General features: G+C 67.2%; 202 protein-coding genes, 7 tRNA genes, 2 pseudogenes and 1 riboswitch (1 of these 212 running past the window's edge). Of the genes and pseudogenes, 78 read left to right on the forward strand and 133 right to left on the reverse strand.

Annotated features, from left to right (window positions below):
* Both ABIC66_RS20650 and ABIC66_RS20655 read right to left on the reverse strand, forming a co-directional pair.
* On the reverse strand, positions 1-125 hold a 125-nt coding region (locus ABIC66_RS20650), incomplete at its 3' end, for a hypothetical protein (protein WP_354073266.1).
* Between the two features lie 222 nt (positions 126-347).
* Positions 348-1,106, reverse strand: a complete 759-nt coding sequence (locus tag ABIC66_RS20655) for a FadR/GntR family transcriptional regulator (protein WP_354072707.1) — start codon at positions 1,104-1,106, stop codon at positions 348-350.
* A 293-nt stretch (positions 1,107-1,399) separates the two neighbouring features.
* Between ABIC66_RS20655 and araD1 the strand changes: the two genes are divergently transcribed.
* From araD1 to ABIC66_RS20675, 4 genes are all read left to right on the forward strand, one after another.
* Complete coding sequence (araD1, locus tag ABIC66_RS20660) at positions 1,400-2,395, forward strand: AraD1 family protein (protein ID WP_354072709.1); 996 nt, start codon at positions 1,400-1,402, stop codon at positions 2,393-2,395.
* On the forward strand, positions 2,392-3,324 hold the full coding sequence (locus tag ABIC66_RS20665; protein WP_354072710.1) for a Gfo/Idh/MocA family protein: 933 nt from the start codon (positions 2,392-2,394) through the stop codon (positions 3,322-3,324). The genes araD1 and ABIC66_RS20665 overlap by 4 nt, the downstream gene beginning before the upstream one ends.
* A 38-nt stretch (positions 3,325-3,362) precedes the next feature.
* On the forward strand, positions 3,363-4,514 hold the full coding sequence (locus tag ABIC66_RS20670) for an aldose epimerase family protein (RefSeq protein ID WP_354072712.1): 1,152 nt from the start codon (positions 3,363-3,365) through the stop codon (positions 4,512-4,514).
* A 260-nt stretch (positions 4,515-4,774) separates the two neighbouring features.
* Positions 4,775-4,863: riboswitch (glycine riboswitch) on the forward strand.
* Between the two features lie 378 nt (positions 4,864-5,241).
* Positions 5,242-7,641 carry a TonB-dependent receptor gene (locus ABIC66_RS20675; RefSeq protein WP_502910383.1) on the forward strand — a complete coding sequence of 800 codons (2,400 nt, stop codon included), beginning with the start codon at positions 5,242-5,244 and terminating at the stop codon, positions 7,639-7,641.
* A gap of 45 nt (positions 7,642-7,686) precedes the next feature.
* Here ABIC66_RS20675 and ABIC66_RS20680 read toward each other — a convergent pair whose 3' ends face one another.
* From ABIC66_RS20680 to ABIC66_RS20690, 3 genes are all read right to left on the reverse strand, one after another.
* Complete coding sequence (locus tag ABIC66_RS20680; protein ID WP_354072716.1) at positions 7,687-8,925, reverse strand: MFS transporter; 1,239 nt, start codon at positions 8,923-8,925, stop codon at positions 7,687-7,689.
* Positions 8,926-9,086: 161 nt separating this feature from the next.
* Positions 9,087-9,725: a Vgb family protein gene (locus ABIC66_RS20685; RefSeq protein ID WP_354072717.1), complete on the reverse strand. Its 639-nt coding sequence runs from the start codon at positions 9,723-9,725 to the stop codon at positions 9,087-9,089.
* Positions 9,726-9,734: 9 nt separating this feature from the next.
* A complete protein-coding gene (locus ABIC66_RS20690) occupies positions 9,735-11,015 on the reverse strand; it encodes a helix-turn-helix domain-containing protein (protein WP_354072719.1) in 1,281 nt (426 codons plus the stop codon).
* A 71-nt stretch (positions 11,016-11,086) separates the two neighbouring features.
* On the opposite strand from ABIC66_RS20690, the gene ABIC66_RS20695 reads away from it, so the two are divergent.
* Positions 11,087-11,860 (forward strand): DUF899 domain-containing protein, encoded by a 774-nt coding sequence (locus ABIC66_RS20695; RefSeq protein ID WP_354072721.1) that lies wholly within the window; start codon positions 11,087-11,089, stop codon positions 11,858-11,860.
* Between the two features lie 56 nt (positions 11,861-11,916).
* The gene (locus ABIC66_RS20700; protein ID WP_354072723.1) at positions 11,917-12,183 is read left to right on the forward strand and encodes a hypothetical protein; all 267 of its coding nucleotides are present in this window, start codon (positions 11,917-11,919) and stop codon (positions 12,181-12,183) included.
* Here ABIC66_RS20700 and ABIC66_RS20705 read toward each other — a convergent pair.
* Together ABIC66_RS20705 and ABIC66_RS20710 are read right to left on the reverse strand one after the other, a co-directional pair.
* Positions 12,140-12,730, reverse strand: a complete 591-nt coding sequence (locus ABIC66_RS20705; RefSeq protein ID WP_354072725.1) for a dihydrofolate reductase family protein — start codon at positions 12,728-12,730, stop codon at positions 12,140-12,142. The genes ABIC66_RS20700 and ABIC66_RS20705 overlap by 44 nt on opposite strands.
* 25 nt (positions 12,731-12,755) lie before the next feature.
* Positions 12,756-13,751 (reverse strand): hypothetical protein, encoded by a 996-nt coding sequence (locus ABIC66_RS20710; RefSeq protein ID WP_354072727.1) that lies wholly within the window; start codon positions 13,749-13,751, stop codon positions 12,756-12,758.
* 98 nt (positions 13,752-13,849) lie between these two features.
* Between ABIC66_RS20710 and pdxR the strand changes: the two genes are divergently transcribed.
* Positions 13,850-15,247, forward strand: a complete 1,398-nt coding sequence (gene pdxR, locus ABIC66_RS20715; RefSeq protein WP_354072729.1) for a MocR-like pyridoxine biosynthesis transcription factor PdxR — start codon at positions 13,850-13,852, stop codon at positions 15,245-15,247.
* Positions 15,248-15,253: 6 nt separating this feature from the next.
* On the opposite strand, the gene ABIC66_RS20720 is transcribed toward pdxR, so the two are convergent.
* The 3 genes from ABIC66_RS20720 to ABIC66_RS20730 all read right to left on the reverse strand — a co-directional run bounded on the left by ABIC66_RS20720 (position 15,254) and on the right by ABIC66_RS20730 (position 19,351).
* Positions 15,254-16,945, reverse strand: coding sequence for a GH39 family glycosyl hydrolase (locus ABIC66_RS20720; RefSeq protein WP_354072731.1), 1,692 nt, complete (start codon positions 16,943-16,945; stop codon positions 15,254-15,256).
* Positions 16,946-17,027: 82 nt separating this feature from the next.
* On the reverse strand, positions 17,028-17,603 hold the full coding sequence (locus tag ABIC66_RS20725; protein ID WP_354072733.1) for a gluconate 2-dehydrogenase subunit 3 family protein: 576 nt from the start codon (positions 17,601-17,603) through the stop codon (positions 17,028-17,030).
* A complete protein-coding gene (locus ABIC66_RS20730; protein WP_354072735.1) occupies positions 17,603-19,351 on the reverse strand; it encodes a GMC oxidoreductase in 1,749 nt (582 codons plus the stop codon). The genes ABIC66_RS20725 and ABIC66_RS20730 overlap by 1 nt, the downstream gene beginning before the upstream one ends.
* A gap of 175 nt (positions 19,352-19,526) precedes the next feature.
* Between ABIC66_RS20730 and ABIC66_RS20735 the strand changes: the two genes are divergently transcribed.
* Positions 19,527-20,363, forward strand: coding sequence for a 3-keto-disaccharide hydrolase (locus ABIC66_RS20735; RefSeq protein ID WP_502910384.1), 837 nt, complete (start codon positions 19,527-19,529; stop codon positions 20,361-20,363).
* A 24-nt stretch (positions 20,364-20,387) separates the two neighbouring features.
* On the opposite strand, the gene ABIC66_RS20740 is transcribed toward ABIC66_RS20735, so the two are convergent.
* The 5 genes from ABIC66_RS20740 to ABIC66_RS20760 are packed head-to-tail and all read right to left on the reverse strand — an operon-like array spanning position 20,388 to position 25,208.
* On the reverse strand, positions 20,388-20,750 hold the full coding sequence (locus ABIC66_RS20740) for a c-type cytochrome (protein WP_354072736.1): 363 nt from the start codon (positions 20,748-20,750) through the stop codon (positions 20,388-20,390).
* A gap of 20 nt (positions 20,751-20,770) precedes the next feature.
* The gene (locus ABIC66_RS20745; RefSeq protein WP_354072737.1) at positions 20,771-21,826 is read right to left on the reverse strand and encodes a sugar phosphate isomerase/epimerase family protein; all 1,056 of its coding nucleotides are present in this window, start codon (positions 21,824-21,826) and stop codon (positions 20,771-20,773) included.
* On the reverse strand, positions 21,823-22,965 hold the full coding sequence (locus ABIC66_RS20750) for a Gfo/Idh/MocA family protein (protein ID WP_354072739.1): 1,143 nt from the start codon (positions 22,963-22,965) through the stop codon (positions 21,823-21,825). Before ABIC66_RS20750 ends, ABIC66_RS20745 begins: the two co-directional genes overlap by 4 nt.
* The gene (locus ABIC66_RS20755) at positions 22,965-23,945 is read right to left on the reverse strand and encodes a sugar phosphate isomerase/epimerase family protein (protein ID WP_354072741.1); all 981 of its coding nucleotides are present in this window, start codon (positions 23,943-23,945) and stop codon (positions 22,965-22,967) included. The genes ABIC66_RS20750 and ABIC66_RS20755 overlap by 1 nt, the downstream gene beginning before the upstream one ends.
* A 3-nt stretch (positions 23,946-23,948) precedes the next feature.
* Entirely contained in the window at positions 23,949-25,208 is a 1,260-nt protein-coding gene (locus ABIC66_RS20760; protein WP_354072743.1) for an MFS transporter, read from the reverse strand.
* 178 nt (positions 25,209-25,386) lie between these two features.
* Here ABIC66_RS20760 and ABIC66_RS20765 point away from each other — a divergent pair, with 178 nt between their 5' ends.
* Positions 25,387-26,394: a LacI family DNA-binding transcriptional regulator gene (locus ABIC66_RS20765; protein ID WP_354072745.1), complete on the forward strand. Its 1,008-nt coding sequence runs from the start codon at positions 25,387-25,389 to the stop codon at positions 26,392-26,394.
* On the opposite strand, the gene ABIC66_RS20770 is transcribed toward ABIC66_RS20765, so the two are convergent.
* From ABIC66_RS20770 to ABIC66_RS20780, 3 genes are all read right to left on the reverse strand, one after another.
* Positions 26,391-27,173 (reverse strand): 3-keto-disaccharide hydrolase, encoded by a 783-nt coding sequence (locus tag ABIC66_RS20770; protein WP_354072746.1) that lies wholly within the window; start codon positions 27,171-27,173, stop codon positions 26,391-26,393. The two genes, ABIC66_RS20765 and ABIC66_RS20770, sit on opposite strands and share 4 nt — an antisense overlap.
* A 99-nt stretch (positions 27,174-27,272) precedes the next feature.
* Positions 27,273-28,175 carry an alpha/beta fold hydrolase gene (locus ABIC66_RS20775; RefSeq protein ID WP_354072748.1) on the reverse strand — a complete coding sequence of 301 codons (903 nt, stop codon included), beginning with the start codon at positions 28,173-28,175 and terminating at the stop codon, positions 27,273-27,275.
* 202 nt (positions 28,176-28,377) lie between these two features.
* Positions 28,378-28,659, reverse strand: coding sequence for a hypothetical protein (locus tag ABIC66_RS20780; RefSeq protein WP_354072749.1), 282 nt, complete (start codon positions 28,657-28,659; stop codon positions 28,378-28,380).
* 187 nt (positions 28,660-28,846) lie between these two features.
* Between ABIC66_RS20780 and ABIC66_RS20785 the strand changes: the two genes are divergently transcribed.
* The 3 genes from ABIC66_RS20785 to copD all read left to right on the forward strand — a co-directional run bounded on the left by ABIC66_RS20785 (position 28,847) and on the right by copD (position 32,439).
* Entirely contained in the window at positions 28,847-31,063 is a 2,217-nt protein-coding gene (locus ABIC66_RS20785) for a copper-transporting P-type ATPase (protein ID WP_354072751.1), read from the forward strand.
* Positions 31,064-31,144: 81 nt separating this feature from the next.
* Complete coding sequence (gene copC, locus ABIC66_RS20790; RefSeq protein ID WP_354072753.1) at positions 31,145-31,510, forward strand: copper homeostasis periplasmic binding protein CopC; 366 nt, start codon at positions 31,145-31,147, stop codon at positions 31,508-31,510.
* 2 nt (positions 31,511-31,512) lie between these two features.
* Positions 31,513-32,439 (forward strand): copper homeostasis membrane protein CopD, encoded by a 927-nt coding sequence (copD, locus tag ABIC66_RS20795; RefSeq protein WP_354072755.1) that lies wholly within the window; start codon positions 31,513-31,515, stop codon positions 32,437-32,439.
* Between the two features lie 35 nt (positions 32,440-32,474).
* Here the strand turns inward: copD and ABIC66_RS20800 are convergent, their stop codons facing one another.
* The 6 genes from ABIC66_RS20800 to ABIC66_RS20825 form a co-directional block, all read right to left on the reverse strand.
* Positions 32,475-33,410 carry a copper resistance protein B gene (locus ABIC66_RS20800; RefSeq protein WP_354072757.1) on the reverse strand — a complete coding sequence of 312 codons (936 nt, stop codon included), beginning with the start codon at positions 33,408-33,410 and terminating at the stop codon, positions 32,475-32,477.
* Positions 33,407-35,227: a copper resistance system multicopper oxidase gene (locus tag ABIC66_RS20805; RefSeq protein ID WP_502910385.1), complete on the reverse strand. Its 1,821-nt coding sequence runs from the start codon at positions 35,225-35,227 to the stop codon at positions 33,407-33,409. Before ABIC66_RS20805 ends, ABIC66_RS20800 begins: the two co-directional genes overlap by 4 nt.
* Positions 35,228-35,333: 106 nt before the next feature.
* On the reverse strand, positions 35,334-35,906 hold the full coding sequence (locus ABIC66_RS20810) for an RNA polymerase sigma factor (protein WP_354072760.1): 573 nt from the start codon (positions 35,904-35,906) through the stop codon (positions 35,334-35,336).
* Positions 35,903-36,343, reverse strand: a complete 441-nt coding sequence (locus ABIC66_RS20815; RefSeq protein WP_354072761.1) for a Spy/CpxP family protein refolding chaperone — start codon at positions 36,341-36,343, stop codon at positions 35,903-35,905. The genes ABIC66_RS20810 and ABIC66_RS20815 overlap by 4 nt, the downstream gene beginning before the upstream one ends.
* Before the next feature lies 1 nt (position 36,344).
* Positions 36,345-36,629: a hypothetical protein gene (locus tag ABIC66_RS20820; protein WP_354072763.1), complete on the reverse strand. Its 285-nt coding sequence runs from the start codon at positions 36,627-36,629 to the stop codon at positions 36,345-36,347.
* A gap of 196 nt (positions 36,630-36,825) precedes the next feature.
* Positions 36,826-39,630 carry a TonB-dependent receptor plug domain-containing protein gene (locus tag ABIC66_RS20825; RefSeq protein WP_354072765.1) on the reverse strand — a complete coding sequence of 935 codons (2,805 nt, stop codon included), beginning with the start codon at positions 39,628-39,630 and terminating at the stop codon, positions 36,826-36,828.
* A gap of 466 nt (positions 39,631-40,096) precedes the next feature.
* On the opposite strand from ABIC66_RS20825, the gene ABIC66_RS20830 reads away from it, so the two are divergent.
* Entirely contained in the window at positions 40,097-40,651 is a 555-nt protein-coding gene (locus tag ABIC66_RS20830) for an Lrp/AsnC family transcriptional regulator (protein ID WP_354072767.1), read from the forward strand.
* 41 nt (positions 40,652-40,692) lie between these two features.
* On the opposite strand, the gene ABIC66_RS20835 is transcribed toward ABIC66_RS20830, so the two are convergent.
* On the reverse strand, positions 40,693-42,288 hold the full coding sequence (locus tag ABIC66_RS20835) for an amidohydrolase (RefSeq protein WP_354072769.1): 1,596 nt from the start codon (positions 42,286-42,288) through the stop codon (positions 40,693-40,695).
* A 461-nt stretch (positions 42,289-42,749) separates the two neighbouring features.
* On the opposite strand from ABIC66_RS20835, the gene ABIC66_RS20840 reads away from it, so the two are divergent.
* The gene (locus tag ABIC66_RS20840) at positions 42,750-43,112 is read left to right on the forward strand and encodes a CZB domain-containing protein (RefSeq protein WP_354072771.1); all 363 of its coding nucleotides are present in this window, start codon (positions 42,750-42,752) and stop codon (positions 43,110-43,112) included.
* 21 nt (positions 43,113-43,133) lie between these two features.
* Here ABIC66_RS20840 and ABIC66_RS20845 read toward each other — a convergent pair whose 3' ends face one another.
* The 5 genes from ABIC66_RS20845 to ABIC66_RS20865 all read right to left on the reverse strand — a co-directional run bounded on the left by ABIC66_RS20845 (position 43,134) and on the right by ABIC66_RS20865 (position 51,083).
* Entirely contained in the window at positions 43,134-44,501 is a 1,368-nt protein-coding gene (locus tag ABIC66_RS20845) for an MmgE/PrpD family protein (protein ID WP_354072772.1), read from the reverse strand.
* The gene (add, locus tag ABIC66_RS20850) at positions 44,498-45,628 is read right to left on the reverse strand and encodes an adenosine deaminase (protein ID WP_354072774.1); all 1,131 of its coding nucleotides are present in this window, start codon (positions 45,626-45,628) and stop codon (positions 44,498-44,500) included. The genes ABIC66_RS20845 and add overlap by 4 nt, the downstream gene beginning before the upstream one ends.
* A complete protein-coding gene (locus tag ABIC66_RS20855) occupies positions 45,628-46,950 on the reverse strand; it encodes an NCS2 family permease (RefSeq protein WP_354072775.1) in 1,323 nt (440 codons plus the stop codon). The genes add and ABIC66_RS20855 overlap by 1 nt, the downstream gene beginning before the upstream one ends.
* Positions 46,947-48,038: a nucleoside hydrolase gene (locus tag ABIC66_RS20860; protein WP_354072777.1), complete on the reverse strand. Its 1,092-nt coding sequence runs from the start codon at positions 48,036-48,038 to the stop codon at positions 46,947-46,949. Before ABIC66_RS20860 ends, ABIC66_RS20855 begins: the two co-directional genes overlap by 4 nt.
* A gap of 78 nt (positions 48,039-48,116) precedes the next feature.
* On the reverse strand, positions 48,117-51,083 hold the full coding sequence (locus ABIC66_RS20865; RefSeq protein WP_354072779.1) for a TonB-dependent receptor: 2,967 nt from the start codon (positions 51,081-51,083) through the stop codon (positions 48,117-48,119).
* A 277-nt stretch (positions 51,084-51,360) separates the two neighbouring features.
* Here ABIC66_RS20865 and ABIC66_RS20870 point away from each other — a divergent pair, with 277 nt between their 5' ends.
* From ABIC66_RS20870 to ABIC66_RS20895, 6 genes are all read left to right on the forward strand, one after another.
* Positions 51,361-52,314, forward strand: coding sequence for a LysR family transcriptional regulator (locus ABIC66_RS20870; protein WP_354072781.1), 954 nt, complete (start codon positions 51,361-51,363; stop codon positions 52,312-52,314).
* Between the two features lie 126 nt (positions 52,315-52,440).
* Positions 52,441-52,788 (forward strand): gamma-glutamylcyclotransferase family protein, encoded by a 348-nt coding sequence (locus ABIC66_RS20875; RefSeq protein WP_354072783.1) that lies wholly within the window; start codon positions 52,441-52,443, stop codon positions 52,786-52,788.
* 342 nt (positions 52,789-53,130) lie between these two features.
* Complete coding sequence (locus ABIC66_RS20880; protein ID WP_354072785.1) at positions 53,131-53,598, forward strand: ferritin family protein; 468 nt, start codon at positions 53,131-53,133, stop codon at positions 53,596-53,598.
* Between the two features lie 284 nt (positions 53,599-53,882).
* Positions 53,883-54,440, forward strand: a complete 558-nt coding sequence (locus tag ABIC66_RS20885; protein WP_354072787.1) for a cytochrome b/b6 domain-containing protein — start codon at positions 53,883-53,885, stop codon at positions 54,438-54,440.
* Between the two features lie 382 nt (positions 54,441-54,822).
* On the forward strand, positions 54,823-55,278 hold the full coding sequence (locus ABIC66_RS20890; protein WP_354072789.1) for a MarR family winged helix-turn-helix transcriptional regulator: 456 nt from the start codon (positions 54,823-54,825) through the stop codon (positions 55,276-55,278).
* 2 nt (positions 55,279-55,280) lie between these two features.
* A complete protein-coding gene (locus tag ABIC66_RS20895; protein WP_354072791.1) occupies positions 55,281-56,018 on the forward strand; it encodes an NADPH-dependent F420 reductase in 738 nt (245 codons plus the stop codon).
* A 193-nt stretch (positions 56,019-56,211) separates the two neighbouring features.
* Here ABIC66_RS20895 and ABIC66_RS20900 read toward each other — a convergent pair whose 3' ends face one another.
* The 18 genes and pseudogenes from ABIC66_RS20900 to ABIC66_RS20985 all read right to left on the reverse strand — a co-directional run bounded on the left by ABIC66_RS20900 (position 56,212) and on the right by ABIC66_RS20985 (position 73,955).
* Complete coding sequence (locus ABIC66_RS20900; protein ID WP_354072793.1) at positions 56,212-57,711, reverse strand: tryptophan halogenase family protein; 1,500 nt, start codon at positions 57,709-57,711, stop codon at positions 56,212-56,214.
* 56 nt (positions 57,712-57,767) lie between these two features.
* Entirely contained in the window at positions 57,768-59,837 is a 2,070-nt protein-coding gene (locus ABIC66_RS20905) for a hypothetical protein (RefSeq protein ID WP_354072795.1), read from the reverse strand.
* Positions 59,838-59,912: 75 nt separating this feature from the next.
* Positions 59,913-62,681, reverse strand: a complete 2,769-nt coding sequence (locus ABIC66_RS20910; RefSeq protein ID WP_354072796.1) for a TonB-dependent receptor domain-containing protein — start codon at positions 62,679-62,681, stop codon at positions 59,913-59,915.
* 112 nt (positions 62,682-62,793) lie between these two features.
* On the reverse strand, positions 62,794-63,744 hold the full coding sequence (locus tag ABIC66_RS20915) for a FecR family protein (RefSeq protein ID WP_354072797.1): 951 nt from the start codon (positions 63,742-63,744) through the stop codon (positions 62,794-62,796).
* On the reverse strand, positions 63,719-64,300 hold the full coding sequence (locus ABIC66_RS20920; protein WP_354072799.1) for an RNA polymerase sigma factor: 582 nt from the start codon (positions 64,298-64,300) through the stop codon (positions 63,719-63,721). Before ABIC66_RS20920 ends, ABIC66_RS20915 begins: the two co-directional genes overlap by 26 nt.
* A 148-nt stretch (positions 64,301-64,448) precedes the next feature.
* Positions 64,449-64,525, reverse strand: a tRNA-Arg gene (locus ABIC66_RS20925).
* Between the two features lie 23 nt (positions 64,526-64,548).
* Positions 64,549-64,854, reverse strand: a complete 306-nt coding sequence (locus ABIC66_RS20930) for an ETC complex I subunit (RefSeq protein WP_354072800.1) — start codon at positions 64,852-64,854, stop codon at positions 64,549-64,551.
* A gap of 25 nt (positions 64,855-64,879) precedes the next feature.
* Positions 64,880-64,956, reverse strand: a tRNA-Pro gene (locus tag ABIC66_RS20935).
* A gap of 77 nt (positions 64,957-65,033) precedes the next feature.
* A pseudogene (locus tag ABIC66_RS20940) lies at positions 65,034-65,635 on the reverse strand (DUF192 domain-containing protein).
* Positions 65,562-66,152 (reverse strand): stationary phase survival cold shock domain protein CspD, encoded by a 591-nt coding sequence (gene cspD / locus ABIC66_RS20945; RefSeq protein WP_354072802.1) that lies wholly within the window; start codon positions 66,150-66,152, stop codon positions 65,562-65,564. The pseudogene ABIC66_RS20940 and the gene cspD overlap by 74 nt, the downstream one beginning before the upstream one ends.
* A 171-nt stretch (positions 66,153-66,323) precedes the next feature.
* A tRNA-Glu gene (locus ABIC66_RS20950) sits at positions 66,324-66,398 on the reverse strand.
* A gap of 45 nt (positions 66,399-66,443) precedes the next feature.
* A tRNA-Glu gene (locus tag ABIC66_RS20955) sits at positions 66,444-66,518 on the reverse strand.
* A gap of 170 nt (positions 66,519-66,688) precedes the next feature.
* Positions 66,689-68,506, reverse strand: coding sequence for a single-stranded-DNA-specific exonuclease RecJ (gene recJ / locus ABIC66_RS20960; protein ID WP_354072804.1), 1,818 nt, complete (start codon positions 68,504-68,506; stop codon positions 66,689-66,691).
* Positions 68,507-68,580: 74 nt separating this feature from the next.
* Positions 68,581-69,555, reverse strand: a complete 975-nt coding sequence (locus ABIC66_RS20965) for a class 1 fructose-bisphosphatase (RefSeq protein WP_354072806.1) — start codon at positions 69,553-69,555, stop codon at positions 68,581-68,583.
* Between the two features lie 164 nt (positions 69,556-69,719).
* Positions 69,720-70,673, reverse strand: a complete 954-nt coding sequence (gene glpX / locus ABIC66_RS20970; protein WP_354072808.1) for a class II fructose-bisphosphatase — start codon at positions 70,671-70,673, stop codon at positions 69,720-69,722.
* A 181-nt stretch (positions 70,674-70,854) separates the two neighbouring features.
* On the reverse strand, positions 70,855-72,144 hold the full coding sequence (locus ABIC66_RS20975) for a homoserine dehydrogenase (protein ID WP_354072810.1): 1,290 nt from the start codon (positions 72,142-72,144) through the stop codon (positions 70,855-70,857).
* Positions 72,145-72,181: 37 nt separating this feature from the next.
* The gene (locus tag ABIC66_RS20980; protein WP_354072812.1) at positions 72,182-73,402 is read right to left on the reverse strand and encodes an LL-diaminopimelate aminotransferase; all 1,221 of its coding nucleotides are present in this window, start codon (positions 73,400-73,402) and stop codon (positions 72,182-72,184) included.
* 109 nt (positions 73,403-73,511) lie between these two features.
* Positions 73,512-73,955: a hypothetical protein gene (locus tag ABIC66_RS20985; protein ID WP_354072814.1), complete on the reverse strand. Its 444-nt coding sequence runs from the start codon at positions 73,953-73,955 to the stop codon at positions 73,512-73,514.
* 90 nt (positions 73,956-74,045) lie between these two features.
* Here ABIC66_RS20985 and ABIC66_RS20990 point away from each other — a divergent pair, with 90 nt between their 5' ends.
* On the forward strand, positions 74,046-76,040 hold the full coding sequence (locus ABIC66_RS20990) for a class I poly(R)-hydroxyalkanoic acid synthase (protein WP_354072816.1): 1,995 nt from the start codon (positions 74,046-74,048) through the stop codon (positions 76,038-76,040).
* A gap of 21 nt (positions 76,041-76,061) precedes the next feature.
* Here ABIC66_RS20990 and ABIC66_RS20995 read toward each other — a convergent pair whose 3' ends face one another.
* The gene (locus tag ABIC66_RS20995; RefSeq protein ID WP_354072818.1) at positions 76,062-76,430 is read right to left on the reverse strand and encodes a putative quinol monooxygenase; all 369 of its coding nucleotides are present in this window, start codon (positions 76,428-76,430) and stop codon (positions 76,062-76,064) included.
* Positions 76,431-76,504: 74 nt separating this feature from the next.
* Between ABIC66_RS20995 and soxR the strand changes: the two genes are divergently transcribed.
* Together soxR and ABIC66_RS21005 are read left to right on the forward strand one after the other, a co-directional pair.
* Positions 76,505-76,963, forward strand: a complete 459-nt coding sequence (soxR, locus tag ABIC66_RS21000) for a redox-sensitive transcriptional activator SoxR (RefSeq protein WP_354072820.1) — start codon at positions 76,505-76,507, stop codon at positions 76,961-76,963.
* A gap of 61 nt (positions 76,964-77,024) precedes the next feature.
* A complete protein-coding gene (locus ABIC66_RS21005) occupies positions 77,025-77,660 on the forward strand; it encodes a DUF1287 domain-containing protein (RefSeq protein WP_354072822.1) in 636 nt (211 codons plus the stop codon).
* A 9-nt stretch (positions 77,661-77,669) separates the two neighbouring features.
* On the opposite strand, the gene argC is transcribed toward ABIC66_RS21005, so the two are convergent.
* The 3 genes from argC to rplM form a co-directional block, all read right to left on the reverse strand.
* Positions 77,670-78,623, reverse strand: coding sequence for an N-acetyl-gamma-glutamyl-phosphate reductase (gene argC, locus ABIC66_RS21010; RefSeq protein WP_354072824.1), 954 nt, complete (start codon positions 78,621-78,623; stop codon positions 77,670-77,672).
* A 94-nt stretch (positions 78,624-78,717) separates the two neighbouring features.
* Positions 78,718-79,191 carry a 30S ribosomal protein S9 gene (gene rpsI, locus ABIC66_RS21015; RefSeq protein WP_354072826.1) on the reverse strand — a complete coding sequence of 158 codons (474 nt, stop codon included), beginning with the start codon at positions 79,189-79,191 and terminating at the stop codon, positions 78,718-78,720.
* A gap of 3 nt (positions 79,192-79,194) precedes the next feature.
* On the reverse strand, positions 79,195-79,668 hold the full coding sequence (gene rplM / locus ABIC66_RS21020) for a 50S ribosomal protein L13 (protein WP_354072828.1): 474 nt from the start codon (positions 79,666-79,668) through the stop codon (positions 79,195-79,197).
* 237 nt (positions 79,669-79,905) lie between these two features.
* On the opposite strand from rplM, the gene ABIC66_RS21025 reads away from it, so the two are divergent.
* Positions 79,906-81,306 (forward strand): alkaline phosphatase PhoX, encoded by a 1,401-nt coding sequence (locus tag ABIC66_RS21025; RefSeq protein WP_354072830.1) that lies wholly within the window; start codon positions 79,906-79,908, stop codon positions 81,304-81,306.
* Positions 81,307-82,217: 911 nt separating this feature from the next.
* Here ABIC66_RS21025 and ABIC66_RS21030 read toward each other — a convergent pair.
* Both ABIC66_RS21030 and ABIC66_RS21035 read right to left on the reverse strand, forming a co-directional pair.
* Complete coding sequence (locus ABIC66_RS21030) at positions 82,218-83,783, reverse strand: alkaline phosphatase family protein (RefSeq protein ID WP_354072832.1); 1,566 nt, start codon at positions 83,781-83,783, stop codon at positions 82,218-82,220.
* Positions 83,784-83,863: 80 nt separating this feature from the next.
* A complete protein-coding gene (locus ABIC66_RS21035) occupies positions 83,864-84,895 on the reverse strand; it encodes a COX15/CtaA family protein (RefSeq protein ID WP_354072834.1) in 1,032 nt (343 codons plus the stop codon).
* A gap of 144 nt (positions 84,896-85,039) precedes the next feature.
* Here ABIC66_RS21035 and ABIC66_RS21040 point away from each other — a divergent pair, with 144 nt between their 5' ends.
* Positions 85,040-85,291: a GlsB/YeaQ/YmgE family stress response membrane protein gene (locus ABIC66_RS21040; RefSeq protein WP_354072836.1), complete on the forward strand. Its 252-nt coding sequence runs from the start codon at positions 85,040-85,042 to the stop codon at positions 85,289-85,291.
* Positions 85,288-85,524: a DUF2842 domain-containing protein gene (locus ABIC66_RS21045; protein ID WP_354072838.1), complete on the forward strand. Its 237-nt coding sequence runs from the start codon at positions 85,288-85,290 to the stop codon at positions 85,522-85,524. Before ABIC66_RS21040 ends, ABIC66_RS21045 begins: the two co-directional genes overlap by 4 nt.
* A gap of 4 nt (positions 85,525-85,528) precedes the next feature.
* Here the strand turns inward: ABIC66_RS21045 and ABIC66_RS21050 are convergent, their stop codons facing one another.
* The 8 genes from ABIC66_RS21050 to ABIC66_RS21085 form a co-directional block, all read right to left on the reverse strand.
* Positions 85,529-86,377: a hypothetical protein gene (locus ABIC66_RS21050; RefSeq protein ID WP_354072840.1), complete on the reverse strand. Its 849-nt coding sequence runs from the start codon at positions 86,375-86,377 to the stop codon at positions 85,529-85,531.
* A gap of 132 nt (positions 86,378-86,509) precedes the next feature.
* Positions 86,510-86,586, reverse strand: a tRNA-Pro gene (locus ABIC66_RS21055).
* 77 nt (positions 86,587-86,663) lie between these two features.
* Entirely contained in the window at positions 86,664-87,089 is a 426-nt protein-coding gene (locus ABIC66_RS21060) for a MerR family transcriptional regulator (protein ID WP_354072842.1), read from the reverse strand.
* A gap of 12 nt (positions 87,090-87,101) precedes the next feature.
* The gene (locus ABIC66_RS21065; protein WP_099578878.1) at positions 87,102-87,404 is read right to left on the reverse strand and encodes an integration host factor subunit alpha; all 303 of its coding nucleotides are present in this window, start codon (positions 87,402-87,404) and stop codon (positions 87,102-87,104) included.
* A 200-nt stretch (positions 87,405-87,604) separates the two neighbouring features.
* Complete coding sequence (locus ABIC66_RS21070; protein ID WP_354072844.1) at positions 87,605-88,582, reverse strand: beta-ketoacyl-ACP synthase III; 978 nt, start codon at positions 88,580-88,582, stop codon at positions 87,605-87,607.
* Entirely contained in the window at positions 88,579-89,649 is a 1,071-nt protein-coding gene (plsX, locus tag ABIC66_RS21075) for a phosphate acyltransferase PlsX (RefSeq protein WP_354072846.1), read from the reverse strand. The genes ABIC66_RS21070 and plsX overlap by 4 nt, the downstream gene beginning before the upstream one ends.
* A gap of 174 nt (positions 89,650-89,823) precedes the next feature.
* A complete protein-coding gene (locus ABIC66_RS21080) occupies positions 89,824-90,366 on the reverse strand; it encodes a YceD family protein (protein ID WP_354072848.1) in 543 nt (180 codons plus the stop codon).
* On the reverse strand, positions 90,351-90,881 hold the full coding sequence (locus tag ABIC66_RS21085; RefSeq protein WP_354072850.1) for a ubiquinol-cytochrome C chaperone family protein: 531 nt from the start codon (positions 90,879-90,881) through the stop codon (positions 90,351-90,353). The genes ABIC66_RS21080 and ABIC66_RS21085 overlap by 16 nt, the downstream gene beginning before the upstream one ends.
* 121 nt (positions 90,882-91,002) lie before the next feature.
* On the opposite strand from ABIC66_RS21085, the gene ABIC66_RS21090 reads away from it, so the two are divergent.
* Positions 91,003-91,488 (forward strand): outer membrane protein assembly factor BamE, encoded by a 486-nt coding sequence (locus ABIC66_RS21090; RefSeq protein ID WP_354072852.1) that lies wholly within the window; start codon positions 91,003-91,005, stop codon positions 91,486-91,488.
* A 266-nt stretch (positions 91,489-91,754) separates the two neighbouring features.
* Positions 91,755-92,297, forward strand: coding sequence for a response regulator (locus ABIC66_RS21095; RefSeq protein ID WP_354072854.1), 543 nt, complete (start codon positions 91,755-91,757; stop codon positions 92,295-92,297).
* An 84-nt stretch (positions 92,298-92,381) separates the two neighbouring features.
* Here ABIC66_RS21095 and ABIC66_RS21100 read toward each other — a convergent pair whose 3' ends face one another.
* From ABIC66_RS21100 to glyA, 7 genes are all read right to left on the reverse strand, one after another.
* A complete protein-coding gene (locus ABIC66_RS21100; protein ID WP_354072856.1) occupies positions 92,382-94,520 on the reverse strand; it encodes a sodium-translocating pyrophosphatase in 2,139 nt (712 codons plus the stop codon).
* Positions 94,521-94,765: 245 nt separating this feature from the next.
* Positions 94,766-95,257: a hypothetical protein gene (locus ABIC66_RS21105; RefSeq protein WP_354072858.1), complete on the reverse strand. Its 492-nt coding sequence runs from the start codon at positions 95,255-95,257 to the stop codon at positions 94,766-94,768.
* 71 nt (positions 95,258-95,328) lie between these two features.
* On the reverse strand, positions 95,329-96,393 hold the full coding sequence (gene thiL / locus ABIC66_RS21110; RefSeq protein ID WP_354072860.1) for a thiamine-phosphate kinase: 1,065 nt from the start codon (positions 96,391-96,393) through the stop codon (positions 95,329-95,331).
* Positions 96,353-96,802 (reverse strand): transcription antitermination factor NusB, encoded by a 450-nt coding sequence (gene nusB / locus ABIC66_RS21115; protein WP_354072862.1) that lies wholly within the window; start codon positions 96,800-96,802, stop codon positions 96,353-96,355. Before nusB ends, thiL begins: the two co-directional genes overlap by 41 nt.
* The gene (gene ribH / locus ABIC66_RS21120; protein ID WP_354072864.1) at positions 96,799-97,263 is read right to left on the reverse strand and encodes a 6,7-dimethyl-8-ribityllumazine synthase; all 465 of its coding nucleotides are present in this window, start codon (positions 97,261-97,263) and stop codon (positions 96,799-96,801) included. Before ribH ends, nusB begins: the two co-directional genes overlap by 4 nt.
* Before the next feature lie 64 nt (positions 97,264-97,327).
* A complete protein-coding gene (gene nrdR / locus ABIC66_RS21125) occupies positions 97,328-97,801 on the reverse strand; it encodes a transcriptional regulator NrdR (protein WP_056050709.1) in 474 nt (157 codons plus the stop codon).
* A gap of 31 nt (positions 97,802-97,832) precedes the next feature.
* On the reverse strand, positions 97,833-99,119 hold the full coding sequence (gene glyA / locus ABIC66_RS21130) for a serine hydroxymethyltransferase (protein ID WP_354072866.1): 1,287 nt from the start codon (positions 99,117-99,119) through the stop codon (positions 97,833-97,835).
* Positions 99,120-99,283: 164 nt separating this feature from the next.
* On the opposite strand from glyA, the gene ABIC66_RS21135 reads away from it, so the two are divergent.
* Complete coding sequence (locus ABIC66_RS21135; protein WP_354072867.1) at positions 99,284-99,727, forward strand: Ros/MucR family transcriptional regulator; 444 nt, start codon at positions 99,284-99,286, stop codon at positions 99,725-99,727.
* Positions 99,728-99,907: 180 nt separating this feature from the next.
* Here ABIC66_RS21135 and hemA read toward each other — a convergent pair whose 3' ends face one another.
* The 7 genes and pseudogenes from hemA to ABIC66_RS21170 all read right to left on the reverse strand — a co-directional run.
* The gene (hemA, locus tag ABIC66_RS21140) at positions 99,908-101,134 is read right to left on the reverse strand and encodes a 5-aminolevulinate synthase (protein WP_354072869.1); all 1,227 of its coding nucleotides are present in this window, start codon (positions 101,132-101,134) and stop codon (positions 99,908-99,910) included.
* A 178-nt stretch (positions 101,135-101,312) separates the two neighbouring features.
* Positions 101,313-102,227, reverse strand: coding sequence for a 3-hydroxyisobutyrate dehydrogenase (gene mmsB / locus ABIC66_RS21145; protein ID WP_354073270.1), 915 nt, complete (start codon positions 102,225-102,227; stop codon positions 101,313-101,315).
* 158 nt (positions 102,228-102,385) lie between these two features.
* Positions 102,386-103,186, reverse strand: coding sequence for a class I SAM-dependent methyltransferase (locus tag ABIC66_RS21150; protein ID WP_354072871.1), 801 nt, complete (start codon positions 103,184-103,186; stop codon positions 102,386-102,388).
* 58 nt (positions 103,187-103,244) lie between these two features.
* The gene (locus tag ABIC66_RS21155; RefSeq protein WP_354072872.1) at positions 103,245-104,297 is read right to left on the reverse strand and encodes an enoyl-CoA hydratase/isomerase family protein; all 1,053 of its coding nucleotides are present in this window, start codon (positions 104,295-104,297) and stop codon (positions 103,245-103,247) included.
* 13 nt (positions 104,298-104,310) lie between these two features.
* Positions 104,311-104,922 carry a histidine phosphatase family protein gene (locus ABIC66_RS21160; RefSeq protein ID WP_354072874.1) on the reverse strand — a complete coding sequence of 204 codons (612 nt, stop codon included), beginning with the start codon at positions 104,920-104,922 and terminating at the stop codon, positions 104,311-104,313.
* Positions 104,919-106,067 (reverse strand): isobutyryl-CoA dehydrogenase, encoded by a 1,149-nt coding sequence (locus ABIC66_RS21165; RefSeq protein WP_354072876.1) that lies wholly within the window; start codon positions 106,065-106,067, stop codon positions 104,919-104,921. The genes ABIC66_RS21160 and ABIC66_RS21165 overlap by 4 nt, the downstream gene beginning before the upstream one ends.
* Positions 106,068-106,182: 115 nt before the next feature.
* Positions 106,183-106,251, reverse strand: a pseudogene (locus tag ABIC66_RS21170) (hypothetical protein); the annotation flags it as partial.
* Between the two features lie 68 nt (positions 106,252-106,319).
* Here ABIC66_RS21170 and ABIC66_RS21175 point away from each other — a divergent pair.
* From ABIC66_RS21175 to ABIC66_RS21195, 5 genes are all read left to right on the forward strand, one after another.
* A complete protein-coding gene (locus ABIC66_RS21175; RefSeq protein ID WP_354072878.1) occupies positions 106,320-106,781 on the forward strand; it encodes a DUF2147 domain-containing protein in 462 nt (153 codons plus the stop codon).
* Positions 106,782-106,842: 61 nt separating this feature from the next.
* Complete coding sequence (gene hemB / locus ABIC66_RS21180) at positions 106,843-107,844, forward strand: porphobilinogen synthase (RefSeq protein WP_354072880.1); 1,002 nt, start codon at positions 106,843-106,845, stop codon at positions 107,842-107,844.
* A gap of 1 nt (position 107,845) precedes the next feature.
* Positions 107,846-108,709 carry a helix-turn-helix transcriptional regulator gene (locus ABIC66_RS21185; RefSeq protein WP_354072882.1) on the forward strand — a complete coding sequence of 288 codons (864 nt, stop codon included), beginning with the start codon at positions 107,846-107,848 and terminating at the stop codon, positions 108,707-108,709.
* A gap of 30 nt (positions 108,710-108,739) precedes the next feature.
* The gene (locus tag ABIC66_RS21190; protein WP_354072884.1) at positions 108,740-109,846 is read left to right on the forward strand and encodes a serine hydrolase domain-containing protein; all 1,107 of its coding nucleotides are present in this window, start codon (positions 108,740-108,742) and stop codon (positions 109,844-109,846) included.
* A 35-nt stretch (positions 109,847-109,881) separates the two neighbouring features.
* Positions 109,882-110,277, forward strand: coding sequence for an NUDIX hydrolase (locus tag ABIC66_RS21195; protein ID WP_354072885.1), 396 nt, complete (start codon positions 109,882-109,884; stop codon positions 110,275-110,277).
* 200 nt (positions 110,278-110,477) lie between these two features.
* Here the strand turns inward: ABIC66_RS21195 and ABIC66_RS21200 are convergent, their stop codons facing one another.
* Positions 110,478-111,095, reverse strand: a complete 618-nt coding sequence (locus ABIC66_RS21200; RefSeq protein ID WP_354072887.1) for a TetR/AcrR family transcriptional regulator — start codon at positions 111,093-111,095, stop codon at positions 110,478-110,480.
* 72 nt (positions 111,096-111,167) lie between these two features.
* On the opposite strand from ABIC66_RS21200, the gene ABIC66_RS21205 reads away from it, so the two are divergent.
* A complete protein-coding gene (locus ABIC66_RS21205; RefSeq protein WP_354072888.1) occupies positions 111,168-112,010 on the forward strand; it encodes a metal-dependent hydrolase in 843 nt (280 codons plus the stop codon).
* A gap of 148 nt (positions 112,011-112,158) precedes the next feature.
* Here the strand turns inward: ABIC66_RS21205 and glyS are convergent, their stop codons facing one another.
* The 4 genes from glyS to ABIC66_RS21225 form a co-directional block, all read right to left on the reverse strand.
* Positions 112,159-114,333, reverse strand: a complete 2,175-nt coding sequence (gene glyS / locus ABIC66_RS21210; protein WP_354072890.1) for a glycine--tRNA ligase subunit beta — start codon at positions 114,331-114,333, stop codon at positions 112,159-112,161.
* 5 nt (positions 114,334-114,338) lie between these two features.
* A complete protein-coding gene (locus tag ABIC66_RS21215) occupies positions 114,339-115,238 on the reverse strand; it encodes a glycine--tRNA ligase subunit alpha (RefSeq protein WP_354072892.1) in 900 nt (299 codons plus the stop codon).
* A gap of 151 nt (positions 115,239-115,389) precedes the next feature.
* Positions 115,390-116,319, reverse strand: coding sequence for a fasciclin domain-containing protein (locus tag ABIC66_RS21220; RefSeq protein ID WP_354072894.1), 930 nt, complete (start codon positions 116,317-116,319; stop codon positions 115,390-115,392).
* An 85-nt stretch (positions 116,320-116,404) separates the two neighbouring features.
* Positions 116,405-116,755: a DMT family protein gene (locus ABIC66_RS21225; RefSeq protein WP_354072896.1), complete on the reverse strand. Its 351-nt coding sequence runs from the start codon at positions 116,753-116,755 to the stop codon at positions 116,405-116,407.
* A 328-nt stretch (positions 116,756-117,083) separates the two neighbouring features.
* Between ABIC66_RS21225 and ABIC66_RS21230 the strand changes: the two genes are divergently transcribed.
* Positions 117,084-117,422, forward strand: a complete 339-nt coding sequence (locus tag ABIC66_RS21230) for a P-II family nitrogen regulator (protein WP_004623580.1) — start codon at positions 117,084-117,086, stop codon at positions 117,420-117,422.
* Between the two features lie 26 nt (positions 117,423-117,448).
* Positions 117,449-118,981 carry an ammonium transporter gene (locus ABIC66_RS21235; RefSeq protein ID WP_354072898.1) on the forward strand — a complete coding sequence of 511 codons (1,533 nt, stop codon included), beginning with the start codon at positions 117,449-117,451 and terminating at the stop codon, positions 118,979-118,981.
* A gap of 178 nt (positions 118,982-119,159) precedes the next feature.
* On the opposite strand, the gene ABIC66_RS21240 is transcribed toward ABIC66_RS21235, so the two are convergent.
* From ABIC66_RS21240 to ABIC66_RS21255, 4 genes are all read right to left on the reverse strand, one after another.
* Complete coding sequence (locus ABIC66_RS21240) at positions 119,160-119,795, reverse strand: peptidylprolyl isomerase (RefSeq protein ID WP_354072900.1); 636 nt, start codon at positions 119,793-119,795, stop codon at positions 119,160-119,162.
* Positions 119,796-119,804: 9 nt separating this feature from the next.
* A complete protein-coding gene (locus ABIC66_RS21245) occupies positions 119,805-120,677 on the reverse strand; it encodes a 4-(cytidine 5'-diphospho)-2-C-methyl-D-erythritol kinase (protein WP_354072902.1) in 873 nt (290 codons plus the stop codon).
* 154 nt (positions 120,678-120,831) lie between these two features.
* Positions 120,832-122,565: a tetratricopeptide repeat protein gene (locus ABIC66_RS21250; protein WP_354072904.1), complete on the reverse strand. Its 1,734-nt coding sequence runs from the start codon at positions 122,563-122,565 to the stop codon at positions 120,832-120,834.
* Positions 122,566-122,638: 73 nt separating this feature from the next.
* A complete protein-coding gene (locus ABIC66_RS21255) occupies positions 122,639-124,312 on the reverse strand; it encodes an electron transfer flavoprotein-ubiquinone oxidoreductase (protein WP_354072906.1) in 1,674 nt (557 codons plus the stop codon).
* A gap of 237 nt (positions 124,313-124,549) precedes the next feature.
* On the opposite strand from ABIC66_RS21255, the gene ABIC66_RS21260 reads away from it, so the two are divergent.
* Both ABIC66_RS21260 and ABIC66_RS21265 read left to right on the forward strand, forming a co-directional pair.
* Positions 124,550-125,371 carry a uracil-DNA glycosylase gene (locus ABIC66_RS21260; protein WP_354072908.1) on the forward strand — a complete coding sequence of 274 codons (822 nt, stop codon included), beginning with the start codon at positions 124,550-124,552 and terminating at the stop codon, positions 125,369-125,371.
* Positions 125,372-125,430: 59 nt separating this feature from the next.
* Positions 125,431-127,047 (forward strand): lytic transglycosylase domain-containing protein, encoded by a 1,617-nt coding sequence (locus ABIC66_RS21265; protein ID WP_354072910.1) that lies wholly within the window; start codon positions 125,431-125,433, stop codon positions 127,045-127,047.
* 43 nt (positions 127,048-127,090) lie between these two features.
* Here the strand turns inward: ABIC66_RS21265 and ABIC66_RS21270 are convergent, their stop codons facing one another.
* The 9 genes from ABIC66_RS21270 to ABIC66_RS21310 all read right to left on the reverse strand — a co-directional run bounded on the left by ABIC66_RS21270 (position 127,091) and on the right by ABIC66_RS21310 (position 134,942).
* On the reverse strand, positions 127,091-127,555 hold the full coding sequence (locus tag ABIC66_RS21270) for a glycosyltransferase family protein (RefSeq protein WP_354072912.1): 465 nt from the start codon (positions 127,553-127,555) through the stop codon (positions 127,091-127,093).
* A 55-nt stretch (positions 127,556-127,610) separates the two neighbouring features.
* Positions 127,611-128,693, reverse strand: coding sequence for a PA0069 family radical SAM protein (locus ABIC66_RS21275; protein ID WP_354073271.1), 1,083 nt, complete (start codon positions 128,691-128,693; stop codon positions 127,611-127,613).
* A gap of 139 nt (positions 128,694-128,832) precedes the next feature.
* Positions 128,833-129,366 carry an SRPBCC family protein gene (locus ABIC66_RS21280; RefSeq protein WP_354072914.1) on the reverse strand — a complete coding sequence of 178 codons (534 nt, stop codon included), beginning with the start codon at positions 129,364-129,366 and terminating at the stop codon, positions 128,833-128,835.
* Between the two features lie 22 nt (positions 129,367-129,388).
* Entirely contained in the window at positions 129,389-129,793 is a 405-nt protein-coding gene (locus ABIC66_RS21285) for a VOC family protein (RefSeq protein ID WP_354072915.1), read from the reverse strand.
* Positions 129,794-129,872: 79 nt separating this feature from the next.
* Entirely contained in the window at positions 129,873-131,132 is a 1,260-nt protein-coding gene (locus ABIC66_RS21290; protein ID WP_354072917.1) for an RNA polymerase sigma factor, read from the reverse strand.
* Entirely contained in the window at positions 131,129-131,509 is a 381-nt protein-coding gene (locus tag ABIC66_RS21295) for a YciI family protein (RefSeq protein ID WP_354072918.1), read from the reverse strand. The genes ABIC66_RS21290 and ABIC66_RS21295 overlap by 4 nt, the downstream gene beginning before the upstream one ends.
* A 68-nt stretch (positions 131,510-131,577) precedes the next feature.
* Positions 131,578-132,579, reverse strand: a complete 1,002-nt coding sequence (locus tag ABIC66_RS21300) for an acyltransferase family protein (protein ID WP_354072920.1) — start codon at positions 132,577-132,579, stop codon at positions 131,578-131,580.
* Between the two features lie 55 nt (positions 132,580-132,634).
* Entirely contained in the window at positions 132,635-133,693 is a 1,059-nt protein-coding gene (locus ABIC66_RS21305) for a class I SAM-dependent methyltransferase (RefSeq protein WP_354072921.1), read from the reverse strand.
* Between the two features lie 7 nt (positions 133,694-133,700).
* Positions 133,701-134,942, reverse strand: a complete 1,242-nt coding sequence (locus tag ABIC66_RS21310) for a class I SAM-dependent RNA methyltransferase (protein ID WP_354072923.1) — start codon at positions 134,940-134,942, stop codon at positions 133,701-133,703.
* A gap of 220 nt (positions 134,943-135,162) precedes the next feature.
* Between ABIC66_RS21310 and ABIC66_RS21315 the strand changes: the two genes are divergently transcribed.
* Positions 135,163-135,819, forward strand: a complete 657-nt coding sequence (locus ABIC66_RS21315; RefSeq protein ID WP_354072925.1) for a hypothetical protein — start codon at positions 135,163-135,165, stop codon at positions 135,817-135,819.
* 65 nt (positions 135,820-135,884) lie between these two features.
* Here the strand turns inward: ABIC66_RS21315 and ABIC66_RS21320 are convergent, their stop codons facing one another.
* Entirely contained in the window at positions 135,885-136,616 is a 732-nt protein-coding gene (locus tag ABIC66_RS21320) for a TlyA family RNA methyltransferase (RefSeq protein WP_354072926.1), read from the reverse strand.
* 99 nt (positions 136,617-136,715) lie between these two features.
* Between ABIC66_RS21320 and ABIC66_RS21325 the strand changes: the two genes are divergently transcribed.
* The gene (locus ABIC66_RS21325) at positions 136,716-138,203 is read left to right on the forward strand and encodes an amidase (protein ID WP_354072927.1); all 1,488 of its coding nucleotides are present in this window, start codon (positions 136,716-136,718) and stop codon (positions 138,201-138,203) included.
* A gap of 103 nt (positions 138,204-138,306) precedes the next feature.
* Here ABIC66_RS21325 and ABIC66_RS21330 read toward each other — a convergent pair whose 3' ends face one another.
* Positions 138,307-140,070 carry a class I adenylate-forming enzyme family protein gene (locus ABIC66_RS21330; protein ID WP_354072929.1) on the reverse strand — a complete coding sequence of 588 codons (1,764 nt, stop codon included), beginning with the start codon at positions 140,068-140,070 and terminating at the stop codon, positions 138,307-138,309.
* 232 nt (positions 140,071-140,302) lie between these two features.
* Between ABIC66_RS21330 and ABIC66_RS21335 the strand changes: the two genes are divergently transcribed.
* Positions 140,303-141,538, forward strand: coding sequence for a serine hydrolase domain-containing protein (locus tag ABIC66_RS21335; protein WP_354072931.1), 1,236 nt, complete (start codon positions 140,303-140,305; stop codon positions 141,536-141,538).
* A gap of 58 nt (positions 141,539-141,596) precedes the next feature.
* On the opposite strand, the gene ABIC66_RS21340 is transcribed toward ABIC66_RS21335, so the two are convergent.
* From ABIC66_RS21340 to ABIC66_RS21355, 4 genes are all read right to left on the reverse strand, one after another.
* A complete protein-coding gene (locus ABIC66_RS21340; RefSeq protein WP_354072933.1) occupies positions 141,597-144,317 on the reverse strand; it encodes a valine--tRNA ligase in 2,721 nt (906 codons plus the stop codon).
* Positions 144,318-144,444: 127 nt separating this feature from the next.
* Complete coding sequence (popZ, locus tag ABIC66_RS21345) at positions 144,445-144,984, reverse strand: pole-organizing protein PopZ (RefSeq protein WP_354072935.1); 540 nt, start codon at positions 144,982-144,984, stop codon at positions 144,445-144,447.
* Between the two features lie 129 nt (positions 144,985-145,113).
* Complete coding sequence (locus ABIC66_RS21350) at positions 145,114-146,562, reverse strand: TolC family outer membrane protein (RefSeq protein ID WP_354073272.1); 1,449 nt, start codon at positions 146,560-146,562, stop codon at positions 145,114-145,116.
* 123 nt (positions 146,563-146,685) lie between these two features.
* Entirely contained in the window at positions 146,686-147,258 is a 573-nt protein-coding gene (locus ABIC66_RS21355; RefSeq protein WP_354072936.1) for a protein-L-isoaspartate O-methyltransferase family protein, read from the reverse strand.
* Between the two features lie 571 nt (positions 147,259-147,829).
* Here ABIC66_RS21355 and ABIC66_RS21360 point away from each other — a divergent pair.
* A complete protein-coding gene (locus ABIC66_RS21360; protein ID WP_354072938.1) occupies positions 147,830-148,903 on the forward strand; it encodes a glycosyltransferase family 4 protein in 1,074 nt (357 codons plus the stop codon).
* A gap of 15 nt (positions 148,904-148,918) precedes the next feature.
* Complete coding sequence (locus tag ABIC66_RS21365) at positions 148,919-151,081, forward strand: amylo-alpha-1,6-glucosidase (protein WP_354072940.1); 2,163 nt, start codon at positions 148,919-148,921, stop codon at positions 151,079-151,081.
* 115 nt (positions 151,082-151,196) lie between these two features.
* Here the strand turns inward: ABIC66_RS21365 and ABIC66_RS21370 are convergent.
* The 3 genes from ABIC66_RS21370 to ABIC66_RS21380 form a co-directional block, all read right to left on the reverse strand.
* Positions 151,197-151,271 (reverse strand) — tRNA-Asn (locus ABIC66_RS21370).
* A gap of 212 nt (positions 151,272-151,483) precedes the next feature.
* Positions 151,484-151,558, reverse strand: a tRNA-Asn gene (locus ABIC66_RS21375).
* A 218-nt stretch (positions 151,559-151,776) separates the two neighbouring features.
* On the reverse strand, positions 151,777-152,481 hold the full coding sequence (locus tag ABIC66_RS21380) for a glutathione S-transferase N-terminal domain-containing protein (protein ID WP_354072941.1): 705 nt from the start codon (positions 152,479-152,481) through the stop codon (positions 151,777-151,779).
* A 180-nt stretch (positions 152,482-152,661) separates the two neighbouring features.
* Between ABIC66_RS21380 and ABIC66_RS21385 the strand changes: the two genes are divergently transcribed.
* Positions 152,662-153,081: a hypothetical protein gene (locus ABIC66_RS21385; RefSeq protein ID WP_354072943.1), complete on the forward strand. Its 420-nt coding sequence runs from the start codon at positions 152,662-152,664 to the stop codon at positions 153,079-153,081.
* A gap of 6 nt (positions 153,082-153,087) precedes the next feature.
* Here ABIC66_RS21385 and ABIC66_RS21390 read toward each other — a convergent pair whose 3' ends face one another.
* From ABIC66_RS21390 to ABIC66_RS21400, 3 genes are read right to left on the reverse strand one after another with little or no spacing between them, the layout of a single operon-like run.
* Positions 153,088-153,525: a VOC family protein gene (locus tag ABIC66_RS21390; protein WP_354072945.1), complete on the reverse strand. Its 438-nt coding sequence runs from the start codon at positions 153,523-153,525 to the stop codon at positions 153,088-153,090.
* A 60-nt stretch (positions 153,526-153,585) separates the two neighbouring features.
* The gene (locus ABIC66_RS21395) at positions 153,586-155,529 is read right to left on the reverse strand and encodes an ABCB family ABC transporter ATP-binding protein/permease (protein ID WP_354073274.1); all 1,944 of its coding nucleotides are present in this window, start codon (positions 155,527-155,529) and stop codon (positions 153,586-153,588) included.
* A complete protein-coding gene (locus tag ABIC66_RS21400) occupies positions 155,445-156,266 on the reverse strand; it encodes a hypothetical protein (RefSeq protein ID WP_354072946.1) in 822 nt (273 codons plus the stop codon). The genes ABIC66_RS21395 and ABIC66_RS21400 overlap by 85 nt, the downstream gene beginning before the upstream one ends.
* A 72-nt stretch (positions 156,267-156,338) precedes the next feature.
* On the opposite strand from ABIC66_RS21400, the gene ABIC66_RS21405 reads away from it, so the two are divergent.
* Both ABIC66_RS21405 and ABIC66_RS21410 read left to right on the forward strand, forming a co-directional pair.
* A complete protein-coding gene (locus ABIC66_RS21405) occupies positions 156,339-156,947 on the forward strand; it encodes an LOG family protein (protein WP_354072948.1) in 609 nt (202 codons plus the stop codon).
* 102 nt (positions 156,948-157,049) lie between these two features.
* A complete protein-coding gene (locus tag ABIC66_RS21410) occupies positions 157,050-157,376 on the forward strand; it encodes a DUF8200 family protein (RefSeq protein ID WP_354072950.1) in 327 nt (108 codons plus the stop codon).
* Between the two features lie 83 nt (positions 157,377-157,459).
* Here the strand turns inward: ABIC66_RS21410 and ABIC66_RS21415 are convergent, their stop codons facing one another.
* The 5 genes from ABIC66_RS21415 to ABIC66_RS21440 form a co-directional block, all read right to left on the reverse strand.
* A complete protein-coding gene (locus ABIC66_RS21415) occupies positions 157,460-157,597 on the reverse strand; it encodes a hypothetical protein (RefSeq protein WP_354073276.1) in 138 nt (45 codons plus the stop codon).
* A 480-nt stretch (positions 157,598-158,077) separates the two neighbouring features.
* Positions 158,078-159,217: an acyl-CoA dehydrogenase family protein gene (locus ABIC66_RS21425; RefSeq protein WP_354072952.1), complete on the reverse strand. Its 1,140-nt coding sequence runs from the start codon at positions 159,215-159,217 to the stop codon at positions 158,078-158,080.
* Positions 159,218-159,346: 129 nt separating this feature from the next.
* A complete protein-coding gene (locus ABIC66_RS21430) occupies positions 159,347-160,561 on the reverse strand; it encodes an acyl-CoA dehydrogenase family protein (RefSeq protein WP_354072953.1) in 1,215 nt (404 codons plus the stop codon).
* A 151-nt stretch (positions 160,562-160,712) separates the two neighbouring features.
* Positions 160,713-161,603, reverse strand: coding sequence for a nicotinate-nucleotide--dimethylbenzimidazole phosphoribosyltransferase (locus ABIC66_RS21435; RefSeq protein ID WP_354072954.1), 891 nt, complete (start codon positions 161,601-161,603; stop codon positions 160,713-160,715).
* A 61-nt stretch (positions 161,604-161,664) separates the two neighbouring features.
* A complete protein-coding gene (locus ABIC66_RS21440) occupies positions 161,665-162,015 on the reverse strand; it encodes a hypothetical protein (protein ID WP_354072955.1) in 351 nt (116 codons plus the stop codon).
* An 81-nt stretch (positions 162,016-162,096) separates the two neighbouring features.
* On the opposite strand from ABIC66_RS21440, the gene ABIC66_RS21445 reads away from it, so the two are divergent.
* Complete coding sequence (locus ABIC66_RS21445; protein WP_354072956.1) at positions 162,097-162,333, forward strand: DUF1289 domain-containing protein; 237 nt, start codon at positions 162,097-162,099, stop codon at positions 162,331-162,333.
* Positions 162,334-162,339: 6 nt separating this feature from the next.
* Here the strand turns inward: ABIC66_RS21445 and ABIC66_RS21450 are convergent, their stop codons facing one another.
* A complete protein-coding gene (locus tag ABIC66_RS21450) occupies positions 162,340-162,663 on the reverse strand; it encodes a hypothetical protein (protein WP_354072957.1) in 324 nt (107 codons plus the stop codon).
* A gap of 280 nt (positions 162,664-162,943) precedes the next feature.
* Between ABIC66_RS21450 and ABIC66_RS21455 the strand changes: the two genes are divergently transcribed.
* Positions 162,944-163,459, forward strand: coding sequence for a TIGR02281 family clan AA aspartic protease (locus tag ABIC66_RS21455; protein ID WP_354072958.1), 516 nt, complete (start codon positions 162,944-162,946; stop codon positions 163,457-163,459).
* Position 163,460: 1 nt separating this feature from the next.
* On the opposite strand, the gene dusA is transcribed toward ABIC66_RS21455, so the two are convergent.
* Positions 163,461-164,477: a tRNA dihydrouridine(20/20a) synthase DusA gene (gene dusA / locus ABIC66_RS21460; protein WP_354072959.1), complete on the reverse strand. Its 1,017-nt coding sequence runs from the start codon at positions 164,475-164,477 to the stop codon at positions 163,461-163,463.
* A 267-nt stretch (positions 164,478-164,744) separates the two neighbouring features.
* Between dusA and ABIC66_RS21465 the strand changes: the two genes are divergently transcribed.
* Positions 164,745-165,167: a c-type cytochrome gene (locus tag ABIC66_RS21465; RefSeq protein ID WP_354072960.1), complete on the forward strand. Its 423-nt coding sequence runs from the start codon at positions 164,745-164,747 to the stop codon at positions 165,165-165,167.
* 7 nt (positions 165,168-165,174) lie between these two features.
* Here ABIC66_RS21465 and ABIC66_RS21470 read toward each other — a convergent pair whose 3' ends face one another.
* Together ABIC66_RS21470 and adhP are read right to left on the reverse strand one after the other, a co-directional pair.
* Positions 165,175-165,585: a c-type cytochrome gene (locus ABIC66_RS21470; protein WP_354072961.1), complete on the reverse strand. Its 411-nt coding sequence runs from the start codon at positions 165,583-165,585 to the stop codon at positions 165,175-165,177.
* Positions 165,582-166,619, reverse strand: a complete 1,038-nt coding sequence (gene adhP, locus ABIC66_RS21475; protein WP_354072962.1) for an alcohol dehydrogenase AdhP — start codon at positions 166,617-166,619, stop codon at positions 165,582-165,584. Before adhP ends, ABIC66_RS21470 begins: the two co-directional genes overlap by 4 nt.
* A gap of 248 nt (positions 166,620-166,867) precedes the next feature.
* On the opposite strand from adhP, the gene ABIC66_RS21480 reads away from it, so the two are divergent.
* Complete coding sequence (locus ABIC66_RS21480) at positions 166,868-167,407, forward strand: pyridoxamine 5'-phosphate oxidase family protein (RefSeq protein ID WP_354072963.1); 540 nt, start codon at positions 166,868-166,870, stop codon at positions 167,405-167,407.
* On the forward strand, positions 167,404-168,003 hold the full coding sequence (locus ABIC66_RS21485) for an NAD(P)H-dependent oxidoreductase (protein ID WP_354072964.1): 600 nt from the start codon (positions 167,404-167,406) through the stop codon (positions 168,001-168,003). Before ABIC66_RS21480 ends, ABIC66_RS21485 begins: the two co-directional genes overlap by 4 nt.
* Before the next feature lie 26 nt (positions 168,004-168,029).
* On the opposite strand, the gene nhaA is transcribed toward ABIC66_RS21485, so the two are convergent.
* Positions 168,030-169,259, reverse strand: coding sequence for a Na+/H+ antiporter NhaA (gene nhaA, locus ABIC66_RS21490; protein ID WP_354073278.1), 1,230 nt, complete (start codon positions 169,257-169,259; stop codon positions 168,030-168,032).
* Between the two features lie 319 nt (positions 169,260-169,578).
* Here nhaA and bufA2 point away from each other — a divergent pair, with 319 nt between their 5' ends.
* The 4 genes from bufA2 (at position 169,579) to ABIC66_RS21510 (ending at position 172,203) form a co-directional block, all read left to right on the forward strand.
* Positions 169,579-169,848, forward strand: coding sequence for a BufA2 family periplasmic bufferin-type metallophore (gene bufA2, locus ABIC66_RS21495; protein WP_354072965.1), 270 nt, complete (start codon positions 169,579-169,581; stop codon positions 169,846-169,848).
* Between the two features lie 75 nt (positions 169,849-169,923).
* The gene (gene bufB, locus ABIC66_RS21500) at positions 169,924-170,763 is read left to right on the forward strand and encodes an MNIO family bufferin maturase (RefSeq protein ID WP_354072966.1); all 840 of its coding nucleotides are present in this window, start codon (positions 169,924-169,926) and stop codon (positions 170,761-170,763) included.
* Complete coding sequence (locus tag ABIC66_RS21505) at positions 170,760-171,500, forward strand: HvfC/BufC family peptide modification chaperone (protein ID WP_354072967.1); 741 nt, start codon at positions 170,760-170,762, stop codon at positions 171,498-171,500. The genes bufB and ABIC66_RS21505 overlap by 4 nt, the downstream gene beginning before the upstream one ends.
* Before the next feature lie 202 nt (positions 171,501-171,702).
* Positions 171,703-172,203: a DUF421 domain-containing protein gene (locus tag ABIC66_RS21510; RefSeq protein WP_354072968.1), complete on the forward strand. Its 501-nt coding sequence runs from the start codon at positions 171,703-171,705 to the stop codon at positions 172,201-172,203.
* An 81-nt stretch (positions 172,204-172,284) separates the two neighbouring features.
* Here ABIC66_RS21510 and ABIC66_RS21515 read toward each other — a convergent pair whose 3' ends face one another.
* From ABIC66_RS21515 to ABIC66_RS21535, 5 genes are all read right to left on the reverse strand, one after another.
* Positions 172,285-172,650: a hypothetical protein gene (locus ABIC66_RS21515; RefSeq protein ID WP_354072970.1), complete on the reverse strand. Its 366-nt coding sequence runs from the start codon at positions 172,648-172,650 to the stop codon at positions 172,285-172,287.
* Positions 172,651-172,827: 177 nt separating this feature from the next.
* Positions 172,828-174,456 (reverse strand): ABC-F family ATP-binding cassette domain-containing protein, encoded by a 1,629-nt coding sequence (locus ABIC66_RS21520; RefSeq protein ID WP_354072972.1) that lies wholly within the window; start codon positions 174,454-174,456, stop codon positions 172,828-172,830.
* Between the two features lie 128 nt (positions 174,457-174,584).
* On the reverse strand, positions 174,585-175,103 hold the full coding sequence (locus ABIC66_RS21525) for a hypothetical protein (RefSeq protein WP_354072974.1): 519 nt from the start codon (positions 175,101-175,103) through the stop codon (positions 174,585-174,587).
* Positions 175,104-175,134: 31 nt separating this feature from the next.
* Complete coding sequence (locus tag ABIC66_RS21530) at positions 175,135-175,755, reverse strand: thioesterase domain-containing protein (protein ID WP_354072976.1); 621 nt, start codon at positions 175,753-175,755, stop codon at positions 175,135-175,137.
* A gap of 183 nt (positions 175,756-175,938) precedes the next feature.
* Positions 175,939-177,297 carry a peptidoglycan DD-metalloendopeptidase family protein gene (locus tag ABIC66_RS21535; RefSeq protein WP_354072978.1) on the reverse strand — a complete coding sequence of 453 codons (1,359 nt, stop codon included), beginning with the start codon at positions 177,295-177,297 and terminating at the stop codon, positions 175,939-175,941.
* A gap of 138 nt (positions 177,298-177,435) precedes the next feature.
* Here ABIC66_RS21535 and tssK point away from each other — a divergent pair, with 138 nt between their 5' ends.
* From tssK to ABIC66_RS21560, 5 genes are read left to right on the forward strand one after another with little or no spacing between them, the layout of a single operon-like run.
* Complete coding sequence (gene tssK, locus ABIC66_RS21540; protein WP_354072979.1) at positions 177,436-178,779, forward strand: type VI secretion system baseplate subunit TssK; 1,344 nt, start codon at positions 177,436-177,438, stop codon at positions 178,777-178,779.
* Positions 178,776-180,158: a type IVB secretion system protein IcmH/DotU gene (gene icmH / locus ABIC66_RS21545; protein WP_354072981.1), complete on the forward strand. Its 1,383-nt coding sequence runs from the start codon at positions 178,776-178,778 to the stop codon at positions 180,156-180,158. The genes tssK and icmH overlap by 4 nt, the downstream gene beginning before the upstream one ends.
* Positions 180,155-183,592, forward strand: coding sequence for a type VI secretion system membrane subunit TssM (gene tssM, locus ABIC66_RS21550; RefSeq protein WP_354072983.1), 3,438 nt, complete (start codon positions 180,155-180,157; stop codon positions 183,590-183,592). Before icmH ends, tssM begins: the two co-directional genes overlap by 4 nt.
* A complete protein-coding gene (tagF, locus tag ABIC66_RS21555; RefSeq protein ID WP_354072985.1) occupies positions 183,589-184,119 on the forward strand; it encodes a type VI secretion system-associated protein TagF in 531 nt (176 codons plus the stop codon). The genes tssM and tagF overlap by 4 nt, the downstream gene beginning before the upstream one ends.
* Before the next feature lie 9 nt (positions 184,120-184,128).
* On the forward strand, positions 184,129-184,869 hold the full coding sequence (locus ABIC66_RS21560; protein ID WP_354072987.1) for a PP2C family protein-serine/threonine phosphatase: 741 nt from the start codon (positions 184,129-184,131) through the stop codon (positions 184,867-184,869).
* Here ABIC66_RS21560 and tagH read toward each other — a convergent pair.
* The 3 genes from tagH to ABIC66_RS21575 are packed head-to-tail and all read right to left on the reverse strand — an operon-like array spanning position 184,866 to position 188,795.
* On the reverse strand, positions 184,866-186,269 hold the full coding sequence (gene tagH / locus ABIC66_RS21565) for a type VI secretion system-associated FHA domain protein TagH (RefSeq protein WP_354072989.1): 1,404 nt from the start codon (positions 186,267-186,269) through the stop codon (positions 184,866-184,868). The genes ABIC66_RS21560 and tagH overlap by 4 nt on opposite strands.
* A complete protein-coding gene (locus ABIC66_RS21570; RefSeq protein WP_354072991.1) occupies positions 186,266-186,781 on the reverse strand; it encodes a DUF6931 family protein in 516 nt (171 codons plus the stop codon). The genes tagH and ABIC66_RS21570 overlap by 4 nt, the downstream gene beginning before the upstream one ends.
* Positions 186,782-186,830: 49 nt before the next feature.
* Complete coding sequence (locus ABIC66_RS21575; protein WP_354072993.1) at positions 186,831-188,795, reverse strand: type VI secretion system Vgr family protein; 1,965 nt, start codon at positions 188,793-188,795, stop codon at positions 186,831-186,833.
* A 197-nt stretch (positions 188,796-188,992) separates the two neighbouring features.
* On the opposite strand from ABIC66_RS21575, the gene ABIC66_RS21580 reads away from it, so the two are divergent.
* The 14 genes from ABIC66_RS21580 (at position 188,993) to ABIC66_RS21645 (ending at position 207,736) form a co-directional block, all read left to right on the forward strand.
* Entirely contained in the window at positions 188,993-190,006 is a 1,014-nt protein-coding gene (locus tag ABIC66_RS21580) for a type VI secretion system protein TssA (RefSeq protein WP_354072995.1), read from the forward strand.
* Positions 190,007-190,093: 87 nt separating this feature from the next.
* Positions 190,094-190,621 (forward strand): type VI secretion system contractile sheath small subunit, encoded by a 528-nt coding sequence (gene tssB / locus ABIC66_RS21585; RefSeq protein ID WP_354072997.1) that lies wholly within the window; start codon positions 190,094-190,096, stop codon positions 190,619-190,621.
* 15 nt (positions 190,622-190,636) lie between these two features.
* Entirely contained in the window at positions 190,637-192,130 is a 1,494-nt protein-coding gene (tssC, locus tag ABIC66_RS21590; RefSeq protein ID WP_354072999.1) for a type VI secretion system contractile sheath large subunit, read from the forward strand.
* 35 nt (positions 192,131-192,165) lie between these two features.
* Complete coding sequence (locus ABIC66_RS21595; protein WP_354073001.1) at positions 192,166-192,648, forward strand: Hcp family type VI secretion system effector; 483 nt, start codon at positions 192,166-192,168, stop codon at positions 192,646-192,648.
* Between the two features lie 42 nt (positions 192,649-192,690).
* On the forward strand, positions 192,691-193,476 hold the full coding sequence (locus tag ABIC66_RS21600) for a type VI secretion system accessory protein TagJ (RefSeq protein WP_354073002.1): 786 nt from the start codon (positions 192,691-192,693) through the stop codon (positions 193,474-193,476).
* Positions 193,476-194,009 (forward strand): type VI secretion system baseplate subunit TssE, encoded by a 534-nt coding sequence (tssE, locus tag ABIC66_RS21605; protein WP_354073004.1) that lies wholly within the window; start codon positions 193,476-193,478, stop codon positions 194,007-194,009. Before ABIC66_RS21600 ends, tssE begins: the two co-directional genes overlap by 1 nt.
* Before the next feature lie 3 nt (positions 194,010-194,012).
* On the forward strand, positions 194,013-195,878 hold the full coding sequence (gene tssF / locus ABIC66_RS21610) for a type VI secretion system baseplate subunit TssF (RefSeq protein ID WP_354073006.1): 1,866 nt from the start codon (positions 194,013-194,015) through the stop codon (positions 195,876-195,878).
* The gene (gene tssG / locus ABIC66_RS21615; RefSeq protein ID WP_354073008.1) at positions 195,842-196,900 is read left to right on the forward strand and encodes a type VI secretion system baseplate subunit TssG; all 1,059 of its coding nucleotides are present in this window, start codon (positions 195,842-195,844) and stop codon (positions 196,898-196,900) included. The genes tssF and tssG overlap by 37 nt, the downstream gene beginning before the upstream one ends.
* Positions 196,897-199,590, forward strand: coding sequence for a type VI secretion system ATPase TssH (gene tssH / locus ABIC66_RS21620; protein WP_354073010.1), 2,694 nt, complete (start codon positions 196,897-196,899; stop codon positions 199,588-199,590). The genes tssG and tssH overlap by 4 nt, the downstream gene beginning before the upstream one ends.
* Positions 199,591-199,592: 2 nt before the next feature.
* Positions 199,593-202,334, forward strand: a complete 2,742-nt coding sequence (locus tag ABIC66_RS21625; protein ID WP_354073012.1) for a serine/threonine-protein kinase — start codon at positions 199,593-199,595, stop codon at positions 202,332-202,334.
* A 148-nt stretch (positions 202,335-202,482) separates the two neighbouring features.
* A complete protein-coding gene (locus ABIC66_RS21630) occupies positions 202,483-203,088 on the forward strand; it encodes an RNA polymerase sigma factor (protein WP_354073014.1) in 606 nt (201 codons plus the stop codon).
* Positions 203,054-204,031, forward strand: a complete 978-nt coding sequence (locus ABIC66_RS21635) for a FecR family protein (protein WP_354073016.1) — start codon at positions 203,054-203,056, stop codon at positions 204,029-204,031. Before ABIC66_RS21630 ends, ABIC66_RS21635 begins: the two co-directional genes overlap by 35 nt.
* A 92-nt stretch (positions 204,032-204,123) precedes the next feature.
* Positions 204,124-206,502, forward strand: a complete 2,379-nt coding sequence (locus tag ABIC66_RS21640) for a TonB-dependent receptor (RefSeq protein ID WP_354073018.1) — start codon at positions 204,124-204,126, stop codon at positions 206,500-206,502.
* A gap of 4 nt (positions 206,503-206,506) precedes the next feature.
* A complete protein-coding gene (locus ABIC66_RS21645; protein WP_354073019.1) occupies positions 206,507-207,736 on the forward strand; it encodes a ComEC/Rec2 family competence protein in 1,230 nt (409 codons plus the stop codon).
* 108 nt (positions 207,737-207,844) lie between these two features.
* Here ABIC66_RS21645 and ABIC66_RS21650 read toward each other — a convergent pair whose 3' ends face one another.
* From ABIC66_RS21650 to ABIC66_RS21660, 3 genes are all read right to left on the reverse strand, one after another.
* On the reverse strand, positions 207,845-210,829 hold the full coding sequence (locus ABIC66_RS21650) for a TonB-dependent receptor plug domain-containing protein (protein WP_354073020.1): 2,985 nt from the start codon (positions 210,827-210,829) through the stop codon (positions 207,845-207,847).
* Between the two features lie 125 nt (positions 210,830-210,954).
* Positions 210,955-213,993, reverse strand: coding sequence for a glycosyl hydrolase family 28-related protein (locus tag ABIC66_RS21655; RefSeq protein ID WP_354073022.1), 3,039 nt, complete (start codon positions 213,991-213,993; stop codon positions 210,955-210,957).
* Between the two features lie 53 nt (positions 213,994-214,046).
* Entirely contained in the window at positions 214,047-217,058 is a 3,012-nt protein-coding gene (locus tag ABIC66_RS21660; RefSeq protein WP_354073023.1) for a glycosyl hydrolase family 28-related protein, read from the reverse strand.
* A 162-nt stretch (positions 217,059-217,220) separates the two neighbouring features.
* Between ABIC66_RS21660 and ABIC66_RS21665 the strand changes: the two genes are divergently transcribed.
* On the forward strand, positions 217,221-217,796 hold the full coding sequence (locus ABIC66_RS21665) for a gluconokinase (RefSeq protein WP_354073025.1): 576 nt from the start codon (positions 217,221-217,223) through the stop codon (positions 217,794-217,796).
* Here ABIC66_RS21665 and ABIC66_RS21670 read toward each other — a convergent pair.
* Positions 217,785-218,462 (reverse strand): FadR/GntR family transcriptional regulator, encoded by a 678-nt coding sequence (locus ABIC66_RS21670; RefSeq protein ID WP_354073027.1) that lies wholly within the window; start codon positions 218,460-218,462, stop codon positions 217,785-217,787. The genes ABIC66_RS21665 and ABIC66_RS21670 overlap by 12 nt on opposite strands.
* A gap of 298 nt (positions 218,463-218,760) precedes the next feature.
* On the opposite strand from ABIC66_RS21670, the gene ABIC66_RS21675 reads away from it, so the two are divergent.
* Both ABIC66_RS21675 and ABIC66_RS21680 read left to right on the forward strand, forming a co-directional pair.
* Positions 218,761-219,021 (forward strand): helix-turn-helix domain-containing protein, encoded by a 261-nt coding sequence (locus tag ABIC66_RS21675; RefSeq protein WP_502910388.1) that lies wholly within the window; start codon positions 218,761-218,763, stop codon positions 219,019-219,021.
* A 143-nt stretch (positions 219,022-219,164) separates the two neighbouring features.
* A complete protein-coding gene (locus ABIC66_RS21680; protein WP_354073029.1) occupies positions 219,165-220,523 on the forward strand; it encodes an FAD/NAD(P)-binding protein in 1,359 nt (452 codons plus the stop codon).
* A 37-nt stretch (positions 220,524-220,560) separates the two neighbouring features.
* On the opposite strand, the gene ABIC66_RS21685 is transcribed toward ABIC66_RS21680, so the two are convergent.
* The 5 genes in view from ABIC66_RS21685 to ABIC66_RS21705 are tightly spaced (at most 34 nt apart) and all read right to left on the reverse strand, a layout consistent with a single transcriptional unit that may run on beyond the window.
* Positions 220,561-222,060, reverse strand: a complete 1,500-nt coding sequence (locus ABIC66_RS21685) for a CoA-acylating methylmalonate-semialdehyde dehydrogenase (RefSeq protein ID WP_354073031.1) — start codon at positions 222,058-222,060, stop codon at positions 220,561-220,563.
* Between the two features lie 34 nt (positions 222,061-222,094).
* The gene (gene iolB / locus ABIC66_RS21690; protein ID WP_354073033.1) at positions 222,095-222,904 is read right to left on the reverse strand and encodes a 5-deoxy-glucuronate isomerase; all 810 of its coding nucleotides are present in this window, start codon (positions 222,902-222,904) and stop codon (positions 222,095-222,097) included.
* A complete protein-coding gene (iolE, locus tag ABIC66_RS21695) occupies positions 222,901-223,800 on the reverse strand; it encodes a myo-inosose-2 dehydratase (protein ID WP_354073035.1) in 900 nt (299 codons plus the stop codon). Before iolE ends, iolB begins: the two co-directional genes overlap by 4 nt.
* Positions 223,801-223,803: 3 nt before the next feature.
* A complete protein-coding gene (gene iolD, locus ABIC66_RS21700) occupies positions 223,804-225,648 on the reverse strand; it encodes a 3D-(3,5/4)-trihydroxycyclohexane-1,2-dione acylhydrolase (decyclizing) (protein ID WP_354073037.1) in 1,845 nt (614 codons plus the stop codon).
* Between the two features lies 1 nt (position 225,649).
* A protein-coding gene (locus ABIC66_RS21705) for a bifunctional 5-dehydro-2-deoxygluconokinase/5-dehydro-2-deoxyphosphogluconate aldolase (RefSeq protein ID WP_354073039.1) crosses the window boundary here: on the reverse strand, positions 225,650-227,417 show its 3' portion. It continues 164 nt past the right edge of the window; 1,768 of the gene's 1,932 nt are visible here — the last part of the coding sequence; the start codon falls outside the window, past its right edge; it ends in the stop codon at positions 225,650-225,652.

The following is a 227,417-nucleotide window of genomic DNA, read 5'->3' on the forward strand; positions in this document are numbered from 1 at the left end:
TCCTCCAGCGACAGCCCGAAGTTCAGATAGCGCTCCAGATAAAGCGCCGTCATGTCGATGTTGTCCGGATTGTCGAACCAGGCGCGCGAACGAAGGGCGCGGGGTGAAACGGAAGGAACGCTCATGACAATCCTTGAAGGCGACGGGGCCTTGGCGACGGCGGGAGGCGCGGCGACCGACGAACATCTAGGCAGGCGCGAAATTACGCGCCTGCCTGCTCGCGGCATCGCTTTATCGTATTTGTCTGACTATACCGCACCGCACGGAGCGTCAATCAGGCCGGGCGCGTCGCGAGCACGGGCTAGCCGCGACCAGGATGCCGATACACTGCTTTCCGAGGATCGCGCCTAGCGGTCGGGACGTCGTTCGATCGCCGCGCGGGTGTCGTCCAGCGCTAGATTGACCAGCCGCTCCATGGCCTGTCGCGCCTGGTCAGCGCGACCGGCGGCGATGGCGTCGAACACCTTCCAATGCTCGGGCATCGGATCGCGCGCCAGTTCGCGTTCACGCTGTTTGAAGATCGTGGTCCAGCGCACGGCCGCGCCGATGCTGCTGCTCAGCGTGAACAGCGGTGCGTTGCGGGTCGCCTCCAGCACGGTGTCGTGGAAGTCACGGTCGGCGGCGCGCCCGGCCTCCGTCGCGAGGGTTTCGTGCTGCATGGCCACCAGGGCCGCGCGCATGCGCTCCAGCTGAGCGTCGTCGCGGCGCTCGGCGGCCAGGGCGGCGGCGGCCGGCTCGACGATCATGCGCAGTTCGTAGAGTTCCCGCAGGAACGCCTCGCTGGGTTCCGATTCGAAGAACCAGGCCAGGACTTCCGGATCCAGCAGGCTCCAGCGGGCGCGCGGACTGACCCGCGTCCCGGTCTTGGGCCGACTCTCGACCAGACCCTTGGCGGCCAGGATGCGGATCGCCTCACGATAGGCGCTGCGCGAGACGTGCAGCTGTTCGCTGGCGTCGATCTCGTTGTTCAGCACGTCGCCGGGCTGATGCTTGCCGGAAACGATCGCGATACCCAGGGCTCGCGCGATCGACCCATGGATGCGGCCGGAGAAGCCATCCTCACGCTCGCCGTCGGCGCCAGCGCCCGCTTCCTTGGCCTTCGACACGCGCGCTTCGCTCCCGTTGCGACATCAACCGGCGCCCGTCGCGCGCCCTCGACAGGACTCTAGCGAGACCAATTGTCCGAGAACAAGCGAATTCGCCGCCGTGTCGAAGCGCGCCCCTCGGCGTCCTGAACGGTTCAAATGTACGATGAATCACACGTCCAAACGGGTCATGACCTTGGATAAGGGCCTTCAATGGCGAACGCCGCGCCATCTTCAATACGAAACGTGGTTTGACAGACCGGCGGGCCGCGTTATTTGTCAGACTATTATATAGCCTCAGAGGGTCGTTCGCCGTGGTGTTCCGGTTCGTGCAATTGAAGACCTCGAGCGGCGCTCGGCAACTCGCGGCGGTGGACGACTCGGGGCGGGCGCGCAAGGTCGAGGTCGCTGACACCCTCTATGATCTGGCCCAGATGGCGCTGCGCGTGGACGCCACCCTGGCCGAAGCGGCTCAAGCCAGCGCGCTGGGTGAAGACATCGACATCGTCGCGGCCCTGGCCGAAGGCCGCGTCCTGGCCCCGATCGACCATCCTGATCCCGCCCACCTGCAGATGACCGGTACGGGCCTGACCCACCTCGGCTCGGCCGAGGGGCGCGACAAGATGCACAAGGCCGCCCAGGCCGGTGAACAACTCACCGATTCCATGCGGATGTTCCTGATGGGCGTCGAGGGCGGCAAGCCCGCGCCGGGCCAGGAAGGCGTGCAGCCCGAATGGTTCTACAAGGGCGACGGCGGCCAGTTGGCCGGCCCCGGCCAGCCCCTCACCTCGCCCGCCTTCGCCAAGGACGGCGGCGAGGAACCCGAAATCGCCGGTGTCTATCTTATTGGGCCCGACGGGACGCCGCACCGCCTGGGCTTCTGTCTGGCCAACGAATTCTCGGACCACGTCATCGAGCGCGGCAATTACCTGTGGCTGGCCCACTCCAAGCTGCGCCAGGCGGCGCTCGGTCCTGAACTATTGACCGGCGAGTTGCCGGCCGACGTGCGCGGCGCCAGCCGGATCGTCCGCGACGGCGCGACCGTCTGGGAAAAGCCTTTCCTGTCCGGCGAGGCGAACATGTCCCACACGATCGCCAATCTCGAGCACCATCATTTCAAGTATGAGATCTTCCGCCGTCCGGGCGACGTGCACGTCCATTTCTTCGGCACCGCCACCCTGTCGTTCTCGGAGGGCTTTCAGACCCAGATCGGCGATATCTTCGAGATCGAGGCCGCGCCGTTCCGGTATCCGGTCCGCAACCCGCTGGCCCAAGCGGACGCCCAGCCGGTCGCGGTGAAGTCGCTGTGACGGTGACGCCGATCCGTCTGGCCCTGGTCGGCCTGGGTAAGATCGCCCGCGACCAGCACCTGCCGTCCATCGCCGCCGATCCGCGTTTCGAGCTGGTCGCCGTGGTCAGCCGCAATGCGGAACTGGATAAGGTCGCCCACTTCACCGCCCTCGCCGACCTCCTGGCCAGCGACGTGGCGGTCGACGCGATCGCGCTATGCACCCCGCCTCAGCCGCGCCATGCGCTGGCTCATCTGGCCCTAGCGGCCGGCAAGCACGTGATGCTGGAAAAGCCCCCAGGCGCGACGCTGAGCGAAGTCGAGGACCTGCGCCTGGCCGCCACCGCGCGAGGCCTGACCCTGCAGACCACCTGGCACTCGCGTTACGCGGTCGGCGTCGAGCCCGCGCGTGAATGGCTGACCGAGCGCGCGATCAAGGCCGTGCGGATCAACTGGAAAGAGGACGTGCGCGTCTGGCATCCCGGCCAGGATTGGATCTGGGAAGCCGGCGGCCTGGGCGTCTTCGACCCGGCCATCAACGCCCTGTCGATCGTCACCCGCATCCTGCCGCGCCCATTCTTCCTGTCGCGCGGCGTGCTGCACGTGCCGGAGAACAAGCAGTCGCCGATCCAGGCCGAGCTGGACTTCCGCGACGCGGCCGGCGCGCCAATCCGCGCCGAACTGGACTTCCTGCAGACTGGCCCGCAAAGCTGGGACATCGAGGTCGACACCGACGACGGCGCGCTGAAACTGACCAACGGCGGGGCCAAGCTGTGGATCGACGGCCAGTTGATCCAAGAAGGTCCCGACCGTGAATATCCGGGGCTCTACGACGCCTTCGCCAAATTGATCGCCGACGGCGCAAGCGACGTCGACGTCAGTCCGCTGCGCCATGTCGCTGACGCCTTCTTGCTCAGCGAGCGGGTCGCCGCGCCGGCCTTCGTCGAATAACGCGGGCCGAACAAAGAAACGACAAAGGGAGAGACACCATGAAGCTGAAGACCATCGCCCCCTACACGCTTGTGATGGGCAGCGCGCTCGCCCTTGTCGCCACCACGGCGAGCGCCGCCGAGCTGTCGCGCAAGCCGTTCGGCGCCATCTCGTCGGGGGAGGCCGTCGAGGCCATCACCCTGACCAACGCCAAGGGCGTCAGCGCCACGATCATCACCTACGGCGCGACCTTGCAATCGCTGATCGGTCCCGACCGCACCGGCAAGAAGGCCGACATCGCCCTCGGCTTCGCCGACGCGGCGACCTACGAAAAGAACGCCAGCTATTTCGGCGCCTCGGTCGGACGCTTCGCCAACCGCATCGGCAAGGGTCGCTTCAGCCTAGACGGCAAAACCTACCAACTGGCCCTGAACAACAACAAGGTCGCCGCCTTGCACGGCGGCGTGAAGGGTTTCGACAAGGTCGTCTGGAAGGTGCTGTCAGCTAAGTCCGGCCCGACCGCCTCGGTGACTTTCGGCTATGTCAGCCCGGACGGTGAGGAAGGCTATCCCGGAACCTTGACCGCCACGGCGACCTACGCCCTGGACGAGCAGAACAACCTGACGATCAGCTACGGCGCCACGACCGACAAGCCGACCATCGTCAACATGACCAACCACGCCCTATTCAACGTGGCCGGCGAGGGTGTCGCCGAGGGGGCCATGGGCAATGTCCTGACCATCCCGGCCGACGGCTACACGCCGGTCGACAGCGAGCTGATTCCGACCGGAACGATCACGCCGGTGGCCGGCACGCCCTTCGACTTCCGCAGGCCGACGGCGGTCGCGGCTCGGGTCCGGGACGCGCGCGATCCGCAGATGGTGATCGGCCGTGGCTACGACCACAACTATGTCCTCAATGGCAAGGCCGGCGGCGCGCCGCGCTTGGCCGCCCGCCTGACCGATCCGAAGAGCGGCCGCGTCCTGGAGATCCTCAGCGACCAGCCGGGCATCCAGTTTTACTCTGGCAACTTCATCGATGGGACCATGGTCGGCAAGAGCGGCAAGATCTATCGCCAGGGCGACGGGATCGCGCTGGAGCCGCAGCACTTCCCCGACGCGCCAAACAAGCCGCAGTTCGCGCCGGTCCGGCTGAACCCCGGCCAGAAGTACAGCAACACCATGGTCTTCAGGCTGACCGTCGCGAAGTAGCGACGCTTGGAGTTTGGTCAGATCGAGGGGCGCCCGGGCGAAAGCCTTGGCGTCCCTTGAGGCTGTGACCGACGCCCGAACAATTTCCAGACGGCCCAAAAGATAGCGGCCTGGTCGCATGACAACCTGATCGAGCATGCCAAGCACGCCAGCGGCGCCTGATTGGGCGCCCGGCGCCGCGATCGTTCGCACCCCGCCGAGAATATGATGCCTCCGGATCAATCCGCTTGATCCCCGATCCACGCGACCGCCTGCTGGTCCTTGCTCTCGCGGGAGAGATCGGGCCCAGCCCGGCGCTGAAGGCGAAACCACCCCGGAAACGCTCAAGCAAAAGGACCGCGAGAAGCTTCTGAACGCTGGAAAGCAGGGCGCTCGCGCCCTCGCCGAAGGAGCAAGGCGCCGCATCGAACGCGGTCGCTGAATCTCTCAGGCGCCAAGGACAGCGGGGGTGTGAAGGCGAGCCATCCTGGCGCGCCCTACCCCAGTGTGCGCCATGCAAAGCTGACCTGCCCCTCGCCTCCGAACAGACCTACATTTCGCACGCGATCGTCGGCACGACTTTCGCGAAATATACGTTGCCAATATCGATGGGTATGTTGCCAGTGTTCACAAATTGACCACGTATGCGCGCTGAGTTGACTTTGAAATTATATTGACACCCGTCCGACAAATTCTGAATTTACCTGTCATCGCATCATGGCGACGCTAACCCCAGTCAAGAAAAATCTTGGGGATAGCCATGACCTTCCGTACGCACCCGCGCGCCTCGCACCACTTGCGAGCGCTGCTTCTCACCGCATCGATTTTGGGCGGCGCGACCCCTGTCCTGGCCCAGGAGGCCGACAAGGCCGAGGTCGAGACCCTGGTCGTGACCGGCAAGCGCCTATCGGAGGCCAGCGTGGCGATCGGCACCGATCACGCCACCGCCACCGTGTCGATCACCCGCGAAGCCTTGCTGTCGGCGCCGGCGGGCATCACCGGCCTCAAGATGCTGGAGTCCCTCCCCGGCTTCAACGTTCAGGCCAACGACGCCCTGGGCATGTACGAGTTCGGCAACTCCGTGTCAGTGCGCGCCTTCAACTTCCAGCAGATCGGCTTCCTGCTCGACAACATCCCGATGGGCCGCAGCGACCAGTTCGGCGGCAGCCCGATCTATCGCTATGTCGACAACGAGAACCTGCTGCGCGTGACCGCCTCGGCCGGGGCCGGCGACGTCGCCCTGCCCAGCTACGCCTCGCTGGGCCCGATCGTCGACTATTTCACTCAGGCGCCGGCCAAGGACGCCGGCGGCGCGATCAGCCAGACCTTTGGCAGCGACGATCTGCGCCGCACCTTTCTGCGCCTGGAACTGGGCGAGCATGGCCCGCTTTCGGGCTATGTCAGCGGCTCGTGGATCAAGGGCGACCTGTGGCGCGGCCCGGGCGACATCGACCGCAAACACTACGAGGGCAAGCTGCGATACGCCCTGCCCAACGGCGGCGACATCAGCTTCCAGACCGTCCACAACGACTATTTCGACTATGACAGCCCGTCGATCACCCTGGCCCAGTACAATGGCGCCGCCGGAGACGTGTTCGGGCGCAAGGGCCGCTCCTTCGCCTATCTTGGCGCGGTTCCCTTGTCGGTCCCGTTCGGTACGGCGCTGAACATCCCGACCGCCAGCCTACCCGAAACGACGGCGGGGGTCCCCTACTCCAATTCGAACTACGCCCAGTACTACAAGTTCGCGGTCAACAGCCGGCAGGATCACCTCTACGGCCTGACCCTGAACACGCCGATCACCGACAGCTTCGACCTGACGACGACAGCCTACTACGAAGACAAGGGCGGCTATGGCGTCTCGCCCGAGGCCTATGCGACCTCGCTGGCCAGCTACAACGCCGAGCGCCTGATCGTGCCGGGCCTGACCGCGCCCAAGGGCATCCAATATGGCCTATCGGGCGTCGACGGCATCCGCCAGGGCGTCACGGCCAAGGTCGCGTGGCATCTGGGCTTCAACAAGATCGAGGCCGGCCTCTGGCTGGAGAACGACGACTATCATCGTACGCAGAACCGCTACAACGTGCAGAACGGCAATCCCGATGGCGCGCCATTGTTCAACGAGCGGGTCCACGCCCAGCGGGACTACAAGTCGCTGCGCGAAACCCAGCAGTTCTTCGTCAAGGACACCCTGACCCTGCTCGAGGCCAAGCTGAAGGTCGAGCTGGGCTTCAAGTCCACCGATATCGACTACAAGATCGCCGGTTATCGCAATCCGAACGACTATATCAACAGCCGCCACCCCATCTTGAAGGCCAACTGGAAGGATAGCTTCCTGCCCCAGGTCGGCGCGGTCTACAGCCTGACCGGCCGCGACCAGGTGTTCGCTTCCTACTCGGAGAACATGGCCCTGCCCCGCGGCGCCGATGACATCTTCTCGGCCGCCAGCCCGACGGTCACCGCGCCGGCGCCCGAGACCTCGACCAACTGGGAGTTGGGCTATCGCGCCAACCACCCCACGTTCAACGCCTCGATCGTGGCCTATCAAACCGAGTTCAAGAACCGGCTGCAGGCCTTCGCGGCCCTGGTGCCCGGCGGCGGCGGCATCACCGAGAGCTTCTACCAGAACGTCGGGGCGGTGAAAGCCAAGGGCGTCGAGTTCAGTGGCCAGTGGAAGCCGGAGCTGCTGGCCGGCAAAGCCTACTTCAACGCCAACGTCTCGTACAACAGCGCCAAGTTCCAGGATGACGTGCTGAACTACCGCGCCAGCACCACGGCCGCGGCGACCACCCTGGCGATCGCCGGCAAGAAGGTGCCCGACTTCCCGGCCTGGGTGGTTCAGGGCGGCGTCACGATCGAGCCGTTCGACGGCTTGCTGATGAACGTCTCGGCCCGCCATCTGGACGGCCGCTTCACCAACTTCATCAACAGCGAAAAGGTCGGCGGCTACACGATCGTCAACGCCTATGTCGATATCGGCGACGGCTTCTCGGCCGGGCCATTCAGCCAGGTCAAGGCGCGGGTCAACGTCGATAACCTGTTCGACAAGGACTATCTCGGCACGATCAGCACGACGGTGAACACCGCGGCCAGCTTCCGTCCGGCCCCGCCACGGACCGTTCAGGTCACGATCTCGGCCGACTTCTAGCCGAGACCATCCGGTCGGCTCGCGAGGGCCGACTGGATCCAGTTCTCACGGGCAAGCTTCACAGGCGACGGCCGGCGCGGGCGCGCGGGCCGCTCGTCGCCGCAGCGTCAGCACCAGGCCGACGGCGGCCAGGGCCGAGACCGCCGCGTAGGCCGGCGCGCTCAGCGGACCGAATTGGTCGACCAACAGGCCGCCGAACACCGCGCCCGCCGCGATCGCCACCTGGAAGGTCGAGGTCAGGAGCCCGCCGGCCAGCTCGGCCTGGTCAGGCGCGGCCGAGGTCGCCCATGACTGGAAGCCGACCGGCAGCATGGCGAAGGCGAAGCCCCACAGCGCCAAGGCGGCGGCGGTGACCAGACCGACCTGGCCCAGCACCACGATCGCCAGCGCGGCCGCCGCGACCAAAGCCGAACCGGCCAGCACCGACAGGCGCGGGTCCCGCCCGACCAGGGCCGCGCCGGCGATGTTGCCGAAGAAACCGGTGACGCCGAAAGCCAGCAGGCTCAACGAGACGGCGCGTACGTCCAGATGCGCCACCTGCTCCAGCACCGGCCGCACATAGGTGAAGCCGGCGAAGTGGCCCGAGATCACCAGCAGCACGCCCAGCAAGGCGGTGGCCACCGCCGGGCGTCGCCCGACCTCGATCAGGCCGGCCAGACGCGGCGTCGAGGTAGGGGCGAGCCGCGGCAGGGTCGCCAGCTGCGCCAGCAGGGCCACGGCGCCGACCGCTCCCGCGATGATGAACGCCGCGCGCCAGCCCAGGGTGTCGCTGACATAGGCGCCGATCGGCGCGGCCGAGACGGTGGCTACCGAGACGCCGGTAAAGATCAGCGACATCGCCCGCGGCATCTCGGCCGGCGGCGCCAAGCGCATGGCCAGGGCCGCGGCCATCGACCAGAATCCGCCCAGGCTCGCGCCGAGCAGGATACGCGCTGCCAGCAGCATCGGCAGGTTGGCCGCGAAGACGGTCAGCAGGTTCGAGACGCACAGCAGCGCCATCAGAGCCCACATCACGACGCGGCGGTCGAAGCGTCCGGTCAGCACGGGCGTCAGCGGCGCGGCGAACGCGCCGACCACGGCGGTGGCGGTCACGGCCTGGCCGGCGGCGCCGACGCTGACGCCTAGGTCCCGCGCCAAGGGCGTCAGCACGCTGGCGGGCAAGAACTCAGAGGTGACGAGCGCGAACACGCCCAAGGTCAGGGCGCCGACCGCGGCCCAAGCGGCGGGCCGTTCGACATCACCTGATGCCTTGCCCTCGACGCGTTCGGCAGGAAGAGAAGACATGAAAACCCTCCGGACACTGGAACTGGGAAACCGAGGACCAGCCCAGTCCCTCGGTCTTCCGCCCATTACCTAGGGTCAAGGGGCACGTCCCGCCCGGTCATCGCCGCGCAGATTTTCGGGTTGTTCGTTCAGAACTTTTCGATGAGCGTCGAACTATGAGGTTAGGCGCCCTGCACGCGACGGACGACTCGGACCTTGCCGCTAGATCCGCCGCCGCAGAAAAAGCGGCCGTCATTGCTCGCCTCCATCCCCGAGACAAAGACCCCGGACGGCAGCTCGAGCCGTTCTAGTACGCCGCCGGTCTCGGGATCCACGCGTCTCAGCGCGCAATCCTCACCGTCATGCGCGCCGTGCCACAGCTGCCCTTCGGTCCAGGTGACGCCGGTCACGAACCGGTTGGACTGAATGGTCCGGAGAACGGCGCCCGTTTCCGGGTCGATCTGGAAAATCTTCTGGTCGCGATACTGGCCAACCCACAACGAACCCTCGGCCCAGGCCAGCCCGGAGTCCCCGCCGCCACCCGGCGCGGGAATCGTGGCGAGCACCTCGCCCGTGGCGGGATCGATCTTCACGATGCGGTCCTCGGTCAGCTGGAACAGGTGCCGACCGTCGAACGCCGAGCCCGCGTGGCCGGCGATCTCGATCGAGCGTGCGATGGCGCCGGTCTCGGGATCCAGGGCGTTCAGCGCTCCGCCCGACGCGAACCAGACGTGTCGGCCGTCGAAGGTGACGCCATGGATCGTGTCGAGACCTGGAAAGGGCCCGTATTCGTGAACGATTTCGGCCGAGGACTTTTGCATGGCCGCACCCTAGGGCCGCGTCAGGGCGGTGGGGAGTAACAAGGTCGTCGTGTTTCCGACCAGCGCCGGGATCATCCAGCGCCGGGCCCGCCCCTCGCCGACCGCCTGCGCCTTGCCGGCCGCCGCCAGGGCGTCGAGCGCACGCTGGACCGTCCGCTGGCTAGCGTCGAGCGCGATCGCCAGGGCCGAGCTGGACCAGGCTTCGCCGTCCGACAGGAAGGCCAGCACAGCCGCGTGTCGCTCGTCGACGGGTCGCGCCAGGACGACGACCTCGGCGGCGCGCTCCGGCGTCAGGGCGAACCCCCGTTGAGTCGCGGGCACCTGGGCCAGTCCGCGGAGCATCGCCCGCAACCGGCCGATCTCGACCCGCAGCCGCGCGCGGTGGCTTTCGTCGATCTGCCGCGCGCCGAACGCCTTCGCCGCCAATACCTCTCGGGAGACGTCTCCAGGCCAAGCCTCGCCCAGGGCGCGCGCGAGCGCGAACAGCACCGGCCGGCGCGCCAGGGATACCACCTTCTCCCCGACGCGGACGCCGTGCCGACAGGCGTCCACGATCAAGGCGTTGGACGCCAGCAGCGCCTCGACCTCGACCAGACGCAACGCGCGGTCCGCGCCGACGCCGACCCGCCGCGCCGCCGGCGCGTCCAGCACCTTTCGGGCGGTCTCGACCTCGGCGGTCAGGGCCGGAATACCCGCTTCGCGCGCGCTGCGTTCGGCCTGATCCAGCGCTGCTCCCGCCGCGCCGGCCCGAAGACGCCGCATCGCGACGCCCGCCACGACCAAGGCATGGGCTGTTCGCAAGGCAGGCGGAAGCGAGGTCGGATCCAGGGCGGCCATCCGCTGCTCGGCCTCGTCGAACCGCCCGATCAGCACAAGCCTCCGGATCTCAAGATAGCGCGCATGCGCCGCATTGGTCTGATCGCCGTGCGCCTCAAGGACGGACCTCGCCGCGTCGAGCGTCTTCACGGGCCAGTTGAGATCGCGCGAGGCCAGCGCGATCTCGGCCTCCGCCACCACACACCGCGCACGCGCCACCGCTTCACGGGGACCGAAGGCGCGCGCGCCGGCGCGCAGAAGCGCCTTGGCGCGAGCGAAGTCGCCCAGTTGCGCCATGGCGACGCCGCGCAACGCCAGCGCGGGCGCGTCGTCGCGAAGGGCGATCCGCTTCAGGGCGCCGAGAGGATCGCCGGCCGCCAGGGCCCACGCCGCGGCGGTAATCAGCGAGTCCATCGAAATCCCGTCACACTTGTCACTCCCACCGCTCCGACCTCCGGCGCCAACCTTGCCCATCGACGACGGCCGGCGGTCCCAGCCCGTTCCGCCAATCCGCGTCGGCGTGAAACCGAAGGATCGCACAAGTCATGACGAAATCGTCCGCAGACGACCACAAGAACGGGGCCGCGCCGATACATAGGCCGCCCGTCGTCTCGCCCAAGGATTGGCAGGCCGCGTGGGAGGAGATGCTGGTCAAGGAAAAGGCCCTGACACGCGCCCGTGACACCCTCGCCGCCGAACGCCGACGGATGCCGTGGATGGCGGTCGAAAAGACCTACGTTTTCGACGGACCGGCCGGCAAGGTCAGCTTGCTTGATCTGTTCGAAGGCCGCCGCCAGTTGATCGTCTATCGCGCCTTCTTCGAGCCGGGCGTCCACGGTTGGCCAGACCATGCCTGTCCGGGCTGCTCGCTGGGGGCTGATCAAGTCGCGCATCTGGCGCACCTGAACGCTCGCGACACCACCCTGGCCTACATCTCACGCGCGCCTCAGCCCGACATCGCCCGCCTGAAGGCGCGGATGGACTGGGATATGCCCTGGTACACGATCACCGACAGCTTCGACGCCGACTTCGGGGTCGACGAATGGCACGGCCACAACGTGTTCATCCGCGACGGCGATCGCGTGTTCCGCACCTATTTCATCAATGTCCGTGGCGACGAGGCCATGGGTACGACCTGGAGCTATCTGGACGCCACACCGCTCGGTCGCCAAGAGGTCTGGGAGGTGTCGCCCGAGGGCTACCCACAGACGCCGCCTTACCAGTGGTGGAACTGGCACGACGCCTATGTCGAGGGCGCCGCGCCCGACCAGCGATGGGTCGAGATCTCGGACGCCGGCCAGCAGGCCTGGAAGGACTGACACCACGATCAAGGCGCGGATGGTCCGCCGTCCGCGCCGCTTTCAGGACGATGCGCATGAGCAAGAACTCGGATCGCGCGGACGGCGCGCTCGACCTCTCCGGTTGGCTGGGCCTGGCGGCCTCACCGACCTTCGCGACCATGGCGCTCTGGAGCATGGCGTTCGGTGACGGCCAGAGCGCGATGATCTGCACGGCGGGCCGCAATGGGCCGATCGGCGGCATGACCCTGATGTATCTCCTGATGGCCGCCTTCCACCTGCCGAGCTGGCTGCGACTGGTCACGCGGCGACGGCTTGCTCGTCCCGCGGGCGGCGGTATGTGAGCCGCACGGCGCCGGTGTCCATGCGGTGGACATCCTCCAAACTCAGGGCGATCGGCGCATGGCGCGCCTTGAAGACCGAATGACCGGCGCCAAAGAGGTGCGGCATCAGCAGCAGTCGATATTCGTCGACCAGATCCCCGGCCAGTAACGTCGCGGCCAGGGTTACGCCGCCGACCGCGTTGATCTCGCCCGCGAAGCTCTGCTTCAATCGCCGGACCGTGTCCCCCAGGGAGTCCTTGGAAACGGTCGCGTTCCAGCCGGGAGCCGTCAGCGTTCGGGACACCACCACCTTCGGCAGTTCATTCATCGTCCTGGCCAGGGCTCGGAAGGCGACGGAATTGTTCTCGTCCCGCTCCATCGCCGGCCAGAGCGGAGCGTTCTGCTCGAAGGCGCGACGGCCGTAGAGCAGCAGGCTGTCCGGCGCGACGTTCGGAGTGGACCAGTTCCGCTCCATATCTTCCGACCAGTCGGGCCGGATCAGCCCGCCGCCCGGTGCTTCGACAAAGCCGTCGAGGGTCATGAACATGCTGAGAATCAGTTTCGACATGAGCTCTCCTTGAAGATGAAAGGCTTCAGATCCGTACGCCGCAGAGCCCGGCCGTGATCGCCGCCGACAACGCGGCGGCGCCGGCTAGACCCGCGCCCCAGGCGCGGTCGGCGAGTTCGCGCCGGACGCCGTGGGCCAACAGCACCTGGCGCAAGCCACAGACCAGGTGGACGACGACGAAAAAGGCGCCGAGGGCGTAGTGCGGCACGAGTCGGATGTTCCAGGCGCTCGCCAGTAGCCCCTCTGGCGCGCCGGTGGCCCAAGCCCAGTCGGTCTGGATTTTGTGGACGGCGCGCGCCGAGACGAATGCCGAGTTCATGTGGGTCAGGATAAAGGCGGCCAGATAGGCGCCCGAGCCGACCTGGATCGCCTTGGCCAGGTCCAGCGGGCGGGCGCTCCACCGCCAGGCTAGCTGCACACCGCCGCTCACCTGAAACAGCAATAGGATCACCAGCACTGGCTCTATGACTCGCGAGCGATAGACCACCCGGCCAAACTTCATCACCCGGGCGTGCACGTCGGGACCGATCAGGCCGGTCAGATGGTTGAAGAGATGGAACGCCACGAACAGCAGGATCAGCACCGCCGACACGCCGTGCGCGATCCGCAGGCGCGTCATCGGCTGGGTCTCCGGCGCCGGCTCGCTGGCCTTGCCGAAGCTCGCCGCCGTCCCGAGCGCGATCCACAACATCGGCCAGATCCAGATGTCCTCGACCGGCGAATGGAGCAGGCCCGCCAATACCCCGACCAGGACGAACAAGGGTGGCGCGGTCAGGCCGGCGAAGGCGAGCCGGCGCGCCGGCGCTTCGCTGCTGGCGCCGCCGGGCAGCGCCAAGGCCAGGCACGACAGCGGCAAGGCGAAGGCGACGGCCAACCAGACCACCGCGACGACCGTCCCGCCGCCGCCCGGCGCGACCGCGGCGTGGAACGCCCGCAGCCCCCAGGGATAGAGGATCGCCGCGACGACCGGGCTCCAGAGCGCCAGGCTAGGCGGCAAGATCCGATCTCTTTCCGTGGTCACGCCCGTCCCTCCATCGGCCGCCCGCCTCGGCGACCACCTGACTAGAGGTTGCGGATGGCCCATTGCCTAGGGCCGCTTTTGATGAAAATGACTGGACCATGGATCAGGCGTCCTATCTCGACGCGCTCGCGATCGATCGCGGCTCGGAGCAGTCGCTGCACGGGCAGCTCTATGACCGGATCCACGTCGCGATCCGCGAGGGTCGTCTGCCGCCGGGGGCGCGGCTGCCATCGACCCGCAGCCTCTCCATTCAGCTGGGCGTCGCACGCGGTACGATCGACGCGGTCTATGCGCGCCTTGCCGGCGAAGGCTGCCTGATCGCACAGCGACACAGCGGCACGATCGTCGCGCCCGGCTTCCGCGCCGCGGCTGATACGAGCGTGGCGCCGCCCCGCGCCAACGCCGCCGAGCCCTGGTTGCCGCTGCAACTGGGCCTGCCAGCGCTGGATCTCTTCCCCCGCAAGCCCTGGACCCGGATTCTCGCGCGGCAGGCCCGCCAGTTGCCGATCGACGAGATGATCGCGCCCGCCGCTATGGGCTTGCCAGCCTTGCGCGAGGCTATCGCCGCCTATCTGGCGGTGTCGCGCGGCGTCACCTGCGGCGTCGACCAGATCGTCGTGACCCATGGCTTTCAGGACGCCCTCAACCTGACCGTCGACCTGGTGCTGGCCATGGGCGACACGGTCTGGATCGAGGATCCGGGCTACGGTTTCGTCCAGCAAACGTTGTCCGCCCGGGGCATGGCGATCGCCCCCGTTCCTGTGGACGAGGAAGGGCTGTGCGTCGATCAGGGACGCGCGGAGGCCCCTGCCGCCAAACTGGCGATCGTCACGCCCGCGCACCAATTCCCCCTGGGGATCACTTTGTCGCCCGCCCGGCGTCACGCGCTTCTGACCTGGGCGGCTGAGGCCGGGGGCTGGATCCTGGAAGACGACTACGACTGCGAGTTCCACTATAGCGGCCACAAGCCGGCAGCCCTGAAGGCCATGGACGTCGACCGGCGTGTCTTCTACGCGGGCAGTTTCAGCAAGTCGCTGCTGCCGTCGCTGCGCCTCGGCTATCTCGTCGTGCCGCCGCAGCTGGCCGAGGCCGCCCGGACGGCCCAGCAGCTCCGCCATCGCGGCGTCGCGATGTTCGAACAGTTGGCCGTGGCGGAGTTCATGCGCCAGGGCCACTTCGCCCGCCACCTGCGCCGGATGATGGTGCGCTACAAGGCGCGCCGGAACGCGCTGGTCGCCGCGCTCGAGCGCCAATTCGGCGATCGGATCGTCCTGACCCATCGCGCCGGCGGCCTGCACGTCTTGGGACGTTTTCCCGGCCTGGGTGACGACGCCGACTTGGCGCGGCGAGCGTTGAAGCACGGCCTGAAGCCGTCGCCGCTGTCGGGTCAATATCTCAAGCCCGGACCGGACCAAGGCCTGTTGATGAGCTTCACGAACGTTCCAGAGGAAAAGGCCGACGAAGTGGCGGCGACCTTGTCGCGGGCGATCGGCTGAACGGCGCTAGGGACGCGAACTCGGCGTCTCCAGCACCAACAGCGACACGCCCTGGCGCGGCAGCTGGAAGGTCAAGGTCAAGCCGTCCTTGCCGCGCGACGGCGGCGCGGTGTCGATCGCCGCCAGACCGCTGGCCTGCTCCAGCGAGTCGTACTGCGCCTTGGTCGGCGCCATCGGCGAGCCCATCCGCCGCCAGGCGCCGTAGACATTGCCGTGGTCCTCGTCGACCCGATACTGGACCAGCTTGGCGCCGGCGAAGGCGCGCGGCAGATTCTTGAGGACCATCGTCACGTCGGCCGCGGGTCCTGGCACGTCGTCATCGTGATAGTTCCAGACCATGATCGCTACCCGGTCCGCGCCCAGGCTAGCCAGCGCCCCGATGTCGGGACGGTCGCGCACACCCTTGGCGATGATCTCGTCCAGCGGGATCTGGCCCGAGCTGACCGCCTCGATCCGTTCGGGCCCCATCTGACTGAACATCCGGAACACATTGACCACCGCCAGATCCAGACCGTTGCTGGACAGTTGCCGGAAACCCGCGAAATAGGGCTGGTCCTCGAACTCGAAGGCCCACGTCAGGGCGCCATCGAGCGTGACGCCGCGTCGGGTCGCCAGGTCATGCTTGCGGGCGAAGACGGCGGCGGTATAGCTGGAATAGACCGTGCCGTTGCGGTAGCCGAAGCTAGGTCCCTGACAGGCGGCGCACCCTTCCGGGTCTGACTCGCCGATGACGATCGGTTTGGCCTTGAGCGCCGGCCGCGCCGCGATCATGCTGAAACCCTTGTCGATCCCGGCCAGCTGCGTGGCGATCCCCATCTGCACGTGCCCATCGACAAACCGCGGCGCGCCCTTGGCGTGGAAGGCCAGGAAGTCGGTCGGCGTGCCCTTCTGCCCCGTCGCGTAGTTGGTTCCGTCCGTGATGTGGGTGAGGAAGTCCTCCATGAACTGGCCGCCGCTGCCAGCCACGTCCGGACCGCCGACCTTCGCGGTCGGCAAGGCGCGGCGGACCCCGGCGACGGCGTAGTCGTGCAGCTTGTGGAACTCCTCCGGCGTGCCCTTCCAATAGGCGGGGCCGTTGGGCTCGTTCCAGACCTCGAAGTACCAGGTCTCGACCTCGGCCCGGCCGTATCGGTCGACGCAGTGGCGGACCCACTGATAGGCCAGCTCCGACCACTTGTCGTAGTCCTTGGGCGGATAACCCCAGCCGCCGCTGATCAGGTTGTAGTCGAAGCCCGGCCGCCAGGCGTGCTGATAGGGTTCCGGATGGGTCGATAGCGCCTGGGGCATGAAGCCGATCTGGACATAGGGCCGGACCCCGTTGGCCAAATAGGTGTCGAACAGTCGATCGAGGATCGTCCAGTCGTAGATCGGACGGCCGTCGGCGTCCTCGGTATAGACGTTGGTGCTGCCCCACTTCAGCGCCGGCGCGCCATCGCCGGTATTCAGCAGGTTATGAGTGCGGAAATAGACGGACTTGGGCTTCAGCGCGCCCAGGTGGCCGAGCAGCTTGCGGCCGTCCTTCATGGTCGCGTAGTTGGGCTCGTCGGCGCCGAAGAACCGCCAGATCGGTCGCAGTTCTCCGATCGGCTTGGCGGCGTCGACGGTGATGGCGACAGGGATCGCGGCGGGCGCCTGAGCGAAGGCCGGCGATCCCAGGAGAACAAGGGCGGCTAGTCCGACGCCGATACCTTCGCGCATGTCCCGTCCCGCTTCGACTTATTAGTCAGACAAATAGCAGGCAGGGCGGCAAACTCAATCGCGATCGGTGGCGGCCGTCGCCCTAACGCATCGCCCAGGCGCGGCCGATCTCCGCCAGAGGAACGCAACCGTGATAGGCCCCGGGCACGGGTTCATATATCAGCGCCTTCGTTGCCCCGAGCTCGGACGTGAAGTAACCCACCGTCACCAGATCCTCGATGACCGGGAAGAAGTGGGCTTGATCCGGCGTCTGGTTCCGGGCGGCCTCGGCCTCTTGGTCGTAGCGGGTCAGGAGCTCAACCTGCTGTTGCGGCGTCAGCGAAACGAAGATGTCGCCGTACGCCCCGCGGGCGTCGACGTCCATGCGCGCGAGCCCGGCCAGGAAACGTTCCGCCTGGCCCTTGTCGTAATAGGTGGCGACGGTGCGATCGACGAATTGTGGAACGCCGGCGTCCCGCGCGCCGGGGGTGTCGGTGGCCGGAATGATCAGCTCGGCGACGACGTCGACCAGGCGCGCCTGGTCCGCGGTCAGGGCCGTGGGCGTCCAGCTCAAGGTCGCGGGCGCGGGCGCGGCCGCCATGGCCCGCTCGGCCCAACCGCTGGCCGCGAGCCCGACCGTCAGGGTCAGGCCGCGGATCGCGTCGCGTCGGCTCAGCATCACAGCTCTCCCCTCTTGCGCGCCTGAACGGCATGGTCGGCCGCCCGCGCGGTCAGCGCCATATAGGTCAGCGACGGGTTCACGCAGGACGCCGAGGTCATCGCCGCGCCGTCGGTGACATAGACGTTCTTGCACTCGTGGACCTGGTTATGCGCGTTCAGCACCGAGGTCTTCGGATCGCGTCCCATGCGAGCGGTGCCCATTTCGTGAATGCCCAGGCCTGGCGCATAGCCGCCATCGCGACCCTGCACATTCTTGAAGCCCGCCGCCTCCAGCATCTCGGCCGCCGCGGTCTGCATGTCGCGGCGCATGGCCAGCTCGTTCTCGCGGATCGTTACATTCATCGACAAGGTCGGCAGGCCGAACTCGTCCTTGACGTCGCGGTTCAGGGTGATGCGGTTGTCGGCATACGGCAGGATTTCGCCAAATCCGCCCAGCCCCATGGTCCACGGACCAGGCTGGCTGAGCGCGGCCTTGCGCGCCGCGCCAAAGCCCCTGCCGCTGGACCCGTGGCTCGAGAGATCGCGGTCCCAGCCCGAACGGGAGGCGCCGCCCTGGTAGCCAAAGCCGCGCAGATAGTCGGATCGCTTGGTGGCCGCATCGCCCAGGTTGCGGAAGCGCGGCACATAGATGCCGTTGGGCCGGCGGCCCGAGTAGTACATGTCGGCGAACTCAGGCGCCTCGCCGACCGCGCCGACGCCGAGATGGTGATCCATGACGTTACGGCCCAGTTGGTCGCTGCCGTTGCCGAACCCGTTGGGGAACCGCGAACTGGTCGAGTTCATCATGATCCAGGCAGAGTTGAAGGCTGAGGCGCACAGGAACACGACGTCGGCGTAAAACTCTTCCTCCTGGCGGGTCGTGGCGTCGAGGATGCGCACGCCGGTCGCCTTGCCCGCCTTCTCGTCATAGATCAGCGAGGTGACGATCGAGCTAGGCCGGATCACCATATTGCCGGTGCGCTCGGCCGCGATCAGCCCGCCCGAATTGGAGCTGTAGTAGCCGCCGAACGGACAGCCACGGATGCACATGTTGCGATACTGGCACTTGGTGCGACCCAGGCTGAGCTGCTCCTCGGTCGGCTCCGTCAGGTGCGCGGCCCGACCGATCGTGACCCGGCGTTCGGGGAAGCGCGCCTCGGACTTGGCCTTGAAGGCTTTCTCGACGCAATTCATCTCCATCGGCGGCTGATAATGACCGTCGGGGAAATGAGCCAGGCCCTCAGGCTGGCCAGAAACGCCGATGAAGCGCTCGACATGCTCGTACCAGGGCGCGAGCTCCTCATAGCGGATCGGCCAGTCGACACCGATGCCCTCGCGGGCGTTGGCCTCGAAGTCGATGGGGCTGTGGCGATAGCTCTGCCGCCCCCAGGTCAGCGATCGCCCGCCAACGTGATAACCGCGAATCCAGTCGTAGCGGCTTTCCTCGACATAGGGGTTCTGGTCGTCGCGGACGAAGAAATGCTTGGTGTATTCGGTCAGCGTATAGCCGGTGCGCTTCTGGACCGGATAGTGAGCGTTGAGCTCGTCCTTCGGCAGCTGGCCTTGGGGATATTTCGCCTGCCAAGGATCGAGGGTGGCGGTGGGATAGTCCTCGAGATGGCGAACCATCGGACCGCGCTCGAGCACCAGGGTCTTGAGGCCCTTCTGGGTCAGCTCCTTGGCCGCCCAGCCGCCGGTAATTCCGCTGCCCACCACAATCGCGTCATACGTATTCTTTCGGCGCGCGCGACCGTTGAGATTGGCCATGACTACTCCCTAATCGCACGCTCACTGGGGCACGCCGGCCGATTTCCAGCTCGGCGCGCCGACCTCGGCGAACCCTTCGTTGTTGGCTGGAAGCTTCCATGAAATGGGTTACATTGCAAGAAAGCTCGGCATTTCACCGGAAAAACACTGAGCGCCTGGGACGGAGACGAAGAGCATGATCAAACCGAACGTGACCGTTCGCGCGCGCCGCGCCGCCTTGGCCGCCTTGATGGGCTGCCTGGCGCTGGGGAGCGCGACCCAGGTCAGCGCCGAGGACGTCAAGGCCGGGCCCTGGCGCCCGCTGTTCGACGGCAAGACGTTGGACGGCTGGACGCCGAAGGTCGCCAAACATCCGGTCGGCGAAAACTACGCCAAGACCTTCGTGGTCGACCACGGCGTGATCCGCGTCTCCTATGCCGGCTACGACAAGCTGGACGGCCAGTTCGGCCATCTGTTCTACAAGACGCCCTTCAAGGCCTACCGGCTGCGCCTGACCTATCGCTTCCTGACCGAGGGGGGCCTGGCCGACACTCCCGCCTGGGCGCGCAGCAACAGCGGGATCATGTTCCACAGCCAAAGCCCCGAGAGCATGACGGTCGATCAGCTCTTCCCGGTATCGGTCGAGTTTCAGCTGCTGGGCAAGGACGGTGACGCGCCCCGCCCCACCGGCGCGGTCTGCACGCCCGGAATCACCATCACCATGGATGGCGCTAAGGTCAAAGAGCACTGCACCCCGCCGGCCAACGCCCCGACCGTTCCGAACGGAACATGGGTCAAGGCCGAACTGGAGGTCCTGCCCAATGGCGAGGTGACCCAGAAGATCAACGGTGTCGCCGTCCATCACTATGCGGGCATGACCCTCGATCCCGACGACACGGTCGCCGGCGGCGCCAAGCCCTACATCCTCGCGCACGGCGCCCAGCCCGTCACGGAGGGCTATATCGCCTTACAGAGCGAAGGCCACCCGATCGAGTTCAAGGATGTCGAGATCCAGGAGTTGACGGCGCGCTGAGCCGGAGCGGGCTCGCTTGGGAAGCTACTTCTTGAGCGAGCCCAGATACTGGATCACCGCGGCGCGTTGTTCGGCGTCCGGCGCGCCAAGTAACATCTTGGTGCCGGGGACCGTCTTCCCGGGAGCCTTGACGAAGGCGTCAAGCGCCTCAGGCGTCCAGGTGACACCATAGGCCTTCATCGCGCTGCTGTAGGCGTAGCCGCTGGCCGTCCCCGCCTTGCGACCGACGACGCCGGCCAGGGGCGGCCCCATCTTTCCCGGTGCGGGTTGCAGCGAATGGCAGATCGAGCAGCGCTGCTCGAACACGGCTTGTCCCGAAGGCGGCGCGGCGGCGGCGCTGGTCGCCGCCCCGATCAGAGCGGCGGCAAGCATAAGCGATTGCTTCATTGGAGCATTTCCCTCGAAGGTTAGAGGCCCAGGAGCCGTCGGTTGCGCCCCGCGTCAGGCGCGCTGCCGGCGAAATCGTCGAACGCGCGGTCCGTCACCTGGATGATGTGGTCGCGAATAAACGGCGCGCCTTCGCGGGCGCCCTGTTCGGGATGCTTCAGCGCGCACTCCCATTCCAGCACCGCCCAGCCCGCGTAGTCGTACTGGGCCAGCTTCGAGAAGATCGCCTTGAAGTCAACCTGGCCGTCGCCCAGCGATCGGAAGCGGCCCGGCCGGTCGACCCAGCCCTGATAGCCGCCATACACGCCGGAGCGAGCCGACGGGCGGAACTCGGCGTCCTTGACGTGAAAGGCTTTGATCCGCTGGTGGTACCGGTCGATGTAACCGAGATAGTCCAGCTGCTGCAGCACGAAGTGGCTGGGATCGTAGAGGATGTTGGCGCGCGCATGGCCGCCAACCTCGTCCAGGAACCGCTCGAACGTGGCCCCGTCGTGCAGATCCTCGCCCGGATGGATCTCGTAGCAGACGTCGACGCCCTCGGTCTCGAAGGCGTCGAGGATCGGCTTCCAGCGGCGGCCGAGCTCGGCGAAAGCCTCTTCAACCAGACCCGCCGGCCGTTGCGGCCAGGGATAGAAGTACGGCCAGGCCAGCGCGCCGGAGAAGGTGGCGTGAGCGTTCAGGCCCAGACGGCGGCTGGCGATGGCGGCGGCCTTCAGCTGTCCAACCGCCCAGGCCTGGCGCTCCTGGGGCTTGCCGCGCAGCTCTGGCGGCGCGAAGCCGTCGAACAATTCGTCATAGGCCGGATGCACGGCCACTAGCTGCCCCTGCAGGTGGGTCGACAGCTCGGTGATCTCCAGACCGTACTCGGCCAGCAGCCCGGCGATGTCGTCGCAATAGGTCTGGCTTTCGGCGGCCAGGGCCAGGTCGAAGAACGAGTCCGCGCCGCCGGTGGGCATCTGCACGCCGACATAGCCGAGGTCGGCGACCCAGGCGGCCATGGTCTCCAGCTTGTCGAACGGCGGCTTGTCGCCGATGAACTGGGCCAGGAAGATGGCCGGGCCCTTGAGCGTCTTCATCGCCCCTCTCCTTCCAGCGTGACCCAGCCGGAATCGGCCCGGCTGGCGGCCACGGCGCGCTCGACGAAGGCCATCCCGCGCACGCCCTCGGCGATGTCGGGCACCAGCCCACCATCACGGCCTTCGATCGCATCGGCGAAGTCGCGATAGATGTTGGCGAAGGCCTCGATGAAACCCTCGGGATGCCCCGTCGGCAGCCGCGTAACCGCGCGGGCGGCCGCGCCCAGATAGCCGGATCCGGCGTGTAGCACGTGGCTCGGACCGTCCAGCCAATCCAGGATCAGTTCGTTGGGGCGTTCGTGCCCCCAGGTCAGGCCGCCCTTCTCGCCATAGACGCTGATCTTCAGGCCGTTGCGCGCGCCCGCGGAGATCTGCGAGGCGATCAGGACGCCCCGTGCGCCGCCGTCGAAACGCAGCAGCACGTTGCAGTCATCGTCTAGGCTGCGTCCGGGAACCACGGTGGCGACGTCGGCGCACAGGCGCCCGACACGGTCGCCGGTGATGAACTCGGCGATGTTGAACGCGTGGACGCCGATGTCGCCGATGCAACCGCCGACGCCCGACTGGGCCGGGTCCGAGCGCCAGTCCGCCTGCTTGTTGCCTTCCCGCTCGAGCGGTCGCGAAAGCCAGCCTTGCGAGTACTCGACGACGACCTTGCGAACCCGCCCCAAGTCGCCCCGCGTCACGATCTCACGCGCCTCGCGGACCATCGGATAGCCCGTATAGGTATAGGTGAGACCATAGCGCTTACCGGACGCGGCGACGATATTGGCCAGGTCCCGAGCTTGGGCGAGGTTCAGCGTCGCGGGCTTGTCGCTGATCACGTGCAGCCCGCCCCTCAGGGCGGCCGCAGCGACATCGAAGTGCAGGTGGTTCGGTGTCACCACTGAGACCAGGTCGACACCGTCGTCCCGCGCCCGCTCGGCCGCGAACATCGCGTGATGGTCCGGATAGACCCGGTCGCGCGCCACGCCCCAGCTGTCGGCGGCGATCGCGTTCTTGCCGGGATCGCGGCTGAACACGCCGGCGACCAGCCGGATACGGTCGTCCAGCTCGGCGGCCATCCGATGGACCGGCCCGATGAACGAGCCGGGACCGCCGCCGACCATGGCCAGCCGCAGGGGCGCGGAATCGCTCATCAGCCTTTCACGCCCGCCAGATAGTCGAAGCTGATCTTGGCCGACTCCAGCCGGGCGTGGGCGAACGGCGCCTCCTGCTCATAGTAAAACCCTCGGACCCCGGCGTCATAGGCCGCGCCCAACAGCCTCGGCCAGGCGATCATGCCGCCGCCGACCTCGGTCGGATCCTGCCGCAGCTCGAAATTGGCCTTGGTCGTGGCCTTGATGTCCTTGACGTGCATCTGAGTGAACCGGCCCGGGTGCTTCTTGAGCAACGCGAACGGATCCTGCCCCGCCGCCGTGACCCAGCCGGCGTCCATCTCGAAGGCGACGAGGCTCGGATCCGTGCCCTTCAGCAGGATCTCCATGCCATTGGTGTCGCCGAGCGGCGCGAACTCGAAATTGTGGTTGTGATAGCCGGTCGCGATGCCGGCCTTCTTCAGAACGGCGGCCTTCTCGTTGAGGAAGTCGGCGTTCCACTTCCAGTCGTCGGCCGTCATCTGCGGGCCGGCCGCGCGCAGGTCGGCGCTCCCCAGGCGATCGGGAATGTAGAGGATCGGCATGATCGCCGACTTCACGCCGATCACGTGCAACTCGTCGGCCAGCTTGGCGAGGTCACCGCTGAAGCTGGGGCCATTGGCGCCCTTGGGTGAGATGTGGGCGCTGGGGCAGATCAGACCAACCCGGTCGAAGGCGGCGCGCAGCTCGGTTGGGGTGCGCCCCAGATAGCCAGCCAACTCCACCGACTTGAAGCCGATCTTGGCGACCGTGGCGAGCTGGACGTCCAGCTCCTTCGCGAGATCCGGGCCCAGGGTGTAGAGCTGGATGCCGAGCGGCAGCTTGTGGCGCTGGAAGAACGGTTGCTCCGCAGCGCTCGCGCCACCGGCGAAGGCCATGCCAAGGCCCGCGGCCAGGAGTCCGCGTCGGGAAAGATCGGCGTCGACCGACGGATTGCCGAAAGCTGTGAAGCGCACGGGGCTTTCCTTGTATTGGATGGACATGGGTCAGACCTGCGCCGGGCTGGCGGCGGCGGGCGCGACGGCGTCGCCCTCGTCGACCGGTCCGCGCGTCGGGGGTTTGAAGAAGAGGGCCAGCAGGCAGACGGCCGCCAGGGCCAGACCGGTCGGAACCAGGAACAGCGTCGTATAGTCGACCACCGCCGCGCCATCGGCGCCGGTGTGGCTCAACTTGCCGATCAGGGTGGGGAACAGGAAGCTGGCGACCACATTGCCGACGCCCAGGATCAGCAGGTTGAACAGGCCCTGAGCACTGGAGCGGACGTCCTTGGGGAACACCGCGTCCACGAAAATGTAGACCGTGGCGAAGAAGAACGCGTAGCAGATCCCGTGCAGCAGCTGCACGGCCACGATCACCGGGATGCTATCGGCGAAGAAGGCGAACACCGCGAAGCGCGCGGCGTGGCCCAGCACACCGACGATCATCGTGACCTTCCAGCCCAGCTTCGCCAGCACCCGTCCCAGGAAGAACATCGTCAGGATCTCGGCCACCTGGCCCAGGCTCAGCACCACCATGCTGAGATTGCCCGCGATCCCGACCCGGTTGGTCAGGAAGGCGTCGGCCATTACGAAGTAGCCGTTGTGGATCACGGAATCGATGAAGGTGACCAGGAACAGCACCAACACGAACGGCGCGGCCAGCAGCTTGAGCGCGCGTCGCCAGGCCAGCTTGTCGACGCCCGCGGCGTCCTTGCGCGCCGGCGTGTGCGGCAGGGTCAGGGCGTAGGCGGCGAAGGCGAATGAGATGATCGCCGCGACCAGGAAGATCCATCGCACCTGCTCGGCCGTGGCGTGCGCGCCCAGCAGGAAGATGAAGGGCCAGCTGACGAGCACCCAGCCCACCGTGCCGCCCATCCGAACCGCGCCGAAGTCCGCCGCCGGGTCGCGCAGATTGGCGAAGGCGATCGAGTTGGTCACCGACAAGGTCGGCACATAGACCAGGCTGAAGATGAGATAGCAGGCGAAAAACGGCCAGAAGCTGGTCGAAAGCGCCGTTCCGACCAGGGCCAGGCCGCCGATCAGGTGGCTGACCGCTAGGAACCGCTCGGCCGAGAAATTGCGATCGGCGAACTGGTTGGAAAAGAAGATGCCGACCAGGGCGGCCACGCCCCAGGCGCTGCCGACCAGCGATTGCTGCCACGGCGCGAAGCCCAGCATGCCCATATAGGGGAAGATCTTCGGCGCCCAGGCGCCCCAGATCGCCAGCTGAAGCACCATCATCAGGAAGAGCCGGAAGCTCGTCTTCATGGTTCTGGCCCTCCCCGACCAGCTTGGGCGGCGTTTCGGCCCTTTTGGGCCGCATCCGCTCCGATGTAATCGAAATCATCGATAACAGGGGTCCGCTAAACCGGCAACCCGGCTAACGTCATCGGTCGCCGCGAGCTGCGCCTTGCAAAGCGGGCGGCTTGTCGCCAGTGTCCCGCCAATGGCCACTATTCAAGATGTCGCGCGCGATGCAGGCGTCTCCACGGCGACGGTTTCACGCGTGTTCAGCGCGCCCGAACTCGTCCTGGAGCCGACCCGGCTAAAGGTGATGGAGGCGGTCAACCGCCTCGGCTACGAGCCGAACTTCGCCGCCAAGAGCCTGCGCACCTTGCGGACCGAAAAGATCCTGGTCACCGTGCCGGACATCTCCAATCCGTTCTTCTCCCAGGTCATCCGGGGTGTCGAGGAAGCCGCCCTGGCGGCCGGCTATTCCGTGCTGCTGGGCGACACCCGCCACGAAGAGGCGCGCGAGGAGCAATACGCGGCGATGTTCCGCCGCAAGGAGGCCGACGGCCTGATCTTCCTGGGCCACCGCCTGCCCGATGTCCTGGCCGACATGGTCGCGGCCAAGGGCGCGCGCACGCCGATCGTCAACGGCTGCGAGTTCCGGCCCGGCCTGGCGGTGTCCAGCGCCCACATCGACAACGAACGCGCCGCCGCCGAGGTCATGGAGCATCTCTATGACCTCGGCCACACCCGGGTGGGCGTCGTGACCGGTCCGCTGGCCAGCCCGATCAGCAGCGACCGCCTGGCCGGCGTGCTCGCGGCCGCCCAACGGCGCGGTCGCGCCAGCGCGCTGCGCATGGCCATCGGCGACTTTTCCATCGAGTCCGGCGTGCGTCAGACCGGCGAACTGCTGGACGAGCCCGGTCGCCCAACCGCCGTCTTCTGCTTCAGCGACGAGATGGCCATGGGCGCGCTCGAGGCGATCCGCCAGCGCGGCCTGCGATGTCCGCAAGACGTCTCACTGGTCGGCTTCGACGACATCCGCTTCGCCCAGTACTTGCATCCGCAACTGACCACGGTCAGCCAGCCCACGGAGCAGATCGGCCACGAGGTCGTGCGGCTGTTGCTGGACATCCTGGCGGACCGCGCCAGCGCCCTGCAAAACGTCACCCTGCCCCACCGCCTGGTCGTGCGGGCGAGCACGGCGCCGCCGCCGGCCTAGGACCGCGGGGCCAGCTCACGCACCCAGATGTTGCGGAAGCTGATCGGCGCGCTGGGATCGCCGTGGGCCTGCAGCTTGATCGGCGCTGGACCGTGCGCCTTGTAGGCCGGCTTGCCGATATAGACGGTCTCGCCGGACAGGGTCGCGTTGTCCTGCACCAGGACGCCGTTGTGAAGCGCGGTGACCGTCGCCGGCGAAACCAACGCGCCGTCCGCGCCGAACACCGGCGCCCGCCAGATCACGTCGTAGATCTGCCACTCGCCCGGCTTGCGGCTAGCGTTCGCCAATGGAGGATGCTGCTTGTAGAGGCTGGCGGCCTGACCGTTCACGTAGGTCGCATTGTCGTGGGAATCGACGATCTGCAGCTCGTAGCCGTGATCGCCGGGACCGGTGGAGGCCAGAAACACCCCGCTATTGCCTCGCGCCTGGCCCGTCCCCGTGATGTCGGCCGGGATCCGCCATTCCAGATGAAGCTGATAGTCGCGAAAGCTGCGCTTGGTCTCGATGTTGCCGCGCGTCTTGTCGACGGTCAGCACCCCGTCCTCGACGCGCCAGGCGGCCGGCGACTTGTCCTGGGTGGAGACCCACTGCGCGAGATCCCGGCCATCGAACAGCACGATGGCGTCGGACGGCGCGCCGCCGATCTCGCGCGCCGGCGCGACCACTGGCGGAACCGGCTTCCAGACCTCGGTTTCTTCGGGCTTGGTCTGGGCCAAGGCCAGGGAACCGATCAGCAGTCCGCCCAAGGCGAGCGCCAGCGTGAGTTTCTTCGGCTTCATGTCGGTCGTCGCTCCGTGGTGAAGGCGTCGGCACCATAGACGCACCGCCGCACCCCGCTAGAGCCGAAAAACAGCGCCGTCATCGATACGCATAGGGTCTCAGGCGGTCCCCCAGCTGTGGACCTTCAGCACCGCGTCGGCGAAGGCGCCAGGGGCCTCTTGCGGAACGTTGTGGCCGACGGTCAGCGTCCGATGCTCGTGAGGGCCGCTGAAAAGTCGGGCGTGATCGGCCGTTCCTCCTGGCTTTAGGGGGTCTTCCGTTCCGTCGATTGTCACCGTCGGAACGGCGATTGGCGGTCGCCGCGCGAGTCTGTCTTCCAGCGGCCGCAACTCAGGATCGCCAGCGTCGCGCCCGTGCATGAACCGGTAGGCATGGATGACGACGTCGACGAAATCCGGGTTGGAGAAGGCCTCGGCGGTCCGCGCGTAGGTCGCTTCGTCGAACGCCCAACCCGGGGACCATTCGCGCCACAGCATGCGACCGATCTCGACACGATTGTCTCGCAGGCAGGCGCGACCGCGTTCCGACTGGAATAGATGCTGATACCAACACACCCGTTCGAGCGACGGGGCGCTGGCCGAACGCTGCGCGTCGACATCGATGATGTCATAGCCGGCGTAGGACACCAGTCCGCCGACCTGCTCGGGCCAAAGCGCGGCGGCGACGCAACTGGCGTTCCCACCCCAATCGAACCCGGCCAGAATCGGCCGGTTCAGCCGAAGGACCTCGGCAAGCTGGATCAGGTCCCGGCCTCGAGCGGCCTGCTGACCGTTGCGCATCGCCTCGTCCGACAAGAACCGCGTCTGACCGTAACCGCGGACATAGGGCCGGATCACCCTTGCCCCTGCCGCCGCCAGGAGCCGCGCATCGACCTCGAAGGCATGAACATCGTAGGGATAGCCATGCACCAGTATAACGGGCCAACCGCTTCGCGGCCCATCCTCCAGGAAGGCGACGCGGAGAAGTGGCGTATCGACGAAATTTATCGGCTGCTGCGGCATGATCCTGTCCGGGTTCCCGTTGGGCAGTCTCGGGAACGCGCGCAGCGCCGTGGCGGCTCAATCCATCGATAGAATTTGCCTGGTGTTATGACGCTGCGTTTCAGACATGGCGTCCGCCACGCAGCACGCGCATGAGTCTGGTCGGCGAACAGGTTCAGCCCAAACGCTGAACCTCCGTCCGAGTGTGTGAGCCAAAGGCCAGTTACTTTTTAGAAGCCATTTTCTCGGCGCAGGCCTTGTGCATCTGCTCCATCTCGGCCGCCGTGAGAGCCTTGCCGTTCGGCCAGGTCGGCGCGCCCGTCTTGTCGCGGCCGTGGTCGTGCGGGGACTTCGGGTTCATGGCCTTTCCCATCACCGCCTTGCACATTTCGTGCGTCGGCGGCGGCGCCGCGGTGTCCTGGTGAGGGGCGGCCTGGCCTTCCTGGGCCACGGCGGCGCCCGATACAGTCATGGCGAAGATCGAGGCGATAGCGAGCACGCGCATAGGCGTTCCTCCGTTTCTGGATACCTCGAATGACGCGCTCGGTCTCGCTCGCCGCCTTGACCCAGGTCAATGCCGAGCGTGGTTTTACGTCCGACGGTTCCCGCAGGTCGGCCCACGCGCCTGACGGTCAAGGGACGATCGCCGACGCCGCGTATTGTTCCAGATGACCGAGCGGCCGGAGCGTCAGATGTCCCCATCGTCCGAACATCCTCACCACAATGGTCATGCCCAAAGCTCGGGTTTGGGCGATCGCCATTCGACCAAGGCGATCACCGCCGCGCCGCCAGCGCAAGAGGGCGTGGTCTATACCTGTCCGATGCATCCGCAGATCCGCCGCCCTGGGCCAGGCGCCTGCCCGATCTGCGGCATGGCGCTCGAACCACTGAAGGCGACCGCCGACACCGGGCCCAATCCTGAACTGCGGAGCATGACGCTACGCTTCTGGATCGGCCTCGCGTTGGCGGCGCCGGTATTCGTCCTCGAGATGGGCGGGCACATGGGGTTGATGCGGCTGCACCTGTCGCCGCACATCTCGAACTGGATTCAATTCGCACTCGCCACACCCGTGGTGCTGGGTTGCGGCTGGCCGTTCTTCGAGCGTGGCGCGCGCTCGCTGGTCACGCGGCGGCTCAACATGTTCACCCTGATCGCCATGGGCGTCGGCGTGGCGTGGGCCTATAGCGTGGTCGCGACCCTGGCGCCGGGCCTGTTCCCGCCGGCTTTCCGTCGCCCAGACGGCTCGACGCCGATCTATTTCGAGGCCGCCGCGGTCATCACGGTGCTTGTCCTACTTGGCCAGGTGCTGGAGTTGAGGGCGCGCGAGAACACCTCGGGCGCCATCAAGGCTCTGCTGGACCTGGCGCCGAAGACCGCTCGCCGCGTGGTCGACGAGGGCGATGTCGAAATCGCGGTCGAGGCGATCGAGGTCGGCTTCGAGTTGCGCGTGCGTCCGGGCGAGAAGATCCCCGTCGATGGCCAGGTAGTTTCCGGCGAGGCCTCGGTGGACGAAGCGCTGGTCACGGGCGAATCCATGCCGGTCCACAAGGCCCCCGGCGACAAGGTGATCGGCGGCGCGCTCAACAAGACCGGATCGTTCGTGATGCGAGCCGACAAGGTCGGCGCAGACACTCTACTCGCCCAAATCGTGGCCATGGTCGCCGAGGCTCAGCGCAGCCGCGCGCCGATCCAGCGGATGGCCGACCAGGTTTCGGGCTGGTTCGTCCCGGCGGTGATACTCGCCGCCCTTGCCGCATTCGCGGCATGGGCGGCGTTCGGCCCGCCCCCGAGCATGGCCTTCGCCCTGGTGACGGCGGTCTCGGTGCTGATCATCGCCTGTCCCTGCGCCCTGGGCTTGGCCACGCCGCTCTCGATCATGGTGGGGGTCGGTCGAGGCGCCAGCGCCGGGGTGCTCATCAAGAACGCCGAGGCCCTGGAGCGTTTCGAGAAGATCGACACCTTGATCGTCGACAAGACTGGAACCCTGACCGAGGGCCGCCCCGCGGTCACCGCCATCAAGCCCCAGTCCGGCTACACCGAGGACGAAGTGCTGCAGTTGGCCGCGAGCCTAGAACGCGCCAGTGAACACCCCTTGGCCGAAGCGATCGTACGCGCCGCCGCGAACCGGCACCTGCCGCTGCTCGCCGCCGAGGATTTCGATTCCCCGCTCGGTAAGGGCGTGGTGGGCAAGGTCGCGGGCCGCACCCTCGCCATCGGCTCGGCCCGGTTTCTCGATGAGCTGGGCGTATCGACCGATGTCCTGGCCGGCGAGGCCGACGCATTGCGGCGCGAGGGCGCGACGGCGATCTTCGTAGCCGTGGACCAGGCCGTGGCCGCCGTCCTGGCGATCGCCGATCCAATCAAGCCGACCACCAGGAACGCTGTCGCCGCTCTCAGGGACCAGGGCGTTCGCATCGTGATGCTCACCGGCGACAACCGCACGACCGCCCAAGCCGTGGCGCGCGGCCTTGGCATCGACGAGGTCGAGGCCGATGTCCTGCCAGAGGAAAAGGCGGCCGTGGTCAAGAAGCTGCGCGCCGAGGGCCGCCGGGTGGCCATGGCCGGCGACGGGGTGAACGACGCGCCCGCCTTGGCCGCCGCGGAGGTTGGCATTGCGATGGGGGCCGGATCCGACGTCGCCATCGAGAGCGCTGGCGTCACCCTGCTGCATGGCGATCTGGAGGGTCTGGTCAAGGCCCGACGGCTCTCTCGGGCCGTCATGGGCAATATCCGCCAGAACCTGTTCTTCGCCTTCGCCTACAACGTCGCGGGCGTGCCCCTCGCCGCGGGGGTCCTCTACCCGGTGTTCGGTTGGCTGTTGTCGCCAGCGATCGCCGCCGGCGCCATGGCGCTGTCTTCGGTCAGCGTGGTAGCCAACGCCCTGCGCCTGCGGGCGATCAAGCTTTGAACGGTCCGCCGCGGGCATGGCGAGGGGCATCGAGGCGGGCCGCGTAAGGATCTAGGCAAACCTTCCACGAGAGCCACGCCCATGTCCCTACGCTCTGATATCTTGATCGCCGCCACTATGGCGGCCCTGGCGCTTTCGGCTGGCCAGGCCAGCGCCCACGCCAAGCTGGTCTCGTCCGATCCGGCGGCAAACGCCACGGTCGCGCCTCCCAAGGCGATCCACCTGACGTTCAACGAAAAACTGGCTCCGACCTTCTCCAGCTTCGAACTCGCGATGGCCGACGGTCTGAAATCGCCTGTGAAAACCTCGCTGTCCGCCGACCGCAAGACCATCAACGGCAGGCCCAAGGCCCCTCTTGGGGCGGGCGTCTATAAGCTCACCTGGCACGCGGCCGCCGCCGACGACGGCCACCGCATGGACGGCGCGATCACCTTCACGGTGAAGTAGCCATGGAGACCGCGGTCGTCCTGCTGCGTTGGGCGCAATATGCGACCAGCTTCGTCCTCGCGGGCGGCGCCCTGTTCACGCTCTACGCCTTGCCGGCCGCGGGCGCCTTCAGCGCCGCGGGCCTTGGCTGGCCTCGGCGACTGCTCGCCGGCGCGGCGGCCGCATTGGCCCTCGCCACGCTGGCCGGCTTCCTGCTGCAGACAGCCGTGCTCGCCGGCTCGCTCCCCGCGGCCCTGGATCCAGCCACTTTGGTCTCGGCGCTGACCGAGATGGACATGGGCGCGGCCTCGGTGGCGCGCGCCGCGGCCGCGACGCTCGCGCTCCTGGTCCTCCTGCCTTCGCCGCCACGCCGCGTGACCTTCCTGATCACCGCCCTGCTCGGCGGCGTGGCGGTCGGAAGCATGGCCTGGATGGGCCACGGCGCGGCCACGGAAGGCCTCGCTGGCGCGTTGCATCTTGGCGCGGATATCGCCCATCTGATCGCCGCCGCCGTTTGGATCGGCGCCCTGGCGTTCTTTCTGGCCTTGGCCGGCGACGGCTGGCGCGGTGGCGCGGCCGCTCCAGTCCTTTACTCGGCCTTGACGGGCTTTTCCGGTGTTGGCACGGGGGCCGTGGCCGCGCTGGCGGCGACCGGCCTCATCAACAGCTGGTTTCTCATCGGCCTGGCTGGCGCGCCGGCCCTGGGCAGCACCCTCTATGGCGAACTCCTGCTCCTGAAACTCGCCCTGTTCGGAGCCATGATCCTGCTGGCCGCCGCCAACCGGTTTCGCCTGACGCCCGCCCTCCGCCAGGCCCTGAGGGATCCGGCCGACCACAGCCCCGAGGTCGGGGCCCTGCGCCGCAGCCTCGCGCTGGAGCTGGGCGCGGCGCTCGCGCTCCTCGCCGCCGTAGCCTGGCTGGGCCGGCTCTCCCCTATCGTCGCACAGTAGGCGACCAACGACTTTGGGGTCGCTTGGATCGAAGGTTAGAACCAGGCCCGCAAACCGAGGACGAAGCTGGTCTCGGAGACGTCGTCGCCACGAAGGCGGGCGAAGTCCGCGGTGCGTCCGAAGCGTCTCGACCAACTGACGCCGACATAGGGCGCGAACGTCCGGCGGATCTCGTAACGCAGCCGAAGGCCCAGTTCTCCATTCGACAGCCCTGAACCGGTCGCCGTGGCGGGAACCTCCTGGGCGGCGAAGTTGAGCTCGGTGCGGGGCTGCAGGATCAGGCGCTGGGTGAGGCGCCAGTCGATCGCCCCTTCGGCGCGCGCCAGGACGTCGCCCTTGTTGGAGACGAACACCGCGCCGCTCGCCTCGATCCAATAGGGCAAGAGGGTCTCGAACCCGACCGTAGCGTAGGTTCGCGACTTGGGCTCGACATCCTGCCGCAGGCCGACTTGGAGGTCGGTATAGACGCCCACGGGTCGCGAATAGAGCGCCTGGATCTCGCCCGTCTCGACGCCGTGGCGGTCGCCCTCGCCCTCGGACTTGATCACCAGGCGATTGAAATCGCCGCCGAACCAAGCCTCGCCGTCCCAGTGATAACCGTCGCCGCCCGACTGGGCTCGATATTCGAGGAGATTGGCCATGACCTGCGAGGCTCGGGCGCCGCCGTGCTCGCGGCGCAGCTGCGCGCGAGCACGCTCCATCTCGGCCGGAGAAAACACCTTGTCGGCCAGATAATCGGTCGGCGTCGTCGGCGGAGCGGTCTGGTGATCGGGCAGCGGTGGCGGTCCCATGGCTTCAGCGCCCATGCCTATGTCGTGACCGGCGTGCGGGTCGGCGGCGGAGGGCGGCTTCGCCGTTGGCGCGGACATGCCCGGCATGGCGCTCATGTCGTGGTCAGGATGACCAGCATGCTGGGCCAAGGCGGGCGCGGCCCATAGCGCCGGCAGGAGGGCGAGCAGCGAGGCCTTCATCGCGCACCCTCCCCTTGGGCGTCACGCACGCTGAAGACCTGAAACATCCCCGCGTGCATGTGGTAGAGCATGTGACAATGAAAGGGCCAATCGCCGACCTCGGCGGTGAAGTCCACGCTCACCCGTCCGCCGGGCAGGACGATCACGGTGTGCTTGCGCGGCATCTGGCCAGACGGGCCGAACGCCAACTCGAAGAAGTGTCCGTGCAAATGGATGGGGTGGGCCATCATGGTGTCATTGACCAGGACGAGACGGACGCGCTCGCCCGTTCGGAAGGCGTACGGCGCGGGTCGCTCGTCGAACTTGCGTCCGTCGAACCCCCAGATAAATCGCTCCATGTTGCCGGTGAGATGGATCTCCAGCGAACGCTCGGGCGGGCGCGTATCCGGATTGGGGGTTAGGGCCACGAGGTCGCGATAGACCAGCACCCGGTGGCCCACGCCACCCAGGCCCTGGCCAGGTTCGCCGGTCCGATCCATCGGCATCGGCGCGATCGACTGGACGCCCGGGCCAAGCTTGACCTGGGGTGCGTTGTCGGGGTTGCGCATGGACATGTCCATGCCCCCCATATCCATCTTGCCCATCACGTCGCCGCCGCGCTGGCGCGGCGGGCCCATGCCCGGCGCGGGAGGGGCGGCCATCGCGCCGCTCCCCGCGGCCGTGTGGTCCATGCCCTCCGTTTTCATGCCTCCCATGTCCATGCCCATGTCGCGCATAGTGGACAGCGGCCGTTCACGGACGGGCGGGACGTCGGCGCCCATCCCCGGACGCGGCGCCAGGGTCGCGCGGCCCAGGCCCGAGCGGTCGACCGACTCCGAGACGATGGTGAAGGCCCGGTCCCCGGTGGGCTGGACGATGACGTCGTAGGTCTCGGCGTTGCCGATCTGGAACTCGTCGACCTCGACGGGGCGCACCAGTTGGCCATCGGCGGCCACCACGGTCATACGCAGGCCGGGAATGCGGACGTTGAACATCGATTGGGCCGCGGCGTTGATGAACCGCAGACGCACGCGCTCGCCCGGCGTGAAAAGACCCGTCCAGTTGTCCTCGGGCCCATGGCCGTTGATCAGGAAAGCGTAGGCCGCGGCGGTCACGTCCGAGATGTCCGTCGGGTCCATCAGCATTTTCGCCCAGTCCAGGCGCTCGGCCAGGGTTTGGTCCTTGCCGGCAAGCAATCCGCTCACGGTCTGGCGCTGATAGTTGAAGGCGCCGCTCTGCTGCTTCAGCCTCTTGAAGATCTGGTGCGGATGCAGATGGCTGAAGTCCGAAAGCACCACCACATGCTCGCGATCGAAGGCGACCGGATCCTCGCCGGCCGGGTCGATGATGATGGGGCCATAGTGGCCCATCTGCTCCTGCAGGCCCGAGTGACTGTGATACCAGTACGTGCCCGACTGGCGGACCTGGAACTGGTAGGTGAAGGTCTCGCCTGGCTTGATGCCCGGGAAGCTGACGCCGGGCACGCCGTCCATTTGGAAGGGCACGAGAAGACCATGCCAGTGGATCGAGGTGTCCTCGTCCAGCGTGTTGGTCACCGATAGGCGGACGTGCTGTCCCTCCTTCAGGCGGATCAGCGGACCGGGCACGGCGCCGTTGACGGTCACCGCGTGGGCGCTCCGGCCGTCGACGCTGACCAGCGTGTGGCCGACCGTCAGCTTGATCTCGGATCCCGAAACTCCCTCGGGCCGCGGGGCGCCCTCGCCCGCCGCTCGCGCCCAACTGGGCAGGAGGCCGGCCAAGGTCACGCCCCCGCCGACGACAGCGAGGGATTGCAGGAAGCGACGGCGCTCGAAAGCCTCATCGGATAGACGCATCATAGTCCTTTGCCGATCGCGCGGCGACGGCGCGTCCGACAGGACGCAGCGCGATCTCGAGGGATGCTACGCGACCCGCGTTCGCTCCCCTCGTGCTTCCGCGAAAAAATCAGACGTCGGCGAGCCAGTCGGCTAAACGTTTGCGGGCGCGATAGGCGCGGGTCTCGATGGCCTTGACACTGACCCCAAGCGCAGCGGCGGCGTCCTGCTGGCTATAGCCTTCGAGATAGGTGAGGATCAGCGGCTCCTTGAGCTGGTCGGGCAGTCGGGCGATCGCCATTTCCAGTCGCGCCAACTGCTCGCCGCGGAGGCTCGCCGCTTCCGGCCCCGGCGCGGGATCAGCGTAGTCCGGCGCGCCGGGCGCATCGATCGAGCGGTCGCCGAGAACCAGGCGGCGCACCCGAAGGCGCCGCCCCCGATCACGGCACTTGTTGAGGACGATCGTCCGCATCCAGGTTCCGAACGGCCGCGCCGTGTCGTATCGACCGAGCGCCTTCCAGGCGGCGACGAAGCCCTCCTGAACCACCTCCAGCGCCGCTTCGCGATCGCCGAGGTGGCGACGCGCCAAGGCGTGCAGCGGCCCTTTGTAACGGCGCATGAGCTGGCCGAAGGCGCGTTCGTCGCCCCGCGCGGCGCGGCGGGCCAGCGCGCTGTCCTCCTCGTCGTCGGAGTCGGCGGTCACGGCTGCTCGCTTGTGAGGGCCTCATTCACGCGTCGATCAAACTTGGCCGCCTGCTCGGAGGTCAGCACCTTGCGCATCGCCAGGACATGCTGAACCGTCTCCAACTGCAGCGCGCCCATGGCGGTATGGAAGCGCTCGACGGCGGCCTCGACCTGCGGATCATATGCGTGGTGGGCCTGGATCGCCGCCGCCAACTCGGCGTTGGCGGCCCGAAGCTCGGCCTCGCGCGCCTGACGGCGGACCGCGAAGTCCTGCTCCAGCGCCTCGATCTGGCGGGCCTGGGCCGGGCTCAGCTCCAGCTCATGATGCACCATCTCGTGCAGTGGCCGATTCCGGTGCTGAAGCCATGGGCGCTCGGAACCGAGCCATCCGCCAGCGACGCCCGCCAGCAGAGCCAGCACCACGGTCAGGATCGCGCCGCGCGAGATTCGGCGCATCTCAGCGGCCCATCAGAAGAGTTGACGGCGCCAAGTGCGCGTCAATCGCAAAGGCCGAGACTTCTAGAGGCTTGCGGGCCGCGTGGTCGGCGAAGCTGCCGCCAGCCACGCCCAGGCCCAGCGCCGCCACAATCGAAGCGGCGCGAAGGGGCGCCAGCGCGTGTGACGCGCTGCGGCGGCTGCGCCAGACGTCGATGCTGGCCCAGGCGCGCGCTTCCAGGCCGGGCAGCGCTTCCCGCGGCTGGTCGCGCAGCACCGCCAAAAGGTGATCGAGCTTGTCGCTCATCGCTGGTTCCCCTCACTCCATGCGCCCACATACGCGGTTCGCGGCCCGAACCCTCGCGAAGCATGACTCTGCTCCGCGACCAAGGACGGGAAGCGGCATGTTGAGGTCGGCCTGGCCGGTCCGCAAGCCGGAGAACCATGTGGTTCGAACGCGGTCGATCCGCCCCGCCCATCGGCGAAGCGGATCGATTGTCGCCCTAGAAGTCGAGCCGCAAGCCGACGCGGAATGTACGGCCGTTGGTGTCGTAGAGGCTGCGGTTAGTCTGCGGATAGCCCACCGTGTTCTCCGCCCCCAGGTTGCTGGGATTGCCGACCAGCACCGGGTCCTTGTTGAACAGGTTCTTGATCGAGATGAAGGCCTCGCCCGACTTGGAGGCCACCTCGAACTTGTAGGTCGTCGACAGGTCGAGATAGAGCGCGCCCTTAACGCTGTTGTCGTTGATCGTGTAGTACGGGGCGACGCTGGCCGGGCAAGCGCTCTGGCACTCGGTATAGGCATTGCTGACCACGCCGTCACTGACGCCGCGGGCCGTCAGGTTGAAAGCCCAGTGGTCGAGATTGTAGTTGGCCGTCAGGCGATAGACCCAGTCTGGCGTGCTGCCGGTGTTGGCGCCGGCCAGGTCGATGTGGGTGACCCCGTCGTCGGTGACGTTCTCGATATAGTGGGTGAACATCCCGCGCAGGGCGAGCTGGCCGGCGCCCCACGAGACCAGGTCGCTCAGGTCGGTCCGGTACGAAACTTCGACGTCCAACCCCTTGGCGGTCATTTTATTGAGGTTGGCGTAATAGAGGTCGATCGTGTTCAGCACCCCGCCGACGAACTTCAGGTTGCTGCAGTACGAGGTGACTTTCTGGATGTAACAGTAGTCAGTCACCTGCTGGGCGGTGACAAAACTGATCACCCCTTTGACCTGGATGTCGTAGTAGTCGATCGAGGCCTGTACGCCGGGCAGGAAGCGCGGCGACACGACCATGCCGACGCCGTAACCGTCGGCGACCTCGGGTTTGGCGTCGGGATTGCCCTGTAGGTTCTGGACGAAGGGGGTCGAGACGCCGTTGATATTGACCGAGTTGCTGCGCGCCGTGCCCGCGTCATAGAGCTCGCTCATGTTGGCCGCGCGGATGTCGCGCGAGGCCGAACCTCGGAACTTGATGTCTGGGATCGGCGCGTAGGTGACGCCGGCCTTCCAGGTCTTGACCGTACCGGAGGTGCTGTAGTCGGTAATGCGGAAGGCGCCGTTGAAGTCCGCGCCCTTGAACAGCGGCACCACGGCCTCGGCATAGGCTTCGGCGACGTCGTACTTGCCGCTGGTGGCGCGGAAGTTGCCGTACTTCCAGCCGCTGCTCTGATATTGCGCCTCGACGAAGCCGCCCATCTCCTCCTTGCGGTACTCCGCGCCGGTCGCCAGCGAGATCGGGCCCGCCCAGCCCTGGATGTCGTTGGTGCGGAGGTTGAAGGCCGCGACGTCCTGCGTGAAGTGCTGGTCGCGATAAGGCGCGCCCAGCACGTAGGCCAGGGCCGCCTTGCTGGCCACGCCCTGGCCGAAGCGGTTCAGCGGCACGCAGCCGTTGGTCGGATCGGCGATCGTCGAGCGGCAAACGATCTGGCCGTTGCTGACCACGGCGTCGGTGGCCAAGGCCAGGCGCGCGTTGTTCCAAGTGGGTGTCAGCTGTTCGTGAGTCTTGGTCTTGCCGTGCTGGTAATAGCCGTCCCAGTCGATCCCCAGGCCGAAGACCGAGAAGTCGCCCTTCCCGCCGACGACATAGCGCTCGGTCTCGCGCTCCATGGCGCTGCCCGAGGCCGGCATGTCGATATTGCTGGTGCCCATCGTGAAGGAACTCAGGCCCAAGGTCGTCATCTGGGCCTTCACCGACGCCGGCAGGAAGGCGTTGTCCGAGCGGATGACGATGCCGGTCTGGGTAGGCGAGATGTAGTAGCTGAGCCCCTCGTACTTGGCGTAGGACGCTTGACCGAAGACCTCGATATTGGGCGTCAGCTCATAACTGACGCGACCGAAATAGCTGCTGCGGTCCTCGTCCGGGATCAGGGTGTTGGTGCCGTTTATGCCGGAAGAGGAATAGTCCCAGTCGCCGCCAACCATCCATTGGCCCGACACCGCGCCATAGGCCAGCTGATTGACCGCGCCGTTGACGCCGAAATACGTGCCCTTCAAGGGACCGGCGGTGATCAGGCCACCCGGCGTATAGGTCGAGATGCCGATATGGTTGGCGACAATATAGTAGGGCGCGCTCGCCGAGGTGTCCGGATTGCGGATCGCGAAATAGCCGGTCCGGTTCCAGTCGCGGTCGATCGTGTGCACGCCTTCCTGGTGAAACCACTCGGCGCTGGCCAGCACGTGGCCCTTGCCTCCGGCGAAGCCGCCACCGGCGGTCAGGTTGTACTTCCAGTTCTCGCCATCGCCGTAGGTCGTCTCGCCGTACTCCACGGACGACTTGATGCCGGTGTAGTTCTTGTCGAGGATGAAGTTGACCACCCCGCCGATGGCGTCCGAGCCGTAGGCCGAGGAGGCGCCGCCCGTCACGACCTCGACACGCGAAATCAGCGACTGCGGGAAAGTGTTGGTGTCGACTTGGCCGGTGGACGCCGAGACCACCGAGCGCTGGCCATCGAACAGCACCAGCGTGCGGCCCGTGCCCAGCGAGCGCAGGTTCAGCGCGCTGATGCCGGCCGCGCCGTTGCTGAGCGCGCCGGATGAGTTGGCGGCCGTCGAGCTGCCGGCCACGGATGGCAGGGTGTTGACGAAATCGGCGATGTTGGCCGGAGCCGACGCCTTGATCTCCTCCAGGCCCAGGACATTGACGGGCGTAGGCGCATCGAAGCCGTCGCGCGCCACGCGCGAGCCAGTGACAATGACGGCTTCGACGATCTCCGCGGCCGGCGCGGCCGTCTCGGCGGAGGCCGCTTGAGCGAAAGCTGCGTGCCCCGACGCCAGGAGCGCTGCGGCGCTGGCCGTCGCCAAAGCATATCGGCGCGCGCCCATCAATGGTGAGCCAATGTTCCCGATCTTCATCCCATCCCCCGTCAAATTGATAAACTATCGCCGCGATCGTCATCGAGAATAAACTGATGATTTCGGGCGCGATAAAGCACGACTACGCGAAGCTCGCCAAAGTACTGGCAAGACAAATCTACATCAGGCTCTCAAATCATCTCGACGGGTGTTAGTTGAAACGTATCAACTAGCCCGTCGCTTAGGCATTACACCCAACACGCCTCGATGCGATCTTGCCGCCGCGGCGATCTCTGCTTGTTTCCACCCCATGGACCACCCCTTAAGAGTGGTGTAGAAGAATTTCACGCCCAGCGTGTCCGCTGCTGAAGCCGCATCGCCTGCAGATCGCGATGAACATAAATTACCAATTTATTCTTGGATTACTTTATAAAATTGGCTTTCCAGCGCTGAACTGTATTTTTGCTACTGATTTATGCACGGAGTTGCGAACTCGATGTCGAAATCCGAACACATCGACCTTGATAGCGTCGATTATCAGATCCTGAAGGAGCTTTCCGTAGACGGACGAGCTTCGGACGTCTGGCTGGGCGAGCAGATCAACCTCTCGAGCACCGCCGTGGCGCGTCGCCGCAAAAGCCTGGAAGAGCGCCAAGCGGTGCTGAGCTATTCCGCGAACCTGAACTTGCCGATGCTTGGCTATAGCGTGGTGGTGTTCGTCGCGATCGAGTTGAGCTCTCAGGCCGAGCGAGCGCTAAACGAATTCGAGCGCGAAGTCGTAAAATGCCCATCCGTTTCCTACTGCGGCTTCGTTTCCGGAGACACGGACTTCCTGATCATGCTCAACGTCGAGTCTTTCGAGGACTATGACCGCGTCTATCGTCGCGAGCTGTCGACCTTGCCGCACGTGGCCAAGATCCGCAGCAGCTTCGTGATGCGCGAGGTCGCTCGACGCGGCACGCCACCGATCGTCTTCCAGGAAAAGGCCATGGCGCGCGGCAACGAGCCACCCTCCCCGCTCCCTCCCGGAGGCAGCTCGGGGAGGCGCTAGGCCTCCCCACCAAAGGTCTCCGGGCGCCACCGGCCCAGTCTCTATTTCGCAAGTCCGTTCGGGTATTTGACGCCCAGCTGCTCCAGGTAGGAGCCGTACTTGCTGGAGTCGTAGTAGAATGGCTCCATCTTCGGGCGCATCTTGGACATGATGTCCTCGTTCAGCCAGATCGCCGGCTTGTCGTCCTTGGTCAGCACCGGATCATACTTCGTGTCCTTCAGCTGGACGTTCTGGAAGTAGGCCTTTGCGTCGGCGACCAGTTTCGGCGTCGTCATCAAATCCAGCACGGTCAGGGCCACGGCCTTGGCGCCGACCTCGGTCCCCTTGTGTGCGATCGGCGTCGCCATCGCCATGGCCGAGGTCACGTTGTGGCCGATCGCGCCGGGGATGTTCGAAGGATAGCGAATGGTGATCGTCGGCACTGTCCACATCACATCGCCGATGTCGTCCGAACCACCGCCCATCGATACGCCGCGGCTGTCTGGCGTCGAAAGCGGCGCGACCTCGGTGGCCAGCGGCTGCAGCTTGAACTTCTGCGCGACCTGCACCGACTTGGCGAATGCCTGGTCGTCGGCGGTCCACTTCGGCATGCCGACGGCCTTGATGTTAGCGTAGGCGGCCTCGGCCAGCGGCTTGTTGCTATAGTTGGGCGCGGCATAGCCCAGCACGCGATGCTCGACAGTGGTGCCCGTGGCCATGGCGGCCGCCTGCGAGATGGTGTTGCCCAGCTCGTAGAGCTCGCGGATCGAGTCGAAGGTGTTCTCGCGGAAATAGTACCAGACTGTGGCGACGCCCGGGACGATGTTGGGCTGACCACCGCCGTTGGTGATCACATAGTGCGAACGTTGGGTCAGCGGCAGGTGTTCACGGCGCATGTTCCAGGCCATGTCCATCACCTCGACGCCGTCGAGGGCCGAACGACCGTCCCAAGGCTGACCGGCCGCGTGAGCGGTCTTTCCGTGGAAGGTGTATTCCACCGAGACCATGCCGTTATTGCCGCCCGGGCCCCAGCCGGTGCTGAAATCCTTGCTGACGTGAGCGAAGATCGAGGCGTCGACGCCGCTGAACATGCCGGCGCGCACATAGTAGGCCTTGGTGGCGAGCAGCTCCTCGGCGACGCCCGGCCACAGCATCAGACGGCCCGGGATATGGTTCTTCTCCATGACGTCCTTGGCCGCGAGGGCCGCGACGATCATCATGGGCATGCCCGAATTGTGGCCCTCGCCGTGACCGGGCGCGCCCTCGACCATCGGCTTGATCTCGGCGACGCCGGGGTATTGGGACAGTCCCAGCAGGTCGTCGATGTCGCTGCCCAGCGCCACCAGCGGGCCGCCCGTCCCCCAGGTCGCCGTCCAGGCGGTGGGAATGCCCGCGACGCCGCGCGTGATCTTGAAGCCGTTCTTCTCGAGGATGCCGGTCAGGTATTCAGAGGTGCGGAACTCCTGAAAGCCGGGCTCGGCATAGCTGAACACCTGGTCGATCATCTGCTGATTCAGCTTGGTTCGCGCATCGACGCCCGCGATCGCCGCCGCCTTCATGGCAGGCGTGGTCTCGGCGTGCGCCATGGCCGCCGGCGCCGTCATAGCGCTCGCCAGCAGCAGGGCGGCCAGTGTCTTGGTCTTCGCGATCTTCATCATTCCAGTCCCCACTATGTGACACTTGAAGGCTTTGCAGCGCGACGGCGACCGTGCGCCGCCTCGGACGGCCCCGCCTTCCCAAACCGCCCCCCGAACCCGGCGACAAAAAGATTTTTCGTCACTTTCCGGCTCGAAATTGAAATATCACGACGAAATCGTGCGCCGTTAGATATAACCCTCACGATATTCATCGATCTTAAAGAAAATTGCGCCAGAAACCTCCGGCCACCTCGCAAGTGAGCGATCTCGAAGCGATTTCTTGAAGTCGCGGCGCCTGACTGCTGCTTTGATGATCTGAGCCGCTTGCCCCATCCGCGGAGGCCCGCCGTCCGCAAGCGATTTGGAGCCTGGATCCGTGGGAATTCAGCGCGATCCTGTGGACAACCCGATCGATCAAAACCTGCCGGAAACCAAACCGCGATACGTAGCCAGCCTATCGGATTGAGCCGAGAGGTTTGGTCATGGACTTTCAGGAACAAGCACACCAACACACCCAAATCCGCGAAGCGCTCGTCGCGGCCATTATCGAGCGCCAGCCGATCGACCCGGACGCCTTGCGATCGGATCGACAATGCCCCACGGGCTGCTGGTTGCACGGCGACGGCGCCAGACGCTGGGCTGGCAATCATGCCTTCCTAGGCTTGCTCGAGACCCACCGCGCCTTCCATCAGCAGGCCGCCGCCATCGCCGATCAGATCGGCCGTGGTCATTTCGCCGAGGCCCAACGGGCGCTGCGCCATGGAACGCCCTTTGCTCAAGCCTTGGCGGATCTGACCGCATCCCTGCGCCGGATGAGGGCGGCGGCCTCTTCGCTGGCCGCTTGAAGCTGGCGGGCTCCCTTGGAATTAAACTTCTGACCAGGAACCGCCCGAGGAGAACGAGACCTGCGCGCTCCCCAAAAGCGCGCTAAGCTCTTCCCGCTTGGCGAACCCCTCAAGATCCGCCACGAGGTCGCCCGCTCGTTCTTCACCGATGACGGGCTTCATCAGGTTCAGACACTTGGCTCGCAACCGGACCTTCCGCCCCCCCAGATCGCCGCACGGTCTAGATACGTCGTGCCGTTGGACCAGCACGCGGCCGTCGGTCGTCTCGATCCTCACCTCGGTCACGTCTTCAGGCCATCCCGCCGGCGCGAGTTCGACCGTGGTCCGTCGCCGTATCGCTTCCAGGTCTGGGCGGCGCACCACGGAGTCATCGTAGGTGGCCACGTCGGCGGTATCGACGCCTTGCAGCGCCAGGGCGGCGTTGAACCGAAGGCTAAACTTGGCTTCGAGCCCCGTGCGCGGCGCGGCGATGTTGCACATGGCGTCGGCGCCGGCGTCGACCTTTAGGCGGATCGCCCGCGCCGCCTCCGGAGCCAGACCCTGACGGCGCAAGGCGCCAATGGCCTCGAGGGCGCCGTGCGTACCGAAACAGGCCGCGTGATACTTGAACAGGTTTCGATCAAGCGCGTAGCTGCCCCAGGGCATGATCCCGCCCGGCAGGCCGTCGCTCTGGGTGGCGGCGAATCCGCGGGGGTGCTCGAGAATGTCGGTGCGGGCGCTGACGCCGGCTTGAGCCCACAGCGCCGACATTACCCCCGCCTCGGCCGCGCGGCCCGCGTGCAACGCCTTGGCCATCGTGCCGAACTGCGCCTTGAGGCCCGACGCTTGCGACCCGGCCAAGCCGTAGGCGCGCGCCGTAGCCTCCTCGTCCAGCCCTAGAAGATGGGCGCTAGCCGCCGTCGCGCCAAAGGCGCCGATCGTTCCGGTCGCGTGGAAGCCGCGCGCATAATGGCTGGCGCTGATCAGCGAGCCGATCATGCCCGCCGCCTCGTAGCCTACGACGAAGGCGTCGATCACCGAGCGTCCCGACAAGCCCCGAGCCTCCGCCAGGGCCAGCAGACCCGGCAGGATGGCGGCCGTAGGATGCACATGCATGGCCAGGTTGACGTCGTCGTAGTCCAGCGCGTGACCCGCCACGCCGTTGATCAGCGCCGCCTGCCGGACACTGAAACCTCCGCCCGCTCCGACCACGGACGCCGCCGACGCCGCGCCTTCCGCCATTGCGACGTCACGAACCCATTGAGTCACCGGTTCCTGCGCTCCGCGGATCGCCAACCCGAACCAGTCCAGGACGCAAAGCCCGGCCATCTCCAGTGTCGCGGGTGGAATATTGGCCGCCGCCGCGCGACTCTGGCGAATGATCGTCGCGGTGAGACCCGTCGCGCTCATCGAGGGAAGACGGCCGGCTCGGGCCAGGCGGTCGTCGCGACCAGGGCGTCGAACGCCGCGGGCCATTCCGCGCGCCACCTGGCCTTCTGATCGTCATCGACCCACGCCCCGTCCACCCCGTTCAGCATCATTTCGCGGAGATCGGCCATGTCGTAGCCGAGATGGCTGTGCATCAGCTCCCACGCGCCGCCCGGCGTGACATTGTGCAGGGTCGGGTCGTCGGTGTTGGGATGCAGCTTCAGGCCCAGCGCCGACATGGCGCGGATGGGATGGTCGAGCGCCCAGCGCTCGGGTTCCAGTGTGCGCAAGTAGTACGAATTGGTCGGCACGATGGTGAACACCAGGCCCCGCTCGGCGTAGCGCCGGGCCAGATCGGGGTTGTCGACGATGGTGTAGCCGTGGTCGATGCGATCGACCTTCAGCAGATCGACGGCGGTCTGGACGTTGGTCCAGGGCATGCCGAACTCGCCCGCATGGGCGGTCGCCTTCAGGCCGTGGCGACGCGCCAGGGCGTAGGCTTCGTGGAAGAGCTCGGGCGGGCGGTCGTTCTCGCGATAGTCAATGCCGATCCCGGGAACAGCCGGATCGCGGCAGTCCAGTATCAGCTCGACCATCTCTAGCGCGCAGGCGGCCTCGGCCTCGCGATCGATACTGGGAATCAGCAGCGCGCTGACCCCGAGGTCGTCGCGCGCCTCGCGGATTCCCATCAGAATCCCCGCCTGCGCCTCCCGATAGGCTAGGCCCGTATCACGGACGGTGGCGGTCGGGTTCCAGAAGAACTCGGCGTGACGAACGTTTTCGGCCGCCGCGTCCTGCAAATACTCGTAGGCGATCCGGCGGAAGTCGTCGGGCTCCAGCAGCAGATGACGCTCCAGCGCCCGCAACACGCGCAGCACGCCGACCGGCTTCGAGCCCCGTTCGTAGAACGCGGCGATCTCGGCTTCGGTGATCGGCGCGCCGCGCCGGCGGACCAGGTCCGTGAAGGTCTCGCGGCGGACCGCGCCCAGCAGGTGGCAGTGCAGCTCGACTTTCGGGATGGCGCGAAACACCGCGCGCTGTGCGTCGGTCGTCTGGCGTCCCAGCGTGGTCGCGGGGACGGCTCCGATGGATTGGACAATGTCGGTCATCAGTGGGTGGCGGCCGTGTAGAAGTAATAGCCAAGCGGGATGGCCAGGATGAACAGGCCGACTGGGATCTCCCGCGCCTTGCCAGCCAGGACCTGGACGATCACGTGAACCAGCAGGCCGCCGGCGATGCCCGTGCCGAAGCTGTTGGAGATCAGGGTCAGCAGAACCATGGCCATGGCCGGAAACAGATCGGTCACCGCCTCGCTGCGCAGGTGGCGAATGGTGCCCAGCATCGAGACGCCGATCAGGATCAAGGCGGGCGCGGTGGCCTGTTTCGGGATGGCCATGGCCAGGGGAAGCAGACACAGCGCGCCCAGGAACAGCATGGCGGCGGCGACAGGCGTCAGGCCGGTGCGGCCGCCGGCCTCGACCCCGGCGGCGGATTCGACGAGGGCCGTGCCGGCGGGGATCCCGATCAGCGGCCCGAGCGCGGCGGCGACGGAGTCGACCAGGAACGGCCGTTCGATGCCGGGCAAGTTGCCCTCCGCGTCGGTCAGCCCCGCCTTGGCGCCGATCGCCAAGGTGGTGCCCAGGGTCGAGAAGAATTCGCCGGCGAAGAAGGCGAAGACATAGGGCAGCGACGCCAGGGTGAAGGCGCCCACGAAGTCGACGTGCAAGGCGATGGGCGTCAGAGCGTGGGGCGCCGACACCACGCTGGGCGGAAGCTTGGTCAAGCCCAGCGGAACGCCCGCAACGGCGGCGGCGGCGATGCCGGCCAGCACCGCGCCGGGGATCCTGCGGGCCTGCAGGGCCAGTGCGACGGCCAGGCCGATCAGAGCCACCACGGGTCCGGGCTGGGAGAAGTCGCCCAGCTTCAGGGCCATGGTCTTGGCGTTGACGGCGACCATGCCGGCGTCGCGGCAGCCCAACATGGCGATGAACAGGCCGATCGACGCGCCCAGACCCAGCTTGATCTGCGGCGGGATCATCTTGACGACCAGCTCCCGCGCGCCGGTCAGGGTCAGGACCAGGAACAGCAGGCCGGACGTCATGGCGATGGCCAGGCCGGTGGCCAGGGGCACATGCTCGGCGTGGGCCAGCGTGACGCCCAGGATCACCGACCCGCCGATGCCGGGCCCGACGATGAACGGCAGGTTGGCGTAGACCCCCATGGCGATGCTGCCGATCGCCATGACTAGGATCGCCGCCGTGGTCGCCGCGCCGCGATCCATGCCGCCGGTCGAGAGTAGCGAGGGGATAACAACGATCAGATAGGCGGCCGCCAGGAAGCTGGTCAGGCCCGCCATCAACTCGCGGCCGACCGTCGTCTCGCGCGCCTCCAGGGCGAAGCGGCGGTCGAGGAAGGTCTGCAGACGGCTCATTTGGAAGCCTGCGCCACGAAGGTTTCGACGAAGCGGGGCACGTCGATCGCCCGTACGATATGGACCTCGCGCTCGCCGCTGTTGGGCGCCATGTCGCTCTTCCAGACGACCGGCTGGCCGTAGGACGGGCCGGCGAAGGTGTCGACGTCCATGCGCGCCACCAGTTCCTCGGTGACCAACGAGCGGTCTATGGCCACGGCCACGGTGATCTCGTCCCACAGGGGCTGACCGATGCGAGCATAGGTCTTGACGTAGGTCGCCACCGGCGTGCCGGCGGCGCCGATGCGATCGACCACCTGTTGCGTCGCCTTGGCCGCGGCGGTGACGTTGCCCATGACCGTGATCTTCTTCCAGGGCGCGGTCAGCACGATGTGGGCTGCCTCAGGGTCGAAGATGAAGTTGAAGTCGGTGGCGTAGTCGGTGTTGCCGGTCACCCGCGCCACGGCGGTGTCCAGCTTGCCCGGCTCGATGACGATCTCCTTGGCCAGGGGCGCGATGTCGGGCGCGATGCGGAGGGCCAGGGCGATGTTGGTCAGAGGACCGGCGCTGACGATCGTCACCTCGCCCGGATGGGCGCGGACGTTGCGGATCAGCGCGTGGACCGCGTCTTCGTCCGACGCCTTGATCGAGGGCTCGCCCTCCGGCATCGGCGGGATCAGGTCGGGATCTTCGGGATGGTAGGTGCGGCCCGGCCGCGGGGTGCTCCAGGCGCCCTTGAACGGCACCTTGCCATAGCGCGCCTCCCAGTTGGCCATTTCGGCCTGGGTGCGGATCAGTGGCGTCTGAGCGCCCAGGTGGACGGGCGCTTCGGGGCGCTTGGCGATCTCGAGGAAGCGCAGCGCGTGGGCGGCCTCTTCCTTCAGCCACGCGTCGCCGGTGACGACGCCGATCCCCAGCAATTTGACCCGGTCGTCGCGCAGCAGCGGGATCAGCGACTGGATGTTGCTCTGGCCAGGGCCCAGGAAGTCGTTGTCGAAGAAGATCGTGACCTTCTCCGTCGAAGGCGACGAAGTCGTCTGGGCGGTCGCGCCGCCCGCGAGCGACAGGCTCGCGAGCAGCGCCGCCAGACCAAGGGCTGCTGGGCGCAAACAAGGGGGAAAGCGACAGGGCAGCATGGGAGATCCTTGGCCTGGACGCGGGAGGAAGTACGCCCCTCCCCCGTTCGGTTAGAAGCGGGCGGTCGCGCCGACGAACATGTAGCGGCCCAGCGAGTCGTACATCCCCGCGAAGAAGGCGCCGTTCGAGGTCTGACCGCCCGTGCTGGCGGTCAGCGGCGGGTCCTTGTCGAAGGCATTGTTGACCCCGACCCGCACGGTGACCTTCTCGGTCACGTTCGCCGAGGCCGCGAAGTCGACATAGCTGATACTCGGCATCTTCAGGTCGTACGGCTGGTAGGTTCCGGCCAGATAGATCGACGTGCTGGACTTGTCGTTCGTCGCACCGCCGATGTAGCGCCAAGTGGTCGACAGGTTCACGCCGCCCCGCGAGGTCCAGTCGGCGACCAGGCGGTGACGCCATTCGGGGATCGGCTGACCGCAGGTGACGCCGAAATGGCCGTCGCAACGATACGGGGCCAGTCCAGGCAGGATCTGGACCTCGTACCGATTGGTCTTGGTTCCGGCGAAGCTCAAGCCGAGACGACCCATGTCCTTGCCGAACAACTCGGGCAGCGCATGCGAATAGCTGGCCGCGAAATCCAAGCCCTTGGTCTTCAGATAGCCGGCATTGACGCTGGTGGTGATGACGTAGCCGCTGGTGACCAGCGAGCCGGTCGCCGCGTTACGCTTAATTAGGTCGCAGGCGATGCCGGCGTTGATGCACTGGTTCAGCTCGATGCTGGCCGGCACCGTGGTGATCAGCTTCTTCACGTCGATGTCAAAATAGTCGATCGACACGCTCAGGCCCTGCAGGAAGCGCGGCAGCAGCTGGACGCCGAACGACTTGGTGTTCGAGGTTTCGGGATCCAGGTTGGGATTGCCGCCGACCATGGCGCCGGATTGCTGGCCCGCCGCCGGGGCGATCGCGCCGTACTGCGTCGCCGTCACGCCCGACAGCGCGCACTGGGCGGCGGTCGCCTTCGGCGCCGCGCCTTCGCACGGGTCGGTGATCGCCGCGGTGACGACCCGTTGCGGGCCGAACAGTTCCACCAGATTGGGGGCGCGCACCGCGCGCTGATAGCTGCCGCGCAGGCGGATGTCGCTGATCGGGGTCCACTCGCCGCCGGCCTTATAGGCCCAGGTGTCGCCGGCTGTGCTGTAGTCGGAGTAGCGCAAGCCGCCCTCGACCGACAGGCTCTTGAAGAAGGGCTTGCCTTCCACCAGTGGAACCCGAATTTCGCCGTAGGCTTCCTTGACGTCGAACGACCCGGCGATCGGGAACTCGCCGCCCGAATTCCCCGCGACGTCGCGGGAGCTGTAGAAGGTGTCGGGCCGGAAGCTGATCTTCTCCTTGCGGTATTCGGCGCCGATGGCCACGCCGATCGCATGGCCGGCCAGCGGGCTGGTCAGCCCCAGGTCGCCGGTCACGGCGCCGCTGAGGATGCTCTCCTCGGTGTAGCCCTTCCGGCGGACGACGTTCTGCACGTAGTTCAGCGCCGCTGGGGTAATGCCGCCGACCTGGAACAAATTGATCGGCGCGCAGGACGGATCGGTCCCGTTGACCACGGACTCGCAAACGATCTGACCGCTGCTGTTGGTCACCGCCCGCAGAGCCTTGGCGAACTTGGCCAGCGAGTAGTCGCCGGTCAGGCGCGAGCTGTAGTCGGTGCGGCCGTATTGGGCATAGACGTCGTATCGCCAGCGGGACGTCAGGTCTCCGCGCAGGCCCGCTACGCCGCGATACGAGGTGTGGCCGGTGTAGTCGTGGCGCGAACCGCCCAGAGCGTTGCGCTGCGAGACGATGACGTTGGCGCTCTGCGCATCGGTCAGTCCGACCGAGGTGCAGATCAGGGTCTTTTCCTGAGCCGACATCAGCGGGTTATCGCAGTTGATCTTCTCGGAGACCGTGAACACGGCGGTCGGCGACAGTTTGATGTCGGCCTCGTCGTGCATGTACATCAGCTCGCCATAGACATCGGCCTTGTCCGAGATCTGGTAGTGACCGAACAGGTCGGCGTTGTAGCGCTTGTCCGGCGACTGGAGATCGTAGGTATTGCCGTTGTTGAAGCCGTCCGAGGTGCGATAGGTCCGCAGCGTATTGCCCTCGAGGGCGTAGCTGCCGCGGGTCGCGCCGGTGGTCGGATTGGTTAGCTGGAACTGCACCGGATAGGTGGCGCTGGACAGCGAGCACGCGTAGCCGGCCGCCGTGGCCGACAGGTTGCAGGTCGAGAAATCCCGATCCTTGGTGCCGACGCCGTCGATCTCCTTGTAGCTGAAGAAGCCCGTGATGTTGCCGCGGCCCTCCGCGAAGTTCTTGCCGGCGGCGATCGAGTAGCTCTGCTGCTCGCCGTCGAGTTCGCGACCAAAGGCCGGCGTCTGGCCCGCCGCCTTCGCCACAGAGGCGATGGCGTTGCGGTTCTCGTGCATGTACAGGCCGCCCTGCACGTCCAGCTGCACGCCCTCGAAGTCGCGCTTGAGCATGAAGTTGACGACGCCGGCCAGTGCGTCGGAGCCGTAGACCGCCGAAGCCCCGCCCGTCACCACATCGATGCGCTGGATCAGGGCGGCGGGGATATTGTTGATATCGGCCGCCTGGGCCGCCGAGCGGGCCGGATCGCCTTGCATCAGGCGGCGCCCATCGATCAGCACCAGGGTGCGCTGGTTGCCGAGGTTGCGCAGGTTGATCGTCGCCGTGCCGCTGGCGCCGACGGTGCCGCCGCGGTTGCCGCTGCCCTGGTCGGCGAAGGCCTGCGGCAGGGTGTTGATCAGGTCCTCGACTCGGACAACGCCGCGCTGGGCGATTTCCTTGCCGCCGACCGTGCTGACCGGGCTGACGCTGGTCGCGTCGGGGCTTTTGATGCGCGAGCCGGTCACGACGATCGCCTCGACCTGGTCGCTCGGAGCGTCTTGGGCGGCGGCGCCGCCGCCGCAGGCCAGGGCCGCCAGCACGGCGGTGGAGGCGATGCCCAGCCAGGACGCCTTGGAGTGACGGCGGACGAAAACACGATCAGGCGCGAAACCGGCGAAGGACGACATCGAAGAACCCCCTTGGTTGTTGGCGCGCTTCGCCGACAGCCCTCCCGGCCTTTTCTCTTTATCGTTGTTCACCCCGATAAGTAGAGATGATCAAAATTCGCACTCCTTTGAGCACGACTTCGATCTTCCCTGCCCTTTATTTATACTGCTGGGTGGAAGCGCGATGAAGCCACGCTAGCGAGCCCTCTTAGAAAGGGAAATTCTTTGTAATTATCTCGCTATAGATTGCGCTTATAGCCATTCGAGCGGCGCGATCCAGCCCTTCTGGAAGCCCGCCGTGCAGCCCCTTTCGAACGCCACGCTCCCCCGCCCCTCGGCCCGCATCCAGGCCATTTCCCTCCGCCAACTGAGGTTCTTCACCGCCTTGGCGGAGTCGGCCAACTTCAGCCGCGCCGCCGAGCGGATGACGGTGTCGCAGCCTGCGCTCAGCGCGGCGATCCGACAGATCGAGGAGCATATGGGCCTGCGCCTGTTCGACCGCAGCACCCACCACGTCGCCCTGACCGAGGCCGGCGCGGCCTTCCTGCCGCACGCACGTCGACTTCTGACCACGGCCGACAACGCCTTTGTCGACATGAGCGACGCCGCCACACGTGGCAAGGCGGTGGTGCGGATCGGGGCGATCCCCTCGGCGATCCCCGCGGCCGCCGACGCGGTGGCGAAGCTGGGGTTGGAGCGCGCCGACCTCTGCCTGCATCTCTGCGACGGCAAGAACGACGCGCTGATGGCGGATCTGCGCTCGGGCGCGCTCGACCTCGTCATCGGCGTGCTCGGACGCGCCGAGGACGATCTCGAGGCCACCCTGGTCATGGAAGACGAGATGATGCTGGTCGCGCCGGCCGATCACCCCTTGGCCGACATGACCACCCTGCCTTGGAGCGCCTTGGAGGGCGGCGAAATCGTTCACTTCACGGGCGGCAGCATCGGCGAGCTGAGCTCGGCGGCCATGCGCCAGAACAACCTCTCGCCGTCGCAACGCTTTCGGGTCGACCAGGTCGGCTCGCTTTTCGGTCTTGTCGGCGCAGGCCTAGCCCTGGGCGTGATCCCGCGGCTTTACGCCCGGGGCTACGAGACCGACAGGATCAAGCTTATCCCACTGATTGCCCCCTCGATCCGCCGCAAGCTGATGCTGTTCCAGCGCGTCAAACTGCGTCAGGAACATCCCGCCGCGTGGGAGCTCGGCTCGGTCCTGGGGCTGGCTTTGAGCGGGATCCTGAGCCCGAAACCCTAGACAAAGGATTGTCGTCGGCGAGCAGACGGACGCTGTGTAGATCGCGACGAAACCGGCACCTCGACCGCTCTACATGAGCTCGGATATAACGCCACGGCCGGCCATTCGACGTCAGGAAACCCGCACGTGACCGACGCAAGCCCAATCTATCTCTTCTCGTATGGCACCCTGCAACTTCGCAGCGTCCAGATCGAGACCTTCGGGCGAATGTTGGAAGGCGGTCCCGACGTCCTACCCGGCTATCGCCGCGAGATGGTCAGGATCACTGATCCGCAGGTCATCGCCGCGAGCGGCGTCGATCACCATCCCATCGTCTTGCCTAGCGACGATCCGACAGACGCTATTGACGGCGCGGTTTTTGAAATCACCGCCGCTGAACTGGCGGCGGCCGACCAATACGAGGTCTCGGACTATAAGCGCGTGGCCGTGCGGCTAAAGTCGGGCAAGAACGCTTTCGTCTACGTTCAGGCTTAGACAGCTTCACAGAAGCAGATTTTTTGTAGACCCAGAACGGTCTAGTCGAATGACCGCCATGCCCGAACTTCACGTCATTTCGGTTTCCAGACGCTCATCCGGGCAGGTGTAATGGATTCGTTGGCGCGCGCAGATGAATAAAACAGAGCCGAGATCAACAATTTGCGCATGGACTTTCTCCGTTGAAATCCGGAGCGGGCGCTCCTTAATCGCCAGGCTGACTGCGGCGGCTGACGAAAACCTGACGGACGCCAATTTTACGATCGCCTGGCCTGTCAGGTTTTCGTCAGGCCGCGGGCGGAGGTTGGCGGAGCGCGAACTGCGCGCCCTCGGAGACTTTCCATGACCCTGACCAAGCTTCTGGCCGCCGTTGCGCTGGCCGCCATCGTCTCGACCGGTCCAGCCTTCGCCGCCGACACTCTGTCGCCCCAGACCCGCGAGAACCTGCAGGCCGCCATGCACGGCGAGGCCTTCGCCAACCTCAAGTACCGTCGCTACGCCGAGGTCGCCCGCGAAGGCGGCAATGAAACCCTGGCCAAGCTGTTCGAGGACTCGGCCAATGTCGAAGCCAACGAGCATTTCGCGCGCGAGGCCGACGCCCTGAAGCTTGACGGCACCAACGCCGCCAACCTGCTCGACGCCATGGCTGGCGAAAAGTACGAGAACAAGACCATGTATATCGGCTTCGCCGATCAGGCGCAGAAGGCCGGCGACCTGAAGACCGCCGCCCTCTTTCGTCAGATCGCCGCCGACGAGGGCGACCACTATGCCCGCTACAAGGCCGCTCACGACCAGCTGGCCGGCAGGTAACGCCAAGCGCCTCGGGCAGATTGTGGCCGAGGCGGCCGCTGGCGCGGAACGTCCCACGCCCCGGCGAATTGACGTTATCTAGGCGGCCATTCCAGACGGCGATCTTATGCGAGACGCCAGGCGGTCGGACCCGAAAGGGGTCTGATCACTGGCAGGCCGTTGGCGGCGCTCGGACAGTATCCGGCCGCCGACGCATCGCCTTCCCGACAGTCTCAAGGATCGCGCGCCGCTTGCGGCTCTTGGCGCGACCGTATCGCTTCTCAAACGCTTAGAAAGGGCTGGCCATGCCGGTCATGACGCGCCTTCGGGCCTACCACGCCGTGCTCGCCGTCTTGGTGCTAGCGGCCTATTTCAGCACCGAATGGGGCGCTGTTCATGCCTGGCTGGGCTATGGCGTCGCGGTTGTGATCCTGGTGCGGGTCGTCATGGCCCTGACGGGGGCGCCGCAACTGGGGCTCATGCGGTTCTATCCGCAGATTCATGGCCTCAAGCTCGACAACGCCTTCACCCATCCGGCCATCAGTCGGGTCCTGCTGCTTGGCATCGCAGCCTGCCTGATCGGGGTAACCGCGACAGGCATTGCGATGGATCGGGGACGAGCCCTCAAGCCAGCCTCGATCGACACAACCGCCCCTGCCGTGGCGCAAGGGGACAGGCGCGGAGAGCGCGAAGGTGGTGAAGAGGATGAGGACGGCGAGGAAAGTCCTTTCGGCGAAATCCACGAACTGTTCGGCAACGGCCTGATGCTTCTGGTTGCCGGTCACGTCACCTATTTGCTGCTCTTCAAGCGTCCCCTGGCCCGCTTCATGATCCTGGGCGCGCCCAAGTCACCGCCGAAATGAATCTAGAGGCGCGGCAGATCGCTAGCTGCGCCCCAGGTCGTAAAAGCGTTACTCCAAGCGGAGAAGTGTGGATGCACTTTTCCGTTCACGACCTGGAGGCGGCTGGCACCAGGAGCGGACGTCGGTGCACCTCCAGCTAGGCGACATTCAAGGCGCGAACCGGCGACAGCTTTCGCCCCTTCCGAGACCTCAGATGCGCGAGCTTTGCGGCGGGCGCGAGCGGCGGCTGGACGACAACGATCGCTTCTGCCTTGCCCGTAGCCGCACCGTTCAGGAACTGGCGGAAGGGGCTGTCCGCGGTTGGTTCGGACAGGAACAGCCTTGTATCAGCTCGCGCCAATATTATCTAGCGCACTAGATAATATTGGCTTTGGAGTTGGCCGTGAGCCGGAGCGTCGGACAGCAGCTATCGTTCGCGCTCTACAGCGCGGCGAATCGCATGGCGCGCCTGCACAAGCCGGTCCTGGAGCCTCTGGGCCTGACCTTCCCACAGTACCTGGCCATACTTGAGCTGCTCGACGCCGCTCCGCTCAGCGTCGGAGCGCTCGGCGCGCGCCTGGACATGGACACCGGTACCATCACCCCCCTGGTCAAGCGGCTCGAGGGCGAAGGCCTGGTGAGGCGTCGGCGCGACCCTACCGACGAGCGACGCGTCCTGGTCGACCTGACGCCGCGCGCCCGGGCCATGGATAACGACGTGCGCGCCGTCACGGGCCAGATCCAGACGGCTTGCCGCCTCACTGACGAGGACCAGGAGGCGCTGCGGGCCACGCTTGATGATCTGGCTCACCCGGCGCCGGCGTCGGCGCCGAACAACCAAGATCACGAGGAACATTAGGCATGAAGATCGCCATCATTGGCTTTGGCCAAATCGGCAAGACCCTCGCGGGAAAGCTCAGCGCGGCGGGTCACGAGATCAGGGTCGCCGCGTCCCGTGACCCCGGGACAATCGCCGCGGAGGCCGTTCAACTGGGCGCCCAGGCTTTCACGGCCACGCGGGTGGTCGAAGGCGTCGACGTGCTGATCCTTTCGACGCCCCTGACGGCCGTCACCAGCTTGGCGGCGACCGTCGCGAGCCTTCCGGTTTCGACGGTCGTCATCGACACGTCCAACTACTATCCCTTCCGGGACGGCGCGATCGCCGCTCTCGATGGTGGGGTCCCAGAAAGCGTCTGGGTCAGCGAGCAGCTCGGCCGCCCTGTGATCAAGGCCTGGAACGCCGTGCTCAGCTACACGCTCGCCCACCACGGTAAGCCCGAAGGCGCCGATGATCGCCTCGCTGTGCCCGTCGCTGGCAATGCCCCCGCGGGCAAGGACCTTGTCAGCCAGCTGGTCAACGCCACTGGCTTCGACCCGGTCGACGCTGGCCAGCTGTCGCAGTCTTGGCGCCAGCAGCCTGGCAATCCGGCCTACTGCACCGAGCTTTCCGCCCCAGTTCTGCGTGCGGCGCTCGCCGCCGCAGACGCCGCGCAGGCCGGCAGCCGCCGCGATGCGATCTTGGCGAACCTGATATCCCGCCGCCCCCCTCCCACGCATGCCGAGATCGTTGCGACGAACCGGTCGATGTCGGCCGCTTAATCCGCCGTCTCGGGCGGCGGCGACCAGGCCTCTTCAAGTCCGGTCGCCGCCCGCCTCGGCAGTGAGCGGCGTCAGCTTCAGCGGCGGCCGAGCGCCAATTCCAGACCTTGGCCTACGGTCAGGCAGCGGACATTCAGACGCTGTTGCTTGACGCAAGTTGGCGCTGGTCCCGCGCCGCTGCTAGCAACCTGACTTACCTCGCCGATCGGATCAGTTCGCCAATCGCGGCGTCATGGCGAGAAAGCATCGGCGCCGCGCGGGCGATGATCGACGCGATATCGTTCAGTTGCCGCAGGTTTTGCGCGGGATCGAGCGTGTCGGCCAACGGCGCGTACCCTTGGGCGGAAACGCCCTGGCCTTCCAGCACAGCCAGCCAGCTGGCTTCGCGGAAGAGCTCGTCGGGCGTCAGCATCAGGCGGCCTGAGCGGCGATAATGCGCCAGTTTGTCGATCAAGGTGTCAGGCAGCGCCATGGCGCGAGCCTGCCGCCATAGAGGCGCGTCGTGCCCTTCGGTCGCGTGATAGTGCAGGATCAGAAAGTCGCGAATTCCATCCATGTCGCGGGCAAACAAGGTGTTGAACTGGCGAGCCAGGCGGGGGTCGCAATCGCGGTCGGGAAAAAGCGTGATCAGTTTTGCGATGCCGCTCTGGATCAGATGGATGCTGGTCGACTCGAGCGGCTCCAGGAAGCCCGACGACAGACCGATCGCGACGACATTGCCCCGCCAGCTTTCACGCCGAAACCCGGCCTTGAAGCGCAGGAAGCGCGGATCGGCGAGCGGATCGCCGTCCAGGCTTCGCAACAGCGTCGCGGCCGCCTCGTCGTCGGACACCAAGGCGCTGGCGTAGACATAGCCGTTGCCGGTGCGATGCTGCAGGGGAATGCGCCATTGCCAGCCCGCCGGGCGTAGGGTCGACCGGGTGTACGGCGTGGTCTCGGCGACGCGGGCGCAGGGCGCGGCCACGGCGCGGTCGCAGGGCAGCCAGTGCGACCAGTCCTGGAACGCGGCGTCCATCGTCTCGCCGATCAGCATCGCCTTGAAGCCCGAGCAGTCGATGAACAGCTCACCCTCGATCCGCGCGCCCTCTTCCGTCGCCAACGCGGTGACAAAGCCGCTTTCCGGATCACGCTCCACCGTCGCGACCTTGCCCTCGTGACGGATCACGCCGGCGGCCTCGGCCAGGCGGCGCAGATGCCCGGCATAGAGCGTCGCGTCGAAGTGATAGGCGTATCCCAGGGTCGAGAGGATCGAACGGGGATCGGCGACGGGCTTGGCGAAGCGGTTGGCCTCGGCCAGCGCCGTGGCCAGCGAGAACGCCGCCAGGGGGTGTTGGCCGCCGTCCGCACGGCCCTTCAGCCAATGCTGATGAAAAGGAACCTGGTCCAGCTCGACGCCGTAACGGCCGAACGGGTGGAAGTAGCGATGTCCAGGACGCCGCCAATCGACGAACTCGATGCCGAGCTTGAAGCTGGCCTGGGTCGCGCGCACGAACGCCGCCTCGTCGAGGCCGACCAATTCGTTGAACCAGTGGATCGTCGGTATGGTCGCTTCGCCGACGCCCACCGTGCTGATCGCATCCGACTCCACCAGGTCGATGCGCAGCGACCGACCAAAGCAGCGCGAGAGCGCCGCCGCGGTCATCCATCCGGCGGTTCCGCCGCCCAGGATCACGACCCTTGCGATGCGGTTCATGCGACCTCTCTTCCCGATGGAGGCTGGATGGAATTCGCCGGCCCGCCGCCTCGCCTCTACCTCACGCCCGCGGCCTTGCCCGCCGGGGTCGGCTCGTACCGAGGGCGAACCCGCGCCGCCGGCGGCCGCACCGCCAGATAGACCGTGCTCCACAGCTGCGCGGCGTTTGATTCATCGGCGTCGGCCTTTCCGGCGCCGAAGGGGGCCACGATGTAGCGCCCCTCGCGGAACGTCCAGGACCAGAGTTCGGAACTTTGCACGTCGCGGGTGGCGATGATCGCGCGCCAAAGCGCGCCTTGGGCGGCCGTCAGGCGACCGCGCGTGGCCGCGGGAAGGTCGCGGCGGGCCAGTTGTCGTTCGATCCCCGCCGCCAGCAGCGCCTGCTGCCAGGACCAGACCACCGCGCCGTGATAGGCGGCCGGGGTGAAACGCGGCCGGACCTCGGGGCCGGCGAACGCGGCGTTGGCCACCACCAGGCCGACGTCGGTCATCAGGCCGGCCGGGAAGGGGCGCATGATCGCGGTGACGTAGGTGTCGAGATCCGCCGCCGACGGATGGCCGAACAGCAGCGCGAAGCCCTCGTCGGAGTTCATGATCGGCACGGGCTTGCCCGTGGCTTCCAGTGACAGGGCGTGGAACACGAGCGGTTTCTGATCCAGGGCCCGCAGGGCCGGGCCCGCGGGAAGGCCCAGGCTGTCGGCGTAGGACCGGATCGACGCCGCCGCCTCGGCGGCTGGCAGTTCGAGCCGGAACAGGGGCGGCGCCTTGGCGCGCCAGACCCCGGCCATACGGCCGGCGTCGCCGAACAACACGCGATCCTCGACCGAGAGATAGGAATCCAGCAGGCCGGCGCGGAAGAGGCGGTCGGCCGCCTCGAGCGCCGCCGGGACCAGGACGGCGTTGACGTCATAGGGGTAGACGCCGCCGCCCAGCCCCTCGTTGCTGTCCCGCCATTCTCCGGTCGTCCGACCCGGCTTGATCGCGATCAACGTGCTGGCGGCGGGGGCGTCGGCGAAGCCACGGCTCTGGTGCAGCACGAAACGCAGGTTGCTCACCAGCATGGCGCCGGTCGCCGCGCGGACCCCGGGCTGGCTCTCGCTCGCCAGGGGCTGGGCCAGCCAGGTCCGCGCCCGTGCTTGCCCCGGCCCCCGCAGGTAGTCCGCCACGACCGCGCCGAGCATGTAGTCGTCGTCGACCATGCCGTAGTCGAGCTCGGCCGCGTCGCCGTCGCGCCCGGCCTTGCGGTTCTGGATGACGGCGAACTCGCCGATTCCTTCCTCGTGCGCCACCTCGCCGCCGGGCGACAGGCGGGCCAGCACGGCGTTGAGGCCCGCCTCGACCGCCGCCGGCCGCAGGGCGGGCGCCAGCAGCCGCACCGACATCAGGGTGTCGCGGCCGAAATAGGTGTTGAAGCGCCAGGAGCCGGCGAGGAACTTCTCGCGATAGCTCAAGAAGGCCAGGGCGCTGCGCGCCGCCGGGTCCGCCGCCGCCTCGGCGTTCAGCAGTTGGGCGATCGGCAGCGGCGTCAGCGGGGTGTCGCCGGTCAGCGCCGTGATCTCCAGCGCGATCCGCCCGTCCGGCCCGGCGACGATGGCGCCCTGGTCGACGCGGCCGCCGATGACCCGGACGACCAGCTCATAGCCGGGCCCGCCATCCAGGCGTGGACGCCGCCAGGTGAGGGTGTCGCCGTCGATCTTGGGCTTGACCGCGACCTCGGCCGGAAAGTCGCCGACCGCCTGGTAGTCCCGCAGATAGCGCACATTCGACAGAACCGCCTGCTTGGCGACCAGCCGTGGCGCGTCGAGGCTGGCGCGGACGACCACGCCGTTGAGCCCGCCGCGACGGACGGGCCGGGGCGGCTGGTCCAGTCGCCAGGTGGCGGGATGGGCCGTGCGCTCGAACCACAGGCCTGCGCCGCTGTTGCCGGCCGGGAAGGCGACGAGGATGCGGGGGTCCTCGCCGTTGCGCAGCAGCAGGTGGGCGGCGACGGTGTCTTCCCGGACAAAGGCGTTGAGGTTCTGGCCCTCGGTCAACTGGTAGGCCAGGTCGGGCGTCGCCAAGGCCTGGCCCGAGGCCGTCAGCGAGAGCACGGCGCCGACGACGGCCCATCGAAAATCTCTGAACATGCAGCCTCTCCAACCGCCCAAAAGGGGGCGGCGGAACGCTTTGCGCGTCCGCCGCCTTGCTCCTAGTCCCGCGCTCTAGAAGCGGAGTGTGAGCGAGCCGCCATAGGTCCTGCCCACGATGCCGCGGGCGTAGAAATAACCCGAGGAGGCGTTCTGGGTCTGGCCCTGACGGGGATTGCCCTCGGTCAGGCCGATGACGTCGAAGATGTTGTCGACGTTGAGATTGACCTGCAGATTGTCCTTCAGGTTCAGGGTGACGCCCGCGCTAGTGACGCCGTAGGACGGTAGCGCCACCCCATTGCCGGCGTCCGCGTAGATCTTGCCGACGTACTTGTACCGCGCATAGATCTCGCCTCGGTCGTTGGGCAGCTTGATGGCCGGGGTGATCGTGAACAGCCGGGCCGGCGTCCGCTCGGGGCGATTGCCGTCATAGGTCGGCTGGGCCACGCCGTTCAGGCTCAGATTGTTGAGCGTCGGGTCCTGCAGCACGCCCGTGACGTTGACCGAAAGCCAGTCGACGGGCCGGACGAGGGCGTCGATTTCCACCCCCTTGGTCCGGAGGTCGGCCAGATAGCTGGTCTGCTTGGTGGGGTCGGACGGGTCGATGAAGTTGTAGAACTGGTTGTCGAAATTGGTCCGGAACACCGTCGCCGACGCGCTGAGGACGCGGCCGTATTCGAAGCGCACGCCCGCCTCGTAGAGTTCGATCTTGGTGATCGGATCGGTGTTGTTGGTCTGGAAGCCGTTGGCGTAGCGGCCATAGACCGAGAAGTGCGGCGTGAGCAGATAGCTGGCGCCGACGGTCCAGGCGACCTTGTCCTGCGTCTTGCGCTTCTCGGTATACCTGCCGTCGAAGGTCGAGCCCACGGTTCGCACCACGCCGATCACCCCGGGCTGCACCGGCTGGTTGACGGCCGCGGCGTTGCCCTCGAGGTATCGGGCCTTGTCGCTCTCCCAGCGCACGCCGCCGTCGATGTGGATCTTGTCGCCGATCGCCAGTTCGTCGTTGGCGTAGAGCGACACCGACTTGTCGGTGCGTCGCCGCATGCCCGCGCCCCAGTCCCCGTACGACACCAGTCCGTTGTCGCTCAGCACCCCGATGACCTGGTTGTTCGCGTCGAGCGAGACGATGTCGTAGATGTCGCTGTTGGTGCGGACGTCATTGACCACGGTCGCCACCGCCGACTGGTTCTGGCTGCGGCTGACGTCATAATATTGGACGCCTCCGGTCAGGGAGTTCTTGAATCCGTCGCCCTGATATTCCCAGCGCGCTCCGATGTTGGAGCCGAAATCGTGACCTGACTGATAGTCGTGGTTGAGCGTCGTCTCCTGCAGGAAGCCATTGCCGTTCAGGGCGTTCAGGGTCGCGACGTCGCTCGACGGGATGACCACGCCGGTGCGCAGGTTCTTGGCGCCGAAGCGCACCGTGGCGGGGTAGGCGGCCAGGCCCGCGGTGAGCAGGTTGTTGATCGGCGAGGTCGCGCCGGGGATCAGGTAGTTCATCGCGCTCGTCAGGCCCGCATTGCCCGTGCCCGAGCCCGGAAAGAGGCCGTTGAAGTCGTCCTTCAGGTCCAGGTAGCGGGCGCGGGCGAAGATCTCGACGCTGTCGCTGAGCGGCCTTTCGAAGTCGACGCGCAACTGCTTGGTCTTGACCCGCACGCCCTCGCTGAGCCGGAAATCGCGGAAGCCGTCGTTCTCGACGAAGGTCGACACCGGCACGGAGATACGGTTGAACGCGTCGCCGCCGATATTGCCGAACTGTGTGTCCAGGCCGGGAACGCCGCGCGGCTTGCCGTTGCTGTAGGCGTAGGGTTGGTCGGCATAGTAGGCCGCCTTCATGTCGCCGATCTTGCCAGTCACCCGCAGGTATCCGCCCCCATCGAAGCGGTATTCCAGCATCGCCTTCAGGCGGTAGCCGTCATAGTCGAAGGTGTTGTCGCGCACGCCGGGGCTGCTCTGGACATAGCCGCCGACATTGAACGCCAGGTTCTGGGCGATGGGCGCCGAATAGTAGAAGTCGCCGCGCTTGAGGCCGTAATTGTATCCCGTGGCCCGCACGATCCCCTCGGGCTTGTCGAAATTGGGCTTGCGCGAGATGAAGTTGACCGTCGCGCCGGCCCCGTTGACGGTCAGGATCCCCGAGGTGCCGCCCTTGACCGCTTCGAGCCGGTCGATCGTGGCGTCCTCCGAGAAGAAGAAGTCCGCCCCGCCGCCCTGATAGATGATCGGGAGGCCGTCCTCTTGCAGCTGGATGAAGCGCTGGCCGCCGCCCTGCAGGCCGCGCACTGAATAGTTGTTCGACAGCTCGCCGGCGGTGCCCTCGACGAAGATGCCGGGTACAAGCTCCAGCAAGTCGGCGGTCGAGCGCGGCGCCTTGCGCTCGATGTCGGCGCGTGTCGCCAGGGTGATGTCCGCCGAGGCCGTGATCAGCGGGCGATTGCGCGAGGTTAGCCCCGTGACCACGACTTCCTGGACGACCGTCTGGTCCTGCGGAGGCGCCGGGTCGTTGGCCGGGTTCGCCTGTGGGGACTGATCGAGCACCACCGTGCGGCCGTTGTTGGAGGCGACGGCGAGGCCCACGCCGTTCAGCAGGCGCGTCAGTCCCTCCTCGGCCGTGTAGGCGCCGCGCACGGCGTTGACGCGCTTGCCCTGAACCGCGGCCTGAGGCGCCAGGATCTGCAGGTCCGCCTGCTGGCCGAACTGGGGAATGCCGGTGACCGCCGGCTGGGCCGGGACATCGAACTTGCGCACCTGGGCCTGCGCCCCGGCGGCGGCCATCAGGGCCGTCGCGCCGGTCGCGAGCATCCAATAGGACCTGTTGTGGCTATCACGCGTCGCCCGCATGCGCCCCCTCCCTCTGTATCGGTTCAAACGACGCTTCTTGGAGCGCCTATTTGAAACGATGCGCGGCCCCCTGGCTTCCGTCAGAAATCGCCGGTTTTTCTTTCCGAGGGTCTCAGCCGCCCCGAAGGACGATCGCGTCGTCACTGACGCTGACGCTGCCCTTGAACGTGGTCGCCGCCGCCTGGGCGAACCCCTCGGGATCGCTCGTGCGAAACCAACCCACGAAGCGCGCGTCGGCCAGTCGCACGTCGGCGATCTCGATCTTGCGCCTGTTATAGCGGTTGAACTCGGCGGCGGCCTCGACCAGAGTCTGGCCATCCAGGACGATCTGGCCATCGCGCCAGGCCAGCTGCCGATTGAGGTCGACCTCGGCCTTGGGCGGCGTCAGGATGCCGAGGGTGTTGTCGGCGAACACCCGCTGGCCGGCGGAAACCCGACGGGGCGGGGTTTTGCCGCCCTTCGTCCAGACCTCGACAACGCCTTCGGTGACCAGGACGTCGCTGCCGGCCTCGCGCCTGCGCACGGAGAAGGCCGTGCCGACCGCCCGCACGCGCACCGGCCCGCTCTCCACCACGAAGGGGCGCTCGGCATCCTTGGCCACCTCGAACCAGGCCTCGCCGCGATCCAGTCGCACGGCGCGCAGGCGAGGGCGCATGGCGACCTCAAGCGCGGAATCAGTGTTGATCGCGGCCATGGAGCCATCGGCCATCGGCAGGTGGCGGATTTCGCCCAGCGCGGTGCCATAGCGCCGGAAGAGCAAGCGTGGCGCGACCACGGCGACCGCGACGCCCGCCGCCAGAATCCCGAAGCCCGCCATCACGCTCCGGCGCGTGCCAGACTTCCCGGCGGGTTGATCCGGCGCTTCGATCGCGAAGACCTGGGCTCGATCAAGATGAAGCCACGCGGCCTCCGCCCGCGCATAGGCGCCCACGCGCCGCCGGTCGCCGGCCCACCAGCTTTCCAGGTCGGCGCGGACGGCGGGATCGTCTCCGTCACGATCGACGCGGACCACCCATCGGGCGGCGTCCGCCTCGATGTCAGCGGCGCTTTCGCGTTCGACCATCGGTCTTCTCTTTCGGTCCCTTGGCCCCGGAGGGGCGCTCCTGTTCGGTCATTGCCGCGAGAATGGCGCGAAGCCCCCTCACCGACTCGTTCTCCACGACGTGTTCGGTCACGCCCAGTCGTCGGGCGATTTCGCGCTGGGACACGCCCTCGATCTTGCGCATCTCGAAGATGCGTCGGCAGCGCTCGGGCAGTACGGCGATCAGCGAGCGGACTCGCTCGAGTTCCCGCCGTCCCGAAATCACGCGTTCGGCCGAGGGGGCGTCGTGCATGAGATTGAGAGAATCCATCTCGCTGACGGTCTCGATCCGGATCACGCGCGCGCGCCGAATTTGCTCCAGCGCGACATTGCGGGCGGTCTGGAAGAGATAGGAGCGCGGCTGATCGACATGGTCGACATGGGTCAGGCCGGCCAGGCGGCAATAGGTTTCCTGAATGATGTCGTCGACGTCTCCAGCAACGGCGAACGAGCGCCGCAGCCAGGCGCGCAGGTCTCCTTCGTGGGGGAGAATCTCCCGCCCCAGCCAGGCCACGACACGCGCGCGTCCCTCCGACATGCTCCCTCGCCCATTGCTCGGTCTTCACTATCAGCGATGCACGGGCGGAAATTTTCCGTCAAACATCCATCTCGGTGAGCGAGGGCTGCAAATACCGAATTTCTGCGACTCTAGCGTGCCGGATCGTACTGTGGCGTACAAACGGCGGTGGCGCGCCCTGCAGGATTCGAACCTGCGACCGCTCGCTTAGAAGGCGAGTGCTCTATCCAGCTGAGCTAAGGGCGCGCGCCGAGCCGTCCGCGAAAGTCCTAGTGGGTCCAGGGCTGCTTGCGGGTGGCCGAGAAGTTGTCGGCATAGGCCTTGATGATCCGCTTTGGGGCCTTGGTCTCGAACAGCTGGAACGCGATCTCGTGGCGCTGGGCGTAGGCCACCGCCTCGTCGCGGGTTTCAAAGGTCAGGCGGATCTGGCCGTTCATGTCGCTAGACTGGGTCCAGCCCATCAGCGGATCGGGCTTGCGGGCCGAGGCAGGTTCGAACTCCAGCACCCAGTCCTTGGTCTTGGCCTTGCCGGACTGCATGGCGTTCTTGGCGGGGCGATAGATGCGGGCCAGCATGGACCTCTCCCAAATACCTTGCCGATGGTCGGAGCGGCAGGATTCGAACCTGCGACATCCTGGTCCCAAACCAGGCGCGCTACCAGACTGCGCTACGCTCCGAAACATCGGCAGGCGCGTGCTCTACAGGGGTTCGGCGCGCGGATCAACAAAGGCCGCGCCCCAACTTCGAGTCTTGATCACCCCTTTGGAAAGATCCGGTGCAGCACGCGATCGCCCGGCAGGATCCCCAGCTGCGCCGCGCGGCCGCCGGCGATCTCCAACACGCCCAAAATTAGGCCGCCGGACGGCAGCGGCGTCTCGTCGTGCGGACGGGCGTTGCGGACGATCGACAAGATCTTCCCGTCCGGTTGAATATAAATGATATCCAGCGGGATCAGAGTGTTCTTCATCCAGTAGGCGGCCGGTTGCGGCCGCTTATAGGTGAACAGCATCCCTCGATCCGGCGCCAGCGCCGTGCGGAACATCAGTCCGCGCCTCTGCTCGCCGGGAGTGGCGGCGATCTCGACCTGAAAGCGCACGCGGCCACGGCCAGTGACGATCTCGACCGTCTCCGGCTTGGGCGCGGCCAGGGCCTCTCCGCCCGCGCAGACGCCAAGCATCAGCCCGGCGAGCAGGCCCCGCCTATCGATCATTCGTTCAGCCACGCGCGCCTCGGTGAAAACCAGTTCTCGACGAGACTAGCTTCCGGGCCGAGGCGGCGAAAGTCAGGCGTCGCCGGCCGTGATTTCCGCAACCACCAAGCCCTTGGGCCCCCGCGCGAACCGCACCAAGACGTCATCGCCTGGCTGCAAGTCCTCGAGCCCGCCCCGACGGAGCGTCTCGATATGCACGAAGATGTCACCCGGCTCGGCGTCGCGAATCACGAAGCCATAGCCTTTGGTGCGGTTGAACCACTTGACCTTGGCGTGCTCGGCCGGTCCCTCGGGCGTCAAGGCATGGCGCCCGTGCCCCTCCCGCAGGAGATCGCGGCGCGGCGGGCCGTCGGCGAAGGTCCGTTTCTGACGCTCGAGCGGCGCCGGCGCGGAGCTTTCGTCGAGATCGACGACCTCGCAGACCTGCCAACCTTTCGGCCTTCGCACCACGTCGCACACGATCACCGCCCCCTCCATGGCGGTTTCGCGGCCGCAGTTACGCAGCGACGTCACATGCAGAAGTACGTCCTTCAGCCCAGTCTGGCCCGGATCATCCGGTACGATGAACCCGTAACCCTTGCCGGCGTCGAACCACTTCACCCTCCCACTGATGCGCACGAACTCTTCGTGCGCCGCAGCGTCCTCGAAATCATAACCAGACATCCCACCCCTCTGGCTCGCCCAATCAGCCCATCGGAGCGAGCACTACGAGAACAGTGTTCTCGCGTAACGAGAGCCGTCAATGACGAAATCACGTCAAAACGACGCGCGGAGGCGATCCGCGACATTTCGTCGCGGCCACACTTGGAAACAATTCTGAAATACAGCCGAAGATGGCAGTCCCTAGGGGAGTCGAACCCCTCTCTCCAGATTGAAAATCTGGCGTCCTAACCGATAGACGAAGGGACCACGTCACGCCGAAGCGGAACATCGTCGAGATATTGGCCTCGCGGGTGGCAGTCCCTAGGGGAGTCGAACCCCTCTCTCCAGATTGAAAATCTGGCGTCCTAACCGATAGACGAAGGGACCACGGCCCCGCGAGGAAGCGGGTGTATAGCCGCGTCGTTTGGGGTGCGCAACCCGCTCGAAGCCGTTTTTTCAGTCCGCCCACATCGCCGGCCAGATCCCGGCCCGAAAGCCTTCAGAGCGCGTAGCGCGCCCCTTGAGCCAAACAGCGTTTGGCTCAAGGATATCAAGATCTAGAGCGCGTAGCGCGCTCTGGGATCATGGGCGTCCTCGATCTCCAGCTGGACGCCGTTGCGGCCCATGTAGTCGTCCGGTTTCAGCTTGCCCACGACGTCCAGGGTTCCGCCGCCAGCCAGCAGCCGCTGGCCGAGCGGGGTCTCGGCGCTGCGCCAGCTAACGGCCTTGATCCGGTCGCCGGTGGGACCGACGAGGTCGAGGCGGACGTGCCCTCCCTTCAAAGCCGACACGCGGTCGGGGCGCACCTGGGTCAGGGCGAACATCGGCTCGGGATTGCCGGGCCCGAACGGCGCCAGGCGCTGGAAGTCGTCCAGCAGCGCCCGCGTCGCCGCGCGCGGCTGGACCAGGGCGTCGATCTCGACCGATTCGACGCCGACCGCTTCCATCTCCTCGGCCAGGCGCTCCTCCAAAAAGGCGCGGAACTCGGGAATCATCTCGGGACGGATCGAAAGGCCCGCCGCCATGGCATGGCCGCCTCCGGCCATGAGCAGGCCCGATTCGAACGCGGCCTGGATGGCCTTGCCGAGGTTCACCCCCGGCTGCGAGCGGCCAGAGCCCTTGCCGACATTGGCGGCGCGGTCGACGCCAATCACCACCACCGGCTTGCGATAGCGCTCGCGCAGGCGGCCGGCGACGATGCCGATCACGCCGGGATGCCAGTCCTCGCCGGCCACGACGATCACCGGCGCTTCGGGATTGAAGTTGCCACGCTCCAGCACGGCCGCGGCCTCCTCGACCACGGCGGCCTCGACGGCCTTGCGCTCGGTGTTGAGGCTATCCAGCTCCTGGGCCAGGGCCGCCGCCTCCAGCGGATCGTCCGTCGACAGCAGGCGCGCGCCAAGGTCGGAGCGTCCGATGCGGCCACCGGCGTTGATCCGAGGACCAAGGATAAAGCCGGCGTGGAACACTGACGGATCGCCCGAACCCTTGCCGACCGCGAACAGGGCCTTCAGCCCCGGATTGGCCCACGCGCCCATGGCCCGCAGGCCCAGCGCCGTCAGGGCGCGGTTGAAGCCAACCAGCTGGGTGACGTCGCAGACCTCACCCAGGGCCACGAGATCCAGCCATTGGCGCAGATCCGGCTGCGGACGTTCGTCGGTGAACAGGCCACGCTTGCGGGCTTCGCGATTCAGAGCCGCGAGCAGGACAAACGTAACGCCGGCGGCGGCCAAGACCCCCTGCCCGCTCTGGCAGCCGGGGCGGTTGGGGTTGACCACGGCGGCCGCGGCTGGCGGATCCTCGCGCATCAGGTGGTGATCGATGACCACCACCTCGAGGCCGATCTCGGCGGCGCTATTGATGGCGTCGTACGCCGCGGCGCCGCAATCCAGGGTCACGACCAGCTCGGCCCCGCCCTCACGGATCGTGCGGAACGCCGCCGGGCTGGGGCCATAGCCTTCTGTCAGGCGGTCGGGAATATAGATCGGCAGCTCGACGCCCATGTAGCGGAACCACCGCACCAACTGGGCGGCGCTGGTGGCCCCATCAACGTCGTAGTCAGCGAACACCATGGTCGGTCGCCCGCGCTCCAGGGCGTCGATCAGGATCTCAGCCGCTCGGTCCATGTCGGTGAAGCTGGACGGATCGGGGAACAACGCCTTCAGGGTCGGGCGCAGATAGTGCTCGGCGTCGTCCAGCAGGACCCCGCGCGAGACGAGGGCCCGGGCTAGCGGCTCGATCAGGCCATGGCGCTGTTGGATGTCGCGCACGACCGCGAGATCCGCCGGGCGCTCGCGCCAAGCGCGACCGCTCAGCGAGCGTTCGACGCCCAGGAAAGCGTCGGAGACAAGATTGGAAACACCGTCAGCGGCCATCCGCACAGACTATCCGTTAACGCGGATTCGCTCCATGCGACGTGGCGACGACAGTCCCGGACGTCGGGACGCCCTCAGGCCTGCATTTCGGCCCGGACGGCCTCGACCTCGTTGGCCGAGCCCAGCACCACCGGCACCCGCTGATGCAGCTTGGTCGGCTGGATGTCCAGGATGCGGGTGACGCCGTCGGTGGCCTTGCCGCCGGCGCGTTCGACCACCAACCCCATGGGGTTGGCCTCGTACATCAGACGCAGCTTGCCGGGCTTTTCGGGCTCCCGAGCGTCCCACGGATACATGAAGACCCCGCCGCGCATCATGATCCGATGGACGTCGGCGACCATCGAGGCGATCCAGCGCATGTTGAAGTTCTTGCCGCGCGGGCCGTCCTTGCCTTGCAGGCAGCCGTCGATGTAGCGGCGTACCGGCTGGGCCCAGTGACGCTGGTTCGACATGTTGATCGCGAACTCGGCCGTATCGGCCTTCACGGCCAGCGCCGGATGGGTCAGCAGCCAGCGGCCGTCGGCGTCAAGCGTGAAGGCGTTGACGCCGCTCGACAAGGTCAGGACCAGCATGGTCTGTGGTCCGTAGACGGCGTAGCCGGCCGCGACTTGGTTGCGGCCCGGCTGCAGGAAGTCGCCTTCCGTCGGCGCATGGCCGGCCGGCGCGGGCAGCACCGAAAAGATCGTGCCGACCGAGACATTGACGTCGATGTTGCTGGAGCCATCCAGCGGATCGAAGGTCACCAGATAGCCGCCGACGCGGCCGGTGGGCTCGATCTCTTCCAGCTCTTCCGACGCCAAGCCCGCGACGGGCGCGCAGTCCTTCAAGGCCTCGCTCAGCATGTCGTTGGTGATGACGTCGAGCTTCTTCTGCTCCTCGTCCTGCACGTTGGTGCTGCCGGCCGCGCCCAGGCTGCCCGACAGGGCGCCGGAGGCGACGACGCGGCTGATCTGGGCGCAGGTCGCCGCGACGGTCTGGACGACATCCTTGAGGGCGGCGTCCGCCGGCTCCGCCGCGAGCCATGCGGCCAAGTCGACAAAGGAAGTCATGAACACCTCGAAACCAGAAAGCAGAACGGCCGCCTCTACAGGACGGCCGTGACAGGAAGGTTTCAGAGCCTGTCCGTTTCTGCCAGCAGAAACGGACAGGCTCCGTCTCAAACATATGGAGCGTGGCGGCCGCCAAAACCGCTCACACTTTTGGCTGCCACGCTCTACACCTTCCGCTTCATGCGGACCTCGCGGACGGTGCCCGTCGAGGAGTTCATCACCAGGGTGTGCGTGTGGACGCAGCCGTCGCGATAGACGACGCCATCCAGAAGACCGCCGCGTGTCACGCCGGTAGCGGCGAAGATCGCCTCGTCCCGGACGATCTCATGCAGGTCATACTTCTTGTCGAGATCGGTGATGCCCCACTTCGCGGCGCGCGCGCGTTCGTCGCCGTTGCGGAACAGGAGGCGTCCCTGGAACTGGCCGCCGACACACTTCAAGGCCGCGCAGGCCAGGACGCCTTCCGGCGCGCCGCCCGAGCCCAGATAGAGGTCGATGCCGGTTGAGGGATCGGTGGTGTTGATCACCCCGGCCACGTCACCGTCCGTGATCAGATGGATGCGGGCGCCGGCGGCACGGACATTGGCGATGATCTCGGCGTGGCGCGGGCGATCCAGCACGCAGACCGTGATCTCGCTCGGCGCGACGCCCTTGGCCTCGGCCAGGGCCTTGATGTTGTCGGCCGGCGACTTGTCGAGATCGATCACCCCGGCCGGCAGGCCCGGACCGCAGGCGATCTTGTCCATATAGGTGTCGGGGGCGTTCAGCAGCGTGCCCTTCGGCGCCCAGGCCATCACCGTCAGGGCGTTGGGCTGTGACTTGGCGGCCAGGGTGGTGCCTTCCAGCGGGTCGAGGGCGATGTCGACCTTGGGCCCCTTTCCCGTGCCGACCTTCTCGCCGATGTAGAGCATCGGCGCCTCGTCACGCTCGCCTTCGCCGATGACGATCTCGCCATCGATGTTCAGCTCATTCAAGGCGTTTCGCATCGCGTCGACGGCGGCCTGGTCGGCGGCCATCTCGTCGCCGCGCCCCAGCATCGTCCACGAGGCGATCGCGGCGGCTTCGGTTACGCGAACGGCGTCCAGGACCAGCGATCGGTCCAGGGTGTTCGAACTCATCCGTCTCTCCCGGCCTCCCCGGAAAAGGAGACCTTGTTCCCAATGTCGCCTTCGGCGCCCGCCTCCCGGCTATTTTGGAGCGTCGCAAGGCGACGATCAAAATAGCCAAGATTTAGTTCTCAGAGCCCTTTTGCCCGATCTGATCAAATTGATCGGATCGGAAGGGCTCTGCGGCGGGTCGTTAGATGCGCGCGACGCGCAGAAGGCGGGGACGCTCTAGCACGGTCTGCAGCTTTTCGATGCGGCTAATCGCGTCCAGAAGCTTCGATTCTGGCGTCGCATGGGTAACGAGCACGATCGGCACGCCGCCCGCGCCTTCGACGGGCTTTTGCAGGAAGCTGTCGATCGAAACGCCGCATTCGGCCAGGGTTTCTGAGATCGCCGCGATCACGCCCGGCTGGTCCTGGACCATGACGCGCAGATAGGCCTTGCCCACGGCGCGGGCCGGGTCGATGGAGGTGAACGAGGCCAGCTCGCCCGCCGGGGTCTGGAACACTGGACGCACGGCGTTGGTCATCACGTCGGCGATGTCGGCGGCCACGGCGGCGGCGGTCGGCCCCGCGCCCGCGCCCGGGCCCTGGACGAAGATCCGGCCGATGCGCTTGCCCTCGATGAACAGCGCGTTCAGCGCCCCGCCCGCCTGGGCCAGCGGATGGTCCAGCGGGGTCAACGACGGATGCACCTTCACCGCGACGCCGTCGTCGGTCTTGGCGGCGCTGGCGACGAGTTTGATGCGATAGCCCAGGTCCTTGGCCAGCTTGATGTCGAGCAGTTCGACATCGCTGATGCCTTCGATCTCCGCGGCGGCGAAGTTCGGGGCGCAGCCGAAGGCCAGCGCGGCCAGGATGCTGATCTTGTGACCCGCGTCGAAGCCGCCGACGTCCATGGTCGGGTCGGCCTCGGCATAGCCCAGGCCTTGGGCCTCGCGCAGCACGTCGGCGAACGAGCGCCCCGTCTTCTCCATCTCCGAGAGGATGAAGTTGCAGGTGCCGTTGAGGATGCCGGCCACCGAGACGATGTCGTCGCCCACCAGGGCCTCGCGCATCATCTTGACCGCGGGCACGCCGCCCATGACCGCGGCCTCGAACAGCAGCGGCGCGCCGTTGGCCTCGGCCAGCGCGGCCAGCTCGGCGCCGTGCTCTGCGATCAACGCCTTGTTGGCGGTGACCACGGGCTTGCCGGCCTTCAGCGCCGTTTCGACGGCCGCCTTGGCCGGGCCATCTGAGCCGCCGACCAGCTCGACGAAGATGTCGACGTCCGGTGAGGCCGCGAGCGCCACCGGATCGTCGAACCAGATGAGATTCGAGATGTCGACTGTACGCGGACGCGATTTGGACCGGGCCGAGACAGCGGTCACGACCGCCGTATCACCGGCCGGCGCGAAATTCGGGCGGTCGGCCAGGAACTGCAGAAGGCCGCCGCCAACGGTGCCCAGGCCCGCGACGCCGACGCGCCAGGTCTTGTTCGTCATCTTCGAATCCTCGTTACGCCGTCCGGACGAGCCTTGTTCAGGCCTGTTCCATCTTGTTGTGGGCCTTGGCCAGGATGGAGTCGGCGTTGGCGATGAATTTCTTCACGTTGCGCGCAGCTTGGCGGATGCGGTGCTCGTTCTCGACCAGGCCGATCCGGACATAACCTTCGCCGTATTCGCCGAAGCCGATGCCCGGGGCGACGGCGACGCCCGCCTCTTCGATCAGCAGGCGCGAGAACAGCATCGAGCCGGCCTCGCGATACTGTTCGGGAATCTTGGCCCAGGCGAACATCGAGGCCGGCGGATTGGGAATGTCCCAGCCCGCGCCCTTCATCGACTTGATCAGCGTGTCCCGACGGCTCTTGTAGATGCCGCGGATCTCGTCGACGCAATCCTGCGGACCATTCAGCGCTGCGGCGGCCGCCACCTGCACCGGCGTGTAGGCGCCGTAGTCCAGATACGACTTCACGCGGGCCAGGGCCGCGCAGATGCGAGCGTTGCCCACCACCATGCCGACGCGCCAGCCGGCCATGGCGTAGGTCTTCGACAGCGAGTTGACCTCGACGGCGATGTCCTTGGCGCCCTCGACCTGCAGGATCGACGGCGGCGGATTGTTGTCGAAATAGATTTCGCCATAGGCCACGTCGCTGATCACCAGCAGGTCGTGCTTCTTCGCCAGGGCGACGGCGTCCTTGTAGAAGTCCAGGTCCACCCACTGGGCCGTCGGGTTCGACGGATAGGACAGGATCAGCACGCTGGGCGGTGGCACCGAGTGCTTCACCGCGCGGCTGATGTTGGACAGGTACTCTTCGGGCGACAGGGCCGGCACATGGCGGATGATGCCGCCGGCCATGATGAAGCCGAAGGCGTGGATCGGATAGGCCGGGTTGGGGCAGATGATGACGTCGCCGGGACCGGTCAGGGCCTGGGCGAGGTTGGCGAAGCCTTCCTTCGAGCCCAGGGTGGCGATCACCTCGGTGTCAGGGTTCAGCTTCACGCCGAAGCGGCGGCCGTAGTAGTTGGCCATCGCCTTGCGCAGGCCGGGGATGCCCTTCGAGGCGGAATAGCGGCCCGCCTTGGGATCGCGCGCCGTCTCGATCAGTTTGTCGACGATGTGCTGGGGCGTGGGCATGTCCGGATTGCCCATGCCGAAGTCGATGATGTCGGTCCCCTCGGCGCGGAGGCGGGCCTTGATCTTGTTGACCTCTTCGAAGACGTACGGCGGCAGGCGGCGGATACGATGAAAATCGGTGCTCATTGGGGGCTCTATGCGCCTCTTCGGCGCGTCGGGAGCGAAAGTCGGGCATGGATAGACCCCAAGCGGGGTCGCGCCAAGCCAGTTCAAGGACGATTATGCCTTCGTCGGCCTATTTAGGCTGCGACGAAGGCGCGCTAGCTCGGCCACGCGCTGCGCGCGCGAAGGCTTCGGTGTCGGCGCGATCGGCGTCGGTCGGGGCTTCGAAGGCCGGCGCTCTGGCGTCGCGGCGCGCCTTCGTGGCGTAGCCTTCGCTGTCCTTCAGCTCCCAAGTGCCCGGTGCGACGGCCTTGGTCAGAGCCGCGCCGGCGGCCTGCTGCTGGACGACGGCCGCGCGGACCTGGTCGGCGGTCGGCACGTCGGTCGGGATCGCCGGAATGTCCGAGAACTTGCGATACGACGCCTTGGTCTTGGTCGCGGCGGTCGCCGCGGCGGCGACGGGCGAGCCGGGATCGACCTTGGCCGCCGTGAACGGACTGGCGACGCACGCGGCCGCGCCGGCGGCGAGGCCGACGATCAGAGCGACACGTACGATTTTGCGGGTTTCGCCGTTCATTGGTTCTGGTCTTATGCGATGATCGCGGCGAGCGAAAGGCGTTCGGCGCCGCTTTTCGTGAACTGGCTTTGGACAACCGGAGGAAACCTCATGCCCACGGCGAAGGCGGCTCCCAAGCCTAAGAAAAAGGCCGCCCCCAAGGTCGAGACCGCCGAACCCAAGGCCAAGGCCCCGCCGAAGAGCGCGAAGTCCAAGGCCAAGCCAGAGACCGTCCAACCGCCGCCGAAGACCGAATCGGCGACCTCGCCTCAAGGCTCGCACGCGTCCGGAGGTCCTGGCGCCCCGCCGTTCGAAGCCGTACTGTCGCCCGACCAGCTGAAGATGGTCGAGACGCTGTCCGCCAATCTGGCCCGCGCCGCCGTCACCGCCCAGGGCGCGATCGCCGAGGCGGCTCTGCGGCAGGCCGACCGGCCGGCGGCATTGTCCCCCGATCCGTTCCACGTCGCCCCGGCCCTGAACGAGGTGATGACGCGGCTCGCCGCCCAGCCCGACCGGCTGATGCGCGCCCAGGCGGATCTGTTTGGCCAGTACGTGGACTTGTGGCAATCCACCGCTCGCCGCGCCGCCGGCGAGGAGGTCGCGCCGGTGGTCGCCCCGGCCGCCGGCGACAAGCGTTTCAACGACCCCGACTGGGCGTCGAATCCGATGTTCGACCTGATGAAGCAATCCTATCTGCTGTCCTCGAACTGGCTGAACGGCCTGATCGCGGAAGTGGAAGGCGTCGATCCGGCCGCGAAGCGCCGGGTCGAGTTCTTCACCAAGATGCTGACCGACGCCTTCTCGCCGTCGAACTTCCTGATCTCCAACCCCGCGGCCCTACGAGAGGTGGTGCAGACCCAGGGTCAGAGCCTGGTGCGCGGCATGGAGAACTTCGCCGCCGACCTCGAGCGCGGCGGCGGCCAGCTTGCGATCAGCCAGACGGATCTGGCCAAGTTCAAGGTCGGAGAGAACGTCGCCACCGCACCCGGCAAGGTCGTCTACCAGAACGACATCCTGCAGCTGCTGCAGTTCAATCCGACCACCGAGACGGTCTGCGAGATCCCGCTGCTGATCTTCCCGCCGTGGATCAACAAATTCTATATCCTGGATCTGCGCCCCGAGAACTCGATGATCCGATGGCTGACCAGCCAGGGCTTCACGGTGTTCGTCGCCTCGTGGGTCAATCCCGACCAGAAACTCGCGGCCAAGACCTTCGAGGACTACATGCTGGAAGGCGTCTATGACGCCACCCAGCAGGTCATGACCCAGTGTGGCGTCGATAGGGTCAACACGGTCGGCTACTGCATCGGCGGTACCTTGCTGTCGGTCGCCCTGGCCCACATGGCCGCGCGCGGCGACAAGCGGATCAACTCAGCCACCTTCTTCGCCGCTCAGCAAGACTTCGCCGAGGCCGGCGATCTTCTGCTGTTCACCAACGAGGAATGGCTGCAGTCGATCGAACAGCAGATGGACGCCGCAGGCGGCTTCCTACCCAGCCAGTCTATGGCCGACACTTTCAACGCTCTGCGCGGCAACGACCTGATCTGGTCGTTCTTCGTCAGCAACTACCTGATGGGCAAGGAGCCGCGGCCCTTCGACCTCTTGTTCTGGAACGCCGACCAGACGCGGATGCCCAAGGCGCTGCACCTGTTCTATCTGCGCAATTTCTACAAGGACAACGCCCTGACCACGGGCAAGCTCAGCCTGGGCGGCGAGCATCTGGACCTGTCGAAGGTGACGACGCCGATCTACGTCCAGTCGTCGAAAGACGACCACATCGCCCCGTACCGCAGCGTCTATCGCGGCGCCAAGGCCTTCGGCGGACCGGTGACCTTCACCATGGCGGGTTCGGGCCACATCGCCGGCGTGATCAACCATCCGGACGCCAAGAAGTATCAGCACTGGACCAACGAGGGCCTACCTGGCGACGTCGGAGAGTGGATCGCCGGCGCCCAGGAGCATCCGGGCTCGTGGTGGCCGCACTGGGCCACCTGGCTGAAGGCGCGCTCGGGCGACCAGATCCCGGCCCGCGATCCGAGCAAGGGACCGTTGAAGCCCCTCGAGGATGCTCCCGGCAGTTTCGTGATGGTGAAGTCGCAGCCCTGACGGGCCGCGACCTCGTCAGGGTCAAATCACGCCGATTTCATAGGCCAGCTCAAGCGGCAGGGCCTCGCTGCTCTCGATCATCGCGCCGGCCAGGTCCAGGTGCTCGCGGAAGCGAGGGTCCTGACGGAAGCGCGCGCCATCCTCCGCCGTCTCGAACGCCGAGAGCATGAGGACTGTGTTCTTCTCGGCCGACTTGAACAGGCGACCGCCGCGCACCCCGGCGACCGTGCCGCGGATACGCTCCAGGTGCGCCGTCTGCAGCGCCATGAACTCCTCGAAGTGACCCGGCTTGACCCGGATCACGCTGACGCTGAGCACCGGCTTGCTTGGTTGGGCGTCGGCGGCCAGGGCGGTGGCGACAGCGAGTTGGTCGGGAACGGCGAGGGTCATGGAAGCTCCTTGAAGGCTTGCGAGGTCAGGAGCCTCTCCTGTAAAACCTCAACCATAGTTGAGGTCAAGCGCCGATGTCGAAATCCTTCTCGCCCCCGACTTTGAGCATCGGCGAGGTGGCCAAGCGCAGCGGCGTGGCGGTCTCGGCGCTTCATTTCTACGAGGCGAAGGGGCTGATCCGCAGCCTGCGCACCGACGGTAACCAACGGCGCTATCCGCGCGGCGTTCTGCGGCGTGTGGCGGTGATCAAGGTGGCCCAGCGCACCGGCATGCCCCTGGCCGAGATCAAGGACGCGCTGGCCGCTCTGCCCGACGACCGCGCCCCCAGCGCCGACGACTGGAGGACGCTATCGACCAATTGGCGCGACGAGCTGGACGCTCGCATCCTCCGCCTCACGCAGCTTCGCGACCAGCTGGGCGACTGCATCGGCTGCGGATGCCTGTCGCTGACCGCTTGCCCATTGCGCAACCCGGGCGACGCCCTGTCCGCCGAAGGTTCAGGTCCGCGGCTGCTGGAGCGCAAAAATGGCTAAGGCCGCGCCAAAGATCCGCGTTCGCCTAAATCCCGCCAGGATCGCGGCGAAGCTTCCGCCCATGCTCACGCTCGACCGTCGAACAGCCCTGGGGATGTTCGCCGCCATGCCCATGTTGGCGGGCGGCGGCGCGAGCCATGCCTTGATCCCGAACGCTGGCGCCAAGCTGGCCGCCGCTGCTCGTCGGCAGATCGGGATCACCGTGGACTACGACCCCAGCTACCGCTCGATCGACTATCCGAACGGAGACGTACTGCGCACCAGCGGCGTCTGCTCGGACGTGCTGATCCGCGCCGCTCGCGACGCCTGGGACATCGACCTGCAGACGCGCGTGCACGAGGACATGGAGCGGGCCTTCGCCGCCTACCCCTCGCGCCGGGAATGGGGCCTGACGTCACCGGACGCCAATATAGATCACCGGCGGGTGCTGAACCTGGAGACCTTCCTGGCGCGTCAGAACGCCCGCCTGCCCCTCCCCGGCGCGCGGCCGTTCGGAGGTGACGCCTTCGACGCGCCTCAGCCCGGCGACGTGCTGACCTGGCGGCTGGCGGCCGGCGCGCGACCGCATCTGGGCGTGGTGGTCGACGGCCCTCAGCGCGTGCGCGTCGCCCACAACATCGGCGACGGCGTCCACGAGGAGCCGCTGTGGATGTTCAAGCTGCACAAGCCCGCCGGCCACTACCGCTGGCGGGTCTAGAACGAGGGGCTAGAGGCCCGCGTCTTCCTTGAGGCCCAGGGCGATGTTCAGGTTCTGCACCGCCGCGCCCGAAGCGCCCTTACCCAGGTTGTCGAGCAGGGCCACGAGGCGCGCCTGACCGCTGGTGTCCGAGCCGAACACGAAGAGCTTGAGACGGTTAGTGCCGTTCAGTCCCTCGGGATCCAGCGTCGTCAGACCCTTGGCTTCCTCCAGCGAGGCGACCTCGACGAACTTCTCGCCCTTGTAGTGCGCGCACAACGCGGCGTGGATATCGCCCAGCGACGGTGTCCCGTTCAGGCACGAGAAGTGCAGCGGCATCTCGACGATCATGCCCTGCAGATAGCGCCCCACGGCCGGCATGAAGATCGGCCGGTTCAGCAGGCCGCCGTGCTTCCGCATCTCCGGCACGTGCTTGTGGGCCATCGACAAGCCGTAGATCCGGTACGGGACATCGGTATGGTTCGGAGCGCTGGCGTCCTCGAACTCGGCGATCATCGCCTTGCCGCCGCCGCTATAGCCCGAGACGGCGTTGTAGGAGACCGGCAGTTCCGGCGGCAGGATGCCGGCCGAGACCAAAGGCCGGGTCAGGGCGATCGCGCCCGTCGGATAGCAGCCCGGATTGGAGATGCGCTTGGACGCGGCGATCTTGCCCCGCTGCGCCTTGTCCAGCTCGGCGAAGCCATAGGTCCAGCCTTCGGCCGTGCGATAGGCGGTCGAGGCGTCGATGATCACAGTCTCGGGATTCGAGACCAGCGACACGGCTTCCATGGCCGCATCGTCGGGCAGGCACAGGATCACGGCGTCTGCGCCATTCAGCATCTCGGCGCGGGCGGCGGCGTCCTTGCGCTTCTCCGGATCGATCGAGACCAGTTGCAGGTCGGTGCGGCCGATCAGGCGCTCGCGGATCTGCAGGCCGGTGGTGCCGACTTCACCGTCGATGAAGACCTTGGGGGCGTTCGCCATGGCGGACTCCGATCCAGACAAGAGATGGAATGGACAAGAAAAAGGGCGCTTCGGATGACCGAAGCGCCCTCTTCCAAACGCGTACGAACCGCGTTTAGCGCTTCGAGAACTGGAAGCTGCGGCGGGCCTTGGCCTTGCCGTACTTCTTACGCTCGACCACGCGGCTGTCGCGGGTCAGGAAGCCGTGCGGCTTCAGGACCGGGCGCAGGCCGGGCTCGTAATAGGTCAGGGCCTTGGACAGGCCGTGACGGATCGCGCCGGCTTGGCCCGAGAGGCCCGAGCCTTCCACGGTCACGACGACGTCGAATTGACCGAGGCGATCGGTCACTTCCAGGGGCTGGGCGATCATCATGCGCAGCACCGGACGCGCGAAGTAAACTTCCTGGTCGCGGCCGTTGATGGTGATCGAACCCTTGCCCGGCTTGATCCAGACGCGAGCGATCGCGTTCTTGCGCTTGCCGGTCGCGTACGAGCGGCCTTGGGCGTCGATCTTGGGCTCGGCCGGGGCGGCCGCTTCCGGGTTGCTGGACAGGCTAGCCAGCGCGTCAAAGCCTTGGGCGTCGGTCATGGCTTAGAGGCTCCGGGTGTTCTTGGCGTTGCGCGAAGCGAAGTCGATGACTTCCGGGCTCTGCGCTTGGTGCGGGTGCTCGCCGTTGTTGTAGATGAGCAGGTGGGTCAGCTGCTTGCGGGCAAGCGGGCTTTCCTTCGGCAGCATGCGCTCGACGGCCTTCTCCAGAACGCGTTCCGGGAACTTGCCGCCCAGCACCTTGCGCGGGGTGGTCGACTTGACGCCGCCCGGGTGACCGGTGTGGCGATAGTAGACCTTGTCGTCCAGCTTCTTGCCGGTGAACTTCACCTTGTCGGCGTTGATCACGACGACGAAGTCGCCGCAGTCGACGTGCGGGGTGTAATCAGGACGGTGCTTGCCGCGAAGACGCATGGCGATGAACGTCGCCAGACGGCCGACAACGGCGTCCTGGGCGTCGACCACGATCCACTTCTTCTCGACCTCGGCGGGCTTCAGGGAAGCCGTGGTCTTTTGCATGGGATTGATCCGTAATTTCTGGGCGTCCGAACCCGAGAAAGCCGGTTTCGTCCGTGTGAGGCGCGGCATGTACGGGAGGGTTCGCGGACTGTCAACAACGGCGCGCCAAGAAACTTACAAAATCCATACAAAACAAATAGATACAGTATGTGGTAGTATAATACCTCATCGCCGTGTTCGAACCGTCATCAACGGCGGGCATAGCCAGGGCAGTCAACGCACACACGGGCGCCAACCATGTCCTTTTCCCGCAGAAGCTTCCTTGGCGCGACCGCCACCAGCCTGGCCTTCGCCGCCTTCTCCGCCCGCGCCCAGGACGAGGCGGTCGAGGCCGAGAGCTATCTCAACGAGGTCGAGGGCTATGGTCCGCTGGTCGAGGATCCCAAGGGGATGCTCGATCTGCCAGCGGGCTTTCGCTACCAGGTCATCGCCCAGGCCGGCGAGACGATGAGCGACGGCTTCCTGCTGCCCGGCAAGGCCGACGGCATGGGCTGTTTCTCCGTCGACGCCGAGCGCGTGCTGCTGGTGCGCAACCACGAGCTGTCGGTCGGCGATTTGCATCAGGGCGCGTTCGGCCTCTCCAACCACCTGGTCGACCGCATCGACCGTGCCAAGGTTTGGGACTTCCACAACGGCGAGCGTCCCCTGCCCGGCGGCACGACGACCCAGCTCTACAATCTGAAGACCCGCCAGACCGAGCGCCAGCACCTCAGCCTGGCCGGCACCATCGTCAACTGCGCCGGCGGCGTGACGCCCTGGGGCTCGTGGCTGACTTGCGAGGAGACCACGCTGGAGTCGGGCCTCGAGGTCGGTAAGAGCCACGGCTATGTGTTCGAGGTTCCCAGCGCCCATGTCGGTCTGGTCCAGCCGGCGCCCCTCACCGCCCTCGGCCGCTTCAAGCACGAGGCCGCCTGCATCGATCCGCGCACTGGCGTGGTCTACATGACCGAGGACGTGGCCGACGGCCTGTTCTACCGCTTCCTGCCCAACGACCGGCGCAACCTGGGCGCCGGCGGCCGCCTGCAGGCCCTGGGCCTGGTCGACGCGCCGGGAGGCGGCGACACCCGCAACCAAGAGGAAAAGACCTTCCCGCCCGGCGGCTGGAAGGCCGTGCGCTGGATCGACCTCGACGGCGTCGACAATCCTTACGATGACCTGCGCCGACGCGGCTTCGCCAAGGGCGCGGCGGTCTTCTGCCGAGGCGAAGGCGTGTTCTTCGGCCGGGGCGAGCTCTATTTCGCCTGCACGGCCGGCGGCGCGGTGGGCTCCGGCCAGCTGTTCCGCTATGTCCCGAGCGCCGTCGAGGGCCAGGCCGGCGAGAAGGACCAGCCTGGCAAGCTGCAGCTGTTCGTCGAGAGCCAGAACGACCGGGTGCTGGACTATGCCGACAACCTGGTCGTCGCGCCCTGGGGCCACGTCATCGTCTGCGAGGATCGCTATTCGGACACGCTGCGCAACCACCTGCGCGGGGTGACGCCCCAGGGCAAGGTCTACACCCTGGGCCGCAACGTCTTCGTGGGGAATTCGGAGTTCGCCGGCGCCTGCTTCTCGCCCGACGGCGGCACGATGTTCGTCAATATCCAGAACCCCGGGATCACCCTGGCGATCACCGGGCCCTGGGCGACCGTCAAGGCCTAGGGCCGATCGACATTCAACATTGGCCGCCCTTCTTAATCCGCTCATCCCCGCGAAAGCGGGGACCCAAGCGGACTTTCGGTGCGTGGCTCGGTCCTGAATCCATCCGCCGACTCGGCTTGGGTCCCCGCTTTCGCGGGGATGAGCGGTGTTTGGGGTTGAATGTCGATCGGCTCTAAAAGCGTTCTTGAAGGTCATGCGTCGTCGTCCTCACGCGATCGCTCGCTGAAGGTGTGGGGAGGCGACGGAGCGGCCGGGCGAACCCGGAGACCGTGAGTTTGATTTTACGTTTCGGCTCGGACGACCGCTCCGCCAGGCTGTTCTTGCCCGTGAGGACGGCGGGCGTGAGCGTTATCTGCTCGGGCCTCCGTTACCCCCGGACGGGCGTGGACCAAGTCGATCGGCTACATCCGTCTCGACCCCGACGATCCACGATAGGCGGCTTGTACGATCACCGCCCTGTCGCTCCGCGCTCGGCTAACCCCTCGGCCTTCGTGTGGTCCCGGATCTATCCACGAACAGACCACCACCCGAACCGAGGCGGCGCCCACGCGGCCCCGCTCAACCTATCCCCGCCGCCGCTTTGGGCCGGATCCAAGCGCCCTCCCCTTGCGACGGGGACAGCTCTGAGTATGGGGCGGGTTTGAACGCGGATCATTCAGACGCGCGTAAAAGTGAGAAGTGGTTGAATTCGTGGGGTTCGATCTCGCGAACACCGGGGATAGAGGCGGCTCAATCCCCGTACTGGCCCCCTCCGCGCCTGCGGCGCTCCTCCCCCGGAGGGGGAAGAAGGTCATCCTTCCGCCCCCTCCGGGGGCGGACGACCTGCGTGAGCAGGTCAGGTGGGGGCCAGCGGCGTTGGCCGGCTCCCCTGCTCCGCCCGCTTCGCCCGCCCCAGCCGCTCGACCGCCGCCCTAGAACAGCCAGCGCTTCTTCTTGACCTTGGCCGTCCCCGCCGGCGCGGCGGCGGCCGGGGTCAGCGCTTGCCCGTCGAAGCCGAAGGCGTGGCGCATGACCTGGAAGATGTAGCTTTCCTCGACCACGCCACGCAGCAGATAGGCCTGCGGGCCGTCGGCGAAGATCCCGACGTCCTCGCCGCCGTGGGCGGCGCTGGGCAGGTTCACGGCCGCCTGCTGGTGGTAGTCAATGTCGTCCAGGTCTTCCTTGGTCGGATCGGCGCGGGTGTCGTTGCCCAGCGGACCGCCGGGGCCGGTGGCGAACATCAGGGTGGTGTAGGCCTTGCCGTCGGCGGCGATGGCGGGCTCGCCTTCATTGCCCGCCACGCCCAGGATTGGCGCGTTGCGCGGGGCATAGCCCGAGATCACCAGGCCGTGGCTATGGTCGGCGGTGACGACGACCAGGGTGTCCTTCAGGTCGACCTTGGCCAGGACGGCGGCGATGGCCTTGGAGAACTCCACCGTCTCGCTGAGCGTGCGCTTGGCGTTGCCCAGGTGGCTGCCCATGTCGATCTTGCCGCCCTCGACCAGCAGGAAATAGCCGTTCGGGTTCTTGGACAGCACGTCGACGGCCGCGGTCGCCATCTCGGCCAAGGTCGGCACGCCCTGGCCCAGCACCGCGCGCTCCACCTCGTAGGGCAGATGCTCGGGCGCGAAGAGACCCAGCACGTGGCGCGTGTCGGGTCCAAGGGCCTTCAGCTGGTCGACGGTGGTGACATAGGACGAGCCCGCCCCTTCGGCCTTCAGCCATTCGGCCGTCAGGTCACGGCCGTCGGCGCGCTTGCCGTCCTTGTCCTCGGGCAGGAAGCGCGACCGACCGCCGCCCATGACGACGTCCAGGCGCAAGGCGTCCGGCGCCTCGATCAGCTGACGGGCGATGTCCTTGCAGCCGCCCTGCAGGGCCTCGACCGGCATGTCGCTGTCGCCTTCCCAATCGCGATAGGCGGTGTGGGCGTAGGCGCCGGCCGGGGTGGCATGGGTGACGCGGGTCGTGGTCACGACACCGGCCGCCAGGCCCTTGGACTTGGCCAGCTCGGCTAAGGTCTCGACGCGATGGCCGGCCTCGGTCTCGCACTTCTCGCCCAGCGCCGCGCCGGTCAGGCCGATGATCTTGTTGCGCGTCTTGACGCCGGTCATGATCGCCGTGATGCCGGCGGCGCTGTCGGTGACCTGAGTGTCGTGGCTATAGGTCTTGGAGAGCGCCGCGTAGGGCAGCTTTTCGAACGCCAGCGAGTTCGACTCGCCGTCGACGCCCTTCAGCTGACCATCATAGATGCGGCCGGCCGTGACCGTCGAAATGCCCATACCGTCGCCCAGGAACAGGATGACGTTCTTGGCCTTGCCGGTGTTGGGAACCACGGTCAGCTGACGCGCCAGGGCGGCTTCGCCCGCCTTGTAGTACGGGTCGGCGGCGCTGACCGAGGGCGGCGTCGAGGCCGGAGCCTGAGCCAGGGCGAACGCGGGAATGGCGACGGACGCAACGAGGGCGAGAACGACAGGCGAGAAGATGGGGGGGCGGATCAAGGCCAAGCTCCATGAGGAATCGGCCCGATTTGCGCTCGACGTGTGACAGTTGTTCCGGGCTTTTGTTTCAGCCCGAAAAATCAGGGTCTGCGCACCCGCCAGGCGAACACGGTCGCCGTGGCCAGCAGCAGCGCGGCTCCCGCCTGGTGCAGGACGCCCAGGGCGATCGGCACGCCCGCCATCAGGGTCCAGACGCCCAGGCCCGCCTGCAAGGTGACGACGAGAGCGACCGCCAGGGCCACGGCCTTGCTGCCGGCCGCTAGCGGGCGATCCCGCCCCGCGACCACGCCGATGACGATCCCGGCGATGAACAGGAGATAGGCCATCAGTCGGTGATGCAGCTGCACCGCGCCCTGACTGTGAGCCAGCGTGCCCCAAAAGCCATGGCCCGCGTACTCGGCGGGGAACAGATGGCCATTCATCAGCGGCCAATCGTTGTAGACCAGACCCGCGTCATTTCCGGCCACCAGCGCGCCCAGCAGGCTCTGGAAGAACACCGCGCCCAGGAAAGCCAGGGCCCAGCCGCGCCACGCCGAACGCTCCTCGACGCGGGGCGAACCGCTCCAGGCGTCCAGGGCGGTCCAGATCAGGACCACAAACAAGGCCAGCGCCAAGCCGAGATGGAGCATCAGCCGCTCGGGGGCGACCGAGACCCGCTCCGACAGGCCGCTCGACACCATCCACCATCCTACGAGCCCCTGCAGGCCGCCCAGGCCCAGCATGACCGCGCAGCGCCAGATCAGGCGACGCGGGATATCCCGGCGGATCAGGAAGACCACGAACGGGATGGCGAACACCACGCCGACCGTGCGCCCCAGCAGGCGATGCGCCCACTCCCACCAGAAGATGCCTTTATAGCCCTCCAGGGTCATGTCGGGATTGACCAGCTGGTACTGGGGGATCTTCTTGTAGAGCTCGAAGCTCTCGCGCCAGGCCTGGTCCGACATCGGCGGCAACGCGCCCATGATCGGTTTCCACTGGGTGATCGAGAGACCCGAGTCCGTCAGGCGGGTGGCCCCGCCGACCACGACCATGGCGAAGACCATGGCGGCGACGATGAAGAGCCAGATCGCGACGGTGCGCGAACGGTCTGAACGCAGGAAAGACGTCATAGGATCGGAAAAGCGTCACTTATGGGCCGAAATGCGGCGAGACTTCCCTACGCCCGCAACTTGCGCGCATCAACGTTTCTGTGGCTGAGCATGACGGGCCCGGCGCTTCATGCGAAAATGGGCCTTCCGGGGGCGGAGAAGACGATGAGCGGCATGGGCGTTTTCGCGGCGGCGGTGATCGGCATCCTGGCCGGCTGGGTCGCCGACCTGGTGCTGGGCCGGCGCCACTCGCTGTTCATCAAGCTCTTGATCGGCGTGATCGGCTCGTTCATCGGAGCGTTCATCGCTTCGCGCATCGATCTGCACTTCGCCGGCTTCGTCGGTGAGCTGGTCGTCTCCAGCGTCGGCGCGATCCTGTTCCTGGCCGTGCTCGGCCTCTTCCGGAGAACCGCGTGAGCGCCCCTTTGATTCCGGCCCGCCAAATTCCGGCAAAATGGCGCAAGCTGATCGGCTCCATCGGCGTGATGGTGATCCTGTTCGCCTGGATCTGGGCCTTCACCAGTCTCTATGACCGCCTGCCCCAGAACCGCTTCGTGCACCTCGTCTATTTCGTGGCGCTGGGCATGGGCTGGATCCTGCCGATCATCCCGATGATCTCGTGGATGGGCAAGGCCGACAAGCCGCTCTAGCCGCTCACTCGATGACGCCCCGCCTGATCTCCGGCCGAGCATAGGGATCGAACCGAACCGCCGATCGAGACGCCAGGGCCGAGGCCGGTGGCGGGGTTTTGACCGCTGAACCCTTGAGACGCGCCGCCTGAATCTTTCGCGGAGCCTGCCGCTCGCGCAAGGCCGGAACAAATGGCAGGGTTTGAAGGCCCTCGGCGGTGTCGAAACGCGCCGCCGCCGCCACGCCGCCCAAGGGCATCAGCACCCCCCGTCGGGCGATCGCCAGTCGGAAGGTGTGCCCCTCCCCGCCGAATTCGACATTGACCGCCAAGGTGCGGACGCGATCGTTCAGCCAAGGCTTTTCCAGCACGACCAGCCCGGTCACCATGTTCCGGGGATCGATCGTCGTGGTTCGCAGGACGCCCAGGGTCTCGGGCGCGGTCGGACGACCGTACGAATCGATGATCGCGGTCGCATCGACGCCATAGTTGATCGCCGAAACCGCTCCGTTCGCCGCGGAGCCTCCGATGCGGGCGCGCTCCCTGGCTTCGCGCTGCAAGGTCTGGACAGGGATCAGCTTCGCGGCTCCTCCGTCCTCGTAGACCGCCCCGACGTTCTCGTATCCGAAGTTCACCGGCGCGCCGCCGATGTTGATCGCCGTCACCGCCAGAACGATGCGATCCTCGAACTCCAGGGCGACGGGGGTGATTTCGACCACCCCCGCCCTGGCTCTTGAAATCAAGGTTGGTCGGCCACTCTGGTAGTGCGCCAGGCTGGCGCCGCTGGGCGCCGCGCCGACGCTGTAGGGCGTCGTGGCGCAGCCGCCGGCCAACAAGATCGAAGCTAGAACGCCACTCAGGAACATCCTGCCCATGCCCGGTCCCCCAACCGTAAGCTTGAGCTAAGCCTCTGCCCTTATTGGTTAATTCTTTGACACCGATGACAAAAACGAAAAAGGGCCGCCTTTCGGCGACCCTTTCCAGCTTCCGCTTTCTCCCGAAGGAAATGGTCGGAGCGACAGGATTCGAACCTGCGACCCCTTGACCCCCAGTCAAGTGCGCTACCAGGCTGCGCCACGCTCCGACGCGGAAGGAGCGCCCTTATAGGCGCCGCTCCGGCCTTGGGCAACACCGATTTCGGACCAATTTGCGAGAGCGCGATCAGCGCGCCAAAAGTCCGTCCAGCCGCGATTTGATGGCGGTCAGATCGTCCAGCGCGAAGGCCAGGCGGTCGCGCGCCTCGCCGCCCAGACGCTGGGTCCGCGCCTTGGAGGATTCGTAATCGATATCGGGATCCAGGCTCGCCGAACCGTTCGAGCCGAGGCCCGCGGCGATCACCTGGGCCAGGCCCTGGTCGCGATGCAGCTTCTGCACGCCCTTGATGGTCAGGCCTTCGCTGTGCAACAGGGTCCGGACGCCGTTCAGCACGGCCACGTCCTGCGGACGATAAAAGCGCCGCCCGCCCGCCCGCTTCATCGGGCGAATGAAAGAGAACTTGGTTTCCCAGAAGCGCAGGACGTGCTGCGGCACGCCCAGCTCCTCGGCGGCCTCGGAAATCGTGCGGAAGGCGTTCGGCCCCTTCGCCACCGCATCGAATCCCTAGTCGCCCAGGGCGCGGTCGATTCGCGCCTTCATGACCTGGGAGGCGCGGAAGCCGATCACCCGACGGGGCTCGATCTCGGCCGGCTCGCCGGTCTTGGGATTGCGGCCCATGCGGGCCCGCTTGGCGCGGACCTGAAAGACCCCGAAGCCCGAAAGCTTGACCGTCTCGCCCTCCTCGAGCGCCTCGGCCACGAGGTCCAGGGTGCGCTCGACAAGGCCGGCGCAATCCTGACGGGTCAGTCCGACCTCTTCATGAACCGCCTCGCACAGGTCGGCCCGGGTCAAAGTAGCGCCCTTCATGCAACCCCCTTCACGCGTATCTTGGCGGCCATTGAGACAGCCTCCGATGGAGCACTCGTGGTGAACTCGAGTTTTTCCGCGACCGCCCTCAACGGATCGCGCTCAGGTCCACCGACGACCTCATGCCGTGATTATCGCATGAAGTCAAAGACTCAACGTCAGGAGTTCATGCCCGGCGACAAGGCCGGGCAAGCTGCGCCTCAAAGGCGCAGAACGCAGGCGCCCCAGGTCAGACCGCCGCCCATGGCTTCCAGCAACAGCAGGTCGCCCGGCTTGATCCGCCCATCCTTCACCCCATGGGCGAAAGCCAGCGGAATCGAGGCGGCCGAGGTGTTGGCGTGGATGGCGACCGTCGAGATCACCTTCTCCTCGTCGATGCCGCAGCGATGGGCCACCCCCGCCAGGATGCGCTGGTTGGCCTGATGCGGGATGAACCAGTCGACGTCCGCGACCTCGACGCCGGCATTGGCGGCGGCCGCGTGAATCGCTTCGGAAATATTGACCACCGCGTGCTTGAAGACCTGGTTGCCCAGCATCCGCAGCTTGCCGACCGTGCCCGTGGTCGAGACGCCGCCGTCGACATAGAGCAGGTCCTGCTTGGTCCCATCGGCGCGCAGGGCGAAGCCCAGCATGCCGCGATCGGCCGTCGTTCCCTCGCCTTCGCCAGGCTCCAGCACGACCGCGCCGGCCCCGTCGCCGAACAGCACGCACGTGCCGCGGTCGCTCCAGTCCATCAGGCGCGTCATGGTCTCGGCGCCGATCACCAGGGCGCATTTGGCGTGACCGCGCGCCACGAAGCCGTCGGCGACGCTCAGCGCATAGACAAAGCCCGAGCACACGGCCTGGACATCGAAGGCGATGCCGACCGGCGCGCCCAGCTTGCGCTGGACGATGGTGGCGACGGCCGGAAAGGTCAGGTCGGCGGTCGTGGTGGCGACGATGATCAGGTCGACGTCGGCGGCGGTCTTGCCGGCGGCGGCGAGGGCTTCCTTGGCGGCCTCGGCGGCGAGGTCGGAGACGGGCTGATCGTCGGCCGCCTGGTGGCGCTGACGGATGCCGGTGCGCTCGACGATCCACTCGTCGCTGGTGTCGACGAACTTGGCTAGGTCCTCGTTGGTCACGACCTTGGGCGGAAGATAAGCGCCGACGCCGGTCACTACGCTGCGGGTTACGCTCACTCGGCCGCTCCCTGGGCATCCACGCCGGGACTTTGCGAGTCCGGGGCCGCGACGGCGGTCAGGCGTTTTAGATTTCTGTCGATCTCGGCGCGAAAGTCGCTGCGCGCGAGGTTGGTCGCGACCCGGATGGCTGAAGCGAAGCCGCTCACATCCGCGCCGCCGTGGCTCTTCACCACGATTCCGTTCAGCCCCAGAAGCGGAGCCCCGTTCACCCGGCTTGGATCCAGCCGCTGGCGCATCTTGTTCAGCGCGCCCGAGGCGATCGCCGCGCCCAGCATGGCCAGCGGCGTCGAGGTCAGGGTGGTCTTGATCTCGTTGGAGAAGAACCGGGCCAAACCCTCGGCCGTCTTCAGGGCCACGTTGCCGGTGAAACCGTCGGTGACGATCACGTCGACCGTGCCGTAGGCGATGTCGTTGCCCTCGACAAAGCCGTGATAGTCGAAGTCCAGCTTGGCCTCGCGCAGGATAGCGTGGGCCTCCCGTACTTCCTCATGGCCCTTCTGCTCTTCCGAGCCGACGTTCAGCAGGCCCACGGTCGGGCGCTTGGAGCCGTGCACCGCGTGGTGGAAGGCCGCGCCCATGATGGCGAACTCGACCAGCTGGGCCGCGTCGCTCTCGACATTGGCGCCGACGTCCAGGACCGCCGTGATGCCTTTCAGGGTCGGCCAGTTGGCGACGATCGCCGGGCGCTCCAGGTCCGCGCCCATGCGCAGGATCAGCTTGGAGATGGCCATCAAGGCGCCGGTGTTACCGGCCGACACGCAGGCTTGAGCCTCGTTCTCGCGCAAGGCCTCGATCGCATTCCACATGCTGGAGCCCTTGCCCCGGCGCATGGCCTGGGCGGGCTTTTCGTCCATCCCGATGGCCTTGTCGCTGTGGCGAACCTCGCTGACGGCCTTGGCGGCGGGATGCTTGGCGAGCTCGGCCTGGATCTTCTCGCCGTCCCCGTGCAGCAGGAACCGCACTCCGGGCAGAGCCTGGGCCGCCTGGGCGACACCGGGCACGACGACGGAGGGGCCGTGATCGCCGCCCATGGCGTCGACGGAGATGACTACGGATTGGGACACGTGGCGCTGTGAGCTCCGGCAGGCGGTCGCGCCGCCCTCAAGGCGGCGGACGATACATCCGCGTGAATATCACGCAAGCGGTCGAGTCGGGCATCGGGTCTGCCTGAGCAGACCCGACCTCTTAGAAGGAGCGTGACGATCGCCGAAACCGCTCACACTTTCGGCTGTCACGCTCTAGCCCTCGTCGTCCTTCGATTTTAGGCTCCGGAGCGCGGCGAACGGGGAAAGTTCGACCGGCTCGGGCGGCTGGACGAACACCGCGCCCGGCTTACGAGGGAACGGATCCAGCTCCAGCGCCAGATGCTCGATGACATAGCCCGAAACGTCGATCGTCTCGCCTTCCAGGATGTCGGGTGGATCATCGGCGTCCGGGTCGACGCCAAGGTCGCCACTGTCCTCGTCCTGCGGCGCGTTCTTGCTGTTGGCCGGCAGCACTCGCAGGTCGAAGCGCGCGTCGATCGGGGTTTCGAAATCGTCCGCGGTGGCGCTGCAGGTCTGGACGACGCGGGCGCGCAGCAGACCCGAGACTTCCGCGCCGTCCAGCCACGACGTCAGGAACACCTCGGCGCTGAACTCTTCCAGGCTGACGAGATCCAACTGCTTGGCGATGGCCTTGCGCTGCTCGGCCGTCGGCTCCAGGCGCAGTTTCACGGCGCCGCGGTCGACCTGGGCCAGCGGAATCTCGCAAGGCCAGGGGGCGGTCACGGGTTCGGCCACGTCACGTCTCCTTGCAGCAGGGTCTCCAGCGGCTGTTCCGCCAGCGCCGCGCGCGTCTTAATCACATAGGCGCTCAGGGCCGCCACGTCGCCCTCGCCACGTTCCTCGAACGCGGTGCGGGCCAGGAAGTCGGTGACGGCGGCCGTATCCTGCAGGGTCGCGAGCGCCTCGTCATAGGTCTTGAGGCGGCCATAGAAGGCGCCGGCCAGCTTCTTCATCTTCTTGCCGACCGCGGTGTCGGACACGCCGATCTCACGGAAGGCGTCGTCCAGACCCTTCACGTACGAGTCGAACACCGCCTGCGAGGTCTCGGCGGCCGGCTCCCCCTGCCCCTTCAGCCGCTCGATCAGGAAGATCACGTGCAGGCTGAAAAGCTCGAACCGGCCCTCCAGCGAGTCGCGAACGCCAAAATCGCGATAAAAGGCCGCGGACCGCGCCTGCCCGACCGCCGAAGCGTACAGCTTGGCCCCCGCCGCCTTGGCGGGCCTGGGCTTGAGCAACCTGTCCAGAAACATGAAACGCCTCGATTTCGCCGCGACATCCCGTTATGCGCGGGGTCCGCTTTCACGCGGGCATTGAACTAAGCTCCCGCGGGCGATAGGTCAAAGTCTGCATTTTTCCGGTTCCGGAGCCTTGATGTCTCGCCCTGCCGTTTTCGCCGCCGCTGTCCTGGCCCTGGCGTTCGCTACCTCGGCCTGCACGCCGTTGACGAGCTATTCCGGATTCCAAGCGATCGAGGCCAAGCCCGCCGACATGAAGGTGGGCGAGGACAGCAAGTCCACGCTGATGGAAAAGCTGGGTTCGCCGTCGGCTGTTTCGACCTTCGACCAGAACACTTGGTACTACATCTCGCAGACCACCGACCGCGTGGCCTTCTACATGCCGCGGGTGATCAAGCGCGACGTGGTGGCGATCAAGTTCAACCCGGCCGACGAGAAGGTCGCGGCGGTGAACACCTACACGCTTAAGGACGGCAAGGTGATCGCCTATAACGGCCGCGAGACGCCGACCCGCGGCCGCGAGATGACCATCCTCGAGCAGCTGCTCGGCAACGTCGGCCGCGGCGGCATGCTCCCGCAGGACGACGAGGCGCCGGGCCAACGTCCGGGCGATCGCCGCTAAAAGCCAAGGTCGACACTCCGGCAGTTTCGAAAGCCGTCCGCCGCAAGGCGGGCGGCTTTTTCGCGCGCCGGTTTCAAAGCGAAAATATCCACCACCCGGAAGGGTAAGTAGAGCACGCGCGTTTACTGTGAATTTGAGATTGACCCTCTTGAGGTGAGAGGATCGTCGCAGATTAAACGCTTCTTAAACCCAAATTGGGTGAGTTTAGGGCTCAGATCGCCTGAGCTTTGGCGAAATGAATTCACGGCGACGGTGGGAGGCGCACTGTGGAGGGCATGGATCTTCGCGATGTGGCCGTCCTGCTTGTGGACGACAACGTCAACATGCGCAAAGTCGTGCGCGAGATCCTGAAGGCCGCCGGCGTTCGCAGGATTCGCGAGGCCAACGATGGCCTTGAAGCGCTCAAGATCTTCCAGGCGGAAGAAATGGACATCATCTTCACCGACCTGATGATGCATCCGGTCGACGGGCTGGCGTTCATTCGCTGGATCCGCACCTCGACGGCCAGCCCCAACCCCTATGTGCCGGTCATCATGATGACCGGCCATGCCACCCAGCGCAGCCTGAACGACGCGCGCATGGCCGGGGTCACCGAATTCCTGGCCAAGCCGCTGACCGCGCGCGGAGTGATGCACCGCATCAACGAGATCGTGAATAACCCCCGCCCCTTCGTGCGGGCGACCGAGTATTTTGGCCCCTGCCGTCGCCGGCGGATCGACCACGAATTCGCCGGCGTCGAGCGGCGCGGCGCTCCCGAGGTTCAGATCCAGGACGCCCTGGCCGAGATGGATCCCGAGGACGTCTACTGAGATCCAGTTCGGAGCAAACCGCCCGAAAACAAAACGCCCCGGAGTTTCCTCCGGGGCGTTCCAGTTTCAGCCTTGCGCCAAGCGTCAGGCGCCGTGGGCCAGCACCGCCAGCAGCAGCAGGGCCACGATGTTGGTGATCTTGATCATCGGGTTCACGGCCGGACCCGAGGTGTCCTTGTAGGGATCGCCGACGGTGTCGCCGGTGACGGCGGCCTTGTGGGTCTCACCGCCCTTGGTGTGCAGGACGCCGTTCTTGTCGGTGAAGCCTTCCTCGATCACCTTCTTGGCGTTGTCCCAGGCGCCGCCGCCGCTGGTCATCGAAATGGCGACGAACAGGCCGGTGACGATCACGCCCATCAGCATGGCGCCGAGCGCGGCGAACGCATCGACCTTGCCGGCGATGGCCTTGATCACGAAGAACAGCACCACCGGCGAGACGACCGGCAGCAGGCTGGGCACGATCATCTCGCGGATGGCGGCCTTGGTCAGGATGTCCACCGCCCTGCCGTACTCCGGCTTGACCTCGCCGGTCATGATGCCCGGGTTCTCGCGGAACTGACGACGCACCTCGGCGACGACCGACTCGGCCGCGCGGCCGACGGCGGTCATCGACATGCCGCCGAACAGGAACGGCAGGAGGCCGCCGAACAGCAGGCCGACCACGACGTACGGGTTCGACAGGTCGAAGGTCACCGGGCCCATGCCGTCGAAGAAGCTGCCCGGGGCCGCGTGGGCCGAGAAGAACTTCAGATCTTCGGTATAGGCGGCGAACAGCACCAGGGCGCCCAGGCCGGCCGAACCGATGGCGTAGCCCTTGGTGACGGCCTTGGTGGTGTTGCCCACGGCGTCCAGGGCGTCGGTGGTGACGCGGACTTCCGACGGCAGGCCCGCCATCTCGGCGATGCCGCCGGCGTTGTCGGTGACCGGGCCGAAGGCGTCCAGGGCGACGATGAAGCCGGCCAGCGACAGCATGGTCGTGGTGGCGATGGCGATGCCGAACAGCCCCGCCAGGTTATAGGTGACGACGATGCCGACGATGATGGTCAGGGCCGGCAGGGCCGTGGACTCCAGCGACATGGCCAGGCCCTGGATCACATTGGTGCCGTGACCCGAGACCGAGGCCTGGGCCACCGACTTCACCGGGCGGAAGTTGGTGCCGGTATAGTACTCGGTGATCATGACGATGGCGGCGGTGACCGCCAGGCCGACCAGACCGCAATAGAACAGGCCGTCGGCGGTGTAGGTGCGTGTGGCCGTCATCACCGCGGTCGGGATCAGGTCGTGCAGCACGTACCAGACCGCCGGGATCGACAGCACGCCCGTCACGATCAGGCCCTTGTACAAGGCCCCCATGATGTTCTGGCTCTTGCCCAGGCGGACGAAGAACGCGCCGATGATCGAGGTGACGATGCAGACCGCGCAGATGGCCAGCGGCAGCAGCATCATCGCGCCGACGGCTTCCGTGCCGCGGAAGAAGATCGCCGCCAGGACCATGGTGGCGACCGTGGTCACCGCATAGGTCTCGAACAGGTCGGCGGCCATGCCGGCGCAGTCGCCGACATTGTCGCCGACATTGTCGGCGATCGTGGCGGCGTTGCGGGGGTCATCTTCCGGGATGCCGGCTTCCACCTTGCCCACCAGGTCGCCGCCGACGTCGGCGCCCTTGGTGAAGATGCCGCCGCCCAGACGGGCGAAGATCGAGATCAGCGAGGCGCCGAAGCCCAGGGCGACCAGGGCGTCGACGACGCCGCGGCTGGTCGGCTCGAAGCCGAGCACGCCGGTCAGCACCCAGTAGTAGCCCGCCACGCCCAGCAGGGCGAAGCCGGCCACCAGCATGCCGGTGATGGCGCCGGAGGTGAAGGCCAGCGACAGGCCCTTGGCCAGGCTTTCCGAGGCCGCCTGGGCGGTGCGGACGTTGGCCCGGACCGAGATCAGCATGCCCGCGAAGCCGGCCGCGCCCGAAAGCACCGCGCCGACCAGGAAGCCCAGGGCGGCCCACTGGCCGATCAGCAGATAGACGACGACGAGGATGACCACGCCGACGATCGAAATGGTGAGATATTGCCGACGCAGATAGGCCTGAGCCCCTTCCTGGATCGCCGCGGCGATCTCCTGCATCCGCGCATTGCCGGCCGAGGCCCGCATCAGACTGGCGGCTTGCACGGCGCCGTAAAGCACCGCCAGCAGCCCGGCCCCGATGGCCAGATAAAGCCAAAGACTCATTAGTTCTTCGCCCCTTCGCGCTTCCAAATCACGAGGGGGACGCCGGTCCCGGCGACGGGAGGCATGACGACGCCACACCACCGCCCGGATCGACGGGCGGGCCTCTTGGCCTCATGCCCCCTCGATGCTCCCTTGAATGACGCTCGCACGGCGTCATGCGAATGAGACTGTCAGATGGCCGGGAGGCGCGCAACCCGTGTCGGCGCAAGCCTTTTCGAAGGAAAAGCTTAGCCGTTACAGCGGAATCAGGGGTTCAGACCGGCAGTCGGCGTCGCATTCGCGGTATTCGACTTAGGCGGCATCAGTTGTTGACGGGGGATCTGCTTGACGATCTCCACCGAGGCGACCTTACCCTTGCCGAACAGGTTCGCGCATTGGCCCATGACGAAGCCGGTCAGGCGCGGACCGTCCACTTCCTTCCAGGTGTCCACGCGCGTGAACGGGGTTCTGTAGGCCGCCCGCACGATCGCGTCGCGCAGGGCCGGCTCCTTATCCTTGAACGCGCTCACCTCGGCGCCGGACGCCAGTTTCAGGGTCATGGCCACGAAGACGTAGTTCACGATCCGACCATTGTAGATGATCGGAATGGTCATCGAACCCAGCTTGTAGGTGGGATCCAGCGCCTGTTCGCCGCCTTCCTTCTTCTCTTTCTTGGCGTTGGCCAGGGCCGGGCTTGCCACTAGGGCGCAGGCGGCGGCGAGCAGGAAGCGGCGCGAGGGCGTGTGGCGGTCGATCATGGCGCTCTTCCATAACCGACAGGCCTTGAGATTGACCTAACCGCCTAACCCTAAAGTCAGACTGGCGCGGATCAGCCGTGCAGCCAGCCCAGGCGCGAGGGCGTCACGTCGCGGCCCTTGTAGTAGGCCGAGACCCCCTCGCCTTCGACGAATTCGCCGATCTCGCTGACCTTCACCCCCGCCGCGGCGGCGGCCACGCGGAAGGCCCAGGCCTCGTTGGGATCGACGGCGCAGACGATCTCGTAGTCGTCGCCGCCGGACGCCAGGGAGATGCGGCCCTCGACCTGTTCGGGCTGTTGATCCAGCCAGGCCTGGCCGCCGGGCGACAGCGGCAGGCGCTCGAGGTCGACGCGCACGCGGCAGCCGCTGGCCTTGGCCAGGTGCGCGCTATCGGCCAACAGACCGTCGGAGACGTCGGCGGCGGCCTTGGCGTGGACGCGCATGGCCTCGCGCAGCTGCACGCGCGGCTCGGGCTGGCGATAGTGGCGCAGCAGCGCCCCGTCGGCGTCCATCACCTCGCCCCATTGGGCCAGCAGGCCCAACCAGCCGTCGCCGATCGTGCCGGAGACCATCAGACGATCGCCAGGCTTGGCGCCGCGGCGCAGGATCGCGCCACCGGCCGGGACCCAGCCCAGCAGGGTCGCCGAGACCACCAGCGGGCCCGAGGTCGTGACGGTGTCGCCGCCCAGCAGCGAGATATCGAACAGCGCCCCGTCCTCGGCCAAGCCGCGGGCGAAGGTCTCCCGCGACGCGACGTCCGAGCCCGACGGCCAGCCGACGGCCAGGAAATAGCCGTACGGCTCGGCGGCCTTGGCGGCGAGGTCCGAAAGATTGGTGCGCAGCAGCTTGCGGGCGACGACGTCCAGGGCCTCGTCGGCCAGGAAATGCACCCCGGCGACCATGGCGTCCTTGGTGACCACCAGGTCATAGCCCGGACGCGACGGCAGCACGGCCGCGTCGTCCAGCAGGTCCAGCGCCACCGGATCGCCGCGCGTCAGCGGCCGCAGCAGGCGCGCGATGTGGTCGAATTCGGTCGGGGCCGCGACCGCCGCCGCGGGCGCGGCGTCGTCGTCTTCGGCGAACCAATCGTCTTCGTCAGTCTCTTGCATCACGGGCGATCGCGTCGAGGGCGCCATTGATGAAGCCTGACTCGGGTCCTTCGAAAAAGGATTTCGCGATTTCGACGTACTCATTGATGACGACTTCGGTCGGAACGTCCGGCCGGTACATCAATTCGAAGGCCCCGGCGCGCAGCACGGCGCGGGCGGTGGCGTCCAGGCGCTCCAGCCGCCAGCCCGAGGCCAGGCGCTTGACGATGCCCTGGTCGACCTTGGCCTGGTTGGCCACCACGCCCTTGGCGAGTTCGGCGAAGAAGGCCTCGTCGGCGGCGGCCAGTTGCTCGCCCTCGACATCGCGGTCGAAACGATGCTCTGAGAATTCGCGGATCACCGAGTCGACGCCCGCGCCCGAGACTTCCATCTGGTACAGCGCCTGGACGGCGGCGAGACGCGCCACCGAGCGCGGTTGGATGCGGTTGCCGCTCATCGAGCCTGTCCCAGCAGTTGGCGCTTCAGAGCGATGGTTTCGAGGCAGGCCTTGGCGGCCGCGCCGCCACGGTCGCCTTCGCTGACGCGAGCGCGGGTCCAGGCCTGGTCCTCGTCGTCGACGGTCAGCACGCCGAAACCGATCGGCAGGCGCTTGCCGATGCCCAGGTCCTGGAGGCCTCGGGCCGTTTCGTTGGCGACCAGTTCGAAATGGTAGGTTTCGCCGCGAATGATGCAGCCCAGCGCCACGAAGCCGTCGTAGCGCACGCCCACGGGGCGGTGACCGGCTTCCTCGGCCAGGGCCACGGCGGTCGGGATCTGCAGGGCGCTGGAGACCGTGATCACGTCGTATTCCGCGCCATAGGCCTCGATCGCCTGGGCGGCTCCGCGCAGCAGCTCGTCGGAGATCCCCGAATGGCTTCGGCCCTCCACGACCAGCAGGCGGATGTTGTCTTCAACCATCTAACTCGAATCTCCACGGCCACGCTCGCGGCGCGACCAGAAACACACATCAAGGATTAACGGACTATAGCTCGTCCTCGGCGCCGTCGCTCAGACCTTCTTCACCCAGGAACTTCGCGAAGTCGCTCGTCTCCTTGAAGTCCCGGTAGACCGAGGCGTAGCGGACATAGGCCACGTCATCGAGCGATTTCAACGCCTTCATGACCATTTCGCCCACCGTCGACGACGGCAGCTCGGTTTCGCCCATGCTTTCCAGCTGTCGGACGATGCCGTTGATCATCCGTTCGACCCGCTCGGCCTCGACCGGACGCTTCTGGGTGGCCAGGGCGATCGAGCGGACCAGCTTGTCGCGATCGAACGGCGAGCGCCGGCCCGAGCGCTTCAGGATGATCAGCTCGCGCAGCTGGACGCGTTCGAACGTGGTGAAGCGGCCGCCGCACTCCGGGCACATCCGGCGACGACGGATGGCCGCGCCGTCTTCCGACGGGCGGCTGTCCTTGACCTGGCTTTCGGCGTGTCCGCAGAAGGGGCAACGCATGATGTGGCCCCTCCCGCGAGCCCAGGCTCCATTAGTTGTAGATCGGGAAGCGGGCCGTCAAGGCCAGGACTTCCTCGCGCACCTTGGCCTCGACCGCGGCGTTACCGTCGGCGCCGTTGGCCGCCAAGCCGTTGACGACCTCGCCGATCAGCTCACCCACGCGGGTGAACTCGGCTTCCTTGAAGCCGCGCGTCGTCCCGGCCGGCGTGCCCAGGCGGACGCCCGAGGTGATCGTGAACGGCGCGGTGTCGAACGGCACGCCGTTCTTGTTGCAGGTCATGTGGGCGCGCTCGAGGCTGTGCTCGGTGTCCCGGCCGGTCACGCCCTTGGGCCGCAGGTCGACCAGCATCAGGTGGCTGTCGGTGCCGCCCGAGACGATGTTGACGCCCGACTTCAGCAGGGCTTCCGACAGCGCCTTGGCGTTGGCGACGATCTGCTTGGCGTATTCCTGGAACGACGGCCGCAGCGCCTCGCCGAACGCCACGGCCTTGGCCGCGATGACATGCTCCAGCGGACCGCCCTGCAGGCCCGGGAAGACGGCCGAATTGACCTTCTTGATGATGGCTTCGTCGTTGGTCAGCACCATGCCGCCGCGCGGACCGCGCAGGGTCTTGTGGGTGGTGGTGGTGACGACATGGGCGTGCGGGATCGGGCTGGGGAACACGCCACCGGCCACCAGACCCGCGAAGTGGGCCATGTCGACCATCAGATAGGCGCCGATCGAGTCGGCGATCTCGCGGAACCTGGCGAAATCGATCTCGCGGCTGTAGGCGCTGCCGCCGGCGATGATCAGCTTGGGCTTCTCGCGCTGGGCGATCTCGGCCACGCCGTCGTAGTCGATCAGCTGGTCTTGCTGGCGGACGGTGTACGAGATCGGCTTGAACCACTTGCCCGACTGGTTGGCGGGCGAGCCGTGGGTCAGGTGACCGCCGGCGGCCAGATCCATGCCCAGGAAGGTGTCGCCCGGCTGCAGCAGCGCCATGAACACCGATTGGTTGGCCTGCGAGCCCGAGTGCGGCTGGACGTTGGCGAAGCCGGCGCCGAACAGCTGCTTGGCGCGCTCGATCGCGATCGTCTCGATCTCGTCGACATATTCGCAGCCGCCGTAGTAGCGCTTGCCGGGATAGCCCTCGGCGTACTTGTTGGTCAGGATCGAGCCCTGGGCTTGCAGGACGGCCTTGGAGACGATGTTCTCCGAGGCGATCAGCTCGATCTGGTTCTGCTGACGATCCAGCTCGCGACCGATGCGGTCGAAGATGTCTGCGTCCGCGGTGGCGAGGTCCGCGCCGAAAAAGGCGCTGGTGTTGGCTTGGGTCATGACGCTCTCCAGGCGTTACGGGGAGTCAGCAGAGGCGCCCTCTTTAACGGGATAGGCGCGGCGATCAATCTCGGAACCACATGCACAGCTGTGCGTTGCAGTGGCGCAGGGCGGCTCTCAACCCCCGCGGCGTAACGACAGCAACAACGGTAATGGGGTATCTCATGGCGTCTCAGGGCGGCGGCACGGACACGGCGAACGGCAGCGACGTCGATATCCTGGGGCTCAGCGCCGAGATCGTGGCGGCCTATGTGGGCCAGAACACGGTTTCCCAGACGGCCATTCCCGACCTGATCCGCACGGTTCACGAGGCGCTCACCTCGCTGAACAGTGGCGGCGAAGCCCCCCGCCCGCTCGAAAAGGCCAAGCCGGCGGTGCCGGTCGGCCGCTCGGTGCAGCACGACTACATCGTCTGCCTCGAGGACGGGAAGAAGTTGAAGATGCTGAAGCGCTACCTGCGCTCGCATTACGACATGAGCCCCGAGGAATACCGCCGCAAATGGGGCCTGGCGCCCGACTATCCGATGGTGGCGCCGGCCTATGCGGCCCGCCGCTCGGACTTCGCCAAGAAGATCGGCCTGGGCAAGGGCGTTCGGCGCGGCAGCTAGTCCGCCGACGCCTTCCAGGCATGCGAACGCCGCCGGATTCCGGCGGCGTTTGTCGTTTCGGCGATGTGACGCTTGGTCGAAGTTGAAGTGCGTGTCGTCCCCTGAACATGGCGAAAGCCACGTTCAAAATGTTTGAGATAGAGCCTGTCCATTTCGGATGACATCCGAAATGGACAGGCTCTACGCCGCGTGTCCGCCCATGCGGGCGACGTTGCAGTGAGCCCACAGCTTTTCCATCGCCGAGACCAGCTTACGCATCATGTCATCGGTGTGGAACGGCGTCGGGGTGAAGCGCAGGCGCTCGGTGCCGCGCGGCACGGTCGGATAGTTGATCGGCTGCACATAGACGCCGTGGTCGGCCAGCAGCATATCGCTGATCATCTTGGTGTGGATCGGATCGCCCACCAGCACCGGGACGATGTGGCTGTCGTTTTCCATGACCGGCAGGCCGGCGGCCTTGAACATGGCCTTCAGGGTCGCGGCGCGCTCCTGATGGATCTCGCGCACTTCGGGGTGCTGCTTCAGCCAGCGGACGCTGGCCAGGGCCCCGGCGACCAGGGCCGGCGGCAACGAGGTCGTGAAGATGAAGCCCGAGGCCATCAGGCGGATCGCGTCGACCACCTCGGCGTCGCCGGCGATATAGCCGCCCATCACGCCGTAGGCCTTGCCCAGGGTGCCCTCGATGATGTCGATCTGATCCATCAGACCTTCGCGCTCGGCGACGCCGCCGCCGCGCGGGCCGTACATGCCGACCGCGTGAACCTCGTCCAGATAGGTCATGGCGCCGTACTTCTTGGCCAGGGCCACGGTGCCGGCGAGGTCGGCGATGTCGCCGTCCATCGAATAGACGCTCTCGAAGGCGACCAGCTTGGGCGCGTCGGCCGGAGCGGCCGCCAGAAGCTCCTCGAGGTGCGCCAGGTCATTGTGGCGGAACACCTTGCGCGGACCGCCGCCGTTGCGGATGCCGGCGATCATCGAGGCGTGATTCAGCTCATCCGAGAAGATGATCAGGCCGGGCAGGATCTTCTGCACGACCGACAGGCTGGCTTCGTTCGAGACGTAGCCCGAGGTGAACAGCAGCGCCGCTTCCTTGCCGTGCAGATCGGCCAGTTCGGCCTCCAGCAGGACGTGGTCGTGATTGGTGCCGGAGATGTTGCGGGTGCCGCCCGAGCCCGAGCCGTGCTCATCGACGGCGGCCTTCATGGCGTCCATCACGACCGGGTTCTGGCCTTGGCCGAGATAGTCGTTGCTGCACCAGACCACGACCTCGCGCTCCGAGCCGTCCTGGCGGGTCCAGACGGCCCGCGGGAACGCACCGCGCCGACGCTTCAGATCGGCGAAGACGCGGTAACGGCCCTCTTCGCGGATCTGGTCGATGGCGCTGCGGAACGCGGCTTTGTAGTCCATGTCGATCTCTAAACCGGCGGTCGATTGGTCCGACGGTCCCCTAAATCCAGGCTCGGCTTTTCGCACCAAGCGCCCGCAGTGTCCATCTAAGGGCGTTTACCTAGGAAATTGAATTACGCGATTGGACGCATCGATTTCGTCAATCACCACTCATCCGGACGCCCGGTTCTTGGACGATTCAGTTCAGGTCCGCCAGCTTCCCGCGCAACAACTGGATGGCGGCCGAGAAGTCCTTGCCGCCGAAGCCGTTGCCGTCCAGCAGCGCGTATAGCGCTTCGGCCTGGGCCCCCATCGGCGTGCTGGCGCCGGCCTTGGCGGCGGCGTCCTGGGCTAGCTTCAGATCCTTCAGCATCATGGCGGTGGCGAATCCGCCCTCGTAGTGGCGGTCGGCGGGTGTCTGCGGGCCGACCCCGGGCACGGGGCAGTATGTAGTGATCGACCAGCACTGGCCCGACGACTTGCTGGCGATCTCGAAGAAGCGGTCGGCGGCCAGGCCCAGCTTCTCGGCCAGGGCGAAGGCCTCGCAGGTCCCCAGCATCGAGACGCCCAACAGCATGTTGTTGCAGATCTTGGCCGCCTGCCCCGCCCCGTGATCGCCGGCGTGGATGGTCGCCCGCGACATCGGCGCGAGCGCGGCTTCAACGGCGGCGAAATCAGGCGCGTCACAGCCGACCATGAAGGCCAGGGTTCCAGCCTCGGCGGCCATGACGCCGCCCGACACCGGCGCGTCGGCGAAGCGAAAACCGGCCTCGGCCGCCTGTTTGGCCACCGCGCGGGCGCTCTCGACGTCGATCGTCGAGCAGTCGACCAGCAGGGCCGTCTTCGGCGCGTTCGCCAGGATTTGTTCGCCATAGACCGCGCGCACGTGCGGCCCGGCCGGCAGCATGGTGATCACCACCTCGGCGTCCGCCACCGCCTCGGCGACCGAGGCCGCCGCGTGGCAGCCGGCCGCCACGGCCCGCTCGACCGCCGCCGCCGACAGGTCGAAGGCGCGGACGTGGTTCTGGGCCTTGGCCTGGTTGGCGGCCATGCCGCCGCCCATGTTGCCCAGGCCGATGAAGGCGATGCGCGTCACGTGAAGCTCCCTGCAAATGCGAACCGCGCCTCATGGGCGCGGTTTCGTTGAAAGCTGTCATCCCGGCCGCACCCCGGCGAAAGCCGGGGGAAGAGCCGGGACCGCCACGAACTCGGCGCTCCCGGCGGTCCCGGCTCGGCGCGCTACGCGCTTGGCCGGGATGACAGATCTGATTGTCAGCGCGCCGAGGCCGGCTTGCGGAATTTGTAGACGAATTGGTCGGTCTTGCCCCGGATCGAGGCGTCGAAGACGTTGGCCTTGCGGCTGTCAGCGGGATCGCGCAGCACCCTGCTCTCGCCCTCGAAGATGAAGCCGGCGGCCGTGACCTCGGACTTCACCACCGCCGAGTCGATACGGTGCAAGGTCTCTGTGTCGCGCAGGCCCGAACCCGGTTCGGCCGAGTGGTCGATGACCAGGAAGACGCCGCCCGGCTTCAGGGCCCTGAAGATCTGGCGGTTCACTACCGACAGGTCGGCCGGGCCCATGAACTTGTCGTGCATGTCGTGATAGTTCTGGGCGGTGAACACCAGGTCCAGCTTCTCGGGGGCCGAGAAGTTCGGCAGCTTGTTCAGGATCACCGTCACGTTCGAATAGGCCGGGTCGCGGGCGATGGCGTTCACCGCCGGCTCGCGCTTGGCCAGCTTGGTCAGCTCGTCCGGCACATAGGCGTAGACGTGGCCGCGAGGGCCGACGGCCTTGGAAAAGATGCGGGTGAAATAGCCGCCGCCGGGAATCAGGTCCGCGACCTTGGCGCCGGGTCGCACGCCGGCGAAGGCCAGGACCTCGCCCGGGCTGCGGTCCTTGTCGCGCACCATGTCGGCGGCCGGGCGCGACGGATCGCTCAAGGCGGCGGCCAGGTAGGGCGGCAGCGCGATGGCGACCGGGCCTGACGGCGGCGGCGGCGGGGGCCCCATCGGCTGCGTCGCGCAGGCGGCCAGGCCGAGCACTGCGACGAGACTGAGAAGCGGCTTACGCATGGCAATCCTTCCGAACCGACGTGTTCTTGTTGGTCGCGACGTTAGCGCACGAGTTCGCCTACGTCAGCGGTCTCCATTCCTCGCCGCGCGGAAGCGGAGCGAAAATTTCGTCCAGCATGGCGTCGGTGACGTCCTCGAGGCGCGCCGGCTTCCACTGAGGCGCGTTGTCCTTGTCGACGATCACCGCCCGGACGCCCTCGATGAAGTCGTGCTTGCGCACGACGCGCGAGCCGATCCGGTACTCCATCACCATGTTATCGGCGAAGTCGGTCATGGCCGCGCCGCGTTTCAGCTGCTCGAACGCGACCTTCATCGTCTGGGGTGACTTCGTCCGCATCACCGCCAGCTGAGCCTTGCCCCAGTCGCTTGAGTCGAGGGTCAGGAACTCGACGATCTCCTCGACGCTGTCGCCGACGAACAAGCGGTTGAGGTCCTGTTCGAAGCCTAGCAGCGCGGCCTTGCCGGCGTCGGCGCGGTACTTGCGCAGCGTCTCGTCGATCCGACGCGGGTCGGCGATGATCGCCTTCTTCAAGCCCTCGACGGCGCCGAACTCGACGAAGTGGGTGGCGATCCCGAGGCGCATGCAGTCCGCGCCCTTGATCCGCGCGCCGGTCAGGGCCAGCCACAGCCCCGCCTTGCCCGGCAGGCGCGGCAAATACCAGCCGCCGCCGACGTCCGGGAACAGGCCGATGCCGGTCTCCGGCATGGCGAAGGTCGTGCGCTCGGTGGCGATCCGCACGTGCGCCGGCATCGAGATGCCGACCCCGCCGCCCATCACGACCCCGTCCATCACCGCGACCACCGGGGTGTCGTAGGTGAACAGCAGATGGTTCAGCTGATACTCGGTATGAAAGAAGCGGCGCGCCGCCTCCCCGTCCGCCGCCCCGCTCTCGGCCAGCATGCGGATGTCGCCGCCGGCGCAGAAGCCGCGCTCGCCCGCGTGGTCGATCAGGACCATGTAGATCTCGGGATCGTCCCGCCAGTCCAGCAGCGCGCCGATCATGGTCTCGCACATGGCGAGGGTCAGGGCGTGCAGGGCCTTGGGGCGGTTCAAGGTGATGCGGCCGACGTTCTTTTCGACGCGGATCAGGACTTCGGGCTCTTCGGTCATGTCGGTCCGTGATCTAGGCGGGTTCGGCGACGGGCGCGCAGCTGAGGCGGTCAATCTGGCCGTTGCTCAGGCGGAAGATGGCGTCCTGCGGCACGTCCTGGCCGATCACGTCGGCGCGCGACAGGCCCGCATAGGCGCCGCGCAGCATCCAGCCGGCGATGCCGTGGCTGACCACGATCAGCCTGCGCTCGGGTTCCGGCGCCTGTTCGGCCAGCCAGCCGGACACGCGGCCCATGATGTCCTCGTAGGTCTCGCCGCCAGGCGACTTGAACGCCCATTCGGGGTCGGTCAGCAGGGCGGGGTTCTCACGCTTGACCTCGTCGCGCAGGCGGTTCGACCAGTCGCCGACGCTGATCTCCAGCAGGCGATCCTCGAACGCGACCGGCAGGCCCAGGCGCGCGCCGATGATCTCGGCCGTGTGCCGCGCCCGCCGCAACGGGCTGGCGACGATGCGCCATGCGACAGGAGAGGCGGCCGGCGGATCACGCCGGATCAGATCGAACAGCAGATCGGCCATGGCCGCCGCCTGCGCCCGGCCCAACGGCGTCAGGTCCGACTCGGTCTGGCCCTGCATCCGCCCTTCGCGATTGTGGAAGGTCTGGCCGTGGCGACAGAGATAGATCACTGCCTGAACATCTCGCGGGCGATGATGACGCGCATGATCTCGTTGGTCCCTTCCAGGATCTGGTGCACCCGCAGGTCGCGCACGATGCGCTCCAGCGGATAGTCCTGCAGGTAGCCGTAGCCGCCATGCAGCTGCAAGGCGTCATTGGCCACCTGGAAGCCGGCGTCGGTCGCGAAGCGCTTGGCCATGGCGCACAGCTTGGTCGCTTCGGGGTGGCGATTGTCGAGGGCGTGGGCGGCGCGGCGCACCATCAGGCGGGCGGCCTCCAGTTCGGTGGCCATGTCCGCCAGCTTGAACTGCAGCGCCTGGAAGTCCTTCAGGGCTTTGCCGAACTGGTTGCGGGTCTCCATGTAGGCCTTGGCGGTGTCCAGGGCGAACTGGGCGCCGCCCAGCGAGCACGAGGCGATGTTCAGACGTCCGCCGTCCAGGCCCATCATGGCGAAGCGGAAGCCTTCGCCTTCCTGGCCGATGCGGTTGGCGACCGGCACGCGGCAGTTGTCGAAATTGACCTGGGCCGTCGGCTGGGCGTTCCAGCCCATCTTGCGCTCGTTGGCCCCGAAACTGAGGCCCTCGGTCCCTTTCTCGATCACGAAGGCCGAGACGCCCTTGGCGCCGTCGCCGCCCGTACGGGCCATCACGACGTAGACATCCGACACGCCGCCGCCCGAGATGAAGGCCTTGCCGCCGTTCAGGACGTAGTGGTCGCCGTCCAGCTTGGCGGTCGTGCGCATGTTGGCGGCGTCCGAGCCGGAGCCCGGCTCGGTCAGGCAGTAGCTGGCGATCAGCTCCATGGTGGTCAGGCGCGGCAGGTAGCGCTTGCGCAGGTCGTCTGCGCCGAAGCGATCGATCATCCACGAGGCCATGTTGTGGATGGTCAGGTAGGCCGCCGTCGGTACGTCGCCATAGCTGAGCGCTTCGAAGATGATCGAGGCGTCCAGGCGCGACAGGCCCGAGCCGCCGACGTCCTCGTTCACATAGATGCCGGCGAAGCCCAGCCCGGCGGCCTCGCGCAGCACGTCGACGGGAAAGTGCTTTTTCTCGTCCCACGCCGCGGAATGAGGGGCAAGCTGTCCTTCGGCGAAAGCTCTAGCGGCGTCCTGGATTGCGACTTGATCTTCGTTCAGCGCGAAATCCATGCGCGACATCCTCCCGTTCGGGGCAGAACCGCCCTCGCCTTCTTGGCGGTTGACGTGCCGCGCTCGGAGCCGCCTGTCAATCAGGCCCCATGGGGCGTCCGCGCCGTTTCCATTCGGTGGCGATGAGTGTGACCTGAAATCCTCCGTTACACGGTGTGAATCGGCAAGAAGGCCACACCCTCTTGATAACCATGGTCATTCGCTCCAAATGCGTGGTCCGAGGATGGGTGTCCTTCAACACAAACATTTGCATCGACGATTATGCGTTTCGTGAAACTTGCACTGGCCGCTCTTGCGGCGGCCCTGGGAATGGCTGCGGTCTCCGCGCCGGCCTTCGCGGCCGACGGCGACATCGCGCGTAGCTACGGCGTGTGGCGCAACCCGCACAACACCGTGCACCTGGAAATCAAGGACTGCGGGCCCAGCACCTGCGGCGTGGTCGTGTGGGCCAGCGCCAAGGCCGAGGCCGACGCGCGCAAGTCGGGCACGGACACCTTGGTCGGCAAGCAGCTGCTGCGTGATTTCGAAGCTCAGAACGACGGCTCGCTGAAGGGCCGCGTCTGGGTTCCGACCCTGAAGGTCACGCTGGTCGGCTCGGCCAACATCATCGACCCCAAGACCATGCGCGCCAAGGGCTGCGTGATCGGCAACTTCCTGTGCAAGTCGCAGCTGTGGACCCGCATCGACGGTTCGTCGGTGCTGGCTTCGCGCGCGGCTCCCTAAACTTCCCACTTAAGGAGGCGGACGTCTTGCCTCGCGCGGCCGCCCGCGCGACACCAGCGGCATGACCGTTCCGCCTCTCGCCCCCTATCCCGCCACCCGTCTGCGTCGCGTGCGCCAGGCCGACTGGACCCGCCGCCTCGTCCGCGAGACCGAGGTCCGGCCGTCCGACCTGATCTGGTCGATGGTCGTGCACGAGGGCGAAGGCGTGATCCCGGTGGCCTCGATGCCGGGCGTCGAACGCCTGTCGGTCAAGGAAGCCGCCAAGGCCGCGGTCCGCGCCCGCGACCTGGGCATCCCCGCCATCGCCATCTTTCCGCACATCGACGGCGCGCGGAAAGACGCCGCCGGCTCGATCGCCGCGGATCCGGACGGCGTCATCCCCCGCGCCGTCAAGGCGATGAAGGACGCCGCCCCCGAGGTTGGGATCATGTGCGACGTAGCGCTCGACCCTTTCACCGACCATGGCCATGACGGCGTGATCGAGGGCGGCAAGATCCTCAACGACCCGACCATCGAGCGCCTGATCGAACAGGGCCTGATGCAGGCAGAAGCTGGCGCCGACATCCTGGCCCCGTCCGACATGATGGACGGCCGCATCGGCAAGCTGCGCGCGGCGCTGGAAAGCGCGAATTTCCAGGACGTGATGATCATGTCCTACGCCGCCAAGTACGCCTCGGCCTTCTACGGCCCGTACCGCGACGCCATCGGCTCGGCGAAGCTCGCGGGCGGCCAGGGCGACAAGAAGACCTACCAGATGGACCCGGCCAACACCGAGGAGGCCATCCGCGAGGTCGCGCTCGACATCGCCGAAGGCGCTGACATGGTCATGGTCAAGCCGGGCATGCCGTATCTCGACATCCTGCGCCGCCTGGTCGACGAATTCCGCATGCCGACCTACGCGTTCCAGGTGTCGGGCGAATACGCGATGATCATGGCCGCCGCTCAGAACGGCTGGATCGACAAGGATCGCGCCATCCTGGAAAGCCTCACGGCCTTCAAGCGCGCCGGCGCGGCGGGGATCATCACCTATTTCGCCCCCTGGGCCGCCGAGACGCTGGGCTAGGATGGCCGGGCCGAGAACCGCCTTCAGCCAGGGCCGGTTCTACGGCGCGCCAACCGTCGAGCGCCGCTTGCCCGGCGTGCGCCTGGCGCATCTGGAAGCCACCCAGAGCGCCGAACATGTTCACGAGCACAGCCACGCCGACGCCCATTTCGTGCTGGCCACCCACGGCCGCTACCTGACCACCGCCGCGGGTCCCGAGACAGAAGGCCCCGTGTTGGTCTTCAACCCGCCCGGCGTCGTCCATCGCGACCGGTTCGTCGAGACCGGCGGCTACTTCCTGGCCGTCAGCTTCGAGCCCGCCGACTGGCGGGGCCTGGCCGACGCCGGGCGCGGCGCGGCGATCGACGCCTTGCGCCTGACCGGTCCCGACGCCCGTCGCGCGGCCCTGCGCCTGACCCGTTCGCTGCTGGCTCGCGACGCCGAGCCGCTGTCGCTGGAAAGCCTGAGCCTGGAGCTGGCCGCCCAGACCCTGAACACGACCCACGACAGCGAGCGGTTCCCGTCCTGGCTTGAACGCGCCGAGACCTATCTGGCCGACGCGTTCGATCAGCCGATCGGCGTCGCCGATCTCGCCCGCGTGGCCAGCGTGCATCCCGTTCACCTGGCGCGCGGCTATCGCCGCTGGATGGGCGCGGCGCCGGGCGATCGCCTGCGGACGCGGCGCCTGGAGCGCGCCGCCGACCTCTTGATGCGCGGCCGCGATCCGATCGGCGACATCGCCCTGGCGTCGGGTTTCTGCGACCAGAGCCACCTGAACCGCCAGTTCCGGCGCGCCTATGGCGTCACGCCCGGTGAGTTCGCCCGGCTGTGTGGCCGCCGACTGGATGTTGCGCGCGTCCAAGACGAGGCTCTCGACGCGGCCTAGAGCTTGGGCGTCTCCGTGGAGTTTCCATCCTTGAAAGCCTTCGCGTTCGCCGCCGTCCTGGCCCTTTCCCCGCTGTCCGCCGCCCAAGCCGCGTCCGATCTGCCCGTCTCGACGCCCGCCGCCGAAGGCCTCTCGGCCGCCAAGCTCGACGCGATGTCCGTCGCCATCAAGGCCGGCCAGTTCCAGCAGATCACCAGCGTGCTGATCGCCCGCCACGGCAAGCTGGTGTTCGAGACCTATTACGACGCAGACAAGCCCGACGGCGGTCCCGAGGCGCGGCGCAACACCCGCTCCACCACCAAGACCGTCACCGCCATGCTGGCCGGGGCCGCGATCGCGCGGGGCGCCCTGCCCAGCGTCCAGGCGCCAATCAGGGCCTATCTGAAGGACCGCCCGCCGGCCGCCAATCCTGATCCACGCAAGGACAAGGTCACGGTCGAGGATCTCCTGACCATGAGCTCGATCGCCGAATGCGACGACGACAACCAGTTCTCGCGCGGCAACGAGGAACGGATGTACCTGATCGAGGACTGGGTCGGCTTCTATCTGGACCTGCCGGTACGCGGCTTCCCGGAATGGAGTCCCAAGCCCGAGGCCTCGCCCTATGGCCGCAGCTTCAGCTACTGCACCGCCGGGGTCGTCACCCTGGGCGCGGTCGTGCAGAACGCGGTGAGGAAGCCCCTGCCCGCCTTCGCCGACGAGGTGCTGTTCAAGCCGCTCGGTATCGAGGCGCCCCACTGGCAGATGTCGCCCAAGGGCCTGGCCATGGGCGGCGGGGGCCTTGGCCTGCGCAGCCGCGACCTGCTGAAGCTGGGCCAACTCTACGCCAATGGCGGCCAGTGGAACGGCAAGCCAGTCTTGCCGGCGGGTTTCGTGAAGGCCTCCGTCGCGCCGCACGCCCATGCGCGCGAAAACACCGACTATGGCTATCTGATCTGGCTGCAGACCTTCCAAGGACCGGACGGCGCCGGCCACAAAGCCTGGGTGATGAGCGGTACGGGCGGCCAGAAGGTGACGGTCGTGCCGGACCTCGATCTGGTGGCGGTGATCACCACCACCAATTTCGGCGTCCGCCAGCCGCACGCGATCTCCGAGAAGTTGATCGCCGAGCACATCCTGGCGGCGGTCGAGAAGTAGCGACGCGAATCTGGGGCGCGGCTACCCTGCCCCGCATGAGCCGCGTCCTCGACATCGTCACCGCCGTGATCCGCGACGCGGACGGCCGCATGCTGCTGGTCCGCAAGCGCGGCACGACCACCTTCATGAAGCCGGGCGGCAAGCGCGACGGCGGCGAGGATGACCTCGCCACCCTGGCCCGCGAGCTCGAGGAGGAGTTGGGCTGCCGGCTGGTCCACGCCGAACTGCTGGGCCGCTATTCAGCCCCCGCCGCCAACGAGGCGGGCTTCACGGTGCAGTCGGCGACCTATCTCACCTCGGTCGAGGGCGACATCGCCGCCCGGGCCGAGATCGAGGAACTGGCCTGGATCGATCCCGCCGCGCCGGGCGACCTGCGCCTCGCCCCGCTGTTGACCCAGGCGGTGCTGCCGGCCCTGCTCGCCCGGGCGTAGGGTCCGGACTCAACAAGCAGCAAACTCTTCAGTGTCATCCCGGCCGGAGGACCGCCTAGCGGGCCGTAGAGCCGGGACCCAGGGGCCACCGCACCGGGCTTGGCCCCTGGGTCCCGGACAGCCTCTACGAGGCTTCCGGGATGACACGGATTTATAGCTTTGAGATCCGTGGAAGATCTCAAGGCATTTGAGTACGGAGCCTACGCCTTCGTCCCCATGGCGGTGATCCGCCCCTGGACCATCTCCAGCGCCAGCTCGCGGGCCCGCTGGGACGGCCGGCCCAGGAGTTCGCTCAAGGTCGGGCCGAACAGGCCGACGCCGATCGCCAGGACGATGTTGACCAGGATGAAGTCGACGATCGTGTCGCGATCGACGCCGACGTCCTGGGCCAGCCGCGTCTGAACCACCTCGTCGACCACCGCGCGAACCAGGGTCATCCGCCGCCCCTCACCGGTCAGCTCCAGCCAGGCGGCCAGGCGCGCCGCGCCCTTGGCTTCGAAGGCGTCGAACAGGGCCTGGGCGCCGAAGCCGGGCGCGGCCCCCTCCTCGTTGAAGCCGGCGATGATTTTGTCGGCCAGCTGCCGGATCATCCGCTCCATCAACGCCGTCTCGACCCCGGCGATCGAGCCGAAATGGTGGATGACGTTGGCGTGGACCACCCCGGCGGCCTTGGCCACGTCGGCCAGCTTGATCGCCTGCGGGCCATGCTCGACCAGCAGCGCCTCGGCGGCGGCCAGGATGTTCTCGCGCGCCGCCTCGGGCGAGCGGCGCACACGGGGTTTCGGAGAAACGATGGGAGTCGGCGCCTCTATTGACATTTTTGTCAGTATAACTCACTCTGCGTCACAAGACAGGCCATAGAGCCGTAGACCGGCAGAGCGCGGAACGCCATGACCGAGACCAAGAGCACCCCCGACGACCTGAACGTCCAGCCGCGCGACATCCGGTTCGCGATGGAGGACGCGCGCGCCGGCCACTGGCTGGGCGGCGACCCAGTCGGCACGGCGGTGTTCAACGCCCTGTCCCTGACCTTCCCGGACGGCGAGCGGCTGTTCATGGACGCGGTCAAGAACTACCGCCACAAGCTGAGCGGCAAGCTGCTGGAGGACGCCAAGGGCTTCATCGCCCAGGAGGCCATCCACTCGCGCGAGCACCATCAGCTGAACAGCCTGATCGATCGCGAGCGCTATCCGGTCGCCGAGATCGAGGCGCTGGTGCGCGGCCGCGTGAAGATGGCCCGCGAGCGCGGCAAGATGGCCATGCTGGTCTCGACCATCGCCCTGGAGCACTTCACGGCCATGATGGCTGAAATGCACGCCCGCCACCGCGACCTGTTCGACGGCGCCCCGGCCGGCGTCGAGCAGCTGTGGCGATGGCACGCGATGGAAGAGACCGAGCACAAGGCCGTGGCCTATGACGTGTTCCAGGAAGTGACCAAGGACTGGTCGCCGCGCCGCCGCTACTTCATCCGCTGCCGGGCGATGTTTTTCGTGACCATCATGTTTACCCGCAACATCAGCCGCTACGCCGCCCGCTTGCTGGAGGCCGACGGCTACGCGCCCAAGGCGGCGCTGAAGGCGGTGAAGCGGTTCGTGTGGGGCGACCCCGGCATCTTCCGCCGCGGCTGGAAGACCTACCTGGCCTGGTACCGCCCCGGCTTCCATCCGTGGGACCAGGACGACCGCGAACAGTTCGCCGACTGGAAGGCGGAGTTCGACGCGGCGGTGGCTTAGCCCACCGCCTCCACCCGCTCTCCCCGGCGAAAGCCGGGGCCCAGATTCATCCTGAGGGTCAGCCGTGAATGCGAAAGAGCGCCGCGCGAAACCGCACGGCGCTCTTGATCTGGACCCCGGCTTTCGCCGGGGAGAGCGGATCGTGGGGTTACCCCGCGATCAGCCCGAAGTCCGCGACCTGCCCCATCGCGTCCCGCACCGCGGCCAGCGTCTTCAGGCGGTTATCCCGGTGCTCCGGATCATTGACGAACACCCCGTCCAGATAGGCGTCGACCGGGCCGCGCAGGCCGGCCAGCTGGGCCATGGCGCCGGTGAAGTCCTCCTTGGCCAGGGCCTCGGCCAGCGGGGCCTTCAGCACGCGCAGGGCGTCGAACAGCTGGACCTCGGCGTCGCTGTCGGCCGCCGGAGCTTGCGGCTCACCGGTCGGCAGAGCACCCTTCTTCTCCTCGGCCTTGAGGATATTGGAGGCGCGTTTGTAGCCGGCCATCAGGGTCTTGCCGTCGTCGGTCTTCAGGAAGCCATCCAGCGCCTCGACCCGCGCGACGATCCGCGCCAGATCGTCGTCGCCCAGGGCGAACACAGCATCGACGAGGTCGTGGCGCTTGCCTTGGTCACGCAGCGTGACCTTTAGGCGGTCGGCGAAGAAGGCTAGAAGCTCCTTGGCTGCAGCTACAGATTTTTCGCGCGGTTCCTTCGAAGTCTCGCTTTTGATCGCAGGGGCAGCCAGCACTTCGGCAGCCACATCGAGACTATCAAGTTCACCGATAACGCCACCGATGGCCTGTCTCAAGCTACGGGCGCGAATATCGAGTGAAGCGTTGGAAGCTTGCAGCCAGGCGATCTCGCCATACCGCAAGAGCGGAACCTTGTACCCGCCGTCTAAGAGAATGCGGATTACCCCGAGCGCCGCTCTTCGTAGCGCGTAGGGATCCTTGCTCCCTGTCGGCTTCTCTTCGATGGCGAAAAAGGCCGCAAGCGTATCCAGCTTATCCGCCAGCGCCACCGCCACACTGACCGGCGCGGTCGGCACCGCGTCTGAAGGCCCCTGCGGCTTGTAGTGATCCCGCACGGCGTCGGCGATCTCGCCGTCCAGGCCGAACTTGCGAGCGTAGTAGCCGCCCATGATCCCCTGCAGCTCGGGGAACTCGCCGACCATCTGCGAGGCGAGATCCGCCTTGGCCAGGCGCGCGGCTTCCTTGGTCTTCTCGACGTCCGCGCCGACCAGCGGGGCGATCTCGCCGGCCAGGGCGACGATGCGCTCGACGCGCTGGGCCATGGTGCCCAGCTTAGCGTGGAAGGTCACGCCGTTGAGCTTCTCCAGCCAGGGCTCGAAGCCGACCTTGACGTCCTCGTCCCAGAAGAAGCGGGCGTCGGACAGGCGCGAGGACAGCACCTTGGCGTTGCCGGCCGCGATCACCGCGCCGCCGTCGGCGGCCTGGATGTTGGCGATGGTGATGAAGTGCGGGGCCAGGCCCTCTTCGCCCGCCTTGCGGACGGCGAAGTACTTCTGGTGCGTGCGCATCGAGGTGCGGATCACTTCGGGCGGCAGGCTCAGGAACACCGGGTCCATGTCGCCCAGCACCGGCGTCGGCCATTCGGCCAGGCCCGCGACTTCTTCCAGAAGCCCTTGGTCCTCGACCAGTTCGAGATGACGCGCGAAGCACAGGGTCTTGCAGCCCTCGAGGATGCGCTGCTTGCGCTCCTCGACGTCGAGCACGACGTAGTGGGCTTCGAGGCCGGCCACGTACTCGTCGAAGTCCCGCGCCTGGAACGGTTTCGCGTCGCCCATGAAGCGGTGGCCTTCGGTGATGTCGCCGCTCTCGATGCCCTCGATGGCGAACGGCACGACCTCGCGGTCCAGCACGCACAGGATCCGCTTCAGCGGCCGCACCCAGCGCAGCTTCTTGGTCCCCCAGATCATCGACTTGGGCCACGGGAAGCCACGGACGATGGCCTCGACCATCTCGGCGACGATTTCCGGCGTCGGGCGGCCCTTCTTCTCGATGAAGGCCATGTAGACGCCGTCGCGCTCGACCAGCTGGTCCTGGGTCAGGCCCGCCTTGCGCAGGAAACCTTCCATGGCCTGCGGCGGGGCGCCGACGCGGGGCCCTTTGAGCTCTTCCTTGCGGTCGGCCTGGGCCAGCGGCAGGCCTTCGGCCACCAGGGTCAGGCGGCGCGGGCCGGCGAAGGTCTTCAGGGCCTCGGGCAGGAAGCCGGCGGCGGCCAGGTGCTCGCGCGCCATGCGCTCCAGGTCCTTGGCGGCCTGGGCCTGCATGCGGGCGGGGATCTCTTCCGAGAACAGTTCGAGGAGAAGTTGGGGCATCTAACTTACGCGGCTTCCTGCTGATCGACCCAGGCGCTGGCGCACAGCTTACAAAGGTCGCGGATGCGACCGATGTAGCTGGCGCGCTCGGCAACGGCGATCGCGCCGCGGGCGTTCATCAGGTTGAAGAGGTGGCTGGCCTTGAGGACCATGTCGTAGGCGGGCAGCACCAGGGCCTTGTCCTGGTACGAGCGGGCCAGCATCAGCGGGACCTGCGCTTCCATCTGCTCGAACTGCTGCTTCAGCACCGAGACGTCGTAGCCGTGGAAATTGGCTTCCGATTGCTGGCGCTCGTTCTCCAGGAACACGTCGCCATAGGTCGTCGCGCCCAGCGGCGAGTCGGGGTCGTTGAACGGCAGGTCATAGACGTTGTCGACGCCGAACACGTACATGGCCAGGCGTTCCAGGCCGTAGGTCAGCTCGCCGGCCACCGGCGAGACGTCCAGGCCGCCGACCTGCTGGAAGTAGGTGTATTGGCTGACTTCCATGCCATCGCACCAGACTTCCCAGCCCAGGCCCCAGGCGCCGACCGTCGGGTTTTCCCAGTCGTCCTCGACGAAGCGGATGTCGTGGGTGCGCAAATCGAGGCCGATCGCTTCCAGCGAGCCGAGATACAGGTCCTGCATGTTCTCGGGGTTCGGCTTCAGGATCACCTGGTACTGATAATAGTGCTGTAGGCGGTTGGGGTTCTCGCCATAGCGCCCGTCACCAGGGCGGCGCGAGGGCTGCACATAGGCCGCGTTCCACGGCTTGGGGCCCAGGGCGCGCAGAACCGTGGCCGGGTGCAGAGTCCCCGCCCCCACCTCCACGTCGTGCGGCTGCAGGATGATACAGCCCTGCCGGCTCCAATAGTCATGGAGCGTCAGGATCAGGCTTTGGAAGGACTTGGGTTTTTCGCGCGACATCAATCGAAGCAGGCCTAGAAAAAAGTCGGCGGACCATAGGGCCCGCCGACTGCTGCTTCAAGCGATGTCCGGAGCGCGTCAGGCGAAAGTGTGAGCGGTTTCGCCGCCCAACGCGCGACCAGCAAGAAAGCCGAAAAGGCCGGCCCGTGAATTAGTTGCCCTTGGGCGCGGTGCGCTTGCCGGCGTTCGACATCGGCGCGCCGTACTTGGCGCGGTTCTCGCGGGTGTCGGCGACCGGGGGGTTGGAGACGACATTGGGGTCGCCCGCCTTCAGCGAGGCCTGAGCGTCCGGCGACTGCGACGAGACGGGCACGACGCCCGACGAGTTCACCCCGGCCGCCGGGGCGGCGGTGGCCGACGGCGAGGCGGCCGGATCGGCGGCCATGTCGGTGGTCGAGGTCGGCGCGGCCGTGGTGGTGGTCGCCGTCGTGGTTTGATCCGCCGGCGCGGGCGGCGCGGTCTGCTCGTTGGCAGCCACGTTCATCGTCGCGCCGGCGTCGGTCGCTGACGGGGCCGCCAAGGCCTGCAGGCCCGGGACGTCCTTGGGCAGCAGCACCTTGTCGACGACGTGGAGGACGCCGTTGCTGGCCATCACGTCGGTCTGGGTGATGGCGGCGCCGTCGACCATCGGGGTGGCCCCGCTGCCGTCGAGCAGCAGCGAGGAGCCCTCGACGCTTTTCACTTCACCCTTGGCGCCCTTGATCTTGGTGGAGTCCACCTTGGCGTTGATCAGGTGATAGGTCAGCACTTTCTGCAGCAGCGGCCCGTTCTCGGGCAGCATCAGCTTGTCCAGTTCGCCGGCCGGCAGGGCCGCGAAGGCCGCGTCGGTCGGGGCGAACAGGGTCAGGTTCTGATTGGTCTTCAGGACGCTGGTCAAGTTCACGGCCGAGACCGCCTTCAGGAAGGTGGTGAATTGGCCAGAGGCCGTGGCGGTGTCGATCAGGTCGCCCTTGGCGACGACGGGCGAGGCCGCCGCCGGCGCCTGCGTGGCGGGCGCCGAGGCGGTCACGGCTTGAGCATGGGCGGCGCCAGCCAGCAGGGCGATGGCCGCGGCGGCGGTCAGGAGACGCTTGGTGGACATGGTCGAGTTCCTCTCGGTTCGAGCGGTGTACGCCCGGACCGGGGACTCGGTTCCGTGATCACGGCGTCGTGATCACATCGAAGCTTCACCTGAAAAAGAACACCAGCGCCACGCCACAGACGATCAACGCGAAACCGGCAAGCGTAGACCACTTTATCGCCTCGCCGAGGTAGAAATATGAGAACATCGTGAAGACCAACAAGGTGATGACCTCCTGCCCTACCTTCAGCTGCGCTGTCGAATACATGTGATGCCCGATCCGGTTAGCCGGGACCGCCAACAGATATTCGGGAAGCGCGATCAGCCAGCTGGACAGGATCGCCACGGGCAGCGCCATCGGCTTGCCCTTCAAGTGACCGTACCAAGCGAACGTCATGAAGACGTTCGACATGACCAGCAGCAGCCAGGGCGCGATCTTCATAACGAGAGGCGGCATGTCGGGGAACTCCGGCAGGGGGCGATGGGGATTCTCGCAACCTAGGCAAAGGGGCGCCCTCGCGCCACCACCGCCCCGTGGGGCGGAATCGCCCGTTTCTGACGCAAATGCAGCGCTGTTCGCACAGATTTTAGGCGCCTTGCCTATTTCCTTTCCAAAACCTTGCCCGCAAGCCCCGTCATGGAACCGTCGCCGATAGCGTGGCCGCTGCCGGGGAAACGATGCAGCGCGTAGCGGCGGCGTCGGCGGTGATCAAACTGGGGGCGGTTTTCCGCTTCTGACAACCAAGCAAAGCAAGCCCGTGCTTCAGCGGGTCGGAGCAAGGCGGATGAAACTGATCATAGCGGTCGTCAAACCCTTCAAGCTGGATGAGGTGCGCGAAGCGCTCGTCGCCGCCGGCGTCGAAGGTCTGACGGTTTCGGAAGTGAAGGGCTACGGCCGCCAAAAGGGCCAGACCGAGATCTACCGGGGCGCCGAATACCAGGTGAATTTCGTGCCGAAAGTGAAACTCGAAGCGGTCGTCGACGACGCGTCCGCCGCCAAGGCCGTCGAGGCGGTCAAGGCCGCCGCGGCCACCGGCAAGATCGGCGACGGCAAGATCTTCGTGCTCAACGTCGAGGAAGCCGTCCGCATCCGCACCGGCGAAACCGGCTCGGCCGCTCTGTAACGCATCGGGAAAAGGGGATACCGACGATGAAACTCACCTTCAAACCGCTGGCTGGGCTTATGCTCGCCGCGACCCTGGCGGGGGCTCCGCTGGGGGCGACCGCCTTCGCCCAGGAAGCCGCGCCCGCGCCGGCCGCCGCCGCCGCCGCGCCCGCCGCCGCCCCGGCCCCAGCCGCGACGCCCGCCCCCGCCGCGGCTCCCGCGCCCGCCATCGTCGACAAGAACGACAAGGGCGACAACGCGTGGATGCTCACCTCCTCGCTCCTCGTCCTGCTGATGATCCTTCCGGGCCTGGCCCTGTTCTACGGCGGCCTCGTGCGCGCCAAGAACATGCTGTCGGTCATGATGCAGGTCTCGACGGTCGCCATCATCGGCTTCGTCGCCTGGGTCTTGTGGGGCTATAGCTTCGCCTTCACCGATGGCGGCAGCTGGGACAGCTTCGTCGGCGGTCTGGGACGCCTGTTCCTCAAGGACGTGACACCCGCCAGCAACGTGGCGACGTTCTCGACCGGCGTCGTGATCCCCGAATTCACCTTCATCTCGTTCCAGTCGACCTTCGCGGCCATCACGGCCGCCCTCGTGGTCGGTTCGCTGGTCGAGCGCATGAAGTTCGCCGCCATCGTCGCCTTCGCCGTTCTGTGGCCGCTGCTGTCGTACTATCCGATCGCCCACATGGTCTGGTGGTGGCCGGGTCCCGACGCCGTCGCCCTGCTCCCGGCCGGCGCGAAGATCCAATCGGGTCTGCTCTGGGGCTTCGGCGCCCTGGACTTCGCCGGCGGCACCGTCGTCCACATCAACGCCGGCATCGCCGCGCTGGTCGGCGCCCTGATCCTGGGCAAGCGTCAAGGCTACGGCAAGGAGCCGATGCCGCCGCACTCCCTGACCCTGACCCTGGTCGGCGCTGGACTGCTGTGGGTGGGCTGGTTCGGCTTCAACGCCGGCTCGAACCTGGAATCGAATGGCTACGCCTCGCTGGCCATGATCAACACTTTCGTCGCCACCGCCGCCGCGGGTCTGTCGTGGATCGTCGTCGAGTGGGTCACCCGCAAGAAGCCGTCGGCCCTCGGCCTGGCCTCGGGCGTCGTCGCCGGCCTCGTCGCCGTCACCCCCGCGGCTGGCTTCGCCGGCCCGATGGGCTCGCTGATCCTGGGCCTGATCGTGTCGCCGATCTGCATCTTCTTCTGCTCGATCGTGAAGAACGCGCTGAAGTATGACGACAGCCTGGACGCCTTCGGCATCCACGGCATCGGCGGCATGGTCGGCGCCCTGGCCACCGGCCTGCTGGTCAACCCCGCCTGGGGCGGCGCCGGCATCGTCGACTACACCACCTGCGGCAAGGACGGCGACCTGTCGACCTGCGACGCCCTGGCCTCGTACGAGCCGATCGCCCAACTGCTGATCCAGGCCAAGGCCGTCGGCGTGACGATCATCTGGTCGGCCGTGGCTTCGGCCATCGTTTTCTTCCTGATCAAGCTGGTCATCGGCCTGAAGGCTTCGCCGGAAGCCGAGGAAGAAGGCCTGGACATCTCGGAACACGGCGAACGCGCCTACCACAGCTAAGGCTGGCGTAGTTCCCATTGAAAGACGAAGGGGCGCGGAAGGGAAACCTTCCGCGCCCTTTCCATTTTCACCGCGAGGTCGTGTGGTTCGCTGGCAGCCGCGTGGCTGGCACGGTGCGAGCCCAGCTCCTGCTGGCTCCGGCCGCCAGCGGCGTGGCGCTGCTGGCGCGGACGATACTCTAGAGCCGACGCGCGGCGACGATCGGAACCACCGGATCCAGCATCTGGCCCTGCATCACCGGATTGATCGCCGCGCCCGGCGTCGGCAGGTTCAGGATCTTGCGGACCACCTCCATGCCCTTCACCACCTGACCGAAGGCGGCGAACCCCAGGTTGTCGCCCTGCGCCGCGGGGTTGGCGTCCAGGTACGAGGCCTCGCCGATGCAGATGAAGAAGTCGGAATCGCCGGTCCCCGGCTCCCGGCGGGCCAGGGAGATCGTCCCGTCGACATGGCGCAGGCCGGTCTGGGTCGTGGGTTCGTGGGCGATCGGCGGCAGCACCTTCTTCGGATCGCCCTGCAGCCCGCCTTCGATCAAGCCGTAGTCGACGGAGCTGGGCGCCTTGGCGGCGCGCCAGAACGACGACCCGTCATAACGCTTGTCGTCGACGTAGCGCAGGAAGTTGGCCGTGGTCACCGGCGCCTGCTTGACCTTCAAGGCGATGACGATCGCGCCGAGACTGGTCTCCAGGCTAACGAGCACGTCGCCGGCCCCGGGCACAATCGGAGCCGGCGCGAGATTCAGGACCTGGGCCTGCGCTACGCCCGGCGCGGCGGCCAGGGTCCCGAGACCGGCGAGAACATCACGGCGCTTCATCCAGAACTCCTAGCTCAGGCGGCAGCGCCGCACCCACCAGTCCGGCCGCATCGCCTCCAGGCGCTCGACCAGACCCTCCGCCTCGATATCGCCGGCGCAGAGGGCGAAGCAGGTCGCCCCCGAACCCGACATCCGGACAAGCAGACTTTCGGGCTCGTCGCGCAGGACGTCCAGCACTTCGCCGATCAACGGCTCCAGAGCGACCGCTGGCGCCTCGAGGTCATTCCGCGTGGCCGCGGCCAGCCAGCCGGCGACCTCCTCGGCGCTCTCCAGGTCGGACGGCAGGAACGGCCGCGCCGCGCCGTCCGGATGCACGGCCGCGTCATAGGCGCGATAGACCGCGCCGGTTGGCGACGGCGCGCGGGGATTGACCAGCACCGCGTGCAGCTCAGGCAATCTCGGCGCGGGCGACAGGATCTCGCCGCGTCCCTCGGCCATCAGCGCCGTGGCGCGCAGGCAGGCCGCGCCGTCGGCGCCCAGGCCGGCCGCGATCGGTTCCAGATCGGCATCGGACAGATTGGGCGCCAAGGCGTCGCGCAGCAGCTTCAGGGCCGCGCCGGCGTCGCTGGAACCGCCGCCCAGGCCGGCCGCGATCGGCAGGCGCTTGTCGAGGATCAACCGATACGGCGGGACCGGCCCGCCCAGCCTGGCGTGAAAGGCCCCGGCCGCGCGGACGACCAGGTTGTCTCCGTCGGCGGGGATCGCGCCGCCGAAGGGGCCGGCGGTCTCGAAGGCCGGCGCGTCGCTAGGCTGAATGACTACGTGGTCGCCGACATCGGCGAACACCATCAGGCTTGAGATCGGGTGATAGCCCTCGGCGTCCGGCCCGCCCACGTGCAGGAACAGATTGACCTTGGCCGGGGCGAAGGCGGAAAGCCGCATGGATCTCGAAGCTCAGCTGGAAAAGGCTAGAGCGCGTTGGGCGAAAGTGTAAGCGGTTTCGCCCTTAAACGCGCTCTAAACTCTTGAATCTAGAGCCTGTTTATCGAGTCCAGATGATTCCATCTGAACTCGACAGACTCTGGGGCTCGATAGCTCAGTTGTGGACGACCGTCGACTTGACCGCCGCCGCGCCGGTGGGGGCCAGGCCGTTCGTCAGCTTGGCCTCGGCCTCGGCCTTCTGCTTGTCGTCGGGCTCGAGGCTGAGGACCCGCCGCCACTGGAACTCCGCCTCGGTCTTGCGACCGATCTTCCAATAGGCGTCGCCCAGGTGGCCGTTCACGTCGGGATCGCCCGGCTCCATCTCGACGGCCGCCTCCAGCTTTTCGACCGCGGTCTTGTAGTCACCCAACCGGTAGTAGGCCCAGCCCAGCGAGTCGAGCATGGCCCCCGACTGCGGTCGCGCGTTGACGGCCTTCTGGACCATGGCCAGCGCCTCGGGCAGGTGCTCGTTGCGGTCGATCCAGGAATAGCCGAGGAAATTCAGCAACTCCGGTTCGTCGGGATTGATCTTCAGGGCCGATCGCAGATCGCGTTCGGCCTCGGGCCAGCGCTTGGCCTGCTCGAGGGCCACGGCGCGCAAGTACAGCAGCCGCCAATCGGGCGTGGTCGTTTCGCGGGCGATGATCGGGTCCAGCACGGCCACGGACTCGCTCCACTGGCCGCCGGCGCGCAGCAGGTCGGCCAGCGCCACGCCCGCGTCGCGGTCGTTCGGCGCGGCCGCGGCGGCCGAGCGCGCCACCTCCAGCGCCTTGGCTTTGTCGCCCAGGTCGTTCCACGCCCAGGCGCTCTTGCTCTGGGCCGAGGCGTAGTGCGGCGAGCCGGGCGGCACGTGGCCGTAGGCCTCGATCGCGCCTTGCCGGTCGTCGCTCTGGTTCAGGAGATCGCCGACCAGGACCCAGGCCTCGTCGCGCGTGGGATCCAGCCGCAGAGCCAGGCGGAGATAGGCCAGGGCGAACTGAGCTTGGCGTTCGCCGGCGAAGGTGGCGGCGCAGGCGACCAGCCCCTCGGCCGCGCCCTGGCGGATGCTTGGCAACGGCGGCGGCGCGCCCTTGGCGAGGGCGCGGGCGCGGGCGCGCTGCAGGCCCATGTCGTTCGGCGCCGAACGCAGGGCCGTGTCGTAGAGGGCCACGGCGTCGGCATGGCGCTTGCGGCGCTCCAGGAACGCGCCGTAGTCGAGGGTGAAGATGCTGGCCGTCGCCGTCGTGGCGGTCAGGGCCTTGTAGTCGGTCTCCGCCTCGTCATAGCGCTTGGCGCGCTCGAACAGGCGCGCCTGGCCCTGTTGGCCGAAATACTGGACCAGCTTGTCGGTGCGCAGGCTCGGCTGAACGATCGCGCCTTCCGCGTCTCCGGCCGCGGCGGCGGCCCAGGGCGCCAGCAGCGCGGCGGCCTGCTGGTGCGGGAAGCCGAGCGGATCACCCTTCAGGATCAGCTGGGCGTCCTTGCCCTTGCCGACGGCGATGGCTTCCACGACGCGGGTCAGCACGCCCAGGCGCTTGATCGCTTCGTTGGCGTCCGGACCGGTCGGGGCGGCGAGCGCGGCCCGGCTGATGTCGCCGGCCAGCAGCAAGGCCGTGAACGAGCGCTCGCCAATCACGCCAGGATCGTCGCCCAGCACGGCGGCCGTGCCGAAATAGGTGGCGGCTTCCTTCGACTTGCCGTCGCGCAGGGCCGCCTGCCCCGCCAGGAACTGGCCGTAAGAGGTGCGGGTGTCGAACAGGGGCGAACCGGCATTGACCGGCCCTCGCAACATCACGTCCCCGGGAGCGGCGGCGCAGGCGGCCAGGACCGAGACGGAAACGCAGGCGAGCAGGACTTTGATACGCGTCATCCCGTCACCCTCGGAGGTTTCGAGACGGTCCGCAAGAAAAAGCCTCCCGGACGGGACCGAGAGGCCGTGATCGTCACATGTTGGGATAGTTCGGTCCGCCGCCGCCTTCCGGCGTGGTCCAGACGATGTTCTGCGACGGATCCTTGATGTCGCAGGTTTTGCAGTGGACGCAGTTCTGGGCGTTGATCTGGAAACGCGGGTCCTGTCCCTGCTCGTTGTAGAGCACCTCGTAGACGCCGGCCGGGCAGTAGAGACGCGCCGGCTCGCCATACTTCGGCAGGTTGACCGCGATCGGGATCGACGGATCCTTTAGCTTCAGGTGCGCCGGCTGGTCTTCCTCGTGGTTGGTGGCCGACAGGAACACTGACGACAGCTTGTCGAAGCTGATCACGCCGTCGGGCTTGGGATAGACGATCGGCTGGAAGTCCTTGGCCAGGCCCGTCGAGGCCGCGTCGGTCTTCTCGTGCTTCATCGTGCCGAAGAATGAGAAACCGCCGAACAGGTGCGTGCACCACATGTCGAACATGCTGATCGCGCCGCCAAGCGCCGTGCCGAACTTGCCCAACATCGGCTTGGCGTTGCGGACGACTTTGAGTTCCTTGGCCACCCACGACTTCTCGTAGGCTGTCTGGTAGGCGATCAGTTCGTCGCTGGCGCGGCCTTCCTGCACCGCCGCATAGGCGGCCTCGGCGGCCAGCATGCCGGTCTTGACCGCGTTGTGGCTGCCCTTGATGCGCGGCACGTTGACGAAGCCGGCCGAGCAGCCGATCAGCGCCCCGCCCGGGAAGGTCAGCTTCGGCACCGACTGGTAGCCGCCCTCGGTGATGGCCCGCGCGCCGTAGGCGATGCGCTTGCCGCCTTCCAGATAGGGCTTGACGCCCGGGTGCTGCTTGAAGCGCTGGAACTCGTCGAACGGCGAGATCCACGGGTTTTTGTAGTTCAGGTGCACCACGTAGCCGATGGACACGTAGTTGTCCCCGAAGTGGTACATGAAGCTGCCGCCGCCCGTGTTGTTGTCCAGCGGCCAGCCGGTGGTGTGCTCGGCCAGACCCGGCTGGTGCTGCTCGGGCGGGACCTGCCACAGCTCCTTGATGCCGATGCCGTACTTCTGGGGTGACTTGCCCTCATCCAGCTTGAACTTGGCGATCAGCTGCTTGGCCAGCGAGCCGCGCACGCCCTCGGCGATGAACACGTACTTGCCGTGCAGCTCCATGCCCGGCTGGAAATCCGGCTTGTGATGGCCGTCCTTGGCGATGCCGACCACGCCGACCACCACGCCCTTGACCGAACCGTCGTCGTTCCAGACCAGATCCGAGGCGGCGAAGCCCGGATAGATCTCGACGCCCAGCTCTTCGGCCTTGCCCGCCAGCCAGCGGGTCAGATTGCCCAGCGAGGCGATGTAGCAGCCGTGGTTGTGCATGAACGGCGGCATGGCGAACATCGGCAGGGACAGTTCGCCCTGCGGGCCCAGCAGCTTGAAGCGGTCCTTGGTGACCGGCGTCTCCAGCGGCGCGCCCTCTTCCTTCCAGTTCGGGAAAAGCTCGGCTAGGCCCTTGGGATCGATCACCGCGCCCGACAGGATGTGGGCGCCGACTTCCGAGCCCTTTTCCAGCAGCGCCACCGAGATCTCGGTCCCGGCCTTGGCGGCCAGCTGCTTGAGACGGATCGCCGCCGAAAGACCCGCGGGACCGCCGCCGACGATGACGACGTCGTATTCCATCGACTCGCGTTCGAGGTCTTCGCTCATGGGGTCTCCCGGCTGGGCCCTTCGGCCCCTCTTATGACTGTTTGAATCACAGCTTATCCGAACGTGACGCGATGGCGGTCAAGCACCTGATCCTATTTTTTTGCTGCGTCGCAGCGTAGAGCCCAGTGCCGTTCCGCGCCCAAGCCTGCCGCAGGCAAGCTCGGCCTTTTACTTTTAGAGCGTGGCGAGCGCCAAAACCGCTCACACTTTTGGCCGCCAGGCTTTAATTACGGTGTCATGAGCCTCGCCGTCGATCAACGCGCCGTCGAAAGCCTGCTGGCCTTCTGGGCCGACGCGGGCGTCGACGTTTCGTACGTGGACGCGCCGATCGACCGCCTCGCCGAGGGCGCGGCGATGTTGCGGGCCAGAAGCCAGCCCCCGCCTCCCCCGCCGCCGGTCTCGCGCCCCGGCCTCGCCATCGCGCGCGGGCCAGACGTTGGCTCGGCGATCGTCGCGGCCAGGGCGGCCGCCGCCGCTTGCAATGACCTCGAAAGCCTGGCCGCCGCCATCGCCGCCTTCGACGGCTGCCCCCTCAAGACCCAGGGCGCCAAGCAGGCCGTCTTCTCGCGCGGCGTCGCCGACGCGCCGCTGATGGTGATCGGCGAAGGCCCTGGGGCCGACGAGGACGCTCAAGGCCAGCCGTTCGTCGGCCGGGCCGGCAAGCTGCTGGACCGCATGCTGAAGGCCGCCGGCCTGGAAGAGCGCGTCTTCATCACCAACACCGTCTTTTGGCGCCCGCCCGGCAACCGTACGCCGACGCCGCAGGAACAGGCCGTCTGCGCTCCGTTCGTCGAGCGCGCCATCGCCCTGGTGAAGCCGAAGATGCTTCTGCTGGCCGGCGGGGCCTCGGCCAAGGCCATGCTGAAGCGCGACGAAGGCATCCTGTCGATGCGCGGCCGCTGGTTCGAATGGACGTCCGAGGACAAGACCCTCGAGCTGCCGGCCATGCCGACCCTGCACCCGGCGTTCCTGCTGCGCACGCCCGCTCAGAAGAAGAAGGCCTGGCAGGACCTTCTGACGCTGACCGAGCGACTTGATCGCCCGGACCGTCCGAACTAAAACAACGTCCGACCAGTTGGAACGGGGGACGCGCGCCTGTGGGGGAGCGCGAAACGTTTTTGCAGCTTTGGGCACGCCCTCTGGCCGTTCTTTCGGCCCTTTTGCTGTGCGCGACCGCCTTGGTCGCGCGCGCTGGCGCCCTCGACCCTTTGAGCCCGGATGACGTCCGCTCGTATCGCGCCGCCTTCGCCGCGAGCGATCGGGGCGACTTCGACGCCGCCGAGGCGGCCTTCGCCAACGCCCGGGACCACAGCCTGGCCGGCCGCCTGGCCTTCGCCAAGATCATGCATCCGACGCGGTACTCGGCCGGATACGACGACCTGACCCAGTGGCTGCGCGCCTACGCGGACGAAGCCGGCGCCGACCGCGTCTACGCCCTGGCCGTCAAGCGCAGGCCGGCCGGCAAGCGCGTCGCCGCGCCGCCCGTGCCGGAACTCTTCATCGGCGACGAAAGCGCCCCGCCGCCCGCCGACAAGGGCCGCGCCGCCCGCGAGGCCTATTATTCCGGTGACGTGCAGAAGGCCCTGACCCTGGCCGTCGCCGGCGGCGAGACCTGGATCGCGGGCCTCTCGGCCTACCGCTTGGGCGACGCCCGCACGGCCCAGACCTTTTTCGAACAGGTCGCCCACGACGAGCACGAAGACGAGTGGCTGCGCGCCGCCGGCGCCTTCTGGGCCGCCCGCGTGGCCAGCCAGGCCGGCCGCGGCCGCGACGCCCAGGCTCTTCTGAGCGAGGCGGCGCGTTCGCCCCACACCTTCTACGGCATGATCGCCGTGCGCCAGCTCGCCATGACCGGCGCGACGGTCGCCGAAGAGAGCTACGACCCGATCGCCAGCCTGCTGACCCGCGCCAGCTATGTCGGCCCCGACAGCGCCTCGCTGGAGCGGCTGGTCCGCGACGATCCCCGCGCCCGCCGCGCTTCGGCCCTGGCCCAGATCGGCCGCTGGCGTGAAGCGGGGATGGAATTGCGCGCCGGCCTGTCGCTGGCCGACACCCAGGAACTGCGCGACGATTGGACCGCCCTGGCCCTGGCGCTGAACGCCAACGCCCCGCTGAACGCCGGACGCCCGGTGCGTCGGGTCGGCGGGGAGGACTACCCCCTGCCCCCGCTGGATCCGGTCGGGGGCTTCACCATCGACAAGGCCATGGTCTATGCGCTGGTGCGCCAGGAGAGCCGCTTCGATCCGATGGCGGTCTCGGCCGCCGGCGCCATGGGCCTGATGCAGGTGCGTCCATCCTCGGCCGCCGATGTGGTCGGCGACGACAAGCTGCTGGCCGACAACAGCCCGCTGTTCGACCCAGCCTATAACCTAAGGGCCGGACAGGACTATTTCACCTGGCTTATGGATCGCGGCGTCAAGAGCCCCGACCTGCTGCGCGCCGTGGCGGCCTACAATGGCGGCCCGGCGACGCTGAACCGCACGGCGGCCCAGCTGGGCGCGGACTGCGACACCCTGCTGCTGATCGAGAGCCTGCCGTACAAGGAGACGCGCAACTACGTCGAGAAGGTGATGGCCAGCTATTGGACCTATCGCCAATTGATGGGCGCCGAGAACAAGACCCTGGACGCCGTGGCCTCGGGCGCGCGGACGGTGGATTTCCGGCTGGACCCGCAGGTGGCGGCGCCGACTTCGATTGATCAGCTGATGACCCAGCTGGCGCAGGCCCACCCCTGAACACGCCATCTCGCTATCACGAGGATGGGCGGATGAGGTGTTCTCAATAGTCGAGGCGCTTGGCCTTGAGGGCCTTCACGAGCGCCTTTTCGTCACGACCGCCGGTGGGCCATTCCAGACGTCGCACCAGCACGCCGTGCAGGCGCGGCGATAGCTTGCTCAGCAGACCGCCCGGAGCGGTCAGGCAAGCCGGCGCCCCCGCCCCGCCCGCCAGGTGCTTCTCGATCGGCTCACGCCAGCCCTCCCGGAGCGCGGGAGCCGACCTCAGGGTCAGGATCCAGTCACCGCGCGCCACGGCCGCCCCAGCCGACAGCCTCGCGCCAATGTCATCCGATGTCGTCACCAGGCGCGCGCCGCTGTCCTCGGCCAGGGCCTCGACACCCGGCTCGCCGCTCCCGACCAGGATCACCTCCTTGACGAGGCCGTCCACGGCGGCGGGCACCAGCATGGCCATCTGGGCGGCGAGGCCCGGCAGGTCTTCGGAAGCGACGAGAACGACGGAAATCATGGCTCTGCTTGGCGAGGCGGCGACGCCTGGTCAAGGGTTCGCGCGCCCACCACGACTACCCGAACAGATCCATCTGCGCGCTCCGTGGCCTCGGCGGCGTGAACTGGCTGGCGTCCAGCGGCGCCCAGGGTTGATCCAGGCCGAACTTCTTGACCGCCAGGTGGAAGCGTTGGCGCAGCACCTCGGCCACCGGCCCGTCGCCGACCATCCGCTCGCCCCAGGCCGCGCGATAGACCTCGCCGGAGCGGATCTGGCGCACCAGGGACATGACCTTGCGGGCTCGGTCCGGGTGATCGGTCTCCAGCCATTCCTGGAACAGCTGAGCGATCTCGCGCGGCAGGCGCAGGGCCACATAGCCCGCCCCGCGCGCGCCAGCCTTGGCCGAGGCCTCCAGCACCGCCTCGACCTCGTGGTCGTTGAGGCCGGGAATGGCCGGAGCGAACATCACCGTGACCGGAATTCCCGCCTCGGTCAGGCGTCGGACCGCCTCGATCCGCTTGCCCGGCGTCGCGGCGCGCGGCTCCATGCTGCGGGCCAGCCGCCGGTCCAGCGTCGTGATCGAGATTGCCACCCGGGTCAGCTTCCGCGCCGCCATGGCCCCGAGCACGTCCAGATCGCGCAGGATCAGGGCCGACTTGGTGATGATCGTGAACGGGTGGCTGTAGCGGTCCAGCACCTCGATGATCTGCCGCGTCACCCGCAGTTGCTTCTCGTCGGGCTGATACGGATCGGTGTCGCCGCCGATATGGATCGTCGCCGGCTTGTAGCTAGGCTTGGCCAACTCCTTCTCCAGCAACTCGCCGGCGTGCGGCTTGAAGAAGATCTTGCTCTCGAAATCCAGGCCTGGGGACAGTCCCAGATAGGCATGGTTGGGCCGCGCATAGCAGTAGATGCAGCCGTGACTGCAGCCGCGATAGGGATTGATCGAGCGATCGAAGCCGACGTCCGGGCTCTGGTTGCGGGCGATGATCGTGCGCGACTTCATCGGCTGCAGTTCGGTTTTCAACTGCTTGGGTTCTTCCTCCTCGCCCCAACCGTCGTCGAAGGCTTCGCGGGCCTGCGCTTCGAAACGCCCGGTTCGATTGGACTTCGCGCCGCGCCCCCGGGGCGCCGGCTTCAATTTCGCGGTCTCGACCATGCCGCGACTATGCATCGGCGATCAGAACATAACAAGAACATACTTCGCCCGATGCGGCGCGCCGCGACGACCAAAGGCTCGATCGACGAGATCATCCTGGACCGATGCGTGACGACGCCGCGCGCCGCCACGCCCTTGGTCAGGCTTGCTTTTCGGCGGCCACCTTCATGTTGGCCAGGCCGGTCTCGAAGTCCTTGCCGATCATCTTGTCCATGTCGAAGAACAGTCCCATCAGCTTGGCGATGTAGGGGTTCTTGCCCTCCATGGACCAGACGACCTTGGTCCCGGTCGCCTCGGGTTGGAATGTGAAACGGCCCAGGTTGTCGGCCTTGAACGGCTTGACGAAGTGCAGGCCGAAAACGACCTCGCGACCCGGCTCGACCCTTTCGATCTTCATGCTACCCGAGCCGACCTTGTCGTTGCCCACCCAGGCGTAGGACGCCCCCACGCCCTTGGCCGGACCGCCATAGGTCCGCTTCATGGCCGGATCCATCTTCTCCCAGGGCGACCAGGCGCCCCACTGGTGGAAGTCCTCGACCATGCCAGACAGCTTTTCCGGCGACGCATTGATCACGGCGGTCCGCGTCACCACGAAGTCGCTCGGCCGCGTGGCCGCGTAACCCAGCACGCCCACGATGGCGACGACGATGACCAGCAGTACGATCTTCAACATGAGCCCTCTCCCTTTGTTGTTCTTACGCTTTGGGCGTGGTCGCCAGCGACCAACGCACGCCGAACTTGTCCTTCAACTGGCCGTAGCGATCACCCCAAAACATCAACTGGATCGGCATGACGACCTCGAAGCCGGCTTCCACCGCCCGCGCCCAGGCGGCGTCCACGTCGGGGACCTGTAGGTGCAGGGTGTAGCCCTGCGGCTTCTCCGGATCGAACCCGTGTTCCGGGAAGAAGTCGCTGATCATCAGGTTGCCGCCATTGATCTCCAGGTGGCAATGGATCAGCCGACCGTCTTCGTCCTTGTAGGGCATGCGCACCAGTTCGCGCGCGCCCAAGGCGCGCTGGTACAGGGCCGACGCCTCGGCGGCGCCCTCCAGATTGATATAGGCGACGACCCCGGTCAGTTGCGGCGGTTGTTCGGTCATGACGGTCCCTTTTCGTGTGGCGATGACCGCGTCCCGCGGCCTCGAAGCAAGGACGGACCGGACGTCCGCTTCCCGACATTCAGATCGACGATTTTTCGGCGTCGGCCGAAACGCGGTCCAGATACTGGCGGATATTGGCCGCTTCGGCGGCGGTGTTGGCCAGCGAGATCGACTTGTCGAACGCTTGGCGCGCCTCGTCCCTGCGGCCGGCCTGCAGCAGGAACGCCCCCCGTGCGCCGTGATAGTGGAAATAGCCGTCGAGGCGCGCGCCCAGCGGCTCGATCATCTCGAGCGCGGCCTCGGGACCACGCACCTTGGCGACGGCGACCGCGCGGTTCAGCGTGACCACCGGCGACGGCTGCATGACCTCCAGGGTCGCGTAGAGAATGTCGATCTGGGCCCAGTCCGTATCCTCGGGCTTCGCGGCCCGGGCGTGGAGGGCGGCGATCGCGGCCTGCACCTGATACGGACCCGGAGCGCGCTTGAGCATGGCCTTGTCGATCAAGGCCAGGCCCTCCCCGATCATCTTGCGATTCCAGAGACTTCGGTCCTGCTCCTCGAGCAGGATCGCGTTGCCGTCCGCGTCGAAGCGGGCGTCCGAACGGGCGTGCTGCAGAAGCAGCAGCGCCGTCAGCCCCATCATCTCCGGTTCGGCCGGGAAAAGCCGCAGCAGCAGGCGGGCCAGGCGGATGGCCTCGTCGCAGAGCCCGCCCTTGGCTTCGAGCGCCTTGCCGCTGGCCGAATAGCCCTCGTTGAACACCAGATAGATCATCGCGGCCACGGCCGCGAACCGCTCGGCGCGCTCGATCGGCCCCGGCGCCTCGAACGACGCGTCGCCAGCCCCGATCTTGGCCTTGGCGCGGGTGATCCGCTGCTCCATGGCCGCCTCGCCGACCACGAAAGCGCGGGCGATCTCCTTGACCGACAAGCCCGAGACGATGCGCAGGGCCAGGGCGATCTGCTGGGTGGCCGGCAGGTCCGGATGGCAGCAGATGAACAGCAGACGCAGGACGTCGTCGCGATAGTGCGAACCGTCGAGGCGCTCAGCGGCCTCCGCCTCGGCGTCCTCGAGATCGGACAGCAGTTCCTCGGGCGGCAAGGCCGTGTTGCGGCTGGACTTGCGCACCGCGTCGATCGCCGCGTTGCGGCCCACCATGATCAGCCAGGCGGTCGGATCGCGTGGCGGCCCGTTCTTGGGCCACGCCTTCAAGGCGCGCAGGCAGGCGTCCTGGAACGCTTCCTCGGCCGCGTCCATGTCGCGGAAGTAGCGCAGCAGCGCCGCCATGGCCTGAGGCCGGGCGGCGGTGATGGCGCCCTCGATCCAACCGAGATCGGTCACGCGCCAGCGCCTCCGGCCTCGCCGGGCTGAAACAGCGCGATCGGTCGGATCTCATAAGAGCCGCCGGGATTGGCCTTGCCCAGGTCCTTGGCGATCTCCAACGCGCCATCCAGCGAGTCGCAGTCGACGACGTAGAAGCCCAGCAGCTGTTCCTTGGTCTCGGCGAACGGGCCGTCCAGCACCAGGGCCGGCTCGCGGTCCTTGCGCAGGGTGGTGGCGGCGGTGGTTGGCATCAGACGCGCCACGGGGCCAAGGCGCCCCTCTCGGCTCAGGCGCTGCTGGACCGTCATCAGCTTCTGCATCACGCCGTCCTTGTGCTCCTTCGACCAGGCGCAGATGACGTCTTCTTGGTTGTAGCAAAGTATGGCGTAGAGCATGGGCGATCCTCTCTCCCGTTCCAAGGACGGCGGACTATGCCCGCATCCGACATGGCGCCGCGATTTTTTTAGAGCGCGCGCAGCCGGCGGCGAACGGGCTCGTCATAGACCTTGAGCACCGCCCAGGCGCCCAGGACGATGACCAGCATCGAGACGATGGCGAAGGGCCACGGATAGCCCTGGCCGCCGACCGCCTTGTAGAGCCGCAGCATCAACTCCCAGCCCACCCAGTGCAGGATGTAGAGCGGGTAAGAGATCGCCCCGCTGACCCGACAGATCTTGCCCAGGAGACCGTCGGGATCGCGCCGACCGGCCAGCACGATCAACGGAAAGGCCAGACTGACGCAGGCGAAATCATAGAGCCAATTCAACGGCGTCCACGGAAAACTCAACACCACCGCCAGCACGATCGCCAGCGCCCAGACCGGGACGGTCGCGGCGACGTGGCTTCGGATCCGGTAGCAGCCGAAGCCGAGCAAAAATGGCAAGGCGGTGCGGAGCAGGCCGATCCAGAAGGTGGCGCGATCCCAGCCCGTTTGCACGCCGCCCATGCCGTGGCTGATGAAGGCCATGGCGCACCCGAAGCCCACGACCAGCAGCACGTGGCCCATGACGCTGATCCGCCGCAACGGGAACCACAGGGCGCTGGCGGCCAGTTCTAGGAACAGGGACCAAGTCGGTGGGTTCAACGGAAACAGCGGCGAGAACATCGCCTCGTCCGGCCACACCCTGGGGATCATCAGCAGGCCGAGCGCGATCCAGCCTGGCACGCGCTCGCGATGCTCGATCGTCACCGCCGCCCCGGCCAGCATGGTGATGGCGATCAGCGGCCATAAGCGGATCAGCCGGGCGCGCATGTAGCCCAGCCAGCCGATCTCGCGCCGGCCGTAGGCATGGGCCAGCACGAAACCCGACAGGCAGAAGAAGAAGTCGACGGCCAGGTAGCCATGCGCCGCCAGCCAGGGCCGGCCGGTCCAGCCGCCGATGTGGTACAGCATGACGGCGATCGCCGCGACGCCCCTCAGGCCGTCCAGCGCCTCGTACCGTCGTCCAGCATCCTGATCGCGCAAGCGCTTCGTCCCCGCCCCCGGTCCTTGCTTGCCAAGGCGGAGCGGCCAACGCAACTCAGGTCTCGGGTTTCTCCAGCAGCAGCGCCTTGGTCAGGAAGGCGCGCTCTTCGCCGATCAGCCGCAGCCCGGTTTGCCCGAACAGCGCCGGCAGGTCGATTTCGGCGTAGGTCGCGTAGTACGGCTCGTGGAAATAGACCGGGAAGGCCTCCAGCAGCCGCGCCAGGTCTGGCGTGTCGACCGGCTGGATCGAGTCGACGAAGACCAGCACGCCGCCGGGTTTCAGCACCCGCGCCAGGCTGGCCGCCACGACGGGCCGCACGCGCGGCGGCAGTTCGTGGAAAAGGTAGACGCAAGTCACGGCGTCCAAAGAAGAATCCGCGAATGGCAGAGCTTCGACATTCGCCTGGATCCCACCGACGCCCGATCGCTTGCGGGCTTGGGCCAGATAGGCCTCGGAGAGATCCAGGCCCGCGACCGCGGCGCGTGGGAAGGTCGTCTTCAGGTCCTTGAGGAAAGCGCCTGAACCACAGGCCGCGTCGAGGATTTTGGCGTCGCGGTGGTCGCGGCCGCGCCAGTGTTTCGCCAGCAGCGATAGACCTCGCCGCCGCATTGCTCCCGCCGTGCCGGAGAACAGCGCCTCGACCTGAGCGTCGTAGCGCCGCGCGCTTTCGGCCGTGAACCAGCCGCCGGACTGATAGTGGAAGTTCTGGCGATAATAGTTTGGATAAGCTTGACTATTGATGGCGGCGCGAACCTCGACGCCGTCGCCGCGTCGCCGGCGTTGATCCACTTCGAAGGCGTCGGCGATGAAGTCGGCGGCCTCGCGCAAGGCGGCCGAAGGGCGAACGGGACCGTCCTCGGCGGCCGGATAAAGACCGGCGGCGATGTCGCGGGCGTCCTTCTCGAAGGCCTCCAGATAGGCGCGGCGCAGGCTTGTTTTGACCGTCGGCGCGGACTTGGGCGCGAAGCCGCGAGCCTGCTGGCCCTTGGTCGGCTGAGTCAGGGAGCGCGCCAGCGAACCCGTCGCCGTCCACCAGGCCGCCTTGACCGCGGCCCTGGCGCGCTGGCTCGCGGCGTCGACCGCGAAAGCCCCTCTCGTCCGTCGCTCATCCATGCTGGCCTCAGCGCGAGAACACCCCGACGAGTTCAATATGGGGCGACCAGACGAACTGGTCCACCGGCAGCACCTTGTCGAGACGGAAGCCGGCGTCGACCAGGACGCGGGCGTCCTTGGCGAAGGTCGCCGGATTGCACGACACGCTGACCACCTTGGCGACCTTGGAGCGGGCGATCTCGACCGTCTGCTCGGCGGCGCCGGCGCGCGGCGGATCGATGACCACGACATCGGTCTTGGCCAGTTCCGTGGTCAGGACCGGGCGCTTGACGAGATCGCGGGCCTCGGCGGTGATCGGCTTGAGGCCGGAGACCGACCCGATCGCGGCTTTCAACGCGGCCACGGCCGGCCCGGCGCTGTCGGCGGCGTGAACCGCCCCGATCTCGGCCAGGCGGAAGGTGAAGGTGCCCGCGCCGCAATAGAGGTCGGCGATACGGCTCGCGCCTTGGGACTCGGCGACCGCGAAGTCGACCATGGCCCGCTCGGCGGCCGGCACGGCCTGCAGGAAGCTGCCGGCAGGAAGAGCGACCACCGCCGGCCCCAGCTTCACGAGCGGCTGGCGCGCGCCATAGACCGTCTCGCCGGCCAGGGTGACCCGGGCGAAGTCGCCCTCGCCCGCCGCCATGGCCGCCCGCATCCGAGCGTCGGCCGACAGCCCGCCACTCTTGCGCTCGACCCCGGTGACGTCGATGTCCAAACCCGTGGCGGTCAAGGTGACGTGCAGGGTCGGCGCCGATTTCGGATGCTCCAGAAAGGGCTCGGCCAGGCGCGCCAGCGCCGGCAGCGCCGCGACGATGCGCGGATCGGTGACCGGGCATTCCTCGATCGGCACGAGGTTCCAGGAACGACGCGCCTTGAAGCCCAGGTTCGCTCCGCCCTTCACCTTGCGCGCGTGCAGGGCGACCCGCCGGCGCGAGGCGGGCGGGGCGGCGAAGGTTGGCAGGATCTCGGTCTCCAAGCCTTCCATCGACAGCTGGAGGCGAACCTGTTCGGCCTTCCAGGCGCGATAGGGCTCGGCCGCCCAATGCTGCAGGGCGCAACCGCCGCAATGGCCGAAGTGCCGGCAAGGCGGCGTGACGCGATCGGCGCTGGCCTTGATGATCTCGGCGACCTCGCCCCGCGCGCCGTCCATCTGGGCCAGGATCGTCTCACCCGGCAGGGTCAGGGGCACGAAGACCGGCTTGCCCTCGCCGGTGCGCGCGAGACCGTCGCCCTGGGCGCCGACGGCGTTGATGGTCAGTTCTTGCATTCTGGATCCGTTTCGCACGCCATCCGGCCTGCTCAGGCGCCGTCCATACCGCAAAAGTGGGACCCCGGCGCGCGCCGTGAACGATTTTCCCCGCATGTCAGTGAAGCTGAATAGTCCGGTCAGGCGCTGTTCATGTTCGCCGCGTCATTCCTACATCAACGGATGGACTAGGGCGGTCGTCGCCGACGCGGCGGACGCCCACAAAAAGACAAGCTCTCTCATGACCCTCCCTCGCAAGACCGCGACCGCCTCAACGAGCAGGACTCCGATGATCAAGACCGTTCTGGGCGTGACCGCCGCCCTCGTCTGCGGCGTGCTGACGCCGACCCTGGCTTCGGCCCAGGCCTATGGCTCGCAGAGCTATGGCGGCGCCTATGACAACCGGGGCTACTACTACGACCCCTGCCAGCGCTCGACGACCAACCGCACCACGGGCGGCGGTCTGGCCGGCGCCGGCATCGGCATGGCGCTGGGCAGCGGCATCGCCGCGCGCGGCCACCGCACCGATGGCGCGGTGCTGGGCGGCGTGCTGGGCGCCGTGGTCGGGTCCATGGCCGGCAAGAGCTCGGCCGCCTGCCGTCCGGGCCAGGCTCCGCCGCCTCCCCCGCCGCCGGCGGCGTACAACGGCTCCTACGAGGATCCGGCCTATCGTCGGGGTTCGTACGAAGACGTCCGCCGCGACGCCGATCGCGACAGCTATTACGAGCGCAGCTATGAGCGCCGTGAAGGTTATCGGGTCACCGACCGCACCGGTGAGGCCGACATCAATGGCTGCACCCTGGCCGAAAGCCCGATCTATCTGCCGGATGGCCGCGTCCAGAAGCGCTTCGTGCGCGTCTGCCCGGACGCCAACGGCAAATATCAGGTCGTCGACTAAGTCCGACGCCTCAAGCCTTGTGGAACACGGATCGGCCGCCCCTATCGGGGCGGCCGTTTTCGTTCCTAGCGTTTCGTCGCCCAGACCAGGCGCTCGACCTGGCCGTCGCCGCCGGTGATGGGGCTTTCGGCGAGGCCCTTCACCGACCAGCCGGACGCTTCCAGGAATTCGACGACCTCATGCTCGACGCGGGCGATGGTCTCGGGGTCCCTCACGAGGCCGCCCTTGCCGACATGCTCGCGGCCGGCCTCGAACTGCGGCTTGACCAGGCTGACCAGGTCCGCGCCCGCTTCGGCCAGGCCCAGGGCCGCCGGCAGCGCCTTGACCATCGAAATGAAGCTGACGTCGCTGACGATCAGATCAGGCGGCGTCGGAATGAGATCCGCGTCCAGGGCGCGCGCATCGACGCCCGACAGCTCCACCACGCGCGGGTCGTCGCGCAGGCTGGGATGCAGTTGCTCCCGGCCGACATCGACGGCGAACACCTGGCGAGCGCCGCGCGACAGCAGCACCTCGGTGAAACCGCCCGTCGACGCGCCGACATCGATCGCGATCCGCCCCTCGACCGCGACGGGCCAGTGGTCCAGCGCGTGAACCAGCTTCAGCGCTCCGCGTCCCACCCAGGGATGAGCGGCCGAAGCGATGATCTCAGCGTCCCTGTCGACCATGTCCGAGGGCTTGGAAAACACGCGGTCGCCGACACGGACTAGGCCGGCCTCGACCGCCGCGCGAGCCTTGGCGCGGCTGTCGAACACGCCGCGCTCCATGAGCAGGACATCAATACGTTTGCGGGTCATCGAAGCCCTCTAGCACGGGCTTGCGGCCAAGGTCTCTTCGGGTTCAACTGAACAGTGATCACCGGCGCGCCAGACGTCGGCCCATTGGGAGGGACTTCAATGCGTTTCAGCCGCCGCGGCCTGATGGCCGCCTCCGCCGCGATCGCGGCCGCGCCATCGGCCTTCGCCAAGCCCAAGACCTCGGCCGCGCCGCCGCCCTGGACACCCGACGCCACCGAGATCGCCGGCCGCATCCGCCGCAAGGAGATCAGCGCCGTCGAAGCGGTCGAGGACGCCATCCGCAAGGCCGAGGCGCTGCAGCCCCAAGTCCAAGCCTTGGTCGATTCCGACTTCGACCGCGCATTGGCCAAGGCCAAGAACGGTCAGGTCTCGGGTCCGTTCGCCGGCGTGCCGTTCCTGGTCAAGGACCTGGATCCGTACAAGGGCGTGCGCACCCGCTACGGCACGCGCGCCAGTATCGGCGCCAAGCCGGAGACGACTCAGACCGCCTATATCGACGCGTTCGACGCCGCCGGTTTCGTGACCATCGGCAAGTCGGCGACGCCGGAATACGGCTTCCTGCCGACGACCGAGCCAATGGGTTTTCTGCCGACCCGCAATCCCTGGAACACCACGCATTCCTCGGGTGGTTCGTCCGGCGGGGCGGCGGCGGCCGTCGCGTCCGGCATCGTGCCGATCGCCCACGCCAGTGACGGCGGCGGCTCGATCCGCATCCCCTCGTCGAACTGCGGCCTGTTCGGCCTGAAGCCCTCGCGCGGCCGGATGATCCTGAACCGCCCCGCCAACCGCGGCATCGACCTGTCGGTGTCGCATTGCGTCGCCCACAGCGTCCGCGACTCTGCCATCTTGTTCGCCGCCACCGAGCGCACCGACACCGGCGCGCCGTTCAAGCCGATCGGCGTGATCACCGAGCCGCTGAAGAAGACGCTGAAGGTCGGCCTGGTCATGAACACCGGCACGGGCCTGACGCCCCATCCGGAGGTTCAGGCCGCCGTCAACAACGCCGCCAAGCTGCTGAAGGACCTGGGCCACAAGGTCGAGCCGACGACCTGGCCGATGGACGGCGGCCAGTTTGGTCAGGACTTCACCGTGCTGTGGGCCAGCGGCGCGGCCGAGTTGGTCGACGGCATCGGGAAGGCCATCGGCCGCAAGCCCGATACGAGCGTGCTGGAGCCGTTCAGCCTGGGCATGGCAGACCTGGTCAACAAGCTGCCGCAAGGCGCCCTGCCCGCCGCCCTGCAGCGCCTGAACGCCACCATCGGCGCCTACGACGCCTGGCTGGCCAAGTACGACGTCATCCTCTCGCCCGTGCTGGGCCTGCCGCCGGTCGAGCTGGGCTATGTCGCCGGCTGGGTTCCGTTCGAGGAACTGCAGGCCCGGCTGATGGCCTATGTCGGCTACACCCCGGTGCAGAACGTCGCCGGCGCTCCGGCCATGAGCGTGCCGCTACATTGGACGGCCGACGGTCTGCCGGTCGGCGTCCAGATCGCCGGCCGCGCGGGTGGCGAAGCCACGCTGCTGGGGCTGGCCTATCAGCTGGAGGCGGCCGCGCCGTGGGCCCACAAGAGACCGCCCGTCAGCGCCTGATCCGCTTGTCATCCCGGACGGCCGAAGGCCGATCCGGGACCGCCGGAGGCGCGGTGCCCGTGGCGGTCCCGGCTCTTCGGCCGGGATGACAACTTTCGAGGCCTTACCCCTCGACGAACACCTTCTTGAGTTCGTTCTTCATGATCTTGCCGTTGGCGTTGCGCGGCAGCGTCTCGTGCCAGAACACCACCTTCACCGGCACCTTGAAGGCGGCCAAGCGGTCAGCGACGAAGGCCCGCAGTTCGGCCTCGGTGGCCTCGGCGCCCGGCTTCAACGTCACGACCGCCGCCGGCTCCTCGCCCAGCGTCTTGTGCTCGATGCCGACCAGGGCCGCATCCATGACCGCCGGATGGTCGTAGAGGCAGTTCTCGACCTCAATGCAGTAGATGTTCTCGCCGCCGCGGATCAGCATGTCCTTGGCGCGGTCGATGATGAAACAGAAGCCCTCGGCGTCGAGACGCGCCAGGTCGCCCGTGCGCACCCAGCCGTCGATGAAGGTCTGGGCCGTGGCCTCGGGCTTGTTCCAGTAGCCGCGCACGACCTGCGGTCCCTTGCACCACAGCTCGCCGACCTCGCCGATCGGCAGTTCGCGGTACGGCGCCTCGACGGTCATGATCTTCAGGTCGGTGACCGGCACGGCGGGGCCGCAGCTGTCGGGACGATTCTCGTAATCCTCGGCAGAGTTCGAGGTGGCCGTGGCCGAGGTCTCGGTCATGCCCCAGCCGTTGCCCGGCGAAGCCTTGGGCCAGATCTCCTTGATCTTGCGCACCAACTCCGGCGCCGACGGCGCGCCGCCATAGGCCACGGCCTCGATCGACGACAGGTCGTACTTCTCGCGGTTGGGATGCTCGATGATCTGCCAGGCGATGGTCGGCACCCCGCCCATCTGGGTCAGACGCTCATCCTGGATCAGCTGCATCGCCTTTTCCGGGTCCCACTTGCGGATCATGGCCAGCTTGGCCCCGCCGAACAGCGAGGGGTTCAGGACCGCGAAACAGCCGGTGGCGTGGAAGAAAGGCACCGAGATCAGCGAGCCCTTCTGAGGCAGGCTGGGATCGGGCTGGGGCGGAGCCTCGCCGCGGCGCAGGAAGCTGCGGGCCCCGGCGGCGGCGGCGGCGAAGATGTTGCTGTTGACGTTGCGATGGGTGCCGATCGCGCCCTTGGGCTTACCCGTGGTGCCCGAGGTGTAGAAGATCGTCGCGTCGTCGTCCGGAGCGATCGCCACGGTCGGCATCGGCTTCTCGTCCAGCTTGATCCAGTCGTTTGGACAGCCGATCACGGTCTCGAGACGGGTGACGTAGGGATGAGCGATCTCTTCCCGTGAGCGACTGACATAGACGCGCTCTAGTTCGGGACAGTTGTCAAAATGCTCGGTCAACCGCTCGTAGCGCTCTACGTCGACGACCAGCGTCTTGGCCCCGGAATCGATCAGGCCGTACTCCAGCTCAGGACCCGTCCACCAGGCGTTCAGCGGCGTGACGATCGCGCCGAGCGAGGCGGCCGCGTAGAAGGCCACCGGCCATTCAGGCAAGTTGCGCATGACGATGGCGACCCGGTCGCCCTTCTGCACGCCCTTGGCCGCGAGTTCGGCGGCGAAGACGGTCACGGCGCGATAGAACGCCTCGAAGCTGACCCGCTCGTCCTCGTGCACCAGGAAGATCTTCTCGCCATGGGCCCGGCCGATCAGGACGGTGTCGCGCAGGGTCGGAGGCGCGTTCTTCCAGGTCCGGGTCTTGACGCCCCGGATCTCGACCTCCTCCATCTCGCCGGGCGTTCCGGGGGCGGTGATCAGCGCGTAGGCCTGCTGCACGGACATCGCCGGCCACGGCGCGGGCTTGGGCGCGGCTTGGGGGGCGGCCTGGGTCATGTTTACTCTCCCGGTATGGTGTCGCGCCTTGTTGAGCGAGCGCGTTCGATGAAGACAGAGCACAGCCGGAAGCTGGATGCAAACGTACGTTTGATCCAAAGAGAACATTGATAAGTTAGAGCCGTGGATAACGAAGTTACGCGACGTCACGACCACCGCTCTTGCGCTGGCGCTCGGCGATCTCACATGCCCTCACGGGCGCGGTTCGTCCGCGATTCGAGGAATAGAATCGATGCGTCTCCTGTTCACCGGCCTGGCTAGCGCCCTCACCCTGACCCTGGCCGCGCCCGGCGCCGGCGCCGCGCCCCAGGCCAAGGCCGCTCTTGCCGTCGCCCCCCACGCGGCCCTGAAAGCGCGGATCGACAAGGTCGTCGACGCAGCGATCGCCGAGCAGCGTCTCGTCGGCGCGGTCGTGCTGGTCGCCCGTGACGGCAGGCTGGTCTATCACCGCGCCGCCGGTCTGGCCGACCGTGAGGCCAACCGGCCGATGACCGAGGACGCGGTCTTCCGCTTCTCGTCGGTGACCAAGCCGTTCGTCAGCGCCGCCCTGATGCGGCTGGTCGAGCAGGGCAAGATCAAGCTGGACGATCCGGTGACCAGGTACCTGCCGGACTTCAAGCCGAAGCTGGCCGACGGAACCACGCCAGTCATCACCATCGGTCAGCTTCTGGACCATACCGCCGGCCTGACCTACGGCCTGGCCGAGGCGCCGTCGCACCCGTACCACGCGCTCGGTGTCTCCGACGGCATCGATCTATCGGGCATCAGCCTCGACGAGAACGTTCGCCGCATCGGCCAGGCGCCGCTGGCCTTCGCGCCGGGTTCGGCCTGGCGCTATTCGGTCGCCATCGACGTGCTGGGCGATGTGATGGAGAAGGCGGCCGGCAAGCCTCTGCCGGAGGTCGTCGCCGAGACCGTGACCTTGCCTCTGGGTCTGAAGGACACCGGCTTCCTGGCCAAGACTCCCGCCCGCCTCGCCACGCCCTACGCCAACGCACAGCCAGCGCCGAGCAAGATCACCGACAATCAAGAGGTCCCGCTTGGCCCGACCGCCGTACGCTTCGCCCCCAGCCGCGCGACGCATCCGGAGGAATTCCCGTCTGGCGGCGCGGGCATGGTCGGCACGGCCGGTGACGTGCTGACCTTGCTGGAGACGATCCGGAAAGGCGGCGCGCCGATCCTGAAGGCTTCGACGGTCGCCGAGATGATGAAGGACCACACCGGCCCACAGGCCGCCACCCAAGGGCCCGGCTGGGGCTTTGGCTATGGCTGGGCGGTGCTGGACGATCCGGCCGTCGCCAAGACCCCGCAGGCGGCCGGCACGCTCGCCTGGGGCGGCGTCTATGGCCACAACTGGTTCATCGACAAGAAGAACGGCCTGACCGTGGTGCTGATGACCAACACCGCCTTCGAGGGCATGAACGGCCCGGTGACGACGCAACTGCGGGACGCGGTGTACGGGCGGTAGAAAAAAGGGCGGCGCTCAGAGGAGACGCCGCCCTTTCCTTTTTCCAGGTCGCGAGCGTTTAGCCCACCGACTCCAACCGCCCCAGCGCCGCTTCGAGCTTGGCCTTGGCGGCTTCCGCGTCGGCGAGCCGTTCGCGGTTTTCCTCGATGACCTCTTCCTTGGCGCGGGCCAGGAAGTCGGGATTGCCGAGCTTCTTGTTGGTCTTCTCGATCTCGCCGACGTGGCCGGCGATCTCCTTGGTCAGGCGCGCCTTCTCTGCGGCCAGGTCGATGAAGTCGGCGATGGCCAGCGCGCCGGTCGCCTCGCCCATCACGATCGGGACCGATCCCGTCGGAGCGGTCTCGGCCTCGCGGAGGCTGTCCAAGCGCGCCAGGGTCAGCAGCAGGTCGCGGTGACGGGCCAGGCGCGCCTTGGTCTCCGCGCCGGCGCCGACGATGCTGAGGCCCGGCTTGGCCGACGGCGGCACGTTCATCTCGGCGCGGATCGAGCGGATCTCGCCGACGGTCTCGACCAGCCAGCCGATCTCGGCCTCGGCCTCGGCGTCGATCCAGCTTTCCGGCAGCTCAGGCCACCGAGCCGAGATCAGCATGCTGTCGCGGGCCGGACCGAATTCGGCGGTCTTGTCCCACAGCTCCTCGGTGATGAACGGCATAACCGGGTGCAGGAGCTTCAGGATCACATCCAGCGCCCAGGCGGCGGTGGCGCGGGTCTCGGCCTTGGCCGCCGCGTCGTCGCCGTTCAGGATCGGCTTGGCCAGCTCCAGGTACCAGTCGCAGAACACGTTCCAGACGAAGCGGTACAGCGCGCCGGCGGCCTCGTCGAAGGCCGGGGCTTCCAGAGCCTTGGTGACCTCGGCGACGGTCTTGACCGTCTCGCCGCGGATCCACTTGTTGATCGGCTGCTGGACCGTCGCCGGATCGAAGCCCTCGACGCGGACGCACTCGTTCATCTGGGCGAAGCGCGAGGCGTTCCACAGCTTGGTGCCGAAGTTGCGATAGCCCTCGATACGCTGCTTGGAGAGCTTGATGTCGCGCGCCTGACCCGACATCGCCGTCATGGTGAAGCGCACCGCATCGCAGCCCAGCTCGTCGATCAGGATCAGCGGATCCATCACGTTGCCCTTGGACTTGCTCATCTTGGCGCCCTTCTCGTCACGGACGAGGGCGTTGATGAACACCTGCTTGAACGGAACTTCGCCCATGAAGTGGATGCCCATCATCATCATCCGGGCAACCCAGAAGAAGATGATGTCGAAGCCCGTGACCAGGGTGCTGGTCGGGTAGAAACGCGCGACGTCCGGGGTCTTTTCAGGCCAGCCCAGGGTCGAGAACGGCCAAAGGGCCGAACTGAACCAGGTGTCGAGGACGTCTTCGTCGCGGTTCAGGACGACATCGGCGCCGAACTTGGCGCGGGCGGCGGCATAGGCTTCTTCCTCGGTCTCCTCGACGAAGATCGAGCCTTCCGGACCAAACCAGGCCGGGATGCGGTGCCCCCACCAGAGCTGGCGCGACACGCACCACGGCTCGATGTTGCGCAGCCATTCGAAGTAGGTCTTTTCCCAGTGCTTGGGCTCGAAGACCGTGTCGCCGGTCTCGACGGCCTTTAGGGCCGGCTGGGCCAGGGTCTTGGCGTCGACATACCACTGGTCGGTCAGGAACGGCTCGATGACCACGCCCGAGCGGTCGCCGTGCGGGACCATGTGCTTGGTCTTCTCGATCTCCTTCAGCCAGCCCTCTTCCTCGGCGCGCGCGACGATGGCCTTGCGCGCGACGAAACGGTCCATGCCGACGAACTCGGCCGGAACGGTCTCGTTCAGCTTGGCCTCGGCCGTGAAGATGTTGATCGCTTCCAGGCCGGCGCGCTTGCCGACGCCGAAGTCGTTGAAGTCGTGGGCCGGGGTGATCTTCACCGCGCCCGAGCCCTTGGTCGGATCGGCGTAGTCGTCGGCGACGATCGGGATCCGACGGCCGACGATCGGCAGGGTCACGAACTTGCCGACCAGGCCCTTGTAGCGCTCGTCCGTCGGATGGACGGCGACGCCGGTGTCGCCCAGCATGGTCTCGGGGCGGGTCGTGGCCACGACGACGTAGTCGCGAGTTTCGAATTCCGTCGGCTTGCCCTCGTCGTCGAAGGCGACCGGGTGCTGGTAGGTCACGCCGTCGGCCAGCGGATAGGCGAAGTGCCAATAGGCGCCGTCGACCTCTTTCTGTTCGACCTCGAGGTCGGAAATGGCGGTCTGGAACTGCGGGTCCCAATTGACCAGGCGCTTATCGCGGTAAAGCAGGTTCTGCTTATAGAGCTGGACGAACACCTTGCGGACGGCGGCTGAGAGGCCCTCGTCCAGGGTGAAGCGCTCGCGCGACCAGTCGCAGCTGGCGCCCAGGCGGCGCAGCTGATTGGTGATGGCCCCGCCGCTCTCCGCCTTCCATTCCCAGACCTTGTCGACAAAGGCTTCGCGGCCCAGGTCGCGGCGGCCGATATTGCCGGCGGCGGCCAACTGGCGCTCGACGACCATCTGGGTGGCGATGCCCGCGTGGTCGGTGCCCGGCAGCCACAGGGCGGCCTTGCCGCGCATGCGGTGAAACCGGGTCAGCACGTCCTGCAAGGTGTTGTTCAGCGCGTGGCCGATGTGCAGCGAGCCCGTCACGTTCGGTGGCGGGATCACGATGACGAACGGTTCGGCGTTCGGATCCTCGCTGGGCTTGAAGGCCCCGGAGGCCTCCCAGGCGGCGTACAGGCGGGGTTCGACGGATTTGGGATCGAAGGTCTTATCGAGCATGGCGGAGCGGATATGCCATCTGCGGCCCCGGCGCGAAACCGCCGGGCCTTGGTTTTCTGAAGGATTCTGGAACGAAAAAGGCGGCCGCCGCGGCGACCGCCTTGATTTTCCGGGTCTGGAAGAGCGCTTAGACGCCGCGGCCGCGAGCGATCCGCTGCACTTCTTCCTCGACCTTGGTCTCGACGATGCGCGGCAGGTTCTGGTCCAGCCACTCCTTGAGCAGCGGGCGCAGCAGCTCGCGCACCACGTCTTCCAGGGTCCGAGCGTCCTTGGGCATCAGCAGCGCCGAGCTCAGGCTGCCGAAGGCGCTGGCGGCCAGGGTCGAGGCGTGATCACCAACCAGCTTGTCCGCCACATCGTCACGGTCGAAGACTGGCGGCGGCGCGGTATGGGCCGGTTCCGGCTCGGGCGCCGGCGGCGAATAGACGTCGATATCGCCGACGCTTTCCAGCGGCGGCAGCTCGGGTTCCGGCTCCGGCTCAGGCGCGATCGGATCGGTTAGTTCCAGGACGTCGTCCTCGAACGCCTCGGGCTCAGGCTCGGGTTCGGGCGGCGGCGGGGCCGCCTCGGCCGCAGGCTCCGCCGGCGCGTCATCCTCCGAGATGATGCGCCGGATGGAGGCGAGGATCTCCTCCATCGTCGGTTCTTGAGAGCTCTGATCGGACATGTGCGGGGCCGTCGTAAAGAGGTACGAATCCTTGCGCGCCCGGGGGCACGCTTCGCCGCGATGGTGCAGACTTGCGCGCGTTAAGCAAGCGCAAGTCCACGCCTGGGCGGAATCGACGCGGCGCGAAGCCTATTTCGAGCCGCCGCGCGGGGCGGTCGAGGGCGCGCCGACCTTGTCGATCGCCTGAACCACCGGCTCCCACGGCACCCAGCCAATGCTGTGCGTCACGCGGCTATAGGAGACCTTGGGATCGTAGGCGGTCGTGGTCGAGGACAGCTTGTTGACGTCCAGCTGGCCCATGGCCTGCAGCACCACGGCGCTGGCCACGTACTCGTCGCGGCGGGCGGCGACCAGGGCCAGTTCGGCGTTCGACAATTCCAGCTGGGCGTTCAGGACGTCCAAGGTCGTGCGCAGGCCGACTTGCTGCTCCTGACGCACGCCTTCGAAGGCGATGCGCGTGGCGCGGACCTGCTCCTCGTTCGAAATCAGACCGGCGCGCGAGGCCAAGAGATTGCTCCAGGCGTTCGAGACTTGCTGGATCGCCGTGCGCTTGGCGCCTTCGGTGGCGCTGCGGGCGGCGTTCTCGCGCTCGTTGGCGGCGCGGACCTGCGACGTCGTCAAACCACCCGTGAAGATCGGCACGGACGCGGTGATTCCGCCCGACAAGGTACGGCTGTAATCGTCGAACTGGCTGCCCACGCCGGCGGTGCGATCCGCGCCGTAGCCCAGCGAGGCGCGCGCCGAGACCGTCGGGCGGTAGCCGGCCTTGGCCACGGCCACGCGGGCGGCGGCGGCCTGCTCGCTGTACTTGGCCGAGGTCACGCCCGGATTGGTGGTCTGGGCGGCTTCGAAGGCCTGGTCGACGGTGCTCGGCAGCAGGCCCGCCAGGGTCGGCTCCGGCGCCAGTTCGCCCGGCGTTTGCCCGACGATGGCGGCGTAGCCGGCGCGGCTGACTTCCAATTGGGCCTGGGCGGCCGACAGGCCGGCCTTGGCGGCCGCCAGACGCGCCTGCGACTGAGCGACGTCGGTGCGGGTGATCTCGCCCACATCGAAGCGCGCGTTCGACTCGTCAAGCTGACGCTGAAGGACCGCGACGTTTTCCTTCGCGATGCGCAGACGTTCCTGGTCGCGGCGAACGTCGACATAGGCCTGAACGACATTGACCAGCACGCTCTGCTCGACCGAGCGCAAACCCTCGCGGGCGGACAGCACGTCGGCCTCGGCCGCGCTCAGATTGGCGCTGGCCCGACCGCCCGTATAGAGCGGCTGGCTGATCGAGACGGTGGCGCTGCTGCCCGCGACCTTGATGTCCGGGCCCGTTGGCGGATTGGTGTTCGAGCCGGTGATGTCGGCCACGCCACTGACCGTCGGGCGGAACCCGGTCTTGGCCTGGACCACGCCTTCGTCGGTGATGCGCGTGCTGGCGCGCTGCTGCTGCAGCGTCGGATTGGTCTGGTAGGCCAGGGCGATCGCGTCGGCCAGAGTCTCCGCGTGGGCGGCGGAAAACACGCCGGCCATCAGGCTCGCGCTGCACGCGGCGGCCAGCAATCCGGCCCGTCGACGGTTCGACATCAAGATTCTATCCCCAATCACGCGAAGCTCGCGCCTGCCACAATATGATCGCGTGTAAGTCGGACCGCCAGACGCCGCCAGTTAAGCTTTTTTCACGCAGACGTTGCGACGGGCGCCAACGGACGACGCTTAGAAGCTGAACCCGGTCTCGGCCTCGAAGCCCGCCAGCAGCGGCGGCGAAGCGTCGAAGGCCTGGCGACGGCCGACGCCGTCGTCGGCGCGCAGATAGATCGCCGCGCGGCCCACCGGGCCAGTGCGTTCGACGACGCCCAGCCGGCCGCCAACGGCCAGGGCGTCCTGCCAGGCCTTCGGCGCCAGCGCCACGGCCCCTTCGCAGATAATCACGTCATAGGCGCCGGCCGGAACGGCCTTCAGATCGTCGCCTTCGAGGCGGGTGACCGACAGGCCCATCGTCTCCAGCACGGTCGCCGCATAGGGCGCGGCGATGGCCAGGGCGCGCTCGCCCTCCCGCGGCTTCAGAGCCTGGAGCAGCTTGCCCACTTCCCGCGGACGCAACAGCCAGCGGCCGGGAGCGTATTCGACGTCGGCGTCGGCATAGGCCAGATAGGCCTTCGAAGCCGGAACGACGCTCTCGCGCGCCACCACCCGCAACGCGTCCTGCAACGGCAGATCGGTGACATCGGCGGTGCGAATTTGGCTCTCGACCATATTCAGCCGCGCGGCGGCGAAGTCGGTGCTCATGGAATCCCTCGAAGGACTGGACTTTCGAGCAGGCTTATAGGTCCGCCGCTCGGGCAAACGCAATGCGATCGGAAGGCGCGAACGCCCGCCAAGGGGCGCCATAAGGCCTTAGAAGCGTCATCAACTCACGGCCGCATGCTGAAAAAGACCAAAAGCATGGCGATTAGACTAGGGGGAAGCACTGTCACGTAACGTCGATTGATCGAGGCGGGCTTATGGTGAATATGCGGATATCGCCGGTGAAGCTGGCGGTGGGGGAGGAAGCCCGAACAGTAGGCTTCGTGGGGAATTGCAATGCATAGCGCGGGAGTGGTGATCGCGGGCGCGATCGGCGTCTTGGTGCTGATCTATTTATTGCCTTGGTTCGACGAGCGCGTGCGCCGTGCGTACAGCCGCTGGCGTCGCAAGCAGCGTGACCAACGCGAGGAACGCGAACGCCAAGAGCGCCTCGCGCGTCGCTCCGCGTCCCAATAAGGCCGGACCAAGGCGATCTGCGGAACCAATCACGGCCGACGGAACTGATTTGGAGCGGACCCGCGCCGCGTTCCAGTCCAATCCGTAAGGTCCGTCCATGAAGATCGCCCAGGTCACCCCCCTCTACGAGGCGGTTCCCCCGCGCCTCTACGGCGGCACGGAGCGTGTCGTCGCGCACCTGACCGACGCCCTTGTCGGCCTCGGCCACGACGTCACGCTGTTCGCCAGCGCCGAAGCCCAGACCAAGGCCCGACTCATTTCCGTCCGCGACCAGGCCATTCGCCTGGATCCCGCGCCGCTGAAGTCGGACCTGGCCGCCCACCTCACCCAGATCGCCGAGGTGCGAGCCCTGGCCGACGAGTTCGACGTCGTCCACTTCCATACCGACATGGTGCAGTTCCCGTTCTTCGCCGATCGCGCCGAACGCACCCTGACCACGCTGCACGGACGCCTCGACCTGAAGGACCTACCCGACGTCTACCGACGTTGGCCGCAGTTTCCCCTGGTTTCGATCAGCGACGATCAGCGCCGTCCCCTACCCTTCGCCAACTGGGCCGGCACCGTCCATCACGGCATGAACGCCGACATCTACCAGTTCTCGGAAAAGAGCGACGGCTACCTGGCCTTCCTGGGCCGCATCTCGCCCGAGAAGCGGCCGGACCGAGCGATCAAGTTGGCCAAGCGACTGGGCAAGCGCCTGAAGATCGCCGCCAAGGTCGACCCGGCCGACAAGGCCTATTTCGAGGGCAAGATCGAGCCGATGATCAATGGTGATCCGCTGATCGAGTTCGTCGGCGAGATCGGCGATCATCAGAAGTCGGCATTCCTCGGCGGGGCGGACGCGCTGCTCTTCCCGATCGATTGGCCCGAACCGTTCGGCCTGGTGATGATCGAGGCCATGGCCTGCGGCACGCCCGTGGTGGCCTATCGCTGCGGATCGGTGCCCGAGGTGATCGACGACGGCCTGACCGGCTTCATCGTCGACAACGACGATCAAGCGGCCGACGCCATTCTTCGCGTCCAAACCCTGGATCGAAAACAAGTCCGCGCGCGTTTCGAGGAACGGTTCTCGTCCGAGGCGATGGCCCGCCGCTACGTCGCGCTCTACGAGCGGCTGTGTCACGGCGGCGCTGTCTACCCGTCCTTGGTCGATTTCGCGGCAAGCGCATGACTTGAAGGAGGGGCTATGGAGAATCTCGCGCCGGCGCTGGACGCACCGGTCGACTACGGCGTGACGGCGGAAGTCCGCGCGCCGCAGAATCTCTATGCCCTCAAGGACAAGGATACGTTCATCGTCGCCGACCAGTTCGGCGACATCGCCGGCCAGGGCGACGGGCTCTTCCATAACGACACCCGTATCCTGTCGTTCTATCGCCTCAGCCTGGGCGGTCGCGCGCCGTCCCTGTTGTCGGCGGCGGTGGCGCACGACAACGTCTTCTTCACCTGCAACGGCACCAACCAGGCCCTACCCTATCCCGGCGGGCCAATGGGACCGCCAGGCGTGCTGCACATCGAGCGGAAGCGCTTCCTGTGGGGCGAGCGCCTGTTCGAACGGATCCGTTGCGTCAACTACAGCCGCGACACCGTGCTGTTGCCGATGACCCTCGAGTTCGACGCCGACTTCCGGGACATGTTCGAAGTGCGCGGCACGCATCGCGCCAAACGGGGCGTCAAGGGGCCGCCGCACGTTGACGGTCGGCGCGTGGCCTACAGCTATATCGGCCTGGACGGCGTGGAACGCTCCTCGTTCATCGCCTTCTCGGACGCGCCCTTCCGTCTGGGCCCGCACAAGGCCGATTTCATGTTCTCCCTTCAAGCCGAGGGCGAGACCGAGCTCTATATCGAAATCGGCATCACCGACGGCCACACGCCTAGCCGCGAGCGCTTCCGGGACGCCGCCGCCCACGCGCGTTGGGACATGCGCGCCCGCCGCAGGCACGGCGCGCGCCTGCACAGTTCCGGCCGGCTGTTCAACGAGTGGCTGGGCAAGTCACGAGCGGACCTGGCCCTGCTAACCACCAAGATGGAGACCGGCCCCTATCCCTATGCCGGCATCCCCTGGTTCTCGACCGCCTTCGGGCGCGACGCGATCATCACCGCCTGGCAGATCCTGTGGTTCGAGCCCTCCCTGGCCAAAGGCGTCTTGCGCTATCTCGCCGCCCATCAAGCCCAAGAGCGCTCGGCCTTCCGCGACAGCGCCCCGGGCAAGATCATGCACGAGACCCGCAAAGGCGAGATGCCGGCGCTCGGCGAGGTGCCGTTCGGCCGCTACTACGGCGGGGTCGATACAACGCCCCTGTTCGTGGCCCTGGCTGGCGCCTACCAGGAACGGACCGGCGACGACAAGCTGATCGACGAACTGTGGCCCGCGCTGGAGCAGGCCATGCACTGGATCGAGAACGACGGCGACAGCGACGGCGACGGCCTGATCGACTACGCCCGAGGCCAAGACAGCGGCCTGTCCAACCAGGGTTGGAAGGACAGCGAAGACTCGGTCTTCCACACGGATGGCCGGTACCCCTCCGGCCCCATCGCCCTGGTCGAGGTGCAGGGATACGCCTTCGCCGCCTATCGCGGCATGGCCCGCCTGGCCGAGCGGCGGGGCGAGAATGTCCAGGCCACGGTCTGGCGTCAAAAGGCCGACGCCTTGCGCGAGAAGGTCGAGAAGCTCTTCTGGATGGAAGACCGGGCCTTCTACGGCATCGCCGTCGACGGCCAGGGTCAGTTGTGCCGGGTGCTGTCGTCCAATCCCGGCCACCTGCTGTTCTGTGGCCTGCCCTCGCCAGAGCGCGCCCGCAAGGTCAGCGACCAGCTGCTTTCGGCCGGCTTCAATTCTGGCTGGGGCGTGCGCACCCTGGCCACGGGCGAGGCGCGGTTCAATCCGATCAGCTATCACAACGGCTCGGTCTGGCCGCACGACACGGCGCTCTGCGTCATGGGCCTGTCCCGCTACGGCGAGCGCGATGGCGTCGTGAAGCTGACCGCGGATCTGTTCGAGACCGCCAGCCGCATGGGCATGCGTCTGCCCGAGCTGTTCTGCGGCTTCCCGCGCTCGCCTGGGGAGCCGCCGGTGGCCTACCCAGTCGCCTGCCTGCCGCAGGCCTGGGCGGCAGGGTCGGTGTTCATGATGCTGCAAGCTTGCCTCGGCATCACCATTGACGCCGAGCGGGGCGAAATCGTGCTGGTGGATCCACGCCTGCCTATCGGCATCGACCGGCTGCGCGTCGAGCGTCTACGGGTCGGCGCGCAGACCGTCGATCTGATCTTCGAGCGCCAGGGCGAACGGGTCGCGGTGCGCGCCGAAGGCGACGTGCCCCTGATCATTCGTTCGCGGCCATCGTGGGATTGAGGACGCATCGTCGCGCCGTATGGCCAGGCCAAGTTCCGCTGAAGTTTTGGATCGGGTCTCGAACCCACGAGACTTGCGATAGCCTGTCTAGGCCAATCGCCGTCTGCAGAGAGAGTGGCTCCGCGGGTAGGATTCGAACCTACGACCAGCCGGTTAACAGCCGGCTGCTCTACCACTGAGCTACCGCGGAACAGGTCGCTCTCAGAAGAGGCCGCCTAATAGCCGCCCCGTCGAGTCGATGCAAGCCAAGACGCCCCTTGCCTGACGATCCGTCGCACGGGCTGGCGAGCCGACGCCATGGGCCGGCCGTCATGGTCAAGGTCTCTGGAAATTTTGGATTAGATCTCGCACCCGCGAGATTTGCGATAGTCACGTCTAGACCAATCGCCGTCCGAAAGAGAGTGGCTCCGCGGGTAGGATTCGAACCTACGACCAGCCGGTTAACAGCCGGCTGCTCTACCACTGAGCTACCGCGGAACAGGTCGCTCTCAGAAGAGGCCGGGTGATAGCCGCCTCCCCGGGGCGATGCAAGCACCGAATTTCAAAAAAACAGCCCGGCTTGCGACCGGGCTGTGGAAAGTCAGTGATGGTGGTGCGCCTTCAAAGAAGACACCGGGAAAATCGGCGATTTATGGTTAATCAGACCTTAATTTCGCGCATGGGCGCCAAAAGGTCGCAGGCGGCGCGCGCTATCTTCAGGGGCGCTTGGGAATCTCCAGGCCGCGCTGCACGGCCGGCCGGGCCAGGCCGGCTTCCAGCCAGCGTGGTACGTGCTTCAGCGACGCCCACTCGACCAGTTCGCCGGCGCCGTAGAAGCCCACGAGGTTGCGCACCCAACCCAGGGTGGCGATGTCGGCGATGGTGTAGTCGTCGCCCATGATCCAGGTCCGGTCGGCCAGACGGCCTTCCAGGACGCCCAACAGGCGCTTGGATTCGGCGACGTAGCGATCGCGCGGCCGCTTGTCCTCGTAGTCCTTGCCCGCGAACTTGTGGAAGAAACCCACCTGGCCGAACATCGGGCCAATGGCGGCCATCTGGAAGAACACCCACTGCAAGGTCTCGTAGCGCGCCGCCGGGTCGGCCGGTAGGAACTGGCCGGTCTTCTCGGCCAGATAGACCAGGATCGCGCCGGACTCGAACAGGCCCAGCGGCCTGCCGCCCGGACCGTTCGGATCGATGATCGCGGGGATCTTGCCGTTCGGGTTCAGCGACAGGAATTCCGGTCCCCAGGTCTCGTCCTTGCCGATGTCGATCATGTGCGGCTCGTAGGCCAGGCCCGTCTCCTCCAACATGATCGAGACCTTCACCCCGTTGGGCGTCGGCAGCGAATACAGCTGGATCTTGTCGGGATGCTGGGCCGGCCAGCGCTGGGTGATCGGGAAGACGGACAGATCCGGCATGCGGGAACCCTCGTTTTCAACGCGCGCAACGGCGCCGGTTGCATTTGGAGTGTCCGGTCGTCGATTTCCAGGACCGTCGCGCGCTCAAATCGGGGAAGCGACAATTCGTGGGATTGATCCGCGCGCGAACATCGCTATCCGGAGAGCTACAAGACGCCCGGGGGGGCTAGAGGCTTCATCATGACCACCGCAGACGACCATTGGCCGGAAACGCTGCAACGAGTCGTGGCGGCGATGGACTTCGAACTGACCGAAGAAAAGGTCGGAACCGGGACCACCAAGCCCAGCTTCCTGATGCAGACGACCTCCAACGCCGACTTCTCGAACCTGCCCGCGCTCGTGGCCACCGCTGTTCACGCCGGACTGGAGATCGACCGGAAGATCGCCGCGCCAGGTCCCGCCTACGACGCCCAGGCGCGTAGTGTCCGTCAGGCCCTGGTCGACGCCTTGAACAGGGAGACGCCCGGCAGCGGCCGTTCGCCGTTCGTCACCGGCTATGCGACGGCCTACCGCATCGAGCTGGCCCGCGTGCTCTGGGCCGCCATCGCCGACGCTCCCCGCCGTCGCCTGCAGGAGCTGGCGGGCGAAACACAGGGCTGAGCGCCTCTACCAGGCGCCGATGTTGGGCATCGAGATCCACGGTTCGGCGGGCGGCAGGTCGCCCTCCTGCAACAGCTCGATCGAAATGTTGTCCGGCGAGCGGACGAAGGCCATGTGACCATCGCGCGGCGGGCGGTTGATCGTCACGCCCATGTCCATCAGGCGTTGGCAGGTCTCGTAGATATTGTCGACGCGATAGGCCAGGTGACCGAAGTTGCGGGCGCCGCCGTAGTCCTCGTCGTCCCAGTTGTAGGTCAGCTCGACCATCGGGCCGCGACGATCCTTGGCCAGGTCGACGTCGTCCGGCGCGGCCAGGAACACCAGGGTGAAGCGCCCCTTCTCGTTCTCCATGCGGTACATCTCCTGGAGCCCCAGGCCCTCGCAATAGAACCGCAGCGAGGCGTCCAGATCGCGGACGCGGACCATGCTGTGCAGATAGCGCAAGACGAAGCTCCTCGGAAAGGTCGCGATCGATATAGCCGCCCGTCCGCGACCAGCAATCCCCTAAACCGGCTCGCGCTCGCGGGTCTGGCGCCGCCACAGTGCCGCATACTCGCCACCGGCTTCCAACAGGGCCTCGTGGCGGCCCCGCTCGACCACCTTGCCGCGCCGCAGGACGACGATCTCGTCGGCGTCGGCGATGGTCGACAGACGGTGGGCCACCACTAGCGTCGTGCGGCCAGCCCGCGCGCGCCGCAAGGTCGCCTGGATCGCCGCCTCGGTGCGGCTGTCCAAGGCGCTTGTGGCCTCGTCCAGGATCAGCACGCGCGGCTCGGCCAGCAGGGCCCGGGCGATGCCGACCCGCTGACGCTCGCCGCCGGAGAGTTTGAGCCCGCGTTCGCCGACCTTGGTGGCCATCCCCTCGGGCAGGTTGCGAATGAACTCGCCCAGCTCCGCCGCCTCGGCCGCCGCCCAGACCTCGGCCTCGCCGACCTCGGGCCGCGCGAAGGCGATGTTGGCGGCCAGGGTGTCGTTGAACAAGGCGACGTCCTGCGGCACCAGGGCCACCGCTCGACGCAGCGAGGCTTGCTTCAGGTCGCGCAGGTCGTGGCCGTCCAGGGTCACGCGACCGGCCTGCGGGTCGATCATTCGCAGGGCCAGGCGCACCAAGGTGGTCTTGCCCGCGCCCGAGGGGCCGACGATGGCCATGGTGGTTCCCGGCGCGACGGTCAGGGAGACGTCGGCTAGACCTTCCGACCGCGCGCCGTGGCGGAACGAGACGCCCTCGAAGGCCACCGCGCCGCCGCGCTGGTCGGCGCAAGGCGGGAGGTCCCGGGCGTCCGGCGCGTCGGCGATGTCGGCGGTCTGGCGACGCAGCTCCAGCATCGCCTCCATGTCGATCAGCGACTGGCGGATCTCGCGGTAGGCGAAGCCCAGGATGTTCAGCGGGGCGTAGAGATTGATCAGGATCAGCACGACGGCGGTCACATCGCCCGGGCCGATCTTGCCGGCCGCGGCCTCGGCGCCGGCCAGTACGGCCATGCCGCCCAGGCCCAGGCTCATCACCGCCGACTGGACGACGTTCAGGAGGTTCAGCGAATTGGTCGCCTTGACCTGCGCCTGGCCATAGATGTCCAGGGCCCGCCCATAGCCCGACACCGCCCGCGCCTCGCCGCCGAACGACTTGACGGTCTCGTAGTTCAGCAGGGCGTCGACCGCGCGACCGGCGGCCTCGGCGTCGGCCTCGTTCAGGACGCGCCGGTGACCGATCCGCCAGTCCGAAATGGCGAAGGTCGCATAGCCATAGATCGCCACGGTCACCAGGGCCACGGCCGCGAACCGCCAGTCATAGGCCTTGGCCAGGACGATCGCGGCCATGATCAGTTCGACGCCGGTCGGCGCGACGTTGAAGACCAGACCGCGCAGCAAAAAGTCCATCGACCGCGCGCCCCGGTCGATCACTCGCGATAGCGACCCCGTGCGTTTGGACTGGTGGAAGTCGATCGACAGCGACAGCGCGTGCGAGAAGGTTTCGACGGCCGCCCGGTTCTGGGCCGCCTGGGCCACCGGCGTGAAAACCGCGTCGCGCGCCTGCGGGGCGGCGGCGGACACGAAGCGGATCAGCGCCCATCCTCCCGCGAGGCCCGCGAAGGCCCAAGTGACGGCGGCCGCGGCGCCCTGCCCGGCCGACAGCTGGTTGACCGCCTTGCCCAGCATCAGCGGGGCCAGCACGCCCAGCGCCTTTCCCGACAAGGTCAGGATCAGCGCGACGGTCACCCGCCAGCGCAGGCCGGGCGCCTTTGAGCGCAGGACCAGTTGGATCAAGTCCCCCATCGCGCTCCAGAAGCGCACCGGCTGGTCGGACTTGGCGACCGCGCCGGGCGTGGCGGCGCGGCTGGCCGAGGACGCCGCCCCCATGCCCCTCATCGACTCGCCCCCATCGTGCTGGGGCCGATCAACAGGGTGGTCTGGACGCCGCCGCCTGGGGTCATCCAGTCGATCCGCCAGCCCATGGGCGTCCGGTCGGCCCGGACGGGTCCATAGACCAAAGGCGCGGCCGGCGAGGTGACGATCGTCACCCCATCCTCGCCGCCGTCGCCGCCGACCTGAATGTCATGCGGACCGTTCGAGAGTGAGTCGCTCAGCGAAATGAAGAAGCGGCCGTCATCATCGGTGCGGCCGCCGCCCCGCGTGACGCGGTCGACCCGGATGTTCAGGCCAGCGCCCGGCGCGGCCACGCCCGACACCACGGCCCCGCCTTCGCGGTCGACATCGACGGCCAGGATGCGTGGCGAGCCGGATCCTGCCGCGAGACGCCGCGCCCCGCCACCGGCGCGCAACAAGGCGACCTCGCCGCTCTCGGCGACCATGACATAGCCCTCGGCCTGGACGGTTCGGCCGTCCCGTGTCGTCGACAACCCGAACAGACGCGCGCCCGGCTCGTTGGGGACGGCGAGACTCCAACGCCCGAACGCGTCGACCCGGCCGATCACCGCCTCGCCGGTAGGCGAGCCTAGGCGAATGTCGGAGTCGGGCGCGCCCTGGCCGACCAGGACGATTCGGTTGCCGGTCAGCTGGGCGCTTTCCAAGGCGGGCGGCGCCAGATAGCCGGCTTCGGCGCTGTCGAGCTTATCGGCGGCCTTGGTCGCGCCCGGCGCGTCCGGTCCGCAGGCCGCGAGCACCGAGGCGGCTAGTCCCGCCACGAGTATCGGCGCCTTGAAAGCCCGGAAACGAATCCTGATCATGCCGCCTCAAATAGGGATAAACCCGAAGCGCGCGAGCCCGCGCGCCTTAAGTCTTGTGTGGAGTGGACGACGATGCCCGACGAGTCTAGGCGCCTGGCGTCCGTCTGCGTGTACTGCGGCTCGTCCAACGACGCTGATCCCCGCTACATCACCGACGCCCACGACATTGGCGCCAGCTTCGCCCGCGCGGGCCTGAAGCTGATCTATGGCGGCGGCGGCGTCGGCCTGATGGGCGCGACGGCGCGCGGCGCTCACGCGGCCGGTGGCGCGGTGCTGGGCATCATCCCTACTTTCCTGCGCGGCCGCGAGCAGCCGTTCGACGACGTCGAGACCGTCATCGTCGACAATATGCACGAGCGAAAGATGATGATGTTCGAACGCTCGGACGCGTTCGTCGTCCTTCCCGGCGGCATCGGTACGCTGGAAGAGATCGTCGAATTGCTATCTTGGCGCCGTTTAGATCTTCACCAGAAGCCGATTGTGTTCCATAACCCCGGCGGCTTCTGGGACCCGCTGTTCGAGCTGATCCGTCACACGATCGACGCGCGCCTGACGCCGCCTACGCTAGCCGACGCCTGGCGGGCGGTGGAAAAGGCCGAGGACGTCACCCCCACCCTGCTGGCCTGGGATGAAGAAATCTACCAGACAGGCGCTCCAGCCGCGCTTCGACAGTTGACTTAGTTTTCAAAAGAGACGCACTATCCCTTCGAGCGCACGGTTCATCGAACCCTGTGCGCTCATGCGCCGGAACTCCCATCCGGCGCGGGGATAGGAGACTAAGGAATGCGTACCGCTTTTAACGCGGGCCTGACGGCCTGCGCCCTGATGGCTGGCCTATTGGCCGGCCCCGCCTTCGCCGCCGACAGCGAAGGCGCCTGGCTGAAGCTGAAGACCCCCGTCTCAACGGATCATTTCATCCAAGACGGCTCGGTCTGGCGCTGCAAGGCCGATGTCTGCACCGCCACCAAGGTCCGGGCCCTGCCCGTGGGTCGCGCCTGCCGCAAGCTGGCCGGCCAACTCGGTGAACTGACCGCGTTCAACTATCGCGGCGAACCGCTGGAAGACGCCGCAATCGTCGACTGCAACACCGCAGCCAAGCCGAAGAGCTGAGCTCTCAGCAGCGGCACAAGCAAAGGCCTCCGCCAGTCGCCTGGCGGAGGCCTCTTTTTTCGGGGCGTGGGACCCTTACGCTTTTACTTCCGTCCAGACTTCGCGGACGACGACTTGGGCGGCTTCGAGCTCGGCCGATCTCCGACCAGCATGCCGCCCAGCAGGGCGAACGAGAACATCGCGTGGTTCATCTTCGATACGTTCATGGCGGCGTCTCCCAGATATAGCCGTTAGGACCAGGAGACGCGCGCGGCTTACAGGGGCTTGCACCCTCTTAGTCGTCAGCGCGTCATGGCCAAGCATGCGCTCATCGCCCCGCCATGCAAGCCAAAATAATCCGTATAAGGATCATATCAGCCTGCGGACGATCCGGTCGCAGCCTACTGAATTTGCTGAATATTTTAATCCGTATACGGCGCACTTTTCCGCAAACCGAAACGCTGCAAGGCTTTGCGCGGCCTGGCCTCGCCACCGCAACCCCTGAGCGCGTTCCGCGTCCCCGCTCCCGCCGGCCGCGCAAGAAAAAGCCGCCCGCGTCGGCGTGACGCAGGCGGCTTGTCCATCTTGACCCGGTTAGTCCGTGCGCCGACTAGAGCGTGGCAGCCGAAAGTGTGAGCGGTTTCGGCGCTCGCCACGCTCTAAATGTTTGAGATAGAGCCTGTTTATCCGTTTCTGATGGTTCCATCAGAAACGGACAGGCTCTACGCGGCGGCGTCGAACGACAGGGATTCGTAGCGCTTCAGATGGTGATCGACCGAGCCGAACAGGCCTTCGATCAGGCTGGCGCGCTTGAAGTAGTGGCCGATGGCCAGCTCGTCGGTCATGCCCATGCCGCCGTGGATCTGGATGGCGTTCTGGCCCACGAACTTGCAGGCGCGGCCGATGCGAACCTTCATGGCCGAGATGGCCTTGGCGCGCTCGGCGGCGCTCTCGTCGACCTTGATGGTGGCCATATAGGTCATCGACACCGACTGCTCGACCTCGATGAACATGTCGACCATCCGGTGCTGGAGCACCTGGAAGTTGGCGATGGTCGTGCCGAACTGCTTGCGCTGCTTGGCATAGTCCAGGGTGCCTTCGTGCAGCTTGCGCAGCACGCCCACGGCCTCGGCGCCGACGGCGGCGGTCGCCTCGTCGATCACCTGGTTGACGAGGGCGAGGCCATCCTCGGCGATCAGGGCGTCGGCCGGAACCGAGACGTTCTCGAAATAGACTTCCGAGGCGCGGTTGCCGTCGACGGTCGGGTAGTCGCGGGTGACGACGCCGGGCAGGTTCTTGTCGATCAGGAACACCCCGACACCGCCGGCGTCGCGCTGGGCGCCGCCCGTACGGGCCGTGACGATCAGGTGCGACGCGAACGGCGCGCCGACGACCACGGCCTTGTGGCCATTCAGGGTCCAGCCCGCGCCGTCCTTCTTGGCCGTGGTCTTCAGGTCCTGCCAGGTGTAGCGAGCCTGCGGCTCGGCATAGGCGAAGGCGATGGTGGCGGTCCCGCCAACGATACCTTCGATCACAGAGGCTGCCCCCGCATAGCCCGAGTGCTTCATGAAGCCGCCGCCGATGACGACCGTGCCCAGGTAAGGCTCGATGACGAGCGCCTTACCGAACTCTTCCATGATGATCATGTTGTCGATGGCGCCGCCGCCCAGGCCGCCCAACTCTTCCGAGAACGGCGCGCCCAGGATGCCCAGTTCCTCGGCGAAGGCCTTCCAGTAGTCGGCGCGCCAGCCGGCGTCCGAGCTGACGATCTTGCGGCGGGTCTCGAAGTCGTACTTGTCCTGCAGGAAGCTCGCGACCGTGTCGCGGACCATCGACTGCTCTTCGGTGAAGTTGAAATCCATCCCTGGGTTTCCGTTCTTTTCTTTGTCATCCCGGCCGCAGCGTAGCGGAGAGCCGGGACCTTCAAGGTCGATGAGTTTGGCGGTCCCGGATCGCGCCTCCGGCGCGTCCGGGATGACAGATCAGGCCCCCTAGAGCCCCAGCACCATCTTGGCGATGATGTTGCGCTGGATCTCATTGGAGCCGCCGTAGATCGACGTCTTGCGAACGTTGAAATAGGTCGGCGCGGCGCGGTGGGCGAAGTCGGGGCCAATCGGATGGGCGTTGTCGCCGTCTTTCGGGAAGCCCCGGAAATACGGCGCGCCATAGTGGCCGGCGGCCTCGAGCACCAGCTCCGTGATCCGCTGCTGAATCTCGGTGCCCTTGATCTTCAGCACGCTCGATTCCGGACCGGGCCCCTTGCCGGCCGCTTCGCCGGCCAGGGTGCGCAGCTCGGTATATTCCAGCGCGGTCAGGTCGATCTCGAGCTCGGCGACCTTGCGCTTGAACATCGGGTCCTTGATCAGAGCCTCGCCGTCGTCCGACAGCTCGGCCGAGGCGATCTGGCGGATGCGCTCGATGCCGCGCTTGGAGCGGGCGACGCCGGCGATGCCGCTACGTTCGTGGGCCAGCAGGAACTTGGCGCACGTCCAGCCCTTGTTTTCCTCGTAGATGCGGTTCTCGACCGGCACCTTGACGTTCTCGAGCCAGACCTCGTTGACCTCGTGCTCGCCGCCCAGGGTGATGATCGGGCGCACGGTCACACCGGGCGACTTCATGTCGATCAGCAGGAACGAGATGCCTTCCTGGATCTTGGCGGTCGGGTCGGTGCGGACCAGGCAGAAGATCCAGTCGCCATGCTGGGCCAGGGTGGTCCAAGTCTTCTGACCGTTGACCAGGTAGTATTCCTTGCCGTCGTCGCCGGTGAAGCGTTCGGCCTTGGTCTTCAGGCTGGCCAGGTCGGAGCCGGCGCCCGGCTCGCTATAGCCCTGGGCCCACCAGATGTCGCCCGACAGGGTCGGCGGCAGAAACCGCTCCTTCTGCTCCGGCGTGGCGAAGGTGTAGATCACCGGTCCGACCATGTTGATGCCGAACGGCAGGATCGGCACGCAGTCGGCGCGAGCGGTCTCTTCCGACCAGATGTAGCGCTGCACCGAGGTCCAGCCTGGGCCGCCGTACTTCTCCGGCCAGGCTGGGGCCACCCAGCCCTTCTTGGCGAGGACGCGGTGCCAGGAGAGGAAGTCCTCCTTGGCCATCTCCTCGCCCTCCTCCTGCTTCTCCCGCAGGCCCGCCGGATAGTTCTCGGCGATGAAGGCGCGGACCTCGTCGCGGAAGGCGAGGTCCTCGGGCGAGAAGTCGAGATTCATGGCGAGCTCCCGTTCAGCCGACCTCTCTGAAGGAGGCCGTTATTTGCGTTTCGGCGGCCACGATAGATGTCGAACGGGCGTTTGGAAAGATGACGTTAGCGTCAACGGAAGTGAATATGATCTATGTTCACTTACACCCTCGAAATTCCAACTAGCGGACCTCGCAGGCCAGCTTGACGAGCGCCAGGGCCGAGGCGCCGCCGACCCCTTCCTCGTCGACCGTATCGAGCGCCAGAAGCGGCCGCTTGTCGAGGATTTCGAGCACGCGGGCGTGGCCCTTCGTGGGGGTGACATGCGCCGCCAGACAATGCTCGATCGCGGCAGGCTCGATGGCGCGAACGATCGCGGCCGCGGCGCAGGCGGCGTAGCCATCCAGCAGCACCGGCACCTTCTGGACGCGGGCGGCCAGGATGGCGCCGACCACGGCGGCGGTCTCGCGGCCGCCCAGCTGGCCCAGGATCTCGAGCGGATCTTCGCCCATGCCCTCTGATCTGGCCCGCGCGACGGCGGCGGCCACCGGCTCGGGGTCGTCGGACCAGTCGGAGGCCTCGCCGCCGAAAAGGGCCAGACAGACGGCGGCGGCGGTGCGAGCGGGCTCGGCGGTGATGACGCCGGGGATCAGCAGGTCAGGCTGCTTGGCCAGGGCCTCCATGCCGAAAGCGATGGTGGCGGCGGCTTCCTTCTCGCTCATCGAGGCCTTGGCGACGGAATCGGGCGACGGGCGGTCGATGGCCAAGTCGAAGGCCTCCAACCCGGCGCCCTGCACGCCGGCCAGACGCGAAACCGTGGCGCCGCCCGAAGCGATGACCTCCAGGCGATCACGAGCATAGCCGCGCGGGCCGACACCCTGGCGCGCGCCGGCGTAGAGGGCGATCACCGGCCGATTGACGGCCGGCGGGGTCTTGCCGCTCCAGGCGGTCAGCCAGGCCGAGATCTCTGCCAGCCGCCCGCCCTGCTCCAGCGTCGGGGATGGCCCCGGCGCAGGCGGCGAGACGGCGAGTTGACGGATATCGGCGAACGGGGAAGCGGTCTCGAAGGTCATGGGGCGCGGACTTAAACCCGTCCGCGCTCAAAGCAACCCCAGAACGCCTGAAGGCGACGCCTTACGACGCGGCGACTTGAGTGGTCAGGTAGGTCTTGCAGACGCCTTCGCGCTCGGCCAGCAGCTTGGCCCTGCGGATTTCGTCCTTGGTCTTGCTCTGCCGGGACGCCTCAGCCTGCAGCGACGTTCCGCGGTCGGTGATGTTGCTGCCGCGACCGAAAGTCTGCGACTTGATCTGGGCGGCCAAGTCATCGGCCGGCAGCGCGCCCAGCGCCGAGGACTGGGCCAACGCCAGGCAACGATTGGCCTGTAAAAACTGACCGTCGGTCCAGCGCTCGCTGGCGGCCAAGGCTGGCGCGGCCACCGACACCATGAGGGTGGCGGCGAGGGTCGAGAGGACGAACTTGCGCATGGATCTCTCCTGATTTTAGAGCGCGAGCGCTCGCTTCGCCGACGCTTGCGTGTCGGCGACGGAACGGGGATGCTTGAAACGATGAGTACTGAAGCGACCAAATCGGACGCTGCGCCGCCCCGCCCGATCGTCACGCCCTGTGTGAAGGTCTGCGCGGTCGACGGGACGTCGGGTTACTGTCTGGGCTGCCGTCGGACCCTGCCGGAAATCGCCGGCTGGGCCCGTCTGAGCGACGCGGAGCGGGCCGCCGTCATGGCCGCCCTCCCCGATCGCCCCGACCCGATGGTCGCCTTGATGGCGACCGCCAGTCGGCGCTGACAGGCCTTACTTGGCGCCGCCCAGATAGGCGCCGCAGCTCGATTCCCGCTCGGCCAGGAGCTTGGCTTTCTTTTCGCCGGCGGCGCCCGCCGCGTCCTTCTCGGCGGACGACATCTTCTTCATGGCCGAAGTCTTTATTTCGGGGGAGCGAGTGTCGCTTTCCGTGCGCAGGAAGTTGTCGACCGCGGCGGTGTCCAGCTTGCCTAGGTTTTCCGAGGCGGCCAGACCACGGCAGCGCGCGGCTTCGAGATATTGCAGGTCCGACGCGCCAGCATGGGCGATTCCGGCGAACGACGCGACGGCGGCAGTAGCGATGATCAGCAACTTCATGGCGATATTCCCTCGATAAGCCACTTTATTGTTGCCGAGAGAAATAACGCCGACGCGAGGCTATCCGAAGTTAATTCCAGGACATGAAAAGCATTACGGCGATGTAATGAAGACTATTAAATTCATGTAATATGTACATTGTTCAGTACAGATATGTACTTGTTACGATATAGGTAACCATGGCGCGAAAATCCCCCGCCCGATTCACGCCTTGAAAACGCCTGCCTGCTAGTGATTTAGACAAGGGCCGCAGAAGCGGTCTCAAAGCCGGTATGGCGAGGTGTCTTCTATGTTGAGGTTCGCGGCGATCGCTTTCGTGGGCGCCCTGTCGGCGGTGGGCGCGGCCAAGGCCGTCGTCTCGCTGGACGACCTGCGCCGTCCGGAACTTCGCGCGCCGACGGCCGCCTCGGCCACGCTCGGCGGCGAAGGCGGCGCGGCCCAGATCACCAAGGACCGCGACGGCCACTTCTGGGCCCAGGCCGCGGTCGACGGCCATGCCGTCCGTTTCCTGGTCGATACCGGCGCCACCGCTGTCTCCCTCAGCATGGCCGACGCCCAGCGCCTGGGGATCGACACCAGCAAACTGACCTACGACTACAACGTCATCACCGCCGACGGCCGCACCCGCGCCGCCTCGGTGCATCTGGCCAGCGTCTCGATCGCCGGCGCCAAGGTTCGCGACGTCGACGCCCTGGTCATCGAGAAGGGTCTCGAAAATTCGCTGCTGGGCATGAGCTATCTGGGCCGCCTGTCGCGGTTCGAGGCCACTCCGAACTCGCTGATCCTGCACCCTTAGTTTAGGCGACGGGCGCGGCCCGCTCCTCGCGAGCGGCGAGCGCCACGCGCACGGCCTCTAGGGCGCGATCCACCACGTCCAGGCCCGCGCCCGACTTGACGCCCTCGACCGTCAGGATGCGCCGCCACGCCCGCGCGCCCGGCAGGCCGTGGAACAGACCGAGCATATGCCGGCTCATGGCGGCCAGATGCGTTCCCGCCGCCAGCTCGCGCGCCAGGTAGGGTCGATAGCGCTCGACCGCCTCGAAACTGTCGATGTCGGCGACATCCAACCCGAACACCCGCCGGTCGACCTCGCCCAGCAGGCCCGCCTCGTGATAGGCCGCCCGGCCCAGCATCACGCCGTCGACGCCCCGCGCCAGATGCTCCAGCGTCGCGTCGATGCTCGGCACGCCGCCGTTGACAACGATCGTCAGGTTCGGTCGCTCACGCTTCAGTCGATAGACCAGCTCGTAGTCCAGCGGCGGGATATCCCGGTTTTCCTTGGGCGACAGGCCCTGCAGCCAGGCCTTGCGAGCATGAACCACGAAGCTGTCGATCCCCGCCGCCGCGCAGCGGTCGACCAGGCCGAACAAACTTTCTTCCGGATCCTGGTCATCGACCCCGATCCGGCACTTCACCGTCGCCGGGACCTTCACCGCGTCCTTGATGGCGGCCATGCATTCGGCCACGAGGTCGGGCTCGCGCATCAGGCACGCGCCGAAGCGGCCGCTTTGAACCCGGTCCGACGGGCAACCCACGTTTAGATTGATCTCGTCATAGCCATAGTCCTCGCCGATCCGCGCGGCCTGGGCCAGCTCGGCCGGATCCGATCCGCCGAGCTGCAGCGCCACCGGATGCTGGCTAGAATCGTAGCTCAACAGCTTTTCGCGATCGCCATGAACCACCGCGCCGCTGGTCACCATCTCGGAATAGAGCAGCGCGCGCGACGACAGGACCCGGTGCAGCGACCGGCAATGCCGGTCCGTCCAGTCCATCATCGGCGCGACTGAAAATCTATGTTGCTGATATTTAGGCATTTTATAGAAACACTGATAGATCAAATCGTCTGATTACGTATCAATTCCTGGATCAGGTCTCGCGCCTATTCTCGCGAATTGATCGCCGGCTGCGCGTATAGACCACACGAAATTGCGCCACCATCGTAAAACAGAAATCCGGACGCTGACGTCCAGGATCGTCGACGGGTCGCGATCGGGGCGAGACGCCGAATTGACGCAGATCAAGCCTTCGGAATCCACAGCGCCCCACATTGGCCCCGACGATCGCAGCCTCGGGTCACGACCATGCAAAAGCGCTCCCGTCCGCTTCATTTCCGCGGCCGTACCAGTCTAGCCGCAGGCGCGGTGGTCATCCTGGGCCTCCAGGGATGCGCGATACTGGGGGCGACCTCGCCAGCCGAACACGCGCGCCAACGCCAGGTGGAGATCGGCAGGGCTTTTGCCCGAACCCAATGCGCCGCCTGCCATCAGATGAACGGCGTCGGCGCGGCGGATGAACCGCCGCCGTTCACCGAAATCGCTCGCCGTTATGAAGAAGCGCGGCTCGACTGGGAACTGGAGACCATTGCTCAGGTCGGACACTACCGCATGCCGCGCAAGCCGCTGTCGGCGGCCGAAATCACCGCCCTGACCGCCTACATTCGGTCGCTGGACGCGCCTGCCTCGGAAACCCCGGGACGCGCTCGGCCGCGAGGAGGTCACGATTGATCCGTCTTCACGACAAGGGAAGCGACGGCGCGCAACGCGGCGACGGCGGATCAGGTCGCGGATCCAGGCCACGCAAATAGGTCGTCAGGCTGTCGCGCTCGTCGTCATCGAGCGTGGCCATGGGCATGCGTGGATGCCGTCGCGGACCGCCCTCCTCCGGCGAACGCTGCGGCGCCAGCATGCCCTCGGCGAGCACGGATCGAAGGCAGCCTGGCGCATACCGATGATGCAGCGATGCGAAAGGCGGCGCGTCGGGGAGCGGGCTAGGCCCCTTGCCGACGGCGTGGCAGCTCCCGCAGAGCCGCTTCGCCAGGCCGAGCCCGGCCGGGACGCTCGTCTGAGCGACGGCCGGCGGCGAGGGCCGAAAGCCGACCGCCAGCAAGACGGCGACCAGCAGAACGCCGACAATGCGGATCACGGCGTGGCCTCGAGGTCCATGACCGCCCGCCCCTCGATCTGGCCCTTGGCCATTCGGTCCAGGATCGCGTTGATCTCGCCCAGCCCGACATGGCGCTCGATATGCGCGCGCACCTTGCCGTCGGCGGCGAAGGCCAAGGCTTCCTGCAGGTCGAGGCGCGTGCCCACGATGGATCCGCGCACCGTGATGCCGCGCAACACCGTGTCGAAGATCGAAAGCGGGAATTCGCCGGGCGGCAGGCCGTTCAGCGATACCGTCCCGCCGCGCCGCACCATGCCGAGCGCCTGAGCGAAGGCGTGGGTCGAGACGGCGGTGACAAGCACGCCATGGGCGCCGCCGATCTCCCGCTGCAGCGTCTGGACTGGGTCGGCGGCCGAGGCGTCGACGACGATCTCCGCGCCGAGGGATTTGGCGAGATCCAGCTTACCCCTGTCGATATCGACGGCGGCCACCTTGAAGCCCATCGCGAGCGCGTACTGCACGGCCAGGTGCCCGAGCCCCCCCACGCCCGATATCACAACCCAGTCGCCGGGCTTGCCGTCCAGCACCTTCAGCCCTTTGTAGACGGTGACGCCGGCGCAGAGAATTGGCGCGGCCTCGAGAAACGATAGGTTCTCCGGCAGCCGCCCGACATAGTCCGCGTCGGCGACGACATAGTCCGCGAAGCCTCCGTCGACCGAATAGCCCGTATTCTGTTGGGCCGGGCACAGGGTCTCCCAACCCGACAGGCAATACTCGCAGCGGCCGCAGGCCGTGTGCAGCCAGGGAACGCCGACACGGTCGCCGAGCGCCAGGTGATCGACGTCGGCGCCGATCTCGACAACCGTACCGACGCCTTCATGCCCCGGCACGAAGGGCGGCGCGGGTTTGATGGGCCAGTCGCCATGGGCGGCATGCAGATCCGTGTGACAGACGCCGCAGGCGGCGATCTTGACCACGACCTGGCCGGGACCAGGCCTGGGGCGGGGCCGTGTTTCGAGCACCAGCGGCTGGCCGAAGGCGCGCACGACGGCGGCGGTCATCGAGGTTTCCATGGTGAACTCCGGATAAGGATCACCCATCGCTAGGCCAGCCGTCTCGCCGGCGCATTTGGGATTTCTACCTAGATCGGGTCGCCGGACGCCTTGGCGGCGTTGCCGACGCCGCCGTCGTCCAGACCTGGCCTGGTGAAACCGGCCATCAGCAAGGCCGGCGCACGCCGCCCGGCTACTCTAAGTACAGTTCCCAATGGGAAGCGCTCAAGCGGCCCTTTAGTCTGCGAGGGTTCAACAGGAGCGTCGCCATGACCGTCACAGCTCCCCTGCCCTTGCCCGCCGCTTTCACACCGCCCCCGGCGCTGATGGAGCGCATCACCGAAATCCTCCGCGGACATCGGCTGATGACGGTGGCGACGCTTCGCGCCGACGGCTGGCCGCAGGCGACGGTGGTCAACTACGCCGCCGACGGGCTGCGGCTCTATTTCGTCGTGTCGACCCAGAGCCAGAAGCTCGCCAATCTGCGGCGCGACCCGCGCGCCTCGATCGCGATCGGCGGCCTGGCCGGCCCGCCGCTGGGCCTGTCGATGGCTGTTCGAGTGCGCGAGGTGAGTGAAGCACCGGAAATCGCCGCCGTGGGCGGCAAGTTCTGGTCCGAAAGCCGAGGCGAAGGCTTCACGCCTCACCCGGCCACTTCTGGTTCGGTGTTGTTGATGGCCGAGCCCTTGATCGTCTCCCTGGTTGACTACGACGGCCCCGACGCCTGGCCGCGTCTGTTCCGGGTCGAGCCAGACTGGCGTCTCATTCCCATCCAGCCGGACCACGCCCAGAAGGAAGCCCAGCCATGAAACACGCGGTGATCCTCGCCCATCCCAAGCCCACCAGCTTCTGCGCGACCATCGCGCGCACATGCGTCGAGCACCTTCGCGCGGCCGACCAAGAGGTGGTGTTGCGCGACCTGTACGCTCTCGACTTCGATCCGCGCCTGAAGGCCGAGGAGATGCCGACCCAGAGCGGCGCGACCCCCGCCTCGGACGTCGCGGCCGAACGGGCGTTGCTGAAGGACGTCAAGAGCCTGATCTTCGTCTATCCGTTCTGGTTCAACGCCCCGCCGGCGATCCTAAAGGGCTACGTCGATCGCGTGCTGAGCATGGGTTTCGGCTACGCCTCGATCGGCGGCCGTATGGAACCGTTGCTGGATGGCGTGACCTTGATGAGCTTTTCGACCTCGGGCGCGCCTGAGCACTGGGTCAACAGCACCGGCGCCCTCAAGGCGCTGATGACGGTGTTCGACCTGCATCTGTGCGGCGTTTGCGGCCTGCGCCTGCTCGACCACAAGCATTTTGGCGACGTCGTGTCGAACATGACCGAGGAGTGGGCGCAGGACATGCTGCATCAGGTCCGCGGCGAACTGAACGACCTGTTCGATGTCGCCTATGCCTGATCGCGGGCCCTGAGCTCGGCGAGGTTTCAGGCAGGCTCTTCCACGGAGTCGTCGTCGAAAAGCGGACGCTCGAGACGAGCCTCGTCGGGACCGTTGGGATTGCAAAGCCGCAGGACCAACACGCCCAAAAGAGCCGAGGCCAGGGACCCGATGAGCACGCCAATCTTTGTTTCGTCGATCAGATGGGCTTGGCGAAACGCCAGGTTGCCGATGAACAGGCTCATGGTGAAGCCGATCCCGCAGAGGGCAGCCACCCCATAGAGCTGACCCGCCGAGGCGCTTTTGGGCATGTCGGCCCATCCGAGCTTCACGATGGACCATGCCGTGAGGAAAATCCCCAATTGCTTGCCGACGAAAAGGCCCAAGGCGACGCCAAGCGGCACGGGGTCCAGGAGGCTGGCCAAACTGATGCCGGCGAACGACAGGCCCGCATTGGCGAAGCCGAAGAGCGGTACGATCACGAAGGCCACGGGCTTGTGAAGCGCGTGTTCCAGCCGATGCAAGGCGGACCTGGCCTCCTCCGGACGGGCTGGGCTTTTGCGTAGCGGGACGACCATCGCCAGCGCCACGCCCGCCAAGGTCGCATGCACGCCCGACTTCAAGACGAACAGCCACAGAAGCAGGCCCCCCAGCAGATAGGGCCAGAGCGCCGTGACGCCACGCCGATTGAGAAGGACCAGACCCATCAGCAGCGCAGCCGATATCGCCAACGCGCCAAGGTGAAGCTTAGCGGTATAGAAGACGGCGATGATTAGAATGGCCGCGAGATCGTCCATGATGGCGATGGCGGTCAGGAAAATCTTGAGTGACGTCGGAACCCGATCGCCCAGCAAGGCCAGGACGCCGAGCGCGAAGGCGATATCGGTCGCCGAGGGAATGGCCCAGCCCGAACGGCTGTCGGCATTCGCGGCGTTGAAGATCAAGTAGATCAGCGCCGGCGCGGCGATCCCGCCCAGCGCCGCCAGTCCTGGCAACACGATCCGCGATGGCCTTGAAAGCTGTCCGTCGAGAACCTCCCGCTTGATCTCGAGGCCGACCAGCAAGAAGAACACGGCCATCAGACCGTCATTGATCCAATGCAGGACGCTCTCGTCGAGCGAGACCGGGCCAATGGAAAAGCCGAGGTGATAGCCAAGAACGGAGAAATAGCGCCCCGCTAGCGGGGAGTTGGCGACGACGAGCGCCAGCGCCGCCGTGGCCATCAGCACGTAACCGCCTGACGCCTCATGATGCAAAAACGCCCGTAGGGCCGACATCGGGCGAGCCCGGTATTTCTGAGAAAGCGCCACGGCGGCCTCCAAACGTGGATCAAGCTGTCGTGGCGTCAGGTTATCGACGGACGCCGGACCGAATTCGCCAAGGGACGCGGCCTGGCCGCTTGGAGCGACCTGATATCTGGCGTGAAATTTATCGGCCTCGCCCCCACGGTCAAGAAGGGTTGCTCAGCGTCGGCGCGCTCTCGCGAAAAAACTTTCGCTGAGCGATGTAACCGAAGCCTGGCCGGCTTCGTATCTCCCGGTGTCAGGCCGATGGACGGTCCCGACGGAAACCTCAAAAGCCCCCAAAGGAAACCCCATGACCAACCTCAAATCCGCCACGATCGCGTCGGCCGCCGCCCTGTTCGCCCTGACCAACATGGCCGTCGCCACCCCGGCCTCGGCCGCCCCCAAGGCCAAGGCCGAAACCGTCCACTGCTACGGTATCAACACCTGCAAGGGCACGTCGGACTGCAAGACGGCCAAGAACGACTGCAAGGGCCAGAACGACTGCAAAGGCATGGGCTTCAAGGCCACCACCGCCAAGGCCTGCGCCAAGGCCGGCGGTTCGCTGACCGCTCCGCAGTAGCGCCGTTGCGCGCGGCCAGCTTCCCATACCCGGCCGCGCGCCTTCCTCTGCGCCTCACTCAACCCGGACGCCCCCATGCCCGACCTCGCCATTCCGGCCTTCCAGGGCTTCGGCCTGGGCCTGCGCCCGCCGCACTACCAGCAGTTCCTCGAGACCGCCGCCCTCGTCGATTTCGTCGAGGTGATCTCCGAGAACTTCATGGTGAAGGGGGGGCGACCGCTTTACGTGCTGGACGCGGTGCGCGAGCGCTATCCGGTCGCCATGCACGGCGTGTCGATGTCGATCGGCTCGGCAGACGGGGTCAAGCTGGACTATTTGCGCCGTCTCAAGGCCCTGGCCGACCGCGTCGACCCGCTATGGATCTCCGACCATCTGTGCTGGACCGGCGTCGAGGGCTTCAATTCGCACGACCTCTTGCCACTGCCCTATACCGAAGAAGCGATGGCGGTCGTCTGCGCCAACATCAACCTCGTCCAAGACGTACTGGAGCGGTCGATCCTGCTGGAGAATCCCTCCAGCTATCTGACCTTCGCCGACGACGAGATGACCGAGCACGCGTTCATGGCGCAGATGTGCGCCAACACCGGCTGCCACCTGCTTCTGGACGTCAACAACGTCTATGTCAGCGGGACCAATCACGGCTTCGATCCGCAAGCCTATCTGACCGGGATCCCGGCCGAACGGGTGCGCCAGATTCACTTGGCTGGCCATAGTGCCAGCCAAGGCCTGTTGATCGACACGCACGACCAGCCGGTGCCCGATCCCGTCTGGGCGCTTTACGAGCGGGCTTGCGAATTGTTCGGCCCCGCGGCCACGATGATCGAGCGCGACGACGACATCCCGCCGCTGGAAGACCTGCTAGCCGAATTGGACGTCGCTCGCGCGCGAGCCGCCCGCTGGGGCCGCGCGGCATGAGCCTGCTGGCCCTGCAGCGCGGTCTGCGCGATCACATTCTGGCGGAAGCCGGTGAGGCGCCGATGGGCGTGGCTTCTACGGCCGGGCCTGGCTTGGCGGTCTATCACCACGCCTATCGTGCTCAGTTGGTCGCCTGTCTGCGCGACACCTTCGAAAAGACCTGGGCTTGGCTGGGCGATGATGGCTTCGACGCCGCCGCCCTGGCGCATATCCTTGCCCATCCGCCACATGGCTGGACCCTGGCGGCCTATGGCTTCGACTTTCCAGAAACCCTCACCGAACTCTATCCGGACGATCCGGAAGTCGCTGAGTTGGCGTGGCTGGACTGGGCCCTGCGGCGCGCCTTCGACGGCGCCGACGCCGCGCCGATCACCCAGGAAGAGCTGGCCGAGATGAACTGGGACACCGTGGTCCTGGCCTTGACCCCGACCCTGGCCGTGCGCGAGGTCAGCACCAACTGCGCCGCCCTCTGGACCGCTCTGGCCGAGGAAAAGGCCCCGCCGCCGATCGAGCAGCTGCCGGCCGGCGCAGCGATCCGCGTTTGGCGTCAGGACCTGTCGCCCCAGTACCGCACCATCGACGGTTTAGAACTGGAAGGGTTGAGCCTGGCCCTGCAAGGCGTCGCCTTCGCGGTGATCTGCGAGACCATGGCCCAGGGCCAGGATGACGCCGCCCAGCGGATGGGCGGTCTTCTGGGAGCCTGGCTGCAAGATCGATTGATCGTCTCCGCGCGCTGACGAATCAGAGCCGTCGTCAATCGCCGGAACGTGCGTGTTCAACCGATCGAGCGCGTCTCGACAAAAATGCTTCCTACCTGCCTATCCAGTCGACGAGACGTCACGTTCAGGTGCTCACGGTTCGGGACGCCGAGGCGGCCTCGCGCCTGGTCGGTGGCTTGAGCCCAACAGAACCGCGCTCCCCCTCGCGCGTTCGACCGCAATGGAACCCCTCCGCGCCCTGATCGGTCCGGACACAGGCGACGCTACGGTCGCCCAGCTCTGCGCTCGCGCGGCCATCCTGTTTCTGTTCGGCGTCGTCTGCATTCGCATCGCCGGCCGGCGCACCTTTTCCCAGATCACCCCGCTCGACATCATCGTGGCCATCATCGTCGGCTCGAACATCAGCCGGGCCATGACCGGCAAGGCGCCGTTCTTTGGCGGCCTGGCCGCCACCCTGGTCGTTGTTGTCCTGCACCGGCTAATCGCCATGGCGACCCTGCATTGGAGCGCGCTGGCCCAGCTCTTCAAGGGCGCGCCCGTCACGCTTGTCCAGGATGGCGTCGTCGATCGGACAGCGATGCGGCGTCACGCCATCGGCCAAGCCGACCTCGAGGAAGGCCTGCGCATGGAGCAGGTCGAATCCGTCGGTGACGTGCGCCTCGCCACTTTGGAAGCGGGCGGCAAGATCAGCGTTATAAGGCGGCGCGACGCGGACACGTAATGCTTTGCTCTTCACATCAGCAAAAGCGTGACTGGTATGGAAAACCCCGCTCTTGGCGGGGCTTTCCAGTCTCGGGAGATTTCAGCCGTCGGTATCGTCGTCCGGGCCGTCGTCTTCACCCCCAGGCGGAAATCCGCACGCCGCCTTCCAAGTCTGTAGCCATTGGCCGTAGCTCATCCCCTCCGGCGCTTCGAGGAGGTAGTGCACGTAGGCGCTTTGGGCCTCGCCAAAGGCTCCATGTTCGCGATCGCCGCCGTTGGAGTTGCGACTGGCCCGTTCGGCCCCGAGGCAGCTGGACGGGTTGTCGTGGGTCAGGGTCGGACTGTTCGCCCCGTTTGCCGGTGTCGGCTTTGCGGGCTCGGACGGGGCCGCGACGGCGGTTCCGACCAGCAGGGTCGCTGCCGCCGCGATCGTCGCGGTACGGCATAAGGCGGTGAGAGTGCTCATGTCAGGTCTCGCTCCAACATAGCCCCGACCATGGACACCCAAACACCGAGCGTCGGACTCCCGTTCCTGGGTTTGGGCGCGCCCGCAAACTTGCAACCCTAAGAAGGCGAGACGGCCTCCGCCAGGGTGGCAAGAACCACCATGGTCGCCCGCGGAGAGCAGGCGGCTCGAGCGGCCCTACCCTCCCGGGTGCAGCCCCGGCGCTTCCTGGCCCGTGCGGGCGACATATTCCGTATAGCCGCCGCCGTACTGGTGGACGCCCTCGGGCGTCAGCTCCAGCACGCGGTTGGACAAGGCCCCCAGGAAGTGGCGGTCGTGCGAGACGAAGAGCATGGTGCCCTCGAAGTCCGCCAGGGCCGCGACCAGCATTTCCTTGGTCGCCATGTCGAGGTGGTTGGTCGGCTCGTCGAGCACCAGCAGGTTCGGCGGGTCGAACAGCATCTTGGCCATGACCAGACGCGCCTTTTCGCCGCCGGACAGGACGCGGCAGGGCTTTTCGACGTCGTCGCCGGAGAAGCCGAAGCAGCCCGCCAGGGTGCGCAGCGCGCCCTGCCCGGCCTGCGGGAACGAGCGCTCCAGAGATTCGAAGATCGTTTCTTCGCCGTCCAGCAGATCCATGGAGTGCTGAGCGAAATAGCCCATCTTGACGCTTGCGCCGATGTGGACCGAGCCTTGGTCGGGCTTGGTGTCGCCGGCCACCAGCTTCAGCAGCGTCGACTTGCCGGCCCCGTTGGCGCCCAGAACGCACCAGCGCTCCTTGCGGCGCACCAAGAAATCGAGGCCCTCATAGATCGGCTGGGCGCCATAGCCCTTGCGGATATTGCGCAAGTTGATCACGTCGTCGCCCGAGCGCGGCGGGCTCTGGAACTCGAACTGGACCGCCTGGCGACGGCGCGGCGCCTCGACGCGTTCGATCTTGTCGAGCTTCTTGACCCGGCTCTGGACCTGGGCGGCGTGCGAGGCGCGCGCCTTGAACTTCTCGATGAACTTGATTTCCTTGGCCAGCATGGCCTGCTGGCGCTCGTACTGCGCCTGGCGTTGCGCCTCGCCGAGCGCGCGCTGCTGGTCGTAGAAGTCGAGATCGCCCGAATAGGTGATCAACTGGCCGCCGTCGATCTCCACCACCTTGCCGATGATGCGGTTCATGAACGCGCGGTCGTGCGAGGTCATCAGCAGGGCGCCGTCGTAGTTTTTGAGGAAGGCCTCCAGCCAGATCAGGCTTTCCAGGTCGAGGTGGTTGGAGGGCTCGTCCAGCAGCATGCCGTCGGGCCGCATCAACAGGATGCGAGCCAGGGCCACGCGCATCTTCCAGCCGCCGGACAGCATGCCGACATCGCCGTCCATGCGGTCCTGGCTGAAGCTGAGGCCGGCCAGCACTTCGCGCGCCCGCGCTTCCAGCGCATAGCCGTCCAGTTCCTGGAAGCGCTCCAGCACCTCGCCATAGCGCTCCATGATGACGTCCAGTTTGTCGGCCTGATCCGGATCGACCATGGCCGCCTCGAGCGTGGCCATCTCGGCCGCCAGCGCGCTGACGGGACCGACGCCGTCCATCACCGCGGCGACCGCGCTCTGGCCCGACATCTCGCCGACGTCCTGGCTGAAATAGCCGATACGCATCCCAGGATCGATCGCGACCAGCCCGTCGTCGGGCTGCTCCTGGCCCGTGATCATGCGAAACAGCGTCGTCTTGCCGGCGCCGTTCGGGCCGACAAGCCCGACCTTTTCCCCCTTCTGGATGCCCATCGACGCTTCGATGAACAGGATCTGGTGGCCGTTCTGCTTGGAGATATTGTCGAGGCGGATCATGGGGCGGTCTGCTAACGCGGACGGCAGGAGAACGCCAGCCTTAGAGCCTTATCAATTCCAGGCGCGACGATTGGCCATCACCCGCCCCCCGGTAACTTACGCGGCGAGAGGCCCGACCGCTCGTCGCCTCAGGCCGCCAGATAGCGATCGGCGGCCGTCACCAACTTGTCGCTGGTGACGGGACCCGAGATCAACGACCCGAGCCATGGATCCGGATTACGGGCGGTGTCGGTCACCGGGATCACCAGCTGGATGGAGCCGCCGGCATAGGATCGCCGCGTGGCGCGCCCGCCCCGATCCTGTTCGGCGGCCGAAACCTTGGGCTGGAACTTGGTCGCGCCCCAGCAGGCCGGAACGGCCTGACCGCGCGGCACGTCCATGAACCAGACCAAGCCCTTGTCGCCCCAGTCGTCGCAGACGGCCCATCTCTGGCTCACCTCCTTGACGAGATGCTTGCCCGATGGGCCGGCGGCCAGGATCTCGGCCACCTCGCTGCCATAGAGCCAGAACCGGCCGAAACGACCGTTCGCGCCCCGGCCGGAGTCACTGAACCTCACCAGGCGTATCGGCCCGCCGATGGTGGTGAAGCGGAAGAACCCGCCTTCGAACGACTGGGCTTCCTGGACGCTGATGTCGAAAGGACTCAAGGGCAGCTCCCTGGAGAAGCGATTGGACGGATCAGACCTTCAGGGTGACGTTGACGCCCTGGGATTTGAGCTGGCCGTTCATCCACTCGGCGACCGCCAAGGCGCAGGCGCGATCACCGACGACGTCGGCCCACGGCACGCCGCCGGCGGCCCCGTGCGTGCCGACGAACTTCTTCTCTTCGAGGACGCCGTCACCATCCAGCCAGCGACCGGTGTTGTAGAAGTAGAACCGCGACTTCACGGGATTGCGGATCCAGAATCCCAGGCTTCTGGCCGTGCGCGCGTGTGCGACGAAGTCGACATTGTCGGGAATGGTCTGGGACAGGCCGAGTTCGCTGGTCTGCATGTCGACGGCGTCGAACAGGAACATCGCCTTGACGCGCTTGCCCTGGGCCTTGAGCCGCTTGGCGGTGATGATCGCCGTACAGCCTCCGCGACTGTAGCCCACCAGCATGATGGGGCCGGACCCGCCTTGCGCGGCGCCGACAGCGCGGTCGGCGATCTGCGACACCTCGCTACCGGTCAGCGAAGGCCCCCGGAAATAAACACTTCCAACGACCTGCTTGGATATCTGGCTGGGGAAGGAGTTCCCCATCTCCTTGGCATACTCCTTGTCGTCGCTCGGTCCGGTTCCATCGATGATGACGATCATACTCTCTCTCGCTGGCCAGAGGTCGCGGGAGCCTAGCGTCAGCACTCAACGTACTCAATACAGATCAACCACCTTTTGTTGTATTTTAGACAAATCCCTTACCGATCAACCAGATGATATCTGAATAGTTACAGCAGAGCTTGCTTTCAATTTCGACGAACTGTCTTGGAACCTTTCTGCGACTTACCCGTTTTGCGCCGCCCTCAAGCCGTCAATCCTGTCACGCTCCCGCCGGAAAGCCTCCAAAGCTTGGCCATTGAGGGAACGCCCCTGGCTCAGCTGGAAACTCATGGGATCGACCTGGGCGCCATTGACGATGACTTCGTAGTGCAGATGCGGCCCCGACGAGAGGCCGGTATTGCCGGAGAAGCCGATCGGCTGCCCCTGGCGCACCGCCGCCCCGACGACGACGCCGGGTCCGAACCGCGAAAGGTGGGCGTAGGCGGTTTCCAGGTCGGCCTTGTGGCGGATACGCACGAAGTTGCCGTGCCCTCCGTGCGGACCGACGAATTCGACCACCCCGTCACCCGATGCATAGACGGCGGTTCCCACCGGAACAGCGAAGTCGGTCCCCTTGTGCAGACGCGTGTAACCCAGCACCGGATGCAGGCGAGGTCCGAAGCTGGAGGTGATGCGCGCGCCGTTCACCGGGGTCCGCATCAGCCCGCGCACGACGCTGACACCATTGCCGTCGAACCAGCTGGGCTGGGCGTCGCCCGGCGGCTGGAAGGCGTAGAGGGCGCGGGACTTGGTTCCCGTCTGCAGCGACACGTAGACGAGCCGCTCGCTGCCCGCCACGGCGCCCTCGCTGTCGACCTGACGCTCGAACGCGGCCTCGAAGATATCGCCCGGCTTGATTTCCCGCTGGAAGTCGAAGTCGAACGCGAACGCGGCGGCGAAGTCGTCGATCAGCGAGTCTCTTACGCCCGCCGCCACGGCGGACGAATAGAAGCTGTTGGCGTCCATCTCACCCCGTACGACCTTGATCTCGACGGTCCGATCCGAAGCCAGGGATTTGGCGTCCACGCTGCCCGCGCCGTCGCCTCGCAGCAAAAGGCCCGAACCGTCGGCGCGGCGCAGCTCGATGCTGTCGACGCCCCCGGGCTGGCCCGGACGGAAACGCAGCGACACGCGAAGTTCGCCGGGCGCGGCGTTCAGCTTTTCGTTGGCAACCAGCCCCAGCCGAACCGCCCGCTCCATGGTCACGCCCTCGGCGACCAGCGCGGCCGCCAAGTCCTGGACTCGCGCGATCACGAACGTCCTGCGTAGGCCTTCGGCGCGCGCGGGCCCCGCCGGGCCGGCTGTAGCTGCGGAGGACATCGGCCGCGACGGCTTCGCGGGCCCGCGCCAGAGAGCCCAACTCACCGCCAAACCCGCCGCCACCAGCACCGCCGCGCCGAACATGACGAGATTACGACGGCGTATGGTCAAGCTTGAACGTGACAAGCTTGACTGTTCGGCGGAGGTCTCGGCGCTGAAAGAAGTCTTTCTCACCCAACTGCGGGGATCGAAGGAAACTTCATCATCGGAACGGCGATGCATCCGCTTGCCTTTGCTTGCGTTTCCCAAAGCATAGCTATGCGTGGCGGGCGAACCAGGGTCAAAATGCCGGAAATCCGACTTCCGTAGCTCTACCGACTAGTGTTTAAGTGCAACTCCCAGGGGAACGAAGGGAAGCGTATGCAGAGCGACAGCCGCGTCGCGTGGCGCGAGGGTCTTTTCCTTCGACAGCAGCACTTCCAACAGCAGGATCGCTATCTGGAGGCGCTGATTACAGCCCGGGCCAGCGGCCTGCGCCCTTATCCCTGGGGCGTATCGCAACTCAAGATCAACGCCGACCTGGCGGCCTTGGGCAAGTTCGCGGTCGAGGCGATGTCGGGCGTTCTGCCGGATGGATTGCCGTTCTCGATTCCCGGCGACCTGCCGCCGCCGCCGCCGCTCGACATCCCCGCGGACGCCAGGGACGTCATCGTCTATCTGACCCTACCCGCACGCCAGGCCGGCGCCGTCGAGTTCAAGGGACGCGAGGAGCGCGACACCGCCGCCGTGCGCTATCTGGTCGACGAAGAGGACGTCACCGACGCCTTCTCCGAGGAACGCGGGCAGGAGCCTATCGAGGTCGCCCGCCCCAACCTCGCCTTCGGCGTCACCCAGGACCAGACCTATGGCCGTGTCCTGCTGGGCTTGGCGCGCATCCGCGAGGTCCACAACGGCGGGCTGGTGTTCGACGAACGCTACATCCCGCCGACGCTGGACATTCAGGCCAGCCGCCGTCTCTCGGGCTTCCTGGCGGACATCATCGGTCGGGCGTCTCAGCGCGTCGACGAGCTGGCGTTGCGCGCGGTCGAGGCCACCGACGGTGGGGCCGAAACCTTCGCCAGCTTTCTGCTGCTGCAGGCGCTGAACCGCTGGACGCCGCAGCTGCGCCACCTGGCCGCCCTGCCCGGCGTGCACCCCGAGCGCCTCTACGAGACGTTTCTGGGCATGGCCGGCGAGTTGGCCACGCTGACCCGGGCCGATCGCCGACCGCCGCCATTTCCCGACTACGTCCACGAAAAGCTGCAGCCGACCTTCGAGCCGGTCTTCGAGGTGCTGCAGTCGGCGCTGTCGGCGGTGTTCGACCGCTCGGCGATCCAGCTTCCGCTGCAGATGGCCGGCCTGGGCGCCTACACCTCGCGGATCACCGACCACAATCTCTACAAGAACGGCTACTTCTATCTCGCCGTGAACGCCCGCGCGTCGCTGGACGACATCCGCGGCCGCTTCCCGTCGGTGGCCAAGATCGGCGCGGTCCAGAAGATGCGGGAGATCGTCGATTCCGCCCTGCCCGGCGTACCGCTGCGCCACACGCCGACGCCGCCGCCCCAGCTGCGAGTCATTCCTGGTTACGTCTATTTCGAACTCGACCGCTCCGTTCCCGATTGGCGCGACTTCGCCAGCGCCGCGGCCTTGGGCTTGCACGTCGCCGGCGACTGGCCCGAGCTGAAGCTTGAACTGTGGTGCGTGAAAGGAGCCGGCCGATGACCGGCGACGAGGATCCGGAGAACCCGAACAAGACCGTGTTCCGGCCTTCGCCCTTGCAGAATCTGCGCGCGGCGAGCTCGCCGCCCTCGCCGTCGTTCACGCCGGCCTTTGCCGGAAACCTCTCGCCCCCGACCGCCGCGTTCCGGCGTCACCAAGCGGCCAGTGACGACGACATTCCCCTGCCGCCGCAGGCCGCCCGGGCGCGAAACCCGATGATGCTGGCGGCCGCGCCGGTGCTGTCGCTGATCATCGGCGTCCGCTCCGGGCGCGTGCGAACCGACCTGCCGGAACTGCATCGCAATGCGTCCGCCGGCGTGGCGGCGTTCGACAAGGCGCTGCATGCGGCGAACTATGACGCCGAGACCCGGCAGCGCGCGCTCTACGCCGTCAGCGCCACCGTCGACGACGTCGCCCAGAATCTGCCCGGCCAGGCGGCCGACGGCGCCGAATGGGCGCGCCGCAGCCTGGTCGTCCAGGCCTTCAACGAGAACATCGGCGGCGACCGTTTTTGGCGCCTGCTGGAAGACATGTTGGCGCGTCCCGCCCAGTTCGCCGACCTGATCGAGCTCTACCACGCCTGCCTGGCGGCTGGTTTCGAAGGCCGCTATCGCGTTTCGCCGGACGGCAAGCGCCAGCTGCACGAGATCATGGCCAGCGCCTATGCCGCCCTGGACCACACCCGAGGCCTGTCGCAGACCGAGTTGACGCCACGCTGGCGCGGCCATCCGACGCCCGCCGCCCGGGTCAGCTTCTGGGCCAGCCTGGCCCTGGCGGGCGCGATCGCCTTGGGCCTCCTGCTGACGGCCTTCATCCTGTTTCGCGTCATGCTGATCCAGACCGGGCAGCCGTCGCTGGCCGCGCTGAAGGCCATCAATCCCGATCAGCCTCTGCGCATGTCGCGTCTGGCCGCGCCGCCGCCGACGCCGACCAGCACGCAGCTCGAGCGGATCCGCGCCTTCCTGGCCCCCGAGATCGCCCAGCATCTCGTCGCGGTCGAGCAGGATAGCCAGTCCATCCGCGTCCGCACGACGATCGGCGCTTTGTTCAAGTCGGGCTCCGACAAGCTCGAACCGAACGCCGACAGGCTCTTCGCGCGGATCGGCGCGGCCATCGAGTCCGAGCGCGGCGCGGTGCGCGTGGAGGGACACGCCGACACCGACCGGCTGGCCAGCATCAGCTTCCCGGACAACTTCGCGCTGTCGAAGGCCCGCGCCGAAGCCGCCGCCCGCATTGTTCGAGACCAGCTGACCGATAAGGCGCGCGTCAGCACCGAAGGCTTCGGCGACAGCCAGCCCATTGCTCCAAACGCCACGGCGGCCGGCAAGGCGCTGAACCGCCGGGTCGAAGTCGTCATTCCGCGCGGTGAACAGGCGCCATGAAGCGTTTCTTCCTGAACTGGTGGTTGCTGACCGGCCTGGCCGCGGTCCTCACCATCGTCCTGTTCGTCCTGGTCCTGCCGCTGCTGGCGCCGTTCCTGCGGCCCTGGTGGGTCCGACTGCTGCTGGCCTTGGGCGTCGCCACCATCTGGGGCGTCTTCGCCACGCTGCGCGTCCTGCATGCCCGCAAGGCCTCGGCGGCGATCGTGGCCGAGCTCTCCGCTCCCTCCCCCGGCGATGTGGAGGCCGAGGCGCTGTCCGGCCGCATGCGCGCGGCCCTGGCCAAGCTGAAGACGGCGGCCGGCAGCCAGCGCGACTATCTCTACGCCCGGCCCTGGTACGTGATCATCGGGCCGCCCGGGGCCGGCAAGACCACCGCCCTGCTGAAGTCGGGCGTGCGGTTTCCGTTCGCCGACGCGGCGCTCAAGGGCGTCGGCGGCACGCGCAATCTGGACTTCTGGTTCGCCGACGAGGCCGTGCTGGTGGACACCGCCGGCCGCTATACCACCCAGACCTCCGACGCCTCTGTCGACCAGAAGGGCTGGGAGAGTTTCCTCGCGCTGCTGCGCCGAACCCGCCCGTTGCAGCCGATCAACGGCGTGCTGGTGGCCATCGGCCTAGATGAGATCCTGCACACCGACCGGGCGGGTCTGGACGATCACGCCGTGGCCGTACGCCGGCGCCTGGACGAGCTGCGTCGAGTCCTGGAAGTCTCCGCGCCGGTCTATGTGCTGTTCACCAAGGCCGATCTGCTGGCGGGCTTTGGCGAGTTCTTCGAGGACCTGGACGTCGAAGGCCGCCGCGCCGTGCTCGGCGCGAGCCTGCCGCTGGATCAGGCCTACACTCTGGAAGGCTTGCTGGCCGAATTCGACGCCATCGTCCAGGCCCTCTCCGACCGCGTCGCCAAGCGCCTGCAGGAGGAAACCGACCCGCATCGGCGCAGTCTCATCCTCGGTTTTCCGGCCCAGGTGGCGTCGCTTCGCGCGCGCCTCGCCCGCTTCCTCGATGGCGCGCTGGTGGCCGAACAGGACACTCCGGCCAAGATGCGCGGCTTCTACTTCACCAGCGGCGTCCAGGAAGGCGCGCCGCTGGATCGGATCCTCGGCGACGTCGCCGCCGTCTACGACGCGCCCGCCGCCCTGCGCGCCGGCCAGGCCGGACGGGCCTATTTCCTCAATCGCCTCCTGAAGGAGGTGATCTTCGCCGAGGCCGGACTGGTGCAGGCCTCGCCGCAGGCGCGCGCGCGTCGGCGCGCGGCCCTGATCGGCGGGATCAGCGCGATCGCCCTGGTCTCCGTGGCGGTTCTGTCGCTGTGGACCGTCAGCTATGCGCGCAACCGCGCCCTGCAGGATCGGTTGCTGTCCGGAGCCCAGAACATCAGCGCCGAGGTTCGGGAAACGGGGATCGACCTCGTGGAGGTGCGCGACAGCGACCCCGACCTCGAACAGGCCCTGTCCCTGATCCGGGCTCTACGTCAGTTGCCGCGCGGCTATGGCGACCAAGCCAAGGGCGGCCCGCCCCTGATGACGCGCTGGGGCCTCTTCCAGGGCGGCCATGCCAAAGCAGCCAAGCAGGCCTATCTCGACTCGCTGCAGCGCATCCTGCTGCCACGCCTGCTTCTGCGCCTCGAGCGCTACATGCAGGAGCACGCCCAGGAGCCGCTCAAGGTCTACGAACCGTTGAAGGTCTATCTGATGCTGGGCGGACTGGGTCCGCTCGACGCCAAGACCGTCAAGGCCTGGGTGACCGAGGACTGGGAAGAGACCGTGCTGCCCGGCGACGACCGGGCCGAGGTGCGCGCCGAACTGGCTTCGCACCTGGACGCCATGCTGGCCGACCCGCAGCTGGGCCGAGTGTGGCCAGGTCGCGAAGCGCCGCTCGACGGGGCGCTGATCGAGTCGACGCGCGCCTCGGTCCAGACCCTGTCCCTGGCCGACCGGGCCTACGCCATTCTGCGTCAGAAGGCGTCGGCCAGCGACCAGCCCGACTGGCGCGCCGACACCGTATTGGCCAGCGGCGACCGACAAGCCTTCCTCAACGGCGACTCGGTGCTGCAGGCCAGCGTTCCCTACTTCTTCACGCGGGCGGGTTTCGAACGCGCCTACCAGCCGGGCCTGCAGACCGTCGCCTCGGACCTCGAGAAAGACCTCTGGGTCATGGGCGGCGACGCCAATAAGGCGGCGATCCGCAGCCAGATCAGCCAGGTCCGCCCCGGCGTGGCCGCTCTATACGCCAAGGAATATATCGCCGCCTGGGACGGCGTCGTGCAGAGCCTCAAGCCCGCCGACTACTTCTCGAACCCCGCCGCCCTCGGCGCCTTCACGCGCACCCCGTCGCCCCTGAAGGTGCTGCTGCTGGAGGTGCGCAAGAACACCACGTTCAGCAAGCCGCCGCCGATCCGCGCGCCCAGCAAGTTGAAAGCGGCCGCCAAGATCGTCGGCGCGACGGTGCTGGACACGGGCGGCGTCGACGCCGGCAAGACCATCACCGGCTACTTCCGTCCGCTGGCGGACTATGTCGGCGACGGCAAGGGCGCCGCGCCGATCGACGAGTTCCTCGCGGCGGTGAAACAGGCCGCCTCCGCCAACATGGCCGCGGGCGTGGCGGGGGGCGGCCTGGGCGGCGTCTCGGCGCAAGGCCAGCTGGCCTCCGCCCTGGGCCAGGTCGCCACCGCCAGCGTGGTCGCGCCGCCGCAATTGCAGGGCTTCGTCACCGAGGCGACCCGGACAGGCAAGGGCGCGGCGGTGTCGTCTGCCCAAAATGCCATCGCCCAGGAATACGCCTCGAGCCTGGCCGGCGCGTGCCGAAGCGTCAGCGAGAACCGCTATCCCTTCTACGGCGCGGCGCGCAACGACGCCACGACGGGTGAGATGCTGCAGGTCTTCGGCCTGAACGGCCAGTTCGACAGCCTGGTGCGCGATCGTCTTCAGCCGCTGCTGGTCACCTCGGGGCCGGTGTGGCGTTGGCGAAGCGAGGACCCGATCGCGGCCACCTTCGACCCGATCAGCGCCGAGCAGTTCCAGAAGGCCGCCCAGGTTCGCGATCTCCTCACCTCGGGCCTGCCGCTCAAGGTCGAGGCCGCTGGCTTCGGCGGCGCGATCAGCGCCGCGGAGTTCTCGGCGGCCGGGACCACCTATCGCTTCGAGCCCAGCACCGTGGGGGCCAAGCCGGTGATGTGGTCGATCTCAAGCCTGCCGGAAGCCCGCCTCGTGCTCTATTCCGGCGGCAAGGAAGTACGGCGCTTCGAGGCCCAAGGCCCCTGGGCCTTGTTCCACCTGATGGACGCCGCCCAGAAGGAGAATGCCGGCCCCGCGACGCTCAAGGCCACCTTCGGCCAGGGCTCGCAGTACTTCTCGCTCAAGGTCAGCCTGCCGTCGGACAAGAACCCGTTCGGGCGCGGCGGTCTGTGGTCATTCCGATGCCCCGGGAAACTGTGAGCGCGCCGCGCGTCTTCGCGTTCGGCAAGCTGCCGGCGCATGGCGACTTCGTCTCGCGCGGCCTCTCGGCCGATGAGCGCGAGGCCTGGGATGCCTGGTCGAGCGCCGGCCTGGAGGCGGCTCGCACATCGCTCGGCGATGCGTTCGAGAGCCGTCACGACACCGCGCCGCCGATCCGCTTCGCCTTCGGGCCGAGCGCCTTCGGATCCGGCTGGAGCACCGGGGCCCTGACCGCTTCGATCGACGCGGCGGGGCGGCGCTTCATCGTCGTTCTTGGCGTCCGCACCGAGGCCGCGCCGTCGGCGCGCGAGCGGATCGCCGAGGCGGCGGAAGACGAGATCTATCGCGCGTTCGAAGCGGGCGCGGACATCGACGCGATGGTGGCCAAAGCGCAAGATGTCTTTCAAACTCTGGAATCAGAAGGCGAGCCGGACGCGCATGGACGCTTCTGGCGACCGGTTTCGCCATTCGATATCTCCGCCGGCCAACCGCCCGCCGACCTGATCACCCGGGCCTTGACGATATAAGGAGCTGTCATGGATGACGGAAACCTGCGGTTCCGCGACGCCGTTCTCACCCATCCCGGTCGGGTGCGCAGCGACAATGAGGACCACGTCCTCGCGCGGCCCGATGAGGGTCTGTGGGTCGTGGCCGACGGCATGGGCGGCCATGCCAACGGCAAGTGGTCGTCGAGAACCATCGTCAACGCGCTGGAGGCGGCCGCCCTGCCCGCCGATTTCGACGCCGCGTCGGAGGCGGCGGCCGCGGCCGTGCACAAGGCCAACGAACGGATCTGGCTGAAGGCCGGCGGCCAGCCGATGGGCTCGACCGTGGTGATGCTGCTTTTGCGCGGCCAACGCTTCGCGGTCTTCTGGGCCGGCGACAGCCGCTGCTACCTGCTCCGCGCCGGCCAACTCTATCAGCTGACCGTCGATCACTCCCAGGTTCAGGAAATGGTTGCCGCCGGACGGCTGACGCCCGAGGAAGCGGAGAACCATCCGATGGCCCATGTGCTGTCGCGCGCCGTCGGCGTCGGGCCGCGCCTGGAATTGGACGCGGTGTCGGACGAAGCCAGGGTCGGCGACGTCTTTCTCGTCTGCAGCGACGGCCTGACCCGCGTGATCCCGGACGACGAACTGGCGACGATACTGACCCGGGGCAATCCCGGCGCCATGGTCGACACCCTGGTCGCCACCTGCCTTGAACGCGGCGCTCCGGACAATGTCAGCGTGGCTGTCGTGGCCTGCGACGAGACCACCCTGCTGGCCCTAGCCTAGCTCCGGGAAGACGACTTGGCTTTCGCCTTGGCCTTCATGTCGGCGGCGATCCGCTCATAGGCGTCGCGGAACTCCTTGGCGAAGACTTCCATGAAGGCTTCATCCGATCCGCGCGTGACCCCCTCGAATTCCCGCTCATAGGCCTGCCACAGCGCCGCGTCGCGCGCGCGCGGCAGGATCTTGGCCAACAATCCCTTGTTCTCGGCCCGCCCCCGAATGGCCGACGGAGAAAAGCGGTCCAGCGTCGCGGCCAGCGCGCCCTGCATGGCCGACAGCGTCGCCATCTGGTGGGCCTGAAGATCGCGGAAGGCGTCCTCCACGGCCCGGTCCGAGGGCATGAAACCGCGATCCGGCCGGTTCAGCATCTGGGCCAGCGCGCGATCGGCCGAGCGTGTGAATTTCAGCGGATTGTTGCCGTCGAACTCCAGAGCCGTGCCCTGGGCGCCCAGTTGCGCCTTCGCCCGGGCGCGGGCTTCGAGCATGACGACCAGACCGCCCATCAGCCGCCGCAACAGTCCGCCAGCGGTCGCCAGCACCTGCTGCGGAGACTCCCTAAAATCCTCGGCCTCCAGGCCCGCCCCGCCCAAGAACGCGTTCCAGTCCGCGCTGCTCCCGGACGCTGGCTGGGGCCCCCGCGGCGGGATCGGCGCGGGGGCGGCGCGAGCCTGGGCCGGCGTCGAGGGAGCGGTCGTCCGCGGGTCCCAGGCCGGAGCCGCGGGTGATGGCGCGGCGACAGGTGAGGCCACCGGCGCGGGCGCGAAGCCGCGATCCCAATCGACCTCGTTGGTCACCGCCAGCCGCCCCCAGACGTCGTCGGCGGTCGGCGCGGCGGGCGCTGACGGCTCGCTGGACCAGGCCGAGGGCGGCGGCGCCTGCGGCGCCTCGACCGCCCAGGCGGAGGCCGGTTGAGGCTCGGCCTGTACGCGCGGCGGCGCCCAGGCGCCCGCCGCCGCGCCTTGCCCCGTGATGGCGGCCCTCGGCGCGGGCTGGTCCCAGCGACCGGGATCGCCCACGACCTCGCGCCCGCCGTGACTGTCCCAGCCGCTCCAGGCCTGGGGATCGCGCGCCACGTCGTTGGCCGCGGCCTGGTCCAGCCGGGCCTCGATCTCGTAGTGCCCGATCAGGATCACGTCGCCGTCGTCGATGCGGTGCGGCGCGGACAGCCGCGCGGTCGAGCGGTTGACGAAGGTGCCGTTGGTGCTGCGGTCGACCAGCAGGTAGGCGCCGTCGTGGTACTCAATCTCGCAATGCGAGGAGGAGATGTAGCTGCGCGGATCCGGCAGGCACCAGTCCATGTGAGGCGAACGGCCGATGCGCGCGCCGTGGCGATCCAGCGTCAGACGCGCCGACTCGCCATTATCGAGCCGATCCAGGGACTTGATGGTGAGGACGAGGGTCATGGACGTCCGTCTTCGCTGCCGACGGCCAGAGCCTCGCCGAGGGTGAGCGCCTTGCGCAAGCCCTCTTCGCGTTGGCCATGGCGCGTGACGGCGGTCAGCACGGCGCCGGCGGCGAACTTGCCGGCGGCGTCCTTGGGCGCCAGCAGCGGTTCCAGATCGGGCGGCGCCATCGACCCCCCCGAAAAGAACACCGCCAGGGCGCACATTCGCTGCGGACTGGCGTCGCCGGCCTCGGCCGCCGCGTCGAACGCCGCGCGCCGCCGGCTGTCGCTGGGATCGCGCAGCCATTGCACCGCCGCGTTCAAGGCTTCCGCGTCCCGCGGCGCCAGGTCGGGCGGCGCGAGGTCGCGAACCGTCTGGACGGCCCAGGCCACCACCTCGTAACGCGGCAACGCCTGCCCCAGGAACATCGCCGCGTCGTCATCGCGTCCCTCAGCCCGCAGGCGATCGAACACGGCTTCCGGAGGTTCCGCGTCGTGCGCGGACGCGGGCCATCCCAGGATGGCGGTCACTTGGCCCGCCTCCGTCCACCGAACCTGCTTCCAGCGCTTCATCGCAATCCTAGTTGATTTTCACGGTGCCGCCCGTGATCGTGGTCGAGGTCTTGCCCTCGATCTCGGTCATCGTGCCCTTGGCCTTCTGAAGGACGTCGGCGTCGCTGATGATGGTCAGCGACTTCAGGGTGATGCTCGAAGGGTCCATCACGATGGTGCTCTTGCCGACCTTCAGGGTGATGCTCTTGGCGGCCTCGATGGTCACCATCCCCTTGTCGACCTTCACCGAATAGTCGCCCGAGCGAACGGTCGTCGCATCGTTCTGCTCGATGGTCGTCGTCCGTTTGCCCTGACTGACCTCATGGGTCTGATCACCCGTCTCGACAGTCGTGGTTTCGTGCCGTTTGATCGCCGTCACCCGGTCGCGCCCCACCCGCGTGGCGCGGTCGCGCTGGACCGTCAGCCGATCGTCCAGCAGAACGTCGCGCACCATCTCGCGCTGGGCGTGGATGTAGATCTCCTCCGACCCGCCCTTGTCTTCCAGGCGGATCTCGTTGAAGCCGATGCTGTTCGGAGGGGGCGTCTTTTCCGCGCCGGCATAGTCGCCCAGGCGGCCGACGGTCTGGCTCTTCCACAACGACCGGGTCTTCTGGGCCGGCAGGTCGTAGGCGTGCTTGCGCTGGCCGTTGTAGACGCGGCCGGTGATGATCGGGCGGTCGGGATCGCCGTTCAGGAAATCGACGATCACCTCCTGGCCGACCCGCGGATGGTCGACATTGCCGAAACCCTCGCCAGCGGCGTGGTGCGAGACGCGCATCCAGCACGAGGTCTTGCCCGGCTGGTCGGGAGAGCGGTCCCAGTGGAACCGCACCTTCACCCGGCCCCATTCGTCGACATAGATCACCTCGCCGGGCGGTCCCGTGACGGTCGCGGTCTCGACCCCCGTGGACACCGGCTTGACGGCCGCCAACGGCGGGCGGAACAGGGTCTCGCCGGGAATGGCGACAACGTTGACCCGCCGCGCCTGACGATCGTCGCCGCTGCGGTGGCTTTCGGCCTCGATCACGTGGTTGAGGCCGGTGATCAGATATTCCTGGTTGAAGCGGTCCACCCCCGCCTCGGTCAGCGTGAAAAGCCCTCCGCAGGCCAGGCCCAACACATCGCCGCCGCCGGTGTAGAGGCGGCGCGGCGCGCGGCTCGCGGCCAGGCGCGACTTGCCTCGCGTCTCGCCATCGGCCTGTTCGGTGAAGTCGCCGAGATATTCATATACCTCCAGGGCGTCGCCCGGATGCTGTTCGGCGCTATTGGCGACGGCCTCCACCGCGCTCTGCGGCTTGGTGAAATCGAAGCTTCGCAGGGTCACCTTAGCCTGGCTGACCGAGCTGACGCGCTCGTTCCATTCCGACAGGGTATCGGGCGTGGTCGCCTCGTCGCCCGACACCGGCAGGAAGCGGATGGTCTCATAGCCCGGCGTGGGTTGGTGCGCCGACTTGCCGTCGCAGAGCACCAGCTTGTGGGCCGCTTCTTCGTGGCGGAAATAGTAGTAGACCCCCTCGTCCTCGAACAGGCGCGACAGGAAGTTGAAGTCGCTCTCCTTGTACTGAACACAGTACTCGCGAGGCTTGTACGACCCGGTCAGCTTATCGAACTCGACATCCTTCATCCCCGTATCGGCGAAGACCTGCTTGGCGATGTCGATGATGCTCTTGTCTTGGAAGATCCGGTAGTTCCGGTTCTGGTCGAGCAAGGCGAACCACGGCTTCACCGTCAGGCGGTAGTGCGCGCCGTTGATATCGACCTTGATCAGGACGGCGTCCGTCAACAACCCATGGAAGTAGCGGACGTGGTCCATCTCGTCGCCGACGTCGAACGAGACCGGCTTGCCGACATGGGGCAGGAAGTCGATCTCGTCGATCGAAAACCCCTCCGCAATAATGACAAACGGCTCACTCAGACGCTCAACGCACTCAAAACGTTCAAGGTTAAGCTTAGCCGTACCGAGAGAGACAGATATGGCTGCCTGCCGATCCATTAGTCGCTCCCGTTACTAAGCTCTACCATACGATTAGCGAAGTTCTGCAACTAGGTGTAGCCGCTAAATATCAAATCTCAATCGGATGCACTTGCCAAATCCGTTTCTTTGGCCACACTCCGCGCTGCCCATCGACGCCGCGCCCTCTCAAGCCGAGGTTGAGGTGCGGGCTCGGAATAACGGTGACGGCTTCGAACATGGCGCTTGATCTCGGTCGACTGTTGGCGCCGGTCTCCGACGAGGATCCAACGGGTCCCGACCTCGCCTACGACCCGGCGCGCTACGAGATCGAGCAGGCCTTTGAAACCGAGGTCTCGATCGACGCCTCGGGCGTCGAAAGCCAGCCGTCCGAAGTCGACTGGCGCACGATCGTCGATCGCATCGTCGAGCAGAGCGACCGGACCAAGGACCTGTGGCTCGCCGCCTATCTGTGCCGCGCCGGCGCTCGCGCCGGCCAACTCGAGACGGTCGAACTCGGAACTCGGAACCTGTCGGGCCTGCTGGAGACCTACTGGCCCAGCGTCCACCCGAGGCTGGAAGACTACGGGTTCCAAGGCCGCAAAGGCCCTTGCGACTCCCTGGTCAGCCAAGCGCAATTCCTCGCGCCGCTGCGCAAAATCACCCTGATCAATCATCCACGCCTTGGCCGCTATTCGATCGACGACTTCGAACGGTTCCGCTTGAGAGGTGAAAGCGAGGAAGGCTACGGAATGTTCCGGGCCGCCCTCGAGGATTTGCAATACGAAGGACTGGACGAGATCATCGGACGGCTGGACGCGATCGAGGACAACCTCCGGCGCGCCGATCTGGTGCTGACGTCAAACGCCGACGACGCGGGCGGGACCAACTTCAAGGCCGCCTACGAAGCCCTGGGCCAGATGCGCCGCGCGGTCCAGGCGTTCGCCCCCGAACCCCCGAAGCAAGAAAACGCGGAACCACTCGTGCAGCCGCACGTTGCACCGTCAAGCTTTTCAAACGTTGCCGTCGTGGCGACGCGGATCGAGACGCGGGACGATGTCGTCCGGGCCCTCGATGCGCTCAGCGACTACTACCAGCGCAAGGAGCCGGGACATCCCATCCTGACTTTGATGCGCCGCGCGAGGGAATGGGTGGGTCAGGACTTCATGACGATCCTAGAAGATATCGCTCCCGGCAGCCTCGATGAGGCCCGATCGGTTCTACAGTCTCGCAAGCAACGCGAGCAGTCTTGAAAGATTATTGGAACATCGCTTGACATCTCAATGAGATCGAACAAGCCTTGGAATATCCACGTAAGCTCTAATTACGGGTGACTAATCATGGCGTCAAATAAAGGCGGGCAACGGTTTATCAAAGAAAACCGCGCGCCTCGTGTCCATATCGAGTACGAAGTCGAGACCTTCGGCTCGCGCCAGAAGATTGAGTTGCCGTTCGTGGTCGGGGTGATGTCCGATCTTTCGGGCAAGTCCAACGTCGAGAAAAAGCCGATGGACAAGCGCGACTTCGTCGAATTCGACATGGACAACTTCGAACAGAAGATGGAGGCGATCGCGCCGCGCGCCGCCTTCACGGTCGACAACACCCTGACGGGAGAGGGCAAGATCGGCGTCGATCTGACCTTCAAGTCGATGGAAGACTTCTCGCCCGGCCAGGTGGCCAAGAACGTTCCGGCCCTGGCCAAGCTTCTCGAGGCCCGCCAGCAGCTCAACGACCTGATGCTCTATATGGACGGCAAGGACGGCGCCCAGGATCTGCTCGACAAGGTCCTGAAGGACCAGGAGCTGATGAAGGCCCTGGCCGCGGCCAAGCCGCCAGCCGCCGACAATGCCACCGACAACAACGCGTAGTCCTGGGAGGCCTTGATGGCAGAGACCCTTCAACAAACGGTCGCCCCGGTCGCCGACGAGACCGTCACGACCGATGACTTCGCCGCGCTGCTGCAGCGAGAGTTCAAGCCGAACACCGACGCCAAGCAGGCGCGGATCGAAGAGGCGGTGCGAACCCTCGCCCAGCAGGCGCTGGAAGACACTCAGGTCATCGGCGCCGACGTCTTCTCGACCGTCGACGCCCTGAAGGCCGCGATCGATCGCAAGCTGACCGAGCAGGTCAACAAGATCATCCATCACGCGGAATTCCAGAGGTTGGAATCCGCCTGGCGCGGCCTGTGGTACCTGGTCGGCAACACCCCGACAGGCAAGGACCTGAAGGTCCGCGTGCTGAACGTGTCGAAGGACGAAACCCGCAAGATGCTGCGGCAGTTCCGCGACGCGGCCTGGGACCAGAGCCCCCTGTTCAAGAAGATCTACGAGGCGGAGTTCGGCCAGCTGGGCGGCCAGCCCTATGGCGCTTTCATCTGCGACTACGCCTTCGACCACACCGCCCCCGACATCGAGGTGATGAAAGGCCTGGCCAAGATTGGCGCGGCGGCCCACGCCCCGTTCATCGCGGCGGCGGACTCCGAGCTGCTGGGCATGCAGAGCTGGCAGGAGCTGGCTAATCCGCGCGACATCGCCAAGCAGTTCGACGCGACCGACTACATGGCCTGGCGCTCGTTCCGCGCCTCGAATGACAGTCGCTACATGGCCCTGACCCTGCCCCGCTTCCTGGGCCGGCCGCTCTACGGCGCCAACAGCGAGCCGGTCGAGGAGTTCGCCTTCGAGGAGGACACCGACGGCGGCCAGCACGACAACTATCTGTGGCTGAACGCATCCTATGCGCTGGGCGTGCGGATCACCGAGGCCTTCAAGACCTACGGCTGGTGCACGCGGATCCGGGGCGTGGAGTCGGGCGGCACGGTCGAAGACCTGCCGACGGCGATGTTCCCGACCGACGACGGCGCCCTGGACGCCAAGTGCCCAACCGAGATCGCCATCTCGGACCGGCGCGAGGCCGAGCTCTCCAAGGCTGGCCTGATGGCCCTGGTGCATCGCAAGAACACCGACCAGGCCACCTTCATCGGCGCCCAGACCCTGCACGCTCCCAAGGCGTACGAGGACGCGGACGCCACGGCCAGCGCCAATCTGTCGGCCCGCCTGCCCTACATCTTCGCCAGCTGCCGGTTCGCCCACTACCTCAAATGCATGGTGCGCGATTGGATCGGCAGCAGCCGCGAGGCCCCGGCCCTGACCAGCGACCTGCAGTCCTGGATCATGCAGTACGTGGACATGCAGCCCGACTTCTCGACCGAAGAAGACAAGGCTCGCAAGCCCCTGAAATCCGCCTCGGTGGATGTCATCCCCGACCCCGAGAACCCCGGCTACTACCGCGGCATCTTCCGCATGGTGCCGCACTACCAACTCGAGGGGATGGACGTGTCGCTCAGCATGGTTTCGCGCCTGCCCAAGAGCGCGAACTAATCATCAGTAATCATTTCTCGTGAGGAGAGCGCCTTATGGCCGTGGATATGTTCCTGAAACTTGAAGGCATCAGTGGCGAGTCCAAGGACAGCACCCACAAAGGAGAGATCGACGTCCTGGCCTGGAGCTGGGGCATGACGAACTCGGGCACCGCCCACGTCGGCGGCGGCGCCGGCGCCGGCAAGGTCAATGTCCAGGATCTCTCGTTCACGAAGTACGTCGATCTCGCCTCGGCTCCGCTGATGCTGGCGGCGGCCAACGGCAAGCACATCAGCAAGGCCACCCTGGTGGTGCGCAAGGCCGGCGAAACGCCGCTGGAATATATCACCATCACCATGACCGACGTCCTGGTGACTTCGGTCTCGACCGGCGGCAGCGGCGGCGAAGACCGTCTCACCGAGAACGTCTCGCTGAACTTCGCCAAGGTCGAGGTCTCGTACAAGGAGCAGTCGCAGGCGGGTAAGGCCGCCGGCACCGGCGACTTCAAGTGGGATATCGCGGGCAACGTGAAATTCTAACGGCTCGCGCCAGTCCTCGGCGAGATCATGAAATCAATGACGATGAACGCCGATGACCTGCTGCGCGCCGGTGATCTGGACGGCGCGCGCAAGGCCCTTGTCGAAAGGGTCAAGCGCGCGCCGGACGATCAGCCGGCCCGCATGTTCCTGTTCCAGTTCTTCTGCGTGCTCGGCGAGTGGGACAAAGCCCTGGCCCAGTTGAAGGCCCTGGCCCAGCTGTCGCCCGAAGCCCAGATGCTGGTGGTCGCCTACAACACGGCGATCAAGGCCGAGATCGAACGCGAAGAGGCCTTCGCCGGCCGCGCCCCACCCGCCCTGCTGGTCAGCGGCGAGGCGTGGACGGGCGATCTGGCCACCGCGCTGGGCGCCACGATCCAGGGCCGCGAGGACGAGGCAAGGGCCGCGCGCGATCGCGCCTTCGACGCCGCGCCCGACACCCCCGGACATTTCAACGACCAGCCCTTCGACTGGATCGCCGACGCCGACCCGCGCTTCGGCCCGTCGTTCGAAGCCTTCGTCCGTGGCCGTTGGGGCCTGATCCCGTTCGAGGCCGTCGCCAAGATCACCAGCGACGGCCCCGAAGATCTGCGCGACCTCGTGTGGCTGCCCGTCGAGATCGAGTTCAAGACCGGTCAGTCGGTCGGCGCCCTGCTGCCGGCCCGTTATCCCGGCACGCCCCGCGAGGCGGACGCCAATCTGCTGCTGTCGCGCGCCACCGACTGGCGCGACGCCCCGCTCGGCGCCCAGGCCGTCGGCCAGAAGCTTTGGTCGCTCGGCGGCGACGACGAGGTCGGCGTCCTGGCCCTGCGTCGGCTGGTCTTCGCGTGATGGCGACACGGATCAACCCCACCCTGTTCGACAAGTTGGTCGCCGACCTCGACATCGACGGCCTGCGCGACGATCCCAAGATCGAGGCCGGCCAGGTCAGCCGCGCGTCGACGCTGCGGCTCTACCCGGTCATGAAATTGGAGCGCTTCAACGAGTCCGCCCTGCGGGCCACGGTGCTGCGCGAACTGAACTGGATCCTCAACACCACCCATCTGGGTTCGGTCCAGAACCTGAAGGCCTATCCCGAGGTGGCGACCTCCGTGCTGAACTATGGCGTGCCGGATATGGCGGGCAAGCTGCTGCAGCGCGGCGCGATCCAAGCCCGGGCCCGCGAGATCAAGGAAGGCATCCGCCGCTACGAGCCGCGCATCGCGCCGCGCCGGCTGGAGGTGACGGTCGCCACCGCCGCCGCCAAGCCCAACGCGGTCACCTTCGTCATCCGCGCCGACGTCACCAGCGCCGTGAAGGCCCTGCCGGTCGAGTTCAAGACGGACGTGGAGATCGACACCGGCTCGGCGACCCTGCGGGAGTAGCGCATGGATCCCCGGCTGCTCAGGGCCTATAACGAGGAACTGCTCTATCTTCGCGAGACAGCGCGCGAGTTTGGCGAGGAGTATGAGTCCGTCGCCGGGCGCCTCGGCCTGAACGCCCCGGCCGACACCGACCCCTATGTCGAGCGCCTCTTGGAGGGCGTGGCCTTCCTCGGCGCCCGGGTGAAGCTGAAGCTGCAGGACCAGTTCCCGGACTTCACCCAGCATCTACTGAACGCCATCCAGCCGCACTACCTGGCGCCGACGCCGTCGATGTGCGTCGTGGCGCTGGAGCCGCGCGAGGGTGATCACGCCATCGCCGCGGGCTTCAAGGTGCCGCGCCTGACCGAGATGTCGGCCACGGGCCGCGACGACGCCTCGACGCCGGTGACCTTTCGCACTGGTCAGGACGTCACCCTATGGCCTCTGCGGATCACCGAGGCGGAGTATCTGCCGACCCGCGCGGCCGTCTCGCCCTATGCGGGCGCGGCGGGCGTGCGCGCGGAGGCGGGCCTGCGCCTGAAGTTCGCCGGCCTGGGCGGCGTCCCGCTGTCGGCCTTCGCGCCGGACGCCCTGCCGATCTATCTCGACGGCTCCGAGGTCGTGCCCGGCGAGCTCTATCGCCAGCTGATCGGCGACGCCGTCGCCACCGTCGCTCGTTCGGTGGACTCCGCGGCCGGCGCAGCGGCCTGGGTCAAGCTGCCGCTGGCCGAGCAGCATGGCTTCGAGGAGGAGTGCGCCCTGCTGCCCAACGGCCGGCGCTCGTTCCGGGGCTATAGGGTGTTGTCCGAATATTTCGCCTGCCCCGAGCGCTTCCTGTTCGTGCGTCTGCGCGAGCTGGGCAAGGCGTTCGCCGGCTGTCAGGGCGAGTGCGAGGTGGTGCTGCTGTTCAATCGCGCGGCCAGCGCGCTGGCCGGAGCGGTGTCGCCCGCGAACTTCCGCCTCTTCGCCACCCCAGCCATCAATCTGTTCGAGAAGCAGATCGATCGCGTCGCGATCAACGAGTTCGATCACGAGCATCAGCTGATCGCCGACCGCACCCGGCCACTGGATTTCGAGATCTATCGCGTCCTGGACGTCACCGCCTATTCGCAGAAGAACGGCGACGCCCGCCCGGTCGCGCCGTTGCACGCCTTCGGCAGCCTGCTCTACGACTGGAGCGAGGCGCTGTTCTACATCACCCGCCTACGTCACCGGCGTCTGTCGACCAAGGAGCAGCGCCTGCGCCGCCGGGCCGACTATCTGGGCACCGAGACCTGGATCAGCCTGGTCGCCCCCGGTGAGCCCAAGCGGCTGGAAAGCATCTATGAACTGGGCGTCCGGGCTCTGGTCACCAATCGCGAGCTGGCCGAGAATCTGCGGGTCGGCGGGACCACCGACTTTCGGATCAGCGGCGTGCCGGTCAAGGCCGCGACGATCGTCCGCGCGCCGACCAAGCCGCGCCCGCCCATGGGCATCAGCGACGGGGCCTGGCGGGTCATCGGCCATCTGACCCCGAACTACGCCGCGTTCGCGCTCGACAACGACGACGATCCGTCGGTGTTGCGCGACCACCTGGCGCTGTACGGCCGCACCGACGATCCGCACCTGCGTCGCCAGATCGACGGCGTGCTGGCGATCCGCTCCGAGCCGGTGACCCGCCGGGCGCCCGGCGCCGGTCGCGGCGCCTTCGCCCGCGGCCAGCGCCTGCGCGTGAAGCTGGACGACGCCCCGTTCGAGAACGGCCGGATGTTCCTGTTCTCGGCGGTGCTGGAGCGCTTTCTCGGCGAATTCGCCACCGTCAACGCATTCACCGAAAGCGTCTTCGACAGTCCCCAGGAAGGAACCTTCGCGCAATGGCCCCCGAGAATGGGCGAACGTCGCAACATCTAGACTTTCTTCGCCGGGCGGCGGAGCAGGCGCGGCGGTTCGGCCTGTTCGGGCTGCTGCGCGCGGCGGAGGCGCGCGCCGCCGACCTGCCCCGCATCGGCGACGCCCGCCTGCCCGCGCAGAACCTGGTCGACCTGGCCCAGACCCCGGCCCTGGGTTTCCCAGGGTCGACGCTGGACAGCATCACGGTCAATGGCGGCCGCGCCCGGGTCCAGGGCTACTGGCTCGGCCTGACCGGGCCGATGGGGCCCCTGCCTCTGCACATGACCGAGTTCGCGCACTACGAGCGCCGCTACGCCAAGAAGCACCCGTTCGGCCGGTTCCTCGACGTGCTGGCGGGGCGCATGCTGCAGTTCTTCTACCGCGCCTGGGCCGAGTCCAACCCGGCCGCCAATGCCGACCGGCCGCGCGACGACCGCTTCGCCTCGTATCTCGCCGCCTTGACCGGCGCCGCCGACGGCGTACGCGAAGACGCGGCGTTCCCGGCCCGCGCGCGCCTTTACTACGCGGGCCTCTACGCTTCGCGGCGCAGCGCGGCGGGGATCGAGGATGCGGTCGCCGATCTGGTGGGCTCGCCGGTTCGCCTGATCGAGTATCAACCGCGCTGGCGCGACATCGAGCCCGCCGACCAGACGCGCCTTGGCGGCGCTTTCAGCCAGCTGGGCGGAGACGCGGTCTGCGGCCGCCGGGTCAGCACCGTCAGCGACGCCTACCGCATCGCCGTCCACGTCGACACCTATCGCGCCTACGAGGATCTGATGCCCGGCGGCCCGCGCTTCGCGGTCGTGGCCGAGGCGCTGGACTCGTTCGCCCCCTCTCACCTGGAATGGGACCTGGAGGTCGAGGTCAGCGAAGCCGCGATGCGTCCCACCACCCTGGACGGCCGCGCCCGCCTGGGCTGGACCAGCTGGATGAACCCGCCGCTCGGCTGCGGCCCCCGCGCAGAGACCCGCCTGGGGCCCAGCGCCCGCCGCATCGCTCGAAACGCCACCAAGAGTACGACCGTGAGAAGAGGCGCCGCATGACCGAGATCAACCGCTCCGCACTGTTCGGTCGCCTCAGCCCCACCGGTCTCAAGAGCATCGAGACGGCCACCGGTTTCTGCAAACTCCGGGGCAATCCGTATGTCGAGCTGGCGCATTGGATCCACATCCTGCTGCAGGATCCGCGCAATGACGTCGGCGTGATCCGCGCCCGCTTCGGTCTGGACGAAGTCAAGCTGGTCCGCGACGTGGTCGCCGCCCTGGACGCCCTTCCCCGCGGCGCCACGGCGATCTCCGACTTCTCGCCGCAGATCGAGGAGGCCATCGAGAAGGGTTGGCTCTACGCCTCGCTGATGTTCCAGGCCGGCAAGGTTCGCACCGGGCACTTGATGTTCGGCATGCTGAAGACTCCGACCCTGCGCAACGCGCTGTTCTCGATCTCGTCGGAGTTCCGCAAGATCGCCGCCGACGCCCTGGCCGACGGCTTCGATCAGATCGTGGCCGGCTCGGCCGAGATCGGCGGCGCGCCGATCGCGGAAGCCGCGGCCGAAAGCGCCGGAAGTTCCGCCGATCCGTTCGCCGCCGGCGGCGAGACCCTGGCCAAATATTCGGTCGACCTCACCGCCAAGGCCCGTTCGGGCGAGATCGACGCCATCGTTGGCCGCGACGCCGAGATCCGCCAGGTCATCGACATCCTGCTGCGCCGCCGCCAGAACAACCCGATCCTCACGGGCGAGGCCGGCGTCGGCAAGACGGCGGCGGTCGAGGGTCTGGCGCGCCGCATCGTCGATGGCGACGTGCCGCCGGCGCTGAAGGACGTGACCCTGCGCGCGTTGGACATCGGCCTGCTGCAGGCCGGCGCGGGGGTGAAGGGCGAGTTCGAAAAGCGCCTGCGCCAGGTGATCGACGAGGTGGAGTCCTCGCCCAGGCCGATCATCCTGTTCATCGATGAAGCTCACACCCTGATCGGAGCCGGCGGCCAGGCCGGCTCGGGCGACGCGGCCAATCTGCTGAAGCCCGCCCTGGCGCGCGGACGTCTGCGCACGATCGCCGCCACCACGTGGTCGGAGTACCGCCAATATATTGAGAAGGACCCCGCGCTGACCCGCCGCTTCCAGACCGTCCAGGTCGGCGAGCCCGAGACGGATGTCGCCGTCTCGATGCTGCGCTCGGTCGCGCCGGCCATGGAAAAGCACCACCAGGTCATCATCCTGGACGAAGCCGTCGAGGCGGCGGTCAAGCTTTCCCAGCGCTATGTCCCGGCCCGTCAACTGCCCGACAAGGCCGTCAGCCTGCTCGACACCGCCGGCGCGCGCGTCGCCGTCTCGCAGCACGCGACGCCCGCCGCCGTCGAGAACCGTCGGCGGCGTGTCGAGCTGCTAAACGTCGAGTTGGAGATCGCCACCCGCGAGGCCGAGGGCCACTATACGAACGGCGGCCGCGTCGATCGGCTGCGGGAAGAGATCGCCGCGGCCCAGTCGGAGCTCGATCTGATCGAGACCCAATGGGCGGCCGAGAAGGACGCTATCGCCAGGCTCAAGGAAGCTCGCCAGGCGCTGGCCGAGGCCAAGGCGGCCGGCGCGCCCGACCTCGTCGACCGCAAGGCGGCGCTGGACTCGGCCCTGCGCGCGGTCGCCGCCGTCCAGCGCGACAACCCGATGGTCTTCGCCGAGGTCGACGCCGACGCCGTCGCCGCCGTGGTTGGCGATTGGACCGGCATCCCGGTCGGACGGATGGTCAAGGACGAAATCGCCTCGGTCCTGACCCTGGCCGACCAGCTCAAGCGTCGCGTGGTCGGTCAGGACCACGCGATGGACGCCATCGCCAAGCGCATCCAGACCAGCCGCGCCAAGCTGGACAATCCCAACAAGCCGGTCGGCGTCTTCATGCTGGCCGGTCCCTCGGGCGTCGGCAAGACCGAGACGGCGCACGCCCTCTCGGAACTGCTCTATTCGGGCGACGACAGCCTGATCGTCATCAACATGAGCGAGTTCCAGGAGGCCCACACCGTCTCGACCCTGAAGGGCGCCCCGGCCGGCTATGTCGGCTACGGGCAAGGCGGGGTCCTGACCGAGGCCGTGCGCCGGCGCCCCTACTCCGTGGTGCTGCTGGACGAGGTCGAGAAGGCCCACCCGGACGTCCACGAGATGTTCTTCCAGGTCTTCGACAAGGGCTACATGGACGACTCCGAGGGCCGTCACATCGACTTCAAGAACACCCTGATCCTGCTGACCTCCAATGTCGGCTCCGACCTGATCGCCTCGCTGTCCGAGGACGAGGAGATGAAGCCCGAGGCCGAGCCCCTGGCCCAGGCCCTGCGGCCTGAGTTGCTGAAGGTCTTTCCACCGGCCCTGCTGGGCCGCCTGATCGTGCTGCCCTACTACCCGCTGTCGCCGGCCATGCTGGAAGGCATCGTCCGCCTGCAGCTGGACCGCATCAAGAAGCGGATCGCCGAGAACCATGGTATTGTCTTCGCCTACGATCAGGCGGTCACGGCGCTGATCGTGTCGCGCTGCACCGAGGTGGCGTCGGGCGGCCGCATGATCGACGCCATCCTGACCAACACCATGTTGCCGGAATTGTCGGTCGTCCTGCTCGAGCGGCAGATGGCCGGCGAAGAAATAGCGAAGATTACCGTCTCGGTTGAGAACTCAACCTTCACCTATGCGTTCGAACAGGTGGAAGCGTCACCACAGATCGACGCCGCTGTGATCCAGGAAGCCGTGGCCTGAGCATGTCCGACGACCCCGCTGACGACGTGGCCTCGACCACCGGCTTCACCCAGTCCTCGCTGGGCCCGTCCTCGGGCAAGCGCGGCTCCCGAAAGGCCGGTCGACAGGGCATTCTCCCGATCGGCTTCGTCCTGAACGGCATCTACGAGGTCAAGCGCTTCATTGCTCGCGGCGGCATGGGCGAGGTCTATGAGGGCGTCAACGTCAACGCCGACGAGCGCGTGGCGATCAAGGTCATCCTGCCCCACCTGGCCGCCGACCCGAAGGTCCAGGCCCTGTTTCGCAAGGAGGCCAAGACCCTCATCAGCCTGGCGCACCCGGCGCTGGTCCAGTACCGCGTGCTGGCCCGCGAGCCGCGCAAGGACCTGCTCTACATCGTCACCGACTATATCGACGGCGCGCCGCTCACCCAGCTGATCGGCAAGGGCCCGCCGCCCGCCACGGCGGAACTGGTGCGCTTGACACGACGCCTGGCCGAGGGCCTCGAGGCGGCCCACAGCCATGGCGCCATCCATCGCGACATCTCTCCGGAAAACATCCTGCTGCCCGACGGCGTGCTCAACCGCGCCAAGATCATCGACTTCGGCATCGCCAAGAGCATGGAGATCGGCGCCCAGACCGTGGTCGGCGACGGTTTCGCGGGTAAGCTGGGCTACGTCGCCCCCGAGCAGTTCGGAGACTTCGGACGCCGCATAGGACCCTGGACCGACGTCTACAGCCTTGGCCTGGTAGCCCTGGCCCTGGCCGGCGGCAAGGCGCCGGACATGGGCGCGACCCTGGTCGACGCGATTGATCGTCGCCGGGCGGGCCCCGACATCGACGCCGTGCCGGCGGTCTTGCAACCGTTGTTCGCGCGGATGTTGAGCCCCGATCCCCGCGACCGTCCCCAGACCATGGCGGCGTTGATCACGGCCCTCGACGCCCTGGACCTGTCGAACGAACCCTCGGTGACTCCGACGCCGTCCTGGGTCCCCGCCCACGACGCGCTGGCGTCGGATCTGGCGGCCGACGGCGAGCGGACGGTCGTGCATTTTGGCTCTGAGCCGCCATCGTGGCTCAGCGCCGAACCGCGCGCCGAGACCACGCCGCCGATCGCCGCCAGCCCCGAACCGCCGGAAGACACACCGGAGGAGCTTCCGCAGAGCCGTACGGTCTTCGCGCCGTCTCCGGTTTCAGAACCGAAGGACATCGTCCCACCCGTCGCAGCGGAGCCGCCTCTCCTCGTCACACAGGAAGAGGCCTCGCTTCCTGAGCCCACCGTCTTCTCGCCCGCGGCTGACGTTGATCCCGAACCCGCGATCGAGGATGAGGACGCCGCGCCCGCGATCGGCCGTGCCGACGACGTCTCGCTCGACGAAAAGGCCTTGCTCGAGCCTTCGGCGACCTTCGAGGACGACGAGGACGCCGTCTCGCCCGCCCCGCCCGCGATGGACTTCGCTTATGGCGCGGGTTCGAACGACGCCGAGACGCCCCCGCCACCGCAGGAACCTCCCCGCGCGCGCGCTCGACCGAACGGCAAGCTGATCGCGGTCGGCGCCGTGGCGGCCGTGGTTGTCGCGGGGATCGGCGTCACCATCCTGACGTCCCAGAACAAGGGACGGCTGCCCGCCCAGACCAGTCCAGCGGCCCAGGCCCCGCCTGCCTCTCCGGACGTCGTCCACGCCGAGCAAGCCATCGCGACCGCCCTCCCGAGCATTCCCTGTTCGTGGCTGACGGTCGGGCACGGCCAGGCTGGCGACGGCTCGACCAGCATCCAGGTCTCCGGCGCGGCGGGCGATCCGGCCGCCGTAAATCGCGCTGTGGCCTCGGCCGCCCGTCAAGCGGGCTCGGCGGGCCTGCAGATCGATTCCACCGGCGTTCTGGCGGCCGACCAAGCCGCTTGCCCGATGCTCGACGCGGTTCGCGGCGCGCGCGACCCGAAGGCCGTCGCCACGCCGACCGTCGTCGCCCTTCAGACGCGCTTCGAGATCGATCGCGGCATACAAGGCTGTCCCAAGGGTCTGTGGGCGCAGCCGGTCATCAACATCGCTCCCGATCCGTCGAAAAACTACAGCCTGGTCGCTGTCCAACCTTCGGGGCGCCTGGAGCAATTCGCCGCCAGCCGCGAGCAGCTGGACAGGCTCGCCGCCCGCAATCCCAATCTGTATCAGGACCTGGGCAATGGTCGCCATCGCGTCTCGATGTGCTTGAGCGAACCGGGCTTGGCGGGACTTCTGATGGTCGAGGGCTCCGGCCCATTCGATCTCGGCCTGCGCCCCGGCGCTGCCGCTAAGCCGCCACGAGATTTCGCCCAGCGCCTGAGCCAGCTTGCCAAGTCCAAAGGCTGGACGATGCAGATGGCCTGGTTCCAACTGGCCAACGATCAGCCGGACCAGCCCGACCTCCCTGGCTTGGACCCCGCCGCGCTTCGCGCCCAGAAGCAGGCCGAAGCCGCGCAGAAGGCCGCCGCCGCCGAAGCCGCCGCCAATGCCGCGGCGCCGGTCGTCGCCGCTCCGGCCCCCGAGCCCGAGAAGCTTCCCGCCGACTACGTGGTCTGTCGCCGTTTCGCCAACGGCGCCTGGGAGGAGCTGGGCTACGCGGCCCGCGCGACGTGTGTCGAGCGGGTGTTCGCCGGACGCTGCGACGTCCAGACGGGCCGCTCCGGCGACATCGAGCTGCGTCGTAGCGGCGACAACCTGCAGGCCAAGACCGGCAAGGGCTTCCGCAAGTGGCAAAACGTCGGCAAGTCGGACTGCAAGGGATAGTCGAACCGCGCATGTCAGGGCGCCGCGAGGTCCGGCGCCCGCTTCGAATGAGCCCTCGGTGCGCCATTTGGCGGCGAACCGCCGCCGAGCGGCTCTGGCGTCTTGCCTGCCACTAGCTGTCACAAAGGACTGGTAGCAAACTCGGCCCATGACCTTAGCCACCCACGAGCGGGCGATCTGGCTGGCGCGCAACGCGTTGCCGCACGAGCCGGCTCTGCGCGCCTGGTTGGCCCGCCGCCCGCTGGCCGGGCTGGAGGTCGACGACATCGTCCAGGAGACCTATGCGATCCTCGCCGCCCTGGAGCGGGTGGACCATATCCAGACCCCGCGCACCTACATGTTCGAGGTCGCCAAGTCGCTCGTGCTGCGCGCCCTGCGCCGTAGCCGCATCGTCGCCTTCGAAACCTTGGCCGAGGCCGAGAGCCTCGAGCCGCCTTGCGAGGCCCCCTCGCCCGAAACCGTGGCGGCCGATCGGCAGGACCTGACCCGCATCGCCGCCCTGATCGCCGGCCTTCCGACCAAATGTCGCGAGGCCTTCACCCTGCGCAAGGTTCTGGGTCTGTCGCAGCGCGAGGTCGCTCAGCGCATGGGCGTTTCGGAAAACACGGTCGAGAAGCATGTCGGAAAAGGCATCGGCAGGCTGATGGACGCACTGGGACGTGGCGGAAACGAACGCTTCCAGGCATCTAAGGACCGTATCGCCCTGGACCCGAGTGAAGTTGACCACGATCCGAGAAAGCAGCGCCGACATTGACGCCGCCGCGGCCGCCTGGGCCGCGCGCGCCGATCGAGGGCCGCTGTCGGACGAGGACCAGGCTGCCCTCGAGGCCTGGGCGGCGGAAGATCCGCGCCGGGCCGGCGCCTACGCCAAGGCCCTGGCCGTCAGCGTCCACCTCGACCGCGCCCGGGGCCTGGGCGCCGACTTCACGCCCGCCGCTCACCCCGTCGCGCGCGCCGCGGCCAAAGCCACGGAGCGCCGCCGCCTGCTCGCCACGGGCGGGGCTCTGGCCGCCGCCTCGGTGGTGGGCGCGATCGGCTATGGCGCGATGAGCTTCAAGGGCCGGATCACCACCGCCAAGGGCGACATCCGCCGCGCTCCGCTGGCCGACGGCTCGGCCGTGACCCTGAACACCGACACCGCTATCCGCGCGGCCTTCGACGGCAAGATGCGGCGCGTCGACCTGCTGCGCGGCGAGGCCTTGTTCGATGTCGCCAAGGACCCCGCTCGGCCCTTCGTGGTGGTGGCTGGCGACGTGCGGGTGCGGGCCGTGGGAACCAGCTTCACCGTGCGAGCCCATGCCGACGGCCAGGTCGGGGTGATCGTGCGCGAGGGCGTGGTGGAGGTCTGGCGGGGAGCGGAGGGCAAGCCCGTGCGCCTGGCGGCCGAACGCGCGATCCAGGTCGCCGCCGCCGGCGCCTTGACGCCCGCCACGGTCGGCGCGGCGGCCGTCGATCGGGCCATGGCCTGGCGCCAGGGCCAGCTCGACCTGGACGGCCTGACCCTGGGCCAGGCGGCGAGCGAGTTCGCCCGTTACTCCGACCGCCGCATCGTCATCGATGACCCCGCCGTCGCGAAGCTGAAGATGACGGGCCTGTTCTCGGCTAGCGACCCCGACGGCTTCGCCAAGGCGGCGGCGCTCAGCCTGGGCCTGACGGCGACCCCGCAGACCGACGGCGTGCGCCTGAGCCGCGGTTGAACTTTTTTCGGAGCGGGCATGGCGGGAGTTTCGTCATCGAGGCTCCACCCCGATGAGGCCGGCGCGGGACCGGCGACATTCGGGGCGACATCATGATGCTGAAGCGAACCCTGGCCGGCGGCGCGGCGGCCCTGGCCTTGATGGCCTGCGCCTTGCCGGCGGCCGCCCAGCAACGCGCGTTCGACGTGCCCGCCCAGAGCGCGGTCTCCGCGATCTCGGCCTTCGCCCGCCAGGCCGGCCTGCAGGTCGTGGCTCCGGCCGACGGCCTGGAAGGCGTGCGCACCCAGGCGCTGAAAGGCGCGATGGACGCGCGGGCCGCCCTGCGCAGACTGATCGAGGGCACGGGTCTCGAAATTGTCTCGGACAGCGGCGGCGTCATCGTCCTGCGTCGCGCGACCACCAAGGCGGGCGAGACCGTCGAGATCGAGCCCACCGCGCTCGACACCATCATCGTCACCGCCCAGAAGCGCGAGGAGGCCGCGCAAGGCGTGCCGATCTCGCTGACCGCCTTTTCCGGCCGTGCGGTCGAGACCTATCGCCTGGAGAGCCTGCGCGACATCTCGCGCCTGACGCCGGGTCTGCTGGTCTCGGCGTTCAGCCAGAGCAGCCCGACCATCGCCGTGCGCGGCGCGACCAACACCTTCACCCAGATCGGCGCCAACAAGCCGGTGGCCGTGGTCATCGACGACCTGTTCATTCCTCGCAACAGCGCCGCGACCTTCGAGCTCTATGGCCTGAACTCGGTGCAGGTGCTGAAGGGCCCGCAGGGCACCCTGTTTGGCCGCAACGTCACCGGCGGGGCCATCGTGCTGGACACGGGCAAGCCGGTCTTCGGCGACGCGTCGGGCTCGGTCCGGATCGGCGGGGGCGATTTTGATCTGAAGCAGATCGATGGTCGGGTGGATATCCCCGTAGGCGACGCCCTGGCCCTGCGCTTCGCCGGCTCGCTCAAGCAGCACGACGGCTATGGCAAGGATCGCCTGACCGGCCGCGAGCAGGATGACCTCGACAGCCGAAGCGTCCGCGCCCAGGCCCGCCTGCGCGCCAAAGACGGCCTCGAGGTGCTGCTCGGTGCGGACTACGCCGAGGATCACAACGGCGGTCGCACCCTGTCGTCCAAGGCCGCCGGCGCCGATGGCGACCGGCGCACCTCGGAACTCGGTTACGCCCAGGACTTCGCTCGCAATCAGTGGGGCGCGTCGGCCCGGATCTACTGGAGCGCGCCGGTCGGCCAGGTCACCGCCATCACCGGCTATCGCTGGTCGCAGTCGGGCGAGGACTATTCGGGGGTCGGGGCCAGCTATCGCTTCCTGACCGGGACCAACACCCAGAGCGTCAACCGCGATGTCGACGACGTGGGTCTCTTTTCGCAGGAGGTCCGCTGGGCCAGCCCGAAATGGTCGCGCGGCGACCTGGTGGCCGGCCTCTATGTCGCCGACGAGGACGCCAAGCGCCAGCTGCGCACGCGGGGCCTGGCGGCCGTCACCGGGGCGACGTCTTCCGACGTCCTGACCGACCAGGCGGTGAAGACCAGGAGCTACGCCGCCTTTGTCGACGGCACGGTCCACCTGCCGGCCGCCTTCGACCTGACGGTCGGGGCCCGCTACACCCACGACGAGAAGACCGCCTCGCTGGTCCGCACCGACTTCGTCCGCCCGGCCACCGGCAGCTTCGCGGCCCACGGACTGAAGGCCGATTGGAGCGAGGTCACGCCCCGCGCCGTCCTGAGCTGGACGCCGCGCGAGGACTTCAAGCTCTATGGCAGCGTCACGCGCGGCTACACGGCGGGCGGCTTCAACACCGACGCGGCGACGCTGACGGCCCTGACCCAACCGTTCGATCCCGAGACCGTCACCAACTACGAACTGGGCATGAAGTCCCAGTGGCTGTCCGACACCCTGCGGGTCAACGCCTCGGTTTTTCACATGGACTACAAGGACAAGCAGGAGCTGTTCTTCAACAACCTGACCCGGGTTCTCACCATCACCAACGCCGGCCAGGCCACGGTCGAGGGCGCGGAGCTGGAGGTGACCTGGCGCCCCCTGCCCTGGCTGAACCTGATGGGCAACTACGGCCTGCTGGACACCGTCTACGACAATTTCGTCATTCCGGGCGGGGCGGTGAACACCGGCAACCCGCTGGGCTCGTCGCCACGCGACAAGGGCGCCCTGGCCGCCGACGTCCGCATCCCGCTGAACGGCGCCGGATACCTCACCGGCGCGCTGAACTGGGCCTATACCGACGGCTACTATACCGGCGCGACCAAAGACCCGAACCTGCACATCGAGTCCTACGCCCTGACCAATCTGTCGCTCGGTTACGAGAGCCGCGACGGGCGCTGGATGCTGACGGCTTGGGCCAAGAACCTGGGCGATGTCGACTACCTGCTGACGCCGTCCACCCAGGGCGTGCTCGCCGAGTATCTGGGCGAGCCCCGTACGGTCGGCGTCATGCTGTCGGCGAAGTTCTGAGGCCGTGGCCATCGCGTACACCCGGCGCGGCCTATTGCTCGGCGCCGCGGCGCTGGGCGCGGCTGGTTCGCTCGCGGACGAGGACGTGGTCGGCCAGCCGCTTCGTCCCTGGCGGCGCGGTTGGCTCGACATCCATCACGTCGCCACGGGTCGGGGCGACTCGACGCTGATCATCGGGCCGGACGGCTCCAGCCTGATGATCGACGCCGGCGCCTCGGCGACGCCGCCGCCCGCCGGCCTGGACATCCGCCCGGGCCCGGAGCGGCGGGCCGGAGAATGGATCGGTCGCTATGCCCGCCGCCATCTGGCCGCCGCACGCTCGGAGCCCCGGCTGGACGCCTTTTTGGTCAGTCACCTGCATCCCGACCATATCGGCGACGTAGGACCCGACACGCCGCCGGCGCCGAGCGGAGCCTATCGGTTGACCGGGGTCAGCGACGTCGCCGCGTCGCTGCCGATCGGCCTGCTGGTCGATCGCGGCTATCCCGACTACGCCTATCCGAAGCCCTGGGACGCGCCCTTCGCCCGCAACTACGTCGCCTTCGTGCGTGAGCGGATCCGCGCCGGCGGTGGGGTCGAGCGATTTCGGGTCGGCGCCGCCGACCAGTTCGCGCTTCCCGACGTCGAGCTCCGCAACCTGGCAGCCAATGGCGAGGTCTGGACCGGACGCGGGACCGAGACGCGCCGGCTGTTTCCCCCGATCGCCAGCCTGGCCAAGGACGATCTCCCCGATGAGAACGCCTGCTCCACCGCGATCCGCCTGCGCTACGGCGCATTCGGCTATTTCGCGGCCGGCGACCTGACCAGCCACGACTTCTACGGCGCCCTGCCCTGGCGCGACGTTGAAACGCCCGCCGCGGAGGCCGCCGGTCCGGTGGACGTGGCGGTGGCCGCCCATCACGGCATGTTCGACGCCACCGGCGCGGCCGTCGTGCGAGCGCTCAGACCGCGGGCATGGATCATCCAGGGCTGGCACGCGGCCCATCCCAGCACGGACGCCCTGGAGCGGATGCTCAGCACCCGTCTCTATCCTGGTCCGCGCGACGTCTTCGCCGCCGGGCTCTCGGCGGCCAATGAACTGGCTCACAAATGGCTGACCGACCGGCTGGCCGCGCGACAAGGCCACCTTGTGGTACGGGTGGCGCCGGGCGGCGAGCGCTATCGGATCGTCGTCACGGACAATCGCGACGAAGCTGATCGCGTGCTGTCGATATGGGGCCCTTGGTCCGCCTAGGAGATCACGCTCCCCGCTCAATAAATCGCCCGAGCCACGGAAGGGCTGAAAGCCGATCCGGGCCCGGGCGTCGCCGTCCAGGGGGGAGGTGGAGTAGACGGCTCCGAGTTAGAAGCTGTAGCGCAGGCCGACGTGGTAGAAGCGGCCCAGCAGGTCATAGAGCGCCGGGTTGGCGTCCAGGCCAGTGTTGGTCTGGGGCGACGGGGTCGGATCGCGGTTCAGCAGGTTGTCGACCTTGCCGTAGAGCTGCAGGCCGTTGCCGAACTTGTACGAAGCGCTGACGTCGACGTAGGTCGCACCGCTCATGTGGTTGTAATCGATGGTCGGTCGGCTGCCCGTCGAGATAGGGCAGCTGCCGGGCTTGCACTCGACGTATTCGGTGGTCGTTCCGCCAAATCTGCCGTCGCTGAACCAGCGCTCTTGGACGCTGAGGGCGAAGCGGTCGTTGTCCCAAGACTGGATGGCCAGGAATTTCCAGTCCGGCGTGGCGCCGGAGTTCTGGCCGGCCGAGTCGACGGCGACCGCTCCAGGGATGCCGGGATTGGTGACGAATTTGTGCGTGTTCGTCGCCAGGCCCCGGACCGCGAAGCGGCCGGGCACGCCGGGCAACTCGAACCGGTAGCTGCTCTCGATGTCGAAGCCGCTGGTCTTGATCGACGCCAGGTTAAACGTCTGAGAGTTCACGAAGGCCGACGGCGGGTTGAGATTGAAACCGCCGCAGAACTGGGTGAGGCCCGCATAGCAGAAGTTGACGATCTGCTGAGCGCCCAGGCTGGAGATGCCGCCATTGAGGACGATGTTGTACCAGTCGACCGAAACGCTGAAGCCCGGCAGCCATTGCGGGTTCGACAGCACCGCGCCGATGGTCACGTTCTTGGCGATTTCCGGCTTCAGATTCGGGTTGCCCACCACATTCTGCAGAACCGTCAGCGAGCCGCTGGAGGGCTGGCCGGCTGGCGGCGAGCCGTTCGAGGGAACGGTGAAGTTCGGCAGCGTGGTCGTCACCGGGGCGGCGAACAGTTCGGACAGGTTCGGCGCGCGGACGTCACGCGACGTGACGGCCCGCAGGCGGACGCCGTCAATCGGCGTGTCCCAGGTGGCGCCGACCTTCCAGGTGTAGACGGTGCCCGAGGTGCTGTAGTCGGTCCAGCGGCCGGCCATGTTGAGGTTGGCCTTGCCCGCCGCCTCGGAATTGAACAGCGGCAGGTTCACTTCGGCATAGGCTTCCTTCACCGAGTACTTGCCGGCGCCGGAGTGATAGTTGCCCGCGAACCAATTGGCGCCCGACGCATTCAGGATCGGATCGGCCGGGTAGTCGGCGGTGTTGGGCGAGTCCGTATTGCCGTCGCCGTAGGGGTCGCCTTGGACGTGGTATTGCTCCTTGCGCCACTCGCCGCCGAACGCCAGGGACACGGGGCCAGCCCACAGCGAGAAGGGCTCGCCGCTGAAGTTGATGCTGGCGACGTCCTGCTTCTGCACCGAGTGCTGGTAAGGGCCGTTCTTGGGCGCGATGTAGGCCAAAGCGGCCTCGCTGGGCCGCTGCCCGCCGAAGATATTGATCGGCACGCAGCCGTTGGCGCGCGCTATGGGATCGGCGCAGACGATCTGGCCGTTCACCGTCGTCGCCTGGACGGCCGCCCGATAGCGGGGCGTCAGCAGGATATCGCGAACGTGGATGTTCGTCGTGTTCTGCCCGTGGGTGTAATAGGCGTCGTAGCGCCATTCCTTGCCTAGGGCGTTGAACTTGCCGTCGGCGCCGATCACCCCGCGGAACTGGGTCCGCGTCGGATGAACGCTGATGTTGCGGGGCAGAAGCGCGTTGCTCGTGCCGAAGGTGAAGGTGGTGATGCCGTTGGCCGCGCAGGCCGCCACGATCGACGCCGGCAGGTAGGGATTCGAGCACGACATCGTCAGGCCGGTGGTGGCCGCGCCCGGATTGGGCTGGTTGCTGCTTTCCACGCGGGCGGCGTTGAAGGTGCCGTAGATTTCGTTGTTGTCGTTAATGTCGTAGCCGACGCGCGTATAGGCGTTCATCCGCTTGATGCGCGACTGCAACGACGTGCCGACGCCGACATTGCCCGACAGGTCGCCGCCGACGCAGAAGCCGCCATTCGAATAACAGCCGGTGACCGCGCCGTTGGCGGCCTTGGTCGGCGTGCCGCCGCCGTACTGGAACGTGAATGGATTGCCGGCCTGGTCGAAGGCCGTACCTTGCAGCGGGCCCGCGCTGATCAGGCCGTACTTAGTGTACTGATAGGCCTGGGCGTGCTCGCGATAGAGGTACTGCGGCGAGCCGTCGTTGGTGATCCCGCGGTTGACGAGCGTGGCGGTCGTGTACCAGTCGCGGCTGCCTGGCGCGTCTTCGCCGAAGCCGCCAGCCGGAACGCCCTCTTCCCAGTCGTATTCGCCGCTGACCTGCACGTGCAGGCGGTCGTCCATGAAGTTCTTGCCAGCCGCGACCTGGGCCAGCCACTGGTGGTTGTCGCCATAGGTCGTGACGCCGGTCATCACGTTGGCCTTGAGGCCCACGAACTTCTTGTTGGTGATGAAGTTCACCACGCCGCCGACCGCATCCGAGCCGTAGGAGGCCGAGGCGCCGCCGGTCACCACGTCCACGCGCTCGACCAGGAGTTGGGGGAAGAGGCTGATGTCGGGAACGCCGGTGACGTTGGCGGGCACGACCCGCTGGCCGTCCAGCAGGGTCAGGGTGCGAATGGTGCCCAGGCCCCGCAGCGAGAACGAGCTGAGGCCCTGCTGGCCGCTCGAGGTGCTGAACGTGCCCGTGGTCGCGCCGCTCGACCCCTGCAGTGACGGCAGCTGGGTGATGGCGGTGAAGATGTTGGGCTGGGCGGCCCGCTCGAGCTCCGCCTGGCCCAGGACCTGCGTCGGCGTCGGGGCGGTGAAGCCGGTGGACCGGATCCGTGTGCCCGTGACCACGATCTCCGTGACCACGCTGCTATTGTCCGACGCCGCCGGCGCCGGCGCTTGCTGAGCGCTGGCCGCCCCGGCCGCGAAAATCGTTACGAACGCGCTCGTGGCGAGCAAAGCGTTCAAGAAGGACGAACCCCCGCGCGTGCTACCGACAGCACTCATCCTGCAACCCTCCCAGTTTTTCATTGGACCACCTTCAGTGACCTCTCTGGAATTTGTCAGACGATGGGAGCGCTAACTATACGACCATGGTCGTAGCCCCCGCCGGCGCGTCTCTTGCTGTGAGGCTACTTGGCGCGCACCGCGTACAGCGCATGGTGCGTCAGTACGAACAGGGTCCGCTTGTCGGGGCCGCCAAAGACCAGCTGCAGCGGGCGTTCGGGAATGTCCACGCGCCCCAGTTCCTGGCCGTCCGGGCCATAGACGAACACCTGGCCGTTGGCGACGTAGACCCGCCCTTCCCCGTCCGTCGCGACGCTCTCGCCCCCTCGGTCGGCGAACGGCTTCAAGTCGGTGATCGCGCCTCGGCTTCCGATCAGACCGCTGTAGGTCTTGTTCTCGGAGCTGTTGGCGATGAAGACCCGCTGACCGGGCCTGGCGGCGACAAAGCCGTAGGTGTCGAGGGAGTCGGAAAAGCGAAGCCCTCGGTGGTCCGGCGGGCCGTTCTGGAAGACGCGATAGGCCGGCAAGACCAGGCTGCCATCGGGCGACACATATTCCCGGGGCTTCGGCAAGGCCATGTCACGGACGAACCGCTCGGCCAGGGTAGTGAACTCATAGGTCTTGAGGTCGAGCTGATCCTCGAACTCGCCGGTGTTCCACCAGTTGACCGGCGTCACCGTCGCCGCGGCCGGATGGTCGACCGCCTCGGTCGCGGCGATCACCTTGACCTCGGTGTCGGGACGGCCCGGTTTGAAGCTGTAGACCGAGCCGTTGCGGCCGTCCGACGACAGCACCAGCAGGTCGCCCGAGGCGTCGACGGCCAGGTTGACCGGGTCCAGCGTGTTGTCGCGCACGATCGACAGCTTGCGCGCCTGCGACCAGCTGTAGATGCGCTGATGGCGGCGGTCGGTGAAATACAGCGTCCCGGCCTGGTCCACCGCGCCGCCGCCCAGCGAATAGAAGCCGTCGGCGAGCTTTTCGACCCGCGCGCCGGCGGGGAAGACCGACGGGATCACCGGCGCAGGACTGGCGACCAGGTCCAGCGCCGCGAACTGGCGCTCGCGCGCCTCGAGCCCGCTGGTGACGTCCTGGATCGCGTTCTCGAACGGGTACTTGGTCAGGCGCGTGAAGGTCGCGCAGCCGTTCTCGTCGCAACCGCCGTAGCCGCTCTCGCCGTTGACCGCCACGTTGCGGAACCGGATGTCCCGCGAGTTGTAGATCTTGACCGCCGCGGCCGCCGGCCTGCGCGTTCGGGTGACGCGATAGCCATGATAGTTGGCGACCAGGATGTCGTGGGAATCGCGGATCTCCAGCGAGACGGTGTCCTCGCCCTCGCCAGCCTCCTCCTCGGTCTGCGGCGCCAAGAACTCCCAGTTGGCGACCCGGTTCAGGCTGATCTCGGTGCGCACGTGATGCTCGACCGAGGCCTGATAGACGTGGCCGGGCGTATCGGTGTCCGACACGTAGAGGCCCGAATAGGCGTAGGTGCTGGGGCTCCAGACGTTGGCGAACGTGCCGCCGCCGCCGTTCGTCACCCACAGGCTGGGATACTGGCCGGCCCAGCGCTTGGCCGGATCGGCGTCGGCCGTGGCGTTGGCGTTGTAGGGCGAGAACCGGGTCCCGTCGTAGAGATTGGTGCCGTGCCCGCCCTGGAACTTGACGTCGTCGACCAGGGAGTTGGCCCCGGCCGTCCACAGCAGGGCCGTGGCGCGCGGATTGATCCCGCCGGTATGCAAGCCCATCCCCGACACGATGTTGTCGCCCTTGTCGGCCGAGGCGACCAGGGCCTTAGGCGCGCCGACGCCCTGGTAGGCAGGCGTGCGGTCGGGCAGCACGATCTGGGTCAGGCTGGGGTGCAGGCCGATCAGCACGGTGTCCGGCCGCAGCCGCAGCGTGTCGGTGACCTGATAGAAGCCGGCCGGGAAATAGACCACGCGATGGGTGTCGATCGCCTTCTGGATCGCGGCGGTGTCGTCGGTAGCGTTGTCGCCCTTGGCGCCCAGCGTCCGCACATTGACCCAGTCGGCGACGGCTGGCAGGGCCCGGATCGCCGGCGGACACGGGGCCGGCAGGCGGGGGATGACCTCGGCCTTCATCTCGGTCTTATAGGCGCCCATCTGGCCCAGGCCCGGCAGGGTCAGGCCACGGGTGAACGACGAGACGCGATAGGTCCGGCCCCGGCCGGGCTCGGTCTTGCCGCTGTCGCGGAAGCGCGCGAACACCGGCGTGTTGAACGCCACCGCGTTCTCGAACCCGACCTGGGTGTAGACATTGGCCTCGTTGGAGATGACGACGGCGGCCTTGGAGACGTTCTCGAAGCGGACGTCCTTGCCCCACAGCCAGTCGCCGTAGCCGCGGTCGATCTCGATCCCGACCGGCGTGTCGCGCAGGGCGACATTGACCAGGGTCAGGCCGGCCTCATGCTCGCGGATCGCCGCGTCGCGCTGCCCCTCGAAGGTCGAGTCCAGCAGCACGAAGCCCCAGGCCGGCGACGGCTTCTCGGCCAGGATGCCGTAGCGACCGCCCTTGAAATGCAGGTCCTCGGCCTCGTTGGCGACGTGGTACAGGCCCGCCAGGCCCGAGCCGATGTCGAAGTCCATGTGGCTGAGATAGGCGTGCTGGGCGGCGTGGAAGCGGATCGCCGTCGCCGCCGGATTGCCCTTGCCGATCCTGAAGTCGATATTGTTCATCGCCGAGTAGAAGGTGGCCGGATTGCCGTCGGCGATGTCCTTGTTGAACGGCACGCTCCCCGGCGGCGGGAAGGCGATCCGTCGCGCCGGATCGGGCTTGGCGCCGGCGAAGATCAGCATATTGGCCAGGCCCGTCTGGAAGCCCGGCGTGGCGTCGCCCAGCAGGATCAACGGCCGTTTGGGCCCGACACCGAACACACGGACGCCGGGCCACAGGAAGATCGTCCTGCTGATCCGATAGCGCCCCGAGGGTAGGAAGACGAGACCTCCGCCCGGCTTGGCCGCTGCGGCGTCGATCGCGGCCTGGATCGCGCCGCTGTCGTCGGCGCGGCCGTCGCCTATGCCCTTCACCACGACGGCAGTGGGATCGTCGGGCGCCGTCGCGAAGACCGAGGTCGAGGCTCCAGCTGGCCGCCCCGCCGCCGACGCCAACACGACCAGAGCCGCGCCCAGAACGACGAGCCAACGCTTCATACTGAAACTCCCCTGCCCCACGGCGGACCGGCCGATGTCGGGCCGCTCACCCTTTAGGGCGTCACCGCGTACAGCGAATGGTGCGTGAGGACGAACAGGGTCTTCCCGTCCTCGCCGCCGAAGATCAGCTGCAACGGGCGCTCCGGCACGTCGATCCGACCGGCCAGCTTGCCATCCGGGCCGTAGTGGAAGATCTGGCCGTTGGCGACGAACACCCGGCCCTGTCCGTCAACGGCGACGCTCTCGCCGCCCCGGTTGGCGAACACCTTCAGATCGGTCAGCGTCCCGCCGGGGCCGACCTGGCCGCTGTAGGTCTTGTTCTCGGAGCCATTGGTGACGAACACCCGCTCGCCGACCGCGCCGCCGATCAGGCCGTTGGCTTGCAGGCTGTCGGCCCAGCGCCAGCCAACGTGATCCGGCGGACCTTGCTGCCACACCCGGAAGGCCGGCAGCGACACGCTGCCGTCGGGCGAGACATATTCCTGGGCCTTGGGCGCGGCGACGTCGCGGGCGAACATCTCGGCCAGGGTGGTGAAGTGGTCGGTGGCCGGATCGTATTGATCCCTGAACTCGCCGTTGTTCCACCAGTTGACCGGCAGCAGCGTCTTGCCGCCGGGACGCGAGGCCGACGGCGTCGGCGCGATCATGGTCATCGCGTCCTTGGGACCGTTGGGATCGATCGAATAGACCGAGGCCTGCGGACCGTATGACGACACCACCAGCAGCTTGCCCGAGCGGTCCATCGCCAGGTTGGTGGGATCCAGCGACTGGTCGCGCACGACCTCGAGGCCCTTGGCCTTGGTCCAGCGATAGATCCGCTGGAACCGCTTTTCGATGAAGTAGAGCGCCCCGTCCGCGCCCACGGTGGCGCCGGAGATCGACCAGAAGCCGGTCTCCAGCTTCTGGATCTTCGGGTCGGTGGTCGGCATGACGGGCGTGGTCGGGCCGGTGACGTCCAGCACCGCGAACTCGCGCTCGCGCACCTCCTGCTTACGGGTCTTGTCCTGGATCGCGTTCTCGAACGGATACTTGCTGGCCCGCAGATAGGTGCCGCAGCCGATCTTGTCGCAGAGGGCGACACCGCTTTCTGCGTTGATATGGACGTTGCGGAAGCGGATGTCGGACGAGTTGAACAGCTTCACCGCCGTCTCGGCCGGATGGTACGACCGCGTGACCCGGTAGCCGTGATAGTTGGCGAACAGGATGTTGCGCGAGTTGCGCACCTCCAGCGAGACGGCGTCGGGTCCGTCGCCGACCTCCTGCTCGGTCTGCGGCGCCAGGAACTCCCAGTTCTCCACGTTGTCGAGCACGAACTCGTTGCGGACGTGGTGCTCGACCGAGACCTCGTAGATATGGCCCGGCGTCTTGGTGTCGGAGATGTAGAAGCCGGCCGAGGCGAAGGTGTTCGGGCTCCAGACGTTGGCGAACGTGCCGCCGCCGCCGTCGGTCACCCAGATGCTGGGGTACTGCGCGTCCCAGCGGCCGTCGGCCACCGGATCGCCGCTGCGGGCCTGGGCCGCGCCCAGCGACTTGCCATCGGCGGTAGGCGTGCCGCCGCCGCCCATGATCTTGACGTCGGTGACCTGCGAGGTCGCGCCCGACCGCCACAGCAGCGCCGAGGCGCGCGGGTTGACGCGCCCGGTGAAGATCCCCAGCCCGAACAGGATGTTGTCGCCGCCCTTCGGCGATTCCAGCACCGGTTTCACCGGTCCGATCTCGGCGTGGCCCGGATTGCCGTCAGGAATGACCAGTTGCGTGACCGCCGGGTGCAGGCCGATCAGTACGGTGTCGGGCCGCAGCTTCAGAGTATCGGACACCATGTAGAAGCCGGTCGGCAGATAGAGCACGCGATGGGTGTCGATCGCCTTCTGCAGGGCGGCGGTGTCGTCGGTCTGACCGTCACCCTTGACGCCCAGGGTCTTGACATTGGTCCACTCGGCGACCGGCGGCAGGCCGCGAAGCGCCGGGGCCGACGCCGCCGGCAGGGCCTTGAGCGGCGTCACGTCGGCTTGCGTCTTGTACTCGCCCATCTGACCTAGGCCCGCCAGGGTCAGACCGTAGGTGAACGAGGCGACCTTGTAGGCCTTGCCCCTGCCGGCCACGGTGTTGCCGCTGTCGCGGAAGCGGGCGAACACTGGCGTGTTCGCGGCCACGGCGTTCTCGAAGCCGATCTGGGTGAAGACGCTGTCCTCGGCCGAGATCACGACCCCGGCCTTGGAGACGTTCTCGAAGCGGACGTTCTTGCCCCACAGGCTGTCGCTATAGCCCCGGTCGATATCGATGCCGACCGGCGTGTTCTTGATCGCCACATTGACCAGGGTCAGGTCGACCTCGTGCTCGCGGATCGCCGCGTCGCGCTGACCGTCGAAGGTCGAGTCGATCAGCGTGAACTGCCAGGCCGGCGAGGTCTTCTCCGTGACGATGCCGTAGCGGCCACCGTGGAAATGGACGTCCTCCATGACGTTGCCGGCCTGGTAGACGCCCGCGAAGGCCGAACCCAGGCGGAAGTCCATGTGGCTGAGGAAGGCGTGCTGGGCCATGCGGAACCGCACGGCCGCCGCGGCCGGATTGCCGTCGCCGATCTCGACATCGACATTGGCCATGGCCGAATAGAAGGTGCCGGAATTGGCGTCACGCACCTTGGCGGTCTCGGGCCTCACCGTCGGCACCGGCACCGGGATGTCGCCGACCTGGTACTGGTCGCCGCCCGTGAACACGATCATCGTGCCCACGCCCTTCTGGAAGCCCGGCGTGTTGGGCGCCAGCACCAGGACGGGCCGGGTCGGTCCGACCCCGAAGATGCGCACGCCCGGCGGCACCAGGATGCTGCGGCTCAGCCGATAGCGGCCCGACGGCAGGAAGACGACGCCATGGCCGGTCTTGTCGCGCGCGGCGTCTATGGCTTTCTGAACAACCTCGGTGTCGTCGGCGCGGCCGTCGCCGACGCCCTTCACGGTGACCGCGCGAGGATCGTCTGGCGCCGTCAGAAGAACGGAGGGCGTGGCGGCCGCCACGGCGGCGGGACTGGCCGCCATCAACAACGCCGACAACAGGACCGCTCTCATGCCACTCACCCAACTGTAGTTTCAGTCAGTGATAAAACGGCCGAGCGCAGCCACCATCCTCGACCATGGTCGTAGTTACGCCTCGGCGCGACCCCGATAGAAATCGGCTCCAACCTTGGCGCCCTCGCGCGCCAGCCGACCCGCCAGTTTCGGGGACACCGCTTGCCGCCGCCATCCAGCCTCGCACGCCCCGCTGGGTTCGCCGTCATCGCCATGGGCGTGAGCGGCTGCGGAAAGTCGACGCTGGGCGGTTTGCTGGCCGGCCGGCTCGACTGTCCATTTCTGGAGGGCGACGACTTTCACGACACGCGCGCCGTCGCCAAGATGAGCGCGGGTCAGCCCCTCAGCGACGACGATCGCTGGCCTTGGCTGGATCGGCTGGGCATGGCGATCGGCGAGGCGCTCACGCCCGGCGGACGGGTCGTGGCGGCCTGTTCGGCGCTGCGGCGCAGCTATCGCCAGCGCCTGCGCGAGGCCATTCCAGTTCCCACGCGCTTCGTCCTGCTGGACGCCAGCTATGACGAGCTCCTGCGACGGCTCACGCTGCGCGCTGGCCACTACATGCCCGCCAGCCTGCTGGACAGCCAGCTGGCCACGCTCGAACGACCCGGCCCCGACGAGGATGTCTTCACGCTCGACGCCGCCACGCCGCCCGAGCGGCTGTGCGAGATCACCCACACGTGGTTGGAAGACGACGCGCGCCAGGCCGCTGGCGGCCTGCGCGCCTCAGGGCATTAGCCGCTTTCGCCCGCAGGACAGGTGCCAGCGCATGGCCAGGGCCGCGCCGTCGCCGTCCTGCGCTCGGATCGCCTCGACGATCATCTCGTGCTCGCGCATCATCGCCTCGATCGCCTCCGGCGGCCGCGAGCGCGAGATGTCGACGCCCGCACGCATGATCTTGTCGACATCGGCCTCCAGCGCCTCGAACGCGACGAGAAAGGCCGGGTTGGCGGTGGCCAGCACGATCTGGCGGTGCAACTCCATGTCCTCGGCGTGGGCCGGGGCGCTCGACAGCAGCGCCGCGCGCAGGTTCGACAGCGCCTCTTCGATGCTGGCCATCTCCTCGGCCGAACGCCGGACCGCGGCCAGCCGGGCCGCCTCGGCCTCGAGCACGAAGCGCACCTCGTAGCTGCCCATGGTCGAGGGCAGCTCGGACAGCGGCATGTAGGCGCCCAGCTTGTCGGACGGCCGGTTCTTCACATACGAGCCGGCCCCTCGGCGGGCCTCGGTGATGCTGTCGGCGGCTAGCCGGACAAGGGCCTCGCGGACGATGGTGCGCGACATGCCGAACATCTCGGCCAGGCGCGCCTCGGACGGCAGGCGGTCGCCCACCTCGAGCCCGTCGGTGTTGATCATCTCGACGATGCCCGTATAGGCCCGATCGGCTAGGCGGCCCTGGTTCATCCGAAAACTCCCCCATCGACGTCCGGACGGCTCTCCAGGGGCCAGAATCTCGGAACGGCGACGCGCGGGCAGAATACCGAAGCCGTGCGACGTCGCAAACCTGTATGACAGATTTCGATCTCGTTCGAAAAATTCGCAATTGTTTCCGCTAACATTGACCATTTCACTTGAATCTGTCCAACTAATATCACTACGTTCACGGAACGCGAACCGCCCGCCGGCGAAGACCGGCGCCTTGAGAAAGCGGGATCCAGTCGTTTCAGGACGGCCGTCAGGGACAGGAGATGCAGGGGTGAACATGATGACGAAGCACAACGACATCGAAGCGGACGCGCGGGGCGGATTTTGCGACCTCACGCCGACCCAGCTGAAGGTGCTGGAGGGTGTCAATTCCGGGCGGCTCAACAAGCAGATCGCCTTCGACCTCGGCATCGCCGAGGCCACGGTCAAGGCGCACATGACCGCCGTGATGCGCAAGCTGAACGTCCACAACCGCACCCAAGCCGCGATCGCCGCCCAGCTGATGATGGGTCTGCGCCCCCGCGTCGAAGCTCAATAGGCCGACATTGCCCTAGGTGACGCCCCTTTAGCGGCGGCGGACCGTGATCATCGGCGCGCGAGCGGCTCACACGTGTCGCCGAGAAGGGTTGCAAGTCGCCGGGGGATCGTCGACAAAAACCTATCAGTTTGATAGGTTTTTGTATGCCGCATCCGTCAGCGCCTGTCATCGCCGTGATCGGCGCGGGGTTCAGCGGCGTCATGACCGCGCTCAACCTCCTGCGACGGTCCCCCGAGGCGAAGGTCATCCTGTTCGAGCGGCGCACGCCCGTCGGCCTCGGCGCGGCCTATGCGACCCACAATCCGGGCCATCGCTTGAACGTCCGCGCGGGCAATATGAGCGCCTGGCCGGATGATCCAGCCCATTTCGTGACCTGGCTGCGCGCCCGCAACTTCGGCCTCGGCCCGGCGGACTTCGCCACCCGCGCCGACTATGGCCGCTACCTGCAGGGGCTGGTGGCCGAGATCGCCGAAGGGCCCGAAGGCGCCGGCCGCCTGGTGGTCACGCCCGACGCCGTCGTCGGGATCGAGCCGGGCGGCGACGGCTGGCGGCTGCGATGCGCCATGGGTCGATCCGTCACCGCCCATGCCGTCGTCCTGGCCCTGGGCAACCCGCCGCCGGCCCGGCCGCCCGGCGTGGACGAAGCCTTCGCCGCCTCGAACGCCTATGTCGCCGATCCCTGGCGCTGGAACGCGGCCGAGTTGCCGCCCGGGCCGGTGATGCTGATCGGCACGGGTCTGACCATGGTCGACGTGGCCCTGTCCCTGAACGACGCCCAACACGGCCGGCCCATGCTGGCCCTGTCGCGGCGCGGCTTGGCCCCGCTGCAGCACGACGGCGCGCCGCCGCGGATCCTGCCCGCCCCGCCCGCCAACGACCTCTCGCCCCTGCAAGCCTTCGCCTGGTTGCGGCGCGCGGCGGACGAGCACGGTTGGCGCACGGCTATCGACGCCACCCGGCCCATGACCCAGGCGCTGTGGCGCGGCTGGTCGCCCGCTCAGAAGCAGGCCTTCCTGCGCCACGCGCGGCCGTTCTGGGAAATCCACCGCCATCGCTTGGCGCCCCAGGTCGCCCGCCGGATCGCCGCCATGCGCGCCACCGGCCAGCTAACCCTGGCCGCCGGCAAGATCCGCAGCTTGACGCTCGAGCCCGACGGCTTCGCCCTGTGCCGCTGGCGCGGGCGCGGCGAACACGGCGGCTATGTCTTCCGCGCGGCCTCGGTGATCAACTGCACAGGCCCGACCGGCGACGTGCTGGCCTCGACCGATCCGCTGATCCAGGACTTGGTCAAGCGCGGCCTGGCCCGGCCCGACCCGCTGCGCCTGGGCTTCGACGTCGACGACAGCGGCCGCGTCCGCGACGTCTCCGGCCAGGCCTCGCCTACCCTGCTCGCCGTCGGCCCGGCCACGCGCGGCGCGTCGTGGGAGATCACCGCCGTGCCCGACATCCGCGGCCAGACGGTCGCGGTCGCCGAGACGGTCCTGGCCGCGCTCCGTCCCTAAGGCGGCCCCGCCCCCGACCGCCCCGCCTGGAACAGCGCTATCGCATGGTCGGGATGACAAAGCTCTGGTCCAGCACCGCTCCGCCCTTGGGCCAGCGCTGGGTGACGGTCTTGGTCCGCGTGTAGAACCTCACGCCGTCCAGGCCGTATTGGTTCAGGTCGCCGAAGCCCGAGCGCTTCCAGCCGCCGAAGCTGTGATAGGCGACCGGCACCGGGATCGGGACATTGATCCCGACCATGCCGACCTCGACCTGATCGGCGAATTCACGGGCGGCGTCGCCGTTGCGGGTGAAGATCGCCACCCCGTTGCCGTACTGATGGCGAGAGGCCAGACCGACGCCCTCCGCCAGGCTCTCGGCGCGGACCATCTGCAGCACCGGGCCAAAGATCTCGTCGTGATACGAGCGGCTGGTTGGCTTGACGTGGTCGAACAGGGTCGGACCGACGAAGAAGCCGTCCTCGTGGCCCTGCAAAGCGAAGCCGCGACCGTCGACGACCAGCTCGGCGCCCTCGTCGACGCCCATCTGGATGTAGCTCTCGATCCGCGCCTTGTGGGCGGCGCTGACCACCGGGCCGTAGTGGGCGTCCGGGTCGGTGCTGACGCCGACGCGAAGGCCGCCAATCGCCGCGACCAGCTTCTCGCGCAGGGCGACGGCGGTCTTCTCGCCCACCGGCACGACGACCGGCAGGGCCATGCAGCGCTCGCCGGCCGAACCGTAGGCCGCCCCGATGATGTCGGCGGTCGCCTGGTCGAGGTCCGCATCGGGCATGACAAGACCGTGATTCTTGGCGCCGCCCATGGCCTGGACGCGCTTGCCGTTCGCCCCGGCGCGCTGGAACACCGACTGGGCGATGTCCGAGCTGCCCACGAAGCTGACGGCCTTGATGTCGGGATGGTCGAGGATGGCCTCGACGCAGTCCTTGTCGCCGTGGACGACGTTGAGGATCCCTGGCGGCAGGCCCGCCTCCATCATCAGCTCGGCCAGGCGCACCGGCACGGACGGGTCGCGCTCGGAGGGCTTCAGGATGAAGGCGTTCCCGCAGGCGATGGCCGGGCCCATCATCCACATCGGGATCATGGCCGGGAAGTTGAACGGGGTGATGCCGGCGACGACACCGAGGGCCTGGCGCATCGAATAGACATCAATGCCGGGGCCGGCGCCTTGCGTGTATTCGCCCTTCAGCAGGTGCGGGATACCGCACGAGAATTCAATGACTTCCAGGCCGCGCATGATGTCGCCCTTGGAGTCGGCGATGACCTTTCCGTGCTCGGACGACAGCAGTTCGGCCAGTTCGTCCATGTGGACTTCCAGCAGGCGCTTGAACTCGAACATCACCCGCGCCCGGCGCTGGGGATTGGTCGCCGCCCAGGCCGGCTGGGCCGCCTTGGCGTTGGCGATCGCCGTGTCCAGCTCTGACGTCGAGGCCAGGGCCACCCGCGCCTGCACCTTGCCGGTATTGGGATCGAAGACGTCGCCGAAGCGACCGGACGCGCCCTCGACGGCGCGACCGCCGACGAAGTGGGGGATGCTGCGCATGAGGCGCTCCTTCTGGCTTACGGAATGACCAGGATCACGCCTGCCGCATGATCCAGTCGTGGGCCGGGTCGTTGCGGAAGATCCACTTCCGGTGCGGTCCGGCCATGACGTTGAGGTAGTAGAGGTCGTAGCCGTGCGGGGCCCCGACCGGGTGATAGCCGCGCGGCACCATCACCACGTCACCGTCCTGGACACAGATCGTCTCGTCCAGGCTGCGATCGTCGGTATAGACGCGCTGGAAGGCAAAGCCCTGCGGCGGATTCAGGCGATGGTAGTAGGTCTCCTCCAGCGCCGTCTCCTCGCCGTCGGCGGCGGTGTCGTGCTTGTGCGGCGGATAGCTGGACCAGTGGCCGCCCGGGGTGATCACCTCGACCACCAGAAGACCATCGGCCGGCGCGGTCTCGGGCAGGATGTTGCGGACGTGACGGACATTGGTCCCCTTGCCCCGCACCTCGCGCGGCATGTCGCTCTCGGCGATCAGGCGGGCCAGGCCGCCGGGCTTGCCGGGGGCGGTGCAGAGGGCCAGCTCGACGTCGGAGACGGCGGTCATCGCGAAGGGCGTGGCGGCCGGGACGTAGACCGCGCCCGGCGCTCTGTCCTCGAACACGCTGGCGCGGCCGCCCACCTTGCCGAACGCGGCGCCGTCGGCGCTGACCTCGGCCGTCCCGCTCATCACGACGACGCAGGTCTCGCGGTCGGGCGCGAAGCCTTCATGGATCTGGCCGGCCGCCAGCTTGACGACCTGGAAGCCAACGTGGGTCCAGCCGGCGGAGGCTGGGGTGATGTCGAGGACGGAACCGTACGCGTCCGGGGCGTGGGGGCGGACGAGCAGCTTGCTCATCACGCCGCCTCCAGGCCCGCCGCCGCGGCCTCGCGCTTGAGGGTCGCCAGGCCGATTTCGCCGTACTGGCGCGGATTGGCGATGGCCGGGTCCTGCTCGGCCTCGACGATGATCCAGCCGGAATAGCTGATCTCGGCCAGGGCCTTCATCACGGCGGCGTAGTCCAGCGAGCCGTCGCCCGGCACGGTGAACATGCCCGCCAGCACGCCCTCCAGGAAGCTGCCGCCATCCTGCGAAATGACCTGGCTGAACACCTCGCCGCGGATGTCCTTGCAGTGGACGTGGGCGACTCGCTCGGGGTGGTTGCGGATCATCGAGACCGGGTCCAGGCCGCCCAGGGCCGCGTGGCCGGTGTCGACGGTCAGACCGACCGACGGACCGGTATTGGCCAGGAAGGCTTCCAGGTCCTCGGGCCGCTCGACCACGGTGCCTAGGTGGTGGTGATAGGCGAACTTGAGGCCCTGGGCGGCGATGTAGTCGGCCACTTGAGTCAGGCGCGCGCCGAACGTCTTCCAGCCTTCGACGTCGAGACGCGGGGTCGCCGACAGGGCCTTGGCCTTGTCGCCGTGGATGGCGTTGCTGGTCTCGGCGTGGACGAAGACCGTGCAGCCCATCGCCTTCAGCAGATTGAGGTGCGACTGCAGCGCTTCGATCTCCTCCTCAGCCGATTGGACCAGCAGGTTACCGCTGTACCAGCCGCCGACCAGCGACAGGCCGTAGCGTTCCAGCAGGGGCTTCAACACCGCCGGGTCGCGCGGGAACACGCCGCCCAGTTCGACGCCTTCGAAGCCGATCGCCTGGCAGTCGGCCAGTACGCTCTCCAGCGGCGTGTCGCCGCCGAGTTCGGGCATGTCGTCATTGATCCAGGCGATGGGGCTCACGCCGAAACGGATGGTCATGGGTCAGTCCCCGGTACGCTGTTGCTTGATCTTGACTTCGTAGTCGGCGCGCGCGGCGTTGACCGCGGGACGCGTCGAGACCTCCGGCACGGCCACGTCCCACCAGGCGCCGCCCTCGGTGGTCGGCATCGGGTCGGTGTCGATCACCACCACATAGGTCCGGTCGCTGGCCTTGGCGCGCTGCAGGGCGGCCTCGAGTTCCGCGAGATTGGCCACCTTCTCCGACCGCGCGCCCAGGCTGGCGGCGTGGGCGGCGAAATCGATGTCCGGCAAGGTCTGGTGGACCGTGTCGGCCAGCAGGTTGTTGAACGCCGCCCCTCCGGTCGCGGCCTGCAGGCGGTTGATACAGCCGAAGCCCCGGTTGTCGAGCACGGTGACGATCAGCTTGGTCCCCAGCATCACCGAGGTGGCCAGTTCGGAGTTCAGCATCAGATAACTGCCGTCGCCGACCATCACGTGAACCTCGCGGTCCGGCGCGGCCATCTTCACGCCGACGGCGCCGGCGATCTCGTAGCCCATGCACGAGAAGCCGTACTCGACGTGGTAGCCGCCGGGCCGGTGCGTGCGCCACAGCTTGTGCAGTTCGCCGGGCAGCCCCCCGGCGGCGCAGACCACGACGCCGTCGTCGGCCGCGGCGCGCCAGACCGCGCCCAGCACCTGGGCGTCGGTCGGCAGCGGCCGAGCGTCGGCGGCTGTCGCGGCGTCGAAGATCGTGTTCCAGCCCGCCACCCGGCCGGTGGCCTCCCGCGTCCAGGCCTCGGGCGCGCGCCAGCCGTCCAGGGCCTCGGACAGCGCCTCGACCACCGCCAAGGCGTCGCCGACCACGGCAGACGCGCCATGCTTGTGAGCATCATGGGGAGCGACGTTGACCTGAACCAACTTGCGGCCCTCGGCGCCGAACAGGGCCCGAGAGCCGGTGGTGAAGTCCTGCAGCCGCGTGCCGACGCCGATCACGAGGTCGGCCTCCTCCGCCGACGCCACCGCCGCCGTCGCGCCCGTCACGCCGATGGCGCCCAGGTTCAGCGGGTGATCCCAGACGAGCCCCCCCTTCCCGCCTTGCGTCTCGGCGACCGGCAGACCAGCGGCGGAGACCAGGGCGGCCAGGGCCGCTTCGGCCCGGGCATAGAGCACCCCGCCGCCGGCTACGACCAACGGCCGCTTGGCCGCCTTGATCAGCGAAACCAGATCGGCCAGCTCGCGCGGATCCGGACGCGGCGCGCGGATGCGCCAGACGCGCTTCTCGAAGAAGGCTTCCGGATAGTCGAACGCCTCGGCCTGGACGTCCTGACAGAAGGCCAGGGTCGCGGGGCCGCAGGTGACCGGGTCCAGCATGACGGCCAGGGCGCGCGGCAAGGCGTCCAGGATCTGCTCGGGCCGGACGATGCGATCGAAATAGCGCGATACCGGCCTGAAGCAGTCGTTGGCGCTGATCGTTCCGTCGCCGAAGTCCTCGATCTGCTGCAGCACCGGATCGGGTCGGCGGCTGGCATAGACGTCGCCGGGCAGGAACAGCACCGGCAGGCGGTTGACGTGCGCTAGGGCGGCGGCGGTGACCATGTTGGTGGCGCCGGGACCGATCGAGGTGGTGCAGACCATGGCCCGCTCGCGTCGCGACTGCTTGGCGAAGGCGATGGCGGCGTGGGCCATGCCCTGCTCGTTATGGGCCCGCCAGGTCGGCAACACGTCGCAGACGCCGTGCAGGGCCTCGCCCAGGCCAGCGACATTGCCGTGACCGAAAATCGCCCAGACGCCGGCGAAGTACGGAACCTCGCCCGCCGCGGTCTCGACGTATTGCGCGCAGAGCCAACGGACGGTGGCCTGGGCGGCGGTGAGACGAACCAGCGTCATGCTACGCGGCCTTCTCCGCGGCGCCGCGCAGACGCTTCCAGGCGTCCACCAGCACCTTGAACTTGCTCACGAGCGCGGCGACGGCCGCCTCGTCGTCGATCCGGTCGGCCAGCCACTCGCGGGCGACATCGTAGAAGATGGTTCGGCCGACGGCGAAACCTTTCACGATCGGAAATGGCGCCACGACCTCGAACGAGGCGACCAGCTCGGCCTCCGGCGCCGACAGGCCCAGCAGCACCACGCCCCGGCACAGCGGGTCGTTGTCGGTGATGGCGATCTCGATCTCGCGCCACGCGGCCGGGTCGGTCAGCGGCTCCAGTTTCCACCAGTCCGGGCGGACGCCCAGGGCGTAAAGGCGGCGAATGGCCCTCGCCACGGTCTGGCTGTCGCTGTCCATGCCCTTGGGCAGGATCAGCTCTAGCAGCAGTTCGTGGCGGGTTTTCCGGCAGGCGTCGAACAGCCGCAGCAGCTGACGCTCCTGGCGCTCGCGCAGCTCGATCTCGTCGTCGGGATGGTAGAAGACCAGGCACTTGACCACCTGGCCCAGCGGCCATTCGGTCAGCTCGGTGGCGACATCGGCCGAGCTCTCGAACTCCAGCGGCCGCGACTTGGGCAGCTCGATCGGTCGAGCGATCCAGTAGTCGTGGTCGGCGGCCTGGGCCAGGGCGTCGAAGCCGAAACGGCCGTCCAGCAGCATGCCGAACCGCGCCTCGTCGCGGCCGGCCACCGCCTGCACCGCGCGCAGGGCCAGGGTCTTGAAGCGCGGGATGCGCTCGGGATCGCCGCTAGTCTCGTCGATCAGGTCCAGGAACTGGCTGCGATGGTCGATGGCCAGCACGGTCAGCTCGTCATAGACGCCGTCGCGGGTGGTGGCCCAGTGGATATGCTCCAGCTCGGCGTCCTCGCGCAGCCGGAACGGGCGCGCCTGGTCGGACAGGAAGGCCTGAAGCTCGATCCAGGTCGGCATGGCCGGCGTGCAGCCGTGGCGCGAGACGACAATGGCCCCGCAGGCGTTGCCCCACTCGCAGCAGATCTCGACCGGCTCGTGGCGCAGCCAGCCGCGCAGGAAGCCGGCCATGAAGGCGTCGCCCGCCCCCAGCACGTTGAACACCTCGACCTTAAAGCCGCGCGCGCTGACGCCGTCGTCCAGGCGTTCCGGGATCGCGCCCGGGAACGCCACGCACCCATCCGCGCCGCGCTTGCAGACCAGCAGGGCGTCGGGCGCGCCGCGCCGGATGGCGCGCAGGGCCGCCAGCGTGTCGGTCGAGCCGCCCAGGATATGGATCTCTTCCTCGGTGCCGACGATCAGGTCGCAGAGGGCCACCACCGCCTGCAGCTTGGCGGTGACCTCCGGGTTCTCGACGAAGCGGTTCTCGCCCGCGTCCTTGCCGGTCAGGCCCCACAGCACCGGACGGTAGTCGATGTCGAAGGCAACACGGCCGCCGGCCGCCTTTACCGCCTTCGCGGCCTTCAGGCTCGTCTCGTAGACGTTCGGCTGCGACAGGTGGGTGCCGTTGATCAGCACGGCCCCGGCCTTGGCGAACCAGGCCTCGTCGACGTCCGATGGCTCCAGGGCCATGTCGGCGCAATTCTCGCGATAGAAGATCAGCGGGAAATTCACCCGGTCGCGGATGCCCAGGATCACCAGGGCCGTCAGGCGGTCGGGGTCGGACAGCACCCCGGCGACATCGACGCCCTCGCGCTGCAGCTGCTCGCGGATGAAGCGGCCCATGTGGTCGGCGCCGACGCGGGTCAGGAGACCCGTCCTT

The organism is Caulobacter sp. 1776, assembly GCF_040545685.1.
Classification (GTDB): Bacteria; Pseudomonadota; Alphaproteobacteria; order Caulobacterales; family Caulobacteraceae; genus Caulobacter.

Excerpts from the sequence above, each read along its gene's own strand:
- ABIC66_RS20735 (WP_502910384.1), top strand. The coding sequence starts at position 19,527 with ATGATCAAACCGAACGTGACCGTTCGCGCGCGCCGCGCCGCCTTGGCC.
- ABIC66_RS21360 (WP_354072938.1), top strand. The coding sequence starts at position 147,830 with ATGAAGATCGCCCAGGTCACCCCCCTCTACGAGGCGGTTCCCCCGCGC.
- tssM (WP_354072983.1), top strand. The coding sequence starts at position 180,155 with ATGAAGCGTTTCTTCCTGAACTGGTGGTTGCTGACCGGCCTGGCCGCG.
- ABIC66_RS21595 (WP_354073001.1), top strand. The coding sequence starts at position 192,166 with ATGGCCGTGGATATGTTCCTGAAACTTGAAGGCATCAGTGGCGAGTCC.
- ABIC66_RS20765 (WP_354072745.1), top strand. The coding sequence starts at position 25,387 with ATGGCCACTATTCAAGATGTCGCGCGCGATGCAGGCGTCTCCACGGCG.
- ABIC66_RS21005 (WP_354072822.1), top strand. The coding sequence starts at position 77,025 with ATGCTCACGCTCGACCGTCGAACAGCCCTGGGGATGTTCGCCGCCATG.
- nrdR (WP_056050709.1), bottom strand. The coding sequence starts at position 97,801 with ATGCGTTGCCCCTTCTGCGGACACGCCGAAAGCCAGGTCAAGGACAGC.
- ABIC66_RS21600 (WP_354073002.1), top strand. The coding sequence starts at position 192,691 with ATGAACGCCGATGACCTGCTGCGCGCCGGTGATCTGGACGGCGCGCGC.
- ABIC66_RS21650 (WP_354073020.1), bottom strand. The coding sequence starts at position 210,829 with ATGAGTGCTGTCGGTAGCACGCGCGGGGGTTCGTCCTTCTTGAACGCT.
- ABIC66_RS21090 (WP_354072852.1), top strand. The coding sequence starts at position 91,003 with ATGTCTCGCCCTGCCGTTTTCGCCGCCGCTGTCCTGGCCCTGGCGTTC.
- ABIC66_RS21440 (WP_354072955.1), bottom strand. The coding sequence starts at position 162,015 with ATGCGCAAGTTCGTCCTCTCGACCCTCGCCGCCACCCTCATGGTGTCG.
- ABIC66_RS20835 (WP_354072769.1), bottom strand. The coding sequence starts at position 42,288 with ATGATGAAGATCGCGAAGACCAAGACACTGGCCGCCCTGCTGCTGGCG.
- ABIC66_RS21105 (WP_354072858.1), bottom strand. The coding sequence starts at position 95,257 with ATGATCGACCGCCACACGCCCTCGCGCCGCTTCCTGCTCGCCGCCGCC.
- tssF (WP_354073006.1), top strand. The coding sequence starts at position 194,013 with ATGGATCCCCGGCTGCTCAGGGCCTATAACGAGGAACTGCTCTATCTT.
- ABIC66_RS21575 (WP_354072993.1), bottom strand. The coding sequence starts at position 188,795 with ATGGATCGGCAGGCAGCCATATCTGTCTCTCTCGGTACGGCTAAGCTT.
- hemB (WP_354072880.1), top strand. The coding sequence starts at position 106,843 with ATGACCGTTCCGCCTCTCGCCCCCTATCCCGCCACCCGTCTGCGTCGC.
- ABIC66_RS21485 (WP_354072964.1), top strand. The coding sequence starts at position 167,404 with ATGAAACACGCGGTGATCCTCGCCCATCCCAAGCCCACCAGCTTCTGC.
- ABIC66_RS21385 (WP_354072943.1), top strand. The coding sequence starts at position 152,662 with ATGACCACCGCAGACGACCATTGGCCGGAAACGCTGCAACGAGTCGTG.
- bufB (WP_354072966.1), top strand. The coding sequence starts at position 169,924 with ATGCCCGACCTCGCCATTCCGGCCTTCCAGGGCTTCGGCCTGGGCCTG.
- ABIC66_RS21035 (WP_354072834.1), bottom strand. The coding sequence starts at position 84,895 with ATGACGTCTTTCCTGCGTTCAGACCGTTCGCGCACCGTCGCGATCTGG.
- ABIC66_RS21155 (WP_354072872.1), bottom strand. The coding sequence starts at position 104,297 with ATGACCGAAGAGCCCGAAGTCCTGATCCGCGTCGAAAAGAACGTCGGC.
- ABIC66_RS21295 (WP_354072918.1), bottom strand. The coding sequence starts at position 131,509 with ATGCTCTACGCCATACTTTGCTACAACCAAGAAGACGTCATCTGCGCC.
- recJ (WP_354072804.1), bottom strand. The coding sequence starts at position 68,506 with ATGGCCGCTGACGGTGTTTCCAATCTTGTCTCCGACGCTTTCCTGGGC.
- ABIC66_RS20985 (WP_354072814.1), bottom strand. The coding sequence starts at position 73,955 with ATGAACGGCGAAACCCGCAAAATCGTACGTGTCGCTCTGATCGTCGGC.
- ABIC66_RS20770 (WP_354072746.1), bottom strand. The coding sequence starts at position 27,173 with ATGAAGCCGAAGAAACTCACGCTGGCGCTCGCCTTGGGCGGACTGCTG.
- ABIC66_RS21625 (WP_354073012.1), top strand. The coding sequence starts at position 199,593 with ATGTCCGACGACCCCGCTGACGACGTGGCCTCGACCACCGGCTTCACC.
- ABIC66_RS21255 (WP_354072906.1), bottom strand. The coding sequence starts at position 124,312 with ATGAGCGAAGACCTCGAACGCGAGTCGATGGAATACGACGTCGTCATC.
- ABIC66_RS21640 (WP_354073018.1), top strand. The coding sequence starts at position 204,124 with ATGATGCTGAAGCGAACCCTGGCCGGCGGCGCGGCGGCCCTGGCCTTG.
- ABIC66_RS21405 (WP_354072948.1), top strand. The coding sequence starts at position 156,339 with ATGCCCGACGAGTCTAGGCGCCTGGCGTCCGTCTGCGTGTACTGCGGC.
- ABIC66_RS21325 (WP_354072927.1), top strand. The coding sequence starts at position 136,716 with ATGCGTTTCAGCCGCCGCGGCCTGATGGCCGCCTCCGCCGCGATCGCG.
- ABIC66_RS20830 (WP_354072767.1), top strand. The coding sequence starts at position 40,097 with ATGTCGAAATCCGAACACATCGACCTTGATAGCGTCGATTATCAGATC.
- ABIC66_RS20760 (WP_354072743.1), bottom strand. The coding sequence starts at position 25,208 with ATGAAGACGAGCTTCCGGCTCTTCCTGATGATGGTGCTTCAGCTGGCG.
- ABIC66_RS20750 (WP_354072739.1), bottom strand. The coding sequence starts at position 22,965 with ATGAGCGATTCCGCGCCCCTGCGGCTGGCCATGGTCGGCGGCGGTCCC.
- glpX (WP_354072808.1), bottom strand. The coding sequence starts at position 70,673 with ATGAGTTCGAACACCCTGGACCGATCGCTGGTCCTGGACGCCGTTCGC.
- ABIC66_RS21425 (WP_354072952.1), bottom strand. The coding sequence starts at position 159,217 with ATGGATTTCAACTTCACCGAAGAGCAGTCGATGGTCCGCGACACGGTC.
- ABIC66_RS21515 (WP_354072970.1), bottom strand. The coding sequence starts at position 172,650 with ATGAGCACTCTCACCGCCTTATGCCGTACCGCGACGATCGCGGCGGCA.
- ABIC66_RS21675 (WP_502910388.1), top strand. The coding sequence starts at position 218,761 with ATGATGACGAAGCACAACGACATCGAAGCGGACGCGCGGGGCGGATTT.
- ABIC66_RS20730 (WP_354072735.1), bottom strand. The coding sequence starts at position 19,351 with ATGGCCAATCTCAACGGTCGCGCGCGCCGAAAGAATACGTATGACGCG.
- ABIC66_RS21430 (WP_354072953.1), bottom strand. The coding sequence starts at position 160,561 with ATGAATCTCGACTTCTCGCCCGAGGACCTCGCCTTCCGCGACGAGGTC.
- ABIC66_RS21085 (WP_354072850.1), bottom strand. The coding sequence starts at position 90,881 with ATGTTTCTGGACAGGTTGCTCAAGCCCAGGCCCGCCAAGGCGGCGGGG.
- ABIC66_RS21185 (WP_354072882.1), top strand. The coding sequence starts at position 107,846 with ATGGCCGGGCCGAGAACCGCCTTCAGCCAGGGCCGGTTCTACGGCGCG.
- ABIC66_RS21320 (WP_354072926.1), bottom strand. The coding sequence starts at position 136,616 with ATGACCCGCAAACGTATTGATGTCCTGCTCATGGAGCGCGGCGTGTTC.
- ABIC66_RS20745 (WP_354072737.1), bottom strand. The coding sequence starts at position 21,826 with ATGAAGACGCTCAAGGGCCCGGCCATCTTCCTGGCCCAGTTCATCGGC.
- thiL (WP_354072860.1), bottom strand. The coding sequence starts at position 96,393 with ATGGCGCCCTCGACGCGATCGCCCGTGATGCAAGAGACTGACGAAGAC.
- nhaA (WP_354073278.1), bottom strand. The coding sequence starts at position 169,259 with ATGTCGGCCCTACGGGCGTTTTTGCATCATGAGGCGTCAGGCGGTTAC.
- ABIC66_RS20865 (WP_354072779.1), bottom strand. The coding sequence starts at position 51,083 with ATGTCGTCCTTCGCCGGTTTCGCGCCTGATCGTGTTTTCGTCCGCCGT.
- ABIC66_RS20805 (WP_502910385.1), bottom strand. The coding sequence starts at position 35,227 with ATGATGCGTCTATCCGATGAGGCTTTCGAGCGCCGTCGCTTCCTGCAA.
- iolE (WP_354073035.1), bottom strand. The coding sequence starts at position 223,800 with ATGACCATCCGTTTCGGCGTGAGCCCCATCGCCTGGATCAATGACGAC.
- ABIC66_RS20885 (WP_354072787.1), top strand. The coding sequence starts at position 53,883 with ATGCCGGTCATGACGCGCCTTCGGGCCTACCACGCCGTGCTCGCCGTC.
- ABIC66_RS21530 (WP_354072976.1), bottom strand. The coding sequence starts at position 175,755 with ATGATCGTCATCATCGATGGAACCGGACCGAGCGACGACAAGGAGTAT.
- ABIC66_RS21505 (WP_354072967.1), top strand. The coding sequence starts at position 170,760 with ATGAGCCTGCTGGCCCTGCAGCGCGGTCTGCGCGATCACATTCTGGCG.
- ABIC66_RS21480 (WP_354072963.1), top strand. The coding sequence starts at position 166,868 with ATGACCGTCACAGCTCCCCTGCCCTTGCCCGCCGCTTTCACACCGCCC.
- ABIC66_RS21065 (WP_099578878.1), bottom strand. The coding sequence starts at position 87,404 with ATGAAGGGCGCTACTTTGACCCGGGCCGACCTGTGCGAGGCGGTTCAT.
- tagH (WP_354072989.1), bottom strand. The coding sequence starts at position 186,269 with ATGACCCTCGTCCTCACCATCAAGTCCCTGGATCGGCTCGATAATGGC.
- rpsI (WP_354072826.1), bottom strand. The coding sequence starts at position 79,191 with ATGACCGACGCCCAAGGCTTTGACGCGCTGGCTAGCCTGTCCAGCAAC.
- ABIC66_RS21685 (WP_354073031.1), bottom strand. The coding sequence starts at position 222,060 with ATGCGCAGCATCCCCCACTTCGTCGGCGGTCGCGCCGTCGAGGGCGCG.
- ABIC66_RS21260 (WP_354072908.1), top strand. The coding sequence starts at position 124,550 with ATGAGCCTCGCCGTCGATCAACGCGCCGTCGAAAGCCTGCTGGCCTTC.
- ABIC66_RS21465 (WP_354072960.1), top strand. The coding sequence starts at position 164,745 with ATGCAAAAGCGCTCCCGTCCGCTTCATTTCCGCGGCCGTACCAGTCTA.
- ABIC66_RS20720 (WP_354072731.1), bottom strand. The coding sequence starts at position 16,945 with ATGCGCGAAGGTATCGGCGTCGGACTAGCCGCCCTTGTTCTCCTGGGA.
- ABIC66_RS21340 (WP_354072933.1), bottom strand. The coding sequence starts at position 144,317 with ATGCTCGATAAGACCTTCGATCCCAAATCCGTCGAACCCCGCCTGTAC.
- ABIC66_RS20965 (WP_354072806.1), bottom strand. The coding sequence starts at position 69,555 with ATGACTTCCTTTGTCGACTTGGCCGCATGGCTCGCGGCGGAGCCGGCG.
- ABIC66_RS21165 (WP_354072876.1), bottom strand. The coding sequence starts at position 106,067 with ATGTCGCGCATGGATTTCGCGCTGAACGAAGATCAAGTCGCAATCCAG.
- dusA (WP_354072959.1), bottom strand. The coding sequence starts at position 164,477 with ATGCCTAAATATCAGCAACATAGATTTTCAGTCGCGCCGATGATGGAC.
- ABIC66_RS21535 (WP_354072978.1), bottom strand. The coding sequence starts at position 177,297 with ATGCATCGCCGTTCCGATGATGAAGTTTCCTTCGATCCCCGCAGTTGG.
- add (WP_354072774.1), bottom strand. The coding sequence starts at position 45,628 with ATGACCGACATTGTCCAATCCATCGGAGCCGTCCCCGCGACCACGCTG.
- rplM (WP_354072828.1), bottom strand. The coding sequence starts at position 79,668 with ATGCAAAAGACCACGGCTTCCCTGAAGCCCGCCGAGGTCGAGAAGAAG.
- ABIC66_RS21205 (WP_354072888.1), top strand. The coding sequence starts at position 111,168 with ATGACCGAGACCAAGAGCACCCCCGACGACCTGAACGTCCAGCCGCGC.
- ABIC66_RS20755 (WP_354072741.1), bottom strand. The coding sequence starts at position 23,945 with ATGTCCATCCAATACAAGGAAAGCCCCGTGCGCTTCACAGCTTTCGGC.
- popZ (WP_354072935.1), bottom strand. The coding sequence starts at position 144,984 with ATGTCCGATCAGAGCTCTCAAGAACCGACGATGGAGGAGATCCTCGCC.
- ABIC66_RS21275 (WP_354073271.1), bottom strand. The coding sequence starts at position 128,693 with ATGGTCGAGACCGCGAAATTGAAGCCGGCGCCCCGGGGGCGCGGCGCG.
- ABIC66_RS21025 (WP_354072830.1), top strand. The coding sequence starts at position 79,906 with ATGTCCTTTTCCCGCAGAAGCTTCCTTGGCGCGACCGCCACCAGCCTG.
- ABIC66_RS21670 (WP_354073027.1), bottom strand. The coding sequence starts at position 218,462 with ATGAACCAGGGCCGCCTAGCCGATCGGGCCTATACGGGCATCGTCGAG.
- tssG (WP_354073008.1), top strand. The coding sequence starts at position 195,842 with ATGGCCCCCGAGAATGGGCGAACGTCGCAACATCTAGACTTTCTTCGC.
- ABIC66_RS20695 (WP_354072721.1), top strand. The coding sequence starts at position 11,087 with ATGACGAAATCGTCCGCAGACGACCACAAGAACGGGGCCGCGCCGATA.
- ABIC66_RS20820 (WP_354072763.1), bottom strand. The coding sequence starts at position 36,629 with ATGAGCGACAAGCTCGATCACCTTTTGGCGGTGCTGCGCGACCAGCCG.
- ABIC66_RS21380 (WP_354072941.1), bottom strand. The coding sequence starts at position 152,481 with ATGCCGGATCTGTCCGTCTTCCCGATCACCCAGCGCTGGCCGGCCCAG.
- ABIC66_RS20975 (WP_354072810.1), bottom strand. The coding sequence starts at position 72,144 with ATGACGAACAAGACCTGGCGCGTCGGCGTCGCGGGCCTGGGCACCGTT.
- nusB (WP_354072862.1), bottom strand. The coding sequence starts at position 96,802 with ATGAGCGGCAACCGCATCCAACCGCGCTCGGTGGCGCGTCTCGCCGCC.
- ABIC66_RS20705 (WP_354072725.1), bottom strand. The coding sequence starts at position 12,730 with ATGTCGAAACTGATTCTCAGCATGTTCATGACCCTCGACGGCTTTGTC.
- ABIC66_RS20740 (WP_354072736.1), bottom strand. The coding sequence starts at position 20,750 with ATGAAGCAATCGCTTATGCTTGCCGCCGCTCTGATCGGGGCGGCGACC.
- ABIC66_RS21215 (WP_354072892.1), bottom strand. The coding sequence starts at position 115,238 with ATGTCGCGCGAAAAACCCAAGTCCTTCCAAAGCCTGATCCTGACGCTC.
- ABIC66_RS20685 (WP_354072717.1), bottom strand. The coding sequence starts at position 9,725 with ATGCAAAAGTCCTCGGCCGAAATCGTTCACGAATACGGGCCCTTTCCA.
- ABIC66_RS21200 (WP_354072887.1), bottom strand. The coding sequence starts at position 111,095 with ATGTCAATAGAGGCGCCGACTCCCATCGTTTCTCCGAAACCCCGTGTG.
- ABIC66_RS21510 (WP_354072968.1), top strand. The coding sequence starts at position 171,703 with ATGGAACCCCTCCGCGCCCTGATCGGTCCGGACACAGGCGACGCTACG.
- ABIC66_RS20840 (WP_354072771.1), top strand. The coding sequence starts at position 42,750 with ATGGACTTTCAGGAACAAGCACACCAACACACCCAAATCCGCGAAGCG.
- ABIC66_RS21135 (WP_354072867.1), top strand. The coding sequence starts at position 99,284 with ATGGCGTCTCAGGGCGGCGGCACGGACACGGCGAACGGCAGCGACGTC.
- ABIC66_RS21315 (WP_354072925.1), top strand. The coding sequence starts at position 135,163 with ATGACCCTCCCTCGCAAGACCGCGACCGCCTCAACGAGCAGGACTCCG.
- soxR (WP_354072820.1), top strand. The coding sequence starts at position 76,505 with ATGTCGAAATCCTTCTCGCCCCCGACTTTGAGCATCGGCGAGGTGGCC.
- ABIC66_RS20825 (WP_354072765.1), bottom strand. The coding sequence starts at position 39,630 with ATGGGCGCGCGCCGATATGCTTTGGCGACGGCCAGCGCCGCAGCGCTC.
- ABIC66_RS21040 (WP_354072836.1), top strand. The coding sequence starts at position 85,040 with ATGAGCGGCATGGGCGTTTTCGCGGCGGCGGTGATCGGCATCCTGGCC.
- ABIC66_RS21410 (WP_354072950.1), top strand. The coding sequence starts at position 157,050 with ATGCGTACCGCTTTTAACGCGGGCCTGACGGCCTGCGCCCTGATGGCT.
- adhP (WP_354072962.1), bottom strand. The coding sequence starts at position 166,619 with ATGGAAACCTCGATGACCGCCGCCGTCGTGCGCGCCTTCGGCCAGCCG.
- ABIC66_RS21250 (WP_354072904.1), bottom strand. The coding sequence starts at position 122,565 with ATGACGCGTATCAAAGTCCTGCTCGCCTGCGTTTCCGTCTCGGTCCTG.
- ABIC66_RS21445 (WP_354072956.1), top strand. The coding sequence starts at position 162,097 with ATGAGTACTGAAGCGACCAAATCGGACGCTGCGCCGCCCCGCCCGATC.
- ribH (WP_354072864.1), bottom strand. The coding sequence starts at position 97,263 with ATGGTTGAAGACAACATCCGCCTGCTGGTCGTGGAGGGCCGAAGCCAT.
- ABIC66_RS21220 (WP_354072894.1), bottom strand. The coding sequence starts at position 116,319 with ATGTCCACCAAGCGTCTCCTGACCGCCGCCGCGGCCATCGCCCTGCTG.
- pdxR (WP_354072729.1), top strand. The coding sequence starts at position 13,850 with ATGGATCAGGCGTCCTATCTCGACGCGCTCGCGATCGATCGCGGCTCG.
- hemA (WP_354072869.1), bottom strand. The coding sequence starts at position 101,134 with ATGGACTACAAAGCCGCGTTCCGCAGCGCCATCGACCAGATCCGCGAA.
- ABIC66_RS21630 (WP_354073014.1), top strand. The coding sequence starts at position 202,483 with ATGACCTTAGCCACCCACGAGCGGGCGATCTGGCTGGCGCGCAACGCG.
- ABIC66_RS20725 (WP_354072733.1), bottom strand. The coding sequence starts at position 17,603 with ATGCTGAGCCGACGCGACGCGATCCGCGGCCTGACCCTGACGGTCGGG.
- ABIC66_RS21435 (WP_354072954.1), bottom strand. The coding sequence starts at position 161,603 with ATGACCTTCGAGACCGCTTCCCCGTTCGCCGATATCCGTCAACTCGCC.
- ABIC66_RS21680 (WP_354073029.1), top strand. The coding sequence starts at position 219,165 with ATGCCGCATCCGTCAGCGCCTGTCATCGCCGTGATCGGCGCGGGGTTC.
- ABIC66_RS20690 (WP_354072719.1), bottom strand. The coding sequence starts at position 11,015 with ATGGGCAAGGTTGGCGCCGGAGGTCGGAGCGGTGGGAGTGACAAGTGT.
- tssH (WP_354073010.1), top strand. The coding sequence starts at position 196,897 with ATGACCGAGATCAACCGCTCCGCACTGTTCGGTCGCCTCAGCCCCACC.
- ABIC66_RS20845 (WP_354072772.1), bottom strand. The coding sequence starts at position 44,501 with ATGAGCGCGACGGGTCTCACCGCGACGATCATTCGCCAGAGTCGCGCG.
- iolD (WP_354073037.1), bottom strand. The coding sequence starts at position 225,648 with ATGACGCTGGTTCGTCTCACCGCCGCCCAGGCCACCGTCCGTTGGCTC.
- ABIC66_RS20980 (WP_354072812.1), bottom strand. The coding sequence starts at position 73,402 with ATGAGCACCGATTTTCATCGTATCCGCCGCCTGCCGCCGTACGTCTTC.
- ABIC66_RS21050 (WP_354072840.1), bottom strand. The coding sequence starts at position 86,377 with ATGGGCAGGATGTTCCTGAGTGGCGTTCTAGCTTCGATCTTGTTGGCC.
- ABIC66_RS21195 (WP_354072885.1), top strand. The coding sequence starts at position 109,882 with ATGAGCCGCGTCCTCGACATCGTCACCGCCGTGATCCGCGACGCGGAC.
- copD (WP_354072755.1), top strand. The coding sequence starts at position 31,513 with ATGGAGACCGCGGTCGTCCTGCTGCGTTGGGCGCAATATGCGACCAGC.
- ABIC66_RS20995 (WP_354072818.1), bottom strand. The coding sequence starts at position 76,430 with ATGACCCTCGCCGTTCCCGACCAACTCGCTGTCGCCACCGCCCTGGCC.
- tssK (WP_354072979.1), top strand. The coding sequence starts at position 177,436 with ATGCAGAGCGACAGCCGCGTCGCGTGGCGCGAGGGTCTTTTCCTTCGA.
- ABIC66_RS20700 (WP_354072723.1), top strand. The coding sequence starts at position 11,917 with ATGAGCAAGAACTCGGATCGCGCGGACGGCGCGCTCGACCTCTCCGGT.
- glyA (WP_354072866.1), bottom strand. The coding sequence starts at position 99,119 with ATGACCCAAGCCAACACCAGCGCCTTTTTCGGCGCGGACCTCGCCACC.
- ABIC66_RS20670 (WP_354072712.1), top strand. The coding sequence starts at position 3,363 with ATGAAGCTGAAGACCATCGCCCCCTACACGCTTGTGATGGGCAGCGCG.
- ABIC66_RS21580 (WP_354072995.1), top strand. The coding sequence starts at position 188,993 with ATGGCGCTTGATCTCGGTCGACTGTTGGCGCCGGTCTCCGACGAGGAT.
- ABIC66_RS21175 (WP_354072878.1), top strand. The coding sequence starts at position 106,320 with ATGCGTTTCGTGAAACTTGCACTGGCCGCTCTTGCGGCGGCCCTGGGA.
- tssC (WP_354072999.1), top strand. The coding sequence starts at position 190,637 with ATGGCAGAGACCCTTCAACAAACGGTCGCCCCGGTCGCCGACGAGACC.
- ABIC66_RS20775 (WP_354072748.1), bottom strand. The coding sequence starts at position 28,175 with ATGCCGCAGCAGCCGATAAATTTCGTCGATACGCCACTTCTCCGCGTC.
- ABIC66_RS21400 (WP_354072946.1), bottom strand. The coding sequence starts at position 156,266 with ATGATCAGGATTCGTTTCCGGGCTTTCAAGGCGCCGATACTCGTGGCG.
- ABIC66_RS21330 (WP_354072929.1), bottom strand. The coding sequence starts at position 140,070 with ATGACCCAGGCCGCCCCCCAAGCCGCGCCCAAGCCCGCGCCGTGGCCG.
- ABIC66_RS21660 (WP_354073023.1), bottom strand. The coding sequence starts at position 217,058 with ATGAGAGCGGTCCTGTTGTCGGCGTTGTTGATGGCGGCCAGTCCCGCC.
- ABIC66_RS20905 (WP_354072795.1), bottom strand. The coding sequence starts at position 59,837 with ATGTTCAGAGATTTTCGATGGGCCGTCGTCGGCGCCGTGCTCTCGCTG.
- argC (WP_354072824.1), bottom strand. The coding sequence starts at position 78,623 with ATGGCGAACGCCCCCAAGGTCTTCATCGACGGTGAAGTCGGCACCACC.
- ABIC66_RS21235 (WP_354072898.1), top strand. The coding sequence starts at position 117,449 with ATGAAACTCACCTTCAAACCGCTGGCTGGGCTTATGCTCGCCGCGACC.
- ABIC66_RS21560 (WP_354072987.1), top strand. The coding sequence starts at position 184,129 with ATGGATGACGGAAACCTGCGGTTCCGCGACGCCGTTCTCACCCATCCC.
- ABIC66_RS20915 (WP_354072797.1), bottom strand. The coding sequence starts at position 63,744 with ATGGTCGAACGCGAAAGCGCCGCTGACATCGAGGCGGACGCCGCCCGA.
- ABIC66_RS20855 (WP_354072775.1), bottom strand. The coding sequence starts at position 46,950 with ATGAGCCGTCTGCAGACCTTCCTCGACCGCCGCTTCGCCCTGGAGGCG.
- ABIC66_RS20895 (WP_354072791.1), top strand. The coding sequence starts at position 55,281 with ATGAAGATCGCCATCATTGGCTTTGGCCAAATCGGCAAGACCCTCGCG.
- ABIC66_RS21280 (WP_354072914.1), bottom strand. The coding sequence starts at position 129,366 with ATGTTGAAGATCGTACTGCTGGTCATCGTCGTCGCCATCGTGGGCGTG.
- ABIC66_RS21520 (WP_354072972.1), bottom strand. The coding sequence starts at position 174,456 with ATGATCCGCCTCGACAATATCTCCAAGCAGAACGGCCACCAGATCCTG.
- ABIC66_RS21450 (WP_354072957.1), bottom strand. The coding sequence starts at position 162,663 with ATGAAGTTGCTGATCATCGCTACTGCCGCCGTCGCGTCGTTCGCCGGA.
- ABIC66_RS21655 (WP_354073022.1), bottom strand. The coding sequence starts at position 213,993 with ATGAAGCGTTGGCTCGTCGTTCTGGGCGCGGCTCTGGTCGTGTTGGCG.
- ABIC66_RS20910 (WP_354072796.1), bottom strand. The coding sequence starts at position 62,681 with ATGCGGGCGACGCGTGATAGCCACAACAGGTCCTATTGGATGCTCGCG.
- ABIC66_RS20900 (WP_354072793.1), bottom strand. The coding sequence starts at position 57,711 with ATGAACCGCATCGCAAGGGTCGTGATCCTGGGCGGCGGAACCGCCGGA.
- ABIC66_RS20680 (WP_354072716.1), bottom strand. The coding sequence starts at position 8,925 with ATGTCTTCTCTTCCTGCCGAACGCGTCGAGGGCAAGGCATCAGGTGAT.
- ABIC66_RS21230 (WP_004623580.1), top strand. The coding sequence starts at position 117,084 with ATGAAACTGATCATAGCGGTCGTCAAACCCTTCAAGCTGGATGAGGTG.
- ABIC66_RS20880 (WP_354072785.1), top strand. The coding sequence starts at position 53,131 with ATGACCCTGACCAAGCTTCTGGCCGCCGTTGCGCTGGCCGCCATCGTC.
- ABIC66_RS20780 (WP_354072749.1), bottom strand. The coding sequence starts at position 28,659 with ATGCGCGTGCTCGCTATCGCCTCGATCTTCGCCATGACTGTATCGGGC.
- ABIC66_RS21150 (WP_354072871.1), bottom strand. The coding sequence starts at position 103,186 with ATGCGTAAGCCGCTTCTCAGTCTCGTCGCAGTGCTCGGCCTGGCCGCC.
- tssE (WP_354073004.1), top strand. The coding sequence starts at position 193,476 with ATGGCGACACGGATCAACCCCACCCTGTTCGACAAGTTGGTCGCCGAC.
- ABIC66_RS20990 (WP_354072816.1), top strand. The coding sequence starts at position 74,046 with ATGCCCACGGCGAAGGCGGCTCCCAAGCCTAAGAAAAAGGCCGCCCCC.
- copC (WP_354072753.1), top strand. The coding sequence starts at position 31,145 with ATGTCCCTACGCTCTGATATCTTGATCGCCGCCACTATGGCGGCCCTG.
- icmH (WP_354072981.1), top strand. The coding sequence starts at position 178,776 with ATGACCGGCGACGAGGATCCGGAGAACCCGAACAAGACCGTGTTCCGG.
- cspD (WP_354072802.1), bottom strand. The coding sequence starts at position 66,152 with ATGTCTGGTTATGATTTCGAGGACGCTGCGGCGCACGAAGAGTTCGTG.
- tssB (WP_354072997.1), top strand. The coding sequence starts at position 190,094 with ATGGCGTCAAATAAAGGCGGGCAACGGTTTATCAAAGAAAACCGCGCG.
- ABIC66_RS21335 (WP_354072931.1), top strand. The coding sequence starts at position 140,303 with ATGCGTCTCCTGTTCACCGGCCTGGCTAGCGCCCTCACCCTGACCCTG.
- ABIC66_RS21225 (WP_354072896.1), bottom strand. The coding sequence starts at position 116,755 with ATGCCGCCTCTCGTTATGAAGATCGCGCCCTGGCTGCTGCTGGTCATG.
- ABIC66_RS21285 (WP_354072915.1), bottom strand. The coding sequence starts at position 129,793 with ATGACCGAACAACCGCCGCAACTGACCGGGGTCGTCGCCTATATCAAT.
- ABIC66_RS20785 (WP_354072751.1), top strand. The coding sequence starts at position 28,847 with ATGTCCCCATCGTCCGAACATCCTCACCACAATGGTCATGCCCAAAGC.
- ABIC66_RS21100 (WP_354072856.1), bottom strand. The coding sequence starts at position 94,520 with ATGAGTCTTTGGCTTTATCTGGCCATCGGGGCCGGGCTGCTGGCGGTG.
- ABIC66_RS21305 (WP_354072921.1), bottom strand. The coding sequence starts at position 133,693 with ATGGATGAGCGACGGACGAGAGGGGCTTTCGCGGTCGACGCCGCGAGC.
- ABIC66_RS20815 (WP_354072761.1), bottom strand. The coding sequence starts at position 36,343 with ATGCGCCGAATCTCGCGCGGCGCGATCCTGACCGTGGTGCTGGCTCTG.
- ABIC66_RS20800 (WP_354072757.1), bottom strand. The coding sequence starts at position 33,410 with ATGAAGGCCTCGCTGCTCGCCCTCCTGCCGGCGCTATGGGCCGCGCCC.
- glyS (WP_354072890.1), bottom strand. The coding sequence starts at position 114,333 with ATGCCCCAACTTCTCCTCGAACTGTTCTCGGAAGAGATCCCCGCCCGC.
- ABIC66_RS21245 (WP_354072902.1), bottom strand. The coding sequence starts at position 120,677 with ATGCGGCTTTCCGCCTTCGCCCCGGCCAAGGTCAATCTGTTCCTGCAC.
- bufA2 (WP_354072965.1), top strand. The coding sequence starts at position 169,579 with ATGACCAACCTCAAATCCGCCACGATCGCGTCGGCCGCCGCCCTGTTC.
- ABIC66_RS20920 (WP_354072799.1), bottom strand. The coding sequence starts at position 64,300 with ATGTCGGAGGGACGCGCGCGTGTCGTGGCCTGGCTGGGGCGGGAGATT.
- ABIC66_RS21355 (WP_354072936.1), bottom strand. The coding sequence starts at position 147,258 with ATGAGCACCGACTTCGCCGCCGCGCGGCTGAATATGGTCGAGAGCCAA.
- ABIC66_RS20930 (WP_354072800.1), bottom strand. The coding sequence starts at position 64,854 with ATGCTGGCCCGCATCTATCGCCCCGCCAAGAACGCCATGCAGTCCGGC.
- ABIC66_RS21240 (WP_354072900.1), bottom strand. The coding sequence starts at position 119,795 with ATGAAGCGCCGTGATGTTCTCGCCGGTCTCGGGACCCTGGCCGCCGCG.
- ABIC66_RS21310 (WP_354072923.1), bottom strand. The coding sequence starts at position 134,942 with ATGCAAGAACTGACCATCAACGCCGTCGGCGCCCAGGGCGACGGTCTC.
- ABIC66_RS21270 (WP_354072912.1), bottom strand. The coding sequence starts at position 127,555 with ATGATTTCCGTCGTTCTCGTCGCTTCCGAAGACCTGCCGGGCCTCGCC.
- ABIC66_RS21365 (WP_354072940.1), top strand. The coding sequence starts at position 148,919 with ATGGAGAATCTCGCGCCGGCGCTGGACGCACCGGTCGACTACGGCGTG.